General features: G+C 71.4%; 196 protein-coding genes, 5 tRNA genes and 3 pseudogenes (2 of these 204 only partly in view). 97 read left to right on the top strand and 107 right to left on the bottom strand.

Going from position 1 to position 229,633, the window contains the following annotated elements; all coding sequences use genetic code 11:
* A protein-coding gene (locus STRBO_RS0132725; RefSeq protein ID WP_005479295.1) for an NADH-quinone oxidoreductase subunit NuoF family protein crosses the window boundary here: on the top strand, positions 1–1,502 show its 3' portion. 112 nt of this gene lie to the left of the window's left edge; the window shows 1,502 of its 1,614 coding nt (coding positions 113–1,614); its start codon lies beyond the left edge, outside the window; the stop codon is at positions 1,500–1,502.
* Between the two features lie 167 nt (positions 1,503–1,669).
* On the opposite strand, the gene STRBO_RS0132730 is transcribed toward STRBO_RS0132725, so the two are convergent.
* The 10 genes from STRBO_RS0132730 to STRBO_RS43985 form a co-directional block, all read right to left on the bottom strand.
* Positions 1,670–1,742, bottom strand: a tRNA-Ala gene (locus STRBO_RS0132730).
* A 255-nt stretch (positions 1,743–1,997) separates the two neighbouring features.
* Complete coding sequence (locus STRBO_RS0132735) at positions 1,998–2,231, bottom strand: hypothetical protein (protein ID WP_005479297.1); 234 nt, start codon at positions 2,229–2,231, stop codon at positions 1,998–2,000.
* Between the two features lie 3 nt (positions 2,232–2,234).
* On the bottom strand, positions 2,235–2,405 hold the full coding sequence (locus STRBO_RS43975; protein WP_005479299.1) for a hypothetical protein: 171 nt from the start codon (positions 2,403–2,405) through the stop codon (positions 2,235–2,237).
* A gap of 224 nt (positions 2,406–2,629) precedes the next feature.
* A tRNA-Ala gene (locus tag STRBO_RS0132745) sits at positions 2,630–2,702 on the bottom strand.
* Positions 2,703–2,829: 127 nt separating this feature from the next.
* Positions 2,830–3,498, bottom strand: a complete 669-nt coding sequence (locus tag STRBO_RS0132750) for a histidine phosphatase family protein (RefSeq protein ID WP_005479301.1) — start codon at positions 3,496–3,498, stop codon at positions 2,830–2,832.
* Positions 3,495–3,941 carry a ribosome silencing factor gene (rsfS, locus tag STRBO_RS0132755; RefSeq protein ID WP_005479303.1) on the bottom strand — a complete coding sequence of 149 codons (447 nt, stop codon included), beginning with the start codon at positions 3,939–3,941 and terminating at the stop codon, positions 3,495–3,497. Before rsfS ends, STRBO_RS0132750 begins: the two co-directional genes overlap by 4 nt.
* Before the next feature lie 195 nt (positions 3,942–4,136).
* Positions 4,137–5,951 (bottom strand): LCP family protein, encoded by a 1,815-nt coding sequence (locus STRBO_RS0132760; RefSeq protein ID WP_005479304.1) that lies wholly within the window; start codon positions 5,949–5,951, stop codon positions 4,137–4,139.
* A gap of 16 nt (positions 5,952–5,967) precedes the next feature.
* Positions 5,968–6,678, bottom strand: a complete 711-nt coding sequence (nadD, locus tag STRBO_RS0132765) for a nicotinate-nucleotide adenylyltransferase (RefSeq protein ID WP_005479306.1) — start codon at positions 6,676–6,678, stop codon at positions 5,968–5,970.
* 58 nt (positions 6,679–6,736) lie between these two features.
* Positions 6,737–6,904, bottom strand: coding sequence for a hypothetical protein (locus STRBO_RS43980; protein WP_005479309.1), 168 nt, complete (start codon positions 6,902–6,904; stop codon positions 6,737–6,739).
* 176 nt (positions 6,905–7,080) lie between these two features.
* Positions 7,081–7,251: a hypothetical protein gene (locus STRBO_RS43985; protein WP_005479311.1), complete on the bottom strand. Its 171-nt coding sequence runs from the start codon at positions 7,249–7,251 to the stop codon at positions 7,081–7,083.
* A 98-nt stretch (positions 7,252–7,349) separates the two neighbouring features.
* Between STRBO_RS43985 and STRBO_RS0132780 the strand changes: the two genes are divergently transcribed.
* Entirely contained in the window at positions 7,350–8,480 is a 1,131-nt protein-coding gene (locus STRBO_RS0132780; RefSeq protein ID WP_005479313.1) for a M48 family metallopeptidase, read from the top strand.
* Positions 8,481–8,550: 70 nt separating this feature from the next.
* Here STRBO_RS0132780 and STRBO_RS0132785 read toward each other — a convergent pair whose 3' ends face one another.
* From STRBO_RS0132785 to proB, 5 genes are all read right to left on the bottom strand, one after another.
* Positions 8,551–9,621 carry an SCO2583 family membrane protein gene (locus STRBO_RS0132785; RefSeq protein WP_020115437.1) on the bottom strand — a complete coding sequence of 357 codons (1,071 nt, stop codon included), beginning with the start codon at positions 9,619–9,621 and terminating at the stop codon, positions 8,551–8,553.
* A gap of 123 nt (positions 9,622–9,744) precedes the next feature.
* Positions 9,745–10,329: an SCO2584 family spore wall biosynthesis protein gene (locus tag STRBO_RS0132790; protein ID WP_005479316.1), complete on the bottom strand. Its 585-nt coding sequence runs from the start codon at positions 10,327–10,329 to the stop codon at positions 9,745–9,747.
* Between the two features lie 121 nt (positions 10,330–10,450).
* Positions 10,451–11,737, bottom strand: a complete 1,287-nt coding sequence (locus tag STRBO_RS0132795) for a glutamate-5-semialdehyde dehydrogenase (RefSeq protein ID WP_005479318.1) — start codon at positions 11,735–11,737, stop codon at positions 10,451–10,453.
* A gap of 116 nt (positions 11,738–11,853) precedes the next feature.
* Positions 11,854–12,321 carry a hypothetical protein gene (locus STRBO_RS0132800; RefSeq protein ID WP_005479319.1) on the bottom strand — a complete coding sequence of 156 codons (468 nt, stop codon included), beginning with the start codon at positions 12,319–12,321 and terminating at the stop codon, positions 11,854–11,856.
* 160 nt (positions 12,322–12,481) lie between these two features.
* A complete protein-coding gene (gene proB, locus STRBO_RS0132805; protein ID WP_005479321.1) occupies positions 12,482–13,588 on the bottom strand; it encodes a glutamate 5-kinase in 1,107 nt (368 codons plus the stop codon).
* Positions 13,589–13,935: 347 nt separating this feature from the next.
* Here proB and STRBO_RS0132810 point away from each other — a divergent pair, with 347 nt between their 5' ends.
* Positions 13,936–15,996, top strand: coding sequence for a hypothetical protein (locus STRBO_RS0132810; protein WP_005479323.1), 2,061 nt, complete (start codon positions 13,936–13,938; stop codon positions 15,994–15,996).
* Between the two features lie 93 nt (positions 15,997–16,089).
* Here STRBO_RS0132810 and obgE read toward each other — a convergent pair whose 3' ends face one another.
* The 7 genes from obgE to STRBO_RS0132845 all read right to left on the bottom strand — a co-directional run bounded on the left by obgE (position 16,090) and on the right by STRBO_RS0132845 (position 26,533).
* Positions 16,090–17,526 (bottom strand): GTPase ObgE, encoded by a 1,437-nt coding sequence (gene obgE, locus STRBO_RS0132815; protein ID WP_005479325.1) that lies wholly within the window; start codon positions 17,524–17,526, stop codon positions 16,090–16,092.
* A 168-nt stretch (positions 17,527–17,694) separates the two neighbouring features.
* Positions 17,695–17,949: a 50S ribosomal protein L27 gene (gene rpmA, locus STRBO_RS0132820; RefSeq protein WP_020115438.1), complete on the bottom strand. Its 255-nt coding sequence runs from the start codon at positions 17,947–17,949 to the stop codon at positions 17,695–17,697.
* Positions 17,950–17,963: 14 nt separating this feature from the next.
* Complete coding sequence (gene rplU / locus STRBO_RS0132825; RefSeq protein ID WP_005479329.1) at positions 17,964–18,284, bottom strand: 50S ribosomal protein L21; 321 nt, start codon at positions 18,282–18,284, stop codon at positions 17,964–17,966.
* 441 nt (positions 18,285–18,725) lie between these two features.
* Positions 18,726–22,817 (bottom strand): Rne/Rng family ribonuclease, encoded by a 4,092-nt coding sequence (locus STRBO_RS0132830; protein WP_020115439.1) that lies wholly within the window; start codon positions 22,815–22,817, stop codon positions 18,726–18,728.
* A gap of 245 nt (positions 22,818–23,062) precedes the next feature.
* On the bottom strand, positions 23,063–23,932 hold the full coding sequence (locus STRBO_RS0132835) for a TIGR03936 family radical SAM-associated protein (RefSeq protein WP_005479335.1): 870 nt from the start codon (positions 23,930–23,932) through the stop codon (positions 23,063–23,065).
* Positions 23,933–23,980: 48 nt separating this feature from the next.
* On the bottom strand, positions 23,981–25,270 hold the full coding sequence (locus STRBO_RS0132840; RefSeq protein WP_020115440.1) for a hypothetical protein: 1,290 nt from the start codon (positions 25,268–25,270) through the stop codon (positions 23,981–23,983).
* A gap of 108 nt (positions 25,271–25,378) precedes the next feature.
* The gene (locus STRBO_RS0132845) at positions 25,379–26,533 is read right to left on the bottom strand and encodes a glycosyltransferase (protein WP_245170636.1); all 1,155 of its coding nucleotides are present in this window, start codon (positions 26,531–26,533) and stop codon (positions 25,379–25,381) included.
* Between the two features lie 268 nt (positions 26,534–26,801).
* Between STRBO_RS0132845 and STRBO_RS43200 the strand changes: the two genes are divergently transcribed.
* Positions 26,802–28,475: a collagen-like domain-containing protein gene (locus STRBO_RS43200; RefSeq protein ID WP_028796972.1), complete on the top strand. Its 1,674-nt coding sequence runs from the start codon at positions 26,802–26,804 to the stop codon at positions 28,473–28,475.
* Between the two features lie 209 nt (positions 28,476–28,684).
* On the opposite strand, the gene STRBO_RS0132855 is transcribed toward STRBO_RS43200, so the two are convergent.
* The 12 genes from STRBO_RS0132855 to STRBO_RS0132910 form a co-directional block, all read right to left on the bottom strand.
* Positions 28,685–30,613 (bottom strand): TIGR03960 family B12-binding radical SAM protein, encoded by a 1,929-nt coding sequence (locus STRBO_RS0132855; RefSeq protein ID WP_005479344.1) that lies wholly within the window; start codon positions 30,611–30,613, stop codon positions 28,685–28,687.
* 115 nt (positions 30,614–30,728) lie between these two features.
* Complete coding sequence (locus tag STRBO_RS0132860) at positions 30,729–32,258, bottom strand: CYTH and CHAD domain-containing protein (RefSeq protein WP_005479345.1); 1,530 nt, start codon at positions 32,256–32,258, stop codon at positions 30,729–30,731.
* Positions 32,259–32,347: 89 nt separating this feature from the next.
* Entirely contained in the window at positions 32,348–33,544 is a 1,197-nt protein-coding gene (gene rodA / locus STRBO_RS0132865) for a rod shape-determining protein RodA (RefSeq protein WP_005479346.1), read from the bottom strand.
* Entirely contained in the window at positions 33,541–35,916 is a 2,376-nt protein-coding gene (gene mrdA / locus STRBO_RS0132870; protein WP_005479347.1) for a penicillin-binding protein 2, read from the bottom strand. The genes rodA and mrdA overlap by 4 nt, the downstream gene beginning before the upstream one ends.
* 16 nt (positions 35,917–35,932) lie before the next feature.
* On the bottom strand, positions 35,933–36,076 hold the full coding sequence (locus tag STRBO_RS43570; protein ID WP_020115441.1) for a hypothetical protein: 144 nt from the start codon (positions 36,074–36,076) through the stop codon (positions 35,933–35,935).
* Positions 36,077–36,138: 62 nt separating this feature from the next.
* The gene (gene mreD, locus STRBO_RS0132880) at positions 36,139–36,810 is read right to left on the bottom strand and encodes a rod shape-determining protein MreD (protein ID WP_005479348.1); all 672 of its coding nucleotides are present in this window, start codon (positions 36,808–36,810) and stop codon (positions 36,139–36,141) included.
* Positions 36,811–36,838: 28 nt separating this feature from the next.
* Complete coding sequence (gene mreC, locus STRBO_RS0132885; protein WP_020115442.1) at positions 36,839–37,792, bottom strand: rod shape-determining protein MreC; 954 nt, start codon at positions 37,790–37,792, stop codon at positions 36,839–36,841.
* A 174-nt stretch (positions 37,793–37,966) separates the two neighbouring features.
* Complete coding sequence (locus tag STRBO_RS0132890) at positions 37,967–38,986, bottom strand: rod shape-determining protein (RefSeq protein ID WP_005479350.1); 1,020 nt, start codon at positions 38,984–38,986, stop codon at positions 37,967–37,969.
* 370 nt (positions 38,987–39,356) lie between these two features.
* Positions 39,357–39,770 carry a nucleoside-diphosphate kinase gene (gene ndk, locus STRBO_RS0132895; protein ID WP_005479351.1) on the bottom strand — a complete coding sequence of 138 codons (414 nt, stop codon included), beginning with the start codon at positions 39,768–39,770 and terminating at the stop codon, positions 39,357–39,359.
* 130 nt (positions 39,771–39,900) lie between these two features.
* Complete coding sequence (locus tag STRBO_RS0132900; protein ID WP_005479353.1) at positions 39,901–40,260, bottom strand: DUF4233 domain-containing protein; 360 nt, start codon at positions 40,258–40,260, stop codon at positions 39,901–39,903.
* Positions 40,261–40,268: 8 nt separating this feature from the next.
* Complete coding sequence (gene folC / locus STRBO_RS0132905) at positions 40,269–41,777, bottom strand: bifunctional tetrahydrofolate synthase/dihydrofolate synthase (RefSeq protein WP_005479354.1); 1,509 nt, start codon at positions 41,775–41,777, stop codon at positions 40,269–40,271.
* A gap of 217 nt (positions 41,778–41,994) precedes the next feature.
* A complete protein-coding gene (locus STRBO_RS0132910) occupies positions 41,995–44,652 on the bottom strand; it encodes a valine--tRNA ligase (protein WP_005479356.1) in 2,658 nt (885 codons plus the stop codon).
* Between the two features lie 137 nt (positions 44,653–44,789).
* Between STRBO_RS0132910 and STRBO_RS0132915 the strand changes: the two genes are divergently transcribed.
* Positions 44,790–45,752 (top strand): hypothetical protein, encoded by a 963-nt coding sequence (locus tag STRBO_RS0132915; RefSeq protein ID WP_005479358.1) that lies wholly within the window; start codon positions 44,790–44,792, stop codon positions 45,750–45,752.
* Positions 45,753–46,220: 468 nt separating this feature from the next.
* Here the strand turns inward: STRBO_RS0132915 and clpX are convergent, their stop codons facing one another.
* The 5 genes from clpX to STRBO_RS0132940 form a co-directional block, all read right to left on the bottom strand.
* The gene (clpX, locus tag STRBO_RS0132920; protein WP_005479362.1) at positions 46,221–47,507 is read right to left on the bottom strand and encodes an ATP-dependent Clp protease ATP-binding subunit ClpX; all 1,287 of its coding nucleotides are present in this window, start codon (positions 47,505–47,507) and stop codon (positions 46,221–46,223) included.
* A gap of 203 nt (positions 47,508–47,710) precedes the next feature.
* A complete protein-coding gene (locus tag STRBO_RS0132925) occupies positions 47,711–48,391 on the bottom strand; it encodes an ATP-dependent Clp protease proteolytic subunit (protein ID WP_005479363.1) in 681 nt (226 codons plus the stop codon).
* Between the two features lie 79 nt (positions 48,392–48,470).
* On the bottom strand, positions 48,471–49,085 hold the full coding sequence (locus STRBO_RS0132930) for an ATP-dependent Clp protease proteolytic subunit (RefSeq protein ID WP_028796973.1): 615 nt from the start codon (positions 49,083–49,085) through the stop codon (positions 48,471–48,473).
* Positions 49,086–49,489: 404 nt separating this feature from the next.
* Positions 49,490–50,890: a trigger factor gene (gene tig, locus STRBO_RS0132935; RefSeq protein ID WP_005479365.1), complete on the bottom strand. Its 1,401-nt coding sequence runs from the start codon at positions 50,888–50,890 to the stop codon at positions 49,490–49,492.
* A gap of 197 nt (positions 50,891–51,087) precedes the next feature.
* Positions 51,088–51,164 (bottom strand) — tRNA-Pro (locus STRBO_RS0132940).
* Positions 51,165–51,341: 177 nt separating this feature from the next.
* Here STRBO_RS0132940 and STRBO_RS0132945 point away from each other — a divergent pair.
* A tRNA-Gly gene (locus tag STRBO_RS0132945) sits at positions 51,342–51,415 on the top strand.
* Between the two features lie 154 nt (positions 51,416–51,569).
* On the opposite strand, the gene STRBO_RS0132950 is transcribed toward STRBO_RS0132945, so the two are convergent.
* Positions 51,570–51,764, bottom strand: a complete 195-nt coding sequence (locus STRBO_RS0132950) for a hypothetical protein (RefSeq protein ID WP_028796974.1) — start codon at positions 51,762–51,764, stop codon at positions 51,570–51,572.
* Positions 51,765–52,340: 576 nt separating this feature from the next.
* On the opposite strand from STRBO_RS0132950, the gene STRBO_RS0132955 reads away from it, so the two are divergent.
* A complete protein-coding gene (locus STRBO_RS0132955) occupies positions 52,341–53,543 on the top strand; it encodes an acyltransferase family protein (protein ID WP_005479367.1) in 1,203 nt (400 codons plus the stop codon).
* 45 nt (positions 53,544–53,588) lie between these two features.
* Here STRBO_RS0132955 and STRBO_RS0132960 read toward each other — a convergent pair whose 3' ends face one another.
* Both STRBO_RS0132960 and STRBO_RS0132965 read right to left on the bottom strand, forming a co-directional pair.
* Entirely contained in the window at positions 53,589–54,074 is a 486-nt protein-coding gene (locus STRBO_RS0132960; RefSeq protein WP_005479369.1) for an HD domain-containing protein, read from the bottom strand.
* Positions 54,075–54,350: 276 nt separating this feature from the next.
* Positions 54,351–55,523, bottom strand: a complete 1,173-nt coding sequence (locus STRBO_RS0132965; RefSeq protein WP_005479371.1) for a PP2C family protein-serine/threonine phosphatase — start codon at positions 55,521–55,523, stop codon at positions 54,351–54,353.
* Between the two features lie 225 nt (positions 55,524–55,748).
* Here STRBO_RS0132965 and STRBO_RS0132970 point away from each other — a divergent pair, with 225 nt between their 5' ends.
* Complete coding sequence (locus STRBO_RS0132970; protein WP_005479373.1) at positions 55,749–56,993, top strand: GNAT family N-acetyltransferase; 1,245 nt, start codon at positions 55,749–55,751, stop codon at positions 56,991–56,993.
* Positions 56,994–57,030: 37 nt separating this feature from the next.
* Here STRBO_RS0132970 and STRBO_RS0132975 read toward each other — a convergent pair whose 3' ends face one another.
* Positions 57,031–57,855 carry an Fpg/Nei family DNA glycosylase gene (locus STRBO_RS0132975; protein ID WP_005479375.1) on the bottom strand — a complete coding sequence of 275 codons (825 nt, stop codon included), beginning with the start codon at positions 57,853–57,855 and terminating at the stop codon, positions 57,031–57,033.
* A 142-nt stretch (positions 57,856–57,997) separates the two neighbouring features.
* A complete protein-coding gene (locus tag STRBO_RS0132980) occupies positions 57,998–58,483 on the bottom strand; it encodes a ribose-5-phosphate isomerase (protein WP_020115446.1) in 486 nt (161 codons plus the stop codon).
* A 275-nt stretch (positions 58,484–58,758) separates the two neighbouring features.
* Between STRBO_RS0132980 and STRBO_RS0132985 the strand changes: the two genes are divergently transcribed.
* A complete protein-coding gene (locus tag STRBO_RS0132985; protein ID WP_005479380.1) occupies positions 58,759–60,216 on the top strand; it encodes an amino acid permease in 1,458 nt (485 codons plus the stop codon).
* A gap of 89 nt (positions 60,217–60,305) precedes the next feature.
* Here the strand turns inward: STRBO_RS0132985 and STRBO_RS0132990 are convergent, their stop codons facing one another.
* Positions 60,306–62,183 carry a serine/threonine-protein kinase gene (locus tag STRBO_RS0132990; RefSeq protein WP_020115447.1) on the bottom strand — a complete coding sequence of 626 codons (1,878 nt, stop codon included), beginning with the start codon at positions 62,181–62,183 and terminating at the stop codon, positions 60,306–60,308.
* Positions 62,184–62,433: 250 nt separating this feature from the next.
* Here STRBO_RS0132990 and STRBO_RS0132995 point away from each other — a divergent pair, with 250 nt between their 5' ends.
* Complete coding sequence (locus STRBO_RS0132995; protein WP_005479385.1) at positions 62,434–63,216, top strand: hypothetical protein; 783 nt, start codon at positions 62,434–62,436, stop codon at positions 63,214–63,216.
* 216 nt (positions 63,217–63,432) lie between these two features.
* Here the strand turns inward: STRBO_RS0132995 and STRBO_RS0133000 are convergent, their stop codons facing one another.
* Positions 63,433–64,014, bottom strand: a complete 582-nt coding sequence (locus STRBO_RS0133000; RefSeq protein WP_005479387.1) for a biotin transporter BioY — start codon at positions 64,012–64,014, stop codon at positions 63,433–63,435.
* A gap of 453 nt (positions 64,015–64,467) precedes the next feature.
* Here STRBO_RS0133000 and STRBO_RS0133005 point away from each other — a divergent pair, with 453 nt between their 5' ends.
* The 7 genes from STRBO_RS0133005 (at position 64,468) to STRBO_RS43990 (ending at position 71,638) form a co-directional block, all read left to right on the top strand.
* Positions 64,468–65,775 (top strand): ROK family protein, encoded by a 1,308-nt coding sequence (locus STRBO_RS0133005; RefSeq protein WP_381196910.1) that lies wholly within the window; start codon positions 64,468–64,470, stop codon positions 65,773–65,775.
* A gap of 359 nt (positions 65,776–66,134) precedes the next feature.
* Entirely contained in the window at positions 66,135–67,199 is a 1,065-nt protein-coding gene (locus STRBO_RS0133010; RefSeq protein WP_005479393.1) for an ABC transporter substrate-binding protein, read from the top strand.
* Positions 67,196–68,107 carry an ABC transporter permease gene (locus tag STRBO_RS0133015; RefSeq protein ID WP_005479394.1) on the top strand — a complete coding sequence of 304 codons (912 nt, stop codon included), beginning with the start codon at positions 67,196–67,198 and terminating at the stop codon, positions 68,105–68,107. Before STRBO_RS0133010 ends, STRBO_RS0133015 begins: the two co-directional genes overlap by 4 nt.
* On the top strand, positions 68,083–68,913 hold the full coding sequence (locus tag STRBO_RS0133020; RefSeq protein WP_005479395.1) for an ABC transporter ATP-binding protein: 831 nt from the start codon (positions 68,083–68,085) through the stop codon (positions 68,911–68,913). Before STRBO_RS0133015 ends, STRBO_RS0133020 begins: the two co-directional genes overlap by 25 nt.
* Before the next feature lie 17 nt (positions 68,914–68,930).
* The gene (locus tag STRBO_RS0133025) at positions 68,931–70,277 is read left to right on the top strand and encodes an LLM class flavin-dependent oxidoreductase (RefSeq protein ID WP_005479396.1); all 1,347 of its coding nucleotides are present in this window, start codon (positions 68,931–68,933) and stop codon (positions 70,275–70,277) included.
* Positions 70,278–70,310: 33 nt separating this feature from the next.
* The gene (locus STRBO_RS0133030; RefSeq protein ID WP_005479397.1) at positions 70,311–71,228 is read left to right on the top strand and encodes a TauD/TfdA dioxygenase family protein; all 918 of its coding nucleotides are present in this window, start codon (positions 70,311–70,313) and stop codon (positions 71,226–71,228) included.
* A 239-nt stretch (positions 71,229–71,467) separates the two neighbouring features.
* Positions 71,468–71,638 carry a hypothetical protein gene (locus STRBO_RS43990; protein ID WP_005479398.1) on the top strand — a complete coding sequence of 57 codons (171 nt, stop codon included), beginning with the start codon at positions 71,468–71,470 and terminating at the stop codon, positions 71,636–71,638.
* A gap of 57 nt (positions 71,639–71,695) precedes the next feature.
* Here STRBO_RS43990 and STRBO_RS0133040 read toward each other — a convergent pair whose 3' ends face one another.
* Positions 71,696–72,349 (bottom strand): mycothiol-dependent nitroreductase Rv2466c family protein, encoded by a 654-nt coding sequence (locus tag STRBO_RS0133040; protein WP_005479400.1) that lies wholly within the window; start codon positions 72,347–72,349, stop codon positions 71,696–71,698.
* Positions 72,350–72,509: 160 nt separating this feature from the next.
* Between STRBO_RS0133040 and pepN (STRBO_RS0133045) the strand changes: the two genes are divergently transcribed.
* The gene (gene pepN / locus STRBO_RS0133045) at positions 72,510–75,104 is read left to right on the top strand and encodes an aminopeptidase N (RefSeq protein ID WP_005479402.1); all 2,595 of its coding nucleotides are present in this window, start codon (positions 72,510–72,512) and stop codon (positions 75,102–75,104) included.
* Between the two features lie 266 nt (positions 75,105–75,370).
* Positions 75,371–76,423, top strand: coding sequence for a hypothetical protein (locus tag STRBO_RS0133050; RefSeq protein WP_005479404.1), 1,053 nt, complete (start codon positions 75,371–75,373; stop codon positions 76,421–76,423).
* Positions 76,424–76,501: 78 nt separating this feature from the next.
* Here STRBO_RS0133050 and STRBO_RS0133055 read toward each other — a convergent pair whose 3' ends face one another.
* The 3 genes from STRBO_RS0133055 to STRBO_RS0133065 all read right to left on the bottom strand — a co-directional run bounded on the left by STRBO_RS0133055 (position 76,502) and on the right by STRBO_RS0133065 (position 80,268).
* Entirely contained in the window at positions 76,502–77,656 is a 1,155-nt protein-coding gene (locus tag STRBO_RS0133055) for a serine hydrolase domain-containing protein (RefSeq protein ID WP_202498818.1), read from the bottom strand.
* Positions 77,657–77,767: 111 nt separating this feature from the next.
* A complete protein-coding gene (locus tag STRBO_RS0133060) occupies positions 77,768–79,537 on the bottom strand; it encodes a TIGR03767 family metallophosphoesterase (RefSeq protein ID WP_005479408.1) in 1,770 nt (589 codons plus the stop codon).
* Positions 79,538–79,815: 278 nt separating this feature from the next.
* A complete protein-coding gene (locus tag STRBO_RS0133065; protein WP_005479409.1) occupies positions 79,816–80,268 on the bottom strand; it encodes an NUDIX hydrolase in 453 nt (150 codons plus the stop codon).
* Between the two features lie 224 nt (positions 80,269–80,492).
* On the opposite strand from STRBO_RS0133065, the gene STRBO_RS0133070 reads away from it, so the two are divergent.
* On the top strand, positions 80,493–83,813 hold the full coding sequence (locus STRBO_RS0133070; RefSeq protein WP_005479411.1) for a S8 family serine peptidase: 3,321 nt from the start codon (positions 80,493–80,495) through the stop codon (positions 83,811–83,813).
* A 72-nt stretch (positions 83,814–83,885) separates the two neighbouring features.
* Here STRBO_RS0133070 and STRBO_RS0133075 read toward each other — a convergent pair whose 3' ends face one another.
* The gene (locus STRBO_RS0133075; RefSeq protein WP_005479413.1) at positions 83,886–84,956 is read right to left on the bottom strand and encodes a hypothetical protein; all 1,071 of its coding nucleotides are present in this window, start codon (positions 84,954–84,956) and stop codon (positions 83,886–83,888) included.
* A 1-nt stretch (position 84,957) separates the two neighbouring features.
* Positions 84,958–85,506: a sigma-70 family RNA polymerase sigma factor gene (locus tag STRBO_RS0133080; protein ID WP_005479414.1), complete on the bottom strand. Its 549-nt coding sequence runs from the start codon at positions 85,504–85,506 to the stop codon at positions 84,958–84,960.
* A 357-nt stretch (positions 85,507–85,863) separates the two neighbouring features.
* Between STRBO_RS0133080 and STRBO_RS0133085 the strand changes: the two genes are divergently transcribed.
* Both STRBO_RS0133085 and pepN (STRBO_RS0133090) read left to right on the top strand, forming a co-directional pair.
* Positions 85,864–86,880, top strand: coding sequence for an aspartate-semialdehyde dehydrogenase (locus STRBO_RS0133085; protein WP_020115452.1), 1,017 nt, complete (start codon positions 85,864–85,866; stop codon positions 86,878–86,880).
* Positions 86,881–87,041: 161 nt separating this feature from the next.
* Positions 87,042–89,624 (top strand): aminopeptidase N, encoded by a 2,583-nt coding sequence (gene pepN, locus STRBO_RS0133090; protein WP_005479416.1) that lies wholly within the window; start codon positions 87,042–87,044, stop codon positions 89,622–89,624.
* Positions 89,625–89,687: 63 nt separating this feature from the next.
* Here pepN (STRBO_RS0133090) and STRBO_RS0133095 read toward each other — a convergent pair whose 3' ends face one another.
* Positions 89,688–90,671 carry an EamA family transporter gene (locus STRBO_RS0133095; protein ID WP_005479417.1) on the bottom strand — a complete coding sequence of 328 codons (984 nt, stop codon included), beginning with the start codon at positions 90,669–90,671 and terminating at the stop codon, positions 89,688–89,690.
* Between the two features lie 144 nt (positions 90,672–90,815).
* Between STRBO_RS0133095 and STRBO_RS0133100 the strand changes: the two genes are divergently transcribed.
* On the top strand, positions 90,816–91,334 hold the full coding sequence (locus STRBO_RS0133100; RefSeq protein ID WP_005479418.1) for a MarR family winged helix-turn-helix transcriptional regulator: 519 nt from the start codon (positions 90,816–90,818) through the stop codon (positions 91,332–91,334).
* A gap of 94 nt (positions 91,335–91,428) precedes the next feature.
* Here STRBO_RS0133100 and STRBO_RS0133105 read toward each other — a convergent pair whose 3' ends face one another.
* From STRBO_RS0133105 to STRBO_RS0133115, 3 genes are all read right to left on the bottom strand, one after another.
* Positions 91,429–91,686: a hypothetical protein gene (locus tag STRBO_RS0133105; RefSeq protein ID WP_005479419.1), complete on the bottom strand. Its 258-nt coding sequence runs from the start codon at positions 91,684–91,686 to the stop codon at positions 91,429–91,431.
* 330 nt (positions 91,687–92,016) lie between these two features.
* The gene (gene malQ / locus STRBO_RS0133110) at positions 92,017–94,089 is read right to left on the bottom strand and encodes a 4-alpha-glucanotransferase (protein ID WP_005479420.1); all 2,073 of its coding nucleotides are present in this window, start codon (positions 94,087–94,089) and stop codon (positions 92,017–92,019) included.
* A 30-nt stretch (positions 94,090–94,119) separates the two neighbouring features.
* Positions 94,120–94,356, bottom strand: a complete 237-nt coding sequence (locus STRBO_RS0133115) for a hypothetical protein (protein WP_020115453.1) — start codon at positions 94,354–94,356, stop codon at positions 94,120–94,122.
* A gap of 197 nt (positions 94,357–94,553) precedes the next feature.
* Here STRBO_RS0133115 and STRBO_RS0133120 point away from each other — a divergent pair, with 197 nt between their 5' ends.
* The 3 genes from STRBO_RS0133120 to STRBO_RS0133130 are packed head-to-tail and all read left to right on the top strand — an operon-like array spanning position 94,554 to position 97,152.
* The gene (locus STRBO_RS0133120) at positions 94,554–95,087 is read left to right on the top strand and encodes a PadR family transcriptional regulator (RefSeq protein ID WP_028796977.1); all 534 of its coding nucleotides are present in this window, start codon (positions 94,554–94,556) and stop codon (positions 95,085–95,087) included.
* Positions 95,084–95,797, top strand: coding sequence for an ABC transporter ATP-binding protein (locus STRBO_RS0133125; protein ID WP_005479423.1), 714 nt, complete (start codon positions 95,084–95,086; stop codon positions 95,795–95,797). The genes STRBO_RS0133120 and STRBO_RS0133125 overlap by 4 nt, the downstream gene beginning before the upstream one ends.
* On the top strand, positions 95,794–97,152 hold the full coding sequence (locus tag STRBO_RS0133130) for an FtsX-like permease family protein (RefSeq protein WP_005479425.1): 1,359 nt from the start codon (positions 95,794–95,796) through the stop codon (positions 97,150–97,152). The genes STRBO_RS0133125 and STRBO_RS0133130 overlap by 4 nt, the downstream gene beginning before the upstream one ends.
* A gap of 71 nt (positions 97,153–97,223) precedes the next feature.
* Here STRBO_RS0133130 and STRBO_RS0133135 read toward each other — a convergent pair whose 3' ends face one another.
* Complete coding sequence (locus STRBO_RS0133135; RefSeq protein WP_005479432.1) at positions 97,224–98,327, bottom strand: mechanosensitive ion channel family protein; 1,104 nt, start codon at positions 98,325–98,327, stop codon at positions 97,224–97,226.
* A gap of 315 nt (positions 98,328–98,642) precedes the next feature.
* Between STRBO_RS0133135 and STRBO_RS0133140 the strand changes: the two genes are divergently transcribed.
* The 15 genes from STRBO_RS0133140 to STRBO_RS42390 all read left to right on the top strand — a co-directional run bounded on the left by STRBO_RS0133140 (position 98,643) and on the right by STRBO_RS42390 (position 118,875).
* Positions 98,643–99,179 carry an HNH endonuclease gene (locus STRBO_RS0133140; protein ID WP_005479438.1) on the top strand — a complete coding sequence of 179 codons (537 nt, stop codon included), beginning with the start codon at positions 98,643–98,645 and terminating at the stop codon, positions 99,177–99,179.
* A 200-nt stretch (positions 99,180–99,379) separates the two neighbouring features.
* A complete protein-coding gene (locus STRBO_RS0133145; RefSeq protein WP_005479439.1) occupies positions 99,380–100,216 on the top strand; it encodes a hypothetical protein in 837 nt (278 codons plus the stop codon).
* Between the two features lie 208 nt (positions 100,217–100,424).
* Entirely contained in the window at positions 100,425–101,669 is a 1,245-nt protein-coding gene (locus STRBO_RS0133150) for an ROK family transcriptional regulator (RefSeq protein ID WP_005479441.1), read from the top strand.
* A 161-nt stretch (positions 101,670–101,830) separates the two neighbouring features.
* The gene (locus tag STRBO_RS0133155) at positions 101,831–103,168 is read left to right on the top strand and encodes an ABC transporter substrate-binding protein (RefSeq protein ID WP_005479443.1); all 1,338 of its coding nucleotides are present in this window, start codon (positions 101,831–101,833) and stop codon (positions 103,166–103,168) included.
* A gap of 24 nt (positions 103,169–103,192) precedes the next feature.
* Positions 103,193–104,167 carry a carbohydrate ABC transporter permease gene (locus STRBO_RS0133160; RefSeq protein WP_020115457.1) on the top strand — a complete coding sequence of 325 codons (975 nt, stop codon included), beginning with the start codon at positions 103,193–103,195 and terminating at the stop codon, positions 104,165–104,167.
* Positions 104,164–105,063 (top strand): carbohydrate ABC transporter permease, encoded by a 900-nt coding sequence (locus tag STRBO_RS0133165; protein ID WP_005479447.1) that lies wholly within the window; start codon positions 104,164–104,166, stop codon positions 105,061–105,063. Before STRBO_RS0133160 ends, STRBO_RS0133165 begins: the two co-directional genes overlap by 4 nt.
* Positions 105,064–105,070: 7 nt before the next feature.
* A complete protein-coding gene (locus STRBO_RS0133170; protein ID WP_005479448.1) occupies positions 105,071–106,336 on the top strand; it encodes a 6-phospho-beta-glucosidase in 1,266 nt (421 codons plus the stop codon).
* A complete protein-coding gene (locus tag STRBO_RS0133175; protein ID WP_005479450.1) occupies positions 106,333–107,337 on the top strand; it encodes an N-acetylglucosamine kinase in 1,005 nt (334 codons plus the stop codon). The genes STRBO_RS0133170 and STRBO_RS0133175 overlap by 4 nt, the downstream gene beginning before the upstream one ends.
* 276 nt (positions 107,338–107,613) lie before the next feature.
* Positions 107,614–109,086 (top strand): hypothetical protein, encoded by a 1,473-nt coding sequence (locus tag STRBO_RS0133180; protein ID WP_028796979.1) that lies wholly within the window; start codon positions 107,614–107,616, stop codon positions 109,084–109,086.
* Between the two features lie 20 nt (positions 109,087–109,106).
* Positions 109,107–110,153 (top strand): glutamate ABC transporter substrate-binding protein, encoded by a 1,047-nt coding sequence (locus STRBO_RS0133185; RefSeq protein ID WP_005479453.1) that lies wholly within the window; start codon positions 109,107–109,109, stop codon positions 110,151–110,153.
* A 67-nt stretch (positions 110,154–110,220) separates the two neighbouring features.
* The gene (locus tag STRBO_RS0133190; protein ID WP_020115459.1) at positions 110,221–111,546 is read left to right on the top strand and encodes a hypothetical protein; all 1,326 of its coding nucleotides are present in this window, start codon (positions 110,221–110,223) and stop codon (positions 111,544–111,546) included.
* Positions 111,543–114,170, top strand: a complete 2,628-nt coding sequence (locus STRBO_RS0133195; protein WP_005479455.1) for a serine/threonine-protein kinase — start codon at positions 111,543–111,545, stop codon at positions 114,168–114,170. Before STRBO_RS0133190 ends, STRBO_RS0133195 begins: the two co-directional genes overlap by 4 nt.
* Positions 114,171–115,490 (top strand): PP2C family protein-serine/threonine phosphatase, encoded by a 1,320-nt coding sequence (locus STRBO_RS0133200; RefSeq protein ID WP_020115460.1) that lies wholly within the window; start codon positions 114,171–114,173, stop codon positions 115,488–115,490.
* A gap of 154 nt (positions 115,491–115,644) precedes the next feature.
* Positions 115,645–116,994 (top strand): vWA domain-containing protein, encoded by a 1,350-nt coding sequence (locus tag STRBO_RS0133205; protein ID WP_005479460.1) that lies wholly within the window; start codon positions 115,645–115,647, stop codon positions 116,992–116,994.
* A 135-nt stretch (positions 116,995–117,129) separates the two neighbouring features.
* Entirely contained in the window at positions 117,130–118,875 is a 1,746-nt protein-coding gene (locus STRBO_RS42390; protein ID WP_005479461.1) for an FHA domain-containing protein, read from the top strand.
* Positions 118,876–118,968: 93 nt separating this feature from the next.
* Here STRBO_RS42390 and STRBO_RS0133215 read toward each other — a convergent pair whose 3' ends face one another.
* Positions 118,969–119,952, bottom strand: coding sequence for a methyltransferase domain-containing protein (locus STRBO_RS0133215; protein ID WP_028796980.1), 984 nt, complete (start codon positions 119,950–119,952; stop codon positions 118,969–118,971).
* A gap of 133 nt (positions 119,953–120,085) precedes the next feature.
* Between STRBO_RS0133215 and STRBO_RS0133220 the strand changes: the two genes are divergently transcribed.
* Complete coding sequence (locus tag STRBO_RS0133220; protein WP_005479463.1) at positions 120,086–120,499, top strand: globin; 414 nt, start codon at positions 120,086–120,088, stop codon at positions 120,497–120,499.
* Positions 120,500–120,520: 21 nt separating this feature from the next.
* Here STRBO_RS0133220 and STRBO_RS0133225 read toward each other — a convergent pair whose 3' ends face one another.
* From STRBO_RS0133225 to STRBO_RS0133255, 7 genes are all read right to left on the bottom strand, one after another.
* The gene (locus STRBO_RS0133225) at positions 120,521–121,216 is read right to left on the bottom strand and encodes a DUF8010 domain-containing protein (RefSeq protein WP_005479464.1); all 696 of its coding nucleotides are present in this window, start codon (positions 121,214–121,216) and stop codon (positions 120,521–120,523) included.
* Entirely contained in the window at positions 121,213–121,623 is a 411-nt protein-coding gene (locus STRBO_RS0133230) for an acyl-CoA thioesterase (RefSeq protein WP_005479465.1), read from the bottom strand. Before STRBO_RS0133230 ends, STRBO_RS0133225 begins: the two co-directional genes overlap by 4 nt.
* 6 nt (positions 121,624–121,629) lie before the next feature.
* On the bottom strand, positions 121,630–123,294 hold the full coding sequence (gene ettA / locus STRBO_RS0133235) for an energy-dependent translational throttle protein EttA (protein ID WP_005479468.1): 1,665 nt from the start codon (positions 123,292–123,294) through the stop codon (positions 121,630–121,632).
* A 304-nt stretch (positions 123,295–123,598) separates the two neighbouring features.
* Entirely contained in the window at positions 123,599–125,032 is a 1,434-nt protein-coding gene (locus STRBO_RS0133240; RefSeq protein ID WP_028796982.1) for a Cys-Gln thioester bond-forming surface protein, read from the bottom strand.
* Between the two features lie 281 nt (positions 125,033–125,313).
* Entirely contained in the window at positions 125,314–125,790 is a 477-nt protein-coding gene (locus STRBO_RS42395) for a single-stranded DNA-binding protein (RefSeq protein WP_005479471.1), read from the bottom strand.
* Between the two features lie 221 nt (positions 125,791–126,011).
* Entirely contained in the window at positions 126,012–128,252 is a 2,241-nt protein-coding gene (locus tag STRBO_RS0133250) for a YfjP family GTPase (protein ID WP_020115463.1), read from the bottom strand.
* Positions 128,249–129,880, bottom strand: a complete 1,632-nt coding sequence (locus STRBO_RS0133255; RefSeq protein WP_005479478.1) for a dynamin family protein — start codon at positions 129,878–129,880, stop codon at positions 128,249–128,251. The genes STRBO_RS0133250 and STRBO_RS0133255 overlap by 4 nt, the downstream gene beginning before the upstream one ends.
* Before the next feature lie 315 nt (positions 129,881–130,195).
* On the opposite strand from STRBO_RS0133255, the gene STRBO_RS0133260 reads away from it, so the two are divergent.
* Positions 130,196–130,268, top strand: a tRNA-Arg gene (locus STRBO_RS0133260).
* Between the two features lie 76 nt (positions 130,269–130,344).
* On the opposite strand, the pseudogene STRBO_RS0133265 reads toward STRBO_RS0133260, so the two are convergent.
* Both STRBO_RS0133265 and STRBO_RS0133270 read right to left on the bottom strand, forming a co-directional pair.
* A pseudogene (locus STRBO_RS0133265) lies at positions 130,345–131,185 on the bottom strand (aquaporin).
* A 6-nt stretch (positions 131,186–131,191) separates the two neighbouring features.
* On the bottom strand, positions 131,192–131,491 hold the full coding sequence (locus STRBO_RS0133270) for an ArsR/SmtB family transcription factor (RefSeq protein WP_005479483.1): 300 nt from the start codon (positions 131,489–131,491) through the stop codon (positions 131,192–131,194).
* 81 nt (positions 131,492–131,572) lie between these two features.
* Between STRBO_RS0133270 and STRBO_RS40730 the strand changes: the two are divergent.
* Positions 131,573–131,933 (top strand): annotated as a pseudogene (locus STRBO_RS40730) (arsenate reductase ArsC).
* Between the two features lie 167 nt (positions 131,934–132,100).
* A complete protein-coding gene (locus STRBO_RS0133280) occupies positions 132,101–132,388 on the top strand; it encodes a chaplin (RefSeq protein WP_020115467.1) in 288 nt (95 codons plus the stop codon).
* A gap of 155 nt (positions 132,389–132,543) precedes the next feature.
* Here the strand turns inward: STRBO_RS0133280 and STRBO_RS0133285 are convergent, their stop codons facing one another.
* From STRBO_RS0133285 to chpG, 8 genes are all read right to left on the bottom strand, one after another.
* Positions 132,544–133,410, bottom strand: coding sequence for a tyrosinase family protein (locus tag STRBO_RS0133285; protein WP_005479487.1), 867 nt, complete (start codon positions 133,408–133,410; stop codon positions 132,544–132,546).
* The gene (locus tag STRBO_RS0133290) at positions 133,394–133,852 is read right to left on the bottom strand and encodes a tyrosinase family oxidase copper chaperone (RefSeq protein ID WP_381211735.1); all 459 of its coding nucleotides are present in this window, start codon (positions 133,850–133,852) and stop codon (positions 133,394–133,396) included. The genes STRBO_RS0133285 and STRBO_RS0133290 overlap by 17 nt, the downstream gene beginning before the upstream one ends.
* A 91-nt stretch (positions 133,853–133,943) precedes the next feature.
* Complete coding sequence (locus STRBO_RS0133295; protein ID WP_028796985.1) at positions 133,944–134,453, bottom strand: hypothetical protein; 510 nt, start codon at positions 134,451–134,453, stop codon at positions 133,944–133,946.
* A 383-nt stretch (positions 134,454–134,836) separates the two neighbouring features.
* Positions 134,837–135,442, bottom strand: coding sequence for a vitamin K epoxide reductase family protein (locus STRBO_RS0133300; protein ID WP_005479492.1), 606 nt, complete (start codon positions 135,440–135,442; stop codon positions 134,837–134,839).
* The gene (locus STRBO_RS0133305; protein ID WP_005479494.1) at positions 135,442–135,939 is read right to left on the bottom strand and encodes a DUF5949 family protein; all 498 of its coding nucleotides are present in this window, start codon (positions 135,937–135,939) and stop codon (positions 135,442–135,444) included. Before STRBO_RS0133305 ends, STRBO_RS0133300 begins: the two co-directional genes overlap by 1 nt.
* A gap of 199 nt (positions 135,940–136,138) precedes the next feature.
* Positions 136,139–136,429, bottom strand: a complete 291-nt coding sequence (locus STRBO_RS0133310; RefSeq protein WP_020115470.1) for a hypothetical protein — start codon at positions 136,427–136,429, stop codon at positions 136,139–136,141.
* 183 nt (positions 136,430–136,612) lie between these two features.
* Entirely contained in the window at positions 136,613–137,461 is an 849-nt protein-coding gene (locus STRBO_RS0133315) for a hypothetical protein (RefSeq protein ID WP_037627661.1), read from the bottom strand.
* Between the two features lie 191 nt (positions 137,462–137,652).
* Positions 137,653–137,892: a chaplin ChpG gene (gene chpG, locus STRBO_RS0133320; protein WP_005479502.1), complete on the bottom strand. Its 240-nt coding sequence runs from the start codon at positions 137,890–137,892 to the stop codon at positions 137,653–137,655.
* 297 nt (positions 137,893–138,189) lie between these two features.
* Between chpG and STRBO_RS0133325 the strand changes: the two genes are divergently transcribed.
* From STRBO_RS0133325 to STRBO_RS0133365, 9 genes are read left to right on the top strand one after another with little or no spacing between them, the layout of a single operon-like run.
* Positions 138,190–139,332, top strand: a complete 1,143-nt coding sequence (locus STRBO_RS0133325) for a DUF3344 domain-containing protein (protein WP_028796986.1) — start codon at positions 138,190–138,192, stop codon at positions 139,330–139,332.
* 39 nt (positions 139,333–139,371) lie between these two features.
* Complete coding sequence (locus STRBO_RS0133330; protein WP_005479504.1) at positions 139,372–140,544, top strand: glycosyltransferase family 4 protein; 1,173 nt, start codon at positions 139,372–139,374, stop codon at positions 140,542–140,544.
* Positions 140,541–141,995, top strand: coding sequence for an exopolysaccharide biosynthesis polyprenyl glycosylphosphotransferase (locus tag STRBO_RS0133335; RefSeq protein ID WP_020115471.1), 1,455 nt, complete (start codon positions 140,541–140,543; stop codon positions 141,993–141,995). The genes STRBO_RS0133330 and STRBO_RS0133335 overlap by 4 nt, the downstream gene beginning before the upstream one ends.
* Before the next feature lie 11 nt (positions 141,996–142,006).
* Positions 142,007–143,344 (top strand): O-antigen ligase family protein, encoded by a 1,338-nt coding sequence (locus tag STRBO_RS0133340; RefSeq protein ID WP_020115472.1) that lies wholly within the window; start codon positions 142,007–142,009, stop codon positions 143,342–143,344.
* Positions 143,341–145,101, top strand: a complete 1,761-nt coding sequence (gene murJ, locus STRBO_RS0133345; RefSeq protein ID WP_202498819.1) for a murein biosynthesis integral membrane protein MurJ — start codon at positions 143,341–143,343, stop codon at positions 145,099–145,101. Before STRBO_RS0133340 ends, murJ begins: the two co-directional genes overlap by 4 nt.
* On the top strand, positions 145,085–145,834 hold the full coding sequence (locus tag STRBO_RS0133350) for a polysaccharide deacetylase family protein (RefSeq protein ID WP_237547330.1): 750 nt from the start codon (positions 145,085–145,087) through the stop codon (positions 145,832–145,834). Before murJ ends, STRBO_RS0133350 begins: the two co-directional genes overlap by 17 nt.
* Positions 145,835–145,840: 6 nt before the next feature.
* Entirely contained in the window at positions 145,841–146,989 is a 1,149-nt protein-coding gene (locus STRBO_RS0133355) for a glycosyltransferase (protein ID WP_005479513.1), read from the top strand.
* A gap of 20 nt (positions 146,990–147,009) precedes the next feature.
* Positions 147,010–147,654 (top strand): YveK family protein, encoded by a 645-nt coding sequence (locus STRBO_RS0133360; protein WP_020115474.1) that lies wholly within the window; start codon positions 147,010–147,012, stop codon positions 147,652–147,654.
* On the top strand, positions 147,651–148,832 hold the full coding sequence (locus STRBO_RS0133365) for a GNAT family N-acetyltransferase (RefSeq protein ID WP_005479517.1): 1,182 nt from the start codon (positions 147,651–147,653) through the stop codon (positions 148,830–148,832). Before STRBO_RS0133360 ends, STRBO_RS0133365 begins: the two co-directional genes overlap by 4 nt.
* A 22-nt stretch (positions 148,833–148,854) precedes the next feature.
* Here STRBO_RS0133365 and STRBO_RS0133370 read toward each other — a convergent pair whose 3' ends face one another.
* A complete protein-coding gene (locus tag STRBO_RS0133370; protein ID WP_028796987.1) occupies positions 148,855–150,279 on the bottom strand; it encodes a glycoside hydrolase family 26 protein in 1,425 nt (474 codons plus the stop codon).
* Positions 150,280–150,458: 179 nt separating this feature from the next.
* On the opposite strand from STRBO_RS0133370, the gene STRBO_RS0133375 reads away from it, so the two are divergent.
* Both STRBO_RS0133375 and STRBO_RS0133380 read left to right on the top strand, forming a co-directional pair.
* On the top strand, positions 150,459–151,760 hold the full coding sequence (locus STRBO_RS0133375) for a carboxylate--amine ligase (RefSeq protein ID WP_037628016.1): 1,302 nt from the start codon (positions 150,459–150,461) through the stop codon (positions 151,758–151,760).
* On the top strand, positions 151,760–153,019 hold the full coding sequence (locus STRBO_RS0133380) for an NAD(P)-binding domain-containing protein (RefSeq protein ID WP_005479530.1): 1,260 nt from the start codon (positions 151,760–151,762) through the stop codon (positions 153,017–153,019). The genes STRBO_RS0133375 and STRBO_RS0133380 overlap by 1 nt, the downstream gene beginning before the upstream one ends.
* Positions 153,020–153,070: 51 nt before the next feature.
* On the opposite strand, the gene STRBO_RS0133385 is transcribed toward STRBO_RS0133380, so the two are convergent.
* The 4 genes from STRBO_RS0133385 to STRBO_RS0133400 form a co-directional block, all read right to left on the bottom strand.
* A complete protein-coding gene (locus STRBO_RS0133385; RefSeq protein WP_005479538.1) occupies positions 153,071–154,147 on the bottom strand; it encodes a chaplin family protein in 1,077 nt (358 codons plus the stop codon).
* 110 nt (positions 154,148–154,257) lie between these two features.
* On the bottom strand, positions 154,258–154,515 hold the full coding sequence (locus STRBO_RS0133390) for a chaplin (RefSeq protein WP_005479539.1): 258 nt from the start codon (positions 154,513–154,515) through the stop codon (positions 154,258–154,260).
* A gap of 254 nt (positions 154,516–154,769) precedes the next feature.
* Positions 154,770–155,183 carry a rodlin gene (locus tag STRBO_RS0133395; protein ID WP_020115477.1) on the bottom strand — a complete coding sequence of 138 codons (414 nt, stop codon included), beginning with the start codon at positions 155,181–155,183 and terminating at the stop codon, positions 154,770–154,772.
* Between the two features lie 170 nt (positions 155,184–155,353).
* Positions 155,354–155,773: a rodlin gene (locus tag STRBO_RS0133400; RefSeq protein WP_005479541.1), complete on the bottom strand. Its 420-nt coding sequence runs from the start codon at positions 155,771–155,773 to the stop codon at positions 155,354–155,356.
* A 253-nt stretch (positions 155,774–156,026) separates the two neighbouring features.
* On the opposite strand from STRBO_RS0133400, the gene STRBO_RS0133405 reads away from it, so the two are divergent.
* Positions 156,027–156,458 (top strand): rodlin, encoded by a 432-nt coding sequence (locus STRBO_RS0133405; RefSeq protein ID WP_020115478.1) that lies wholly within the window; start codon positions 156,027–156,029, stop codon positions 156,456–156,458.
* Between the two features lie 83 nt (positions 156,459–156,541).
* Here the strand turns inward: STRBO_RS0133405 and STRBO_RS0133410 are convergent, their stop codons facing one another.
* Positions 156,542–158,467, bottom strand: coding sequence for an AMP-dependent synthetase/ligase (locus STRBO_RS0133410; RefSeq protein WP_020115479.1), 1,926 nt, complete (start codon positions 158,465–158,467; stop codon positions 156,542–156,544).
* Positions 158,468–158,590: 123 nt separating this feature from the next.
* Here STRBO_RS0133410 and STRBO_RS0133415 point away from each other — a divergent pair, with 123 nt between their 5' ends.
* A complete protein-coding gene (locus STRBO_RS0133415) occupies positions 158,591–159,241 on the top strand; it encodes a chorismate mutase (RefSeq protein ID WP_020115480.1) in 651 nt (216 codons plus the stop codon).
* Here the strand turns inward: STRBO_RS0133415 and STRBO_RS0133420 are convergent.
* From STRBO_RS0133420 to STRBO_RS0133440, 5 genes are all read right to left on the bottom strand, one after another.
* Positions 159,238–160,854: a vWA domain-containing protein gene (locus STRBO_RS0133420; protein ID WP_005479546.1), complete on the bottom strand. Its 1,617-nt coding sequence runs from the start codon at positions 160,852–160,854 to the stop codon at positions 159,238–159,240. The two genes, STRBO_RS0133415 and STRBO_RS0133420, sit on opposite strands and share 4 nt — an antisense overlap.
* A 168-nt stretch (positions 160,855–161,022) precedes the next feature.
* Positions 161,023–161,919, bottom strand: coding sequence for an ABC transporter permease (locus STRBO_RS0133425; RefSeq protein WP_005479548.1), 897 nt, complete (start codon positions 161,917–161,919; stop codon positions 161,023–161,025).
* A complete protein-coding gene (locus STRBO_RS0133430; protein WP_005479549.1) occupies positions 161,916–164,573 on the bottom strand; it encodes an alpha/beta fold hydrolase in 2,658 nt (885 codons plus the stop codon). Before STRBO_RS0133430 ends, STRBO_RS0133425 begins: the two co-directional genes overlap by 4 nt.
* Before the next feature lie 502 nt (positions 164,574–165,075).
* Positions 165,076–165,240, bottom strand: a complete 165-nt coding sequence (locus tag STRBO_RS43995) for a hypothetical protein (protein WP_005479553.1) — start codon at positions 165,238–165,240, stop codon at positions 165,076–165,078.
* The gene (locus STRBO_RS0133440; RefSeq protein ID WP_005479555.1) at positions 165,237–165,437 is read right to left on the bottom strand and encodes a hypothetical protein; all 201 of its coding nucleotides are present in this window, start codon (positions 165,435–165,437) and stop codon (positions 165,237–165,239) included. The genes STRBO_RS43995 and STRBO_RS0133440 overlap by 4 nt, the downstream gene beginning before the upstream one ends.
* Positions 165,438–165,595: 158 nt before the next feature.
* Between STRBO_RS0133440 and STRBO_RS0133445 the strand changes: the two genes are divergently transcribed.
* The 3 genes from STRBO_RS0133445 (at position 165,596) to STRBO_RS0133455 (ending at position 167,984) form a co-directional block, all read left to right on the top strand.
* On the top strand, positions 165,596–166,861 hold the full coding sequence (locus tag STRBO_RS0133445; RefSeq protein WP_106438201.1) for an NsdA family TPR-like regulatory protein: 1,266 nt from the start codon (positions 165,596–165,598) through the stop codon (positions 166,859–166,861).
* A gap of 1 nt (position 166,862) precedes the next feature.
* Positions 166,863–167,183 carry a 4a-hydroxytetrahydrobiopterin dehydratase gene (locus STRBO_RS0133450; protein ID WP_028796988.1) on the top strand — a complete coding sequence of 107 codons (321 nt, stop codon included), beginning with the start codon at positions 166,863–166,865 and terminating at the stop codon, positions 167,181–167,183.
* A 147-nt stretch (positions 167,184–167,330) separates the two neighbouring features.
* Positions 167,331–167,984: a DUF4352 domain-containing protein gene (locus tag STRBO_RS0133455; RefSeq protein ID WP_005479560.1), complete on the top strand. Its 654-nt coding sequence runs from the start codon at positions 167,331–167,333 to the stop codon at positions 167,982–167,984.
* Positions 167,985–168,425: 441 nt separating this feature from the next.
* Here the strand turns inward: STRBO_RS0133455 and mmsA are convergent, their stop codons facing one another.
* Genes mmsA through iolC form a run of 5 tightly spaced genes read right to left on the bottom strand, consistent with a single transcriptional unit; the run spans position 168,426 to position 174,563 of the window.
* On the bottom strand, positions 168,426–169,928 hold the full coding sequence (gene mmsA, locus STRBO_RS0133465) for a CoA-acylating methylmalonate-semialdehyde dehydrogenase (RefSeq protein WP_005479562.1): 1,503 nt from the start codon (positions 169,926–169,928) through the stop codon (positions 168,426–168,428).
* Between the two features lie 16 nt (positions 169,929–169,944).
* Positions 169,945–171,840 (bottom strand): 3D-(3,5/4)-trihydroxycyclohexane-1,2-dione acylhydrolase (decyclizing), encoded by a 1,896-nt coding sequence (iolD, locus tag STRBO_RS0133470; RefSeq protein ID WP_005479563.1) that lies wholly within the window; start codon positions 171,838–171,840, stop codon positions 169,945–169,947.
* A complete protein-coding gene (iolB, locus tag STRBO_RS0133475) occupies positions 171,837–172,694 on the bottom strand; it encodes a 5-deoxy-glucuronate isomerase (RefSeq protein ID WP_005479568.1) in 858 nt (285 codons plus the stop codon). Before iolB ends, iolD begins: the two co-directional genes overlap by 4 nt.
* Positions 172,695–172,701: 7 nt before the next feature.
* On the bottom strand, positions 172,702–173,598 hold the full coding sequence (locus tag STRBO_RS0133480) for a Cgl0159 family (beta/alpha)8-fold protein (protein WP_005479570.1): 897 nt from the start codon (positions 173,596–173,598) through the stop codon (positions 172,702–172,704).
* A 14-nt stretch (positions 173,599–173,612) separates the two neighbouring features.
* A complete protein-coding gene (iolC, locus tag STRBO_RS0133485; RefSeq protein ID WP_005479571.1) occupies positions 173,613–174,563 on the bottom strand; it encodes a 5-dehydro-2-deoxygluconokinase in 951 nt (316 codons plus the stop codon).
* 137 nt (positions 174,564–174,700) lie between these two features.
* Here iolC and STRBO_RS0133490 point away from each other — a divergent pair, with 137 nt between their 5' ends.
* The 3 genes from STRBO_RS0133490 (at position 174,701) to STRBO_RS0133500 (ending at position 176,891) form a co-directional block, all read left to right on the top strand.
* Complete coding sequence (locus tag STRBO_RS0133490) at positions 174,701–175,618, top strand: sugar phosphate isomerase/epimerase family protein (protein WP_020115484.1); 918 nt, start codon at positions 174,701–174,703, stop codon at positions 175,616–175,618.
* Between the two features lie 362 nt (positions 175,619–175,980).
* The gene (locus STRBO_RS0133495; RefSeq protein WP_005479573.1) at positions 175,981–176,181 is read left to right on the top strand and encodes a helix-turn-helix transcriptional regulator; all 201 of its coding nucleotides are present in this window, start codon (positions 175,981–175,983) and stop codon (positions 176,179–176,181) included.
* 98 nt (positions 176,182–176,279) lie between these two features.
* Complete coding sequence (locus STRBO_RS0133500) at positions 176,280–176,891, top strand: GNAT family N-acetyltransferase (protein WP_020115485.1); 612 nt, start codon at positions 176,280–176,282, stop codon at positions 176,889–176,891.
* Here STRBO_RS0133500 and STRBO_RS0133505 read toward each other — a convergent pair.
* Both STRBO_RS0133505 and STRBO_RS0133510 read right to left on the bottom strand, forming a co-directional pair.
* On the bottom strand, positions 176,872–177,915 hold the full coding sequence (locus STRBO_RS0133505) for a zinc-dependent alcohol dehydrogenase family protein (protein WP_020115486.1): 1,044 nt from the start codon (positions 177,913–177,915) through the stop codon (positions 176,872–176,874). The two genes, STRBO_RS0133500 and STRBO_RS0133505, sit on opposite strands and share 20 nt — an antisense overlap.
* A 273-nt stretch (positions 177,916–178,188) precedes the next feature.
* Positions 178,189–180,426, bottom strand: coding sequence for an MMPL family transporter (locus tag STRBO_RS0133510; RefSeq protein WP_005479579.1), 2,238 nt, complete (start codon positions 180,424–180,426; stop codon positions 178,189–178,191).
* A gap of 172 nt (positions 180,427–180,598) precedes the next feature.
* On the opposite strand from STRBO_RS0133510, the gene STRBO_RS0133515 reads away from it, so the two are divergent.
* The 3 genes from STRBO_RS0133515 (at position 180,599) to STRBO_RS0133525 (ending at position 184,018) form a co-directional block, all read left to right on the top strand.
* Complete coding sequence (locus STRBO_RS0133515) at positions 180,599–181,321, top strand: TetR/AcrR family transcriptional regulator (RefSeq protein ID WP_020115487.1); 723 nt, start codon at positions 180,599–180,601, stop codon at positions 181,319–181,321.
* Between the two features lie 116 nt (positions 181,322–181,437).
* Positions 181,438–181,677 (top strand): heavy-metal-associated domain-containing protein, encoded by a 240-nt coding sequence (locus STRBO_RS0133520; protein WP_005479581.1) that lies wholly within the window; start codon positions 181,438–181,440, stop codon positions 181,675–181,677.
* A 34-nt stretch (positions 181,678–181,711) separates the two neighbouring features.
* Positions 181,712–184,018, top strand: a complete 2,307-nt coding sequence (locus tag STRBO_RS0133525; RefSeq protein WP_005479582.1) for a heavy metal translocating P-type ATPase — start codon at positions 181,712–181,714, stop codon at positions 184,016–184,018.
* A gap of 719 nt (positions 184,019–184,737) precedes the next feature.
* Here STRBO_RS0133525 and STRBO_RS0133530 read toward each other — a convergent pair.
* Positions 184,738–186,027 carry a citrate synthase gene (locus STRBO_RS0133530; protein ID WP_005479583.1) on the bottom strand — a complete coding sequence of 430 codons (1,290 nt, stop codon included), beginning with the start codon at positions 186,025–186,027 and terminating at the stop codon, positions 184,738–184,740.
* A gap of 258 nt (positions 186,028–186,285) precedes the next feature.
* Positions 186,286–188,544, bottom strand: coding sequence for an SF1B family DNA helicase RecD2 (gene recD2, locus STRBO_RS0133535; RefSeq protein WP_020115488.1), 2,259 nt, complete (start codon positions 188,542–188,544; stop codon positions 186,286–186,288).
* Between the two features lie 377 nt (positions 188,545–188,921).
* On the opposite strand from recD2, the gene STRBO_RS0133540 reads away from it, so the two are divergent.
* Positions 188,922–189,392, top strand: coding sequence for a hypothetical protein (locus STRBO_RS0133540; protein WP_005479610.1), 471 nt, complete (start codon positions 188,922–188,924; stop codon positions 189,390–189,392).
* A gap of 85 nt (positions 189,393–189,477) precedes the next feature.
* Entirely contained in the window at positions 189,478–190,827 is a 1,350-nt protein-coding gene (locus STRBO_RS0133545) for a VanZ family protein (protein ID WP_020115489.1), read from the top strand.
* A 17-nt stretch (positions 190,828–190,844) separates the two neighbouring features.
* Here the strand turns inward: STRBO_RS0133545 and STRBO_RS0133550 are convergent.
* The 5 genes and pseudogenes from STRBO_RS0133550 to STRBO_RS0133570 all read right to left on the bottom strand — a co-directional run.
* Positions 190,845–191,072, bottom strand: a pseudogene (locus STRBO_RS0133550) (helix-hairpin-helix domain-containing protein); the annotation flags it as partial.
* A 171-nt stretch (positions 191,073–191,243) separates the two neighbouring features.
* Positions 191,244–191,567 (bottom strand): helix-turn-helix domain-containing protein, encoded by a 324-nt coding sequence (locus STRBO_RS0133555; protein WP_005486385.1) that lies wholly within the window; start codon positions 191,565–191,567, stop codon positions 191,244–191,246.
* Positions 191,564–191,944, bottom strand: coding sequence for a type II toxin-antitoxin system RelE/ParE family toxin (locus STRBO_RS0133560; protein WP_005486386.1), 381 nt, complete (start codon positions 191,942–191,944; stop codon positions 191,564–191,566). The genes STRBO_RS0133555 and STRBO_RS0133560 overlap by 4 nt, the downstream gene beginning before the upstream one ends.
* A gap of 143 nt (positions 191,945–192,087) precedes the next feature.
* Positions 192,088–192,273, bottom strand: coding sequence for a DUF397 domain-containing protein (locus STRBO_RS0133565; RefSeq protein WP_005486387.1), 186 nt, complete (start codon positions 192,271–192,273; stop codon positions 192,088–192,090).
* Positions 192,274–192,281: 8 nt separating this feature from the next.
* The gene (locus STRBO_RS0133570; RefSeq protein ID WP_005486388.1) at positions 192,282–193,112 is read right to left on the bottom strand and encodes a helix-turn-helix domain-containing protein; all 831 of its coding nucleotides are present in this window, start codon (positions 193,110–193,112) and stop codon (positions 192,282–192,284) included.
* A 178-nt stretch (positions 193,113–193,290) separates the two neighbouring features.
* On the opposite strand from STRBO_RS0133570, the gene STRBO_RS0133575 reads away from it, so the two are divergent.
* From STRBO_RS0133575 to STRBO_RS0133650, 16 genes are all read left to right on the top strand, one after another.
* A complete protein-coding gene (locus STRBO_RS0133575) occupies positions 193,291–193,695 on the top strand; it encodes an ATP-binding protein (protein ID WP_005486391.1) in 405 nt (134 codons plus the stop codon).
* Between the two features lie 284 nt (positions 193,696–193,979).
* Complete coding sequence (locus STRBO_RS0133580; RefSeq protein ID WP_005486392.1) at positions 193,980–195,014, top strand: LacI family DNA-binding transcriptional regulator; 1,035 nt, start codon at positions 193,980–193,982, stop codon at positions 195,012–195,014.
* A complete protein-coding gene (locus STRBO_RS0133585) occupies positions 195,011–196,546 on the top strand; it encodes a sugar ABC transporter ATP-binding protein (protein ID WP_005486393.1) in 1,536 nt (511 codons plus the stop codon). The genes STRBO_RS0133580 and STRBO_RS0133585 overlap by 4 nt, the downstream gene beginning before the upstream one ends.
* Positions 196,536–198,497, top strand: a complete 1,962-nt coding sequence (locus STRBO_RS0133590) for an ABC transporter permease/substrate-binding protein (protein ID WP_005486394.1) — start codon at positions 196,536–196,538, stop codon at positions 198,495–198,497. The genes STRBO_RS0133585 and STRBO_RS0133590 overlap by 11 nt, the downstream gene beginning before the upstream one ends.
* A 238-nt stretch (positions 198,498–198,735) precedes the next feature.
* Positions 198,736–199,635 carry a ribokinase gene (locus tag STRBO_RS0133595; RefSeq protein WP_005486395.1) on the top strand — a complete coding sequence of 300 codons (900 nt, stop codon included), beginning with the start codon at positions 198,736–198,738 and terminating at the stop codon, positions 199,633–199,635.
* Positions 199,632–200,021 carry a D-ribose pyranase gene (gene rbsD / locus STRBO_RS0133600; protein WP_005486396.1) on the top strand — a complete coding sequence of 130 codons (390 nt, stop codon included), beginning with the start codon at positions 199,632–199,634 and terminating at the stop codon, positions 200,019–200,021. Before STRBO_RS0133595 ends, rbsD begins: the two co-directional genes overlap by 4 nt.
* A gap of 390 nt (positions 200,022–200,411) precedes the next feature.
* Complete coding sequence (locus tag STRBO_RS0133605) at positions 200,412–200,744, top strand: hypothetical protein (protein ID WP_013003453.1); 333 nt, start codon at positions 200,412–200,414, stop codon at positions 200,742–200,744.
* A 32-nt stretch (positions 200,745–200,776) separates the two neighbouring features.
* Complete coding sequence (locus tag STRBO_RS0133610; protein WP_005486398.1) at positions 200,777–201,088, top strand: pore-forming ESAT-6 family protein; 312 nt, start codon at positions 200,777–200,779, stop codon at positions 201,086–201,088.
* A 44-nt stretch (positions 201,089–201,132) separates the two neighbouring features.
* On the top strand, positions 201,133–201,438 hold the full coding sequence (locus STRBO_RS42400) for a hypothetical protein (protein WP_005486399.1): 306 nt from the start codon (positions 201,133–201,135) through the stop codon (positions 201,436–201,438).
* A 16-nt stretch (positions 201,439–201,454) separates the two neighbouring features.
* Complete coding sequence (gene eccD / locus STRBO_RS0133620) at positions 201,455–202,843, top strand: type VII secretion integral membrane protein EccD (protein WP_051085399.1); 1,389 nt, start codon at positions 201,455–201,457, stop codon at positions 202,841–202,843.
* A gap of 16 nt (positions 202,844–202,859) precedes the next feature.
* Positions 202,860–204,539 carry a CpaE/TadZ family protein gene (locus STRBO_RS45750; RefSeq protein ID WP_005486401.1) on the top strand — a complete coding sequence of 560 codons (1,680 nt, stop codon included), beginning with the start codon at positions 202,860–202,862 and terminating at the stop codon, positions 204,537–204,539.
* Between the two features lie 61 nt (positions 204,540–204,600).
* The gene (locus tag STRBO_RS0133630; protein ID WP_005486402.1) at positions 204,601–208,620 is read left to right on the top strand and encodes a type VII secretion protein EccC; all 4,020 of its coding nucleotides are present in this window, start codon (positions 204,601–204,603) and stop codon (positions 208,618–208,620) included.
* Positions 208,617–210,089: a DUF6177 family protein gene (locus STRBO_RS0133635; RefSeq protein WP_005486403.1), complete on the top strand. Its 1,473-nt coding sequence runs from the start codon at positions 208,617–208,619 to the stop codon at positions 210,087–210,089. The genes STRBO_RS0133630 and STRBO_RS0133635 overlap by 4 nt, the downstream gene beginning before the upstream one ends.
* Before the next feature lie 128 nt (positions 210,090–210,217).
* Positions 210,218–211,408, top strand: coding sequence for an ABC transporter substrate-binding protein (locus STRBO_RS0133640; protein WP_005486409.1), 1,191 nt, complete (start codon positions 210,218–210,220; stop codon positions 211,406–211,408).
* Positions 211,409–211,440: 32 nt separating this feature from the next.
* Positions 211,441–213,213, top strand: a complete 1,773-nt coding sequence (locus STRBO_RS0133645) for an ABC transporter permease (protein ID WP_005486410.1) — start codon at positions 211,441–211,443, stop codon at positions 213,211–213,213.
* Entirely contained in the window at positions 213,206–214,333 is a 1,128-nt protein-coding gene (locus STRBO_RS0133650; RefSeq protein WP_005486412.1) for an ABC transporter ATP-binding protein, read from the top strand. Before STRBO_RS0133645 ends, STRBO_RS0133650 begins: the two co-directional genes overlap by 8 nt.
* A gap of 78 nt (positions 214,334–214,411) precedes the next feature.
* On the opposite strand, the gene STRBO_RS0133655 is transcribed toward STRBO_RS0133650, so the two are convergent.
* Positions 214,412–215,083 carry a response regulator gene (locus STRBO_RS0133655; protein WP_005486414.1) on the bottom strand — a complete coding sequence of 224 codons (672 nt, stop codon included), beginning with the start codon at positions 215,081–215,083 and terminating at the stop codon, positions 214,412–214,414.
* The gene (locus tag STRBO_RS0133660; protein WP_020115496.1) at positions 215,080–217,074 is read right to left on the bottom strand and encodes a sensor histidine kinase; all 1,995 of its coding nucleotides are present in this window, start codon (positions 217,072–217,074) and stop codon (positions 215,080–215,082) included. The genes STRBO_RS0133655 and STRBO_RS0133660 overlap by 4 nt, the downstream gene beginning before the upstream one ends.
* Positions 217,075–217,224: 150 nt before the next feature.
* On the opposite strand from STRBO_RS0133660, the gene STRBO_RS0133665 reads away from it, so the two are divergent.
* Entirely contained in the window at positions 217,225–217,920 is a 696-nt protein-coding gene (locus STRBO_RS0133665; RefSeq protein WP_005486417.1) for a hypothetical protein, read from the top strand.
* Between the two features lie 105 nt (positions 217,921–218,025).
* Complete coding sequence (locus tag STRBO_RS0133670) at positions 218,026–218,577, top strand: hypothetical protein (protein WP_005486420.1); 552 nt, start codon at positions 218,026–218,028, stop codon at positions 218,575–218,577.
* Position 218,578: 1 nt separating this feature from the next.
* Here the strand turns inward: STRBO_RS0133670 and STRBO_RS0133675 are convergent, their stop codons facing one another.
* Positions 218,579–219,070: an ATP-binding protein gene (locus tag STRBO_RS0133675; RefSeq protein WP_005486421.1), complete on the bottom strand. Its 492-nt coding sequence runs from the start codon at positions 219,068–219,070 to the stop codon at positions 218,579–218,581.
* Between the two features lie 157 nt (positions 219,071–219,227).
* On the opposite strand from STRBO_RS0133675, the gene STRBO_RS0133680 reads away from it, so the two are divergent.
* The 6 genes from STRBO_RS0133680 to STRBO_RS0133710 all read left to right on the top strand — a co-directional run bounded on the left by STRBO_RS0133680 (position 219,228) and on the right by STRBO_RS0133710 (position 222,708).
* Positions 219,228–220,082, top strand: a complete 855-nt coding sequence (locus STRBO_RS0133680; RefSeq protein ID WP_005486422.1) for a helix-turn-helix domain-containing protein — start codon at positions 219,228–219,230, stop codon at positions 220,080–220,082.
* Positions 220,079–220,273 (top strand): DUF397 domain-containing protein, encoded by a 195-nt coding sequence (locus STRBO_RS0133685; RefSeq protein ID WP_005486423.1) that lies wholly within the window; start codon positions 220,079–220,081, stop codon positions 220,271–220,273. The genes STRBO_RS0133680 and STRBO_RS0133685 overlap by 4 nt, the downstream gene beginning before the upstream one ends.
* A 7-nt stretch (positions 220,274–220,280) precedes the next feature.
* Positions 220,281–221,276 carry an AraC family transcriptional regulator gene (locus tag STRBO_RS0133690; RefSeq protein ID WP_005486424.1) on the top strand — a complete coding sequence of 332 codons (996 nt, stop codon included), beginning with the start codon at positions 220,281–220,283 and terminating at the stop codon, positions 221,274–221,276.
* Between the two features lie 137 nt (positions 221,277–221,413).
* Positions 221,414–221,923: an RICIN domain-containing protein gene (locus STRBO_RS0133700; RefSeq protein WP_209442960.1), complete on the top strand. Its 510-nt coding sequence runs from the start codon at positions 221,414–221,416 to the stop codon at positions 221,921–221,923.
* 25 nt (positions 221,924–221,948) lie between these two features.
* Positions 221,949–222,329, top strand: a complete 381-nt coding sequence (locus STRBO_RS0133705; protein ID WP_005486427.1) for a hypothetical protein — start codon at positions 221,949–221,951, stop codon at positions 222,327–222,329.
* Between the two features lie 13 nt (positions 222,330–222,342).
* The gene (locus tag STRBO_RS0133710; protein WP_005486428.1) at positions 222,343–222,708 is read left to right on the top strand and encodes a hypothetical protein; all 366 of its coding nucleotides are present in this window, start codon (positions 222,343–222,345) and stop codon (positions 222,706–222,708) included.
* A gap of 153 nt (positions 222,709–222,861) precedes the next feature.
* Here STRBO_RS0133710 and STRBO_RS0133715 read toward each other — a convergent pair whose 3' ends face one another.
* From STRBO_RS0133715 to STRBO_RS0133725, 3 genes are read right to left on the bottom strand one after another with little or no spacing between them, the layout of a single operon-like run.
* Positions 222,862–223,659 (bottom strand): sugar phosphate isomerase/epimerase family protein, encoded by a 798-nt coding sequence (locus STRBO_RS0133715; RefSeq protein WP_202500521.1) that lies wholly within the window; start codon positions 223,657–223,659, stop codon positions 222,862–222,864.
* 38 nt (positions 223,660–223,697) lie between these two features.
* The gene (locus STRBO_RS0133720) at positions 223,698–224,858 is read right to left on the bottom strand and encodes a dihydrodipicolinate synthase family protein (RefSeq protein ID WP_005486431.1); all 1,161 of its coding nucleotides are present in this window, start codon (positions 224,856–224,858) and stop codon (positions 223,698–223,700) included.
* Positions 224,855–226,012 (bottom strand): Gfo/Idh/MocA family protein, encoded by a 1,158-nt coding sequence (locus STRBO_RS0133725; protein WP_005486432.1) that lies wholly within the window; start codon positions 226,010–226,012, stop codon positions 224,855–224,857. Before STRBO_RS0133725 ends, STRBO_RS0133720 begins: the two co-directional genes overlap by 4 nt.
* 235 nt (positions 226,013–226,247) lie before the next feature.
* Between STRBO_RS0133725 and STRBO_RS0133730 the strand changes: the two genes are divergently transcribed.
* A complete protein-coding gene (locus STRBO_RS0133730; RefSeq protein WP_020115500.1) occupies positions 226,248–227,291 on the top strand; it encodes a LacI family DNA-binding transcriptional regulator in 1,044 nt (347 codons plus the stop codon).
* Positions 227,292–227,506: 215 nt separating this feature from the next.
* On the opposite strand, the gene STRBO_RS0133735 is transcribed toward STRBO_RS0133730, so the two are convergent.
* Positions 227,507–227,893 (bottom strand): hypothetical protein, encoded by a 387-nt coding sequence (locus STRBO_RS0133735; protein WP_005486434.1) that lies wholly within the window; start codon positions 227,891–227,893, stop codon positions 227,507–227,509.
* Between the two features lie 168 nt (positions 227,894–228,061).
* Between STRBO_RS0133735 and STRBO_RS0133740 the strand changes: the two genes are divergently transcribed.
* The 3 genes from STRBO_RS0133740 to STRBO_RS0133750 all read left to right on the top strand — a co-directional run.
* The gene (locus STRBO_RS0133740; RefSeq protein ID WP_005486435.1) at positions 228,062–228,259 is read left to right on the top strand and encodes a CsbD family protein; all 198 of its coding nucleotides are present in this window, start codon (positions 228,062–228,064) and stop codon (positions 228,257–228,259) included.
* 250 nt (positions 228,260–228,509) lie between these two features.
* Complete coding sequence (locus STRBO_RS0133745; protein WP_005486437.1) at positions 228,510–229,505, top strand: iron-containing redox enzyme family protein; 996 nt, start codon at positions 228,510–228,512, stop codon at positions 229,503–229,505.
* A 56-nt stretch (positions 229,506–229,561) separates the two neighbouring features.
* Positions 229,562–229,633, top strand: partial view of a methyltransferase gene (locus STRBO_RS0133750; protein WP_020115502.1) — the beginning only. 669 nt of this gene lie beyond the right edge of the window; the window shows 72 of its 741 coding nt (coding positions 1–72); the start codon lies at positions 229,562–229,564; the stop codon falls past the right edge of the window.

Here is a 229,633-nt window from a genome sequence, read left to right on the forward strand (position 1 = left end):
ACGGTCCGCTCGAACCGATGGGCGGCGAACAGCTCGCCCAGCTGTCCGAACGGATCAACCTCAAGGGCAGGGGCGGCGCGGGCTTCCCGTTCCACAAGAAACTGCGGTCGGTCGCCGAGTCGGCGATCAAGCGCGGCATCCGGCCGGTCGTGGTCGTCAACGGCAGCGAGGACGAACCCGCCTGCCGCAAGGACACGGTGCTCATCAACCGTGCCCCGCACCTCATCCTGGACGGCGCCCTGCTCGTCGCCGAGGCCCTGGGCGCCCGTCAGCTCGTCATCGGGGTGACACGTGAATCCACCGAGCGCTCGATGGAGGCGGCCCTCGCCGAGCGCGGGCTGAGCAACCGGCGCGGCGCCGCCATCCGCGCGAGCGTGCAGCGCAACCCGATCCGGATGGTCACCGGCGCCGCCGGCTCGCTGATCCGTTCCATCGACGGCGGGCCGCCCATCCCGCCGGGCCGCAAGACCAGCGCGTCCAAGAGCGGTGTCGGCGGCGCGCCGACACTGCTCTCCAACGCCGAGACCTTCGCCCAGCTCGCCATCGGCGCCCGCATCGGCTCCGAGCGGTACGGCAACACCGGCCTGTACGACGAGCCGGGCACCGTCATGCTCACCGTGTCCGGTGCGGTCGCCCGCCCCATGGTGATCGAGGCACCCACCGGCGTGCCGCTGCGCTACATCCTGCAGCTGGCCGGCGCGCCGCCGGTCCCGCAGGGCGTGCTGACCGGCGGCTACCACGGCAAGTGGATCGACGCGGCGACGGTCAACGAGGCGGTCGTCTCGCGCAACTCGCTGGACGCGGTGGGCGGTGCGCTCGGCGCGGGCGCGATCCTGCCGATCAGCCAGGACACCTGCCCGCTCGGTGAGTCGCTCCAGGTCGCCAAGTGGCTCGCCGAGGAGAGCGCGGGACAGTGCGGCCCCTGCTACCTCGGCCTGCCGGCCGCCGCGCGCGGCATGGAGGACATCCTCAACGGCGGCGGTCCGGCTGCCCTGGAGGCCCTCAAGCAGGTCGCGAAGAACGTCAAGCGGCGCGGCGCGTGCTCGCACCCCGACGGTTCCGCGATGTTCCTGGAATCGACCATCAAGGCGTTCACGGACGACCTCGCCGCGCATGTCCTCGGCAACGGCTGCGGCCGTCCCGTCGAGGGCGTGCTGCCGCTCTTCGAGGGCGGCAGGATGCCCACCGGCATCCCGGGCGGTGCCGGCGAGGAGGAGACCGGCAGCCGGCAGAAGATCTTCGTCGACTGGACGCTCTGCCGGGGCCACGGCCTGTGCGCCGACATCCTCCCCGAGGTCTTCCAGCTCGGTGCCGACGGCTTCCCCACCGTCGCTCAGGCGAAGGTCCCCCAGTACGCCGAGGCCAAGGCCTTGCGCGCGGTGCGCCGCTGCCCCGCGCTCGCCCTGCGCCTGGAGGAGGACAACCGCGCCTCCGCCCCGTCCCGCAACCTCCCGGTCCTCTCCCCGGGCCGTGGCCGCCGGGCGCTGGGCAGCGGTCGCTGACGCACGGACGCCGAAGGGCGGGTCACCCCGGTCGGGGGCGACCCGCCCTTCTCCGTTCCGCAGCAGCGGCCACCGAGGCTCCCCCTGCGGACCGCCGCGGCCACTGCGGGCGCCAACAACGCGAAGACCCCGTCCACTTGGACGGGGTCTTTTCTGTGGAGCTTCTGTGGAGCTAAGGAGAATTGAACTCCTGACCTCCTGCATGCCATGCAGGCGCTCTACCAACTGAGCTATAGCCCCTTGCCGTGCTGTCCGCCCGGTCTCCCTGGCGACGACGCCAACATTACCGGTCCCTCACGCGCACCACCAAATCGATTCCGGCGGACGCGAAAGAGGAGTTGATTTGATACTTAATGTCGGAAATCGAACCCCCGGCCACCCGCCCGCCGTTCACCACCGCCGACGACGGCCGCCGTCGGGCCGCCACAAGGGCGCCGAGACGCCCCTGACGCCCCCGCGGTGGGCGGGGGCCAGGCCGGGCTGCGGAGTTGACGCTCAGGCCGTCACGAACGAATAGAAGCGCTTGAGCGTGCAGTGCTCCTCAAGGAGCCGGCCGTAGATCGGCTCACCCTCCAGCTCGCGGTACGTCTCGATCGGGTCGCCTTTTATGATCAGCGCTCGCGCGCATTCCTCACACCAGTACTGGTAGTCGGCGTTGACAGGCTCCATGTCGCGGACGATGGGCGTGCCGCTGCCGCACCAGTCGCACTTTCTCCTGTGTGCACCCATCGTTCAGCTCCAGCTGTGGCCGCAGGCCGTGCACACGTAGGAGATCCCTCCGTTGTCACCGAGGACTTGGGCCACATGGAGCGAGCCACAGGAAGGGCAGAGGAGGGTGGTCTTGCTCCGCATCACCACCTTCGCGGGAAGGTCGTGGACCCTCCTGCGGATGCTCGCAGGCATCGCTTCTCCCTCCCGTCGGGCCGCGCCCCCTTCCGGCCGTTTGATTCTGCCACGGCCGGACCAATACGGTCAGCGACGCCTTCGTACCAGTCCGGGCGAGGAGCGGGAAAGAAGACGTCCTCAGAGCTATACGCCTCCGGAGCGGCGACTGCTCAAGAAGGGACGCAGGTCACACACGAAAAATCCCGTCCCCTCACGGGAACGGGATCTTCTGTACCGATCTGTGGAGCTAAGGAGAATTGAACTCCTGACCTCCTGCATGCCATGCAGGCGCTCTACCAACTGAGCTATAGCCCCTTGCGTCACGCGGTGGACCGCGTGGTGTCCGGCCCCGCTCGGCGGGGCGAACAAGAAGAACTTTAGCCTGCGACCAGCCGGAAAGTGAAATCCGGGCCGCGGCCCCGGTACGGGGCCGCGCACGGAGTCAGTCGTCGTCGCCGAGCACCGGCTCGGGCAGCGTGCCGGCGTTGTGCTCCAGGAGCCGCCAGCCGCGGGCGCCCTCGCCGAGGACGGACCAGCAGCAGTTGGAGAGGCCGCCGAGGCTCTCCCAGTGGCGGGGCTCCAGACCGAGGAGGCGCCCGATGGTGGTGCGGATGGTGCCGCCGTGGCTGACGACCACGAGCGTGCCGCTCTCCGGGAGCTTGTCGGCGTGCCGGAGCACCACGGGGGCGGCACGGTCGGCGACCTCGGTCTCCAGTTCGCCGCCGCCGCGGCGGACCGGCTCGCCGCGCTTCCACGCGGAGTACTCCTCGCCGTGGCGGGCGATGATCTCGTCGTGCGTGAGGCCCTGCCAGACACCCGCGTAGGTCTCGCGCAGGCCCTCGTCGTGGCTGACCTCCAGGCCGGTGAGCGCGGCCAGCTCGGCGGCCGTGTCGGCGGCACGCCGCAGGTCGGACGCGACGATCGCGTCGGGCCTCAGGGAGGCGAGCAGCCGCGCGGCCCGGCGTGCCTGGCCGAGTCCGGTCTCGGTCAGCTCGACGTCCGTGGTGCCCTGGAAGCGGCGCTCCACGTTCCACGAGGTCTGGCCGTGCCGCCAGAGGATGAGGCGGCGGCCCTTCCCCGTGCGGGTGGCCGCGTCGGTGCCCGCGGTCACCGCAGCTCCCCGTCCAGCTCGGCCTCCTCCTCGGCTGCGCGCAGCTTGGCGTGCTCGGCGCCCTTGCCCCGGGTGGCCTTGGCGTCGGCGGGCAGTTCCAGCTCGGGGCAGTCCTTCCAGAGCCGCTCCAGCGCGTAGAAGACGCGCTCCTCGCTGTGCTGGACGTGGACGACGATGTCGACGTAGTCCAGCAGCACCCAGCGGGCCTCGCGGTCGCCCTCGCGGCGGACCGGCTTGGCGCCGAGCTCCTTGTTCAGCCGCTCCTCGATCTCGTCGACGATCGACTTGACCTGGCGGTCGTTGGGCGCGGAGGCGAGCAGGAAGGCGTCCGTGATGGACAGCACATCGCTGACGTCGTACGCGATGACGTCGTGCGCGAGCTTGTCGGCGGCCGCCTGCGCGGCGGTGGTGATGAGCTCGAGGGAGCGGTCGGTGGCGGTCACTACACGGCTTTCGGTCGTCGGTCAGGAACCCTCACGGGCTACCCCAAGGGTCTCACGGCCCACCGACACCGCCCCACGCGTTAATCGATCGGGCCCCGGAGCGACGCCGATACGGCGGCTCCGGGGCCCGATGCTCGATCACCCCGACGTCGATCACCCCGGTTCGATCGTGCCGGTGCGGTCAGCGCGGCACGGTCACCCCGTGGTCCCGGACGTGCCCGTCATGCCGGTGGTTCCCGTCGTGCCGGTCGTCCCAGTCGTCCCGGTCGTGCCCGTCGTCTCGTAGTTCTGGCCGAGGACGACGGAGACGTCGGCGTTGGACGTGGTCTCGCCCTTCTTCACGGCGCTGGTCGGCAGGCCGAGGGTCTTGGCGACCTCGACGGCGTCCTGTTTGCGGGCCGCGTCGGAGTAGGTGACCCGGGAGGTGGCCTCGGCTGTGGCGGTCGTGCCGGCGTCGAGGAAGGTGTAGCCGCCGTTGAGGACGACCACGCGGGCCTGCTCGGTGGCGTCCTTCTCGCCGGTGGCGTTGCGGATGCCGACGCGCACGGCGTCCCCGGCGTCGGGGCTCTTGGCGGCGCCGCCGAGCAGGTCCTTGACCACGCGGTCGGAGTCCTCGGCGCTGAGCGTGCCGTCCTGCTGGACGGGCAGCAGCTCCGTCCTGTGGTCGCCGCCCTTGGCGTGGTCGGCGAGCTTGGCGAGGAAGGTGCCGAGGTCCTTGTCGCTGAGCGAGGGGTCGAGGATCTGGGCCAGCGTCTGCACGGTGACCGTGGCGGCCTGCGCGTCGGACGACAGCTTGCGCAGCACGCCCTGCATGACCTGCCCGAACCGCTTGAGCTGCGCGTCCTGCGTCTCGCCCGGGGCCCGGTAGGTGGCGTAGGCGACGGCCATCTTGCCGCTGAGGGTCTGCGCCTTGCCCTTGGTGACGAGAGGGGCGTCGGTCTTCTTCTTCGCCTCGGGGTCCGGCACGTTCGCGTTCGTGTCGATGTCGATGTTGCCGACGAGTCCGACGAGGTTGTTCAGGTACGGGGTGTCCAGCCGCCAGGTGCCCTCGATGTCGGTGCCGAGGACGGTGTCGAGCGCGTCGCGGGTCCCGGAGGAGCCGTCGTCGTCGACGGATTTGGCGAGGGTGGTCGTGGTGCCGTCGTCGGCGGTCAGGGCGAGGGCGCCCGGGATCAGGACGGTGGCACCCCGCTGGGTGGTGGCGTTGTCGACGAGCAGCGCCGTGGAGGTGCCGCCGTTCCTGGTGTCGTGCAGGTGGACGACGACCACGTCCCGCTTCTGGGCGGCCGCGGAGGTCGTGGTGCCGCTCCGCTCGTCCGGGGAGGAGCCGGGCAGCATGCCCGCCCACCACAGGTAGCCGACGCCACCCACCACGACGAGCGCGAGGGCCACGACCAGGGCGACCATCCGGGTCCTGGCCCGCCGTTTGGCCTCCTCGCGGCGCTCGGTGCGGTTCTCGGTGAAGTTCAGCCAGTCGATGACGTCCTCGGAGTCGCCGTCGGGCTCCTCGACGAAGGCGAACTGCTCGGTGCGGTAGTCCGGTTCGGCGCTGCCCGCTTCGGCGGAGTCCGCCTCGGCCGGGTTCCGTTCCGCGAAGGGATCGCCGGTCCGCGGGTCGCTGCCCTCGGCGGTCCCCTGGGGTGCCGACTGCTGCGGGATGTAGGCGGTCTGCTCGGCGACGGGCGTCTGCAGGCCGGTGGCCGCGGTCTGCCCGTAGGGGTCGTACGGGTCGTAGGCGGGCGCCGGTGCCTGCTGGCCCGGGTCGTAGCCCGTGCCGTACGTGCCGTAGCCCTGGGCGGGCTGCTGCTGGACCTGGCCGGTCGCGTACGGGTCGTAGCCGTAGCCCTGGGCGTACCCCTGGGGCTGCTGTGTCCCGTAGGGGTCGTACGCCTGTTGCTGAGGTACCTGCTGGGCGGGCACCTGTCGGTACACCGGCTGCCCGAACTCGTCGTAGCCGACGAGTTCGTAGCTCTGGTCGCCGCCGTAGCCGGCGTCGTATCGGTCGTTCACCGGTGCCCCTCTCGGCTCACTCGCCGCGGTACAGCTGCCGCTTGTCGATGTAGCGCACCACGCCGTCCGGCACCAGGTACCAGACGGGATCGCCCTTGGCGACTCTCGCACGGCAGTCCGTGGAGGAGATGGCCAGTGCCGGCACCTCGACCAGGGAGACCCCGCCCGCGGGAAGGCCCGGGTCGGCCAGGGTGTGACCCGGACGGGTGACCCCGATGAAATGCGCGAGGGAGAAGAGTTCCTCGGCGTCGCGCCAGGTGAGGATCTGGCCGAGCGCGTCGGCGCCGGTGATGAAGAAGAGGTCCGAGTCGGCGTTGAGGTCGTGCAGTTCACGCAGGGTGTCGATGGTGTACGTGAGGCCCTTGCGGTCGATGTCGATCCGACTCACGGAGAAATGGGGGTTCTCGGCCGTGGCGATGACCGTCATCAGGTAGCGGTCCTCGGCCGCCGAGACCGAGCGGTGGGACTTCTGCCACGGCTGACCGGTCGGTACGAACACGACCTCGTCGAGACCGAACTGCGCGGCGACCTCCTGGGCCGCCACGAGGTGCCCGTGGTGGATCGGGTCGAACGTGCCGCCCATGACGCCGAGGCGGCGGCGGCCGGGCTGCGACGGGCGGTTTCCCGGTGCGCCGGAGGCACTGTCGGCCCGGCCGTCCGTGGTGTCGTGCGCCTGGTCAGCCGCCTTGTCGTGCTCGGGACCGGTAGGCATTTCCTGCTCTCCCATGCGTGGAGAGCCTACCGGCCCGGCCGACGCAGACCGTTCGAACGTCCTTTTGCGCGGATTAGCGATCGCGGTTGAAACGGGTGGTGATCCACAGCAGCAGCATCAGGGCGAAGAAGGCTCCGCCGCCGGTCAGGTAGGGGCTCAGGCTCTCGTGGTTGCCGCTGTGCTCCCCGCCGCCCTCGGCGGCGAAAGTGACCAAGTCGGCAGCGGTGCTGTGGAAGCTCATCGTCGGCGTGACCTATCCGGTGGTGGGATCGGGATGAAGACCCGCCCATCGTAAGCGGGAGCCTTCGCCGCGATCACGCCGACTCCGCCCAGGAGTGAACGCGGGCGCCGCCGGGCGCGTACTCCGCGTGCGAGCAACCGTTCGCGCGTGCCGGACGTCCTTCCCGTCGGCGGGCGTCAGTCGTCCCGCTTGTATCCCCGCAGAAGGAACCACGCCATCAGGACGGAGCCCAGGACCATCACGATCAGCACCACACGCAGCAGGTTGCCGGCTCCCTGTTCCTTCGCGGCGGCGTCCGCGGCCTCGGTGAGCCATGCGGACGCGGGCAGGTGCGGGAGATGCCCCATGAGATCGCTCCTTACGGTTGATGCCTTGCCACGGTAACTCCGCCTAGGCTGGACCCCGCTTCGGGGGCAACTTGGGCACACAGACGCATGGGGGAAACATGCCGGAAGAAAGCCACGAGCAGAACGGGCGCGAGAACGTGCCGAGCAGGCAGCGCAGGCGCTTCGAGGGGATCTCCTCCCGGGCGTACGAACACCCCGCCGACCGCTCGGCGCTGGTGGCGCTGCGCAAGCTCAGCGGCTTCGACACCGTGTTCAAGGCGCTCAGCGGCCTGCTGCCGGAACGCAGCCTGAGGCTGCTGTTCCTGTCCGACTCCGTACGGGTCTCGGACCAGCAGTTCACCCACCTCAACGACATGCTGCGGGACGCGTGCTACATCCTGGACCTGGAGAAGGTCCCGCCGATGTACGTGAACCAGGATCCGCAGCCGAACGCGATGTGCATCGGCCTGGACGAGCCGATCATCGTCGTCACCACCGGGCTCGTCGAGCTGCTCGGCGAGGAGGAGATGCGGGCCGTCATCGGGCACGAGGTGGGCCACGCGCTCTCCGGCCACTCGGTGTACCGCACGATACTGCTCTTCCTGACGAGCCTCGCCGTGAAGATCGCCTGGATCCCGCTGGGGAACCTCGCGATCATGGCGATCGTGACCGGGCTGCGCGAGTGGTTCCGCAAGTCGGAGCTGTCCGCCGACCGTGCGGGTCTGCTGGTCGGCCAGGACGTCCAGGCGTCGATGCGCGGTCTGATGAAGATCGCGGGCGGCAACCACCTGCACGAGATGAACGTGGACGCGTTCCTCGCGCAGGCCGAGGAGTACGAGGCCGGGGGCGACCTGCGCGACTCCGTCCTCAAGATCCTCAATGTGCTGCCCCGCTCGCACCCCTTCACCGCCGTGCGCGCGGCCGAGCTGAAGAAGTGGGCCGAGTCCCGTGACTACCAGCGGATCATGGACGGGCACTACCCGCGGCGCAGCGAGGACAAGGACACCTCGGTGACCGACTCCTTCCGTGAGTCGGCCTCGCACTACACGAGCAGTGTGAAGAACTCCAAGGACCCGCTGATGAAGCTGGTCACCGACATCGCGGGCGGCGCGGGAGACCTCGGCGGCCGGGTCCGCCGCGGCTTCGGCAACGCCACGCGCGGCGGCGGTGCGACGGCCACCGACTCCGACCCGGGCCAGGGCGGCGGCACGGACACCGCCACGGAGGACAGGCGCCGCGACGAGGAGTGACGTACGGCAGGACTGCCGGTGGGTGGGGCCGGCCGCGCGAACCGCGCGGCCGGCCCCACCCACATGTGGCTCACACCTTCGGCTGTGCGCTCTCCGCGAGGGTGCCGCACAGGGCCGTGGCGGCGCCCGTGCCGTACGGGTCGGTGCCCGCGGCGGGGCCGCCCTCCTTGGCGGTCTGGCCGGCCAGGAGGGGGCGCAGATGGTTCGTGGCGTCGTCGGCGCAGGCCAGCGGCCCGGCCTGGACGTAGGAGACGACGACCTCGACCTGGTGGGTGCGCAGGTCGTCCTGGTCGAAGCGGAAGTGCAGCTCGCGCCGGACGGTGAACAGCGAGGCCTCGGCGTCGGTCCGGTCGCCGGGCGGCCGCAGCGCGTACACCAGGGTGTGTGCGGCGACGACCTCCAGGGTGCCGGAGTCGAACTCGGCGGCCTGGAGGGTGCCCTGGACGCGGATGCGGTGGTCGGCGAGTGCCGCGCGGGACGGGTCGAAGCGGACCAGCCAGCCGGTCGGGGCGTGCCGCCCGTCGGCCGCCGGGTGATCGAAGCTCTGCTCGAACTGGTCGAGCTGCTCCCCGTCCAGCAGCCGCCGCACGGGCTGGACGGTGACGCCGCCGAGCACCTCCGGGTCGAGCGAGGAGGCGACGAGGTACTCCTTGGCGATGGTCAGCGCGGAGACGACCTGGCTGTCGGTGAAGTGGGCGGTGCGCCGGGTGGCCGGCATCGTGATGCCCTCGGCGCCGATCCGGAACTGGGCGGCCGGGCTGTGCGCGTACAGCGTCTCGGCCTTCTCGGCACCGGGCACGGTGGACTGCGGGGACAGCGGGATCACCGTCATCCTCAGCGGCTCGGTGGGCTTGGCGGCCGGGGTGTCGTACGGATGGCGGACGCCCATGTAGACGGCGGTGCCGAAGGCGAGGGCGACCAGCAGGACGAGGACGAGGGCCTGCCGGGAGAGACCTCGGCGGACGACGGGGCGGCGGCGGACGGCGGGGGCGTGGTCGGAGAGGCGCTCGTGGGCGGAGAACTCCTGGATGCGGGCAGCGCGGACGAACGACTCGTCGAAGACGACGGATCGGTATTCGTCCTCGCCACCGCCGGGGGTGCCCTCGGGAGTCCCCTCAGGTGGGTTTCCTGGCCCGCCCATACTTTGAGAGTAGGTCTTCGGGAGCTTCGGTAAACGCACCGCTGCACGACAACTTCTGACAGGTCCTCACCAGGTTCGCGCACGACCGGCGAACCGCTCTCCCGGGCCCGTGCGAGGCCCTACTCAGGGTGTGCGGGGGTCCGCGGAGACGACCGGCTGGGAGAAGTCGGCGGAGGCGGAGGGCCCTGTCGGGGCGCCCTGCTCGACACCGGTGGTGGCGGGGGGCGGGACCCGGTCGCCGCGGCCGGAGGAGGTGCCCCGGTAGACGGCGGTGAAGGCCAGCGCGACCATGCCGATGCCCATCACGAGGGCGAGGATCCAGGCGACGGGCCGGTGCCAGCGCGTCTGCTTGCCGTACGGCCTGCCGTAGGCTCCGTCGGCTCCGTAGCGGCCCTCCAGGATGTCGGAGTCGTCGAGGTCGTCGCGGCCGTGGCCGTAGTCCGGGCCGTAGCCGTCGTCGTAACGGTCGTCGTCGCCGCGTACTCCTCGGGAGTGCGAGCGGCGGGCTTCGGCCTCCTGGGCCGCGGCACGGGCCTCCGCCGCCGCCAGCAGACGTTCGACCGCGGTCGGCTCGTGGACCACGGCCGCCCGGACGAAGTCCTCGTCGAAGACCACGGAGGCGAACTCTTCGTCCATACCCCCGCGGTCGCGGTCGTCGTCGGGCTCCCAGCCGTCAGGGAACGGCGTGCCCCCCACGTCCTCCGGCACGGATCCAGAGTAGACCGGGGTGGTCAATTTGGGCAGACGGTCAGGAAATTCATCGGTTACGCCGAACGGGGCGCCGGTCCGTTCACAGGAACGGGCAGACGCCCCGCGCGCTCCGCGCCGGCTAGCGGCGGACGTGTCCGTCGCCGGTGACGATGTACTTCGTGCTGGTCAGCTCGGGCAGGCCCATCGGGCCCCGGGCGTGCAGCTTCTGCGTGGAGATGCCGATCTCGGCGCCGAAACCGAACTGGCCGCCGTCGGTGAACCGGGTCGAGGCGTTGACGGCGACCGTGGTGGAGTCGACCAGCTGGGTGAAGCGGCGGGCGGCCTGCTGGGAGGTGGTGACGATCGCCTCGGTGTGGCCGGAGCTCCACAGCCGGATGTGTTCCACGGCCCGGTCGAGCGAGTCGACGACGGCGGCGGCGATGTCGTACGACAGGTACTCGGTCTCCCAGTCCTCCGTGGTGGCCTCCACGACCGTGGCCCGGCTCTCCTTGGCGTAGGCGAGCACGCGCTCGTCGGCGTGGACCGTGACGCCCGCGTCGGCGAGCGCGTCGAGGGCGCGGGGCAGGAACTCGGGGGCGATGTCCTGGTGGACGAGGAGGGTCTCGGCGGCGTTGCAGACGCTGACGCGGTGGGCCTTGGAGTTGATCAGGATCTCGATCGCCATGTCGAGGTCGGCGACGGCGTCGACGTAGACGTGGCAGTTGCCCGTGCCGGTCTCGATCACCGGGACGGTGGACTCCTCGACGACCGTGCGGATCAGGGAGGCGCCGCCGCGCGGGATGAGCACGTCGACCAGGCCGCGGGCGCGCATCAGCTCGCGGACGGACTCGCGGCTCTCACCGGGGACGAGCTGGATGGAGTCGGCGGGCAGGCCCGCGCCGCCGACGGCGTCCCGCAGGACGCGCACGAGGGCGGCGTTGGACTCGTGGGCGGAGGACGAGCCGCGCAGCAGGACGGCGTTGCCGGACTTCAGGCAGAGGGCGGCGGCGTCCACGGTCACGTTCGGGCGGGCCTCGTAGATGATACCGACGACGCCGAGGGGGACGCGGACCTGGCGCAGGTCGATGCCGTTCGGGAGGGTGGAGCCGCGCACGACCTCGCCGACCGGGTCGGGCAGCGCGGCCACGTCACGGACGTCGGCGGCGATCGCGCGGATCCGCTCCGGGGTCAGGGTGAGCCGGTCGACGATCGCCTCGCTGGTGCCTGCCTCACGGGCCCGCTCGATGTCCTTGGCGTTTGCCTCCACGATGTCGCTCGTACGGACCACCAGCGCGTCGGCGATGGCGAGCAGCGCGTCGTCCTTGTCGGCGCGCGGCAGCGGCGCGAGGTCGGCGGCGGCGGCCTTGGCCCGGTAGGCGGCCCGGGTGACCGGCGTCATGGAGTCGTACGGCGAGAGCGAGGTCATACAGGAAGGGTAGTGCGCCGGGCGGAGGGGTCCAGCGCGTGTTCCACAGCGCGAGACACGCCGTGCGGGGGACCACCGGGGCACTCCTGGGCAGGGCCGGGCTCCCTCCGGGACGGTCAGTAGGGATGGACCCCTACGGGTGTCGCCGGGGGCGACCCGTACCCCTCGGCGATGCGCTGGTGGTAGGTCTGGCGGTCGATGACCTCCAGGCCGACGATCTCCCAGGGCGGCAGCCCGGCCGTGCGGCGGTGCTCGCCCCACAGGCGCAGGGCGACGGCGGCCGCGTCGTGGAGGTCGCGGGCCTCCTCCCAGTAGCGGATCTCGGCGTGGTCGTTGGCATAGCGGCTGGTCAGCAGGAAGGGGTGGTCGTGGGCGAGCTGTTCCAGGCCGCGCCGCACCTCCGCGAGGGGAGCCTCGGCCCCGGAGACGCTCAGCGTGACGTGCCAGAGCCGGGGCAGGTCCTGCGGCCTCTCGGCGCCCTCGCTCTCGTACGTGTCCGAGGCGGCGACGCTGGTGAGCTTGCGCTCCTCGCCGACCGCACGGGAGGGACCACCACCGCGGGACGCCGCGGCCCCGGGGCGCACTCGTCTCACGACGGCCTCCTTCGCAACGATTCGAGCTTCGCAACAGGTCGTGCGGAATCTCCCTGCGTCAAAGTTGAGCAGGCTCAGGGGCTTCGCGTGGCGGTTTTACGGAACGTGCACCGCCGGGGCCCGCGCTCTGCTCCCTCCACGAGGCCGCTGGTCAGGGGTGCAGGAGGACGAGATCGTCCCTGTGTACGACCTCTCGTTCGTACGCGGGACCCAGCTCGCGCGCCAGTTCCCGGGTCGAGCGGCCGATCAGCCGGGGGATCTCCTTGGCGTCGAAGTTCACGAGCCCGCGGGCGACCGCCCGGCCCGTGCCGTCGCGCAGCTCCACGGGGTCGCCGGCGGTGAAGTCGCCCTCGACGCCGCCGATCCCGGCCGGGAGCAGTGACGTGCGGCGTTCGACGACCGCGCGCACGGCCCCGTCGTCGAGGATGAGCGCGCCCTGCGGGGTGGAGGCGTGCTGGAGCCACAGCAGCCGGTCGGCGGAGCGCCTGCCGGTCGGGTGGAAGTACGTGCCCGTGTCACGGCCGCCGAGCGCGTCCGCCGCGTGGACGGCGCTGGTGAGGACCACGGGGATGCCCGCACCGGTGGCGATCGCGGCGGCCTCGACCTTGGTGACCATGCCCCCGGTGCCCACGCCCGCCTTGCCGGCGCTGCCGATCTCCACGTGTGCGAGGTCCTCGGGCCCCCGGACCTCCGCTATCCGCGACGTGCCGGGCTTGGCGGGGTCGCCGTCGTACACGCCGTCCACGTCCGACAGCAGGACCAGCAGATCCGCGCGTACGAGGTGGGCGACGAGGGCGGCGAGGCGGTCGTTGTCGCCGAAGCGGATCTCGTCCGTGGCGACGGTGTCGTTCTCGTTGACGACCGGCAGGGCGCCCATCGCCAGGAGCTTGTCGAGGGTGCGGGAGGCGTTGCGGTGGTGGGCGCGGCGGCTCATGTCGTCGGAGGTGAGGAGCACCTGGCCGACGCGGATGCCGTAGCGGGCACAGGAGGCCGTGTAGCGGGCCACGAGGAGGCCCTGGCCGACGCTGGCGGCGGCCTGCTGCCGGGCGAGGTCCTTGGGGCGGCGGCGCAGGCCCAGCGGCGCGAGCCCGGCGGCGATGGCGCCGGAGGAGACGAGGACGACCTCGCGCTCCCCCCCGCTGCGGGCCTTGGCGAGGACGTCCACGAGGGCGTCCACCCGGTCCGCGTCGAGGCCACCGGACGCCGTCGTCAGCGACGAGGAGCCCACCTTGACGACGATCCGGTGCGCTTGCGCCACTGCCTGCCTAGCCGCTGACACGCCTATCCCCAATGCTCCGAACAGCCCGGTGTGTGCACTTCGCAATCTACGGGAGCGCGCGGACCTCCCGCGTTCTCATTTCGAGGGGCGGACGGCGCGGGACCCCGGGGCGGACGGCGGTGGGTCCGCGCCGGGCCCTTCAGGGTGAGATGCTTCGGCAGACGTCGAGGTTGCGTGCGTTATGTCCGGCTACCGGTGATTGTTCCCACGGCGGATTGCTCCCCGGCCGCTCTAGGTCATACGGTCAGGGATCGGCCTCCCGCAGGCCACCTTCCGCGTCACCCTCCCCTCCTCCGTCCGTCACACCCTCCGCAGGAGCCCAGCCCGTGCCCTCCGCAGGCCTCCCACGCCGCCGCATCGCGCAGCTCTGCGCACTGCTCGCGATGTTCGCGCTCTTCACGGCCCAGATCGTTTCCGCGCTGCTGCCGAACATTCCCGTGTTCGTCGCCGCGAGCGCGGCGGGCCTCCTTCTGGACACGTTCCTGCAGTACCGGGATCCCGGACTGCTCGCACTGCTGGGCAAGGTCCGCTTCGACGCGCTGGTGCGCCAGCTGATGCGCGACATGCTGATCCTCGTGGGACTGCTGCGCATCGACGGGATCGACCCGTTGCGCGAGCAGGCCCCGCTCCTGGTCGGCCTCGTCCTCTTCTACGCGGTCCACTTCACCTGCCAGGCCGTCTCGGTGCTCGTGCGCCGCACCCGGACCCTGCCGATCGTGACCCGCAACATCGACGCCTCCGCGCTGCGCCTGACGCTCTCCCCGCCGCGCATACTGGCCCGCCGCCAGGCCCACCGGCTGCTGACCTTCTCGCTGCCGATCACGGCCGGCCTGGTGCTCACCGCTGCCACGCAGGACGCCACCTGGGGCGGTGCCGGCCTCGGCGCCGGTCTCACCCTCCTCGTCGCGGGCACCGCGTACCTGGCGACCTGGCTGCTGCCGAAGAAGCGCGCGAAGAGCGAGCAGCAGGTCATGGAGTGGCTGGACGCGTGGCTCGCCGACTACCGGCCGACCACCGCGATGTACTTCTCCGGCGGTACGTCGTCGGCGTACCAGGCGAACATGTGGCTCTCCACGCTCTCCAAGCTGGAGAAGCCGCTGATCGTGCTGCGTGAGCGCTTCATGGTCCAGAAGATCGACGCGACGGACGTGCCGATCATCTGCTTCCCGAAGGTCGCCACGATGTTCTCGCTGGAGACCTCGACGCTGAAGATGATGCTGCACCCGGCCAACGCCGCGAAGACCTCCCAGGTGCTGCGCATCCCCACCGTCAAGCACGCGTTCATCAACCACGGCGAGAGCGACAAGCTGTCCTCCTGCAACCCGTACGCGAAGGCGTACGACGAGGTGTGGGTGGCCGGTCCCGCGGCGCGCGAGCGGTACGCGCTGGCCGAGGTCGGCGTCGAGGACAAGGACATCGTCGAGGTCGGCCGGCCCCAGCTGTCGCCGATCCGCCCGTACGCCGGCCCGCCGACCGGCACGTACACGACCGTGCTCTACGCCCCCACCTGGGAGGGCTGGGACGGCAACCCGGGCAACACCTCCGTGGTGCTGGCCGGCGAGAACATCGTCCGGGGCCTCCTCGCCGACGACAAGGTCCGGCTCCTCTACAAGCCGCACCCGATGACGGGCTCGGTCGACCCGCGCGCGGGTGTGGCCAACGAGCGCATCAAGGCGATGATCCGCGAGGCCAACGCCAAGCGCTCGGGCGCGCGGCCGGGGGCGGAGGCGGCTGCCGAACTCGCCCGTCGTACGGCCGAGCTGGACAAGCTGACCTCCACGTCGTTCCGTGCCAGCGCGGACGAGATGGAGCGGATGCTGTTGCAGGGCACCCCCAGCGGGGACCGCGAGGTGGCGATCTCCGAGGCGGCGCTCGCGTGGGAGAAGGCGTACTGGGCGTCCTTCCCGGAGTGGGAGCACGGCATCGTCACCGAGGCGCGGCCCGCGATCTTCGCCTGCTTCAACGTGTCGGACCTGCTGATCAGCGATGTCTCCTCGGTGGTCTCCGACTGGCTGTCCAGTGAGAAGCCGTACGCGGTCGCCAATACCTCCGGACTGCCGGAGGCGGCCTTCCGCGCGGCCTTCCCGACGGTCTCCGCGGGTGTCGTCCTGACGCCCGGGGCGGAGGGCGTCGCGGCCCTGCTCGACGCGGTCCGCAACCCCGAGAAGGACGGTTTCGCCAAGGCCCGCGCCGACCTCAAGGAGCAGCTGCTGGGTCCCTCCGACCCGCCGTCGCTGGTCCGTTTCGACTCCGCGGTGAAGGCGCTCTGCGCCAAGGCCGACGACCGCCGCGTGCGGATGGAGGCCCGTCTCGTCAACGACCTGCCGTCGCCCCGTGAGGCCGGCGACGAACTCACCGAGGGCGAGCCGAGCGAGGCACTCGCCTAGGGACACGGGCGCGCACCGCGTACGCCGAAGGGCCCCGGAGATATCCGGGGCCCTTCGGCGTACGCGGTGCGCGGGGTCTGCCCGGCGGCAGGCCTAGAACGGCTCGAAGTCGTCGTACTCCTTCTGCAGCTCGTCCCGCTCCGCCTGGCGGTCGCGGCGGCGCTGGACGGCCGGGCGGGGCTCCTCGAAGCGGTGGTCCTCGCCACGGCGGCCGAGCATCTCCGCGCCGGCCATGACGGTCGGCTCCCAGTCGAAGACGACGGCGTTGTCCTCGGGGCCGATGGCGACGCCGTCGCCGGAGCGGGCGCCCGCCTTCATCAGCTCGTCCTCGACACCGAGCCGGTTCAGACGGTCGGCGAGGTAGCCCACCGCCTCGTCGTTGCTGAAGTCGGTCTGACGGACCCAGCGCTCCGGCTTCTCGCCCCGGACGCGGAACAGTCCGTCCTCCTCCCGCACGACCGTGAAGCCGGCGTCGTCGACGGCCTTGGGCCGGATGACGATCCGCGTCGCCTCCTCCTTCGGCTTGGCGGCACGCGCCCGGCCCACGAGGTCGGCGAGCGCGAACGACAGCTCCCGCAGCCCCGTGTGGGCGACGGCGGACACCTCGAAGACCCGGTAGCCACGGGCCTCCAGGTCCGGGCGCACCATCTCGGCGAGGTCCTTGCCGTCGGGCACGTCGATCTTGTTGAGGACGACGATCCGGGGCCGCTTGTCGAGCCCGCCGTACTGCGTCAGCTCCTCCTCGATGATGTCGAGGTCGGAGACGGGGTCGCGGTCCGACTCCAGCGTGGCCGTGTCGAGGACGTGGACGAGGACGCTGCAGCGCTCGACGTGGCGCAGGAACTCCAGGCCCAGACCCTTGCCCTGGCTGGCGCCGGGGATGAGCCCGGGGACGTCGGCGATCGTGTAGACCGTTTCGCCGGCCGTCACCACGCCCAGGTTGGGGACGAGTGTCGTGAAGGGGTAGTCCGCGATCTTCGGCTTGGCGGCGCTCAGCACCGAGATCAGCGAGGACTTGCCCGCGCTCGGGTAGCCGACCAGCGCCACGTCGGCGACGGTCTTCAGCTCCAGGACGATGTCGCCCATGTCGCCGGGCACGCCGAGCAGCGCGAAGCCGGGAGCCTTGCGGCGGGCGGAGGCGAGGGCCGCGTTGCCGAGGCCGCCCCGGCCGCCCTGCGCGGCGACGAAGGAGGTGCCGTGGCCGACGAGGTCGGCGAGGACGTTGCCCTGCCGGTCGAGGACGACCGTGCCGTCCGGCACGGGAAGGACCAGGTCCTGCCCGTCCTTGCCCGACCGGTTGCCGCCCTCGCCGGGCTTGCCGGCGGTGGCCTTGCGGTGCGGGGAGTGGTGGTAGTCGAGGAGAGTCGTCACGGACTGGTCGACGGTCAGGATGACGTCGCCGCCCCGGCCGCCGTTGCCGCCGTCGGGGCCGCCGAGCGGCTTGAACTTCTCCCGGTGGACGGAGGCACAGCCGTGGCCTCCGTTACCCGCGGCGACATGCAGCTCGACGCGGTCCACGAAGGTGGTCATGGTGGGTGCCTCCAGATACGCGCTGTGCGTGGTGTTCGGAAATGTCTTAGCTGTAACACGTCAAAGGCGGACCCGCTTCCCGTACGGAATCCCGTACGAGAAGTGAGGTCCGCCTCGACGAATCGCTCTACGGAAGCCTTGGTCGAAAGACCGGGCGAGTCAGAAGACTCAGGCGGCCGGAACGATGTTGACGACCTTGCGACCACGGCTGGTGCCGAACTCGACCGCACCGGCGTTCAGCGCGAACAGCGTGTCGTCCTTGCCGCGGCCGACGCCCGAACCCGGGTGGAAGTGCGTGCCGCGCTGGCGGACCAGGATCTCACCGGCGTTGACGACCTGACCGCCGAAGCGCTTCACGCCGAGCCGCTGAGCGTTGGAGTCGCGACCGTTCCGGGTGGACGATGCGCCCTTCTTGTGTGCCATGTCTCCTCAGTCCCTTACTTCGCAGCCGCGGGGATCTCAGTGACCTTGATCGCCGTGTACTGCTGGCGGTGGCCCTGACGACGGCGGTAGCCGGTCTTGTTCTTGTAGCGCAGAATGTCGATCTTCTGGCCCTTGTGGTGGTCCACGACCTCGGCCTGGACCTTGATGCCGGCCAGCACCCACGGGTCGCTGGTCACAGCGTCGCCGTCGACGACGAGCAGGGTCGAGAGCTCGACCGTGTCGCCCACACTGGCGGTGGAAATCTTGTCAACCTCAACGATGTCGCCGACAGCAACCTTGTGCTGGCGACCACCGCTGCGCACGATGGCGTACACGCGGATCTCACTCTCTCGCTCGGGAACGGCACCCCCGCAGTCCAGCCGCCCGACATGCGAACGGCCTCTCCCACGGCGCCCGGCGCGCGGAAGGAATGAGGTTTACGGGGATGTGACGCGTCTCTACCTACGGACACGCCGACGGTCAAGGTTACGGGGCCACGCCCGAAGGGGTCAAACCGAGCCCTTCGCCCGCCATGTGACCGACATCTCACCGCCCGTCGACGGCCGTTTCCCGGCCGGGCCGGAGTCCTCGCGCGGCGCGCGGACTCCGTGCCGTACGAGCCCCTCCCCGCCCTGCCCCGACCCCAGATCCGCGCGCCCTGTGTGAGGTTGCTCTCCCCGGTCCCGCCGGTGCCTGCACACGCCGGTGCCCCTGCCGGGTGGTGTTCCCACCCGGCAGGGGCACCGGTCGGAGCGGACGGCTTCTCCGCCCGGGGCTCAGCTCTCGTCGGTCGAAGCGGTGACCGTGGACGAGGACTGCTCGGCGGCCACCGTGGTCTTCTTCGTGGCCGTCTTCTTCGCCGTGGCCGCCTTCTTGGCCGTGGCCTTCTTCGCGACCGTCTTCTTGGCCGCCGCCGTCTTCTTCGTGGCGGCCTTCTTCGCCGTCGCCTTCTTGGCCGTCTTCCGCGCCGCCGTCTTCTTGGCGGGCGGCTCGGCCCCGGTCTCCTCCGCGGCCTCGGCGGCCTCCTCGACGGGCGCCTCGGCCGGGGTCACGACCGCGTCCTCGGCGGACACCGACGGAACCACGACCACGGCCGCCTCCGCCGACGCCGTGGGCGCCGTCGCCTTGCGCACGGCACGCCGACGCGGGCGGGCCGGAGCCGCGCTCTCGGCGGCGGCAGGCTCCTCGGGCCGTGCGGCCTCCTCGGCCACGACCGGCTCGGACACCGTCACCGTCGCCTCGGCAGCGACCGGCTCGGACACCGTCACGACGGTCTCCTCCACAGCCGCTCCGGCCGGGGCGCCCGCCGGGGCGGTGGCCTTCCGGGTGGCCCGGCGACGCGTACGGCCCCTGGGCGCGGCGTCCTCGGTGCTCACGGCGGCCGGCGTCTCCACGACCGGGTCCTCCACGGCCACGGGCTCCGCCTCGGCGGCCTCCCGCGGCTTCGGGGCACGGTCCTCGGAGACGGTGGTGGCCACGGCCTCGCGGGACTTCGGCGCGCCGGTGGGCGCGGACGCCCGCCGGGTCGCGCGGCGCCGCGAACGGCCACGCCCGACCGCCGCCTCGGCCTCGGCGACGCTGCTGTACAGCTCCTCGTCGGGCTCGAACTCGGGAGCGGGGAGCGCCACGGGCTCGGCGACCTCGGCGGCCACCTCGGCCTCGACCAGCTCGGCCTGCTCCACCGGCTCGACGGCCTCGTGAGCGGACACGTGGTCATGGTCGTGGTCGTGCTCGGCACCGCCGCGCCCGCGCTTGCGGCGCTTGCCGCCACCGCCGACGGCCGTCGGCTGGTCCATGTGCACGATCACGCCGCGCCCGTTGCAGTGGACACAGGTCTCGGAGAAGGACTCCAGCAGGCCCTGTCCGACCCGCTTGCGGGTCATCTGGACCAGACCCAGCGAGGTGACCTCGGCCACCTGGTGCTTCGTGCGGTCGCGTCCCAGGCACTCCAGCAGGCGCCGCAGCACCAGGTCCCGGTTGGACTCCAGGACCATGTCGATGAAGTCGATGACGACGATGCCGCCGAGGTCGCGCAGCCGCAGCTGACGCACGATCTCCTCGGCCGCCTCCAGGTTGTTCCTGGTGACCGTCTCCTCCAGGTTGCCGCCCTGGCCGGTGAACTTGCCGGTGTTGACGTCGACCACGATCATGGCCTCGGTCTTGTCGATCACCAGCGACCCACCGCTGGGCAGCCAGACCTTGCGGTCCAGCGCCTTCATCAGCTGTTCGTCGATGCGGTACGTCGCGAAGACGTCGACCTCGGAGGTCCACTTCTGCAGACGCTCCGCCAGGTCGGGCGCGACGTGCGAGACGTAGCCGTGGATGGTCTCCCACGCCTCCTCGCCGCTGACGATGACCTTGGAGAAGTCCTCGTTGAAGATGTCGCGGACGACGCGGACGGTCATGTCCGGCTCGCCGTACAGCAGCGTCGGCGCGTTGCCGTTCTTCGCCTTCTTCTGGATGTCCTCCCACTGCGCCTGCAGCCGCTCGACGTCACGGCGCAGTTCGTCCTCGCTCGCGCCCTCGGCGGCGGTGCGCACGATGACGCCCGCGTCCTCGGGGACGATCTTCTTGAGGATGGTCTTCAGCCGGGCCCGCTCGGTGTCGGGCAGCTTGCGGCTGATACCGGTCATCGACCCCTCGGGGACGTAGACCAGGTAGCGGCCGGGCAGGGAGACCTGGCTGGTCAGGCGCGCGCCCTTGTGGCCGATCGGGTCCTTGGTGACCTGCACGAGCACGGACTGACCGGACTTCAGGGCGGACTCGATGCGGCGCGGCCCGTTGGCCATGCCCAGTGCCTCGAAGTTGACCTCACCGGCGTACAGGACGGCGTTGCGGCCCTTGCCGATGTCGATGAAGGCGGCCTCCATCGACGGCAGCACGTTCTGCACCTTGCCGAGGTAGACGTTGCCGACGTACGAGGTCGACTGCTCCTTGTTGACGTAGTGCTCGACGAGCACGTTGTCTTCCAGGACGCCGATCTGGGTGCGCTCGCCGCTCTGGCGGACGACCATGACGCGCTCGACGGCCTCACGGCGCGCGAGGAACTCGGCCTCGGTGATGATCGGGACGCGTCGACGCCCCTGCTCCCGGCCTTCGCGGCGGCGCTGCTTCTTGGCCTCCAGACGGGTCGAGCCCTTGATGGACTGCACCTCGTCGGAGAACTCGGTCTCCTTGGCGCGCCGTTCGCGCGGCTCACGGACCTTGACGACCGTACGCTCCGGGTCGTCGGGCGTGGCCTCGGCCTCGGTGCCCGAGTCACCGGCGCGACGACGACGGCGACGGCGCCGACGGCTGCTGCTGGAGCCGGAGCCGGACTCCTCGCGCTCGTCGGCCTCGTCCTCTGCGTCCTCGTCCACCTGCTCGGCGGTGTCCTCGGTGTCCTGCGCGGCCTGCTCGGCGGCGAGTTCGTCACCCTCGGCGTCGTCGGCGTCGGCCGCGTCGCCCCGACGGCGACGGCGTCCGCCCCGGCGGCGACGGCGACGCGATCCGGTGGACTCCTCCTCGCCGTACTCGTCACCGTCGGCGGCGTCCTCGGCGCCCTCTTCGGGCTCCTCCTCGGCCTCCTCCGGCTCCTCCTCGGTCACCACGGCGGCGGGCTGCTCCGCCTCGGCGGGCTCGCTCCGACGGCGACGACGGCGGCGCGGGCCGCCGGTGTTCTCCTCCTCGGCGAACCCGCCGAGGTCGGCGGTCTCGACGGTCTCCTCGACCTCCACGGGCTCGACCTCCGCCTCGGCGGCGGCCTGTGCGGCGGCCCGCTCGGGCGTCTGGAACATCGGCGCCTGGAACACCGGCGCCTGGAACACGGCCACGGCGGGCCGGGACGGGCGGGACGGCGCGTCCTCCGCGGCGGGCGGCGGCGGCGCCGAGAATCCACCGGCGGCCTTGCGCGCCGACCGGCGACGGGCCCGACGCGGCCCACCGTCCTCCGCCTCGGCGGCCGGGGCCTCCTGGACGGCCTGGGCCGGCGCGGCCTCGGCGGCGGGCGCCTCCTGCGGCGCGGCGCTCGGGGCAGCGACGGACTCGGCCGCCTCGGCGGACTCTCCCTCGGGCGCCCCGGCGGGCGTGGTCACCCGGCGAGTCGCACGACGACGCGAACGAGCGGCCGGCACGGCCTCCTCGACAGCGGCGGGCGCCTCGACGGCCGGAACCTCGACCGGGGCAGCGGCCTCGGGCGCGGCGGCGCTCTCCTCGGCGACCTGCGGCGCAGCGGTCGGGGCAGTGGCCCGGCGAGTCGCACGACGACGCGTACGAGCGGCCGGCACGGCCTCCTCGACAGCGGCGGGCGCCTCGACGGCCGGAACCTCGACCGGGGCAGCGGCCTCGGGCGCGGCGGCGCTCTCCTCGGCGACCTGCGGCGCAGCGGTCGGGGCAGTGGCCCGACGGGTCGCACGACGACGCGTACGAGCGGCCGGCACGGCCTCCTCGACGGCGGCGGGCGCCTCAGCGGCGACCTCGGTGGTCTCGGCACTCTCGGCCACGGCGGTGGCGGCAGCCGGCGCCACGGTCTCGACGACCTCGACGGTTTCGGCGTCCTTGGGCGCACCGGCGGGCGCGGAGGCGCGGCGGGTCGCACGACGGCGCGTACGAGCGGGGGGCGCCGCCTCCTCGACGGCGGGCGCCTCGGCGGCCGCGGTCTCGGCGGCTTCCTCGTCCGGCTCGGCGATCGCGTCGGCGGTCGCGAGATCCTCGGACTCGGCGGCCGGTATGGCCGGCACCGTGCTCTCCGCGGCCGCCTCGGCACCGGCGGACGGCGGTCCCGCAGGGCGGGACGCGGCGCGGCGGCGCCGACGCGGCGGCAGCGTGTCGCTCGGCGTGTTCTGGTCGGAGCCCTGCGCGGGCTCTGTGGATTCGATCGATTCGGGCATGCGGGCGTTTCTCCCGTCAGGCTCCCGGGCGCCGCACCCGGTCCGGCAGGGCCGGTGACGTCCGCGGCTCGCGTCGTGCGCGACTGCCGCCGTCCGGGGCGCGGGCGCCGCACGGGAGCTCTCTGTGTCCTGTCTCGCCGGTTCCGTACGCCATGTTGCGTACGGCCTGGCGAAAGTCTTGTGGTCGGTGCGCTGCCCGACCCAGGTGGCTCCCGGATCAAAGGGCGACGCTACGACGTCCGTCCCTACGCGGGGCCCACCGGCGCCGACGCCTTCGCGGCGGCAGTGGGTTCGGCCATTGAGAGGGCCGGCGCTGCCTCGCGGTCGGGCGCGAGCGGGTCGGTCACCGTGCCGGTCTCTTCATCGAAAAGCCCCTGCGCCAGCCTGGTCACCGCAGCGGGGACCGGCGGCGCCAGGTCGGCCACGGCGCGGAGACCGGACAGGACGTCGTCGGGTCGTACGGCAGGCGTCACGTGCCGAACAACCAGCCGCAGTATCGCACAGGGCTGGTCCGTCGGCCCAGCAAGGGGCGCGGCGCCAGCCGCTCCAGTGGAGCCGACGCTCGCGGCGGGCTGTGGACCGGGCGTCCCGGAACCGTCGGCTCCGTCGCTTCCGTCCCGTCCGTCACGACCGGTGAGGTCGACGACGGCGGCCCTGGCGTCGAAGGTCCGCAGGCCGTTCTTGGTCCTGCGCTGGACCTCGACGAGGTCCGCCGCCATGAAGGCCTCGGCCGCGCGCGCGGCGTCCGCCGGGTCCACGCCGTCGAGGCGCAGTTCCCACACGGAGGCCGTGAGCCGGTCGGCGAGCCCGGAGGTCCGGGCCTCGACCGCGTCCACGATGTCGAGCCCGGTGGGCAGCGACTCGTCGAGCAGGATCCTGAGCTTTTCCGGGTCGCGCGCGTCGGTGAGCGCGATCTCCAGGTACTCCGCCTCACTGCCCGTGCCGGTGGGTGCGGCATTGGCGTACGACACCTTCGGATGCGGCGTGAACCCCGCCGAGTACGCCATGGGCACCTCGGCACGGCGCAGCGCACGCTCGAAGGCGCGCTGGAAGTCACGGTGGCTGGTGAACCGGAGGCGGCCGCGCTTGGTGTAACGCAGTCGAATGCGCTGCACCGCGGGTGCGGGCGGCGGGCCTTCGGGCTGTCGCTTGCCCAGTGTCGTTCAGTCCTTCGTGAGAGCGGTCGTACTTCTACCAAGAGTACGTGCCCCGGCGGCCGCCGGGGCACGCCCGGGGACGGGCCTCGGCTCGGCCGGCCGTCCGAGGAGTGCCGAGCGCACGGCGGCGCGGGCCTGGCGGGCGGAGTCGCGGGCGGTGGCCCAGGCCTGCCGCGAGGCGCTGCCCACAGCGCGAGCGGCCGCCGTGGCGGGCTTCCACACGGCGTCCCGCACGACATGGCCGGCCGGTGTGAGCACGGTCCGGTACAGCCACCGCGCCGGCTCGACGAGGAGCCACCGGACGAGGCCGGCCAGGAACCGTCCCACGGCGCGCGAGAGGCGCCCGGCCACGCGCCAGGCGTGTCCGAGGGCGTCCCGCAGCTCCCGGCCCACGACGGCGAGCATCCGCCCGACCGGTACCAGCACCCACCGCCACACGGCGAGCGCGGGCAGCACGAGCAGCACGCGTGCCGTCCAGGAGAACCCGAGCCAGATCCCGGCGAAGACCGTCCGCATGAGCCACCCGGCACCCCGGGCCGCCCACGCCGTCGCGTGTCCCACGGGCGTCAGCGCGTACCGGTACACCCACACCGCCGGTACGACGAGGAGGTACCGCGCCAGCCGGGCCAGGGCCGTGAACAGCGCGACCGCGAGGGCGGCGGTCCCGGCCCCGACGCCCCTCGCCAGCCAGGCGATGCCCCGCCCGAACGGCGCCAGCGTCCACCGGTACAGCCACCCGAGCCCCGCCCGGAGCCCACCGGCCAGCAGGACGGCCGCGCCCCACATCCCGGCGAACGCCCAGGCGACCGCGTGCCCCACGGGCGTCAGCGCGTACCGGTACACCCACAGTGCCGGCACGACCAGCAGCCGGTGTCCGAGCCACCCGAGCCCCTGGGCGACCGGCACGACGGCGTAGCGCCACAGCGCCACCCACGGCCGGACGAGGACGGCCCTGGCGACCCACAGCGACGCGCGCCCCAACGGCCGCCCCACGGCGTCTCTCAGGAACCGGCCGACCACCACGAGCACGTCCCACACCATCCGCACCGGCACGACGAGGACGAGCACGACGATCCGCACGGGAATCCGGATCGCGGCCGTCAGGCATCCCTCGGGCGCCTGCTGTCCCTCGGGCGCCTGCTGCCGCTCGGGCGTCTGCTGCCGCTCGGGCGTCTGCTGCCGCTCGGGCGTCTGCTGCCGCTCGGGCGTCTGCTGTCGCTCGGGCGGGCGCGCCGCCGACAGTTCGGCGGGCGGCTCGACCGACGGCCGGGCAGGGGGCCTCTTCTCCAGGTCCATGACGACGTAGACGTCTCAGCGGCCCGTACGGATGCGACCACACGGCTGCGCGTTCCACGCCTTTCGCACGCGCCCCCGCGCCCGCCCCGGGCGGCCGGACGACGGCCGCTACCGCCTGCGCCCGGAAGCCTTCGCGGCCTTATGGGACTTGGCGGACTCGGCGGACCCGGCCGACCTGCCGGCCTCGGGGCGGCGCACCACGGTGGACAGCTGTGCCCGGGAGGCGTGGGGGGCGGAGAAGTCCCGGTTGATCTCCACCTGGCGGCGGACGCTCTCGGGCAGGTCCCGCATGGCCAGCAGACGGTCGCACGCCCGCAGGGCCCCGGCGTGGTCACCCACCCAGTGGGCATCGATGGAGAACTCGAACAGCAGGCCCCAGCGGTAGACCCAGGGCCTGGTGAAGAGGAGGTCGTCCGGGGCGGGCCGGTCGACGACGTCGACGAGGAGGGCGTACGCCGTGTGGTAGCGACGGCGCAGCCGCAGCCGGGAGGCCAACTCGTAACAGGCCTCCAGCCGCTCGGGGCGTGCCTCCCAGGCCCGCGAGAGCGCGTCCATGGCTCCCGGCCAGTCCTCCTCCTTCTCCGCTCGGAGAATGCCCGCTTCGAGCAGCGAGCAGTACACCTCCTCGCCCCAGCCGCCCATCTCCGCGCGCCGCTCGTACAGGGCGATCGCCTCGCGCGCGTGGCCCAGGTCGCGTTCGGTGTTGGCGAGGTAGAAGACGGTGCGGGGGTTGGTGGGGTCGCGGTCGAGTTCGCGCCTGAGCAGACGTGCGTCGCGCTCGAACTTGTCGCCGCGGCAGCCGCCGTCGGCGTGGTCCTCGATGACGATCGCGTCCAGGTTCTCCTGGACGTCGGGCCCGTCGGTGCACGGGTACTCGTGGGTGACGCCCTCGTAGCGCCACAGCCGGTCCCCCCGCATCAGGTGCTTGAAGCGGTGCTGGGTGCCCGGGGTGTCGTAGCGCAGCATGTACGAGGTGGCCGTCAGCCGGGGCAGTGGCGCGTCCTGGCGCAGTACGTGGTCGGCGTCGATGGTGAGCAGGAAGTCGGCCCTGCCCCGGGCGTGTTGGATGTTCCGCGTCCGGTTGTGCCCGAAGTCGACCCACGGGTCCTGGTGGAGCTCGCCCGGGATGCCGTCCAGCGCCTCGCGGATCAGGTCCTGCGTACCGTCCGTCGAGCCGGTGTCGGAGATGACCCAGGTGTCGATCAGGGGGCGCACGGAGGCGAGGCAGCGCTCGATCACCCGGGCCTCGTTCTTGACGATCATGCAGAGGCAGATGGTCTGCGGCTTCACGGCCTCACCGGTCCCGGGGACGTTGGAACGCTGCCCGAGCGGCTGCGTGACATACCTCCTCATATCTCACAAATGCCTGCCGACGGCGTCGAATTAGCCCGCCCGGGGCACCTGGTTACGCCGACTTGATGATCTACGTCCCCGTCCGGTCCAGGGCGCTGGTCGGCTCGGTGGACAGGGGTGAGGCTCACGATCGAGTGAGGGGAAAAGCCCCGAACCGGTTGAAACAAGGAGCACATAGATGAGTCCTGAGCGCAGGACGATCTCGCTGATAGGCCCGCTGGCTCGCGACAGGATCACCAAGGTCAGCACCTTTGCCTCGCTCGCGCTGGTGGTGACAGCCGGTCTGGCCGCCCCCGCCGTCGCGACCACACGCGGCATGTCCGACCACTCCACCCTGACGAGGGCCGACGAGGAGGGGTGCCCTCCCTCCGAGGATCACGGCCAGCACCACGACGAGCAGGGCGGGCAGCAGGCCGGCCATGACGACTCGTCGTCCAACTGGTACGACGAGGGGGACCGCGACCGCACCGCGACCATCGGTGGCAACGGCGGCCACTGCGAGGAAGGTCCCGGCGGTCCCACCGGCCCGACCGGTCCCCCAGGAGCGACCGGCGCGACGGGCGCCACAGGCGAGACCGGCCCCCAGGGCGACATCGGCCCCCAAGGGGAGACCGGCCCCCAGGGCGACACCGGCGAGGCCGGAGCCACGGGTCCGACCGGCCCCACCGGCGCGGACGGCATCGCTGGTCCGACCGGCCCGACGGGCGCGGACGGCATCGCTGGTCCGACCGGCCCGACGGGCGCGGACGGCATCGCCGGACCGACCGGGCCCACCGGGCCCGCGGGAGTGAACGGTGTCACCGGAGCCACGGGCGCGACCGGCTCGACCGGCGCCACGGGACCCGCCGGGTCCTGCTCCGACATCGACGCGGTGCAGGACTCGAAGAAGCTCGAATTCCGGGTCGTACTGACCGAGGGACGGGTCTTCGCGGGCATCCGCGACCTGACGGGCGCGGCCGCCCACCCCTTCCTGTGGACCGACCTCAGCACCCACCCCAACTTCCCCTCGGGCGGCCTGGATTCACAGGGCCGCGCGGTCGGCTACGCCTGCGGCGTCTCCGTCAACACCCGCTCCTACACGGGCCACGGGCAGAACGAGACGGGCAAGGACCACGGCGCGGGTACCGGGCAGGACCACGGTCAGAGCACGGGACACAGCCAGAGCACCGGGCACAGCCAGAGCACGGGCCAGAGCCAGGACCAGGCCCAGGCCCAGAACACGGGCCAGTACCAGGGCCAGGACCAGGGGCAGGGCCAGTACCAGAGCCAGGGCCAGAACCAGGGCCAGAACCAGGGCCAGAGCCAGGGTCAGAGCCAGAACCAGGGTCAGTACCAGGGCCACGCCGAGAACACGAGCCAGGGCCAGGGTCAGAGCCAGGGCCAGGGCCAGGGGCAGGGCCAGTACCAGAGCCAGGGTCAGAGCCAGGGTCAGGGCCAGGGCCAGGGTCAGAGCCAGGGCCAGAACCAGAGCCAGGGCCACGCCCAGAACACGAGCCAGGGCCAGGGTCAGACCCAGAGCACCGGCACGGACTACTCCCAAGGCACCGGCCAGGAACGCGGCACGAACACGGGCAAGGACCACGGCTCCGGGCAGGACCACGGCGAGGACAAGGGTCAGAACAAGGGCGACCACACGAACGCCGACAAGGGTCTCGTCAAGTTCAACCTCGTCACGACCGTGGGCCAGATCTGGGAGACCACCTGCGTGCCGGTCGACACCGCGCCGCACGCCACCCTGAACTGCGACGACGCCCAGGGCAACCCGCGCCCCTGGTACAGGGTCGACCTCCAGCCCGCGGACAGCATCATCAACGGCGGCTCCAGCGTCACCCCCCGCGTGACCGGCCGGTAAGCAGCACACGCACAGGGGTGCCCGGAGATCGGCCGACCCGACCCTCCGGACACCCCTCACGACCCGGCTCGCTCACGCGCCGGCACTACCGACGGCCGTGCCGGGTCAGCCGCACGAAAATCCCCAGAACCAGGGCCCCCGAGGGCAGGCTGGTTCGGTGACGTCGTCGGCCCCGTCCTCGGCGGACGGGGCCGATGGCGATGGCGCTGCTACCTGTCGACGACCGACAGCGGCAGCAGCTTCTTCCCCGTCGGTCCGATCTGGATGTCCAGGCCGAGCTGCGGACACACCCCACAGTCGAAGCACGGGGTCCAGCGGCAGTCCTCGACCTCGGTCTCGTCGAGGGCGTCCTGCCAGTCCTCCCAGAGCCAGTCCTTGTCGAGGCCGGAGTCCAGGTGGTCCCAGGGGAGGACCTCCTCGTAGGTGCGCTCACGGGTGGTGTACCAGTCGACGTCGACGCCGAAGGCCGGGAGGGTCTTGTCGGCGCAGGCCATCCAGCGGTCGTAGGAGAAGTGCTCGCGCCAGCCGTCGAAGCGGCCGCCTTCCTCGTAGACGGCACGGATGACGGCGCCGATGCGGCGGTCGCCGCGGGACAGCAGGCCCTCGACGATGCCGGGCTTGCCGTCGTGGTAGCGGAAGCCGATGGAGCGGCCGTACTTCTTGTCGCCGCGGATCTTGTCGCGGAGCTTTTCGAGACGGGCGTCCGTCCCCTCCGCGGAGAGCTGCGGAGCCCACTGGAACGGCGTGTGGGGCTTGGGGACGAATCCGCCGATCGACACGGTGCAGCGGATGTCGTTCTGGCCGGAGACCTTGCGGCCCTCGGCGATCACCTTCATCGCCATGTCGGCGATCTGGAGGACGTCCTCGTCCGTCTCCGTCGGCAGGCCGCACATGAAGTACAGCTTCACCTGACGCCAGCCGTTGCCGTACGCGGTGGAGACGGTCCGGATCAGGTCCTCCTCCGAGACCATCTTGTTGATGACCTTGCGCATGCGCTCGGAGCCGCCCTCGGGCGCGAAGGTGAGGCCGGAGCGACGGCCGTTGCGGGTCAGTTCGTTCGCCAGGTCGACGTTGAAGGCGTCCACGCGGGTCGAGGGGAGGGACAGACCGATCTTGTCCTCCTCGTACCGGTCCGCGAGGCCCTTGGCGATGTCGCCGATCTCGCTGTGGTCGGCGGAGGAGAGGGAGAGGAGGCCGACCTCCTCGAAGCCCGTCGCCTTGAGGCCCTTCTCGACCATCTCGCCGATGCCCGTGATGGAACGCTCACGGACCGGGCGGGTGATCATGCCCGCCTGGCAGAAGCGGCAGCCACGCGTGCAGCCGCGGAAGATCTCCACCGACATGCGCTCGTGGACCGTCTCGGCGAGCGGGACCAGGGGCTGCTTGGGGTAGGGCCACTCGTCCAGGTCCATGACGGTGTGCTTGGACACCCGCCACGGGACACCGGACTTGTTCGGTACGACGCGGCCGATGCGGCCGTCGGGGAGGTACTCCACGTCGTAGAACGCCGGGATGTACACCGATCCCGTCTTCGCGAGGCGGAAGAGGACCTCCTCGCGGCCACCGGGCCGGCCCTCCGCCTTCCAGGCGCGGATGATCTCGGTCATGTCGAGCACGGCCTGCTCGCCGTCGCCGATGATCGCCGCGTCGATGAAGTCGGCGACCGGCTCGGGGTTGAAGGCCGCGTGGCCGCCGGCCAGCACGATCGGGTCGTCGAGCGTGCGGTTCCTGGACTCCAGGGGGATCCCGGCCAGGTCCAGCGCGGTCAGCATGTTGGTGTAGCCCAGCTCCGTGGAGAAGGACAGACCGAACACGTCGAAGGCCTTCACCGGGCGGTGGCTGTCGACGGTGAACTGCGGGACGCCGTGCTCCCGCATCAGCGCCTCCAGGTCCGGCCAGACGCTGTACGTGCGCTCGGCCAGGACGCCCTCGCGCTCGTTCAGTACCTCGTAGAGGATCATGACGCCCTGGTTGGGCAGACCGACCTCGTACGCGTCCGGGTACATGAGCGCCCAGCGGACGTCGCTGGACTCCCAGGGCTTGACGGTGGAGTTGAGCTCACCGCCCACGTACTGGATCGGCTTCTGCACATGCGGCAGCAGGGCCTCGAGCTGTGGGAAGACCGACTCGACAGACATCGCGGGGGTTACCTTCGTGAGCGGACGGGGGGTGACCATCTAGCGTAACGCCCCCGGAGACACCCCTCGCACGCCCGTTTACCGCTGGACCGGCGGACGGCCGGAGCGCCCGACCTCAGAAGGGCATGTCCGCGCTGACCTTCGCCCACGTCTTCGGCAGCGCCTCCTCCGCCAGCTCCGCCCGCCGTTCCTCCCTGCCGTACAGCAGTCCGTACGTGAAGGCGCTCTCCCCCGGTGCCGCGTGGGCCTGGTGGGCGAGGTCGCGCAGGGCCTGGCGGGCCATCACGCTGTCCTGGTGGTCGCCGAGGAGGCTCTGCAGGGACTTCATGTCCTTGACGAGTGCCTTGGCCGGCTTGCCCAGCAAGGGGTGCGCCGCCTCGGCCGCGTACCGGGTGCGCTTGGTCTTCTTGCGGGCCTCGTGCATGGCGAGGTCGCGGTCCGCGCCGGACGGCTGTGCCAGGGCCTCCTCCACCAGGGCCGCCACCTTGGCGAAGTCCTTCCTGACCGCCTTGATGATCACTTTCTCGGGATCGCCCTCGGCGGCCGCGAGCAGCGGCGGGTCCGCGATCACGGCGTCGACGGACTCCAGCAGCTCCAGATACCGCTCTCCGTCCAGTGCCTCGATCAGTTCGCTCCGGGGGCCGGTACGACCGTCCTTCCCCGACCAGGCGCGCAGCCGTGCGTGGACCGGGCCCGTCACCAGGCTCTCGGGGAGGTCGTCCAGCGCCTCGGTGAGCCGTTCCGTCAGAACCTCGTGGTCTCGGTCGACGCCCAGCTCCCCCGCGAGCCACTTCAGCTCCTCGCCGATCGGGTCCGTGACGGTCCGGTCGAGCACCTTCCCGAACGACTTGAAGGTGCTGCGCAGTCGGCGGGTGGCGACCCGCATGCTGTGGACGGAGTCGAAGACGTCCCGGCGGACGGCGGGATCGAGCTCGACGATCGCGTCACGCTGGGCGCGAACGTAGGCGAGAACATGATCCCCGGGGGTGACGGGCTCGCCCGGAGCCGCCGCCCCAGCCTTCTTCCGGTTCTTCCTTCCGCCCTTCTTCGGTGCCGTCTCCTGCAGGGCCCTAGCCAGTTTCGAGGGCGAGTCCGAGGGCCGTACACCGGCCTTGCGCAGCTTCTTGTCGACCTTGTCGAGGAAGGCGGGGTCGCCGTCGTCGGCGAGTTCCACCTCGATCTCGGACCACTGGGCGGTCCGGCCGTCCTCGGTGAGCCGCTCGGCGACCACGGCGTCGACGCTGACCTCGGCGAGGAGGGCGCCGTTCGCGTCGAGGAGTTCACTGACGTCGCGTGTGGAGAGGAGGCGGACCAGCGGGACCAGTTCGGCTCCCCTGACCCGGGAGCGCACGAGTCCCTTGAGTTCGTGCGGCAGCGTGTCGGACAGCGGGGCCCGGATCTCGTCCCGTACACCCGCCGAGACGGGGAGCTTCAGATGCCAGCCGGCGTCGCTGCCTCCCGTGCGGCGGCGCAGGGTGATGGAGGCGGCGGCCAGGCGTTCGTCGGGGGTGTCGTAGTAGACGGCGTCCAGCTCCGCCACACCCTTGTCTATGACGGTCGCGACCCCGGCCACGCCGGTGAGATCAGGCAGGCCGCTCTCGTCGGACTCGTACTTCCGCTCGATTTCACGCTTGGTGTCCGCCATGAAATGAATCTAGTCCTACTTCAGGCAAAGGGGCAGACCACCATGTTCCGACAGAGCGCGGAAGCCTGCCCCCGGAGGCGGCGCGGAGTCTAGGCGGACATCGGCCGCTCCACCCGGATGGACTGCAGCAGTCCCACCGCCACCCACACCGCGAACATCGACGATCCGCCGTACGACACGAAGGGCAGGGGCAGTCCCGCCACCGGCATGATGCCGAGGGTCATTCCGATGTTCTCGAAGGCCTGGAAGGCGAACCAGGCGATGATGCCGCCGGCGACGATCGTGCCGTACAGCTCGGTGGTCTCGCGGGCGATGCGGCACGCGCGCCACAGGACGACACCGAGCAGCAGGATGATCAGTCCGGCGCCCACGAACCCGAGTTCCTCCCCCGCCACGGTGAAGACGAAGTCGGTCTGCTGCTCGGGCACGAACTGTCCGGTGGTCTGCGAGCCCTTGAACAGGCCGGTGCCGAGCAGTCCGCCGGAGCCGATGGCGATACGGGCTTGGTTGGTGTTGTAGCCGACGCCCGCGGGATCGAGTTCGGGGTTGGCGAAGGCGGCGAAGCGGTTGATCTGGTACTCGTCGAGCACGCCGAGCTGCCAGACGGCGATCGCGCCCATCGCGCCCGTGCCGATGAGGCCGAGGACCCACCGGTTGGACGCGCCGGAGGTGAGCAGGACGCCCAGCACGATGACCACCATGACCATGACCGAGCCCAGGTCGGGCATCAGCAGGACGATCAGTATCGGCACGGCGGCGAGGCCGAGGGCCTGCACGACCGTGCGGTGGTCGGGGTGGGCCTTGTCGCCCGCGTCCACCCGGGCAGCCAGCAGCATCGCCATGCCCAGGATGATCGTGATCTTCACGAACTCGGAGGGCTGGAGCGAGAAGCCGCCGCCGATGACGATCCACGCGTGGGCGCCGTTGATCGTCGCGCCCAGCGGTGTCAGCACCAGCAGGATCAACAGGACCGAGATGCCGTACAGGATCGGTACGGCCGTGCGCAGGGTGCGGTGTCCCAGCCAGACCGTGCCGATCATCAGGGCGAAGCCGATGCCGGTGTTGAGCAGGTGCCGGAGGAGGAAGTAGTACGGGTCGCCCTGGTTGAGTTCGGTGCGGTTGCGGGTGGCCGAGTAGACGAGGGCGGCGCCGATCAGGGAGAGCGCGATGGCCGAGAACAGTATCGGCCAGTCGAGCCGGCGGGCGAGCGAGTCACGGGCGAACAGCCGGGTCCAGCCGGAGCGTTCGGGCCCGTACCCGGAGACGGAGAAACTGTTGCCGGTCATACGGACGTCCTCCGCGTGAGCGCTCCGCCGGGGGTGCCGAGATACGCCGTCGTCGATCGGCTTCGACATCGCCGTGGCCGGTCGCGCGGTTCCCCGCGCCCCTTCGGGGCGGCCCCGCAGCCGGTACGCCGTCGCGCCGCCCGGTTGCCGCTGCCACCGCGCGTGCTGACGATCGCCGGCGGGCCGTCGAAGGACACCGGCTGGGCGAGCGGCCCGGCGGCGACGGTCTGGGCGCCGTCCTCGGCGGCGTCCTTCTCGGTCTTCTTCGGCGGGTAGGTGCCGATCTTCGGGCTGTCGATGGAGCCGTCGGACTCGATCTTCGGCAGGCCCTTCTGCGGGGTGGGCAGCAGCGCCTTCCTCTTGTCGATCTCGCCGTCCTCGGAGACGCCGTACAGCGCGTTGTACAGCTTGCGCACGGCGGGGGCCGAGGCGCCGGAGCCCGTACCACCCTGGGAGATCGTCATGACGATCGAGTAGTCCTTGGTGTAGGTGGCGAACCAGGACGTCGTCTGCTTGCCATAGACCTCGGCCGTACCCGTCTTGGCGTGCATGGGGATCTTGTCCTGCGGCCAGCCCTGGAAGCGCCAGGCGGCCGTACCGCGGGTCGCGACTCCTTCGAGGGCTTCGTCTATCTCGTCGTGGGTCTTCTTCGTCATCGGCAGCTTGCCGTGCGACTTGGGGGCGATCTCCTGCACACGCTTGCCGTCGGCGCTGATGACGGCCTTGCCGACGGTGGGGTCGTAGAGGGTGCCGCCGTTGGCGATGGCCGCGTAGATGGTGGCCATCTGGATGGGGGTGACGAGGGTGTCGCCCTGGCCGATGGAGTAGTTGACGGAGTCACCGGCGCGCATGCGGTTGCCTTCGAGGCAGTTCTCGTACGCGATCTGCTCGGCGTACGAGCCGCCCTTCTTGCCGTACTTGCACCAGGCGTCCTTGTTGGCCTTCCAGTAGTCCAGCTTCCACTTGCGGTCCGGGATGCGGCCGGTGACCTCGTTGGGCAGGTCGATGCCGGTCTCGGCGCCGAGGCCGAACTGGTGGGCGGTCTTGTAGAACCAGTTGTTGGCGCCCTTCTTGGGCTTGATGCCTCCGTCGCGCTTCCACTCCTCGTGGGCGAGGCGGTAGAAGACGGTGTCGCAGGACACCTCAAGCGCCTTGCCGAGGCTGATTCCGCCGTGGCTCTGGGACTCGAAGTTCTTGAAGACCTGGCCGCCGATCGAGTACGAACTGGAGCATTCGTAGGGGCCGTTGAAGGAGTAGCCGGCGTTGACCGCGGCGGCGGTCGGGACCACCTTGAAGATGGAGCCGGGGGCCGACTGGCCCTGGATCGCACGGTTCAGCAGCGGGTAGTTGGACTTCTTGCCGGTGAGTCTGGCGTAGTCCTTGGCGGAGATGCCGCCGACCCAGGCGTTCGGGTCGTAGTCCGGGTTGGAGGCCATGGCGACGACGCGGCCGGTCTTGGCCTCCATCACGACGACGGCACCGGAGTCGGCCTTGTAGTTCGTCCCGGTGTTGCGGTCGTTCTGCTTGCGGGCTTCCTTCATCGCCTCGTTGAGTTCGTACTCGGCGATGCGCTGCACGCGGGCGTCGACGCTGGTGACCAGGTTGGAGCCCGGCTGGGCGGGGTCGGCCTCGGCCTCCCCGATGACGCGGCCGAGGTTGTCGACCTCGTAGCGGGTGACGCCGGCCTTGCCGCGCAGCTCCTTGTCGTACTGCCGCTCCAGGCCGGAGCGGCCGACCTGGTCGGAGCGAAGATACGGCGAGTCGGTGTCCTGGGCCTTGGTGATCTCCTCGTCGGTGACCGGGGAGAGATAGCCGAGGACCTGCGAGGCCTTGGAGCCGCCGGGGCTGGCGTACCGGCGGACGGCCTGGGGCTCGGCGGTGATGCCGGGGAAGTCCTCGGAGCGCTCGCGGATCTGCAGGGCCTGCTTGGCGGTGGCCTCGTCGGTGATGGGGATGGGCTGGTAGGGCGAGCCGTTCCAGCAGGGCTGGGGGGTCTTGGAGTCGCAGAGGCGGACCTTGTCCATGACGTCCTGGGGCTTCATGTCCAGGACACCGGCGAGCTTGGTGAGGACGGCCTTGCCGTCGTCGTCCATCTTCAGCAGGTCGGTGCGGGAGGCGGAGACGACCAGCCGGGTCTCGTTGTCGGCGATGGGCACTCCGCGGGCGTCCAGGATCGAGCCGCGCACGGCGGGCTGGACGACCTGCTGGACGTGGTTGCCGGAGGCCTCCTTGGCGTAGGCGTCGCCTTCACGGATCTGGAGATACCAGAGGCGGCCGCCGAGGGTGCCGAGGAGGGAGAAGACGAGGATCTGGATGATGACGAGCCGGATCTGGACCCGTGGGGTCCGCCCGGTCTCCGGGATGTTGGTCACTGCCTGCCTCCCCCTCTCAGCGCGTGGACAGGTGGTGCGCGAACGGATGCTGCGCGTACGGACGCCGCTCGTACGGATGCTGCTCGTACGGATGCCGCTCGTACGGATGCTGCTCGTACGGATGCTGCTCGTACGGGTGGTGCGCGTGGTGCCGGTACATGGGGTACACCGCTCGGCGGTGATCGGTTCCCTCGTCCGTCCCGGGTGCCGGGTGCCCTGCCCTCACAGCCGCTTGACCCCCTTGATGCGCCCCGCCCTGGCCGCCCTTGAGCGCGCGGCCTTCATCCGCAGTCCTCCGCGCTGGCTGCCGATACGCAGCCCGGTGCCGGAGGAGAGCCAGCCGGAGGCGACGTCGGAGGTCTTGCCGCCGCCGCCCGTCTCGGCGAGCGGGTCGTTGTCGGCGCGGCGGGCGAGCGCCATGACGCCGGGTACGACGAAGGGTGCGAGCAGCAGGTCGTAGAGCGCGGCGGTGAACAGCAGGCTGGACAGCCCGACATGGCGGGCCGCGTCGTCGCCGACGAGGGCGCCGACTCCGGCGTACAGCAGGGTCGCGCCGAGCGCGGCGACGACGACCACGGCCATGGGGCCGGTCGCCGACTTCAGACGGCCCGTCTCGGGCTTCGCCAGGCCGGCGAGGTAGCCGATGACGCAGAGGACGAGGGCGTACCGCCCGGCCGCGTGGTCGGCGGGTGGCGCGAGGTCGGACAGCAGCCCGGCGCCGAAGCCGATGAGGGCGCCGCCGACATGGCCGTAGACCAGGGCGAGGCCGAGGACGGTGAGGAGCACCAGGTCCGGTACGGCGCCCGGGAGATGGAGTCTGGCGAGGACGCTCACCTGGATCACCAGGGCGACGATCACCAGGGTGGTGGAGAGCAGCATCCGGTTGAAGCGCATCAGGGGGTCAGCTCCTACTGTCCTACGTCTACTGCTCTTGCGGCTGTCCGTCGGCGCCTTCGGCGAGGTCGTCCGCGCCCGGGGTGACCGTCACCGTCACGGTCGGGGTGGGCGTGGCCTTCGGCCTGTTCGGCAGGACGGTGTCGCGCGGGTCCTTGCGGGGCGGCTGGACGACGACGCCGACGATGTCGAGCCGGGTGAAGGAGACGAACGGCTTGACGTAGATCGTGCGGGTGAGGTCGCCGCCGGAGGGGTCGACGCGGGAGACGAGGCCGACCGGGACGCCCGGCACGAACGGCTTGTCGGCCTGGGAGCCGAAGGTGACGAGGCGGTCGCCCGCCTTCACCTTGGCCTTGCCGTTGAGGAGTTCGACGCGCAGCGGACGGTCACCCTGGCCGGAGGCGAAACCGAGTTCGTCGGTGGACTCCATACGGGTGCCAACGGTGAAGTCGGGGTCGTTGGCCAGGAGCACGGTGGCGGTGTTCGGTCCGACGGTGGTGACGCGGCCGACGAGCCCGTCGCCGTTGAGGACGGTCATGTCGCGGGTGATGCCGTCGTCGCTGCCGATGTCGATGGTGACGGTCCAGGAGAAGCCCTGGGCCGCTCCTATGGCGATGACCTCGGCGCCCTTGATGCCGTACCGGCCGTTCGCCGCGGTCCTGAGGATCTTGTCGAGCTGCTTGCTCCGGCTGCGGTTGCGGTCGTCGCTGCCGAGGGACGCCTTCAGTTCGGCGTTCTCCTTCTCCAGCGCGGCGAGGCGGTCGTGGCGGGAACCGGAGTCACGGACGGCGCTTATGGCGTTGCCGATGGGGTCGACGGCGGTCGACACACCGTCCTCGATCGGGCCGAAGACGGTGGCGGCTCCACGTCGGGCACCGTCGACCGGTGAGTCCTCCCCGCCGCGGATGTCGACCGTGATCAGCGCGAACGCGACGGCGATCAGCAGCACCAGGAGCAGCCGGCTCTCTCGTGTGTCCCTCACGTGCGGCGGCCGTGCCTTCCTCATAGGAATTCGACAGGAATGGGGGAATTCGGGTAGCCCCTGGGAATCCCGAGACGGGAACGACAGGGGCGCTTTGTCGGAGCTTATGCCTCGATATCAACGATCCGCCGCACAAGAAGAGAACGTCCCGTACGGCGGAATCGAAGTGTTACTTCATCTGCGGGGCTGGGCGTCGAGCACCTGCTGCAACGCCTCGAACTCCTCGACGCACTTGCCGGAGCCGAGCGCCACGCTGTCCAGCGGGTCCTCGGCGATGTGGATCGGCATTCCGGTCTCCCTGCGCAGCCGCTCGTCGAGACCCCTCAGCAGGGCGCCACCACCGGTCAGGACGATGCCGCGGTCCATGATGTCGCCGGAGAGTTCCGGCGGGCACTTGTCGAGGGTCGTCTTGACGGCGTCGACGATGGCGTTGACGGGTTCCTCGATCGCTTTCCGCACTTCACCCGCGGAGATGACGACGGTCTTGGGCAGCCCGGACACCAGGTCCCGGCCTCGGATTTCGGTGTGCTCGTCAGCGTCGAGGTCGTACGCCGAACCGATCGTGATCTTGATCTGTTCGGCCGTCCGCTCACCGAGAAGGAGTGAGTACTCCTTCTTGATGTGCTGGATGATCGCGTTGTCCAACTCGTCGCCCGCGACGCGGATGGACTGGGCGGTGACGATGCCGCCGAGGGAGATGACCGCGACCTCCGTGGTGCCGCCGCCGATGTCCACCACCATGTTGCCCGTGGCCTCGTGGACCGGCAGGCCGGAGCCGATGGCCGCGGCCATGGGCTCCTCGATGATGTGCACCTGACGGGCGCCCGCCTGGGAGGACGCCTCGATGACGGCGCGGCGCTCGACACCGGTGATGCCGGACGGCACGCAGACGACGACCCTGGGACGGGCGAGATACCGCCGCTTGTGGATCTTCAGGATGAAGTAGCGGAGCATCCGCTCGGTGATCTCGAAGTCGGCGATGACACCGTCCTTCAGCGGACGTACGGCAACGATGTTGCCGGGCGTCCGCCCGATCATCTTCTTGGCCTCCGCGCCGACCGCGAGAATTCCACCGGTGTTGGTGTTGATCGCGACGACGGACGGCTCGTTCAGTACGATCCCGCGACCCCTGACGTACACCAGCGTGTTGGCGGTCCCGAGGTCGACAGCCATGTCACGGCCGATGAACGACATTGAGTTCCCCATCAGGATTCGTGTGGCCTTCCCACGTGGAGCGCTGACGGCTTTTGAGAGCTTTTCAGGCTTTTCGGGTCGGCGAAGTGGGTGCTGTGACGTGAAGGCTTACATCGTAGTCTCGCCCGCACGAACACTGCGCGAGGGTCTTCGCCATTGTGGGCATGCGATGCGTCGCCTCGCCTCTGGAGACGATCCATCGGGGGTGCACGTTCCCCCGATCGCCGCGCATATGCCGTTGTACGGCCGTATTTCGCGCGGGACGGCTGGTCAGCCGGTGTAGGCCGGGTGGGTGGTGGCCGAGTGTCGCGAGAAGAGTAAGGGCGGCGGGGACGGGACGGATCACCGGCCCCCGCCAGCGCGCAGGTCGCTACGCGCGCCCGGGGAAGAAGATCTTCACCTCGCGCTCGGCGGACTCCTCCGAGTCCGACGCGTGGATCAGGTTCTCCCGCACGATCACGCCGTAGTCGCCCCGGATGGAACCGGGCTGAGCGGCGATCGGGTCGGTCGGGCCGGCCAGCGCCCGCACCCCTTCGATGACACGCTCGCCCTCGACGATCAGCGCGACGACCGGCCCGGAGGCCATGAACGCGACGAGCGGCTCGTAGAACGGCTTGCCCTTGTGCTCGCCGTAGTGCTGCTCCAGCGTGTCCTGGTCCAGGGTCCGCTGCTCCAGCGCGGTGATCTGCCAGCCGGCCTTCCGCTCGATACGGCTGATGATCTCGCCGGTCAGGCCACGCCGGACGGCGTCGGGCTTGAGCAGGACGAGGGTGCGCTGGCTCACGGTGGTGACTCCTTCAATTCACACGGGTGCGGAGCTCAGAGGCTACAGGGCGCCTCCGCCCCGGCGTTACGCAGCGTCAGGAGGGGCCGGACCCGGGCCTCTGCCCGGCTCCGACCGGCTCGGACCCGGCTCAGGAGGCTCCGGCGCCGGCCTCGGTGGCCGCCTGGGCCGCGAACCGGGCCTTCGCCTCGTCGACCTTCCGCCCGTAGTGGACCGACGCCCACCACAGGGCGGCGAAGACCGCGCCCATGAAGAACATGGTCGGGACGAAGAAACCGGAGAGGATCAGCGCGATCTGCAGGGCCCAGCCGAGCTGGACGCCGCCGGGCCGGGTGACGAGGCCGCACAGCAGGACGCACAGGAACATGGCGACGCCGCTGACCGTCCAGACCGTCGACATGGCCAGCTCGGGATCCTTCATGGCGACCAGACCCGCGAAGCCGATCACGAAGAACTCGCCGATCAGGGTCGAAGCACAGAGGGTACGCATCGTGGAAATCAGCCCTTCCCCAGCAGCAGCCGGGCCTCGCCGACGGTGATGACGGAACCGGTGACGAGGACGCCACCGCCCGCGAACTCGCCCTCCTCCTCGGCGAGCGTGATCGCCGCCTCCAGGGCATCGGGCAGCCTCGGCTCGACCTGCACCCGCTCCTCCCCGAACACCTCGACCGCGATCCCGGCCAGTTCGTCGGCGTCCATCGCCCGGTGGCTGGTGTTCTGCGTGATCACGACCTCGGCGAAGATCGGCTCGAAGGCCTCCAGGAGACCCCGTACGTCCTTCTCGCCGCTGGCGCCGACCACACCGATGAGCCGGCTGAAGTCGAACGCCTCGCCGACCGCCTCGGCCGTGGCCCGCGCGCCCGCCGGGTTGTGGGCGGCGTCGAGCACGACGGTCGGGGACCGGCGTACGACTTCGAGGCGTCCCGGTGAGGAGACCGACGCGAACGCCTTGCGGACCGTGTCCAGGTCGAGGGGTTCCGGGCGCTGCGAGCCGACACCGAAGAACGCCTCGACCGCGGCGAGGGCCACGGCCGCGTTGTGCGCCTGGTACGGGCCGTGCAGCGGGAGATAGACCTCGGGGTACTCGCCGCCGAGGCCGCGCAGGGTCAGCATCTGCCCGCCGACCGCGACCTGCCGCCCGACGACACCGAACTCCAGGCCCTCCCGGGCCACCGTCGCGTCGACCTCCACGGCCTTCTTCAGCATCACCTGCGCCGCGTCCACCGACTGCTGCGCCAGGATCACGGTCGCGTCCTGCTTGACGATCCCGGCCTTCTCCAGGGCGATCTCGGCGGGGGTCGTCCCGAGCCGGTCGGTGTGGTCGAGGTCGATGGGGGTGACGACGGCCACGTCCCCGTCGATGACGTTGGTGGCGTCCCAGGTGCCGCCCATCCCGACCTCGACGACGGCCACGTCCACGGGCGCGTCCGCGAAGGCGGCGTACGCCATGCCGGTCAGCACCTCGAAGAAGGACAGCCGGTACTCCTGCTGGGAGTCGACCATCTCGATGTACGGCTTGACGTCCTCGTACGTCTCGATGAACCGCTCGGCGGAGATCGGGGCGCCGTCGAGGCTGATGCGCTCGGTGATCGACTGCACGTGCGGGGAGGTGTACCGGCCGGTGCGCAGCTCGAAGGCGCCGAGGAGGGCCTCGATCATGCGGGCGGTGGAGGTCTTGCCGTTGGTGCCGGTGATGTGGATGGAGGGGTACGACCGCTGCGGCTCGCCCAGGACGTCCATCAGCGCGGCGATCCGAGTGACCGAGGGCTCCAGCTTGGTCTCGCCCCAGCGGGTCGCGAGGTCGGTCTCGACCTCGCGCAGTGCCTTGTCGAGGGCCGGGTCGGTGGGGCGGGACGGGACGTCGTCCTGCGATGCGCCGCTCCGGGTGCGCAGGGTGCGGCTGCCGGCCTCGATCACCGCGAGGTCGGGATCCCTGTCGGTCTCCGCGGCGATGATCTCCTCGAACGGGTCGATCGGGTCGGGCTGCGTGTCACTGCGTTCGCTCACGGGGTCAGTCTACGGGTGGGGCTACGCCGGTTCCTGGGGTGCCCGCGAGCTCGGGAGTGCCCGTTGCGGGGCAGTCGCGGGTGGTGTGTGGCTGGTCGCGCGGTTCCCGCGCCCCTTGAAGACCGGCGGCTCCCAGTTGCCCCTTCCGCCTGCGGACAGCAGGCGAAGGCCCCCGGTGCCTGAGCAGCACCGGGGGCCTTCGCCTGCCTGCGAACGGCTATGCCTGCGGCAGCCGGTCCAGCTGCGCGGCGATGCGGGCGATGTCCTCGTCCGCCTTCGCCAGGCGCCCGCGGATCTTGTCCACCACGTTGTCCGGGGCCTTGGCGAGGAACGCCTCGTTGCCGAGCTTGGCGGTGGCCTGGGCCTTCTCCTTCTCGGCCGCCGCGAGGTCCTTCGCGAGGCGCTTGCGCTCGGCGGCGACGTCGATGACGCCGGAGAGGTCGAGCGCGACCTCGGCGCCCGCCACCGGCAGGGTCGCGGTCGCCGAGAAGCCCTCGCCCTCGGGCTGGAGGCGCAGGAGCTGACGGATCGCGGCCTCGTGCGGTGCCAGGGCCGTACCGTCGAGCGTGAGGCGGGCCGGGACGCGCTGGCCGGGCTGGAGGCCCTGGTCGGCACGGAAGCGCCGGACCTCGGTGACGACCTGCTGGACCAGCTCGATCTCGCGCTCGGCGGCGTCGTCGCGGAAGCCGCCCGGTGCGTCGGCGCCGGGAACGGACACGGCCTTGGGCCACTCGGCGATGACCAGGGACTCGCCGCCGGTCAGCGTCGTCCACAGGGTGTCCGTGACGAACGGGACGACCGGGTGGAGGAGACGCAGCGTGACGTCCAGGACCTCGCCCAGGACGCGCTGGCTGACCTCGGCCGCCACACCGCCCGCCTGGAACGTCGTCTTGGACAGCTCGACGTACCAGTCGAAGACCTCGTCCCACGCGAAGTGGAACAGGGCGTCGCTGAGCTTGGCGAACTGGAAGTCCTCGTAGTACGCGTCGACCTGCGCGACCGTCTCGCCCAGACGGGCGAGGATCCAGCGGTCGGTCGCCGAGAGCTTCGACGCCTCCGGGAGCGGGCCCTGGACCGTCGCGCCGTTCATCAGCGCGAAGCGGGTGGCGTTCCAGATCTTGTTGGCGAAGTTGCGGGAAGCCTGGACCCAGTCCTCGCCGATCGGGACGTCGGTGCCCGGGTTGGCGCCGCGCGCGAGGGTGAAGCGGAGCGCGTCGGAACCGTACTTGTCCATCCAGTCGAGCGGGTCGACGACGTTGCCGAAGGACTTCGACATCTTCTTGCCGCGCTCGTCGCGGACCAGGCCGGTCAGCGCGATGGTCTTGAACGGGACCTCGCCGTCCATGGCGTAGAGGCCGAACATCATCATCCGGGCGACCCAGAAGAAGATGATGTCGTGGCCGGTGAGCAGGACGTCGGTGGAGTAGAACTTCCGCAGGTCCTCGGTCTGTTCGGGCCAGCCGAGCGTGGAGAACGGCCACAGGCCGGAGGAGAACCAGGTGTCCAGGACGTCGGTGTCCTGGGTCCAGCCCTCGGCCTCCGTGCCGGGCGGCTGCTCGTCGGGGCCGACGCAGACCGTCTCGCCGTCGGGGCCGTACCAGACCGGGATGCGGTGGCCCCACCACAGCTGGCGCGAGATGCACCAGTCGTACATGTTGTCGACCCAGTCGAAGTAGCGCTTCGACATGTCCTCGGGGTGGATCTTGACCCGGCCGTCACGGACGGCGTCACCGGCCGCCTTGGCCAGGGGGCCGACCTTGACCCACCACTGCATGGACAGCCGCGGCTCGACCGTGGTCTTGCAGCGCGAGCAGTGGCCGACGGAGTGGGTGTACGGGCGCTTCTCGGCGACGATGCGGCCCTGCGAGCGCAGCGCGCCGACGACGGCCGAGCGGGCCTCGAAGCGGTCCTGGCCGAGGAAGGGGCCGTGGACGGTGATGACACCGTGCTCGTCCATGATCGTCATGGACGGCAGGTCGTGGCGCTGGCCGATCGCGAAGTCGTTCGGGTCGTGGGCGGGGGTCACCTTGACCGCGCCCGTGCCGAACTCGGGGTCGACGTGGGTGTCCGCGACGACCGGGATGCTGCGGTCGGTCAGCGGCAGCTTGATCAGCTTGCCGATGAGGTGCCGGTACCGCTCGTCGTCAGGGTGGACGGCGACGGCGGTGTCGCCGAGCATCGTCTCGGCGCGGGTGGTGGCGACGACGACGGAGTCCTCTCCCTCGCCGTACCGGATGGAGACCAACTCGCCGGCGTCCTCCTGGTGCTCGACCTCGATGTCGGAGATCGCGGTGAGACAGCGGGGACACCAGTTGATGATGCGCTCGGCGCGGTAGATCAACTCGTCGTCGTAGAGCCGCTTGAAGATGGTCTGGACGGCCTTGGACAGTCCTTCGTCCATGGTGAACCGCTCACGGTCCCAGTCGACGCCGTCGCCCAGTCGTCGCATCTGGCCGAGGATCTTGCCGCCGTACTCCTCCTTCCACTGCCAGACCCGCTCGACGAACTCCTCGCGTCCCAAGTCGTGGCGGGACTTGCCCTCTTCGGCGAGCTGCTGCTCGACCTTGTTCTGCGTGGCGATGCCGGCGTGGTCCATGCCGGGGAGCCACAGCGACTCGTACCCCTGCATGCGCTTACGCCGGGTCAGGGCGTCCATGAGGGTGTGCTGGAAGGCGTGCCCGAGGTGCAGGCTGCCGGTGACGTTCGGCGGCGGGATGACGATGGTGTACGCGGGCTTGTCACTCTTGGCGTCGGCCGCGAAGTAACCACGCTCTACCCAGCGCTCGTACAGCGCCCCCTCTACATCGGCCGGCGCGTACTGGGTCGGCAGATCGGTGGCGGGCGCTGGAGGCTGCTGCTGAGCGTTCTCGGTCACCCGCTCAGTTTAGGGGTGTCACGGGGCGGTCCCGAAACCCGATTCTTCCGTAACGGTGTGGCCCCCGGTGCGTGGGACCCATCGAGTTTGCGCCAGGATGTCAGGAACACATAAGCATCTGGAGGGGAACCCAGAACATGAGCTACAACCAGCCGGGCCCGTACGGCGGGCAGCCCCAGCAGCCCGGACCGTACGGCCAGCCGGGCGGCCAGCCCGGCCCCTACGGCCAGCAGCCGCCGCAGGCCGCCCCCCAGCCCGGCTACGGCTACCCGCAGCAGGCCCCTCCGCAGCAGCAGGGCTACGGGTACCCCCAGCAGGCCCCCCAGGGCGTCCCGCCCCAGACCCCGCCCTACGGCCAGCCGCAGGCCCCGTACGGCCAGCAGCCCTACCCGACCGTCCCCCAGCCGCCGGTCCCCTCGGGCGGCGGCGGCAGGAAGGTCGGCATCATCCTGGGCGCGGTCGCCGTGGTGGCGGCGGTGGCGGTGGGCGCGTACTTCGTCCTCGGCGGGAGCGGGAGCGGGGGCGCGGACATCGCGGACGACGGCCCGCACAAGCTGACCACGCCGGCGACGGTGCTCGGGGACTACAAGAAGTCCGGCGACTCCGGCGACGAGATGACCGACGAGGAGCTGAAGAAGGCCGAGGCCTTCGGCATCAAGAGCCCCAAGGATGTCAGCGCCAACTACCAGTCGGGGGACGAGAGCAATCCCCTGGCCGGAAAGATGATCACCTACGGCGGCGTCTACGGCGAGATCGAGGACCCGGAGAAGGCGGTCGACAGCTTCCTCGCCATGCAGAAGGAAGAGGCCACGAAGAACGACATCACCTTCGTCGGCAATGCGGAGGAGTACACACCGGACTCGCTCGACGGCGCCGTCATGAAGTGCCAGAAGGCGAAGGGGAAGCTGGACGAGGGTGACACGACGAGCGGCGGACCGAGCGAGATGAACCTGGTCTACTGCGTCTGGGGCGACCACAGCACTCTCGGTTTCGTGATGCCCATGGAGTACGCGGATCTCGCGGCGGGCAAGTCGACGGACCCGAACGAGGCCGCCGAGACCGCCGCCAAGCTCCGCAAGGAAGTCCGAGTGAAGATCTGACTGGCCATGCGCAGTTGAAGGGGCGGCCCGAGATCGGGCCGCCCCTCTTCGTCGCACGCTCTCTACGAGATCTGCAGCGAATCAGGTCTCTTCAACAGATCAGGCCAACGTACAAGCCCTGTTCGCATGCCCAGGCCGAACGCCTACGTCCTGGAGCTTGACTATGCAGACTGGATTGAACCCGATGACACTGTGGTAACCGCAAGCACTGGTCACAACAGGCCCGACCCTGTATCCCTTGTCCTTGAGGTACTCCACGCAATCGAACGCGTCAGCGTGTGCCGTACCAGCCGTCGCCACCGGCACAACTACTGCAGCCGCAACCACACTCAAGGCCGCGAAAAGATCACGTGAACGGGGCATGACACCATGCTCGATCAAGGCTTGGCTTGATCAGGACTGCGAACGACCAGAAGGGGGCGCCCAACAAGACTTGTTGGGCGCCCCCTTCTGTGTTCCCGCCGGCTACTACGCCGTCTTCTGCTCCCCCGGTCCCCGCCCCCGCGCGTCCCGCGGGATCAGGGTCGGGTTGACGTTGGAGCGGACCACGTCGGCGTTGATGACGACCCGGGCTACGTCCTTGCGGGACGGGACCTCGTACATGACCGACATCAGGACTTCCTCCATGATGGCGCGCAGGCCGCGGGCGCCGGTCTGGCGGAGGATGGCCTGGTCGGCGATGGCTTCGAGGGCCTCGCGCTCGAAGTCCAGCTCCACGCCGTCGAGTTCGAAGAGGCGCTGGTACTGCTTCACCAGCGCGTTGCGGGGCTCGATGAGGATCTGGAGCAGCGCCTCGCGGTCCAGGTTGTGGACCGAGGTGATGACGGGCAGACGGCCGATGAACTCCGGGATCATGCCGAACTTGACCAGGTCCTCCGGCATGACGGCCTCGAACTGGTCCTTGGACTCCAGCTCGCGCTTGGAGCGGATCGTCGCGCCGAAGCCGATGCCCTTGGCGCCGGCCCGGGACTCGATGATCTTCTCCAGCCCGGAGAAGGCACCGCCCACGATGAACAGGACGTTCGTCGTGTCGATCTGGATGAACTCCTGGTGGGGGTGCTTGCGGCCGCCTTGGGGCGGAACCGACGCCGTGGTGCCCTCCAGGATCTTCAACAGGGCCTGCTGAACGCCCTCGCCCGACACGTCACGCGTGATGGAAGGGTTTTCACTCTTCCTCGCGACCTTGTCGATCTCGTCGATGTAGATGATCCCGGTCTCGGCCTTCTTGACGTCGTAGTCGGCCGCCTGGATGAGCTTCAGCAGGATGTTCTCGACGTCCTCGCCGACGTACCCCGCCTCCGTCAGCGCCGTCGCGTCCGCGATCGCGAACGGGACGTTCAGCATGCGCGCGAGGGTCTGGGCCAGGAGCGTCTTGCCCGAGCCCGTGGGGCCCAGCAGCAGGATGTTGGACTTCGCCAGCTCGATGGCGTCCTCGCGGCTCTGCCCGCCGCCGTTCTCCCCGGCCTGGACGCGCTTGTAGTGGTTGTACACAGCCACGGAGAGCGCCTTCTTGGCCGCCTCCTGACCGACCACGTAGCCCTCGAGGAACTCGTAGATCTCCCGGGGCTTCGGGAGTTCCTCCCAGCGGACCTCGCTGGTCTCCGCGAGTTCTTCCTCGATGATCTCGTTGCAGAGGTCGATGCACTCGTCGCAGATGTACACACCGGGCCCTGCGATGAGCTTCTTGACCTGCTTCTGGCTCTTGCCGCAGAACGAGCACTTGAGCAGATCGCCGCCGTCACCGATGCGTGCCACGGTGTGCTTCCCCTTCGCCTGGGAGTCGACTGGACGATTGAAATCCAGCGGCTCCTGGTGCTGCCTTATGTCGACGGTACCTTGCCGGGCCCCTCGTTCGGGCCCCCCTTGGCAGGGTTCGCTTTGACGTGCACCTTGTCGTGCACTGGGTCAAATGGTGCCAACCATGCCAAGGGGCGGCAGACGATACATCCTTTTCGCGGTCAGCGGACGCTGTCGTTGTTCATCTTGCGCGTGGAGATGATCTGGTCGATCAGGCCGTACGCCAGCGCGTCCTCGGCCGTGAGGATCTTGTCGCGCTCGATGTCCTCGCGGATCTTCTCGATCGGCGTGGTGGAGTGCTTGGCCAGCATGTCCTCCAGCTGGGCCCGCATCCGGAGGATCTCGTTGGCGGCGATCTCCAGGTCGGAGACCTGACCGCGGCCCGTCTCGCTGTACGGCTGGTGGATCAGCACGCGGGCGTTCGGCAGCGCCATGCGCTTGCCCGGCGTACCGGCGGCGAGCAGGATCGCGGCGGCGGAGGCCGCCTGGCCCATGCAGACCGTCTGGATGTCGGGCTTCACGAACTGCATCGTGTCGTAGATCGCGGTGAGCGCCGTGAAGGAGCCGCCGGGGCTGTTGATGTAGACGGAGATGTCCCGGTCGGGGTCCATCGACTCCAGGCACAGCAGCTGCGCCATGACGTCGTTGGCGGAGGCGTCGTCGATCTGCACCCCGAGGAAGATCACCCGCTCCTCGAAGAGCTTCGCGTACGGGTCGTACTCACGGATGCCCTGCGAGGTGCGCTCGACGAAGCGCGGGATCACGTAACGGGACTCGGCCGTCGGGCCCGTGTACTGGGAGCGTGGGCCGTCGAAGAGGCCGCTGCCGGGGAAGTCGTTCACTGTGGTCTCCTGGGAGCCTGAGAGGGGCTGAGGCGGTCGGCTGGGGGCTTTGCGGGGGTGGAGGTGTCGGCGGACGCCGTCACTCCTGCCCGGCCCCGGTGCCGCCGCCGCCCGGCATACCGGCGGCCGTGGGGATCACGTCGTCGATGAGGCCGTACTCCTTGGCCTCGAAGGCGTCGAACCAGCGGTCACGGTCCGAGTCACGGGTCACCTGCTCGACGGTCTGACCCGTGTGCTGGGAGGTGAGCTCCGCCATACGCTTCTTGGTGTGCAGCAGCCGCTCGGCGTGGATCTTGATGTCCGACGCCGAACCGGCCAGGCCGGCCGAGGGCTGGTGGATCAGGATCTCGGCGTTCGGCAGCGCGAAGCGCTTGCCGGGGGTGCCCGCGCTGAGCAGGAACTGGCCCATCGAGGCCGCGAGACCCATGGCGATCGTCACGACGTCGTTCTTGATGAACTGCATGGTGTCGTAAATAGCCATGCCGGCCGTGATGGAGCCGCCGGGGCTGTTGATGTAGAGGTAGATGTCCTTGTCGGGGTCCGCGGCAAGGAGCAGCAGCTGTGCGGTGATCTTGTTGGCAATGTCGTCGTCGACCGGCTGGCCGAGGAAGATGATCCGCTCGCCAAGCAGCCGGTTGTAGACCTGGTCGCCGAGGCCACCGCCGATGGAAGGCTCTCCGGCGGCGTAGGGCATCAGATTCGTCACGTATCCACCTGCTCGTCTTACGACGGCGCCGGGCCGTCTTCACGTTTCCCTTCCGGGGGCCGAGCCGTTCACCGACAGCCCAGCCCTCGTCTTCATGGACCCTAACGCGGTGGCTCCGCCGGTGAATCCCGCAAAGGGAACTGTTCGCTGTCAGCGCATGCGTCCGCGCTCCGCTGGTTGGGCGGGTGCCAGGTGCCCCCGGCCCCGAAAGGGGCGCGGGGAACTGCGCGACCGGCCAGAGACAAGCCGCAGACGCGTCTGCCGCGCGAGGCGCATCGGCGGGTGCGGCTCGCAGAGGGCTGGTCGCGCAGTTCCCCGCGCCCCTGAGAGACACCAGGGCCCCCGGGTCACAAGTGTCCCGGGGGCCCATCACGGTGTCACGAGCGGAGCGGTCAGGCCTCGGGGGCCTTCTCCTCGGCCTCGGCCGCGGCCGGGGTCTCCTCGGCGGACTCGGCGGAGGCCTCCGTGGTCTCCTCGTCCTCGTCGTCGTCCAGGTCGACGACCTCGCCGTTGGTGTCCTTCACGGTGGAGGACTCCACGACCAGGGCCAGGGCCTTGCCACGGGCGACCTCGCCGACGAGGAGCTGGACCTGGTTGTTCTGGACGACCGCCTGGGCGAACTCGTCCGGGGACATGCCGGAGGAGGCGGCGCGGCGCATGAGGTGCTCGGTGAGCTCCTCCTGGTTGACGTTCAGCTTCTCCTTGGCGACCAGCTCGTCGAGGACGAACTGGGTCTTGATGCCCTTGACGGCCGCTTCCTTGGTCTCGGCGTCGAACTCCTCGACCGTCTTGCCCTGGATCTCGAGGTACTTCTCGAGGTCGAGGCCCATCTGGCCGAGCTGGTGGTGCTCCAGGTTGTGCTTGCGGGTGTTGATCTCGTCCTCGAGCAGCTTCTCGGGGACGGGCACCTCGACGATCTCCAGCAGCTTCTCCAGGACACGCTCCTGGGCCTGCGTGGCCTGGTCGTACTGCTTCATGTTCTCCAGGCGCTTGCGGCTGTCCGCCCGCAGCTCCTCGAGGGTGTCGAACTCGGAGGCGAGCTGGGCGAACTCGTCGTCCAGGGCCGGGAGTTCACGGGCGGCGACCTGGGTGACCTTGACGGTGACCTCGGCCTCCTTGCCGGCCGCCGAGCCGCCCTTCAGCTCGGAGGCGAAGGTGGTCTCGCCACCGGCCTCCAGGCCCTTCACGGCGTCGTCGATGCCGTCCAGCAGCTCTCCGGAGCCGATCGTGTAGGAGACGCCCTCGGCGACGCCGTCCTCCAGGATCTCGCCGTCGACCTTGGCCTCCAGGTCGATCGTCACGACGTCGCCGTCCTCGGCGGCACGCTCGACCGGGGAGGTGGAGGCGAAGCGCTCGCGCAGCTGCTCGACCGCCTTCTCGATGTCCTCCTCGGTGACCTCGACGGCGTCGACCTCGACCTCGATGCCGGAGTAGTCCGGGATCTCGATGGCCGGGCGGACGTCCACCTCGGCGGTGAAGTTCAGCGTCTCGCCGTCCTTCAGCTCGGTGATGTCGACCTCGGGCTGGCCCAGGACATTGAGCTCGGCCTCGTTGACCGCGTCCGTGTAGAACTTCGGGAGCGCGTCGTTGACCGCCTCCTCCAGAACCGCACCGCGGCCGAACCGCTGGTCGATGACGCGGGCCGGGATCTTGCCCTTGCGGAAGCCCTTCACCGTGACCTGCTGGTTGATCTTCTTGTACGCCGCGTCGAGGCTGTCCTTGAGCTCCTCGAAGGGCACCTCGATGCTGAGCCGAACCCGGGTCGGGTTCAGGGTCTCCACGGCGCTCTTCACGGTTCGGTCTCCTTGGGGGCTGACTTCTTGGGGTTCTGCTGACCTTCCCACCGGGTCGGCGGGGGGTTCGGCGGATTCGCGGCCGTTGAGAGACGTGAGAGTGCAGACACACGGGCGCGCAGCTTGCATAGTAACCGCAGGCGGTACACGCCCCAAAAGGCGATCTTGCCGGTGGCGGGCGCGCCCTGTCGGCACGGTGGTCGGGGTGGCGGGATTTGAACCCACGGCCTTCCGCTCCCAAAGCGGACGCGCTACCAAGCTGCGCCACACCCCGTCTGGTGCGACACGTAGGGTACATGCCCGCAGGCCATGGGGTTGCCCCATTTACCGAGTACGCGGGCGCGTGCGACGGCGGACGACAGGCACGGCCCGGAAGGGGTGTGCGGCGGTGGCGCCCGACCCGCTACGATGCCTTCAGTGCCGCGGTCGCCCGACCTGCGGCGCGAGCTGTGCGGGCGTAGCTCAATGGTAGAGCCCTAGTCTTCCAAACTAGCTACGCGGGTTCGATTCCCGTCGCCCGCTCCAACGGCCTCCGGCCCGGTTCGAGGGATTCCCTCGAACCGGGCCGGAGGTCTTTTGTCGCCTCGCGGTCCGTCGGCCGACCGCTCCGCGGTCGCACGGTGCGCGTCCGCCGTCGCACGCGCATGCGCGGTGCGCACGGTGTGTGTTCGGACGGTCACTAGAACTGGATCGAGTTGATCGTGTCCGCTATCGAGTTCAGGAAGCGCTGGATGTCGTCGGCCATGCCCGTCGAGGCGAGGAAGAAGCCGAAGAGGATCGCGACGACGGCCGGCCCGGCCTTGATCGTCCCTCCCCGCATCAGCACTACCAGGACGATCCCCAGCAAGAGCACCACTGACAGCGAAATGGCCACACAGATCACACCCTCGGTCGGTCCGCACCCGGCCCGGGGCGCCGACCCCACGCGCACCCCGCCAGAACCATCGTGCCACCAACGGGGCCGTCATATGCAGCAGGTGAGGCAACGTCGGTCACGGCACCGCACGCGCGCCACCTCCGCCCCCGGCCAACGGGAGCGTGCCGGGAGTGAATTCGGGATGATCGTTTCCGTGCACACACAACCCGTGCGCAGGTAATTCGAATTGTTGCCACAGACACATCAAGAGGCTGGACCAGGACGGTAATTAACCGGACATTTCACCGGAGTCGCCTGCGCACGTTATGCACCATTTAGTCGGGATGAATGCGGACAGAACGCCAGATGGCAACCGCCGTTCGGTGTACACACGGTGACGCTCTACCCGGTCATGACTTCACGAATCCGGGGTACGCGTGAGGCGCACGTACCCCTCAATACAGGATTCACGTGGATGGTTTTACGTGATCGCACAGACAACGCTAGGGTGCCTCAGATGTTCACCGCTGCCTCGTCCCCCGCTTGCGCAGCGAGTGCTCGGACCGTCTTCCGGAGTTTCCGGCGGGAGGGTCTGTGACGAACTCGCTGCGACCGCACGGCCGGTCCGGGACGCCGCTCCCGCCGGCACAGTCACCACAGCCGTCCGCCGACGGAGTGCCGAGTCCGCGCTCGCTGAAGTCCTCGTCCCCCCACCCGGCGCCGAGTGGCGCCTCCCCGGAGGCCAGACCGGCCAAACAACGTGACGCGTTCTTCGACAACGCCAAGTACCTCGCCATCGTGCTCGTGGCGATGGGGCACGCGTGGGAGCCGCTCACCGACCACAGCCGCGCCGCCGAGGCGCTTTACATGGTCGTGTACACGTTTCACATGCCGGCGTTCATCGTCATCTCCGGCTACTTCTCGCGCAGTTTCGACATGCGCCCCGACCGGCTCCGCCGACTGGTCACCGGCATAGCCGTGCCGTACGTCCTCTTCGAGATCGCCTACTCCTTCTTCAAGCGGTGGGGCGACGACGACCCCTCCCACCCGATCAGTCTGCTCGACCCCTGGTACCTCACCTGGTTCCTGATCGCGCTGTTCGTGTGGCGGCTGACGACGCCGCTGTGGAAGGTCGTGCGCTGGCCGGTCCCGGTGGCGCTCGCCATCGCGGCGCTCGCCTCCGTCTCCCCCGACATCGGGGACGACCTGGACCTGCAACGCGTCCTGCAGTTCCTTCCGTTCTTCGTCGTCGGTCTCTTCATGAAGCCCGCGCACTTCCAGTTCATGCGGCGCCGTGAGGTGCGGATCCTGTCCCTGCCGGTGGCCGGGAGCGCGCTGGCCATGGCGTACTGGCTGGGCCCGGACATGAACTCGGCCTGGTTCTACCACCGTGACAGCGCGCAGGAGCTGGGTGCGCCGTGGTGGGCCGGGATCGTCATGACCTTCGCGCTGTTCGGCTGCTCCATGGTGCTCACCACGTGCTTCTTCGCCTGGGTGCCCCGGCGCAAGATGTGGTTCACCGTCCTGGGCGCGGGCACGCTGTACGGCTACCTGCTGCACGGGTTCCTCGCGAAGGGCTCGCGCTTCTGGGACTGGTACGACACCAACGCGTGGGTGTACCAGCCGCTCGGCGAGCTGTTCGCCACCTTCTTCGCGGCGGCCGTCATCACCGTGCTGTGCACACCGCCGGTGCAGCGGATGTTCCGGTTCGCCATGGAGCCGAAGATGGAGTGGGCGTTCAAGCGGGACGCCACCGAGCTGGCCCGTGAGCGTGGGAAGGCCGGCGCCAGGTCGTAGATACCCGGGTTCCGTTCCCGGCCCCGGTGCCGGGTTCCTTCGCCCTCAGTTGTTCCCCGTGGCCTCCTCGGCCGCCGGTTCGTCCGGCAGGCCGAGGAGGTTTCGCATGTGGGCGTACTTGTGGGTCAGGCGGGCGCGGGTGGGTTCGTCCAGGACGGCGAGGCGGGCCGGGTTCGCGTTGTGGGCGAGGTCCGACTGCTTGACGAGGAGGGCGCCCGGGGTGTCGAGGATGCGGGCGGCGTAGGCCTCCGGTCGTTCGCCCGCGCGCTTGGTCAGGGCCCGCACGATGGCCTTCGTGCGGGCGGTCAGGGGGGCCTCGGTGAGCCAGGTCTCGGTGAGGGCGTCGTCCTCGATGGCGTCGTGCAGCCAGGCCGCGGCGATCTGGTCCTCGTCGCCGCCTCGTGCCGTGACGCCGTCCGCCACGGCCTGGAGGTGCTCGGTGTAGGGGTGGCCGGCCTTGTCCGTCTGGGTGGCGTGGGCGGTTCTGGCCAGGGTTTCGACTTCGGGGAGGGAGAGAGGGGTCGGGGGCATCGGGTACCTGGCTCCTTCGAGTGGCGGGGAGGCGAGTGGGTGTGGTGGGTGGCGGATGGGTGTGGCGGGAGGCGAGTGGGTGTGGCGGGAGGCGAGTGGGTGCGGCGGGTGGGTGCGGCGGGTGGCGGTCCGGATGTCGCCCCCGCCGCCCCTACCCGTCCCATCCTCAAGGGGCTGCGCCCCTTTTACCCCCGTTTGCGGGACCGGTGGGGGTTGATCGCGCAGTTCCCCGCGCCCCTGAGAAGCAGGGGCTGCGCCCACTGCTTCTCAGGGCGCCTACCTTGTCGCCGTCGGGCCCTCTCGGCAGATCAGGAGGAGGGCCCGGTCGTCGTTGACGTCCTTGGCCACGGCTTCGATGAGGTGCCAGGCGGCGCCGTGGAAGCCGCCCGCCACGTAGCGGTCGGCCTCGCCGGTGAGGCGGTCGATGCCTTCGACTATGTCCCGGTCGGAGGTCTCGACGAGGCCGTCGGTGAACAGCATCAGGACGTCGCCGGGGCGCAACGAGCCCTTGACCGGGTCGAACTGGGCACCGTCGTAGACACCCAGGAGGGGGCCCTCGGCGGCCTTCTCCTCCCAGCGGCCGGTGCCCGCGCTGAGCTGGAGGCCCGGGGGGTGGCCGGCGGAGAAGAGTTCGTAGTCGCCGGAGTCGAGGTCGAGGACGAGGTGGATGGAGGTCGCGAAGCCCTCGTCCCAGTCCTGGCGGAGGAGATAGCCGTTGGCGGCCGGGAGGAAGGCGTGCGGTGGGAGCGATCCCAGCAGACCGCCGAAGGCGCCCGACAGGAGCAGGGCGCGGGACCCCGCGTCCATGCCCTTGCCGGAGACGTCGGTGAGGACGGCTTCGAGGGTGCGGCCGCCGTTCGTACGGGCGGCCACGACGAAGTCACCGGAGAAGGACTGGCCGCCCGCCGGGCGCAGGGCCATCTCGCGGTGCCAGCCGGCGGGCAGCTGCGGCAACTTGCTCTGCACCCGGATGCGTTCGCGCAGGTCGAAGAGCATCGTGCCGCCGCGCCGCCAGGGCACGCCGACCCGGCTGCGGAACTGGGCGATCAGGAGGCCGAAGAAACCGCAGGCGGCGACCACGAGCACGGTGCCGGGCGTCACCCGGGCCGGGCCTTCGGGGTACGGGCCGAGCCGCACCGACTCCACGATCAGCGCGGTCGCGGCGGCCGCGTACAGGCCGAGGAGGCTGGCGGGCCGCAGCAGCAGGCCGCCCGCGACGATGGGCAGGACCAGGACGGCGGGTGAGAACCAGACCTCGTTGATCAGCGTGAGGCAGGCGATCAGCGGGATCATCATCAGCAGGCCGACGAGGGCGATCCAGTCGGAGCCGTCCCCGCGGAAGTAGTCGACGGCGGATTTGCGCACGCCGGTGCGGACCCGGTGAACCAGCTTCTTCATCCGGGCCGTGAGCGTATCGGCCGCCGCGCGCCGCTCTCGTCCTGCTGCCATTGTTCGGGACCTTATCCATCGGACCAGCCCCTGTGCACAGGAGGTCCTACTTGTCCCCCTTCCGAGGGCCGGTTCACGACGAATCTCACACAGATCTCACACCGGAACGCGCCCTTCAGCCCCTGTGCGCCCTCCGTGCGGCACCTGGGAAGGATCCCACGTCGCGCCGCGCCGCGCGGGGCGAATTCGCTCGCTCGCGCCGGAGCACCCTGCTAGGCATGGCGTATGACGACTGAACTGCGGCCACTGCGCAAGGAAGACTGGAACGTCTGGTACGACAACCTCGTCCGCGCCTTCGGCGGCACCCCCGAACCGCCGGAGGAGCGCGAGTTGTGGCAGGCGCTCACTCCGTACGAGCGCTCCGTCGGCGTGTGGGAAGGGGACCAATGCGTGGGTACGGCGGGGGCGTTCGACTTCCGTCTCGCGGTGCCCGGCGGCTCGGTCGTCCCCGCGGCGGGCGTCACGATGGTCGGTGTCGCGGCCACGCACCGTCGGCGCGGGGTGCTGACGTCCATGATGCGGCGGCAGTTGGACGACATCCGTTCCTGGGGCGAGCCGCTGGCCGTGCTGACCGCGTCGGAACCGGCGATCTACGGCCGGTTCGGATACGGCCTCGCCACGCGCCGGCTCACCGCCGACATCGACACCGCCCGGGTACGGGTGTCCGTACCGCCCGGTACCGATGACGTACGGCTGCGCTACGCCGACCCCGCGGAGGTGCTCGACGCGTGCGAGGCGGTGTACGCCCGCCAAGTGCCGGAGCGGCCCGGGATGCTGGCCCGGCGGCCCGGCTGGGCGCAGGCGGATCTGCTCGACACGGAGCGCCATCGGGGCGGGGCCTCGCCCCTGCAGTGCGTGGTGGCCGAGCGGGCCGACGGCGACGGTTCCGCCGTGGTCGGGTACGCGCGGTTCCGGATCAAGTCCGACTGGGGGCCGAGCGGGGCGGAGGGCGTCGTCCAGCTGAGCGCGTTCCAGGCCCTGGACCCCGCCGCGCGCGCCGCCCTGTGGCGGTTCCTCTTCGACATCGACCTGACGTCGCGCGTCGTCGCCCACCGGCTGCCCGTTGACGAGCCCGCGCTGCACCTGGTGTCGGACATCCGCCGCTGCGGACTGCGGATGACGGACGACCTGTATCTCCGGCTGGTGGACGTCGGCGCGGCCCTGCGTCTGCGGACCTATCAGGCTCCGTTGGACGTGGTGTTCGAGGTCGAGGACTCCTTCTGCCCCTGGAACGAGGGTCGTTGGCGGCTCACCGGCGACCCGAAGGGCGCGACCTGCGAGCGGACCGCCGACGCCGCCGATCTCTCCCTGTCCGTACGGGAGTTGGGGTCGGCCTATCTGGGCGGTGTGAGCCTGTCCGCCCTGGCCGCGGCCGGGCTGGTGCGGGAGCTGCGGGAGGGGGCGCTGGCGGAGGCGTCCGTGGGGTTCCTCGCGTCGGGGCCGGCGCCCTGGCTGCCGCACGGGTTCTAGGGCGCGGAGCCCGAACCCGGCCCGGCGGTCCGGGGGATCACCTCTGCTGGCAGGACGGGCACCAGAAGAGGTTGCGGGCGGCGAGGTCGGCGGTGCGGATCTCGCCGCCGCACAGATGGCAGGGCATGCTCGCCCTGCGGTACACGTACACCTCGCCGCCGTGGTCGTCGACGCGGGGCGGGCGGCCCATGGCCTCGGGCGTGTGTTCCGGGCGGACGGTGTCGATGCGGTTGTGCCGCACCCCCTCGCGCATGAGGCCGACGAGGTCGGCCCAGATCGCGTCCCACTCCGCCGGGGTGACGTCCTTGCCCGCCCGGTACGGGTCGATGCCGTGCCGGAAGAGGACCTCCGCGCGGTAGACGTTGCCGACGCCCGCGATCACCTTCTGGTCCAGGAGCAGCGCGGCGATCGTCGTACGGCTGCGGGAGACACGGGCGTACGCGCGGGCCGGGTCCGCGTCGGCGCGGAGCGGGTCGGGGCCGAGGCGCGCGTGCACCGCCTGCTTCTCGGCGTTCGTGATCAGGGCGCAGGTCGTCGGACCGCGCAGGTCCATGTACGACGTGTCGTTGCGCAGCCGCAGGCGGACGGTGTCCGTGGGCGGGGGCGCGGGGGCCGGCCCGAAGGTGACCTTGCCGAAGAGGCCCAGGTGGATGTGCACCCGCTCCTCGGCGTCCGGGTCGCCGAAGTGCAGGAAGAGGTGTTTGCCGTGGGCCTCGGCGGTGTGGAGGGGGGCGCCGGTGAGGAGGGCCGCGGCGTCACTGAACTTGCCCTGGGGGCTGGTGACGTGAGTGGGCCGGCCGCCACCGCCGAAGCGGGCCAGGCAGTCTTCGGCGAGTCGGTGGATGGTGTGCCCCTCCGGCACGGGGTCCTCCGGGGGTTCGGCAGGGGGGTGGGTGGCCGGCGTGCGATTTCGGGTGCGGGTGGGGTGGGGGTCGCTCGCGCAGTTCCCCGAGCCCCTGGCGTGCCGGGGCTGCGCCCTCCGCACGCCGGGGGCTCGGGTCGTCTCAGCCCTGGGGGTGGTGTGCCGGGACGGGCGGGAGGTCGCCGGTCGTTTCGTACGCCGCCAGCATGTCGATGCGGCGGATGTGGCGCTCGTCACCGGAGAACGGGGTGTTGAGGAAGGTCTCGACGAACTTCGTCGCGTCCTCCTGGGAGTGCATGCGGGCGCCGACGGCGACGACGTTGGCGTTGTTGTGCTCGCGGCCCAGCGCGGCGGTCTCGGCGCTCCACGCGAGGGCGGCGCGGACACCGGCCACCTTGTTCGCGGCGATCTGCTCCCCGTTGCCGGAGCCACCGATGACGATGCCGAGGGACCCGGGGTCCGCGGCCGTGCGCTCCGCCGCGCGGAGGCAGAACGGCGGGTAGTCGTCCTGGGCGTCGTAGATGTGGGGACCGCAGTCGACGGCCTCGTGGCCGGCGGCCTTCAGCCACTCCACGAGGTGGTTCTTGAATTCGTATCCGGCGTGATCAGAGCCGAGGTAGACGCGCATGGTCCGAGTGTGACACGCGCGTTTCGGCGCGGCACGACGGGGTGCTGACCGATGAAACCTGACACCAGGCCAAGGAAGCTCAAGTAAACCTCAAGTAACAATCTGGATTCAAAGGCCCGGGAGTACTTTCGCCTCCGATTCACTGGACCGATCTTTATGGCGGCCCACCCGGCTCCCGGCTGCCGGCTCTCGTTTCCCGCTCGTACGAGAGTCGATCGGGGGTCGCTGGGCAGACGCACGGAAGTCCCCACAACGGCGCAAAGGAAACCTCCCCCATGACCTCGCAGCCGACCCTGCCTCCCCAGGCGGACGAGCCGGACTCGTCCTCTCCCCCCTCCCCAGGTCTGCACGCCGGCCTCAAGAACCGTCATCTGTCGATGATCGCGATCGGCGGTGTGATCGGGGCCGGCCTGTTCGTCGGATCGAGTTCCGGCATCAGGACCGCCGGTCCCGGCATCCTCCTGTCCTACGCGCTCGTCGGCACGATGGTGGTGCTGGTGATGCGGATGCTCGGCGAGATGTCCGCCGCGAACCCGACGTCGGGGTCGTTCTCGGCCCACGCCGACCGCGCGCTCGGGCGCTGGGCCGGGTTCTCGATCGGCTGGCTGTACTGGTTCTTCTGGGTCGTCGTGCTCGCGGTCGAGGCGACCGCGGGTGCGGTGATCCTGGAGGGCTGGATCCCGGCGGTGCCGCAGTGGGGCTGGGCGTTGATCGTGATGGTCGTGCTGACCGCCACGAACCTGGTCTCGGTGGGCTCCTACGGTGAGTTCGAGTTCTGGTTCGCCGGGATCAAGGTCGTCGCGATCGCCGCGTTCATCGTGGTGGGCGGTCTCGCGGTGTTCGGCGTACTGCCGGGGGCCGACACCGACAAGGCCGGGCTGTCCAACCTGACCGACCACGGCGGGTTCCTGCCCCACGGCCCGGGCGCGATCCTCATCGGTGTCCTGCTGGTCGTCTTCTCCTTCATGGGCAGCGAGATCGCCACGCTGGCCGCCGGGGAGACGGAGAACCCGCAGAAGGCCGTCACCAAGTCGACCAACAGCATCATCTGGCGGATCGGCGTCTTCTATCTCGGCTCGATCTTCGTCGTGGTCACGCTGCTGCCGTGGAACGACCCGTCGATCAAGGAGAAGGGCTCCTACGTCGCCGCCCTGGACTCCCTCGGGATCGCGCACGCCGGTCAGATCATGAACTTCATCGTGCTGACGTCGGTGCTGTCCTGTCTGAACTCCGGTCTGTACACGGCCTCGCGCATGGCCTTCTCGCTGGGCGAGCGCGGGGACGCGCCGCGCGCGTTCGGCCGGACGAACGCGCGCGGTGTGCCGATGGCGGCCATCCTCTCCTCGGTGGTGTTCGGGTTCGTCGCGGTCATCTTCAACTACTTCTTCCCCGAGGGTGTCTTCCTCTTCCTCGTCAACTCCTCTGGCGCGGTCGCCCTGTTCGTGTGGCTCGTCATCTGCTTCTCGCAGCTGCGCATGCGCAAGATCATCGAGCGGGAGTCGCCGGAGAAGCTCGTCGTGAAGATGTGGCTGTACCCGTACCTGACGTGGGCCACGATCGGGCTGATCCTCTTCGTCCTCGGCTACATGCTCACCGACACCGAGCACGGCAACCGCGAGATCCTGCTGCTGTCGCTGCTGGTCGCCGCGGTCGTCGTCGGCATCGCGGTCGTCAAGGAGAGGCTCGGCGGGCGGAAGTCCGCCGCCGCCGAGGTGACCGACAAGGTGCACTGAGATCCTGGCATGTTCCGGGGCCCGGTGGCGGTTCGTCCGCCGCCGGGCCCCGTTTCGTCGTCCGGGGGCCTACGGAGAGGTCCGGGGCCCTACAGAGGGGTGAAGGTCTTCTCGACCTTCTCGTAGACCGGGACGGCGCGGTCCTCGATGTCGGGGTGGTACCAGGTGGTCAGCTGGTACGACTTGCCGCCGGTGTTGAAGCCGAGGGACCGGACGTGCCAGGGCAGTTCCTGGGCGGTCACGGTGTACTCCCACACGACGGCGGGCTCGCCCCGGAACTCGGTCTCCTCCAGACGGATCCGGGTGTATCCCGGCCCCTCACCGGTGCTCCTCTCCTTCTTCCGCCACTGCTCCATGAGGTCGCCGCGCGCGAGTGAGGCCTTGCCGACGATCTCCTGCCGGGCGTCGGGCGAGGTGTAGTGCACCTCCGCCCCGGCATGCACCTCCCGCGAGAAGCCGTCCGGCGGCACCCAGGCGAACACGCCGGCCTCCGTACGGGCGCCGGGCGGCAGTCGGGGCGGGCGGGAGGTGCCGGCGACGGTGGGGGCGGGGGTGCCGGTGGGGGTCTCGCTGGAGTGGGACGCCGAGGACGACGGCTTGTCGGTCCCTCCGTCGCGCGAGCCGTTCAGCGCCGGTACGAGGACCGCGGCTACGGCAGCGGTCGCGGCGAGGGTCGTGGCCGCGATGAGGGCCGGGCGGCGGTGCTTCGGCCGGGGGGCCGGGGGTGCTGTGGGGGTGGCGGGTTCTGTGCGGTCTGCGGGCTCTGTGGACTCTGTGGGTTCTGTGGACTCTGTGAGTTCCGTGGGATCTGTGGGTTCCGTGTGCCTTGTGCGGCTTGATGGCACGGGCGGGGCCTCGGAGGAGGCGCTGGGGGGCGGGGAGAGGGAGCGGTTGAGGACGGGGGTGGTGGGTCGGTCGGGTTGGGGAGTGGTGGCGAGGGTGGGGGTGGGGGTGGGGTACGGGTCCGATGCGGGCGGGGTCGGTGGTCGCGGGTCGGGGTGTGTGTGCGGGTGCGGTGCGGGCTCGGGGTGCGGTGCGAGCTCGGGGGCGGGACGGTTCCGTACGGTCGGCGTCGGGTGTATCGGGGTGGGGCGGGCGGTGGGTGTGGGCTCCGGGGGCGCCGCAGGCTTCGCCGCGGGGTGCGTGGGGGCGGCTCCCGGCTCCTCCGCGTCGTCCGACGGCCCCGGCCTCGTCGTCGGGGTGGTCGTGGGCGGGTCGGTGGCGATGTGGCGGAGCGTCTCGGTGAGTTCGCGCACGCCGGGACGGGACTCCGGTTCCTTCTTGAGGAGGGCGGCGAGCAGGTCGTGGAGGGGGCCCGCGGCCGTGGGGAGTTCCGGCTCCTCGTAGAGGACCGCGTGCAGGGTGGCGAGGGTGGTGGCGCGGGAGAAGGGGGAGCGGCCACCGAGCGCCGCGCAGAGGGTGGCGCCGAGGGACCACAGGTCGGAGGGCGGCCCCTGCGGACGGCCGGAGACCCGCTCGGGGGCCATGTAGTCGGGGGAGCCGACGAGCATGCCGGCCATGGTGAGGGCCTCGGCGTTGTGGATGGCGGCGATGCCGAAGTCGGTGAGGACGGCGTGAGGGGCGCCTGCGCGTTTGACGAGGACGTTGGCCGGTTTGATGTCGCGGTGCAGGACGCCCTGGGCGTGCACCTGGCCCAGCGCGTCGACGAGTTGGAGGCCGATCCGGGCGGTGGCCCGTACGTCGAGGGGGCCGTCCTGCGCCACGAGTTGCTCCAGGGAGCGGCCGTCGACCAGTTCCATGACGATCCAGAGCCGGTCGCCCGCGTCGACGACGTCGTAGACGCGTACGACATGGGGGTGGTCGATACGGGCCGTGGCCCGGGCCTCCCGCAGGGTTCGCTCGCGCCGGGTGCGGCTGTCCTCCGGGTCGAGACCGTCGATCCGCATTTCCTTGACGGCGACCTGCCGGTCGAGGATGTCGTCGGTGGCCCGCCAGACCCGGCCCATTCCACCTTGCCCGATGCTTTCGACCAGGCGATATCGGTCGGCCACCACAAGACCCGGAACACCGCCCCGTGTTATTTCCGGCACCCCCGTGCCCCCCTTCAACAAGTGACCTCATTTGCCACAGAAAAAACAAAAGGTCGCGCATTGGTCACACTTCGTGCCGCACCAGCATAGTGCCGAGAAATCTTGTGGTACCTCTTCAGAGGCCGTGAATTCAGGCACGGTCAGGGGGACGCAAGGGGGATGGAACATGAGTTCTCATCGTAGGACTGTCATCGCCGGATCGCTGCTCACCGCGTCGTTCACATCGGTGATGATCCTCGGCTTCGCGGCGTCGGCGGACGACGAGGGGGGATTGAGCAAGCATGGCGGAAAGACCGTGGACGCGGTACCGGCCGGAGTGAAGCTCTCGACACTGCTGTCCAAAGAGATCAAAGTCGACAACAAGTCGAAGGAAACGGATATCACCGGCGTCGTGAAGAACGAGGGCAGCAAGGCCAGCGGCGAAATCCGATTGCTCGTGGTCGGTTTCGACGCCCTTACGGTCAAGAACGTCGAGGGGTGTTCGGCCATTCCGGAGGGAGATCTTCCCGACGGCGCGAACAGCGGTTTCGCGTGCGCGATCGACGACCTGGCGGCCGGAAAGTCGAAGACGTATGCGATCGACGCCACGTACGACCTGAGCAAGAAGGGAAAGATCTGTCTTCCGGTCCAGAACGCCGACGGTTCGAAGACCTTCTGGCAGCAGGGTCCGGTGCCGTTCGGCGCGACCAACCAGGCACCCAACGAGCCCGCCACCCCGCTGCTCCTCGGCACCGACAACAGCCCGGTCACCCCGGGCGGCGGTGACGACGGGGGCGGTGGCGGTAGCGGTGGTGGTGACCGTGGCGGGAAGGACGGCAAGCCGGACGAGCTGCCTCAGACCGGTCCGGCCGATCGCGTCCTGCCGCTCGGCATGACCGGCGCCGCGCTCATCTCGGCCGGCGCGGCGGGCCTGCGGTGGAACCGGCGGAGGGCCCGTCAGGAGTCCTGACCCGCCCGGGAGGAGACCGACGCGGCCGCGAGACCCGGCGAGCGGCCGGGCGGGGCGCTCGCGAAGCCCCGCCCCCCACTCGCGCGCTCGCCCGGTCGCGGCCGTGACGCGGAAGGGGCTCGCCGGGGTGTGGTCGGAGCGGCCGACCCGGCGAACCTCTCGGCGCGGGGCGCCGGTTCCAGCGCGGCGCCCGCTCGGCGGGGCCGAGCCGGCGCGTCACTTCCTCAGCAGCTTCCAGGCCGTCGGCAGCAGTCCCATGGCCAGGACGACCTTGACGGCGTCGCCGATCAGGAACGGCGTGAGGCCGAGGGCGACGGCGGAGGAGAGGCTGATGTCGGCGGTGGCGGCGAGGTACGGGACGCCCACGGCGTAGATGATCGCCTCGCCGACGAGCATCGTGCCCGCCATGCGCGCCGTCGAACGGTCGCCACCGCGTCGGGCCAGAGCGCCCACGGCGGCGACGGCCAGGATCATGCCGAGGATGTAGCCGAAGGAGACGCCGACACCGGAGGTGCCGTTCGCGAACCACGGCACACCGGCCAGACCGGCCAGGGCGTACAGGCTCAGCGAGGCGACACCGCGGCTCGCGCCCAGGGTGGTGCCGACGAGCAGGGCGGCGAAGGTCTGGCCGGTGACCGGCACCGGGGAGCCCGGCACGGGCACGGCGATCTGCGCGGCGAGCCCGGTGAGCGCGGCGCCGCCGACCACGAGCGCGAGGTCGCGGACGCGGGCGCCGGAGACGGGCAGGAGGTCGGCGAGGACCTCGCCGGGGCGGGCTGACGTGGCGGCGGTGCTCATGTGCGGGCTCACTCCGGCGGGTGAAGACGGCAGGGACACGGTGACGCTATCCCCGGGCCCGTGCCCCGGGCACCGTCAGCTCTCGACAAAGGGGGGAACGACCCCTTGGTGGGCTTCGGACAAAGGATGCGTGTTACACCCGGTACGGCGTGACGCCGGTCACTGAGGTGAGGTGGGTCGGGGCATCAAGAGGCGCCTCCCTAGGTTCTGTAGGGTTTCACCAATCGGGTCGTCGGCATGGACAGTTGCCGTCTCGCCCGTCGGTCGCCGTCTGGGCAGCGGTGGGCCGTTTTGCTAGCTTCGAGCGCATGGTTGCTCAGGCCCGGTACTTCTCGTCGCGTCGCTACGTCGACCTGCGACGCGTGGGTACGGCCACCTGTCGCCGTCCCGGGTGAGGCGGCTCCGGCACGCCTCGCCCTTCGAGACGGCGCAGTGTCGGACCCGTTCCCGAGGATGATCGTCATGCCCCAAGCCGCGGCAGCACCCACCCTGTACGCTCCCGCTCTCTCTCCCTCTCCTTCCCGCTCTCCTTCCCTCGCTTCTTCTTCTCCCTCTCCCTCGTTCGCCTCCTCTCCCGTGCCGCGCGTCGCCGACAGCGACCGGCGGCGGACGAGTGCCAGCGTGGTGCTGCGGTCCGTGCTGGAGCACGGGCCCGTGGCGCGCAGCAACATCGCCCGGGTGACGGGCCTGTCCCCCGCCTCGGTGACCGACTACTGCGCCCGGTTCGCGGGGCTCGGTCTCATCCGCGAGGCCGAACCGCCCCGGCGGACCAAGGGGACCGGGCGCCCGCACGTGCCTCTCGACCTGGACGACTCGCGGTTCCTGGTGGGCGGCGTGCATGTGGCCGTGCCGTACACGACCGTCGCGCTGCTCGACCTGCGCGGACGGGTCGTCGAGGAGCGGCGGTTGAAGCACGACTCCACCGATCCCGCCCCGGTCCTGGCGCGGGCCGCCGACGAACTCCGCGCCCTGCTGGACGCGGCGCCGGGCTGCAGGCCCCTGGCCGTCGGCTTCGCGGCCGGCGGCTGGGTGGACCGGGAGAGCGGGACGGTCGTCGAGCATCCGCTGCTGGGCTGGCGCGAGGTGCCGGTGCGGGAGATCCTCGGTGCCCGGACGGGGCTGCCGGTCCATGTGGACGGGCACGCGCGGGCGTTGGTGAGCGCCGAGCAGCTGTACGGGCGGGCGCGGGGCAGCCGGAGCGTGCTGCATCTGTTCGTCGGCAACATGGTCGACGCGGCGTTCGCGACCAACGACGAGGTGCACCACGGTCCCCGCTCGCAGGCCGGGGCGATCGCCCATCTGCCCCTGCCCGGCGGCACCGAGGCCTGCGCGTGCGGGCGGACCGGCTGCCTCCAGGCCGAGTTGAGCGAACTGACCCTGTGCCGACGGGCGCGGGCGGCCGGGGTCATCGACGGGTCGAACCCGATGCGGGTGCTGGAGGCGGCGGCGGACGGCGACACGGTGGCCGCAGGGCTGCTGGTGGAGCGGGCGCGGCTGGTGGGGCGGGCGGTGGAGCTGTTGCTCGACGTGCTGAACCCCGAGACCGTGGTCGTCACCGAGGTCGGGATCATCGGCCGGGAGGACTGTCTCGCGGCGTTGCGCGAGACAGTCGGACCGGACCGGGCGGCGGCCGTGGGGCCCACGAGCTTCCCCGACTCCGTGCTGGCCGCGGCGGGCGGGGCGGTGGCCCTCGACGTGCTCTACCGGGACCCGTTGGGGGCCCTCGCCCGTCTCGACCGTGCTTCCGCCCAGGCCGGTTAATTCAGAAACTCCGAATGTTGACAGGCAATACCGAAGACCGGGAACATCGTATTCATGCTGCTCACGAGTTGTCGCACCCTCTGTTGCTGACACGTTGACGTTCCGGAGTGCCCTTCGCACTCCGACCGACGCGGCACTTCCTCCTGCGTGAATTCCTCTTCCGCAGCTCTCCTTCCGTCCGCCTCCGCGGATTCCACACCTGCGCGATGCTCGCGCTGAGCCGTACGCGACTCCTTGTGCGGTTCCGTGTGCGATTCCGTGTGCGGTTCCGTGCGGCGCCGGTGCGCAATTTGGTGTGCCTCCCCACCGCTTCCCACCGCTTCCCGTCCTTTCCCACCGTTTCCCCTGGGGGTCCTCCCATGTCCACTTCCGCCGCGCCCGGTTTCGACCGGCGACTCTTCCTCACCTCCCTCCTCGGCGTCACGGCCGCGGCGGCCGGGCTCAGCGGGTGCGCCGACAGCAGCGCGGCGACCGCCCGGACGGCCGCAGACGCGCCGCTGCCCACCAAGGTTCCCTCGGGTACGAGCCTGAAGATCGCCTCCTTCCAAAATCAGCAGGAATTGCAGCTCAAGCTCGCGAAACTCGACGATCTGCCTTTCAAGGTGAGTAGTTGGGCGAACATCGGCGCGGGACCCGATGTCATCAACGCCTTCCGCGCCGGTTCGCTGGACGTCGCCAACAACGCGGGAATCCCGCCGATCCAGGCGCATTACCAGGGATACGACGCGAAGATCGTCGCGATCAACGTCACCCGGAAGCCGAACTATCTCTTCGCCACCAAGCCCGGCAGCGACATCGCCTCGGTGAAGGACTTCCGGGGCAAGAAGCTCGCCTTCTCCCAGGGACAGGCGCAGGGCGTCGTCCTGCTACGGGCGTTGAAGGAGGCGGGGCTCGCGTACGACGACGCGGAACTCGTGCCGCTCACCAGCAACCAGTTCCTGACGGCCCTGCAGTCGGGCCAGGTGGACGTCGCCCCGCTCGCGAACCAGCAGGCGCCCGCCTATCTGCAGCAGTACGAGGCCAAGGGTGCCCGCACCATCCCCACGGATGTGGTGGACCTGCTCAACCTGCTGTGGGCGCCGGCCTCCGTGCTGGGCGACTCCGCGAAGGTGGCCGCCGTCGCCGCGTACATCCCGTACTGGGCGAAGGGCGCGGTCTGGCAGTACGAGAACCCGGACATCTGGAACAAGGAGTTCTACGTGAAGACCCAGAACCTGACGCTCCCCCAGGCGGAGTCGATCACCGAACTCGCCAACAAGCCGCTGTTCCCGCCGAGTTGGGACGAGTCCATCAAGTGGGAGCAGGAGACCGCGGATCTGCTGGCGGAGGGCGGCTTCGTGAAGAAGTTCGACGTCGCTTCCCTCTTCGACCGGCGGTTCGAGCAGATCGCGGCGAAGGCCGTGCCCGCGGAGTACCGGAAGTGAGCGCCGTGACCACGGGTGCGCCGACGGCGACGGGCACCTCGACGACCGCCGGGCGGGGCCCCACGACCGTCCCCGCCTCCGCCTCCGAGGCCGCCCCCCTCGCCACCGAGCGGACCGCGCAGGTCCGCAGGCGCCGGCGCCTCTCCCCCGGCAAACGGCTGCCCGCCTCCCGGCTCGTCGGGCCGGTTCTGTTCCTCGCGCTGTGGGCCCTGGCCTCCGCCGCCGGGCAGCTCGATACGGCAGCGGTCCCGGCGCCCTGGACGGTGCTGGAGACGGGCGTGCACCTGTGGACCGACGGAACGCTGACGACGGACATCCTGACCTCGTTGCAGCGGGCCGGAACCGGCTTCGTGATCGGGCTGACCGCCGGTGTCGCGCTCGCCCTGGCCGCCGGTCTCAGCCGGGTCGGCGAGGCCCTGATCGACGGGACCGTGCAGCTCAACCGGGCGATCCCGACGCTGGGTCTGATCCCCCTGTTCATCCTGTGGCTCGGCATCGGCGAGACCTTCAAGATCGCGATCATCGCCATCGTCGTCTACATCCCGATCTACCTCAACACCCATGCCGCCCTGGCCGGGATCGACAGCCGCTTCGTCGAACTCGCCGAGGTCCAGGGCCTGTCGCGGTTCCGGTTCGTCCGGCAGATCGTCATCCCCGGCGCGCTGCCCGGCTTCTTCGTGGGCCTGCGGCTCGGGGTGACCGGCTCCTGGCTGGGCCTGGTCGTGCTGGAGCAGATCAACGCCACCAACGGACTCGGCTACATGATGTTCCAGGCCCAGAACTACGGCCAGAGCGACGTGATCCTCGTCGGCCTGGTCGTCTACGGGATCTTCGGCCTGATCTCCGACAGCGCGGTCCGTCTCATCGAACGGAGGGTGCTGTCATGGCGACGCACGCTGAGCAGCTGACGACCACCGGGCGGCCGGCCACCCCTGAGCCGCCGGCCGACCACGAGGCGCCGACGGCCGCGCACACGGCCCCGGCCACGGCCACCACCACGGCCGCCCGGCCCGCCGTACGGCTGAGGGACCTCACCCGGTCCTTCGACGGGCGGAAGGTCCTCGACGGCATCGACCTCGACATCCCCGCCGGGCAGTTCGTGGCCCTGCTCGGTCACAGCGGCTCCGGCAAGAGCACGCTGCTGCGGGCGGTCGCGGGCCTCGACCACGAGGTGGTGGGCAGCGGGCAGCTCACCGCGCCCGCCCGGGTGTCCGTCGTCTTCCAGGACTCCCGGCTGCTGCCCTGGCGCCGGGTGCTCGACAACGTCCTGCTCGGCACGGAGGGCAAGGAGGCCGCCGACCGGGGCCGCGAGGCGCTCGCCGAGGTGGGCCTGAAGGGCCGCGAGCGGGCCTGGCCGAACGAGCTGTCCGGCGGCGAGGCCCAGCGCGCCGCACTGGCCCGCTCCCTGGTCCGTGACCCTGAACTCCTGCTGGCCGACGAACCGTTCGGCGCCCTGGACGCCCTCACCCGGATCCGGATGCACAGTCTGCTCAGGCAGCTGTGGGAGCGCCACAGGCCCTCCGTCCTGCTCGTCACCCACGACGTCGACGAGGCGATCGTGCTCGCCGACCGGGTCCTCGTGCTCGAAGAGGGCCGCATCGGCCTCGACCTGACCATCGACCGCCCGCACCCCCGCTCGTACCGGGACCCCCTGCTGGGCGACTACCGCGAACGGCTGCTGGCCGCGCTCGGCGTGAAAGAGGACCACCAGTGACCCGGGAGAACAGACACGTGCCCGCACGACAGCTCCACCTCAACGCGTTCCTGATGAACACCGGCCACCACGAGGCGTCGTGGCGGCTGCCGGAGTCCGACCCGTACGCGCACGTCGAACTGGACCACTATGTGCGGCTGGCCCGGAGCGCGGAGCGGGGCACGTTCGACTCGCTCTTCCTGGCCGACGGGCCGCAGCTGTGGGGCAGTGTGGGCCAGCGTCCGGCGGGCGCCCTGGAACCGCTCACCCTGCTGACCGCGCTGGCGACGGCCACCGAGCACATCGGTCTGATCGCCACCGCCTCCACCTCCTACAACTCCCCCTACAACCTGGCCCGCAAGTTCGCCTCGCTCGACATCCTCAGCGGGGGCCGGGCGGGCTGGAACATCGTCACCACCGCCGGCGCGGAGGCCGCCCGCAACTTCGGTCTGGACGCCGAGCCCGCACACGCCCAGCGGTACGCGCGGGCCAGCGAGTTCCTCGACGTGGCCCTGAAGCTCTGGGACAGCTGGGAGGACGACGCGATCGTCGCCGACAAGGAGTCCGGGGTCTGGGCCGACGACACGAAGATCCATCCGCCCCGGCACCGGGGGACGTACTTCAGCGTCGAGGGCGCGCTCAACGTGCCGCGCTCGCCGCAGGGTTACCCGCTGCTCGTGCAGGCGGGGTCGAGCGAGGACGGCAAGACGTTCGCGGCCCGGTACGCGGAGGCCGTGTTCACCGCGCAGCAGACGATCGAGGACGCGCAGGCCTTCTACGCCGACCTCAAGTCCCGTACGGCGGCGGCCGGCCGGGACCCCGAGCACATCAAGGTGCTGCCCGGGATCGTCCCGGTCCTCGGGTCGACGGAGGCCGAGGCGAGGGCGGCCGAGCGGGTCCTGGAGGACCACATCGTGTACACGCACGGCGTGGGCAATCTGGAGCGGCTGCTGCAACTGCCCGCCGGGTCACTGGATCTGGATGGCCCGCTGCCTGCCGATCTCCCTCCCGAGAGTTCGATCGAGGGCGCCAAGAGCCGCTACACGCTCGTCGTCGAGCTGGCCCGGCGCGACCGGCTCACCGTACGGGAGCTGATCGGGCGGCTGGGCGGCGGGCGCGGGCACCTCACCTTCGCCGGGACGCCCGAGCAGGTCGCCGACAAGATCGAGGCCTGGTTCACGCGGGGTGCCGCCGACGGCTTCAACATCATGCCCGCGGTCCTGCCGTCCGGCCTCGACGCCTTCGTCGACCAGGTCGTCCCGATCCTGCGCGCCCGAGGCCTGCTGCGCACCCGGTACGGCCCGCGCCGCACCCTGCGGGACCGCTACGGCCTGCCGCGCCCCGCCAACCAGCACGTCCACGCGTCCGCACCCGCCCTCGTCTGATCCCGCAGCCCGGTCCGTGAAAGGAAGCACGTCATGACCATCGAGATCCAGAAGGTCACCGCCCGTATCGGTGCCCGTGTCTCCGGCGTCGACATCTCCAGGCCCCTCGGCGAGGAGACGGTCGCCGCCCTCCGGGACGCCCTCAACGTGCACAAGGCGCTCGTCCTCGACGACGTGCACCTCGACGACGAGTCCCACCAGGCCTTCGTCCGCCACTTCGGCGACATCACCACCGCCCACCCGACGGTGGCCGCCGTCGAGGGCGCCGCGAGCGTCCTGCCCGTGGACAGTGAGCGGGGGCGCGCCAACCACTGGCACACCGATGTCACGTTCGTCCTCAACCCGCCGCAGGCCACCACCCTGCGCAGCATCACCGTCCCGCCGTACGGCGGCGAGACCCTGATCGCCAACTCGGCGGCGGCCTATCGGGACCTGCCCGAGCCGCTGCGGCGGCTGGCCGACGGTCTGTGGGCCGAGCACACCAACGACTACGACTACGCGGTGCCCGACGAGGAGATCGACGCGGAGAGGGCCGAGCAGCGCGCCCGGTTCACCTCGATCAAGTACCGCACGGCCCACCCGGTCGTGCGCGTCCACCCGCTGACCGGTGAACGCGGGCTGTTCATCGGCGGGTTCGCACAGCGGATCGTGGGCCTGTCGCCGGGCGAGTCCCGCAAGCTCCTCGACCTGCTGCAGTCGTACGTGACCCGGCCGGAGAACGTGCTGCGCCACCGCTGGTCGCAGAACCAGCTCGTCGTCTTCGACAACCGCATCACGCAGCACTACGCCATCGACAACTACGACGGTCTTCCGCGCCGGCTGCACCGGGTGACCGTCGCCGGTGACGTGCCGGTGGGCATCGACGGCACGGAGAGCCGCTCGATCGAGGGCGACGCCTCGCACTACACGCCGGTGGCCGCACGGCAGGAGGCGGTGGCCGTGGCCGCGTAGGTAGGGCCCGGATGCTCCACAGGCCGAGAACCCCCGCGAGGACGTGACACGCGGGGGTTCTCGCGTTCCCGGGGCGCCGGAACGCGCCACCGACGGGACGGGTTCCGGTCTGCCGGATTTCCGGACATGCGCCCTATGCTCCCGTATTCCGGCCGGATTCCCGATCCGGCCGACCGGACCCGGGAGGTCGCATGGAGACGAGCTACAAGCACTGTCCTCCTTGTGGGGGAGGCAAGCCCTTGCCGTTCCACAAGGCCGACAAGGAGGTGCGGCAGTACCTCACGTCCCTGGGGAAGAACCCGGCCGGCTGGTGGCGCTGCGCCAACCACGGGGAGAAGGGCCGCTGCCTGTTCGTCCAGCCGTACGGAAGGCAGAGGGAGGGCCTGACCCTCCCCGAGTCCTTCCGCTGACCCGGTCGCCGGTCGCCGGTGTCACCAGTCGCCGGTCACCGGTCGCCGGCCCCCCGGTCAGACCAGGTTGCTGAAGTCCGGGCCCTGGGTGCGGCTGCGCTTGATCTCGTAGAAGCCGGGGACCGAGGCGACGAGGAGGGTGCCGTCCCAGAGCCTGGCGGCCTCCTCGCCCTTGGGGGCGGGAGTGACGACCGGTCCGAAGAAGGCGATCTGCTCGCCGTCGGCACCGGGGACGGCGATGACGGGGGTGCCGACGTCCTGGCCGACCTTGTCGATGCCCTCCTGGTGGGAGGCCCGCAGCTGCGGCTCGTAAGGGGTGGAGTCCCAGTGGTCCATGAGGGAGTCGGGGAGGCCGACGTCCTTCAGGGCGGCGGCGACCGTCTCCTTCTCCGGGCCCTCGCCCTGGTTGTGGATACGGGTGCCGAGCGCGGTGTAGAGGTCACCGAGGACCTCGGCGCCGTGCTCCTCCTGGGCGGCTATGACGATCCGTACCGGACCCCACGCCTTCTTCTCCAGCAGCTCGCGGTACTCCTCGGGCAGCTCGTCGATCTTGGGCTCGTTCAGCACGGCGAGGCTCATCAGGTGCCAGCGGACCTCGATGTCCCGGACCTTCTCCACCTCCAGGACCCACCGCGAGGTCATCCAGGCCCAGGGGCACAGCGGATCGAACCAGAAGTCGACAGGGGTCTTGCCGGAGGTCTGCTCGGACATGGTTCTCCTCGGGAGGACATTCGGAAGGCAGTCGTCTCAGCTGGCAACACCGACAGCCGCGCGTCGCATTCCCACCTGCCCGCCGTCAGGTGCGCATGACAGGATCAGACCTGTCCGCATGCTGAACAGCGCTTGAAATCCACCCCGAGGGAGTGCCCCCGTGCCTGGTGAGAATCTGTCCCGCGACGAGGCCCAGGAGCGGGCCGCACTGCTGTCCGTCGACGGTTACGAGGTCTCTCTCGACCTGCGGTCCGCCGTCGGCGACGCGGGTGGCGCGGCCGGCGAGCCGCGCACCTTCCGCTCGGTGACGACGATCCGCTTCCGCTGCGCCGAGCCGGGCGCCGGCAGCTTCGCCGATCTGATCGCGCCGAGTGTGACGGCCGTCTCCCTCAACGGCAAGGACCTCGACCCGAGCGAGGTCTTCGACGGCTCCCGGATCGCCCTCGACGACCTGGCCGCCGAGAACGAGCTGGTGGTCGACGCCCGGTGCGCCTACTCCCGCACCGGCGAGGGCATGCACCGCTTCGTCGACCCCGAGGACGGCGAGGTCTACCTCTACACGCAGTACGAGCCGGCCGACTCCCGGCGGGTCTTCGCGAACTTCGAGCAGCCGGACCTCAAGGCCCCCTTCCGCTTCGAGGTGCGCGCGCCGCAGGGATGGGTCGTGTGGAGCAACGGAGCCGGTGAGCTGGCGGACGGGGTGTGGCGCTTCGCGGAGACGAAGCCGATCTCGACGTACATCACGGCCTTCGTCGCGGGCCCGTACCACTACGTGACGGACACCTACGAGCGGGTCTTCGAGGACGGTACGCGGCTGGAGATCCCCCTCGGCGCGATGTGCCGCAAGGGGCTCGCCCCCTACTTCGACTCCGACGACGTCTTCCTGATCACCAAGCAGGGCCTGGACTTCTTCCACGACCACTTCGACTACCCGTACCCGTTCGGGAAGTACGACCAGGCGTTCGTGCCCGAGTACAACCTCGGCGCGATGGAGAACCCGGGGCTCGTCACCTTCCGCGAGGAGTTCATCTTCCGCGGCAAGGTCACCCGGGCGTCGTACGAGCGGCGGGCCAACGTGATCCTGCACGAGATGGCGCACATGTGGTTCGGCGACCTGGTGACCATGGTGTGGTGGGACGACCTGTGGCTGAAGGAGTCCTTCGCCGACTTCATGGGGTCCTTCTCGATGGTCGAGGCGACCCGCTTCACCAACGGCTGGGTCACCTTCGCCAACAACCGCAAGTCCTGGGCGTACCGCGCCGACCAGCTGCCCTCCACCCACCCCGTCACGGCCGACATCCGTGACCTGGAGGACGCGAAGCTCAACTTCGACGGCATCACGTACGCCAAGGGCGCCTCCGTGCTCAAGCAGCTGGTGGCGTACGTGGGGCGCGACGCCTTCCTGGAGGGCGCCCGGCGCTACTTCAAGCGGAACGCCTACGGCAACACGAAGCTGGGCGACCTGCTGTCGGTGCTGGAGGAGACCAGCGGGCGGGACATGGTCTCCTGGTCGCGCGCGTGGCTGCAGACGGCCGGGGTCAACTCCCTCACCCCGCAGGTGCTGCTCGCCGCCGACGGCCGCGTCGACGAGCTGGCCGTGGTGCAGGAGGCCGCCGAGTCGCATCCCGAGCTGCGGCCGCACCGGGTCGCGATCGGCCTGTACCGGCGCGCAGGCGACGGGGGAGCGCTGGAGCGGTACGCGCGGGCCGAGGTGGACGTGGACGGGCCGCGTACGGTCGTGGGCGAGCTGGCCGGGGCCGAGGCGCCCGAGCTGGTGCTGGTCAACGACGACGACCTGACGTACTGCAAGATCCGCTTCGACGCGGGGTCGCTGGACACACTGCGGGCCGGGCTCGGGGACGTCTCCGACCCGCTGGCGCGGGCGCTGTGCTGGTCGGCGCTGTGGAACCTGACGCGGGACGCGCTGCTTCCGGCGCGGGACTTCGTCGACCTCGTCCTGCGGTTCGCGGGGCGGGAGTCCGACATCGGGGTGCTGCAGATGCTGCACGCCTGGGCCGGGTCGGCGCTCACGCACTACGCGGCGCCCGGGTGGCGGGCGGCCGGGGGCCGGCTGCTGGCGGAGGGCGCGCTGCGTGAGCTGCGGGCGGCGGAGGCGGGCAGCCAGCATCAGCTGACGTGGGCCCGGTTCTTCGCCTCGGTGGCCTCGGGCGAGGGCGATCTGGCGTTGCTGCGGGGGCTGTTGGCCGGGGCCGAGAAGATCGACGGGCTGGACGTCGACCAGGAGCTGCGGTGGGCGTTCCTGGAGCCGCTGGCGACGCACGGGGCCGCCGACGAGGCGTCGCTGGCCGCGGAGCTGGCGCGGGACGACACGGCGTCCGGGAAGCGGCACCAGGTGCGGTGCCTGGCGGCGCGGCCGTCCGCGGCGGTCAAGGCGCAGGCGTGGGCCTCGGTGGTGGAGTCGGACGCGATGTCCAACGCGCTGGTGGAGGCGACGATCGCGGGGTTCGCGCGGCCGTCCCAGCGGGAGCTGGTGGCGCCGTACGCCGAGAAGTACTTCGCGGTGATCGAGCGGCTGTGGGCCGAGCGGTCCATCCAGATCGGGATGGACGTGGTGCGGGGGCTGTTCCCCTCGCTGCAGGACTCCCAGGGGACGCTGGACGCGACGGACGCCTGGCTCGCCGCGCACGAGAAGGCGGCGCCGGCGCTGCGGAGGCTGGTACTGGAGGCGCGGGACGATCTGGCGCGGGCGCTGCGGGCGCAGGCGTGTGATGCGGCGGCGGGGACCGAGGGGTAACTGCCGTCGGGGCGGGGTGTGTTGCGCACCCGGCGGCTGCCGCAGGGCGGGGGCCGGGTGCGCGTGAGGGGCGTTCACGGGCGCGGATCCGGCCCGGTTGAGGGTTACCGAATTCGGGTAATCGGACCCGTAACCTTTTCCGATCGCGTCCGGACCAGCGGATATCGGCAGTCGAACGCACGTACTTTAGCATGGTCTTGTCCGGATTTGTCGACAAGCGTGTAACAGCGGTTAATCCGCGGCTCCGGAGCGGGAACCTCCGGGTCATGACCCACAACACCCCGCTCTCCCCCCGCCCCCTCCGTCGCCTCCCGGACGTCACGCGCCGGGTGCTGACGGGCGCGCAGCTGCGCGCGCAGGGTGTCACCGCCGCCGAGACGAACGAGCAGTGCCGTCCCGGTGGACCCTGGCAGCAGATCCTGCCGGGTGTGTTCCTGCTGCACCCGGGCCCGCCCACCTCCGAGGAGCGCCTGCACGCGGTGCTGTCCTACGCGGCCCGCTCCCCCTTCCGCGAGACCGCCGCCGGGGTACCCGCGCAGCCGAACGCCGACGAGCCCCGCCCGGCACCCCGCTACCCGGAGGCGGTGATCACGGGCCTGGCCGCCCTGACCCTGCACGGGTTCACCTCCGCACCGCCGCTGCCCTCCCTCGACACGATCGACGTCCTGGTGCCGCGTATGCGCCGGCTGCGGACCGTCGGCTGCGCCCGGATCGTCCGCACCCCGGCCGTGCCGACCCCGTCGTACGTCACCGGCCTGCCCGTCGCGCCCGTACCGCGCGCCCTCGCCGACGCGGTCGCCGAACTCGACGACGCGGGCGTGGTGCGCCGGCTGCTGACGGAGGCGGTGCGCGGCGGGCACACCGAACCGATCGCCGTGGTGCGGGAGTTGACCGAGGCGCGGCTGCTGAACCGTCCGCACGTCGCCGACGCGGTGGACTCGCTGGTCGCCGAGGGCCGGGCGATCGCGGAGGACCACCTGTACCGGATGGTGCGCGAACACGCCCTGCCCGACCCCGTGTGGAACGTCGACCTCCGTCTGCCCGGCGGCCCGCACCTCGGCGGGCTCGACGCGTACTGGCCGGAGCAGGCCGTCGCGGTCGAGCTGGACACCCGCGCCCCGCGTCAGGAGGACGACGCGCTGTGGTCCGAGTACGCCCGCAAGCGCGAGATGTTGGAGCGGCTCGGCATCACCGTCGTCCACCTCACCCCCAGGAAGCTGCGTGACTCCCTGGAGCAGCAGGCGGCCGTCGTCCGCACCGCGCTGATGGCGGCGGGCGACCGTGATCCGGCCGCTTACGTCGTGGTGCTCCCCCGGTAGACCGGGTAACCCGGGGACATCAGGAGGGGAGAGGAAGGGCCGCCGCCCGCTCGGCGGCCCTTCCTCGTGCCGGGGCGACTACTCGGCGCAGAACTCCGCCTCCACGATCGCCTCGGTGTCGCCCGTCCAGTCGCTGTTGAAGTTGAAGGCGAGGGAATGGCGGCCGTCGGAGGTGGTGACGGCTTCGGAGGTGGAGCCGTGGATGCCGCCGCCGTGGCCCCAGACGGTGATGCCGCAGCTGAGCCTGCGTTCCATGAGGCCCAGGCCGTAGCCGGCGCCGGGCATCTCGTCGACCTTGATCGTGGTCTTCATCTCGGCAAGCTGCTTAGGCGGCAGGAGCCTGCCCTTGAGCAGCGCGGTGTAGAAGCGGTTGAGGTCGCCGGAGTCGGAGATCATCTCGCCCGCCGCATAGGCCAGGGAGGGGTTCAGCTCCGTGACGTCGTACGTCGGGCCCGTCCGTGTCTCGGCCAGCTTGCCGTACGCGCGGCTGCTCGGCCCGGGGACCTTCGGATACGTGCCGGGGACAAGGGTGGAGCGCAGGCCGAGGGGCTCGATGACGCGGGCGCGGACCTCGTCGCCGTACGGGTTGCCCGTGACCTTGCCGATCACCATGCCGGCCAGGACGTAGTTGGTGTTCGAGTAGCTCCAGTCGGTGCCGGGGGCGAAGTCCGGCTTGTGCTTCATGGCGACCGCCACCAGTTGTTCCGGGGGAGCCGTGTCGTAGCGGTGCCGGAGGAAGCCGTCCTTCAGGAAGTACGTGCGGCCGAACTCCTCGTCGGACGTGTAGTCGGAGATTCCGCTGGTGTGGTTGAGAAGTTGACGGAGGGTCACCGCGCGGCCGTCGTGGCCGTTGCCGCGCACCAGGCCCGGCAGCCACTTGTCGACCTTGTCGTCCAGCGACAGCCTGCCCTCGGCCTCCAGCTGGAGCATGACCGTCGACACGAAGGTCTTCGTGATACTGCCGACGCGGTAGCGGTCATGGGCGGAGCGCGGCCTGTCCGTCCTGATGTCGCCGACGCCGGAGGTGGCCTTCCAGACGCCGCGCCCGTCCTTGGCCTGGAGGGCCACGCCGGGAACGCCGTCCTTCACCGCCGCGTCCATGGCCTCCCTGGTCGCGGTGTGGTCGGTTCTCGCCGGCGCCGCCACGGCGGACGCGGCCGACGCCACCGCCGCAGCCACCGCGGTCGCCGCCACCAGAACCGTACGTGCCCTACGTGCCGTGCGAGCCCGCATGTGGTCTCCCTTCGCACCGGCATCCTCGGCGGTTCCGAGAAGGTCCGGTCGCGAGGGGGGACACGGGGACGGGCGGGGAGGTTGAGCAGATGTGCGCCGGTTGAGCTGTTTTCAGCCCTTCCGCAGCACCAGCTCCGTGTTGCGGTCGCCGGGGGTGCCGGTGAGGGTGTCGCGGCGGCCGGGGGCGTTGTAGGACAGCTCGCGGTAGAGGGCGGCGAGGCCGGTCTGCGAGAGGTCCGTGAAATCGGTGGCGTGCGGGGCGGCCGACTCGATCAGGGTGGTGAAGAGGGAGATCGTGCCGTCCTTGTTGTCCACCAGCTCGATGACGCGGGCGAGTTGGGGGAAGTCGATGTGGGAGGCCGTGGAGATCTCCCAGAAGGACCCGTTCACGGACTTGTGCGGCGTGATGCGGTTGCGGTGGCTGTGACCGTTCACCCAGGCCAGGACGTTACGGTGACGGCCGAGCAGGGACAACACCTCGTCACCGCCGTGGCGGGCCTCCTTGGGGCGGGCCGGGTCCTTGCGGAGGTTGCGCATCGACGCGCTGGTGTGGTGGCTGAACACGACGGCGTACGAACCGTTCTTGGCGGCCTCCTTCAGCGTGCGGTCCAGCCACGTGAGCTGGGCCGTGCCGAGGGAGCCCTCGTAGTGGCCGCCGGGGTCGGTGGAGTCCAGGCTGATGCCGATGACGTCGTCGCCGATGCGGAAGGCGTAGTACTGGGTGCGGGCGTCGAGGTTGGCCTGCGAGTAGCCGTGGCCGACCGGGCCGGGGCCCGTGTGGGCCGGGTCCAGGTGGGCCTTCAGATAGTCCTGCGGGGTGAAGGGAGCGCGGCCCTCGTCCGGGGTGACCGAACGCATCTTCTTCGCCTGGGCCTTCATGATGGCCTTCCACTCGGCGCCCTTGGGGTCGCCGCCGCTCTTGACGTTGTCCCAGATGGCCTTGCCGACCTTCTCGTCCAGCGTCATCAGCTTCTTGCCGCCGACCGCGAAGTCGGCGAAGAAGGAGTCGCCGGGGGCGTAGCAACCGCCGGGGAGGGAGTCGTGGTTGCCGACCGTGGAGTACCAGGGGACGTTCAGGCCGGGGCTGTTGACCTCGCGGATCGCTGCGGCGAGGAAGCCGTTCAGACGCGGGAAGCCGAGCTGCTTGTCGGCGTCGCGCAGGGCCGCGTCCGGCTGCCAGTAGAGCTTGAGACCGCTGTCCTGGACGCCCTCGTAGCGGCGCGGGTCACCGGAGTTGGGGGTGACACGGCCGCCGCTCATCACCTTCAGGAACCAGTCCAGCTCCGTCTGGGAGTTGTTGTCGGTGTTGTCGCCGGTCGTCATGACGAAGTGCAGGGGGGAGCCGGTGACCGGGGCTCCGCGCAGCGCGTTCACCCGCTCGACGAGCGAGACCGCGCCGGCCACGGACAGCGCCTCCTGCGGGCGCCAGGCGCTGGCGGTCTGGGCGCGCAGGTACTCGTAGCGCAGCGGGTGCTGGACGTCCACCACGTGCAGGTCGGTGAACTGCACGAAGGACGCCAGCGCCGTACGGCGCTTCTCGCGGCCGGACCTGGGGGTGGCCAGGTCGCCGCGGACGACCCGCGCCCAGGCGGGGCCGGAGCCGAGACGACGGTAGCCGGAGGAGTTCCGCGGCGCGGCGACCGAGGCGAGGGTCGTCCCCCGCGTGTACGGCGCGAGGGGTGCGGCCGGAGCCTGTCTGTTGGAGAGGTTCGCCAGGGGGATCTCGGTGGCCTCGGCGGCGGTGGAGGCGGCGTGGGCGGCGGTCTCCGGCCGCAGGGCGAAACCGGCCCCCGCGGCGAGGCCGACCGCGCCGGTGGCGGCGAGGAAGGCCCGGCGGTCAGGGTTGGTGGCGGCGGCAGCGACTGAGCGTATGCGCGACATGGCGCGGTCTCCCCGAGTGCGAACGCGTCGGAAGTGGTCGCGGGGCCGCTCCGCGGTGGGGCCGCAGTGGGGTTCCCGCTCTTCCTCGAATGCTTGGCAGCGGGGGTGGCCTGGACGTTAACGACGTCGCAACGGACAGCGCCGATCACCGTACGTGGATCTACGGCGACGGTGCGCGTCACCGGGGGTTCCCGAATGTGAGCGGGAGTGAGGGAAAGCGGTCACTCCTTGTTCATCTGCGGGGGTAGGGCACCTGTTTCGCCGTGGGCCCGGAGACGTCACCGGCGCGGCAGCCGACCGTGCCCGGGGCGCTCCCTCCACAGGCGCAGGCCCACGTCCACCAGGTCCACCCGGTCCAGGTCCGGAATCTCGGTCAGGGGGTGCCAGGCGGCCATGTCCGTGGAGCCGTTCGTCTCGTGGCGGAGGTCGCCGCCGGTGACGCGGGCCTCGTAGACGATGCCGAGGGCCTGGAAGTCGACGCGGGTGCCCAGGCGGCGGGGGTCCTCGCGCCTGATGGTGTCGATGCCGAGGAGGGCGGTGGGTTCGACCGCGTGGCCGGTCTCCTCGGCCACCTCGCGGACGACCGTGTCGTAGGGGTCCTCACCGTGCTCCATACCGCCGCCCGGCAGGGTCCACCTCCGCACGCCCTCCCGGGAGACCCAGCGGGCCAGCAGCAACTGCCCGTCGCGGACACACACGGCGTAGGCCGCCACCCTCAACTGCTCACGCATGCACGCACGTTACCCACAATGTCCGCTCATGCGCGGCCATTGCACCCATGACGGGTTGAGGGTTAACCCCATGAAATGGATCCGTTGCGGTCAGCTCTCCCCAAACATCTATCACTTTGGTAAGACTGGGCGCTCAGCCGGGACCACATAACGGACCGGACCGATCCGAACCTGCCGCTCGGATCACCCATGCCCGTGCTCACTGAGTTCCTTACCTACAAGGGATGTCGATGACCCTCACCCCCCAGCCCGGCCCCCGGTCGGGTTCAAGACGCGTGGCCCGCACAGCCGTGGCCGCGGGTCTGGTCGCCGCGCTCTCCGCGGCCGGGCCGATACCCATGGCCTTCTCGGCGGACAACCCGTCCACCACCGTCCCGTCCGACGGCGGTGTCAAGTCCGCGCACGACAAGCTCGGCTCGAACGACGCCGATCTCCTCGCCGAGGCCAAGGCCGACGGCGACAAGAACGTCACGATGATGATCGCGACCGCCCCCGGCAAGACCGAGCAGGTCGCCGAGCAGCTGGACGCGGTCAAGGGCGGCTCCGTGGGCCGCACCTACGACAAGCTCGGCTACGTCCGCGCCACGGTCCCGACCAAGCGCGCCGACTCGGCCATCTCGGCCGCCGCGAAGCTCTCCTCCGTGCAGGGCATCGACCTGCGCCACGAGATCGTCCTCGACGACCCCTCGCCGGCCGCGGACACCGCGAAGGGCGCGAAGACGCAGGGCACGGTCGCCGAGACCTACCCCGGCCCGGACAAGAACACCCCCGCCAAGAACCCGTACAACCCGTCCTTCGAGACGGGCGCCGTGGACTTCGTGCGGAAGAACCCGACGGCCGACGGCCGGGACATCACCATCGGCGTCCTGGACTCCGGCGTCGACCTCGGGCACCCGGCGCTGCAGAAGACGACCACCGGCGAGCGCAAGATCGTCGACTGGGTGACGTCCACCGACCCGATCGTCGACAACGACCTCAGCTGGCGTCCGATGACGAACTCGGTCTCCGGACCGACGTTCACCTTCGGCGGCCGCACCTGGACCGCTCCCGCGGGCACCTACTCCGTCAACACCTTCCGCGAGTCCGCCACTGCGGGCGGCGACGCGGCGGGCGACGTGAACCGCGACGGCGACACCACCGACGCGTGGGGCGTGCTCTACGACGCGGCGGCCGGCACGGTCACCGTCGACGTCAACCAGAACTTCGACTTCCGCGACGACAAGCCGATGAAGCCGTACAAGGACGGCTACCAGATCGGCTACTTCGGCACGGACGACCCGGCGACCGACGTCGCCGAGCGTCAGCCGTTCGTCGTGGAGTACCGCAAGGACGTCCCGATGGACCCCTTCGGGGGCGACTGGGTCGGCAAGAAGGCCGACTTCGTCAACATCGGCCTCATCTCCAGCGAGCACGGCACCCACGTCGCCGGCATCACCGCCGCGAACGGGCTGTTCGGCGGCAAGATGAACGGCGCCGCCCCCGGCGCGAAGATCGTCTCGTCCCGCGCCTGCGAGTTCGGCCCCGGCTGCACCAACGTGGCGCTCACCGAGGGCATGATCGACCTCGTCGTCAACCGCGGCGTCGACATCGTCAACATGTCCATCGGCGGCCTCCCGGCGCTGAACGACGGCAACAACGCGCGCGCCGAGCTGTACACGCGCCTCATCGACACCTACGGCGTCCAGCTGGTCATCTCGGCCGGCAACTCGGGCCCCGGCGCCAACACCATCGGCGACCCCGGTCTGGCCGACAAGGTGATCTCGGTCGGCGCGTCCATCTCCAAGGAGACCTGGGCCTCGAACTACGGCTCCGAGGTCGCCAAGGGCTACCAGCTGTTCAACTTCTCCTCGCGCGGCCCGCGTGAGGACGGCGGCTTCACCCCGACCCTGGTGGCCCCCGGCGCCGCGGTCAACACCGCCCAGACCTGGCTGCCCGGCGTCATCGCCCCCGAGGCCGGGTACACCCTGCCGGCCGGCTACCAGATGCTGAACGGCACCTCGATGGCCTCCCCGCAGGCGGCCGGTGCCTCCGCGCTGCTGCTCAGCGCCGCGAAGCAGAAGGGCATCGCCCTGCCGCCCGCGAAGCTGCGCACCGCGCTGACCTCGACCGCGGACCACATCCGCCGCGTGCAGGCGTACGCCGAGGGCGCGGGCCTGATGGACATCGAGGCCGCCTGGAAGTCGATCAAGGCGGGCGCCTCGGCGCACGAGTACACCGTCAAGGCCCCCGTCGACACGGCGATCGACTTCGCGCTGAAGACCCCGGGCTTCGGCACCGGCGTCTACGACCGCGAGGGCGGCCTGAAGGCCGGGCAGACGAAGACGTACGACGTCACCGTCACCCGCACCACCGGCGCCGACAAGGCGATCGCGCACGACCTGCGCCTCAAGAACGACGAGAACGACGCGTTCTCGATCGTCGGCGGCGACACGGTCTCCCTGCCGCTGAACAAGCCGGTCACCGTGAAGATCGCCGCCAAGCCCGAAGAGGCCGGCATCAGCAGCGTGATCCTGGAGGTCGACGACCCGAAGACCGTGGGCGTCGACAAGCAGATCCTCAGCACGGTGGTCGTCTCCAAGCCGCTGAAGTACACCCACGCGGTGTCCGGCACGGTCCAGCGCAACGCCTTCAAGTCGTACTTCGTCACCGTCCCCGAGGGCGCCAAGTCCCTTGAGGTCGCGATCGGCGGTCTGAAGGACAAGAGCCAGACCCGCTTCATCGCCAACCACCCGTACGGTGTCGCGGTCGAGAGCACCAGCTCCCTGACCTGCTACAACAACTACCTCGACGGCAACGGCTGCAAGCCGGACGTGCGCTCGTACGCCAACCCGCAGCCCGGTGTCTGGGAGTTCGAGGTCGAGTCGCGCCGGACGTCTCCGCTGCTCGACAACCCCTTCAAGCTCGACTTCGCGGTGTACGGGGCGAACTTCGACCCCGAGGTCGTCACCGTGCCCGAGGCCAAGGTCGGCACCCCGACCGCCGCCTCCTGGAAGGTGATCAACAAGCTCGCCCCCATCGAGGGCAAGCTGACGGGCGGCCCGCTCGGCTCGGCCAAGTCCGACCGGCCGACCATCGCCACCGGTGCCACCCAGACCTCCACGGTCACGGTGCCCGCGGGCGCCGAGTCCCTGGACGTCTCCATCGGCAACACGGCCGACACGGGCGCCGACCTCGACCTGTACGTCTACGACGCCGCGGGCACCCAGGTCGGCAGCTCCGCGGACGGCGACTCCGAGGAGTCCGTCTCCCTGCCGTCGCCGGCCGCCGGTACCTACACCATCGAGGTCGTCGGCTACGCGGTCCCGTCCGGGTCCACCGCGTACGACTACCGCGACGTGTTCTTCTCCTCCGCCCTCGGCGAGGTGAAGGTCGCGGGTGCCACCGTCAAGCTCGGCACGGGTGAGTCGACCACCGTCTCCGGTGACGTCGTCGCGGCCGCGCAGGCCCCGGCCGGCCGGGAGTTCTTCGGCCAGGTCCAGCTGGTCAACGCGCGCGGCACCGCCGCGGGCACCGGCAGCGTGCGGATCGAGAAGGTCACGCCGTAGTGCGCCGGTAGTGCGTGAGTGACGAAGGGGCGGGTGTCCACCAGGACACCCGCCCCTTCGGCGTTCAGCGGGTCACTCGCACGACAGCTTCTCCGATGCGGGCAGCGCCGCCTCCATCCAGGCCCGCTCGTGGGCGATCTGCGCCTCCTTCGTCGTCCAGACGTCCGGGTGGGCGCTGTCCTCGGGGATGCCCACGAGGACGTGGTCGCCCTGCTTCAGCCGGGGATCGACGTCCTGGTCCATGGGGAAGACGATCCGCTCCCCGCCCTTGTCGGGCTTGATCCAGTGGTCCACCTCGACGGTGATCCGGTCCTGCGCGGCGCCGGGGACCGGCTCGACCTCGGTGACGGTGCCCTCGACGATGAGGCGGGCACAGGCGACGTACCCCTCCCGGCTGAGCGAGGCCGAGTCGCCGCCGCCGTCCCCCTCGCGGGCGTCGCCGTCGTCGCGCCCCGCCGACTCCTGGGACACACCCGAGTCGGCGGACGACTTCGTGTCCGCCGCGTCGCCGCCCTGCATGACACCCCAGCCCACGCCGAGGACCACGGAGGCGACCGCCGCGGCGGCGAGGGTGCCGAAGGTGATCCTCAGGACGCGCCGGGCACGGTCCGGCCGCGGCAGCAGGGGCGTCACCGACGCGGTGGGGGCCGGCGCGATCCCGGACACCCGCCCGGGGTCCGTCCGTGCACCGGCCGCGTCCCCCGGCCGCGCGGCCGCGGGTCGCCCCGGCGGAGCCCCGGCCAGGGCGTCGTCGCCGGTCACCGCCAGCGCCTCGCCGATGATCCCCAGTTGCTCCCGCAGCAGCGCGACATCGGCGGCGGCCGTGTCCCGCGCCGCCATGAACTCCGCGTCCCGCAGCGCCTCTTCGGGCAGCGGATCGTCGAGGAGGGCGGCCATCAGCGCGTCCACACCGGCGTGGACGGGGCCGTCGTGACCGGTGTCGTCGTACCGCCGAGCGCCGTCGTGACCGCTGTCGTCGCACGACCGAGCGCCCTCGTGTTCGTCGTCGGCGCGGCGCGCGCCGTCACCGGGGGCGAGGCCCTCACGGGCACCGTCCCCGCGAGCGAGGCCGTCTCGCTCGACGCCGTCCCGCGCGACGTCCTCGTACTCGGCGTCGCGCCTGCTGTCGTCCCGGGCGGCCACGTCACACCACCTCGTCCTCGTGCAGGCGGGTGCGCAGGGCGCGGACCGCCGAGTGGAGCCTGCTCTTGACCGTGCCCTCGGGGATACCGAGTTCGTCGGCGATCCCGCGCACCGGCAGGTCGGCGTAGAAGCGCAGGACGAGGACCTGACGCAGGGCGTCGGGCAGCTCGTCCAGGCCTCGGGCGACGGCGAGCGAGAGCACGCTGGAGTCCTCCCCCGAAGGCAGCTCGTGCTGGCGCAGCGAGGCCAGACGCTCCCCCAGGCGCTCCTGGCGCCGCTTGGCGCGGTGCCAGTCCATCGCCAGGTTGGAGGCGACCACCGCCGCCCACGCCGACACGTCCCGCGGTGCCTCCTGGCCGTTCGCGGCCCGCTCCAGCAGCCGCAGCCGTACCTGCTGTACCCCGTCCAGCAGGTCCGACTGCGGCACACCGCCGAGCGCGAGCACCGCCCGCACCCGCCGCTCCTGGGCCTCGTCCAGCGGGTCGTGCGCCTCCCGGACGCTCGCGGCCTCCCGGACGCTGTCGACGTGGCGCGCCTTTCTGCGCAGCACAGTCCCCCCTCCCCTCCCGCGTTTCCCCTACGACGCCGACCCGGGCCGAAACGTTCGGCGGGTTCGGCCCGGCTTTCCCGGCGGAGCGCAGAGGCGTACGTCACACCTTCGCGTGCGCCCGGATGCCGTGGGCAGGGTCGAGGCAGCACAGCTTGCGGTACGGGGCCACCGTAGGGCGAATTTCTCCAGCTCAGCCGGGGTGGCGGCCAAAGAAGCGGTCCCGGTGGCAGGGTCTGCCGCGTCCCGTCCGTCGGACCAGCCGGTCAATCGATTGGACAGGCGGGCCCGGCCTGACCGCATGATGGAAAGGCCTCGGCCATGCCGCAGACACACCAGAGCCATGTAGAAGGAGTCGCCGTGAGGGTCGGAATCGTCGGAGCCACCGGTCAGGTCGGCACGGTCATGCGCAGGATCCTCAAGGACCGCGACTTCCCGACGAGCGAGCTGCGCCTGTTCGCGTCCGCCCGCTCGGCCGGTTCGGTCGTCGACGGCGTGACGGTCGAGGACGCGGCGACGGCCGACTACTCCGGCCTCGACATCGTCCTGTTCTCCGCGGGCGGCGCAACCTCGAAGGCGCTGGCCGAGAAGGTGGCCTCGCAGGGCGCGGTCGTGATCGACAACTCCTCCGCGTGGCGCCGCGACCCCGAGGTACCGCTGGTCGTCTCCGAGGTGAACCCGCACGCGATCACCGACCGCCCCAAGGGCATCATCGCCAACCCGAACTGCACGACGATGGCCGCGATGCCGGTCCTGCGTCCGCTGCACGAGGAGGCGGGTCTCGAAGCCCTCGTCGTCGCCACCTACCAGGCGGTGTCCGGCTCCGGCGTGGCGGGCGTCGCCGAGCTGCACGGCCAGGTCCAGAAGGTCGTCGGGGACGCGGACAAGCTGACGCACGACGGCTCCGCGGTCGACTTCCCCGAGCCGGGCGTCTACCAGCGGCCCATCGCCTTCAACGTCGTCCCCCTCGCCGGCTCGATCGTCGACGACGGTCTGCACGAGACGGACGAGGAGCAGAAGCTCCGCCACGAGTCCCGCAAGATCCTGGAGATCCCCGGCCTCAAGGTCTCCGGCACCTGCGTCCGCGTCCCGGTCTTCTCCGGCCACTCCCTCCAGGTGAACGCCCGCTTCGCGCGCCCGATCACGGTGGAGCGCGCGACGGAGCTGCTGGCCGGCGCCCCCGGCGTCGCCCTCTCCGAGATCCCGACCCCCCTGCAGGCCGCCGGCCAGGACCCCTCCTTCGTGGGTCGCATCCGCGCCGACGAGACGGTGGACAACGGCCTGGCCCTCTTCGTCTCCAACGACAACCTCCGCAAGGGCGCCGCGCTGAACGCGGTCCAGATCGCGGAGCTGGTGGCGGCGGAGCTGAGCGAGTAGGCGGACGGTACGCGAGGAAGGGGCGCCCACCGGATGGCGGTGGGCGCCCCTTCGCGTGTGCGGAGGACGGGGTACGGATGTTCGCGCGGGAATCGGCATCCGTGCGAGGACACCGGTCATGGAAGGATGGCGCGACCCACACATACCGAGGAGATGACCGCGTGCCTGGCACAAACCTGACCCGCGACGAGGCTCAGCAGCGGGCGGCGCTGCTCACCGTCGACTCGTACGAGATCGATCTCGACCTCTCCGGCGCGCAGAGCGGGGGAGGCACCTACCGGTCCGTGACCACCGTGCGCTTCGACGTCACGGAGGACGGCGCGACGTCCTTCATCGACCTGGTGGCCCCGACCGTCCACGAGGTGACCCTCAACGGCGACGCGCTGGACCCGGCGGAGGTCTTCGCGGACTCCCGGATCGCGCTTCCCGGGCTGCTCCAGGGCCGCAACATCCTGCGGGTCGTGGCCGACGCCGCGTACACCAACACGGGCGAGGGCCTGCACCGGTTCGTGGACCCGGTCGACGACCAGGCGTACCTGTACACGCAGTTCGAGGTCCCCGACGCCCGCCGTGTCTTCGCGAGCTTCGAGCAGCCGGACCTGAAGGCCACGTTCCAGTTCACCGTGAAGGCCCCGACGGGCTGGACCGTCATCTCGAACTCGCCGACTCCGGAGCCCAAGGACGACGTCTGGGTCTTCGAGCCGACGCCCCGGATCTCCACGTACATCACGGCGCTCATCGTCGGCCCGTACCACTCGGTGCACAGCGTGTACGAGAAGGACGGGCAGAGTGTGCCGCTCGGCATCTACTGCCGGCCGTCCCTCGCCGAGCACCTGGACTCCGACGCGATCTTCGAGGTCACCCGGCAGGGCTTCGAGTGGTTCCAGGAGAAGTTCGACTACGCGTACCCGTTCAAGAAGTACGACCAGCTGTTCGTGCCGGAGTTCAACGCGGGCGCGATGGAGAACGCGGGCGCGGTGACCATCCGCGACCAGTACGTCTTCCGCTCGAAGGTGACGGACGCGGCGTACGAGGTCCGCGCCGAGACCATCCTCCACGAGCTGGCCCACATGTGGTTCGGCGACCTGGTGACGATGGAGTGGTGGAACGACCTGTGGCTGAACGAGTCGTTCGCCACCTACACCTCGATCGCCTGCCAGGCCGACGCCCCCGGCTCGCGCTGGCCGCACTCGTGGACCACGTTCGCCAACTCCATGAAGACCTGGGCGTACCGGCAGGACCAGCTGCCGTCCACGCACCCGATCATGGCGGAGATCCGCGACCTGGACGACGTGCTCGTCAACTTCGACGGCATCACCTACGCGAAGGGCGCCTCCGTCCTGAAGCAGCTCGTCGCGTACGTCGGGCAGGACGAGTTCTTCCGGGGCGTGCAGGCCTACTTCAAGGCGCACGCGTACGGCAACACGCGCCTGTCCGACCTGCTGGGCTCCCTGGAGAAGACCTCCGGCCGCGATCTGAAGGCCTGGTCGAAGGCGTGGCTGGAGACGGCGGGCATCAACGTCCTGCGCCCCGAGATCGAGACGGACGAGCACGGGGTCGTCACCGCGTTCGCGATCCGCCAGGAGGCCCCGGCGCTGCCCGCGGGCGCGAAGGGCGAGCCGACGCTGCGTCCGCACCGCATCGCGGTCGGCCTGTACGAACTCGACGACGACAGCGGCAAGCTGATCCGCGACGAGCGCGTCGAGCTGGACGTCGACGGTGAACTGACCGCCGTGCCCCAGCTGGTGGGCCGCCGCCGCCCGGCCGTGGTCCTCCTCAACGACGACGACCTGTCGTACGCGAAGGTCCGCCTCGACGAGCGGTCGCTCGCGTTCGTCACCGAGCACCTCGGCGACTTCGAGGCCTCCCTCCCCCGCGCGCTGTGCTGGGCCTCGGCCTGGGACATGACACGTGACGCGGAGCTGGCGACCCGGGACTACCTGTCGCTCGTCCTGTCGGGCATCGGCAAGGAGTCCGACATCGGTGTCGTCCAGTCGCTGCACCGCCAGGTGAAGCTGGCGATCGAGCTGTACGCCGACCCCACGGCCCGCGAGGCGCTGCTGACCCGCTGGACGGACGCCACGCTCGCGCATCTGCGTGCCGCGGCCGCCGGTTCCGACCACCAGCTGGCCTGGGCACGCGCGTTCGCCGCGACCGCGCGGACGCCCGAGCAGCTGGACCTGCTGGAGGCGCTGCTGGAGGGCACGCAGACGATCGAGGGCCTGGCCGTCGACACCGAGCTGCGCTGGTCCCTCGTACAGCGGCTCGCGACGGTGGGCCGCTACGACGAGGCGGAGATCGCCGGCGAGTACGAGCGCGACCGGACCGCCGCCGGTGAGCGCCACGCGGCCACCGCCCGCGCCTCCCGTCCGACCGCCGAGGCCAAGGCCGAGGCCTGGGCGCAGGTCATCGAGTCGGACAAGCTCCCCAACGCGCTGCAGGAAGCGGTGATCGGCGGCTTCGTCCAGACCGACCAGCGCGACCTCCTGGCCGCCTACACCGACCCGTACTTCGAGGTGGTGAAGGACATCTGGGAGTCCCGCTCGCACGAGATCGCCCAGCAGATCGCGATCGGCCTCTACCCGTCGGTCCAGGTCTCGGCCGACACCCTGCACAAGACGGACGCCTGGCTGACCGCCGCCGAGCCCAACGCGGCCCTCCGCCGCCTGATCTCGGAGGCCCGCTCGGGCGTGGAGCGAGCGCTGCGGGCCCAGGCCGCGGACGCGGCGGCGGCCGCGGAGTAGCGACCGCCGCTCGTACGACGACGGGGCGCCCGGTGAGAGATCACCGGGCGCCCCTGTCGTTCGTCAGCGGCCGGGGCGGCCGACGAGCGGGGCCTGCGACTCGCCGCCGTGCCGCGGCCGAGGCATGTGTCCTCCCCCGTCGGCCGGCGTCGGCGTGCGGGGCCGGAGCTGGCCGGCGATCGTCGCGCCGAAGGCGACGGCCATGCCGAGCAGCTGGAGGGGGCCGAGGGACTGGCCGAGCGCCGCCCAGCCGACGACGGCGGCGGTGAGGGGGGACAGGGGGCCGAGGAAGGTGACCTGGGTGGCGGAGAGGCGGCCGATGCCACGGAACCAGAGCCAGTAGGAGACGGCGGTGTTGCCCAGCATGAGGTAGAGGTAGCCGCCGATCGCCGGGCCGTCCAGGGCCGGGGGCGCGCCCTCGACCAGCAGGGCGAGCGGGGCGATCAGGAGGCCGCCCGCGGTCAGCTGCCAGCCGGTGAGGGCGAGGGGGCTGACGCCGGCCGGGCGCCCCCACCGCTTGGTGAGGACCGTGCCGGTGGACATGGAGACGGTGGACGCGAGCGCCGCGAGCAGTCCGACCGGGTCCAGCGCACCCGCCGCCTTCAGGACGACCAGACTGACGCCGAGGGCCGCGGCGATGCCGGTGAGCAGCGTGCGTAGGGTCGGCCGGTCGCCCAGCAGCAGGGCCGCCAGTCCCGCGACGAACAGGGGCCCGGTCGAGCCGACCACCGCCGCCATGCCGCCCGGCAGCCGGTACGCGGAGAGGAAGAGCAGCGGGAAGAAGGCGCCGATGTTCAGCGCGCCCAGCACCGCGGCCTTCCACCACCAGACCCCGCGCGGCAGCGTGCGCGAGATCGCCAGGAGCAGCAGGCCCGCAGGGAGCGCCCGCACCAGGCCGGTGAACAGGGGGCGGTCGGCCGGCAGGAACTCCGTCGTCACGGCGTAGGTGGTGCCCCAGGAGAGGGGGGCGAGCGCGGTCAGGGCGATGAGGGGGAGGCGACTGGCGGTGTGCGTGCTGTGCGTGCTGTGCGCGGTGTGCGCGGTCATGGGACGCGTCCTTCGCGGCGGGGAGGGCGGCTCGGTCGGCAGGGCGGGGCGTCGAGTAACTTGCTTGCGATTAGCTTAGCGCTAAGCCACTTTCCCTCAAGCTACTTTCTTGCGGCCGACCCGTCGGCATCCGATACTCACCCCATGAACGCGCGCCCCGAGCCCGACAGGCCCCTTCGCGACCCCGTCGACACGATCGTCGACCAGTGGGCCGTGGCCCGGCCCGACCTGGACACCACCGCGATGGAGGTGTTCGGCCGGGTCTACCGGCTCTCGCGGGCGCTGGGAGACCGGATGGAGAAGGCGTACGCCCGGTTCGGGATCTCACGCGGCGAGTTCGACGTGCTCGCGACCCTGCGGCGGTCCGGGGAGCCGTACACCCTCTCGCCCCGCGAGCTCTCCGCCACCCTCATGCTCACCACCGGCGGGATGACCGGCCGGCTCGACAAGCTCGAACGCGCGCAGCTGCTCCGCCGCTCCCCCGACCCGCACGACCGCCGGGCCCTTCAGGTCACCCTCACCGACGAGGGGCTGCGCCTGATCGACGAGGCGGTCGTGGCGGGCGTGGCCGTCCAGACCGAGGCGCTGTCCGCCCTGGACGACGAACAGGCCGGCCAACTGGCCGGCCTGCTGAGGCTGCTGGTGGTGGGCACGGGGTCATGAGGGAACGCGTCGAGGGCACCCCCCGGCGCGCGGGTGTGCGCGTGCGCCGGGGGTGCCCTCGATGGAACGTCTCAGCGAGGTGGAGCGGAGGTGGTCAGGCCTTCGCCTTGGCCTTGGCCTTCGGCTGACGGTCCGTCGATCCGTCCAGGACCCACACGAGGCCGGCGATCACGGCGAACAGGCCGATCGGCGCCACCACGAAGAGGCCGAGCGTCTCGATCACGCTGAGGCCCGGGCCCGGGTCGTCGCCGTCGTCGGGCGTCACCGCGAGGGCGGGGGACGACATGAGCAGCATCATCAGCGTCGTACCGGCAGCCAGGGCGCCGGCGCGCAGGGCGTTCTTCTTGTCCACGCGCTAAAGGTAACGAACGTGCGGGGGGTTCGCTCGGGCGGGGGGCGCCTAAAGGGGGTGTCGGGGGCGCCCAAGGGGGTGGGGGTGGCGGCTTCGTCTGGCGGGTGCGGCTCCGGTGGGGGCCGTTCGCGCAGTTCCCCGCGCCCCTGAAAAGCAGGGGCTGCGCCCCGTGCTTTTCAGGCCCGCAGGCTGCGTGGGTTTCAGGCCCGCAGGGGCCTGGGCCTTTAGGGGCGCGGGGAACTGCGCGACCAGCCCCCACGCACCCGCACCCGCCGACGCACCCGCACCCCCGAGCCATGAGGCACCCCCGGGCCATGAGGCGCCCCCGAGCTACGACACCCCCCGCAGCACATCCACCAGCGCGTACAGGCGGGGCGACGCCGCCAGATCCTCCAGCGTCGCCGGACGGCCCTCCGCGTCGGCGATCGGCAGACGCCAGTTCGGATACTGATCCCACGTGCCGGGCAGGTTCTGCGGACGGCGGTCGCCGAGCGCGTCGGGCAGCCAGAGCCCGATCATGCGGGCGGGCGTCCGCAGCAGGAACCGGTGAACGGCCTGGATCCGCTCCTCCTCGGACGTCGTGGAGATGCCCCCGCCGGCGCCGTCCAGCAGACCCAGCCTGGCCAGGAGGGCCAGCCATTCGCCCGCGTCGGCGGCGGCCTCCGCCCGCTCCTCCTCCAGGGACCGGGTGAGCAGCCCCAGGCCGTGGCGCAGGTCGACGTGGTCGCAGGTCAGCCGCGAGGCGGTGGGCGGGAGGTCGTGCGTGGTGGCGGTGGCGAGACAGTTCGCGCGCCACCGCTCGGGCGGGAGGGGCCGGCCCGTGCCTTCCCAGTCGCGTTCGAACCACAGGACGGACGTGCCCAGCACCCCACGCGCGTCGAGGGCCTCGCGCACACCCGGCTCGACCGTGCCGAGATCCTCGCCGATCACCAGGGCGCCGGCCCGTGACGCCTCCAGGACCAGGATCGCGAGCATGGCATCGGCGTCGTAACGGACGTACGTGCCCTCGGTCGGGGCCTGGCCCTGCGGTACCCACCACAGGCGGAACAGGCCCATGACGTGGTCGATGCGGAGGGCGCCCGCGTGGCGGAGGAGAGCGCGCAGGAGGTGGCGGTAGGGGGCGTAGCCGGACTCGGCGAGGCGGTCCGGGCGCCAGGGCGGCAGACCCCAGTCCTGGCCCCGGGAGTTGAAGGCGTCGGGGGGCGCGCCCACGGACATGCCGGAGGCGAAGTACTCCTGCTGGGCCCAGGCGTCGGCGCCGCCGGGATGTACGCCGACGGCCAGGTCGTGCACCAGACCGATCGGCATGCCGGCGTCGCGCGCGGAGCGCTGGGCGGTGCCGAGCTGGGCGTCGGTCAGCCAGGCCAGCCGGGTGTGGAAGTCGACGCGGTCCATCAGTTCCCCGCGTGCGCGGGCGGTCTCGGCGGAGCGCGGGTCGCGCAGGCCGGCCGGCCAGCGCTGCCAGTCGGAGCCGTAGACCTCGGCGAGCGCGCACCAGGTGGCGTGGTCCTCCAGCGCCTCGCCCTCCTCGGCGAGGAAGTCCCAGTAGGCGGCCCGCCGCCCGGGGCCGAGCGGCACGGCGCGTACCAGGTCCAGGGCCTCGCGCTTGAGGGCCCACACCGCGTCCCGGTCGATCAGCTCGCCCTTGGCCAGGACGGATTCCCGCAGCCGCACGGCCCGCTCCAGCAGCCCGCCGACACGGTCGCGCTCCTCGGGGGAGGCGAGGGCGTAGGGGTACTCCGGTACGTCCTCCACCCGCAGGTGGACCGGGTCGGGGTAGCGGCGGGAGGAGGGGCGGTACGGGGAGGGGTCGGTGGGGGCGCCGGGGACCGCCGCGTGCAGCGGGTTGACCTGGACGAATCCGGCGCCGAGGGCGCGGCCGGCCCAGGCGGTGAGTTCGGCGAGGTCGCCGAGGTCGCCCATGCCCCAGCTGCGCTGCGAGAGGAGGGAGTAGAGCTGGACGAGGAGGCCGTACGTGCGGCCGGGCGGGGCGGGCAGCCGGGCCGGGGCCACCACGAGGTGGGCGTCGGCGGTGCGCCCGTCGGGAGCGGTGGCGTGCAGGGCGTGCACACCCGGGGGCAGTTCCTCGATGCCGGAGCGGAGTTCGCCCTGCTCGGTCTCGATGCGCAGCCGGGTGCCGTCCGGGAGGGCGGTCAGCGCGGCCGGGGGCTCGCCGTCGGTCCAGTGGACGACGGTCGGCGGCAGCAGCCGTTCACCGAGACTCCGTTCGCGGGCCGCGAGGGCGGCGGCGACGGACTCGGGGGTGCTCGCGTCGACGTCCAGCGCGGCGAGGGCGGCCACGACCGCGCCGTCCGAGGCGGCGACCGTGTGGTCCGGGGAGGGGCTGTAGGAGGTGGCGACGCCACACAGGGCGGCGAGCCGGGCCAGCGGGGTCTCGGCCATCGGGCTCGAACCCCCTGGGTCTTCGTGCATCTAGACCCCCGATGCGGCGCCGTGGGACGTGGGTTCACTGGTGAGGGGGGCCGCGTCGGTGAGAGGCGGCTCGCTGGTGAGGGGTTCCGCGTCCGGGAGCGGGGGCTCACTGGTGAGCGGGACGTCGGCGCCGGGGCCCTCGGCACTGAAGACGCGGACATGGGGTTCGTGGAGCTCGAAGGGCTCCGGCGTGCGTTTGGAGCGGACGGGGGCCGGAAGATGAGCCGGTGCGGCCACGGGGGTCTCCTTGTCGTCGTACGGCGATGGGGTGCGGGTCCGGGGTACTCCAGCCCTACCCAGCGGGCGGCGTCGCAGACGTGGGTGGGGGGACATCGTGGTTCTGATCACTTTCGCGCCGGTGCTCCGCTCCCGGCGCACCCAGCCCCCTCGCCCACTATTCACTCAGTACATGTACTCGATGCATAGTGATCACCATGAGCACCCGTCACATCCTGTTGGGCCTGCTCGCCGGTGGGCCGAGCCATGGCTACGACCTCAAGCGACGGCACGACGAACGCTTCCCGCAGGCCCGCCCGCTGGCCTACGGCCAGGTCTACACGACCCTGCAGCGGCTGGTCCGCGACGGACTCGCCGAGATCGACGGCACCGAGGCGGACAGCGGTCCGGAGCGGACGATGTACCGCTCGACGGACAAGGGGGCCCGCGAACTGACCGAGTGGGCCGGGGAGATCACCGCGCCCGCGCCGTTCGTGACGAACGAGATCTTCGCCAAGCTCGTCGTCTCGATCCTCGCCGGGGGCGACCCGGCCGCCTACCTGAGGGCGCAGCGCACCGCGCACATGGCGCGGATGCGGGAGCTGACCGCCGTGAAGACCGCGCCGGGAGCCGATCTCGCGACGGTGCTCGGGGCCGACTTCGCCCTCAACCATCTCGACGCCGATCTCCGCTGGATGAACACCACCGCGGCCCGGCTGACCACCCTGACCGCGGAGGTCGACACAGCATGAACGAGAAGAACACCGGCCCCGTGCCGCTGCTCGCGGCCCGCGGCCTCGTCAAGGAGCACGGCAGGACGCGGGCGCTGAGGGGCGCCTCGGTGGAGCTGCGGGAGGGCGAGATCCTCGCCGTCACCGGGGCGAGCGGCAGTGGGAAGTCCACGTTGCTGCACTGCCTGTCGGGCATCGTCCGGCCCGACGAGGGCTCGGTGACGTACGCCGGGAAGCGGCTCGACCGGCTCCCGGAGAAGGAACTGAGCGAACTGCGCCGGACGGACTTCGGGATCGTCTTCCAGTTCGGGCAGCTGATACCCGAGCTGACGGCCGTCGACAACGTCGCGCTGCCGCTGCTGCTGGCCGGCACCGCCCGCCAGGAGGCACGGGAGCGGGCCGGTGAGTGGCTGGAGCGGTTCGGCGTGCGCGGGCAGGAGGAACAGCGGCCCGGTGAGATGAGCGGCGGCCAGGCGCAGCGGGTGTCACTGGCGCGGGCCCTGGTGACCGCGCCGAAGGTGGTGTTCGCGGACGAGCCGACCGGGGCGCTGGACTCGCTGGCGAGCGAGCAGGTGATGGCGGCACTGACGCACGCGGCCCGGGAGTCCGGTACGGCGGTGCTGCTGATCACCCACGACGCGCAGACCGCGGCGTACGCGGACCGTGAGGTCACCCTGAAGGACGGGGCCGTGGTCTCCGAGGCCGACGCGTCGCTGGAGGTGTCCCGGTGAACGCGCCGGCGAACGATCTCCGCCTGGCCCTGCTGCTGACCCAGGGCTCCGACCGGCGCGAGTGGTGGCGGGTGTCGCTGACAGGGCTGGGGGCGGCGCTGGCGACGGCGTTCGGCCTGGCGGCAGGGGTACTGGCCTCGCTGGAGGGCGGCTACCGGGTGGACATGGCCAGCGGTCTGCTGGACAACCCCGGTGAACGCTCCGGGGTGATCGTCACCCTGCTGTTCCTGCTGGTCCCGGTACTCGGGTTCCTCGGCCAGTGCACCCGGGTGGGCGCCGTCCACCGGGACCGGCGCCTGGCCGCGCTGCGGCTGGCCGGCGCGTCGGCCGGCCAGGTGCGCCGGATCGCGGCACTGGAGACGGGGCTGGCCTGCCTGGCCGGTTCGCTGGTCACCACGGCCGTGTTCGTGGTGTTCCTGCTGAGCCGGTGGCAGAGCCCCACCGTCGTCGCCTGGATCGTGATCACACTGGTGGCGCTGGGGGTGCCGGTGCTGGGCGCGGTCGCGAGCGTGCTGGCGCTGCGCCGGGTGGTGGCCTCGCCGCTGGGCCGGGTGCGCCGGGTGGGGCCGACCACGGGCCGGGGTCCGGTGTGGGTGTTCCTGGGAGCAGTGGCACTGCTGGTGCTCGTGACGCTCCTCGCCGTCGCCAACACCACCCGGAACATGGCCTACTCGTCCGGCAAGGCTCCGCTGATCGTCTGCGGCGCGCTGCTCGCGGTGGGCGCGGGCGCCGTGCTGCTGTCCGGCATCGTCTCGACGCTCACCGGCCGACTGCTCGCCGCGCGCGCCGAGAACCCGGCGGTCCTGATCGCCGCCGAGCGACTGCGCGACGACCCGTGGGCCTCGGCCCGCACCCACGCGGCGGTGGTGATGGGGACCGTGGTCGGCAGCGGATTCCTCGGCATCCGGCATGCGCTGCTCGCGGCCATCGAGAAGCACGACTACCTGAGAGACAGGGCCGACTTCTACACCACCGGCCTGGACCTCACCGCCGCCGCGATCCTCATCGGCTTCGCCATCACCCTCTTCGGGCTGGCCGTCGGCACCGCCGAGTCCCTCGCGACCCGCCGCCGGGGCCTGGCGGCCCAGGTCGCCACCGGGGTGCCGTACGAGGTGCTGCGTCGTGCGCTGCTGCTGGAGACGGCCCTGCCCCTGGCGCCGTCGGTGCTCGTCGCGGGGCTGTGCGGTACGGCGATCGCCGTCGCGTACGCCACGGCCATGAGCGGCACCCTGTGGTTCGCCTACGGCTCACTGCTGGTCCCTGTCGCGGCCTACGGCGCCTGCCTCCTCGCGGCCGCCACGTCCCTGCCGCTGCTGCGACGCACGATCCGGCCCGCGGAGCTGCGGTACGCGTAGACCCGAAGAAGCGGCGGCCCGGGGGGCACGGGGGTGCCCCTGGGCCGCCGCGAGGCGCGTGCGCGCGTGCGCTACTTCGGCACCCCCGAGGGAGCGATCGGCGTCGCCCGCTCCGACTGGGGCGAGGTCGTGCTGGAGTAGACGGACGGGGCCGCCACGCCGGCCGCCGGATCGGCGTCCGGGTTGTCGGCCGCCAGGGCCGGGGCTCCGCCGACGATGGGGATCTCGGCGGCGTCGAACGCCTTCTTGATGCGCCAGCGCAGTTCACGCTCGACGGTGAGGGCCTTGCCGGGCATGGTCTTGGCGGAGACGCGGACGACCATCGACTCCAGGAGCACGTCGTCGAGGCCGAGCACCTCGATGGGGCCCCACAGAAGCTCGTTCCAGGGGTCCTCCTTGCTCATCGTTTCGCCGACCTCCAGGAGGGTGCGGCGGACCTTGTCGAGGTCCTCGTCGTAACGGACGGTGACGTCGACGCCGGCGGTGGCCCAGCCCTGGGAGAGGTTGCCGATGCGCTTGACCTCGCCGTTGCGGACGTACCAGATCTCGCCGTTGTCGCCGCGCAGCTTGGTGACGCGCAGGCCGACCTCGATGACCTCGCCGGAGGCGACGCCCGCGTCGACGGTGTCCCCGACGCCGTACTGGTCCTCCAGGATCATGAAGACGCCGGAGAGGAAGTCCGTGACCAGGTTGCGGGCGCCGAAACCGATGGCGACGCCCGCGACACCGGCGGAGGCCAGCAGCGGGGCGAGGTTGATCTCGAAGGTGGCGAGGACCATCAGGGCGGCGGTGCCCAGGATGAGGAAGGACGCCACCGAGCGCAGCACCGAGCCGATGGCCTGGGAACGCTGGCGGCGGCGCTCCACGTTGACCAGCAGCCCGCCGAGGGTGCCGCCCTCGACGCCCGGCACGGAGCGGTTCATCCGGTCTATGAGCTTGGTGATCGCCCGCCGGACGAACACTCTCAGCACCGCCGCTATCACCACGATCAGCAGGACGCGAAGACCGATCGCCAGCCATGTGGACCAGTTCTCCTCCACCCAGCTGGCGGCGTTGGTCGCGCTCTCCTGGGCGTCCTCCAGCGATGGCACCGCGGGGGTTGTCGACGTCTCCGAGGGGGACGGCGACGGCGTGGCGGCGGCCAGTAGGAGGGGCAGGGAAGAAACGGGCGACACGGCGGATACCTCCAGGTGCTCTATCTGCCCTCCGGTACGGCGGTCAAGATCCGTCAGGTCACGGATGGGTCACCGGACGGGCAGGCCCACCACACTAACGGGGCATTGCGTGGAGGACGTCGCGATGTTCGAGGGAGACAAGGCGCTCACCAGGGAGTGAAGGGCGCACACGGCGGGGGATGAATCAAGGTGTGGTCGAAAACACTCCCAGCCCGTTACCGGGACATGGTGGCGCTTCCACCAGGCATGAGGGGAGACTGACTACGGATCGTCCACGGCGCGAGCCACGCGCCGCCGGCGTACAAGGAGGCATCCGTGCCGCACGTCCTGGTCCTCAACGCGTCGTACGAGCCGCTCGGTGTCGTACCGCTCCGCCGCGCGCTCGTCCTCGTCCTGGAGAACAAGGCGGTCTCCCTGGAGGAATCCGGCGCCTATCTGCACAGCGCGACCGTCACAGTCCCCGCACCCAGCGTGGTCCGGCTCAAGCGATTCGTCCGGGTTCCCTATCGGGGGCCCGTTCCTTTGACCCGTCGGGCGCTGTTCGCCCGCGACGGGGGCCGGTGCATGTACTGCGGTGGCGTCGCAACCAGCGTCGACCACGTCATCCCGCGCAGTCGCGGGGGCAAGCACGTCTGGGACAACGTCGTCGCGTCGTGCCGCCGCTGCAATCACGTCAAGGCCGACCGTCATCTCGTCGAGATCGGCTGGCGGCTCCGCCACAAACCCGCTCCGCCCTCAGGGCTGGCCTGGCGCATCATCGGCACCGGCCACAGGGACCCGCGCTGGCTGCCCTACCTGCAACCGTTCGGCGCGGACGACGCGATGGCCCGGATCGACGGCATCTCCGCCTGACGGTCCGGGTTTTTGCATGGCCGGGTGCCCCTTCCCGCGGGGCACCCGGAACGCCCACATCCGGTTGACCTGCGGTTTCGTTACCGTCTCCACAGGTACCCCGCATTCCCCTCGCACAAGTGATCGCCTAGTGTCACTCCCACAGGCGGCCCTTGTTCTGGAGCGCAACGCCCAGGGGCCCGCCTCGAATGTGGGGACTCATGCGCAAGCTCGCCATAGGCGCCGCCGTGTCCGGCGCCCTGGCTCTCACCGGCCTGGCCGCGCCCGCCGCGCTGGCCGACTCGCCGGACCTGACCTTCGGCGCCGTCACCGTCAACAACGGCAAGCCGATCGTCATCGGCACCAAGGCCGAGGTGACCGTTCCGGTCACCTACAGCATCACCCGGCCGACCGCTTTCAAGGTCGACTACAAGAACAACTTCCTGGGCGTCGCCCTCTACCGGGGCACGCTCGCGGAGCCCGGCAACGTCATCGAGGACTCCCCCAGCAAGCCCGTCTGCACCCCGACGGCGACGACCGACACCACGGTGACCGAGTCCTGCGCGACGAAGCTCACCATCGCTCCCCGGGTGTACCTCTTCGAGGGCGCGGACGCCACCACCTGGAAGGCGGCCGCCATCTACAGCGAGCAGGCCATCGACGAGGACGACTCCGACGACCACATCAGCTTCCACGTCGGCAGCGACGTCTGGGGCAACCTCGGCACCGCCAAGCTCCAGCGGCTCGCCAAGGCCACCGTCAACGCCACCCCCGAGCCGGCCGTCAAGGGCAAGACCCTGACCGTCAAGGGCACGCTCACCCGCGCCGACTGGAACACCGGCCGCTACGCGGGCTACAAGGGCCAGAAGGTGGCCCTGCAGTTCAAGGCCAAGGGCGCCGCCGCCTACACGGACGTGAAGACGGTGACCTCCGGCACCACCGGCACCCTGTCCACCACGGTGAAGGCGTCGAAGGACGGCACCTACCGCTACGTGTTCGCGGGCACGTCGACCACGGCGGCCGTGAAGTCCGCGGGGGACTTCGTCGACGTGAAGTGACGTGACCGAGGTGAGTTGAGTGACGTGCGTGAGGTGAGGTGAGGTGCGACCGCACCGCCTCGCGCGCCGCCGACCACACCGCCCCCGGGTAACGACTCCGTTGCCCGGGGGCGGTTTTTGCTGGCCGGATGTTGACGCCCACCTGGTCTAGTCCTATCGTCCTGGCATCCGACAGGAAACTTTCCTAACAGTTGGCAGGTGGCGGACCATGGCAGGAACACCCCGCGTACTGCGCGCCATGAACGACCGCGCCGCACTCGATCTGCTGCTGGAGCACGGGCCGCTCTCCCGGACCCGGCTCGGCAAGCTGACGGGGCTGTCCAAGCCGACGGCCTCGCAGCTCCTGGCCCGCCTCGAAGCCGCCGGACTCGTGGTGGCCACGGGCACCGGCACGGAAGGGTCCGGCACCGGCGGACCCGGCGAGAGCGGTTCCGGCGCGGGCCGACCCGGCCCCAACGCCCAGCTCTACGCGGTCGACCCGACCGCCGCGTACGCCGCGGGCCTGGACGTCACCCCCGAACGCGTCCTGGCCGCCGTCGCCGACATCACCGGCCGCACGGTCGGCGAGTTCGCCGTCCCCACCCCCGGACGACGCCCCGCCGAACCCGTCGTACACCAGGTCACCACCGCCCTCGACGGGGCGGTCAAGGCCGCCGGGCTCGTCCGGGCGGACGTGCGCCGGCTCGTCATCGGCACACCGGGCGCCTTCGACCCGGGCACCGGGCGACTGCGGTACGCCTCGCACCTGCCCGGCTGGCACTCCCCCGCCCTCCTCGACGCACTCGCCGCCGCGCTGCCGATGCCGGTGGAGTACGAGAACGACGTGAACCTCGCCGCCCTCGCCGAACAACGGCTGGGCGCGGCCAGGGGCCACGAGGACTTCGTCCTGCTGTGGAACGAGGGCGGTCTCGGCGCCGCGGTGGTCCTGGGCGGACGGCTGCACCGGGGGTTCACCGGGGGCGCCGGCGAGGTCGGTTTCCTGCCGGTCCCCGGTGTGCCGCTGGTGCGCCAGGTGACCAAGGCGAACAGCGGCGGCTTCCAGGAACTCGCCGGTTCGCAGGTCATCCCCCGGCTCGCCCGTGAGCTGGGCATCACCGACATCCCCGACGGGCCGTACGCCGAGGTCGCCGCCGCCCTCGTGGCGCGGGCCGCCGCGGTCGACTCCGGTCCGCACCGGCGGCTGCTGGCCACCTACGCCACCGCCGTCGCCACCGGTCTGGCCGCACTCGTGTCCGTACTCGATCCCGAACTCATCGTCCTCAGCGGCTCGGCGCTGGCCTCCGGCGGGGAGCCGTTGCGGGCTCTCGTGGCGGCCGAACTGGGCGAACTGGCCGCTTCCCGACCGCGACTGGTCCTCGGTGACGTGCATGAACACCCCGTACTGCGGGGGGCGTTGGAGAGTGCTCTCGCGACGACGCGGGACGAAGTCTTCGACACGTTGACACTCCGCTGAGTTCGGCCGCGTTCCAGGTCGTTCGAAAACCGCCGGCCCGTCGCGGCCGACCGCGCCCACGCGGCGGAGCCGCACATCGGCACAGCCTCGCGCCCCTGAGGTTTCCCGGGCGCGCCCCCGTCCTTCCCGATCACCCCTCCCCTCCCTCAGGAGACCCCGCCATGTCCGGAATATCCAAGAACGCGGCGATCGCGCTCGCCGCCACCGCCTCCCTCGCCCTCCTCGCCACCGCCTGCACCGGCCAGGCCGACACCACCTCCTCCGACGACCCGAACGCCAGGACGACCATCACCTTCTGGCACGGGTGGAGCGCACCCGGCGAGGTGAAGGCGATCCAGGCGAACGTGGACCGGTTCGAGAAGAAGCACCCCAACATCACGGTGAAGGTCGTCGGGAACATCAACGACGACAAGCTCAACCAGGCGCTGCGGGCGGGCGGTTCGAAGGGGCCGGACGTCGTGTCCTCGTTCACCACGTCCAACATCGGCAAGTTCTGTTCCTCCGGGGCCTTCGCCGACCTCAAGCCCTTCGTCGAGAAGTCGAAGCTCGACCTCGACAAGATCATCCCGAAGCCGATGCTGGACTACACGCAGTTCGAGGGCACCCGGTGCGCGCTGCCGCTGCTGGGGGACGCGTACGGGCTGTACTACAACAAGGACGCGTATCGGAAGGCGGGCATCAAGGCGCCGCCGAAGACGTGGTCCGAGTTCGCCGTGGCCGCGAAGAAGCTGACGAAGACCAAGGGCGACAGCTACGCGCAGCTCGGGTTCATGCCGAACTACCACGGCTACGAGACGGTCGTGGACCACTACATGTCGCAGTGGGACCACTCCTACTTCAACGCCGAGGGCAAGTCGAACATCTCCGAGGACCCGGCGTTCGCGGAGATGTTCACGTACCAGAAGAAGCTGGTGGACTCGCTCGGCGGCTTCGCGAAGCTGGAGAAGTACCGGAACACCTTCGGCGACGAGTGGGGCGCCAAGCACCCCTTCCAGACCGGCCAGGTGGCCATGCAGCTGGACGGCGAGTGGCGGCTCGGGATGGCGAAGGAGGCCGGGACCGACTTCGAGATCGGCACCGCGCCGATGCCCGTGGCCGACGACGAGGTGGCCGAGTACGGCAAGGGCTTCCTCTCCGGCACGGTCATCGGCATCGCCCCGCAGAGCCGGAAGCAGAACGCGGCCTGGGAGCTGGTGAAGTACCTGACGACCGACACCGAGGCCGTCGTCTCGTTCGCCAACGCCATCCACAACGTGCCGTCCACGTTCGCCGCCCTGAAGTCGCCCGACCTGAAGGTGGACGAGGGCTTCAAGACGTTCCTGGACATCGCCCAGAACCCGCACTCGAACACCCCGCCGGCCTCCGTCAACGGCTCGACGTACCAGACGACGCTCCAGGACTTCGGCTACCAGTACGAGTCCGGCAAGGTGAAGGACCTGCACAAGGGGCTGGAGAAGACCGCGGCGCAGATCGACACCGACATCGCGCAGGCGAAGTAGCGGTACGGGAACGGGATCCCTCCGATGTCCACGCACTCCCCGCGGGTGGCGCTCGCGTCCACGCACACCCTGCGTTCGAAGCGCCGCCGGTCGGCGCTCCGTACCGTGGCCTTCCTGTCACCCTGGCTGATCGGGTTCGGCGTCTTCTTCGCCTATCCGCTCGTGTCGACCGTGTACTTCTCGCTGATGAAGTACGACGGCTTCGGTACTCCGGTCTTCCGCGGCCTCGGCAACTGGTCCTACGTCTTCGAGGACTACCCGCTGTTCTGGCCGGCCCTGCGCAACACGCTCTGGCTGGTCCTCGTGATGGTGACCTGCCGGGTGCTGTTCGGGCTCGGCGTCGGGCTGCTGATCACGAAGATCAAGACCGGCGCGGGCGTCTTCCGCACCCTCTTCTACCTGCCGTACCTCGCGCCGCCGGTCGCCGCGACGCTGGCCTTCGTCTTCCTTCTCAACCCCGGGACCGGGCCGGTCAACTCCGTCCTCGAAGGGCTGGGCCTGCCGGCCCCCGGGTGGTTCACCGACCCCACCTGGTCCAAGCCGGCGCTCACCGCGCTCGCGCTGTGGGGCGTGGGCGACCTGATGGTCATCTTCATGGCCGCGCTGCTCGACGTACCGAAGGAGCAGTACGAGGCCGCCGAGCTGGACGGGGCGTCGGCCTGGCAGCGGTTCCGGTTCGTGACACTGCCGACCATCTCGCCGATCGTGATGTTCGCGGTGGTCACGGGCGTGATCCAGACCATGCAGTACTACACGCAGCCCCTGGTGGCCGGAAAGGTCGCCTCCGGCGTCATCGGCGGCTCCGGGCAGCAGTTCGAGCCCGGCTACCCGGACAAGTCGACGCTGACGCTGCCGCAGCTCGTCTACAACCTCGGCTTCCAGCGCTTCGACTACGGCTCCGCCTGTGTGGTCGCCCTCGTGCTGTTCGCCCTGTCGATGGTGTTCACGGCGCTGCTGATGCGGCGACGGGGCGGACTGATCGGAGCCGGTGACCGATGACCCAGGTACTCGATGTACGCGACAGGCCGGTGACGCGGGCCGCCGCCACGGCGAGCGAACGGACCGCCCGCCGCCGGGCTCTCCTGGAGTGGATCGCCGTCCACTCGCTGGGCGTGGCCGCCGCGCTCTTCTTCACCCTGCCCTTCGTCTTCGTCGTGCTGACCTCGCTCATGGGCGGTCAGCAGACACTCACCCGCGACCTGGTCCCGGACACCTGGGAGTGGGACAACTACCGCCAGGTCCTCGACACCCCCGGCTTTCTGACCTGGTGGAAGAACACGCTCCTCTACGCCGGCCTCGGCACGGTCCTCACCGTCGTGTCGTCCGTCCCCGTGGCCTACGCGCTCGCCAAGTTCCGCTTCCGGGGCCGCAATCTGGCCCTGATGCTGGTCATCTCGATGATGATGCTGCCGCCGCAGGTCGTCGTGATCCCGATGTACCTGTTCTGGGCCAAGCAGATGGACCTGTCCGGCTCGCTGTGGCCGCTGATCATCCCGATGGCGTTCGGGGACGCGTTCTCCATCTTCCTGCTACGCCAGTTCCTGACGACCATCCCCGACGAGTACCTGGACGCGGCCCGGGTCGACGGCTGCGGCGAACTGCGCACCCTGCTGCGGGTCGTCCTGCCGATGGCGAAGCCCGGCATCGCGGCCGTCGCGCTCTTCCAGTTCTTCTACGCCTGGAACGACTACTTCGGCCCGCAGATCTACGCCTCCGAGAACCCGGCCGCCTGGACGCTCAGTTACGGTCTGGAGTCCTTCAAGGGCGCGCACCACACCGACTGGAACCTGACCATGGCCGCGACCGTGCTGGTCATGGCCCCCGTGATCCTCGTGTTCTTCTTCGCGCAGAAGGCGTTCGTCGAAGGCGTCACCCTGACCGGAGTAAAGGGTTGATACAGCTATGAAGCTCACCGTGGTCGGCGGAGGCTCGACCTACACACCCGAACTCGTCGACGGGTTCGCCCGGCTCAGGGACACCCTGCCGATCGAGGAGCTGGTGCTCGTCGATCCGGCCGCCGACCGGCTGGAGCTGGTCGGCGGGCTGGCCCGCCGGATCTTCGCCCGCCAGGGGCACCCCGGGCGGATCGTCACCACCGATGACCTGGACCGGGGCGTCGAGGGCGCCGACGCCGTCCTCCTCCAGCTGCGCATCGGCGGCCAGGCCGCCCGCGAGCAGGACGAGACCTGGCCGCTGGAGTGCGGCTGCGTCGGTCAGGAGACGACCGGCGCGGGCGGCCTGGCGAAGGCGCTGCGGACGGTCCCGGTGGTCCTGGACATCGCCGAGCGGGTCCGCCGGACCAACCCCGACGCCTGGATCATCGACTTCACCAACCCGGTGGGGATCGTGACCCGCGCCCTGCTGCGGGCCGGCCACAAGGCGGTCGGCCTGTGCAACGTGGCGATCGGCCTGCAACGGAGGTTCGCCGCGCATCTCGGCGTGACCCCGGCCGAGGTCCACCTCGACCACGTGGGCCTGAACCACCTCACCTGGGAGACCGGCGTCCGCCTCGGCGGCCCCTCCGGCGAGGACGTCCTGCCGAAGCTGCTGGCCGGCCACGGCGACACCATCGCCGCCGACCTGCGCCTGCCCCGCCCCGTCCTGGACCGCCTGGGCGTGGTCCCGTCCTACTACCTGCGCTACTACTACGCCCACGACGAGGTCGTCCGGGAGCTGGGCACCAAGCCCTCGCGGGCCGCCGAAGTGGCCGCGATGGAGCGGGAGTTGCTGGAGATGTACGCGGACCCCGCGCTCGACGAGAAGCCCGCGCTGCTCGGCAGGCGGGGCGGGGCGTTCTACTCGGAGGCGGCCGTCGACCTGGCCGCGTCCCTGCTGGGCGACGGCGGCAGCCCGTATCAGGTGGTGAACACCCTCAACGGCGACACGCTCCCCTTCCTCCCCGCCGACGCGGTGATCGAGGTGCAGGCCGCCGTGGGCCGTCAGGGGGCGGCACCGCTGCCGGTGCAGACCGTGGACCCGCTGTACGCGGGCCTGATGGCGAACGTCACCGCGTACGAGGATCTGGCCCTGGACGCGGCCCTGCGCGGCGGCCGGGACCGGGTGTTCCGCGCACTGCTCTCGCATCCCCTGATCGGGCAGTACGCGTACGCCGAGGCCCTCACCGACCGGCTGATCGCACACAACCGGGAGCACCTCGCGTGGGCGTGACCGACAGCGTGCGCGACGGCACCGGGCCGGCCGGGCGCGGGAGCGTGCTCGCCGTCGACGCGGGCAACAGCAAGACCGACGTCGCCGTGGTCGCGCCGAACGGGGAGGTGCTGGGCGCGGCACGCGGTGGCGGGTTCCGGCCGCCGGCCGTGGGCGTGGGCTTCGCGGTCGACGGACTCGCGGAGGTGGTGGGGCGGGCCTTCGCCGAGGCCGGGGTCGGCTCGGTCGACCATGTCTCGGCGTGTCTGGCCAACGCGGACTTCCCCGTCGAGGAGGAACGGCTCGCGGCGGCGCTGGGCACGCGCGCGTGGGGCGCGACCGTCGAGGTCCGCAACGACACCTTCGCCATCCTGCGCGCCGGCGTGGCCGAGCCGCGAGGTGTGGCCGTGGTGTGCGGTGCCGGCGTGAACTGCGTCGGCATGCGCCCCGACGGCCGCACCGCCCGCTTCCCGGCGCTCGGCCGTCTCTCCGGCGACTGGGGCGGTGGCTGGGGCCTCGCCGAGGAGGCGATGTGGCACGCGGCCCGCGCGGAGGACGGCCGGGGCGGTCCCACGGCCCTGGCCGCCGCGCTGCCCGCGCACTTCGGCCTGGACACCGTGTACGCCCTGATCGAGGCCCTGCATCTGGAGCACATCCCGGCCGCCCGCCGCCACGAGCTGACCCCGGTCCTCTTCGCCACGGCGGCCGCGGGCGACCCGGTGGCCCGCTCGCTGGTGGACCGCATGGCCGAGGAGGTGGTGGCCATGGCGACGGTGGCCCTGACCCGCCTGGACCTCCTCGGGGAGGAGACCCCCGTCCTCCTCGGCGGCGGTGTCCTCGCCGCCCGGCACCCCCTGCTCGACGGCCGGGTCCGCGAGGCACTGGCGGTCGCCGCGCCCAAGGCCGTCCCCCGGGTGGTCACGGCCGCCCCGGTGCTGGGCGCGGCGCTGCTCGGGCTGGACCGCGTGGGCGCGCCGAGGACCGTGCACGCGCGCGTGCGGGCGCACTACGAAGGAGGGTGACCCGGCGGCCCGCGCCACCCCCGCCCCTCCTCCTCGAACGCGTTCGACCCCCAGGGAACCGAACCCGGCCGAACCGCGTATTCATGGGCGGGGGGCGGTGCGGGAAGCCTTGTGCTGCGCCGGAATTCGACAGGCACGGCACGTACGGACACGATCGGGGAACAAGATCGAGTCAAGGTCTGTGCGTGGTCACTCCCGGCGGCGATACTTGCGGCCGTGCACCTCTGTCCGTGGGAGCGGGCGGGCGTGACGGACGGATGACCAGGGGGAGGTCAGGTGACATTCACTCCGGAGGGCAGCGCGGCTCGTACGGCACCACCCGCGGGGCCGGGCCCGGTCGTGCCGTCCCAGGCCTCGCACCCGCCGAGGCCCCCGGTGCCGTCCCCGGACCCCGACGGCGGCCCGCCCCGCAGGACCGCGTTCGCCGAGGGCGTCGATCTGCTGCGCGCCGCCGCGACGACCGAGCCGGGCCGGCTGCGCATCATCGGCGCCCTGCTCGCCCTCCTGGTCGTCGCGTTCGGCTCCGTCACCGCCTGGCAGATGAACGACCGCTCGGCCGCGGCCGACGACGTGCTCCACGGCAGCCAGCCTCTCAGCTCGGCGGCAGCGGAGATCTACAGTTCCCTGGCCGCCGCCAACACGGCGGCCTCCAGCGGGTTCCTCGCGGGCGGCCAGGAGACCGAGGAGTCGCGCAAGGACTACGAGCGGGAGATGCGGGAGGCGGCGAAGCAACTGGCCCTCGCCGCGACCGCGTCGGAGGCCGGCTCGGACTCCGAGGAACGCATCGCCAAGCTGAACGCCCTGCTGCCCGAGTACAAGGGCCTGGTCGAGCGGGCCCGCGCCAACAACCGCCTGGGCTACCCGCTGGGCGGCGCCTATCTGCGCTACGCGAACGACAAGATGCAGGGCATGCTCGGCGAGGCGCGGAGCATCTACGACAACGAGAACGAGCGGCTCCGCGACGACTACGAGGACGCCACCGCGTACCCGTGGGCCGCGATCGGTCTCGGGGTGCTCGCCATCGGCGGCCTCGTCTGGGCCCAGCGTCGTAACTACCGGCGGACCAACAGGGTGTTGAACCACGGTCTCGTGGCGGCGACGGCCGCGTCGGCCGTCGTCCTGCTGTGGCTGGCCGGCGGTCACACCCTCGCCCGCTCGGGGCTCAACGACTCCTACGACAACGGCGTGCGGTCCCTGACCGTGCTGAACGACGCGCGGATCGCCTCCCTCACCGCGCGTGGCAACGAGAACCTGACCCTGATCAGCCGGGGCGCGGAGACCACCGAGAACGCCAAGGGCAAGAGCGTGGACAAGTTCGACTACGCGTTCGAGACCAGCATGGCGACGCTCAAGAAGCAGCTGGCCGCCGCCGAGCGGATCGCCGACGACGCGGGCGGCGAGAAGCCGCTGAAGGCCGCCGGCGCCGGTATGGAGGAGTGGAAGAAGCGGCACGGGAACGCTCGCGAGGCCGACAACGGGGGCGAGTACCAGTGCGCTCTCGCCCAGGTGATCGGTGGCACGTCGCCCCCCGGCTGCGAGAACGGCGACAAGCCGACCGGCGAGTGCTTCGACGAGGTCGACAAGAATCTGGGCATCGCCAGCGCGTACGAGGCGAAGGAGTTCGAGCGGGCTGCCCAGGACGGCCGCGACGCGATGCTCGGACTCCCCGTGGGTGCCGCGGTGCTGGCCGTGCTGGGCGCGGCGGGCGCGGTGCTCGGCATCGGGCGCCGGCTTTCGGAGTACCGGTGACGGCGGCGGGAGGAGGCGCGGTGGAAGGGGTCGCGATGAACGCGGTACGACGCCTGCGGGCCGGTCTCAGGGGCTGGGGCGGGGTGGGCGCGATGGCGGTCCTCTGCGCACTGGCCGTGGTCTTCGCCCTGGTGCTGCCGGTGAGCGGGACACGCGACGGCGTCACGAGCACCGGGGGCCAGGGGGTCGCCCGGGGGACGCAGGCGCGGGCGGACGACTGCGAGAAGAAGAACGACCCGCAGAACCGGAGTCTTGGGCCCTCCTCGGACGAGTCCGGAAAGACGATTCAGCGGATCAAGAACAACGGCTTCATCACCGTCGGCGTCGACCAGAACAGCTACCGCTGGGGCTACCGCGATCCGAACGGCAAGAACGACGAGGCCCAGCTGGAGGGCTTCGACATCGACATCGTGCACAGGATCGCCGAAGAGATACTCGACGACCCGACGAAGGTGCGCTTCAAGGCGATCCCCACCAGTCGGCGCATCCCCGCGCTCCAGGACGGGGAGGTCGACATGGTGGTCCGCACGATGACGATCAGCTGCGAGCGCATGAAGGATGTGGCCTTCTCGCAGCCGTACTTCAGGACGGGACAGCAGGTCCTGGCGCCCAAGTCCTCGACGATCAAGGGCTACGACAAGACGCTGGCGGACAAGAGGATCTGCACGGCGGCCACTTCCACGGCCCTGTCCGCCCTCACCGCCGGCAAGGAGTCGGGCGAGGTGCCCGCCACCACCGACATCTCCCTGCAGGTCCCCAACCAACTCGACTGCCTGGTGCGGCTCCAGCTCGGTCAGGTCGACGCCGTGGTCACCGACGGCGCCCTCGCCGCGAGCCAGGCGGCGCAGGACCCGACGGTCGATCTGAAGGGTGAGCCGTTCACCACCGAGTACTACGGCGTGGCGATGAACCTGGAGGCGGACGATCTGGTACGCCGGGTCAACCAGGTGCTGGTGGACTATCTCAAGGACGGCTGGCAGGACTCGTACTCCACCTGGCTGTCCGCCACGATGGGCGGGAACGCGGAGCAGTCCCGTCCGCCCTCCCCCCAGCGGTACCGGGACTGACACGGCGGGACCGAGTGACGAGGACCGCATTCAACTGAGGGACACCGACAGCAGCGAGAGGTGATCGATGGGCGTCGCGGGATCCACCGGGCCGGTGATGGACCGGGACGAGGTGGACCGTGCGCTCGCGCGGCTCGGCGCGGAGCACGAGGCCATCGAGACCTCGCTGCTCGCCCTGCAGGACCACGCGGGCCGCAGGCTGCTCGAAGGCGCCGCGCTGACCGGTGTCACCAAGGAGCGCTGGACGGCCGCGGACGCGTCGATCACGCTGCTGTGGGCGTACTTCGACGCGTACTCGGACGCGCTGCGCTCCGCCCGGGAGATCCGCTCGCGGCGCCGCTGGTCGAGCCGTGAGGACCTGGTGGAGCTGACCGAACTGCTGCGCGGCGAGGCGGTGACGGTCGCCGGCAGCGCCACCGCGATGGCCAACGCGCCGACGCTCCAGGGCACGAGCCGGCTCAGCGAGCAGTTCTCGCTGGTCACCCTCGTGGACCGGATGAACGATCTGTACGCGTCCTCGCTCGACATGGTCGTGGCCGCCGACGCGGTGTGGTCCGCGCTGCCCGCCCGGATCGATCTGCTGGCCGCCGAGCTCCAGCGCACCCGCCGGCTCGCGCACTCCGTCGGGGTACGCCCCGGTGAGCATCCGGCGGGCGACGACCTGGAGCGGATCACCCGCAATCTGACCCGGCTCCGGGAGCAGGTCGTCTCCGACCCGCTGGCCTTCTGGGTCCCCTCGCCGGGCAGTTCGGCGCCCGGCGGCGGCCGCCCGGACATCACGACGTACGACCGCGAGGCGCGGGCCCTGGACGACGTCCGGCGGGAGATCGACGCCGTGCTGACGGTCCGGCAGGACGCGGAGTCGCGGCTGGTGAAGCTGCGGGACGTGCTGAGCCGCGCGGACCGTACGCTCGCCGAGGCGCGCAGCGCGCGCGGTGAGGTGCTGGCGAAGATCGCCGCGACCGAGGTGCCCGTGGTGAGCGGCCCGCCGACGGTGCTGCAGGAGCAGTTGGCGATGGCGGCCGAGTACCGCAGACACGCGCAGTGGCACCGGCTGTCGCCGCTGCTGGAGTCCCTGGAGCAGAAGGCGGACGACGAACTGCTGCGGGCCCGCGAGTCGTTGACGGCGGTCACCGCGCCGCTGGCGGTCCGCGCCGAGCTGCGCGGCCGGCTCGACGCGTACAAGGCGAAGGTCGCCCGGCACGGCTTCGCGGAGGACGCGCTGCTGGTCGAGCGGTACGACGCGGCGCGGCGCATGCTGTGGAGCGCCCCCTGCGACCTGCGGGTGGCCGAGACGGCGGTGCTGCGCTACCAGCACGCGGCCGCCGAGGTGCTGAGCCAGTCGGTGCCGGCGCAGCGGGCGCCCCAGGACCGGAGGGAGGAGGAATCGTGAGTCAGACGGAGGAGAGCCCGGCGGGCGAGGTCCCCGCGGGACAGGACCCGGCGGGCGAAGAGGCTCCGCAGCGGTCGTGCCAGCGGCCCGGCTGCTCGGGATCGTACGAGGACATGGGCGGCGGTGAGCTGTACTGCGACACGTGCGGGCTGGCCCCGGTCGTGTCCGCGAGCGGCATGGTCAACTCCCCGCCCACCGGCATCACCGGGGGCGGCAGGGGTTCGCGCGGCTCCGGTTCCAGCAGTGCGCGCTCCTCGCGCACCTCCGCGCGCTCCTCGCAGTCCCGGCGCTCGGTGTCCGGGCGGCTCTCGCGCGCCCTGTCGGGCAGCACCACGGGCCGCTCGGTGTCGGTGCGCAGCTCCGGCAAGACCGCCGGCTCCTCGGGCCGGGCCCGGCTCGGCGTCGGCCTCGTCCAGGTCCCGGACGTACCGCGCCCGGACCCGCGTTCGATGGTCCTGGAGACCGCCGAGGTGCCCGAGCGGAAGCGGTTCTGCTCGCGCTCCGACTGCGGGGCGCCGGTCGGCCGGGCGCGCGGTGAGCGGCCGGGGCGCACGGAGGGCTTCTGCACCAAGTGCGGCCACCCGTACTCGTTCGTGCCGAAACTGCACTCGGGCGACATCGTGCGCGGCCAGTACGAGGTCGTGGGCTGTCTCGCGCACGGCGGTCTGGGCTGGATCTACCTCGCCATCGACCGCGCGGTGTCGGACCGCTGGGTCGTGCTGAAGGGCCTGCTCGACACCGGCGACCAGGACGCGATGGCCGCCGCGATCTCCGAACGCCGCTTCCTCGCCGAGATCGAGCACTCCAACATCGTCCGCATCTACAACTTCGTCGAGCACCTCGACCAGCGCACCGGTTCGCTGGACGGGTACATCGTCATGGAGTACGTCGGCGGCAAGTCCCTCAAGGAGATAGCCAACGACCGTCGCACGGCGGACGGGCGCCGAGACCCACTGCCGGTCGAGCAGGCGTGCGCGTACGGCATCGAGGCCCTGGAGGCGCTCGGTCACCTCCACAGCCGCAACCTGCTGTACTGCGACTTCAAGGTCGACAACGCGATCCAGACCGAGGACCAGCTCAAGCTGATCGACATGGGCGCGGTGCGCAGGATGGACGACGACGAGTCGGCCATCTACGGCACGGTCGGCTACCAGGCGCCCGAGGTCGCCGACGTGGGCCCGTCGGTGGCCTCCGACCTGTACACGGTCGCCCGGACGCTCGCGGTCCTCACCTTCGACTTCCAGGGCTACACGAACGTTTTCGTGGACTCCCTGCCCGATCCCGACAACATCGAGGTCTTCCGCCAGTACGAGTCCTTCTACCGGCTGCTGGTCCGGGCCACCGACCCCGACCCGGCGCGTCGCTTCGCCTCCGCGCAGGAGATGGCGGAGCAGCTGACGGGCGTGCTGCGGGAGGTCGTCTCCCTCCAGACGGGCCGGGCCCGCCCCGCCCTGTCGACGATCTTCGGCCCCGAGGTGCGGGTCACGGACACGGAACTGTTCGCGAAGCTCGACGGGGACGTGTCCCGGCTCGGGAGGCGCCGTGACAAGGCGACCACGAGGAACGCAAGTTCGCCTTCCGTCCCGCCCGCTCCGCTGACCGCCGGTGCCGCCGTCCCCGCCCGGCTCACCCGGGCGCTCGACACCGCCGCCGCGGCCCTGGCGCTGCCGGTCCCCCGGGTCGACGCCGGGGACCCGAACGCCGGGTTCCTGGCGGGGCTCATGACCTCCGCGCCGACCGAACTGATCACGGCGCTGCACGCGGCCCCCAGCGGCTCGCTGGAGCTGCGGCTGCGCGAGCTGCGGGCCCGGCTGGAGATGGGCGAGTTCACCATCGCGCTGGCCACTCTGGACGCCCTGGAGCGGGACCACCCCGACGACTGGCGGGTGGTCTGGTACCGGGGCGTGGCCGCGCTCGCCACCGGCGACCACGAGAACGCCGCGCTGTCCTTCGACGCGATCTACGACGCCTTCCCCGGCGAGCCGGCCCCCAAGCTGGCCCTCGGCCTGTGCGCCGAGGTGCTGGGGCAGCTGGACAACGCCGCCGAGTACTACCGCCTGGTGTGGACGACCGACCCCAGCTTCGTCAGCAGCGCGTTCGGGCTCGCCCGGGTGCGGCTGACCGCCGGGGACCGGCGGAACGCCGTCCACACCCTGGAGTCCGTGCCGGAGGCGTCCATCCACTACACCGCCGCCCGGGTCGCCGCCGTACGGGCGCGGCTCAGACATCGCCCGGAGGCGACGCTCGGAGCCATGTCGGCGCCGCCCCCTGCCGGGGCCGCCGGGAACACCGAGACCGCGCCGGACGTTCCGTTCCTGGACGACCTGATCGCGGCCGCCGGGCAGATCGAGGCGCTCGGCGGGTACGGTCTGGACGCGGTGCGCCGCGAGCAGTTGTCCACAGAGGTCCTTGGCTGCGCCCTGGACTGGGTACTCTCCGGGAGCCAGGGTGCCGCGCCCCCGGCCGGTGAGCGGGTGCTGCTCGGCAGCGCGCTGGACGAGCGCGGCCTCCGCTTCGGACTGGAGCGGTCGTACCGCACTTTGGCCCGGCTCGCCCCAGGCGGCGAGGAGAGGATCGACCTGGTGGAACGTGCCAATCGTTACCGCCCCCGGACGTGGGTGTAGTTGATGTCGCAGATGCCCCAGCCGACCGCGCTGACGAAGTGCCCGATCTGCGAGTGGCCGCTCGCATCGGACGACCGCTTCTGCGGTGCGTGCGGCCATGACCTCTCGGCGGTGCCCGCGCCGCCGGAGGACCATCCCACCCTCACCATGAACGGGACGGCCGGCGACGTGCCCGACGCGGCCTCGTCCGTGGACTGGCCGCTCGCCTCCCCGCCCAGCTCGGACACCCCTGCGCCGGTGGTCCGCCCCACCGACATCCCGGGCACCGACTCCGGCGGCGGCGAACTGCCCGGTGCGGGGCGGGGCGTACGGTTCGACCGGCCCCGCGAACCCGACGAGTACCCGCTGGCCGCGCCCCAGCCGCCGGATCCGCGCACCGGCGACCTCGCCACCCCGCCGGCCGGTACGAAGGTGTGCGTGGCCTGCCGCGCGGGCCATGTCGACCGGGACGGCTACTGCGAGAACTGCGGGCACGCGCAGCCGCGCGAACGCGACCACATGGAACTGGAGCTGGGCGCGGTCGCCGCGGTCAGCGACCGGGGTCTGCGCCACCACCGCAACGAGGACTCGTTCGCGATCTCCTCGACCGCCCTGCCCGACGGCTCCCCCGCGGTCGTCGCGATCGTCTGCGACGGCGTGTCCTCCGCGACCCGCCCCGACGACGCCTCGCTCGCCGCGGCCCGCGCCGCCAACGAGACGGTGCTGGAGTCGCTGCCGCGCGGCACCCACCCGCAGCAGGCGATGCACGACGCGATCGTCGCCGCCGCGAGCGCCGTCAACGCCCTGGCGGAGGAGCCGGAGACGGCCCAGGAGCACGCCCCGCACCAGAACGCCCCGGCGTGCACCATCGTCGGCTCCGTGATCACCCCGACCCTGCTCGTCGTCGGCTGGGTCGGCGACAGCCGCGCCTACTGGGTCCCGGTGGACCGCAGCGCGCCCCCGGCCCGGCTCACCGAGGACGACTCGTGGGCGGCGCAGATGGTGTCCGCGGGACTGATGAACGAGGCCGAGGCGTACGCCGACGAGCGCGCCCACGCGATCACCGGCTGGCTCGGCGCGGACGCGTACGAACTGGAGCCGCACACCGCTTCCTTCAAACCGGACCGGCCGGGTGTAGTGGTGGTGTGCACCGACGGACTGTGGAACTACGCGGAGGCCGCCGAGGAGATGGCCGAGGCCGTGCCCCTGGACGCGGCCGAGCGGCCGTTGCACTGCGCGCAGGTGCTGGTCGGCCGGGCTCTCGACGGCGGTGGCCACGACAACGTAACAGTGGCCGTCCTGCCGTTCCCTGCCCCGCCTCAGGGGGCAGGATCGGCCTGAGGGTGCTCGCGGGCCGGATGTTCGCGGGCGCCTCGGCGGCCGGACGGGAAAGGGCCGACGGACCGGAGGGGACCGGTCCGGGACAGGCACGCACAGTCATCACCCCACGGGGTGTGGGGCCAAAAGTGGTGCTGCTAGGGGGATCAGAGTAGGCATGGCCAAATTCTCGAAGTCGAACGTGCCGCAGTTCTCGGTCGAGGTGTACCAGAACGAGTACCTGCCCGAGGGCGGCCGTGAGGTCAACGCCATCGTGACGGTCAGCGCGACCGGCGGCGGCACCATCGGCAGCGCGGTCGCCGCGCCGCACCTGTACTCGCCCGGCCAGGGCCCGTCCGCCGCCGTGGCGCTCATGGTCGACTGTTCGGGGTCGATGGACTACCCGCCGACCAAGATGCGCAACGCGAGGGACGCCACCGCCGCCGCGATCGACACCCTGCGCGACGGCGTCCACTTCGCGGTGATCGACGGCACCCATGTGGCCCGGGAGGTCTATCCCGGCGGCGGCCGGCTCGCGGTCGCCGACTCCGCCACCCGGGACCAGGCCAAGCAGGCCCTGCGCCGGCTCAGCGCGGGCGGCGGCACCGCCATCGGCACCTGGCTGAAGCTCGCGGACCGGCTGCTCGCCTCCGCGGACGTCGCCATCCGCCACGGCATCCTGCTGACCGACGGCCGCAACGAGCACGAGTCGCCCGAGGATCTCAAGGCCGCGCTGGACGCCTGTTCCGGGCGGTTCACGTGTGACGCGCGTGGAGTGGGCACCGACTGGGAGGTCAGGGAGGTCACCCAGATCGCCTCCGCGCTCCTCGGCACCGCCGACATCGTCGCCGACCCCGCCGCCCTCTCCGCCGACTTCACGCAGATGATGGAGACGGCCATGGGCAAGGAGGTCGCGGACGTCGCCCTGCGGCTGTGGGCCCCGGTGGGCACCCAGATCAAGTTCGTGAAGCAAGTGGCGCCCACCGTCGTGGAGTTGACCGACCGCCGCACCGAGGCCGGGCCGCGCGCCGGCGACTACCCGACCGGTTCGTGGGGGGACGAGTCCCGCGACTACCACGTGTGCGTCGAGGTCCCGGCCGCGTCCCTCGGCCAGGAGATGCTGGCCGCCCGCGTCTCCCTGGTCATCCCCCAGCCCGACGGAGGAACCGCGCAGAACCTCGGCGCCCAGGGTCTGGTGAAGGCCGTGTGGACCGACGACATGGTCGCGTCCACCTCGATCAACCCCCAGGTCGCCCACTACACAGGCCAGGCCGAACTGGCTCAGGTCATCCAACAAGGGCTGGACGCTCGCAAATCCGGCGATTTCGACGGAGCGACGGCCAAGCTGGGACGGGCCGTACAGCTCGCCAGCGCGTCGGGGAACGCTGATACTGCGAAACTGCTTGCGAAGGTGGTGGACGTGGTCGACGCGGCGACAGGTACTGTGCGACTGAAGGCGAAGGTCACGGAGGCCGACGAGATGACTCTCGAAACGCGGTCGACAAAGACTGTTCGTGTAAAGAAGTAGGTAGAAACAACCCGAAGCATCGCCGCGCGTCAGCCTGGCTTCCCCACCGGGAATCCGGACAGAACCGGCCACACCGGCCCGTCGTGGCCACAGGAACCGGCCGCGAGGTCGGAAAGGAGAGGGGGAAGCGCCGACATGCCGACCTGCCCGAACGGACACCAGTCGGGTTCCGACGACTGGTGCGAGGTCTGCGGTCACCGTATGGCCGGTGCCGTACCCCCGCCGCCACCACCGCCGCCCCCGGGCGCCGGTTACGGATACCCGCCGCCCGGCTCCCCTCCGCCGCCTCCGGGCGCGGGCGGTCCCGGCGGTCCGGGCCCCGGGGGCCCTGGGGGTCCCGGTGGACGCCCGCACCTCGCCGCCCAGCCGGAACTCTGCCCGCAGTGCCGCACGCCCCGCGAGGGCGGCGCGCCCTTCTGCGAGGAGTGCCGGTGGAACTTCCTGACCAACACCGCGACGACGTACACCCCGGCCGCGCCCCGGCCGTCGGCACCCGGCGCGGGTCCGGGCGGTCCCGGCCCCGGCCCTGGTCCCGGTCAGGGCCCCGGAGGCGGTCCCGGCGGCCCCGGTCAGGGCCCCGGAGGCGGTCAGGGCCCCGGCGGGAACCCGGCGCTCCGGTTCCAGCAGCAGCAACCGCCTCCGCCGTCCTACGGCGGCGGTGACGGGTACGACTACCAGAGTTCCCGCCCCTCGCAGATGAACCGCCCCGCCGAGCCGATCCCGCCGGGACCCCAGTTCGGCGGCGATCCGTCCGGTCCGGGCGGACCCGGCGGCCAGGGCGGAAACGGTGGGTACGGCGGGCCCGGTGGGCCTGGTGGCCCCGGCGGCCCCGGCCGTCAGGGTGGTCCCGGTGGACCTGGTGGCCCGTCGGGGCCGGGGGGTTCCTCCGGGTTCGGTGGCGGGCCCGGAGGGCAGCCCGGCCAGCCCGGTCCGGGGCAGTCGGGTCGGCCCGGCCAGCCCGGTCCGTCCGCGTTCGGCCAGGATCCCTCACGACCTGGGTCTTCGGGCTTCGGCGGCGATCCCTCACGCCCCGGCCCCTCGGGCTTCGGCGGCGATCCCTCACGACCGGTTCCGCCTCCGCCCGGCCCTACGCCGGGTGGACCTGGCGGGCCCGGCGGCCACGGCTTCCCCGGTGGTCAGGGTCCCGGTGGTCAGGGTCCCGACGGTCGGGGCCCCGGCGGGGGCCAGCAGGCGTTCCAGCAGGCGGGGACGTCGGCCCCGCCCGCCTTCCCGCAGGAGACCCGCCGACCGCAGCCCGGCGGCCCCGGCCAGGGCCCCGGTGGTGGCCCCGGCTTCGGTGCCGACGACGACTGGGTGATCTCCCCGCCGTCGACCGGCCCCGGTGGACACGGTGGGCCCGCCGGTCCCGGTGGACCCGGTGGACCCGGGGGTGCGGGCGGCCGCCCCGGCGGCTACGGCTACCCGCAGCCCGGTGCCACCCAGGCCCCTCCCGGCCCCGCGTACCAGCAGGCGCCGACGTCCTGGAGCGCCACCATCGGCCCGGACCGCGACTACTTCATGGCGATGATGCAGCGCTCGGGCCCCGAGGCGGCGGGCCTGAACCTGCCCGCCTACTCCCCGGAGCAGCGGCGCGCCCTCACCGGCAACCAGATCACCATCGGGCGCCGCCGCCACTCCACCGGTGACGTCCCCGACATCGATCTGTCGGTGCCGCCGGAGGACCCGGGCGTCTCCCACCAGCACGCGGTGCTGGTGCAGCAGCCGGACGGCGGCTGGGCCGTGGTCGACCAGAACTCCACCAACGGAACCACCGTCAACGGTTCCGAGGAGCCCATCCAGCCGTTCGTCCCGATCCCCCTCCAGGACGGGGACCGGGTACACGTGGGCGCGTGGACGACGATCACCATCCGCCGGGGCTGACCCGCCCCACCAGCAAGAGATCAGGGCCGGCCGAGCGACTTCGGCCGGCCCTGGACCTTTCTCGGGCGCCGGATCGAGCCGCGGGCCGCGTCCTCAGTCCGGGAGCGGCCAGGCGTACGGCCCTTCCGGGTCGTCCAGCCAGGCCCACGCGTGGTCGCCGCGGACCGTGATGCCATAGCGCTCGCGCGAGGGCATGCCCTCGCGCTGCCACAGGGCGAGCGCCTCGTGCGGGTCGAGGCTGCCCGCCGTCAGGGCGAGCAGGAACCGGAACAGCTCGTCATCCCTGGCGCGGCTCGGCAGCCCGCCGAGGTGCGGATGCATCGCCTCCGGCTCACTGCCCCCACGCAGCGGTACGAAGTACGCCGACGTGTGCAGGAAGCGCCCCTCGGCCTGCTCCGCGTCCGCGACCCGCAGCCTCACCAGCCCCGTGGCCAGCGGTGTCAGGATGCGCGCGCCGGGGGTGCACTGGGCGAGCCAGGCGCGCGGGATCGAGGGCAGGGTGCAGGTCGCGATGATCCGGTCGTACGGCGCCCGCTCGGGTACCCCGCGCGCCCCGTCCGCGGTGACGACGGTCGGGTGGTAGCCGGCGTCGTCCAGATGTCTGCGCGCCGCCTCGGTGATGTCCGCGTCCAGATCGACGGTCGTGACGAGGTCGTCCCCCAGCCGGTGCGCGAGCAGTGCGGCGTTGTACCCGGTGCCGGCACCGATCTCCAGCACCCGGTCGCCGTCCTCCACCTCCAGCTCGGCGAGCATCTTCGCCATCAGCGAGGGCTGACTGCTGGAGGAGATCAGCCGCCCGTCGCGCAGCCGCGTGGCGAGCGGGGCGTCGGCGTACGCGCCGCGCACCCAGCGCTCACGCCGCCGCGGGTCGCGCTCCTCGCCCCACAGCCGCTCGAAGCCGCCCCTGCCACTCACGTAGTAGTAGGGCACGAACAGGTGCCGGGGGACACTCTCGAAGGCCTTGCGCCACACCGGGTCGGCGTCCCACGCCCCACTGGCCTCGATCTCGCGCACCAGCGCCGACCGGGCCTCGGCGGCGAGACGCTCCAGGTCGTGGTCCACAGCACGCGTGCCCATACCTCTACTGTGGGGCCGGACGCCCCCGCAGGCGAGTACCACGCCGTACCGGTCCGGAATCGACCGGTCCGTGCACCCGGTCCGCCGTGGGACGGTCCTAAGCCTCGAGTCCTCCTCCCAGGCGTCTGAGACCATGGGTGACGTGAACGAGATTCGGCGCGGCACGGTGCAGGAGCAGACCTTCTACGAGCAGGTCGGTGGCGAGGAGACCTTCCGGCGCCTGGTGCGCCGCTTTTACGAGGGCGTCGCCGAGGATCCGATCCTGCGCCCCATGTACCCCGAGGAGGACCTGGGCCCGGCCGAGGACCGCTTCGCCCTCTTCCTGATCCAGTACTGGGGCGGCCCCACCACGTACAGCGAGAACCGCGGGCACCCCCGGCTGCGCATGCGTCACGCCCCCTTCACCGTCGACCGCGCCGCCCACGACGCCTGGCTCAAGCACATGCGCGACGCCGTCGAGGAGCTGTCGCTCTCCGAGGAGCACGAGCGCATCCTGTGGAACTACCTGACGTACGCCGCCGCCTCGATGGTGAACGCCCCGGGCTGAGCCGGCCGCGCTGGCGCGGGGTCAGCGGACGCTGACGTCGAACGCCCCGAGTCCCGCCCTGCGCACGGCGATGGACCCGTAGGGGGTGCGCAGCCGCAGCCACGCGCCCGACGAGAACAGTCCCGGCGTCGCCTGCTCGGGCGCGCCGGGCGTCGTCCGAGCGGTGCGCAGGAAGCCGAGCGACTGGGCCGCGTGCACGGCACGCACCGGCAGGGGGGTGTCCCCGACCGTCCGGGACCAGATCTCCCGCCCGATCCGGTCGAGTTCGGCCCGTGTACGCCGCTCGGGCGCCAGTTCCTCGGTGCGGGAGCGGAATTCGCGTACGGCCGTGGAGACCATCGCCCGCAACGCGTCCGGCGCGGGCAGCCCCGCCTCCGGCCGCCAGCCGCCACGCGGGGGGAGCACCCCGGCCCACGGAGGCCCGGTCACCGCCTCCGGGACGACCGCCGTGCCCGCGGACTCGTCGACGGACTCCAGGAGTTCACCGGCCGACACGGTCACGTCGAGCGTGACAAGAAGCCCGTTCTCGTAGGGCTTGGCCAGGCGCGCGGAGCGGATGGCCAGGACCTCGAAGGACGGAGGCCGGCCGAAGACGGCCAGCGCGGTGCCGGCCGCCTGGAGGCGCACCGCGGCCCCACGGTCGTAGTGGAGCAGCCGGGAGAGGAAGGCCGCGAGATCCGCCGCCTCCCCCTCGTCGGCGAGGTGGAGCGCCGTCATGCGGCGACGGCCCTCTCCTCGTCGTCCCTGTACTCCTCCAGGAACGCGCGTTCCTCGGCGGTGATCCGGCGGGGCCGCTGGGTCGCGAAGTCGAACGGCACTATCACCGTCGAGGCCCGGACGTAGACCTGCTCGGGGTCCTTGACCTCGTAGGTGATCGTGAACGACGCCGCTCGTATCTCCGTGATCCACAGCTCGATGTCCACCGGCCTGTGCCGGTGCACGAGCTGTCGCTTGTAGTCGATCTCGTGGCGCGCCACCACGGACCCCTGCTTGAAGTCCTTCTCCGGGCGGAACAGGAAGTCGATACGGGCTTCCTCCAGGTAGCGGAGGAAGACCACGTTGTTGACGTGGCCGTACGCGTCCATGTCCGCCCAGCGCAGTGGGCAGCGGTAGATGTGCCGCAAGATCGATCAGCCCCGGGTCAGCTTCTTGTAGGTGGCGCGGTGCGGACGGGTGGCATCGGCGCCGAGCCGCTCGATCTTGTTCTTCTCGTACGACTCGAAGTTGCCCTCGAACCAGAACCACTTGGACTCGCCCTCGTAGGCGAGGATGTGCGTCGCCACCCGGTCCAGGAACCAGCGGTCGTGGGAGATGACCACCGCGGCGCCCGGGAACTCCAGGAGCGCGTTCTCCAGCGACGACAGGGTCTCGACGTCGAGGTCGTTGGTCGGCTCGTCGAGGAGGAGCAGGTTGCCGCCGAGCTTGAGGGTGAGCGCCAGGTTGAGGCGGTTGCGCTCACCGCCGGAGAGGACCCCGGCCGGCTTCTGCTGGTCCGGGCCCTTGAAGCCGAACGCGGAGACGTAGGCGCGGGAGGGCATCTCGACCTGGCCGACGTTGATGTAGTCCAGCTCGTCGGAGACGACGGCCCACAGCGTCTTCTTGGGGTCGATGTTCTCGCGGCTCTGGTCGACGTAGGAGATCTTGACGGTCTCGCCGACCTTGATCGAACCGGAGTCGGGCTCCTCCAGACCCTGGATCATCTTGAAGAGGGTCGTCTTGCCGGCGCCGTTCGGGCCGATGACGCCCACGATGCCGTTGCGCGGCAGCGTGAAGGAGAGGTTGTCGATCAGGACCTTGTCGCCGAAGGCCTTGCTGAGGTTGTCGACCTCGACGACGACACTGCCCAGGCGCGGGCCCGGCGGGATCTGGATCTCCTCGAAGTCCAGCTTCCGCATCTTGTCGGCCTCGGCCGCCATCTCCTCGTAACGGGCGAGACGGGCCTTGGACTTGGCCTGGCGGCCCTTGGCGTTGGAGCGGACCCACTCCAGTTCTTCCTTGAGCCGCTTGGCGCGCTTGGCGTCCTTCTGGCCCTCTACCTTCAGACGGGTCTGCTTGGTCTCCAGGTAGGTGGAGTAGTTGCCCTCGTAGCCGATCGCGCGGCCGCGGTCCAGCTCCAGGATCCAGCCCGCGACGTTGTCGAGGAAGTACCGGTCGTGGGTGACGGCGACGACGGTGCCGGGGTACTTCGCGAGGTGCTGCTCCAGCCACTGCACGGACTCGGCGTCCAGGTGGTTGGTGGGCTCGTCGAGGAGCAGCAGGTCGGGGGCTTCGAGGAGCAGCTTGCACAGCGCGACGCGGCGGCGCTCACCACCGGAGAGGTTGGTGACGGGCCAGTCGCCGGGCGGGCAGCCCAGCGCGTCCATGGCCTGCTCCAGCTGGGTGTCCAGGTCCCAGGCGTTGGCGTGGTCCAGGTCCTCCTGGAGCTTGCCCATCTCGTCCAGGAGCGCGTCCGAGTAGTCGGTCGCCATGAGCTCCGCGACCTCGTTGAAGCGGTGGAGCTTGCCCATGATCTCGGCGGCGCCGTCCTGCACGTTCTGCAGGACCGTCTTCGACTCGTCCAGCGGCGGCTCCTGCAGGAGCATGCCGACGGTGTAGCCGGGCGACAGGAACGCGTCACCGTTGGAGGGCTGCTCGAGACCCGCCATGATCTTGAGAACGGTGGACTTACCGGCACCGTTCGGACCGACCACACCGATCTTCGCGCCGGGCAGGAAGCTCAGCGTGACGTCGTCAAGGATCACCTTGTCGCCGTGCGCCTTGCGTGTCTTGCGCATCGTGTAGATGTACTCAGCCAAGAGAAACCGTCCGGCAACTTGAAATCTGGCAGTGGGCAGTACCACCCATCTTGCCGCACGGCCAGCCCTCGACGGAAACCGGATGGTGAAGCCCCCCGGACGAACGACGCGGCCCCGGTGCCTCGGGGGCGTAACGAGGCCACATCGCACGCGTGCGTGATCGCGCGGTCACTCACTGTTGAGTTGCCAAGGAGCGCTTCCTCTCCGGGGTTCGTTCAGGTGTTTGCTCAGGGGTTCCGCTCACTGGCTCCGCCACGGGCGCCGCTCACGGGTTCAGCTCAGGGATTCCGCTCACGGGTTCAGCTCAGGGATTCCGCTTGCGGAGGAGGATCATCGCCGCGCCGCCGATCACGACCAGTCCGATGGCGAGGCCCCCGATCACCGGGGTGGCGCCGGAGCTGCCGGTCTCGGCGAGGTCGGTGGCGGTGTCGGCGGCCTCGCCGCCGCCCACCGTCGCCGGGCTCGGCTCGCTCAGCGTCTGGACCGACTCCCCGTCCGCGCCGGCCGCGGTCTCCGTCCGGCAGTCCAGCACGCCACGGAACTGCTTCGCGACGCCGTTCGGCCCCTCGATCGTGAAGTCGTACGCCTGGTCCTCCTGCAAGGGGATCGTCATCGTGCGGGTCTCGCCCGCCTCGATCGTGTAGGTGATCCCCATCAGCTCGAAGGTGAAGGGCTCGTCGCCCTGGTTGGCGGCGGTGAGGTCCAGACCGCCCGCGGCGCAGTTCTTCTCGGCGGACAGCGCCGGTATCGCGCCCTTCCCGGCCCAGTGCGCGGTCGCCGTCGCGGAGACCGTCGACTCGCTGGAGCCCGCGAGGATCTGGGTCTGGCTACGGGTCTCGGAGGCGAAGGCCCGGCCGACCGGCACGGTGGTCGAGGCCTCCACGGTCAGCTCGGCCGAGCCGGCCGCGGCCTTCTCGGGCACCTCGAAGTACAGCTCGCCGCCGTCCCCAGCCGAGGTGACGGCCTCGCCCTTCGCGTCGACGACCCGCACGCCGTCCGCCGTCGCGTCCGAGGGCGGGGCCACGGTCACGGCGTCCGCGGTGGTGTGCACCGTGACGGGGCCGAGCCGCTCGCCGGGCCGGCCGGAGACCGCCGCGGTGTCGAGGGTCAGGGAGGCGGTCGGTTCCGCCAGGTTCCGCGCGCTCTTCTCCAGGTAGTCCGCGAGCTTCTCCGCCTCCGGGTCCAGGGCCGTCACCTCGGCCCCGTCCGAGTACCGCCAGATCGCGACCTGCGTGCCGGTCGCCGCGTCCTCCTCGGTGAGGCCCTTGGCCCGGGCCTTGCCGGCGAGCGCCGCGAGGTCGTTCACCTGAGGGTAGGAGTTCTGCAGGATCCATCGGATCTTGCCCGCTTGCTCGTTGGCACCGAGGGAGGTGCCGCTCCAGGGGGTCTCCCGGTACTCGGCGTCCTTCTGCGTCGGGTTCTGGACGTCGACGCAGTAGGTCTGCAGGGTGCCACCGCCGTCGACGAACATCTCGAACAGCCCTGCGGGCAGCTGCTGTTCCTGGCCGTCCTCGGTCCGGAGCACGGCGGTGCCGTACGTCTTGAGGCCACCTATCGTCGCGGTCGCCCCGCCCGAACTCGGCGCCGTGTCGTCGGCGGCGGCCGGGCCCGCCGAGACGACCGCGCCCGCGACGACGAGGCCGGACGCGAGTGACACGGCGGCGAGGCGGGCAGCCCCTCGCCTGCGCGCGGCCCACCCGGACCACCCGGGGAGCGACGCCGAGAACGAAGAAAGCACAGAATTTCCCTTCGAGCAGGACCCGTTGACGTGGGGGGTTGTGGTCCCACCAGCAGAATCAGAAGCCCCGTGAGCTATGCCCGGCATCCTAGGGACGAGGCGCACCACTCTTCCCAGTCGTATCGTCGGACAACCGATCCGAATCGGAATCGTTATCGCTTGCACAGCTCGTGAACAGCTCTTGTCGACAAATCCCTCGATTCCGCACACGGAGCCTTCACCACGCGTACGCCGATCTCCCACGACCACGCCGCCACGGCCACGCGCCGCCAGGCCTGAGGTCACGTCACCCCGGCCGGTTCCGGCCTGAGTTCGGCGGCGGGATCGAGCGGGCCGCCGGGTGGCGGTGTCTCCCAGTTCGGCTCCGGCTGGGACGGGGACCGATCCGCCGGTGTCTCGCCCCTGGGCGTCCGCCGGAACGCCGAAGTGCCCCGCGAGAGATCGTGCCCGATGGCGACCGCGTCGACGTCGGCCGAGGCCCGACTCTGCCCGTCCCGCTGCTCGGTGCGCACCTTCAACCGCCCCTGCACCACCACCGGATCCCCCAGTGCCACGGACGAGGCCACGTTCGCCGCGAGCGTGCGCCGCGCCCACACCGTGAAGAAGTTGGTGTGCCCGTCGGTCCACTCGTTCTTCTCCCGGTCCCAGTACCGCGAGGTCACCGCCAGTCGGAACCGGGCCGCCGAACCCGTCGACAGCTCCCGGCAGACCGGCTGGGTCGCCACGTTCCCCACCACGCACACCATCGTCTCGTTCATCTCGCGAACCCTCCTCGACGCCGGCACCGACACCGGCGCCGACGGACACGCGTACGGGCCCGTCCCGTACGGCTGCTGCGTCTGTCGTGCGGCGGTGCTGTGATCGCCGCCCGTTCAGACTGCCGCCGCCGGGCCGAGCCCGCAGAGCCCTGTGCACTACCCACCGGTTGTGGACAACTCCGTCACCCGACGGGGTGAACCGCCCCGACCGGAGCCGCGCCTCACCCCACCGGCGCCGCCCCCAGCACCCGCCCGTACTGCTCCCGCACCTCCCGGTACCGCAGCAGTTCGGAGGCCACCGGATCCAGCACCAGCGCCCGTCCGCACCCGGCGGCAGCCTCCCTCAGTCGCCGTTCCGCCTCCTGGCCGTACCGCCGCGCCGGACCGCGTGCGGCCAGCCGGCAGCCCCACTCGACGGCCGGGCCGCCGACGATGCCGATCACCATCAGCAGCACCGGCACCCCGAGGTTCGGTGCCATGAAGCCGATGATCTGCCCCAGCAGCCACAGCCCGCCGACGACCTGGAGCAGGGTCATGGACGCCTGCGCGAGCACCGCGGCGGGCCACCAGCCCGGCCGCGGCGGCCGCCCCGTGGGCGCCCCGACCCGCACGGCCAGCTCGTCCAGCGCCTCGGGCAGCCCCTGCGCCCCGCGTACGGCCGCCTCGCGCACCGCCTGGGCCCAGGGTGTGGGCAGCCCCGCCGCGGCGCGGTCCGCCACCGTACGTACGGCGTGTTCGACGCGCTGCCGCGCGGTGGCCTCCTCGTCCACGGGCGCCGCCAGGGCGAGCCGCCCCGTAGGGGGTTCGCTCCGGTCCTGGTACCACCGCCACAGCCGTAGCCAGGGCGTACCGCACGCACGGTTGGCGTGGCGCAGCCAGACGCGCTCGGCGGCCTCGCCCGCGGCGGTGGCACCGACGGCGTCCGCGAGCCGCGCGGAGAACTCGTCCCGGGCCCGCTCGCTGAGCCCCGTGCGCCGCTGGTTGGCGTACACGGGCCACAGCCGCGCGGCCGCCGCGTCCAGATCGGCGCGGACCCGGCGGGCGGGCGCGCCCCGCTCGGCCACGAACTGCCCGAGGGACTCGCGCAGTTCTCCCACGCCGTCCCCGGTGAGCGCGGACAGCGCGAGCACGATGGCGCCCGGTTCGCCGTGCTCCCCCAGCGCGATCCCGTCCTCGTCGAGCAGTCGTCGCAGGTCGTCGAGGACCTGGTGGGCCGCCTCGCCGGGCAGCCGGTCCACCTGGTTGAGGACGACGAACATGACCTCCGCGTGACCGGCCAGGGGCCGCAGATAACGCTCGTGGAGGATGGCGTCGGCGTACTTCTCCGGATCGACGACCCAGATGACCGCGTCCACCAGCGCCAGGATCCGGTCGACCTGCTCCCGGTGCTGCACCGCCGCCGAGTCGTGGTCGGGCAGATCCACCAGCACGAGGCCGCGCAACTGGGCCTCCGCCTCCGGGCTCTGCAACGGCCGCCGCCGCAGCCGGCCCGGAATGCCCAGCCGGTCGATGAGGCTCGCCGCGCCGTCGCTCCAACTGCACGCGATGGGCGCGGCCGTGGTGGGCCGGCGTACGCCCGTCTCCGAGATCGTCACCCCCGCGAGGGAGTTGAACAGCATCGACTTGCCGCTGCCGGTGGCGCCCGCGATGGCGACGACCGTGTGCTGCCCCGAGAGCCTGCGCCGCGCGGCGGCCTCGTCCAGCACCCGTCCGGCCTCCGCCAGGGTCGTGCTGTCCAGTCGTGTGCGGGACTGTCCCACCAGCTCCCGCAGCGCGTCGAGCCGCGACCTGAGGCGTCCGTCGTACGCGAGCGGGGTGACCGGCTGGGCGACCGGAGCCCTGGTCTCCACGCCCGGGGCCCGCTCGGCCGCGCCCGCCTCGGTGACACGCCGGGCGATGAGCCCGTCGTCCCAGGGGTCACCGGACTCCGTCCGCACGGACGGATCACCGGACGGAGCACCGGACAGATCACCGGACGAATCCCTGGGCCGATCGCCAGATCGATCGCCAGATCGATCGCCGGCCCGATCGGCGGCCCAATCGGCGGTCCGATCGGCGGTCCGATCGGCGGTCCGATCGGCGGTCCGATCGGCGGTCCGATCGGCGGTCCGATCACCGGGCGCGGCACCACCGGGGCCGGGCCGCTCGGGCACGCGCGCGTGGACGCGGTTCTCATCACCCTCCCCCTCGGAACGCCGCTCGGCCGGCCGGGCAGGCTCACCGGCGGCCCGGTCCGGCGCCGCGCGCCGCTCCTCGAACCGCGCGCCGCCGCCCCTCTCCGACGGCCCGCCGTCGGGGTTCCTCGGCCGCCTGTCCCTGGCATCCGCGTCCCCGGGCCGGCCGGCCCCGCCGTCCACGGGCTTCCTGTCCCCCCTCATGTCGCCCGTCCTGTGGTCACCCTTGTCGGGGACGTCGTCTCCGGTCTGATCCGTGTGGTCAGTGACGGCGGTCACGGCGGTCACCTCTCCTTCTGCAGTACGGACAGGGCGGCGATGAGTTCGGCCTGTGGTTCGGGATGCACGTCGAGTGCGTCGAGGGGGGCGAGACGGCGTTCACGTTCGGTGTCGAGGGCCCGCTCCAGGTACTCGGTGAGCAGCCGTCCGCCCCGGTCGCGCAGCCGCAGCGCGCCGTGCGCCCCGATCCGTTCGGCGAGGCCCTCACCCGCGGACCGGGCCCGCCGTCCGCCCAACAGGGCCGTGGCGCCCAGCGCGGCCACCACCTCCACGTCCGGAGCCACACTCCGGTCGAGGTCGCGCACCTCTTCCTCGGCGTACTCCTCCAGGACGCGCCGCCAGCGTCGTACGGTGATCCCGATCCGGTCCTCGACGCTCTCGCGCAGGGCGTCACGTTCCGTCAGCCCGGCGTCCACGGCGGCCGGTTCGCGGCGCCAGGCCTCGCCGATCCGCTCGTCGGCGGCGGTGACGGCACAGAGCAGCAGGGTGCCGAGGCTTTCGACGAGGGCGTCGAGCAGTTCACCGGCGGTGCAGTCGAGCGGGTAGCTGCGCCACCGCTTGAGGGCGTCCCCCGCGAGCACGGCCCCGGACTGCAGACGCCCCTTCACGCGCGCGTGCTCGCTGTCGTACGCCGTGTCGACGGCGGCGGTGAGCCGCAGGGCGGCGGAGTACTGCTGGGCCGCCGCACTCGCCAGCTCGGGCATCCGGGACCTCAGCGAGTCGAGGACCCCGTGCGCGGTGCGCGCCACGGTCTCGTGCCGGGCCTCCGCGTCGGTCGCCTGCTGGACGAGCCAGGCCCGCAGCGGTGCCACGGCGGTACCCGGCAGCAGTCCCCCGCCGCAGGCCGACTCGGGCAGTTCGGGCACCGTGAACCGCGGCACGTCGCCGAGCCCGGCCTTGGTCAGCAGTGCCCCGTACTGCCGGGAGACCTCGGACACCACCTGGTGGGGCACCCGGTCGAGCACGGTGACCAGGGTCGCCCGGTTTTCCTTCGCGGACCGCAGCAGATGCCACGGCACGGCGTCCGCGTATCGGGAGGCCGTGGTCACCATCACCCAGATGTCGGCGGCGCAGATCAGTTCCGCGGCGAGTACTCGGTTGTCGGCGTCCAGGGAGTCGACGTCGGGTGCGTCGAGGAGGGCGAGACCGGGTGGGAGGCTGTCGGCGGTCTCGATGCGCAGGACGCGCTCACCCTCCTTGCCGCCGTCCCCGCCCGGTGGGAACGACTCGTCGTCCGGATCCTGACCGGGCTCCCGCGAAGGCGCCCACACGCGCGTGAGGTTGGGCAGGACGCGCATCCCGCTGAACCAGTGCTGGTCCTCGGGATGGCAGATCAGGACGGGCGTACGGGTCGTCGGCCGCAGCACACCGGCCTCGCTGACCTTCCGTCCCACCAGGGAGTTGACGAGAGTGGACTTGCCGGCTCCGGTCGACCCCCCGATGACGGCCAGCAACGGCGCTTCGGGTTGCCGCAACCGGGGCACCAGGTAGTCGTCGAGTTGCGCGAGCAGTTCGTCGCGGTTGGCACGCGCGCGCGGGGCCCCTGCCAGGGGCAGCGGAAAGCGCGCGGCGGCGACACGGTCGCGCAGGGCGGAGAGCGCGTCGAGCAGCTGAGGCCGTACGTCCAAGGTCACCACATGCGAAGAATGCCCAATTTTGGGGACATTCTGAAGCATATGAGCACGCCTGCGCGCCGACCGGACACAGGGGGACGGAGGGGACGAGAGGGGCGCAGGCATAACGAGTGCACAACATGCGAGGCCCGAGGCGCCAAAAGAGGTGCACGATTCGTACCTGCCTGCGATTATCAGGACCGCTTCACCGAACCTCCACATTGAGCCACGGAGGCGAAGCAACAGGGTCAAGGACTCGGGAGCCCTATCCTTGTCCCCGGCAACGTCACGGATCAGCCCACACCCGGGCAGGCACCAGGACAGAGGCCACCACACCCGGCCCCCGTAGCTCAGTGGATAGAGCAGGCGCCTTCTAAGCGCTTGGCCGCAGGTTCGAGTCCTGCCGGGGGCGCCCACTCCTCACCCTCCTCCCGGGAGGGCTTTTTTCTGCCACGGCGGCTCGGACCACATGCCCCTCCAGGGCCGGGTCACACCCATCGGTCGGCGGCCGACGGGGCGGTGACACGCCGCGCGCGCGCCGCTGGGCGGCTCGAAGATGGCCAGATGACGGCTACCAGCCCCAACCCGATCGCCCCACCCACGAGTTGCGCCCCCACGAACCCGGCGACCGACCCCGGCGCGATGCCCGCGAAGGTCTCGGTGAAGGCGCGCCCCACCGTCACCGCCAGGTTGGCGAAGGACGTGGGCGAGGTGAACCAGTACGCCGAACCGATGTACGACGCCACCGCCACCGGCGCGAATCGCAGCCGGTCGGAACGGGCGAGGCCGAGGACCAGCAGCACCAGGCCCGCCGTCGCGACCACCTCGGCCAGCAGCAGGTGCCCCGCCGAACGCTCGTGCGTGGAGCACTTCACCAGGGGCTCCGCGAACATCGCGTCCGCGAGTACGGCTCCGGCTATCGCCCCGACGGTCCGCGCGGCGACGTAGGCGACCGCCTCCCGACCCGTGACGCCCGTGGCGCCCGCCGCCCCCGCGGCCTCCCGGCCCCGTACACCGCCGCCGCCGCGCCGCCGCGCCGTCCACCACTCGGCCGAGGTCACGACGGGATCGAAGTGCGCCCCGGAGACCGGTCCGAACAGGGCGATCAGCACTCCCAGCCCGAAAACGGTGGCCAGGGAAATCGCCGGCAGCCGCACCCCGACGTCAGGCGTCAGGCGTCAGGCGTCAGGCGTCAGGCGTCAGGCGTCAGCGCGGTGGCCTGATGCCGGACCCGACGACCACGGTGACCGGTGCCGCCGTACCGACGAACTCGGCGGCGACGCGCGCCCCCAACGGCGTACGCCCGGGCGCGACGGCGACCGCGTCGATGCCGGTTCAGGAACAGGACCGCTTCACGTCGTTCTCGACAGTCACCCGCGCGGCCTCCGCCAGTTCGGCGAAGCCGCCCGCGAGGGAGGCGAGGACCTCCGGCCGGAGTCGGTAGTACGTCCACCGCCCACACGGTTCCGTCTCCACGATCCCGGCCTCGCGCAGCACCTTCAGATGGTTGGAGAGATTGGTCTGTCTGGCGCCCGTCTCCTCCACCAGATGCGTGGTGCAGAGGGTCTCACGGGCGAGCAGGGTGACGATCCTGAGGCGCAGCGGATCGGCCAGAACCCGGATCAGGTCCCGCATCGCATCCCGATCCGGATCCCATGACCTCCCCCCCTCGCCTCCGTACTCTTCGTCTGCGTCCACAACGCGGGCCGTTCCCAGATGGCCGCGGGTTTCCTGACGCACCTCGCGGGCGACCGGATCGAGGTCCGCTCGGCCGGTTCCCTCCCCGCCGACCGGGTCAACCCGGCCGCGGTGGAGGCCATGAAGGAGGTCGGTGTCGACATCACCGGCGCCGCGCCCAAGGTGCTGACCACCGAGGCCGTTCCAGGCCTCCGACTACGTCATCACCATGGGCTGCGGCGACGCCTGCCCGGTCTTCCCCGGCAAGAAGTACCTCGACTGGGCGCTGGAGGACCCGGCCGGACAGGGCGTCGAGGCGGTCCGACCCATCCGCGATGGGATCAGGACCCGCGTCGAGGCCCTGATCGCGGAAATCACCGAGAACGACGCCCGGTCCTGAGCACCTTCGGCCGGATCTCCGCACGACCGGCCGCCCGCCCCGCCCATACTCCCGTTCGGAACGGGTGATCCCCCGGCAGACGCCGTGACCCGCGGCGCACGGGCGCGTTGAAGGGGCGTGCGGCCACGAAGTGGGGGTCGTGCTCACCGATCAAGAAGGAGAACGTGATGTCTCGCATCGCGAAGGCAGCCGTCGTCACCCTCGGCACGTCCGCCGTCGTGCTCAGCGGCGCCGGCCTGGCCGCGGCGGACGCCGGCGCCGAGGCCAAGGCCATCGGCTCGCCGGGTGTCCTGTCGGGCAACATCGTCCAGGCCCCCGTCCACGTGCCGGTCAACCTGTGCGGGAACACGATCAACGTCGTCGGTCTCCTGAACCCGGCCTTCGGCAACGTCTGTGTCAACAAGAGCCACGACAACCACAAGGGCAACCCCGGCCCGTCCGGCTACGGCCACTGACGGGGCCCACAGCCCCGAGCGTCACAGCAGCGACATGGCAGTGACAAGAAGCCCCCGACGGTGTCCCACCGTCGGGGGCTTCGCGCCTTTCCCGGGAATCCGGAAGACCGCAACCGGCCACCCGGGCCGGCGCCGCTCACCCGTACCGCAGCCGCTCACCCGTACCGGTACACGTGCCCGATCGACTCCAGCGCGCCCGGGGTCACGTTCCAGGGCGGCATCCGCTCGTCGCGCGCGACGATCCGCCCCCGCTGGGAGTCACCCTTGCCCGGCGGCTTGGCCGGCAGGTAGCGCGCGCCCCGATGGCGCTGCTGCCAGCGCGTCCACTGCAGGTCGATGAAGGCGTGGTGCAGCCAGAAGACGGGGTCGTTGACGGAGGCGCCGCCGACCATGTGCCCGCCGACCCATCGGTGCACCCGATTGTGGTTGAGCCAGGAGCCGTTGCCGGTGCCCTGGCCCCACCCTTCGAGCCGGTTGCGGAAACCCCCGCGGGTGACCGAGTTCCAGGGAGCCTTGTCGTAGACGGACTCGGCGAGCGCCGCGTCCAGGTCCCGGGCGGTGGGCAGGCCGACGGGGTTGCGCGGGTAGCCGAAGTCCCGGGTGAGGTACTCGATGTCCGTGAGCCCTTCCGTGATGGTCCACCGGCCCGTCCCGTACGCGAACGGACCGGTCGTCACCCGCAGGTCGGAGCGCCGCCCGTTGCCGCCGAGCAGATCGGCCGTCCAGGGCACCGACGTCGTCGTACGGTCCCGCGTCCAGTCCCAGTACGGCACGGTCACCGAGTCGTCGATCCGGCGCAGGGCCTTCTCCAGCTCCAGCACGAAGCGGCGGTGCCAGGGCAGGAAGGAGGGCGTCATGTGGGCCGTCCGCAGACCGCCGTCACCGTCGGAGACGTAGTGGTCGATGTGCATCCGCACGAATTCGTCGTACTCGCCGCGCTGTTTGAGCTTCAGCAGCGCGCCCACGAATCGGCGCCGCTCCGTGCGCGTGAGCGTGCTGACGTCCTTACGCGTGTAGACCATGGCCGACCGCTCCCTCCGCCGTCTCCCCCACGCGCAGGCGCTGCGTGGTCCCCAGTTCCTCGACGGCGGCGCGGGTCGCCTCCAGTGCCGTCGGGTACGAGCGGTAGTGGTCGATCATGCTCAAGTACGTGCCGTCCGCGCGGCGCATGAGATGCAGCGGGCGCCCGTCGACGGTGACGTCCCACTCGCCGGGGCCGGGCGTGCGGGCCCCGAGATAGGCCGTCTGGCCCGTGTCGGCCCTGACCCCCCGGATACGGCGGCCCCGGAACGTCTCGTCGAAGTCGGCCTCCTCGGGCCGCGCCGACCGGCGGGGCCACGCGGCGGCGACGACGGGGGCCACGGCCAGGGCGACGGCCGACGCGCCCAGGGCGCGCAGCACGTTGCGGCGCGTTCTGCTCCGGCCGGCTTCGGGGTCCACCGTCACTCTGCTGACGAACAACACTCTCTCCTCGTCGTGTTCGGTAGCGGTGACCCCCGGACGGCCGGGCCCTGGCTGTCAGGGCCCCGGGCCTCGTCTCCGTGTCGCCGCGGGCTCAGACGAGCCCGAGGTGCGCGGTCGGCGCCGTCCGCAGCAGCGGGGTGAGGACGGCCACCTGGGGGTCCTTCAGGCTGGGCAGGCCCAGCGCGTGGGGGTCGGGCGCGGTCAGTGGGGTGTCCACGTTCAGCCCGGGGGTCAGGGTCCGCAGGTCGGCGGCGGGGGCGTCGACGCCGAGCCGCTCGAAGCCCTCCCCGACGACCCGGGGCAGCGGGGTCTCGGCCTTCAGCCCCGGCAGCGCGGTGCCGAGCGGCACCTGAGGCAGGCTGCTCGCGGGCAGCAGCCGTCCCTCGACGTACTTCGGTCCTCCCTGGGGAGCGCCCGGCATGAGCAGCGGCAGCTCTCCGCTCAGCTTGGGCGCCTTCACGTTCAGGGAGTGCTCCACCCCTTCGAGCGGCAGGGGGACGGGAACCGTCTCGGCCGCGACGGCGGGGGCGGCGGAGGCGCCCATCGCGGCCGCCACACCGGTGACGACGGCGGCAAGGGTTCCTCGTGTGGTCGGCTTCATCTCGGTACGGTCCCTTTCGAGCATGGGCGGATCCGCGATCGGCGAGCGTGGGGATCGGCCGGATCGACGGATACGGAATCGGCGGTGCGCGAGCCGTGCTGCGGGGCTCGGCGCCCGTACCGGGTGAACGATCCGGGGATCTCCCACAGTTCAAGATTCGCCCGACTGCCGCAATAATCCGAGAGGCCTATGAACCCATTTCCGCATCGCCCCATTCCCTCATTCCCTCATTGCCTCATTGCCTCATTGCCTCATTGCCTCATTGCCTCATTGCCTCATTGCCTCATTGTTCTATTGCCTCGAAGTCCTCTGGCCTCATCGGTCTTTGACCGTCGTCCTGCCGCCCACCGGCCCATTGCACCACTCACCTGTCGATCCGTCGGTCAGCTTGTCCAGAAGTCCCACCATCGGGTCAGGACGAGCATCCCGATCACTCCGAGGTGCAGCACCGGGAGCACCCAGGTGAACTCGGCGAGAAAGCCGCTCAGCCAGGCCGGCGCGGGCAGGAAACCGTTGCGGACGTCGAAGGAGAGCAGGTACCAGAAGAGAACGATCGTGGCGATCCACGCCAGGCAGCACCACAGACAGAGCGAGTTGATCCGGTACAGCGACTCGAACTGCAGCCAGGTCACGAAGCCGACCCCGAACAGCGCGCCCGCGCCGAAGGCCAGCCAGTACCAGCGCGGGAACACCGCTCCGGCCAGCAGACTCACGCCGACGCAGACGACGACCCCGTAGGCCACCAGTCCGAGCATCGGGTTCGGGAACCCGAAGGCGGATGCCTGGTCGCTCTTCATGATGTTGCCGCAGGAGACCACCGGGTTGAGGCTGCACCCGGGGGTGAAGTTCGGGTCCTCCAGCAGCTTGAACTTGTCGAGCGTGATGACCCAGGACGCGAGCAGACCCGCCGCGCCGGTGAGCAGCAGCAGGATCGCGAAGGCACGGCCGCCGCCGGCCGTGCGCGCCGGCCGCCCTGCCGGGACGGCCATCAGCCGCGCAGGCTGCGGGCCGGCAGGAGGACGTGGGCGGCGCTGGTCAGTGTCTCGGGGTCACCCGCGAAGGCGGCGAGGGCCGCGGGCTCGACGGGCATACCGGGCCGCGCCTCGGGCCAGGGGCGGGTGGCGAACAGCAGGTAGGCGAAGCCGCGGGTGCCGACGGCGGCGAGCCACTCCGGCGGGGCCGGGCACTGGGCGTTGAGCTGCGGCAGGGTGACGACGGCCTGGCCGGCCTCGACGAGCAGGGTGACCGGCAGGCTGGGGTGGGTGGCGCCGTCGACGACCTTCTCGCCGATGGACAGGCCGAGACCGGTCAGCAGATCCGCCACGGCGGCCGTGGAACCCTCCGGTCCGTTCCGGCCGTCGCCCAGGGTGTAGGCGAGCAGATAGGGCATGTCTCCGTCGGGGGCTTCACCGCTCCACGCCATGACGACGAGCGTGCCGAGGTCGGCGGGACGGAAAGGGCGGGTTTCAGCGGAAGTTGAAGTCACCGCGGAACCCTATCCACGCCCGCCAAACGACTCGGCCGCGTTTTCACCCGACCGGGCGACAGGCGACGACCGACCACACGAACGAGGGACACGTCTCGAACACCGGGGAATTCACTCGACGGAGGAGCGGAAAGCGCGTCGGGCCGGTTCCGCTTTTTCCGGCGGAACCGGCCCTGGGCACACACGGCGAAAGGAAATGTCAGCCCTGGAGGGGCAGACCGCCCAGGAGCTTGCTGGGGCCGCCGGGGGCGTTGAGGGCCTTGGTCGCGCCGCTCACCGTGTGGAGGACGGAGCCCTTGTTCTCCGTGTCGAGCGCGTTCGACTGCTGCTGCAGCGGAGCGGGCGCGATGGGCCCCTTGAAGAGCGTGTTCACCGCGCCGTTGAGGCTGGTGGGCGTGACGTCCGTGGCGTCGTAGGCAAAAGCCGGTGCGGCGGCACCGGCGATGGCCAGGGACCCTGCGACGACAGCGGCGGCCTTCAGCGACTTCATCGTGTTCCTCTCCTCGGATACTGGAAGCACTGCGCCGTGTCCAACGAGCCCCCGCGCCGACGGAAACCCCGTTTCGGACAGGTCATATCTGACGCCGAACAACAGGTCATACGAAACACCCGTCGGACCGACCGGACGGCGGTCGGCCCGACGGCCTGCGGAGAGCCTCTGCCAGGGGAATTCTCAGCGCACGGGCGGCACGGCCGGCGGCTGTACCGGCACCGTGTCCGTGGAGGGCGTCACCGGCAGCTCCGCCGGGGGCTGCACGGCCGGCAGGGCGACCGGGGCGGGCAGGCCGCTGCCCAGGAGGATGGACCCGATGAGCTGGACCAGGCCGGCGACCACGCTGTTGACGGCGGGCAGCACCTGGCCGAGGTCACCGGAGGTGACCGCCTTGAGCAGGGTGTCGACCGCCTTCTGCAGGGCGGTGAGCGCGTCGGTCACCGGGTTCGCCGCGACGCTGCCGGCCGGGCTCACGAGAGCACGGTCGAACGCCGGCAGCGTGACCGCCTGCTGCGGAGCGGCCGGCACCACGGGGGCGGCCGGGGCGGTCGGCACCGACGGCAGGGAAGGAGCCGCCGGGACGGACGGGACCGTGGGCGTCGTCGCAGGCGGGACGGACGGGGCCGTGGGCGTCGTCGCCGCGGGCGGGACGGCGGGCGCGGGCGGGACGACCGGCTGGGCGACCGGCGGAACGGCCGGCGAGGTCACCGGCGCACCCGCCTTGGCCCGGTTGATGGCGTTACGCACCGCCTTGCCCAGCTCGGCCGCCCGGTCGGCGGAGAGCTGGCCGTTGTCCGCCTCGAGTACGGCGTCGAGCAGATCGGTCACCGGCTTCAGCACTCCGCCGAGGTCGCCGAGACCCTTGAGCTGGTCCTGGAGCGCGTCCGCGCCGGGGACGGGGGCCGCCGACCGGGCGCGCTCGCGCGCCGACTCGACGTCGGCGGCCAGGGCCGCCGGGGCGGTGACGCCGAGGAGGAGCGTGGCGCAGAGCGCGGAGACCGCGAGACGCCGTGCGGGCAGAACACGCATGGATGTTCCTTTCATCGGTGCGAGAGATCGTGCTTTCACCGTGAAATCGGTGATCGCCGACTGCAACCGATGGGGCCCCATCCGGAGCAACACGAACCGGCCGCCCTCCCCGTGGGGAGAACGGCCGGTTCGTGTGGAACGTGCGAACGTCAGTCCGGAGACGTCAGTGCGGGGACGTCAGTCCTCGAACGTCAGTCGTTGAAGCACTTGTTGCCGAACGACGGGTTCAGCAGACCGATGACGTTGATGGTGTTACCGCACACGTTGACCGGGATGTGGACCGGAACCTGCACGACGTTGCCCGACAGCACGCCCGGGGAGTGGGCGGCGAAGCCCTTCGCCTCGCTGTCGGCGGTGGCGACGCCGGCGGTGCCCGCCACGGCCGCGGCAGCAACGGAGGTCAGGGCCAGGCCCTTCGCGATACGCGACATGGAGAGGTGCTCCTTGGAGTTGATGCAAAAACACTCGGGCGGGGGTGCCCGGCGGTGAGTCAACGCGTGGCATGCGTCCGGGGTTGTGCCTCCAAAGGGGTGATCTCGCAGAACGCCCGCTTCACCGTTCCGACACAGTTGGCGCGTTCCGTGGATAAGTACGCATAGCGGGATAGAGTGCGCATCTCCCCACAAAACCGCGACCTTTATCAGATCCGCACATTTTCTGCCCGTCGAGGGTCCGCGGCTTTTCCCCGACGAGCACCCGAACGAGCTCCCGAAAGGGCACCGCCGGTCATGCGAATTCACCCGGGTCCTCTGCTACGCCGCGCGATGGTGGGCTGCTGCGCCCTCGCCGCCCTCTGGGGGCCCGGCGCTCCCGCGACGGCCGCGCCACCCGCCCCCTCGCCCGAGGCCGAGCGCCTGGCGTTCGCACAGCGATACCGGGCGCTGCAGCACGGCGGGATCGTCCGCGCGGCCAACTCCTCGATCACCTGCCGTGCGGCGGTACCGGCCGCCTCGCCCGCGGCCGCCCCCTCCACGACACCGCCCGCGCCCGCGGTGTCCTCGTGCGCCGACGCGCGTGCGGGGCGTACGGCCGTCAACGACGACTTCGACATGTTCTACATCGACGTCGACCGGGACCCGAACACCTACAACTCCAGCCGGGGCGAGGTCCGGCTACCGCCGGGCGCGCGGGTGTCGTACGCGCGGCTGTACTGGGGCGGGAACCTGCGGGTGGGTGAGCAGAAGCCGCCGAAGGACAACGGGCGGGTGCTGATCGCGGAGCCCGGCGGCGCGTACAAGGAGGTGCTCGCCGACTCGGTGGTGGGGCACCGGGTGGCGCGGGGCGCGGACGCCTTCCAGGCCTCGGTGGACGTCACGGAACTGGTGCGCTCCAGCGGGTCGGGGCTCTACACGGTGGCGCAGGTCAATGTGGCCATGGGCCGTTCGGCGGCCGGCGCGTGGGGCGGCTGGACGCTGATGGTGGCGTACGAGAACGCGACGGAGCCGCTGCGGCACCTGGCGATGTGGGACGGGTTCGACACGCTCGCGCCGAACGGGGAGCAGCGGGTCGGGTCCACCGCGATGGCGCTGCCCGAACGCGCGCGCGGGGTCGTCGGCCTGGTCGCCTACGACGGGGACCGGGGGAGCCGGGGCGATTCGCTCACCGTTTCGACCGGACGGGGTCCGGCCGTCGCGCTCGGCGACGCGGCCAACCCGCGTGACGACGTCCTGAACTCCACGATCAGCGAACCGGGGACGCTCGCCGCAGGACGTACGCCGACGTACTCGAACACGCTCGGATACGACTCGGACGTGCTCGAACTGGACGACGAAATCCGGCGCGGCGGTGACCAGTTGGCCTTCCGGCTCGTTTCGCAGCGGGACGCGGCTTGGGTCGGGGCGCTCTTCGTCGCCGTCGACGCCAAGCCGTGACGCGCGCCGCCCGGCGCCGCCTCTGAGCAAGGAACCCGCATGCAACTGTCACCATCCGACCCTCCGTCGCGGGTCCTGCACGTCACCCAGCCGGTCGACGGCGGCGTGGCCCGTGTCGTGACGGACCTCGTGCGCGCCCAGCTCGCCGACGGCCTGCGCGTCGCGGTGGCCTGCCCCGACGGCCCGCTCGCCCCGGCCCTGCGCGCGCTCGGCGCGGACGTACGGCTCTGGGCGGCGACCCGGTCGCCCGGCCCCGCGCTCGTGTCCGAGGTGCGGGGGCTGCGGCGGATCCTCGACGGCGTTCGGCCCGAGCTGGTGCACGCGCACAGCGCGAAGGCCGGGCTGACGGGCCGGCTCGCCGTACGGGGGCGGGTGCCGACCGTGTTCCAGCCGCACGCCTGGTCGTTCGAGGCGGTGGACGGCGTGATGGCGGGGCTGGCGCTCGGATGGGAGCGGGCGGGGGCGCGCTGGGCCTCGCGGGTGGTGTGCGTCAGTGAGGCTGAGCGGGTCACCGGGGAGCGGGCCGGGGTACGGGCGCGCTGGACGGTGATCCCGAACGGGGTCGACGCCGGCCGCTTCCACCCCGCGGCCGTGGACACCGTGCGCGCCGGCATCCCGCTGCTCGCCGGCGTCGATCCGGCTGCTCCGCTGGTGGTGTGCGTGGGGCGGCTGTGCCGGCAGAAGGGGCAGGACGTGCTCCTCGCGGCCTGGGACGCGGTGCTGCGGCAGGTGCCGGGGGCGCGTCTGGTGCTGGTCGGCGACGGGCCGGAGGGTGAGCGGCTGCGGGCTCTGGCCCCCGAGGGCGTGCTGTTCGCCGGGGGTGTCACGGACGCGGTGCCCTGGTACCAGGCCGCCGATCTGGTCGTCCTGCCGTCGCGGTGGGAGGGCATGGCGCTGGCGCCGCTGGAGGCCATGGCGTGCGGGCGGCCGGTCGTGCTCAGCGATGTGGACGGGGCCCGCGAGAGTCTGCCGCCCGGCCAGGAGCCGGTGCCGGTCGAGGACCCCGCCGCGCTCGCCGGTGCGGTCGCCCGGCTGCTGCGCGATCCGCTGCTGCGCGAGTCGCTCGGCCACCAGGGCCGCCATCACGTACTGACCACGCACGACGTGCGGCACACGAACGAGGCCGTCGCGGACGTGTACCGCGCACTGCTCGGCGGTACGGACGGCCGACGCGGGAAAGCCACCGAGTGCAGGGAGTCCATCCACACGTGACTGCGGAACGTACGGAAAGCACCGTCCACTCCCCCGGTGGACAGCAACGCGAGTTCGGCGGCTCGTCCGTCTCGGTGGTCCCGCCGCGCGAGACCCTCGGCGGCCCGGCCCTCCCGGCCGGCCGGCGGCCCGTCGCCCGGCCTCCCTCGGGGCTGCCACTGCTGACCGCGGACGGCAGCGCGGCCCTGCTCGCGGTGCTGGCACTCACCGACGACATGACTCCCGGGCGGCCGCTGATGGTCGCCGTCCTGACCCTGGCCGTGGCCGTGCTGAACGCCCGGGCGCGCCTCTACCGGCCCCCCGCCGTGCCCGCCGTGCTCGACGAACTGCCCGCCGTGTGCGGACGGATCGTGCTCGGCTGGTGCGTGCTCGGCGCCGGGGTGGCCGCGCACTCCCCCGACCACGCACTCGCCGCCCATGAGCTGGCCCTCGGCTGCGCCCTGCACTCGGCGGCGGCCTGTGTCGGCCGGGGCACGGTGCACTGGCACCGGCGCCGGGCGCTCGTCAGACGCCCCGGCACGGCCCTGGTGGTGGGTCCCGCGGCGACCGCGCAGCGCGTGGCCGCCGCGTTCCTGCGCCACCCGGGGTGCGGCATCCGGCCCGTCGGTGTGGTCGCCGACCAGGCCTCCGGGACCGAGGGCCTGCCCGTGCTGACCACCCCCGAGGAAGTGCGGCGGGCGGCCGTGCAGAACGGCGTCCGGGCCGTGCTCGTCGTCGGCTCCCGCATCGAACGCGCCCCGCTGCTGCGCACCCTTCAGGACGACGGCTGCGCGCTGTGGGAGGTGGACCCCGAGTCCCCCTCCTACGACCGGGACGGCTCGACCGAACTGCTCGCCGGGTTCGCCTGTCGGCGACTGGAGCTGACGGTCAGCCATGAGGCCTTCGGCAAGCGTCTGTTGGACGTGGCGGTCTCCGGGGCGCTGCTGTTGCTGGTGAGCCCGTTACTGCTGGTGTGCGCGGTGGCGCTGCGACTGGGCGACGGGCCCGGGGTGGTGTTCCGCCAGGAGCGGATCGGCCGGAACGGGCTGCCGTTCACGCTGCTGAAGTTCCGCACCCACCGCCCGGCCGACGCACACGAGGCGGCGACCCGGTGGAGTGTGGCGAACGAGCAGGAGATGGGCTGGTTCTGCCGCTTCCTGCGGCGCAGTTCGCTGGACGAGCTGCTGCAGCTGTGGAACGTGCTGCGCGGCGACATGAGCCTGGTCGGCCCGCGCCCCGAACGGCCCTACTTCGTGGCCAAGTTCGGCCAGACCTATCCCGGTTACGCGGCCCGGCACCGGATGCGGACCGGGATCACGGGCCTGGCCCAGGTCACCGGGTTGCGCGGCGACACCTCCATCGAGGACCGGGCCCGCTTCGACAACGCGTACATCGACAACTGGTCGCTGTGGCAGGACCTCTGCATCCTGGTGCGCACGGCCGCCGCGCTCGTCCGTCCGACGGGGAGCTGACCGTGACGTCTGTGCGCGCTGCGGCGCCCGTCCTGCCCGTGGTCGCCGTGGTCGCCGCGCTCGCGCTGCCGATCACGCAGGGCGCCGAGGGCGGCGCGACCCCGGCCGACGCCGTCTCTGGGCTGCTGGTGCTGTTCTGCGCCGTGCGGCTGCTGCGGGACCGGCGGCGCCCCCTGAGCCGTACGGCCGCGGTCGTCCTCGGACTGCCGGTGGTCGGGCTCGCGATGGCGACGGCCGGGGCGGGTGACCCGGGGGCCGGGGTCGAGGGGTTCGGCCGGTATCTCCAGATCTTCGTGCTGGTGCCGGTGGCGGTGCTGCTGTGTGTGCGCGGCCGGTCCGACTTCCGGGTGGTGGCCTGGTCGTTCGTGGGGCTCGCGCTGTGGCAGGGCGCCGTCGGGGTGCACCAGTTCGCCACCGGGACCGGGGCCAGTTACGCCGGTGAGGACATCCGGGCCGTCGGGACCTTCGGGGCCGGGGACGTCATGGGGATGGCGACCGTCGTGTCGTTCGGGCTGGTGTGCGCGGTCGGGCTGGCGCTGGCGCCCGTGACGGTGCGGCAACGGGCCTGGGCGGTGGTGTGCTCGGTGCTGCTGGTGCTGCCGCTCGCGGTGTCGTTCAGCCGGGGCGCGTGGATCGCCACGGCCGCGGCGTGCGGACTGCAGGTACTGCTGGCCGGGCTGCGACGGGCGGTGGTGGTCTGCGCGGCCGTCGCCGCCGTGGGCGTGGTCCTCGTCGGCGGGCTCGGGATCGGGTCCGCGATGATCCAGGACCGGATCAGCAGCATCACCCACGTCGCCGACGCGCCGGACCAGTCGGTCACCGACCGGTACACCATGTGGGCCGCCGCCGCCGGGATGTGGCGCGAGCAGCCGCTCGCGGGCGTGGGGCTGAAGGGCTTCCCCGAGCACCGCGACGGCCACGCCTCGCTGGCGCTGTCCGCCGGCAGCGACATCGCCGGCGCCGGCACCGCCTACCAGAAGCAGCCGCTCCTCTCCCCCCACAACATGTACCTGCTGGTCCTGAGCGAGCAGGGGCTGATCGGTTTGACGACACTCGGCGGGAGCTGGCTGGCGCTGGCGGGGTGCGGGGTGCGGGGGCTGGCGCGGGCCCGGCGCGAGAGCGGGCCTCGCCGGACCGGCGGGCTCGACTGCGGGCTCGTCGCCTGTGGGCTGATCACCTGGGTGCTGGTCGACTTCGTGTACGCGGACATCGGCGGGCCGACGACCGTGCTGACGGCCGTGTGCTTCGGCCTCGTGGCGTGGTGGGCGCTGGCGGACCGCACCGCCACGGGTGCCGCCCCGTCCGGGGCCGTTGCGTCCCGCGTACCGGAGGGGGCCGGGGCACGATGACCGGAACTCCCCCGCACGCACCGCGGCAGACCCCTCCGGCGGCACCGGATTCCGGTGCCGTGGACCCGGCGCCTCCCCCTTCGCACACCGTCGACCCCGTCCCCCCGGCCCCCGTCCCCTCGGTGCCCGGCGCGCGGGCCGCCGAGCCCTCGGAGGTCGCGCCGCCCACGGGGCGGTTCCTCGCGAAGGCGACGCTCGTCACGGCGGCGCTCACGGCGGCCGCCGCGCTGCTGGGGCTCGGCCGGGACCAGTCGCTGTCGTACCTGTTCGGGGCCGGCAGCGAGACGGACGCGTTCCTGGTGGCGTGGACCGTGCCGGAGTTCGCGGCGACGCTGCTGATCGAGGACGGCATGGCGTTCGTGCTGGTGCCCGCGTTCAGCGTGGCCGTGGCCCGGCGGGCCAGGGGCGGCGCGGGCGCCGACCCGGTCCGCTCCCTGGTCGCCTCGACGCTGCCCCGGCTGGTGCTGGCCTTCGCCGCGTCGGCCGTCCTGCTCATCCTCGGCGCGCCCTACCTCGTCGAGGCCCTCGCACCCGGGCTGCCCGACCCCCGCCTGGCCGTCGACTGCACCCGGCTGACCGGCACCTGTGTCCTCACCTTCGGCCTGGCCGGCTACTGCAGCGCGGCCCTGCGCGCCCACCGCCGGTTCATGGCACCCGCCGCGATCTACGTGGCGTACAACGTCGGGATCATCACGGCGATGTTCGTGCTGGGCGGGCGCTGGGGCGTGCGGGCGGCGGCCCTCGGGGTCGCGGTGGGCGGTGTGCTGATGATCGCCACGCAGCTGCCGGCCCTGCTGCGGCAGCTGCGCCGCCCGAAGCGGGACCGTGGGGCCCCCGCGCCGCCCGTGGGCCCCGAGGCGCTCGCGTCCGGGGACGACCGGGACGCCGCCCGGCCCGTCGAGCTGACCCTCATCACCACCGTGCTGCTGTTCGCGCTGTGCCGCCAGTCCCAGGTCCTCATCGAGCGCTTCCTCGGCTCGACGCTGCCCTCCGGAGCCATCTCGCACCTCAACTACGCGCAGAAGGTGGCCCAGATCCCGATGACGTTCTCGCTGATGCTGTGCACCGTCACCCTCCCGGTGGTGGCGCAGGCGATGGCGGAGGGCGACACCGAGCGGGCCCGCAGCCGGGTGGAGAAGGATCTCGCGCTGGTGTCGTGCATCGTGCTGCTGGGCGCGGCGGCGATCTTCGCCTGCGGTCCGCAGATCATCGAACTGCTCTTCCAGCGTGGCGCGTTCACCGCGCGGGACACCGCGGCCACCGCCGCCGTGATGCGGGTGTACGCCCTCGGGCTGCTCGGCCACGCCCTGGTGAGCGCGCTGGTCCGCTCCTACTTCTCGGCGGGCCGGCCCACCTGGTACCCGCTGGCCGCGATGGCCTCCGGGATCATCGCGACCTCGTGGATCGGCGCGGCCACCGTCGACTCCTGGGGCGTCCTCGGCATCGCCGCCGCCAACGCCATCGGCATCACCCTCACCGCCCTGCTCCTGCTGCGCGGCATGCGCGGCCGGGCGGTGCCGATCCGCACCCGGCAGGTGGTCGGCGAGATGAGCCGGCCGGTGCGGGCGGCCGTGGCCGCGGGCGTGGTGGGGATGTACTGCGCCGACCGGTTCGACTCCCCCGTGCTCGGCCTCGCCGCCGGCGGCGCGGTCGTCGCCCTCGTCTTCGTCCTGCTGGCCTCGGCCCTGGGCGCCTCCGGTGTCACCCCCGCCCTCCGTTCCGTCACACGAAGGCTGCCGTATGTCCGTAACCGCTGACCCCAGACCGACGACCGCCGCCACCCCGCTGTGGGTGGCCATGTACCACTCGGTGGGCGACTGCTCCGAGGACCCCTACCGCATCACCGTCTCGCCCGACCGCCTCGACGCCCAGCTCGGCTGGCTGCGGCGGCGCGGGCTGCGCGGGGTCGGCATGGCCGAGCTGCTGGCCGCCCGCGCCCGGGGCGAGGGCCGGGGCCTGGTGGGGCTGACCTTCGACGACGGGTACACGGACTTCGTCGACACCGCGCTGCCGCTGCTGCGCGCCCACGGCTGCGGAGCCACGCTCTTCGTCCTGCCGGGACGGCTCGGCGGCGAGAACGCCTGGGACCCGCTGGGCCCGCGCAAGCCGCTGCTCGACGAGGAGGGCATCCGGACGGCCGCCGGGACGGAGGGCATCGAGGTCGGCTCGCACGGGCTGACCCACGTCGACCTCACGAAGGCGGACGACGAGACCCTGCGCGCCGAGACCGCCGACAGCAGAGCACGGCTCGCGGAGCTGACCGGCGCTCCCGTCCAGGGCTTCTGCTACCCGTACGGCACCCTCGACCAGCGGGCCGCCGACGCCGTGCGGGACGCCGGGTACGCGTACGCCTGTGCCATCGACCCCGGCCCGCTGAACGGCCCGTACGCGCTGCCCCGGGTGCACATCGGCGAGGAGGACACGGCCCTGCGGCTGCTGCTGAAGCGGAAGCTGCACCGGCTGCGCCGCCGTCCCGTCGAGGGGGTCTGAGCCGACGTGAAGGCGCTGCACATCATCACCGGCCTCGGCGTCGGGGGCGCGGAGCAGCAACTGCGGCTGCTGCTGCGTCATCTGCCGGTCGACTGCGACGTGGTGACACTGACCAACCCGGGCCCGGTCGCCGACGGTCTCACCGCCGACGGGGTCCGTGTCACCCATCTGGGCATGGCGGGCAACCGTGACCTCGCCGCGCTCCCCCGTCTGGTGCGGCTGATCCGCCGGGGCGGCTACGACCTCGTCCACACCCACCTCTACCGGGCCTGCGTGTACGGCCGGTTCGCCGCCCGGCTGGCGGGGGTCCGCGCGGTCGTGGCCACCGAGCACTCCCTCGGCGACTCGCAGATGGAGGGGCGTCGGCTGTCCGCCGGAGTGCGCGCCCTGTATCTCGCCAGCGAGCGCCTCGGCCGGTCCACGGTCGCCGTCTCGCCGACCGTCGCCGACCGGCTGCAGCGCTGGGGCGTGCCGGCCCCACGGATCGAGGTCGTCCCCAACGGCATCGACCTCGCCGGCTTCCGCTTCGATCCGGACCTGCGCGAGCTGACCCGGCGGCGGCTCGGGCTGCCGGAGGGCGCGTACGTCGTCGGCGGTGTCGGACGGCTCGCGGCCGGCAAGCGGTTCGACGTGCTGGTCCGGGCGCTCGGCCGGCTGCCGGACGACTGCTGGCTGTTGATCGCCGGCGGTGGCCCGGAGGAGAGCGTGCTGCGTCGGTCCGCCCAGCGGGCCGGGGTCGCCGACCGGGTGCTCCTCACCGGGGAACGGCCGGCCGCGGGCGCCCCCGGGGCCGATCTGCCCTCGCTGATGAACGCCATGGACGTGCTCGCCTCGCCCAGCGCCGAGGAGGCCTTCGGGCTCGCGGTGGTGGAGGCGATGGCGTCCGGGCTGCCCGTGCTCTACGTCTCCTGCCCGGCGATCGAGGACCTGCCACCGGACGCGACCGTCGGCGCCCGGCGCGTCCAGGGGGGCGCGGAGTCGTTCGTCAGCGCCCTGCTGGACCTCCGCGCGCAGGGCGCGCGCAGCCGGGCCGTCCCCGCCGCCGCCCAGCACTACTGCATCACCCGCAGCGCCGCCCAGCTCATGGACGTGTACGCGGCCGCCGTCTCCCGCACGCCCTCGCCGACCCCGCCCCTGGGAGTGAGTTCCGTATGACCGACCGTACGTCTGAACGTATGTCCGACAGCCCGCACCGCGGGCCGGCCCACGGCGGCCGCGCCCGCTCCCTGCCCTCCTGGTCCCTGCTCGCGGCCGGCGCCCTGCTCGGCGGGGTGGCCGGGGGCGCGTACGGCGTGGTGAAGGCGCCCGTCTACACCGCCACCAGCTATCTCGTCGTCGTGCCCGCCGAGGGGTCGGACACCCAGTCGGCGCTCGGTTTCGCACAGGCGTACGGGCGGGTGGCGACGCAGGTCGCGGTGCTCGGGGACGCGCAGGTATGGGCGGGGGTGCCGGTGGAGACGCTGCGCAAGGACGTGCGGACGGCGACGTCGCCGGACGCGCCGATGGTCGCCGTCTCCGCCACCTCCTCGCGGCCGGACCTCGCCGCGGACATGGCCAACGCCGTCTCCCGGGCCCTGACCCGGCACGCGAACGACAGCCAGAGGTCCACGCGCGTCGAACTGCAGCAGTTCGCCCGCGCGACCAGGCCGACCGAGGCGTCCTCGGCGTCGCCGACGGTGACCGCTCTGGTGGGCACCGCGGCCGGCGGGCTGCTCGGCGGACTGGCCCTGCTGATCAGGCCCCGGCGCGCCCCCGGGGCCCCGCCCTCGGCCTCCGTACCGGGTCCCGCTCTCGCCGCCGACGCCCACGGACAGCTGTGACCAGCGTCCTGGAGACGGGGACGAGCACCACCCTGCGCGCCGAACTGTGCACCGACGAGCGCGAGTTCGGCGAGCTGGCCGGGCCCTGGGACCGTCTGTACCGGCGGTGCGGCGCGGCCACCCCGTTCCAGAACCACGCCTGGCTGCACTCCTGGTGGCTGTCGTACGGCACCCCCGGAAGGCTCCGGCTGGTCCTCGTCCGCGACGGGGCCGAGCTGCGCGCGGTCGCCCCGCTGATGCTCGTACGGCGTCCGCTGCCCGCCCTGGTCCCGCTGGGCTGCCCGATCTCGGACTTCGCGGACGTGATCGTCGACGACGAGTACGCCGAACAGGCGTCGGCGGCGCTCGCCGAGGGGCTGTCGGCCGCCGCCCGGACCGCGCTGATCGACTTCCGCGAGGTACGGCCCGGCGCCGCCGTCGAACAGATCTACGACCGCTGGCGGGGACCCCGCCGCAAGGTGGCCGACTCGGTCTGTCTGGAGCTGCCCGCGCGGCCCATGGACGAGCTGGTCAAGCGGCTGCCCAACTCCCGGGCCCAGCGGGTGCGCGCCAAGCTCCGCAAGCTCGGCGACCTCGGCATCGAGCCGCGGGCGGTGGGCGCCGACGAGGTGGACGCGGCCCTGCGGACCATGCTGGACCTGCACCGCCTGCAGTGGCAGGACCGCAAGGTGACCACCGAGCACATGCGCCCCCGCTTCTCCGAGCATCTGTCCCGCGCGGTCGGGCCGATGGTGCGCTCGGGGGACGCCGTGGTGACCGAGTTCCGGCTGGACGGCGACGTGATGGCCGTCGACGTCACCCTGCTGTCGCAGCGGCTGGCGGGCGGTTACCTCTACGGCGCCCACCCGCGGCTGCGCGAACGCAAGGCGGACGTCGCCACCATGCTGCTCAACGCCTGCGCCGGGCATGTCGGTTCCGGCGTCCACCAGGTGCTGAGCCTGCTGCGGGGTGCCGAGCCGTACAAGCTGCGCTGGCGCCCGGACACCGTCGTCAACCAGCGCCTGCTGCTCGCCCGCCGCCGCACCGCGCCCCTGCTGTCGGCCGTCGCCTGCGACGCGGCGGCCCGGCTGCGGGGCAAGGAACTGCTCCACCGGTGGCGGGCCAGGAAGGACGCCGAGCAGAACCGGGAGCGCGGGGACCGGCCGGAGCGGAAGGAACGTGGTGGCGGCGGGCCCTGAGCGGCCCGCCGCCGGCTCCGGATCACCGGTAGCGCGACCACCAGTCCGTACGGACGCAGAGCTTCCCGCCGAGCCAGTACTCCACCCAGTCGCCCAGCTCCAGCGGCGAACAGTTCGGCGGACGTACGGGTGTGGTGGGAGCCGGTTTCGGTGTGGGGGTGGGCGTCGGAGTCGCGGTCGTGTCACGGCCGAAGAGCATCGACCGGTACACCTGCGCCGCCTTCGGGTTGCTCGCGCACTGCCAGACACCGTGCGGGCAGTAGTCCGTGAGCGTGTTGTAGACCGGCTTGTGCTCGTCCATCCAGGCGAGCATGCGCCGCATGTACTCCGGGTTGTCGCCGTTGCGGAAGAGTCCCCATTCCGCGTAGGAGATGGGCTTCTTGTGCGCCTTCGCGAAATCGACGTGTGCCTGCAGGCCGTAGGGCTCCTTCACCTGTTCGTCGAAGGTGATTCCGCGCGGCTGGTCGTAGGAGTCCATGCCGATGATGTCGACCGTGTCGTCCCCCGGATAACACTGCGTCCAGGGAATGGCGTCCCGGCCCCGGTTCGGGGTCCAGTCGAACGTGAATTTCTGGCCCGGCACCGCGCGCATCGTGGTGACGATCCTGTTCCAGTACTTCTTCCAGCTCTCCGGGTCGGGCCCGCAGCGATGGGTGTACGTGATGCCGTTCATCTCCCAGCCGAGCACGATCACCGTGTCCGGGATCTTCAGCTCGACCAGTCGCTCCGCGAGCCGGCGATAGTGGTGGTCGAACTGACCGGCGGCGGCGCGGCGCAGCAGCGCGCGGACCTCGTGGTCGGAGACGCCCTCCTCGTTGCGCTCCATCATGGGCACGTTGAGGACGAACATCCGGTCGTCCTCGTCGCGCCGCCACTCGGCCCAGGCGTCCAGGAAGCCGGGCAGGCCCTCGATGTTGGACCAGCGGTCGCCCGGCAGGTAGGTGTGCGCCACCCGCAGGTCGGAGCCGCCCAGCCAGTCGCTCAGCTCGGCGATCCGGGCGACCCCGCGGGGCCCGTAGTGCAGGTAGGCGCCGATGGCCGGCAACTGCTCGGGAAGCTTCGGGGTCGCGGAGGACGTGGCCGGCACGGGCGAGCCCGCCGGCGGCGGGGCGGAGGCGCTCGGGGCGGCCGGTGCCGTCGGGACGGCCGGAGCGGGCGTCTTGGCGACCGGAGCCGGGGTGACGGCGGCGGGCGCCGCCGGGACCGTGGGCTTGGCCGGAGCGGCCGGGGCCGTGGGCTTGGCCGGAGCCGCCGGAGCCGTGGGCTTGGCCGGAGCGGCCGGGGCCGGCGGTGCCGGTGGGTCGGTCGCCCGGCTCGCCACCCGCGCGCCCACGGCGTGCACCGGGACCGACGCGAGGGCGAACGACGCGACCACGCCGGCCGCGACGAGCGCCATCCCTCTGGTGCGGGGTCTCCTGTGCCGGGGCCGCCGCTGTTGTGGAGCCATGTCCGCTCCCCTCTCCGCTCTGTTCACTTCACTGCTTTCCGCCGCCGATTTCCACCTACTGACAATCAGTCATACGAATACGAATTCCGCCAACTGGGGCTCCGGCCTTCGGGTGCCCGAATCGCCCGCACGGGTGACCCGACGTCAAAGAAATGTGCGAGGACCCCGACGAAATGAACGTGTCGCCACTCGACACCCGCGTTCCGGCCGTTCTGCTGAGAACGGACCGCAATCCCTTTCACCACGGAACCCTGGGCGCCGTACGCTCCCTGGGGCGCGCCGGTGTGGAGGTGCACCTGGTCGCCGACTGCGAGGGCAGCCCCGTGCGCAGCTCCCGGTACCTCCACACGACGCACACCCCGCCCCGGCTCGGCGCCTCCCTCGACGAATTCACGGCCGTGCTGCGCCGGGTGGCTGATCTGGTCGGCCGTCCCGCGGTGCTCATCGCCCTGGACGACGCGAGCGCCGTGGCCACCGGCCGGCTGCGCGAGGAGCTGACGGAGGGTTATCTGCTTCCGGCCGGGCCCGCCGCTCTCGCCGAACAGGTGGCCGACAAGGCGGAACTGGCCGCGCTGTGCGGGCGCCTGGACCTCCCCCACCCCGCGACGGTGGTCCCCGGCGGCCCGGCGGAGGCCACCGCCGCCGCGCGGGAGCTGGGCCTGCCGGTGGTGGCCAAGTGGAGCCGCCCGTGGCTGCTGCCCGCCGACGCGGGGCTGCGCAGCACGGTGGTGGTGCGCTCGGCCGGGGAGGCCGCGGCCCTGTTCCGGCGTTCGGAGCAGGCCGGCAGCCGACTGCTCCTCCAGGCGTTCCTGCCGCCGGGGCTCGACCGCGACTGGTTCTTCCACGGGTACGCCGACCGCACCGGGGCCGTGCGCGGCGGCGGCACCGGCCAGAAGCTGGCTGCCTGGCCGCGCGGCGCCGGGCTGACCGCCGTCGGCCGCTGGACCCCCAACCCCGAGGTGCGAGCCCTGGCCGAGCGGCTGACCGGCGCGCTCGGCTACCGAGGCGTGTTCGACCTCGACTTCCGCCGCGAGGGCAGCACCGGCGCGTACCACCTGCTCGACTTCAATCCGCGTCCCGGCGCCCAGTTCCGCCTGTTCACGGACGCGGCCGGCATCGACGTCGTCAGCGCCCTGCATCTGGACCTGACCGGCCGCCGGATCCCGGACGGGGCCCCCGTGCCGGGCCGGACCTTCGTCGTGGAGAACTACGCGCCCCTCGCCGCGCTGCGCCGGACGTCCCTGCCGTACCCGCCGTCCGGGCCGGGCGCGCGCGAGCTGGCCTGGTACGCGCGGGACGACCGCGCCCCCGGCCTCGCGCTGTGGTCGCTGTGGCCACGCCGCGCGCTCGGCCGCCTGCTGGCACCCCGCCCGCCGCTTCCCCTCCAGCGCGACCACGCCCCCGGCGAGGTCCACGCCGGGAGCGGTACCGAGAACCACGCCGAGAACCGCGCCGAGAACGAGAAAGCGAGCAGACCCTGATGTACGACCTGCTGGTGGTGGGCGCCGGCCCGTACGGCCTGTCCATCGCGTCCCATGCCGCGGCCGCCGGGCTCAGCCTGCGCGTCCTCGGCCGTCCCATGGCGTCCTGGCGCGACCACATGCCGCCCGGCATGTTCCTCAAGTCCGAGCCCTGGGCCTCCAACCTGAGCGATCCCGAGGGGCGTTGGCGGCTCGACGCGTACTGCGCCGAGCAGGGCTTCGAGGCCCGCCACGGCCGGCCGATCCCGGTCGGCACGTTCGCCTCGTACGGCCTGTGGTTCGCCCGCAACGCCCTCCCGCCCGTCGACGAGCGCATGGTCACGCTGCTTCGGCGCCACCACGGCGGTTTCGAGGCGGTCCTGGACGACGGGGAGACGGTCCGCGCCCGCACGGTGGCCCTCGCCGTGGGTGTCGTGCCGTTTATCGAAATCCCGTCCGCGCTACGGGAGTTGCCGCCGGACCGGGTCTCCCACAGCAGCCACCACAGCGACCTCGACCGCTTCCGGGGCAGGGACGTCACGGTGGTCGGCGGCGGCCAGGCGGCTCTGGAGACGGCCGCGCTCCTGGCCGAACAGGGCACACGCGTCCGTGTGCTGGCCCGCTCCGGCGCCCTGCGCTGGAACGACGTCCCGCCCCCGCTGGAGCGCCGGCCGTGGGACTCCGTCCGCTCCCCGCACAGCGGCCTCGGCTGCGGCTGGCGCAACTGGTTCTACGCGGAGCGTCCGGGCTGGTACCGCCGCCTGCCCGAGGCGGGAAGGGTGCGGATCGCGGCGGAGGCGCTCGGCCCCGCGGGCGCCTGGTGGGTCCGCGACCGTGTCGAGCCGGCCGTCGAGGTACGGCTCGGCCAGGAGGTCGCGACGGCGTACGAGACGGGCGGCGCCGTACGCCTGGAGACGGTCGGCCGCGGCGGTGAGCCGGCCTCGCTGGAGACCGAACACGTCATCGCGGCCACGGGGTTCCGGGCCACCTGCGAGCGGCTGGACCTGCTGGCGCGTGAGGTGCGCGCGGATCTGGTGGCCCTCGCAGACGGCTCGCCCTCAGTCGGGCGGGACTTCGAGTCCTCGGTCCCCGGCCTGTTCCTCGCCGGCCTCACCACCGCGGCCGGTTTCGGTCCCGCGATGCGCTTCGTGCACGGCGCGTCGTTCACCGCCCCGACCCTCCTGCGAGGGGTGCGGCGGCGGCTGCGCGCCGGGGTGCCCGGCGGACGCATCCCGGCGCCGGGAGCGCGGGCGGACCTGGCCTCCACCGCCGGGGCGTGACGCACGCGGGTGCCGGGAGGCGCGCCCGCGCGTCCCGGCACCCGCGTGGACTCAACGACGGGAAGCGGCCCGGCCCCGCCGGTACAGGATGCCCCCACCCGCGATCAGCGCGACGCTGGCCGCCCCGGCCGCGAGCAGGGCCTCACGGTCGCTGCCGGTCTCGGGGAGCGTGGGCGGGTGATCCGTCGGGGGCTGGTCCGTCGGCGGGTGGTCGGTGGGGGGCCTGTCCGTCGGAGGCTTGTCGGTGGGAGAGAGGTGGCCCGTGGGGGGCTTGCCCGTGGGGCTGGGGCCGCCGGTCGGCGGCTTGTGCGTCGGGGGCTTCTCCGTCGGAGGCTTGCCCGTGGGGCTCGGACCGCCGGTCGGCGGCTTGTGCGTCGGCGGCTTCGTCGTGGGCGGCTGCGTCGGCGGCTGGTGCGGAGGCTTGGTCGGCGGGGTGTCGCCGTAGCCGACCTCGGTGTCCTCGTCGGTGTCCGGGGTGTCGCCGTAGTCGCTCGGGGCGTCGCCGTGGCCGCTCGGGGCGTCGCCGTAGTCGCTCGGGGCGTCGCCGTAGTCGCTCGGGGCGTCGCCGTAGTCGCTCGGCGTGTCGTCGTGGTTCCCGTAGCCCTCGTCGCTCCCGTAGCCCTCGTCGCTCCCGTAGCCCTCGTCGCTCCCGTGGCCTTCCTCGTCCCAGCTCTGCGGGTACTCCACGGGTTCGTCGTACTCCTCGTACGTGTCCGGCCGCGTGTACTCCTCGTACGCCTGCTCCCAGGACTCCTCCGCGTCCGCCGGCGGGGCCGGCGTGTACTCGGGCTCCGCCACCGGGGTGGCGTGGCGCTCCGGAGCGCTCTCGGTGCTCTGGGCGCGCTCGGCGTTCTCGGTGCTCCGGGAGTTCTCCGGGGCGTGGTCGCCGGTGTTGCCGCACTCGTTGCCGAGGGTCGGGTTGCCGAGGGCCGCGGCGTCGACGGTGTTGCCGCAGACGTTCACCGGGACGGTGACCGGCACCTCGACCGCGTTGCCCGACGCGACGCCGGGCGAGTTCGAGGCAGCCCCGCGCGCGCCCGTGTCCGCGAGCACCGGCGTGCCGTAGAGGGACAGCAGGCCCGTCGTCGCGGCGGCCACGACCATTCTCTTGCGCAGGTTCTGTCGCATTTCTCTTTCTTCCTGCTCGAAGAAGTGGGAAAAGCCGGCCTTGGAGCCGTTGAGAACACTCCAAGACCGGCTGAGGCACAGCCGAACGGCTGCTGCGATGCGCTACGACGTCAGTCGTTGACGCACACGTTGCCGGCTGTCGGGTTGAGCAGGGCGATGATGTTGATCGAGTTGCCGCACACGTTGATGGGCACGTGGACGGGGACCTGCACCACGTTGCCCGAGAGGACACCCGGGGAGCCGATGGCGGCACCGTGGGCCTCCGCGTCGGCGACGGCCGGGGTGGCCAGACCCACGGCCATGATCACGCCGGCCACGACAGCTGCGCTCTTCTTGAGCTTCACGTCATTTCCCTTCTCTGCGGTCATGCCTCAATTGACGGCCGAAACCGAGCGAGCACAGCATGAACGGCTCGCATCATGACCCGCAGTCTGCGAACGAGGAATAGACACGGAAAGAAACTAAGGAACGCGGGGAGTCGGGTAATTCACCCGATCGCCCCGCGAATTTACCGAACAGCCGATATGACGACCACCCGAACGGCCCCTGCCCGGGAACAGGCGAAGGGCTCGGGCCGCGCGCGCAGCGCGTGGGCGACCCGAGCCGTTCATCGGTTCTACGGTCAGCCGTTGTTGTTGCCGTTGCCGTTGCCGTTGTCCGAGAGGATCGGGATGTCGGACAGGATGTGCGACAGCGGCTCGTCACCCTTGGCCTGGGTGGAGTTCTCCGTGCACTGCTGGTTCTGCGGCGCGGACAGGATCGGGATGTCCTGGGCGGCGAGGCCGGCCAGCAGCCCGATTCCGCCGATGTTCGCCTTGGCAGGCAGGCCGATGCAGGGCTTGTTGAGCGAGCCCTGGACCAGCGAGAGCTGCGGGCTCATGTCGCCCTTGGTCACGGAGTTGCCGAACGCCTGGCTGGCACCGTTGCCGCTGAAGGACGTGGTCCCACCGTCATCGGCGAGCGCCTGGGGCGCGACGCCGGCCGCGAGTCCGGTGATGGAGGCGGCAACAGCCGCGGTAGCCCACAGCTTCTTCATGTTCGATCCCTTTCGGAAAGCGGACTCCGTTGCGGAGTTGCGCCCTGCTCAACAGGACATCCGGCCAACGGTTGCGTTGATTGCCCCTGTTAGCGCAATAGGAGGCTTATCGGGGCACTTGGGTGCCGTGGTGGGCCGCCGGCTGAGGGCAGGCCCCGTGCGAGGGCGTGCTACTTCTTCCCGCCGCCGTTGTTGTTGCCGTTGCCGTTGTCCGAGAGGATCGGGATGTCGGACAGCAGGTGCGACAGCGGCTCGTCACCCTTGGCCTGGGTGGAGTTCTCCGTGCACTGTTGGTTCTGCGGGGCGGACAGGACCGGGATGTCCTGAAGCGCGATACCCGCGGCGCCGATGCCGCCGAGGTTGAGCTTGGCCGGCAGGGCGATGCAGGGCTTGTTGAACGAGCCCTGGATCAGCGCCATCTGCGGGCTCATGTTGCCGTACGTCGCCGAGTTGCCGTAGACCTGCTGGGCGTCGTTGCCACTGAAGGTGGTGGTGCCCGCGTCATCGGCGAGCGCCTGGGGCGCGGTGACCGCCGAGGCTCCGACGACGGAGGCGGCGATCGTCGCTGCGGCCATGATCTTCTTGATCACTTGCGATTCCCTTCTGGAAGAACCCCGTTTCCACCGGAGCGCCATGGACAACTTCCCGCGGGCTCCCCGGTTGCTCTGATTCACTCCGTCGGCCCACGCGACGGAGTGGAAGAGGGGCGCGCGGAGCGTTTCCGATCCCCCTTGAATTCACCGCCGTGAGCGGGCCGAACGGGTGATGTGCCGAAACCGACGGTGGCCCGCCGCCGTTGCTGCAGAGCATGGACCAGCGGGTCCGTCAGGAAAGGAATGCGAAATGCTCAAGAAGGCAATGGCCACGGTCGCGGTCGCCGCTTCCATCACCGGCCTCGCGGCCGGCGTCGCGCCCCAGGCGCTCGCCGATGACGGTGGGACCACGTCCTTCAGCGGCAACGGTGCCAGCCAGGCGTTCGGCAACTCCGTGACCAAGGGCGACATGAGCCCGCAGCTCTCGCTGGTCCAGGGCTCGCTCAACAAGCCCTGCATCGGTCTGCCTGCCAAGCTCAACGCCGGCGGCATCGGAGCCATCGGAGTCGCCCTCCAGGACATCCCGATCCTGTCCGCCCCGCAGAACCAGCAGTGCACGGAGAACTCCACCCAGGCCAAGGGCGACGAGCCGCTGTCGCACATCCTGTCCGACATCCCGATCCTCTCGGACAACGGCAACGGCAACAACAACGGCGGCGGCAACGGCGCCAAGCACCACTGACGCCACCACCGGACACACCGGAGCGGGCCGCCGAGTTCATCGGCGGCCCGCTCCGCCGTGTCCCCCCAGGTGCCGGCCCCGGCTCACTTCTTCGCGTACAGCGACTCGATCGCCGCCGCGTACGCCGCCCCGACCGCGTGGCGTTTGATCTTCATCGACGGGGTGAGCAGGCCGTTCTCCTCGTTGAAGCCGCCTTCCACCACCTTGAACTCGCGGATGGACTCGGCGCGGGAGACGGCCTGGTTGGCGTAGTCGACGGCCTGCTGGACGTCGGCGCGCATCCGGGGATCGGCGACGATCTCGGAGAGCGGGGTGTCCGGGGACATGCCGCGCACGTGCAGCCAGTGGGTGACGTCCTCGGGGTCGAGGGTGATGAGGGCGGCGACGAAGGGGCGGTTGTCGCCGACGACCATGCACTGCCCGACCGGGGGGCGGCTGCGCAGCCGGTCCTCCAGGACGGCCGGCGAAACGTTCTTGCCGCCGGAGGTGACGAGGATGTCCTTCTTGCGGCCGGTGATGGTGAGATAGCCGTCCTCGTCGAGCGCGCCGAGGTCGCCGGTGGCGAACCAGTCGTCGGTGAGGGCCGCGTCGGTGGCGACCGGGTCGTTCCAGTAGGTGCCGAAGACGATGCCGCCCTTGATGAGGACCTCCCCGTCGTCGGCGATGCGGACCGCCGTGCCGGGGACGGGCCGGCCGACGGTGCCGGGGCGGGGCTTGAGAGGCGGGACGATGGTGGCGGCCGCGGTGGTCTCGGTGAGGCCATAGCCCTCGTAGACGATGACCCCGGCGGCGTAGAAGAAGAGGTTGAGGTCGCGGTCGAGCGGGGAGCCGCCGCTGATGGCGTAGCGCATCCGGCCGCCCAGTTCCCTGCGGATGCGGCGGTAGACCAGCAGGTCGTACAGGGCCCAGGCGGCGTACAGGCCGGGGGTGGGGCCGGGGCCCCGGTCGAGGAACCTGTCCAGGTAGGCCTTGGCGAAGCGCACGCCGATGCGGTGGGCGCGGTCGAAGGAGGCGCCGCGGCCGATGCGTTCGGCGGTGGCCCGGCCGGTGGCGTGGATCCGCTCGAAGAGGTAGGGGACGCCGACGAGGAAGGTGGGGCGGAACTTCTTGAGGGCGGGCCGCAGTTCGGCGGGCTTGATGCTCGGGCAGTGGCCGATCTCGATGCGGGCCATCAGGCAGGCGATCTGGATCGCGCGGCCGAGGATGTGGGCCAGGGGGAGGAAGAGGAGGGTCGAGGCGGCCTGGCCGGTGATCTCCTTGAAGATCGGGTGGAGGAGTTCGACCGTGTTGGCGGCCTCCGCGTGGAGGTTGGCGTGGGTGAGGACGCAGCCCTTGGGACGGCCGGTGGTGCCGGAGGTGTAGCAGATGGTGGCGGCCGTGTCCGGGGTGAGGGCGGCGCGACGCTTGGTGACCTCGTCGTCGGGGACGCCCCGGCCCAGGTCGGCGAGGTGCGAGAGCGCCTCCCGGTCGATCTGCCAGACGTGCGGGGGCTGGGAGTGGCGGGCGGTGGCGGTGGCGACGGCCTCCGCGTTCCCGGCGGTCTCCGCGACCACGAAACGGGAGCCGGAATCGCGGACGATCCACTCGATCTGCTCGGGCGAGGACGTGGCGTAGATGGGCACGGACTGGCCGCCGGCCGCCCAGACGGCGAAGTCGAGGACCGTCCACTCGTAGCGGGTGCGGGACATCAGCGCGACGCGGCCGCCCGGTTCGAGGCCGGCGGCGATCAGCCCCTTGGCGGTCTCGGTGACCTCGCGGGCGAAGGCGGCGGCGGTCACCGGGTGGTAGGTGCCGTGGTGGTCGGCGCGGCGCAGGACCACAGCGCCGGGCGCCTCGGTGGCGTTGACGAAGGGGAGGTCGGCGATGCTGCCGCCGGTCGGGCGGGGCGCGAGGGCGGGTGTGCGCGCCTCGCGGACGACACCCCGCGCGTCCCTGACGACCTCGACCTTCGCGCGGTCGGACAGGCCGCCGCGCTGTTTCGCCCGGTTCAAGTCCCTGTGTACGCCCATCACCGCTCCCCGAGGTCTCACACATCCACGTTACTGGCGAGTCAACTTACCGGTACGTAAGGAAATATCAATGCTTGGGCAAGACTGCGAGGCTCGGCAGCGGGCGCGTGATAGGTGTGGATCATGCGCCCCCACCGCCTCGGCTCCACGCTGATCTCCGCCGTCGCCTCCCTCTGCGTCTGTCTGTCCGCCGGTGCCTCGTCGGCCGCGGCCCTGCCCGGTGCTCCGCCGGTCGCCGCCGAGTCGTCCTCCGCCCTTCCTCGTACGGCTCCCGGCGCCCGGTCGCTCACCGTGGTGACGGATCTGTTCGCCGAGCGGCTGCTCGTCGCGGACAAGGTCGCGGCGGCGAAGTACGGGACGACCACGCCGATCGACGACCCCGTGCGGGAGAAGGCGATCCTGGACGACGTGGCCGCGCGGGCGGTCGGGCTCGGCCTCGACCCGGATACGGTCACCGCCGTGTTCCGGGACCAGATCGAGGCCAACAAGCTGGTGCAGCGCGGCCTTTACGCCCGGTGGGACGCGCACCCCGAGGAACGGCCCACCGAGCGGCCCGATCTGGTGAAGGAGGTGCGGCCGGTGCTCGACCGGATCACCACCCAGTTGCTGAGCGCGCTCCAGGAGACGGAGTCTTCGCGGGCCGGGGCGTCGTGCGCGCCCCGGCTGCGGGTGGCGGCGGTGTGGTCCGCGGTCGACCACCGGCTGGACCGGTTGCACGGGCAGGGGCTGGTGCGGGCGTCGCCCTCGGTCTGCGCGCCGGTGGTGAAGCCCTAACCCATCAGCTCCTCCGCCGACTTGATCGCCTCGGCGAGGGCGTAGAGGTCCTTGTCCTCGCGGTCCCTCGCCAGATCGTCCGCCCGCAGGCCCAGTCGGTGCAGGGAGGGGCGGGCCGGGAGGTCGGGCCGGCGGCCGTCCTCCTGGCGGAGGGAGTCGGCGAAGTAGGCGGCCACGGCCGCCACTCGCAGGCCGTACGGGGAGTCGGTCCACAGGTCGTCGTGCAGGGCCGACGCCTCCAGGCCCGCCGCCTCCTCGTGCGGGGTGCGGGTGGCGGGGTCCAGCCAGCGGACGGTGGCGGTGGCGAGGTGGCCTCCCTCGGCGCCGTCCTTGGTGCGGACGACGTAGAGCGCGGTGACGGTGTGGCCGGGGCCGATCTCGCCGCCGTCGACCCGGTCGTCACGGAAGTCCTCGTCGGCGACCCGCCGGTTGTCGTAGCCGATCAGGCGGAACTCCTCGACCGTGGCCGGGTCGAAGGCGACCTGGGCCTTGGCGTCGCGGGCGGTGAGGTCGACGTGGCGCGGGAGTTCCTCGCAGAAGACCTTCTCGGCCTCCTCCTCGGTGGAGACGTAGGTGGTGTGGCCGTCGCCCCGGTCGGCGAGTTGTTCCATGAGCTCGTCGCCGTAGTCGCTGCCGACGCCGACGCCGAAGAGGGTGATGCCGTGGTCGCGGCGTTCGCTCGCGATGCGTTCCAGGATGGTCTCGGCGTCGGTGGAACCGGTGTTGGCGAGGGCGTCGGAGAGCAGGACGACCCGGTTCGTGGCGCCCTTGCGCAGGCCGTCGACGGCGGTCTCGTAGCCGGTCTCGACGCCCGCCGCGAGGTTGGTGGAGTCGGTGGGCTCCAGGCCGTCGACCGCCTCGCGGATCTCGCCCCGGTTGCCGTCGAGGCGGGTCATCGGCAGGACGGTCTCGGCCTCGTCGCTGAAGGTGACGACGGCGACCGAGTCGTCGTCGCGCAGCCGGTTCGTCATCGTGCGCAGGGCGTCCTGGGCGAGGTCGAGGCGGCCCGGTTCGGACATGGACCCGGAGACGTCGATGACGAAGGTGAGGGCGGCGGGCGGGCGTTCGCCATCGCCGCCGGCGGCCCGGGTGGCGAGGCCGACCCGGACCAGGGACCAGTTCTCGGCGTCGGTGCGGGCGCCGTCGACGGTCACCGAGAAGCCGTCGCCGTCCGGGCGTTCGTAGTCCTGGCGGAAGCTGTTGACGAACTCCTCCGGGCGGACCGTCGCCGGGTCGGGCAGGCTGCCCTCGTCCAGGGTGCGGCGGGCGTAGCCGTAGGAGGCCGTGTCGACGTCGAGGGCGAAGGTGGAGAGGTGGTCGGGGGACGGGGCGAAGTCGCCGGAGTCGTCGCCCTGTTCGTCGCGCTGTTCGCCGGAGTCGGGGCCCTCGGGCGCGGGAGCCGGGAAGCCGTCCGCGTCGCCGCTGCTGCCTCCCCGGTCGTACGAGGAGGAGTTGCCCCCGTCACCGCCGTCGCCGCAGCCTGTGAGGAGCAGGGCGCAGGCGGCGCCCAGGGCGAGGAACGCGGTGCCGGCCCGCCGCCCGGCCCGCCGCCTCGGCCTCGTCGTCGGCCCCGTCGTCCTCGTCGTCGGCGTGCTCCTGCGATACGCGTGCATCCGGGCCCCCTAGCCACGTCGTCCGTCGCCCTCCGCGGGTTCTCGCGGTCGGCTGTTGTGACTGTGACGGCGCGCAGGGCCCGGATGTGCGCCACGGGGTGTTGCGGATGCGTCTCGAAGCGGCCACGGCGGGCGCCCACCGAGACCGGTGGGTGATCCTCCGGTGACCTAGGAGACGACGTCCTTGCGGCCGAAACCGCGGAAGGCCAGGGCGAACAGCACCAGCGCGTACGTTACGGAGACGGAGACGCCCTGGATCATGTCGGTGTACTCGGGCTGCGGGCGGACGACGTCCAGCCAGGCGTACTGCCAGTGCGCGGGCAGGAAGTCGCGCCAGTCGCCGAGGGCGGTCACCGAGTCGAGCACGTTGCCGACGATGGTGAGGCCGACGGCACCGCCGACCGCGCCGAGCGGGGCGTCCGTCCGGGTGGAGAGCCAGAACGCCAGTGCTGCGGTGACCAGTTGGGACACGAAGATGTACCCGACCGTGATCAGCAGGGCCTGGGCGGCGGTGCCCGCGGCGAGTTCACCACCGGTGGGCAGCTCCAGCGGGCCCCAGCCGTAGGCCGCGGTGCCGACCGCGAGGGCGACGACCGGCAGCAGCACCAGCGCCGCGAGGCTGAGGGTGAGGCCGACGACGAGCTTGGACCACAGCAGGCGGGCGCGCGGCACGGGCGCGGCGAGAAGGTAGCGCAGGGAGGACCAGCTGGCCTCCGAGGCGACCGTGTCGCCGCAGAACAGCGCGACGGGGATGACGAGCAGGAAGCCCGCGGCGGCGAACAGGTTCACCGCGGCGAAGTTCGCGCCGGACGCGGTGGCCGTGTCCATCAGGTTGACCCGGTTGTTGCCCTCGCCGGGCGAGCCGCCGACCTGGAAGGCGATCAGCAGCACGAGCGGCAGGGCGAACAGGATGCCGCCCATGACCAGCGTGCGGCGGCGCTTCAGCTGGCGGACCAGCTCGACCCCGAGGGGCAGGGTGCGGCCGGCGCGGTAGCCGTCGGCGACCTCGACGGGCCGGGCGGGCCCGGGTTCTGCGTGCTCGGCACGCTCGGCCAGCGTGCTCATGCGGACTCTCCGATCAGGGTGAGGAAGGCGTCTTCGAGGCGGCGGTGCGGGCCGACCGACTCCACGGGTACGTCCAGCCGGACGAGTTCGGCGACCAGACGCCGGGCGCTGCCGCCGGCGTCGAGGCGGACCACCAGACCGCCGTCGGCGGGTACGGCCGATTCGACGCCCGGCAGCGCGGCGATCTTCTCGACGAGCGGCTCGTCCACCGGCTCGGAGGTGCCGACCAGCAGCGTGTCGCCGGAGCCGACGATCTCGCTCACGGGGCCGGCCTGGACGAGCTGCCCGTGGTCCATGACGACCAGATGCGTGCAGGTCTGCTCGACCTCCGCCAACAGGTGGCTGGAGACGATGACCGTGCGGCCGGCGGCCGCGTACCGGATCATGACCTCGCGCATCTCACGGATCTGCGGCGGGTCGAGTCCGTTCGTCGGCTCGTCGAGGATCAGCAGGTCGGGCAGGCCGAGCATGGCCTGGGCGATGGCCAGGCGCTGGCGCATGCCCTGGGAGTAGGTGCGCACCGCGCGGGCCAGGGCGTCGCCGAGGCCGGCGATCTCCAGGGCCTCGTCGAGGTGGGAGTCCTCGGCCGGGCGGCCGGTGGCGGCCCAGTACAGCTCCAGGTTCTCGCGGCCGGAGAGGTGCGGGAGGAAGCCCGCGCCCTCCACGAACGCGCCGACGCGGGAGAGGACCGGGGCGCCCGGCACGATCGCGTGGCCGAAGACGCGGATCTGGCCGCCGTCCGGCTGGATCAGGCCCATCAGCATGCGCAGGGTCGTCGTCTTGCCCGCTCCGTTCGGTCCGAGCAGGCCGAGGACCTGGCCCTTCTCGACGCGCAGGGACAGGTCGCGGACGCTGTAGCGGTCGCCGTTCCTGTACTTCTTGCTCAGGTCGGTGATCTGCAGCGGGACCTCGGCGAGCGACGGGTCGGGGGCCGGGGTGACGATCCGGCGGCGTCCGGTGACGAGCAGGACGGCCGCGATCACGGCGCCGGCGATCGGCAGGTACCAGACCCAGGCGGGCAGGACGTCCGTGCGGTCGGCCCCGGCGAGGGGCGTGGGCACCTCCAGACCGCCCCTGAGGGAGACGGTGTACGTCGCCGGGGTCGTCGGGGAGGCGTAGCCGAGGTCGGTGGAGGCGAGGACCAGACGGAGGCTGTGGCCGTCGTCGAGTTCGTGGTCGACGGCCGGGAGGGTGAGCTTCACGTCCTGGCCGGCCTTCGCGCCCTGCACCCGGACCGGCTCGACGAGCTGGGAGGGGAGGACCTGGGACCTGCCGTCGGGGCCGACGTCGTACACCTTGGCGAAGAGGACGGCGTCCTCGCTGGTCGACTTCACATGGACCGTGGCCGTGGGCGAGCCGGTGATCTGCAGGTCGTCCGTGACGGGCCGGGACTGGAACGCGGCGAACTGGCCGGGGAAGTCGAGGGAGATGCCGACGCCGAGCGAGGACAGCTGGGCCAGGCCGCCGCCGGCGCCGAGGCCGGGGAGGGCGGAGATGGCGGGCGGGTTGGCGCCTGCGGGGTTCTCGAAGCTCTGCTCGCGGCCGGCGAGGGCGATCTTCGTGGGGTCGCTCTCCAGGCCCGGGTAGGCGTCGTCGGTCGTACCGGCGAGGCGGGGCTCGCCGTCGCCGGAGCCGGATCCGAGGGTGCGGGTGACGCGGAACGCGGAGCCGGTGTCCGCGCTCTTGTCGCCCTTCAGATAGCGGTCGAACCAGGCCTGTGTCCGGGCCTGGACCCGGCTCGTCTCCATGTCGCCGCCGTCGTGGCCGCCGGAGATCCAGTCGACCTCCACGGGCGCGCCGTTGGCCTTGATCGCCCGGGCGGCGGCGTCGGCCTGGCCGAGCGGGAAGAGGGAGTCCGTCTGGCCCTGCATCAGCAGGGTGGGCACCTTGATGCGGTCGCCGACGGCCTCGGGGCTGCGCTCCGCCAGGAGCTTCACGGCCTGCGCGTCCGGCTGCCCGGACTCGGCGACCCGCTGGTACATCTCGCAGAGCTGTTTCTCGAACTTCTCGCAGCCGCCGCCGGTGTTGACGAACAGACCGGCCCACAGCTTCTTGAAGACGCCGTTCGGGAACAGGGCGTCCGACAGGTTCCAGTACGTGATCGCGGGCGCGATGGCGTCGACCCGGTCGTCGTACCCGGCGGCCAGCAGTGAGATCGCCCCGCCGTACGAGGCGCCGGCGACGCCGAGGCGCGGGTCGCCCTTCTTGTCGAGCTCGACCTCGGGGCGCGTCGCGAGCCAGTCGATCAGCTTCGAGACGTCGGCGACCTCGCCCTCGGGGTCGTTCAGCCCGATCTTGCCGGTCGAGTCACCGAAGCCGCGGGCGGACCAGGTCAGCACCGCGTAGCCGTCGCGGGCGAGGGCCTCGGCCTGCTTGCGGACGTCGTTCTTGCTGCCGCCGAAGCCGTGTCCGAGCAGGACGGCCGGGCGGCGGCCGTCACCGCCGGAGGTGAAGTACGAGGTGTCGATGCGTACGCCCTCGGCCGTGTCCATGGCCCGGTCGGAGCGCTTCACCGGCGCCGCCTCGTCGGAGGCGGTGGCCGTCCAGGTACCGGCGCCGGCGAGCACGACGACGGCGGCCGCGGCGGCGAGGGTGCGACGCGGCCTCCGCCGAAGCACTCCGCGCAGGCGCGGGCCGGTCAGTCGAAGATCCATGCGTCAACGGTACGGGGGCGTGGTGGTAGGTCACGGCCCCCTCAGGGGGGAGGGGTGGGGTATCCCACGGTCGTACGGGGGGAATTCGGTATACAGCGGGTGCGGTATGCGGGGGCGGGGGCGGGCCTGACAGCAACCTGATAAGTCGGGTCGGTTCCGAGCTGATTCCCGCCCCCGCCGCCCGCGAGCAGCCATTGGCTGAGCCGCTGGCAGCAGCTCGGCCCCCGGACGGCGGGCGTACCGTCGCGGGGCCGTCCTGCCGCCTGCGCTGGGGAGACGGACCGCCGCGGTGGCGGTCCGTCGCTCTCACCGGCGCGGGGCCGGTTTGGCCGTCAAGGCCGGGGTGCGCCGGACCGGGGGCTCTTGCGGTGGCATACGCAGCCGCACCGGAGCGTCAGGATCGGCGCCTCCCATGCCGGCGCGCCCTCGCGACGTACGACTTTCGGGCCGGGGCACAGGGCGTGCATGTCGTGCTCGCACTCCGGGGCCTTCTCCACGGTGCTCACAGCGGCTGGTCGGCGTACGGGACGAGGTCGTACGCGATGCGGCAGCGGTCGCATGCGAACAGCTTCCCCGCCTCACCGGCCTGCACCAGGCGCGCGGTGTCGGACAGCTCCTTGTGCCAACTGCACCAAGCGATCGTGCGAGGCTCCTCGGCCTGGTTCACGCCGGCTCCGGAAAGTGCTTGGGGTGACGGCGCATCTCAACCTCGAACATCGTCGCGCGGCGAGTGTCCTTGTTCTTCTCCGCCTGGGCGCGCTGCTTGTCGAGGGCCGCACACACACCGCAGCCAGGCGCCGGCCGGGGCGGACGCGTCGGGTCCGGCAGGGTGACAGGCTCTTCCGCAGTCGTCTGCTGGATCATCCGCCAACCTCCAAGAGCCGCCCAATCCGGGGCGGACTGTAGCGTTCCGTGTACGTGCCGTCATCACAGTTGGATGATGGGCTGGCACACACAGACGCAAATAGGTCGTGCCGTGGCCATCCGTGGCCACGTGGCGGCCATGGCCGGGAGACGGCGCGATGACACCCCAGACTGGACAGGTGGGCCGCAACGACGCGCTGAGGGCCGCACGGCTACGGACGGGCTGGCGGACCATCGAGCAAGCCGCCGTCCGGCTCACCGAGCACGGGCAACGGCTCCTCGACGACCCCCACTTCACGGTGTCCCCGCGCACGTGGCGACGGTGGGAAGGCGACCGCCCCGGCTGGCCCCCGGAGGAGACCGCCATCGTCATCCACGACTCGCTAGGCCGCTGGCCCGAAGACCTCGGATTCACCACCCCGCCCGGATGGATCCGACCCGAACACCACCAAGAGGAGCAGGTGACGCGCCGCGCATTCGCCTCGGTCACCGCGTCAGCTCTCGTCGCCGGGCCGGTCGCCCCGCAGCACGTCGACCCCGCCCTGATCGACTACTTTCAAACCCAGCTGGAGGGCCACTACCGGGCGGACATGTTCCTCGGCCCGCACGACTTGATCGGCACCGTCTCCGCGCAGTACCAGCTCATCGACAAGCTCGTGCGCTCCGCGAAGGGCGAGACCCGCCGCGGCCTCCTCCGGGTCGGCGCCGCGTACGCCGCGCTGGTCGGCTGGCTGTACCAGGACGCCGGCGACATGGACGGTGCCGCTTTCTGGCGGGGCGTCACCCAGGAGATCGCGATGCGGTCGAGGGACCCGCACCTGATCGGCTACTCCCTCGTCAACCAGGCCCAGGTACGCACTGACCTCGGTGACGGGCACGCGGTCATCGACCTCTGTGAGGCCGCGCTGGAGGACTCGCACTGCCTGGTGCCGAAGGTCCGGATCATGGCCATGCAGCAGCAGGCCCACGGAGCCAGCCTCACCCACGACCGGGACGCCGTGGACCGGCTGATCGACGAGGCGGACGGACTCCTCGGCCAGGTCGACGACGACCTTCCGTGGGGCAACGCGTGCAGGCGTACGCCTGGCTACCTCGAAGTGCAGCGGGCAACCTGTTACGGCAGGCTCGGCCTCGGCGTCCAGGCCGTCTCCCTATGGGGCCAGATCCTCGACGTCGTCCCCGAGACGGCGCGCCGTGACCGCGGCGTGTACCTCGCCCGGCATGCCACCGCAGCGGCCGGCGCGGGCGAGCCGGACCAGGCGCTGGAGATCGCCCGTACGGTGGCGGACATCGCCGTCGAGACCCGGTCGGCCCGGATGGCGCGGGAGCTGGTCACCCTTCAGCGGGCGATGCGGCCGTGGCAGGATGCCCCGGTCGGCCGGGACCTTGCCGAGGTTCTGGCGCCCGTGACCGCAGGGAGCTGACGTGGCAGACCGACCGGTGCCGCTGACCGAGGACGAGATCACGGTCGCGCTGGAAAGCGTGCCGGGCTGGCGGCGCGTGGGGGATGAGATCACCCGCTCGTACGGGATCCGGTATCACGGCGGCGTGGCGATGATCGTGCACGTCGCGGACGTCGAGCGGCTGATCAGCCACCACGCCGACGTCGACCTGCGGTGGGGCAAGGTCCGGTTCGGAATCACCACGCACGACGTCGGGCACAAGCTGACCGAGGCGGACTTCGACCTCGCCCGGCGTATCGACGCGATCGCGCAGGCGCACCTGGCCGAGCCCCTCGACGAGTAAGGGGCCGATATTGGCGCGGACCCCTGGCGGTGGCCGTCTCGCCTGCGCTTACATCCCTCGCAAGGTCACAACACGGACGTATCCGCTCCACAACGGTGCGCGTCCCACGATGATGCGACTCTCCATCACACGCGTCCTGGGGGGACCATGAGCAACACCGAGCCGCCAACCACGTCTGCCCCTGCCACGCCTCCGTCGGCGAAGCGCAGCCACACGAACACGGTCATCATCAGTACAGCGGCCGTGCTGATCGCAGGCATCGTCACCGCCGGCATCGTCGTCTCGAACTCCAGCGACGCCGACGACCCCACACCCACTGTCGTCAAGGCAGCCAACGCACCGTCAGCCAGCAGCACGAAGACGAGCCCGTCACCCTCACCCAGCCAGGAGACGCTGAAGCTCGGCGACAAGGTCGACATCGCCGCAGGCGGCAACAAATTCTCCGCCGCCGTGCTCGCACACAAGGACAAGGGCATCACCAGCCCAACGGGACTGTTTCAGGACGGGCAAAAGCTGGCCCTCGTCGGGGTGAAGGTATGCAACGAAGGTGAGCAGCCGATCACGGTGGCCCCGTTCACGTGGTCGTTGGCCTACGAGGACGGGTCACGGCTGGAGCCCTTCCACATGACCGGGAACGAGTTGCCGCCGCCGGTGTATCCGATGGATGCGAAGGTCAAGGGCGGAGATTGCGTGCGCGGCAACGTCTTCTTCGAGGTGCCGAAGGGATTCGGGCGGGCTGAGCGGGTGTTGTACTCGCCGGCGGATCTGGATGAGCCGGTGGAGTGGCAGGTCGGCAAGTAGCCGAGAGACTCCCGCCCGTCCCAGCACCCCAGGCTTCAAGGGACGGGCGGGTCGACCTCTGCTACGTCCGACGCTGTGCCGAGCTGCTGCGGCTCCTGGCGGGCCTGTACGGGCCCGGCGGGCGCGGGAGGCGGCGACGTGTCCCCGACTGTCATCGCGGCCACCATGGCCCGCACAACCGGGCTCACATCCGCATCGCGGGCGGTCTGCCTGATCGAGGCGTGCGAGAGCGTCAATGTCGTCTCGGAGCGTCTCGGGCATACGAATGCGGCGCAGACGCTGACCCCCTACTCGCACTTGTTCCCCGACTCGGAGGACAAGACGAGGCGGGCGATCGACGGTGCGTTCAGTGTCCCCGCTCAAGATCATGCGGGCCCTGTGCGGACTGACGATGCCCGCTGACCGGAAAGCATCAGGTCAGCGGGCATACGTAGGGGGTGCTCAGTGGTTGCGCGGGAAGCCCAGGTCCACGGCCGACGGGCCGTCGGCCGGGTCGGGCCAGCGGGTGGTGACGACCTTGCCGCGGGTGTAGAAGTGGGTGCCGTCGTTGCCGTAGATGTGGTGGTCGCCGAAGAGGGAGTCCTTCCAGCCGCCGAAGCTGTGGTAGCCGACGGGGACCGGGATCGGGACGTTGACGCCGACCATGCCGGCCTCGACCTCCAGCTGGAAGCGGCGGGCGGCGCCGCCGTCGCGGGTGAAGATCGCGGTGCCGTTGCCGAACGGGGAGGCGTTGATGAGGGCGATGCCCTCGTCGTAGGTGTCGACGCGCAGCACGGTCAGCACCGGGCCGAAGATCTCGTCCTGGTACGCCTTCGCCGAGGTGGGGACCTTGTCGAGGAGCGAGATGCCGATCCAGTGGCCGTCCTCGAAGCCGTCGACCGTGAAGCCGGTGCCGTCGAGGACGACCTCGCAGCCCTCGGCCGCCGCGCCCTCGACGTACGAGGCCACCTTGTCGCGGTGGACCGCCGTGATCAGCGGGCCCATCTCGGACGTCGGGTCGTTGCCGGGGCCGATCTTGATCTTCTCGGCGCGCTCGCGGATCTTGTCCACCAGTTCGTCGCCGATCGCGCCCACGGCCACGACCGCTGAGATCGCCATGCAGCGCTCGCCCGCCGAGCCGTAGGCCGCCGAGACCGCCGCGTCGGCCGCCGCGTCCAGGTCGGCGTCCGGGAGGACCAGCATGTGGTTCTTGGCGCCGCCGAGGGCCTGGACGCGCTTGTGGTTGGCGGAGGCCGTGGTGTGGATGTAGCGGGCGATCGGGGTCGAGCCGACGAAGGAGATCGCCTTGACGTCCGGGTGCTCCAGCAGGCGGTCGACGGCCACCTTGTCACCGTGGACGACGTTGAAGACGCCGTCGGGGAGGCCCGCCTCCGAGAGGAGTTCGGCGATCTTGACGGAGGCCGAGGGGTCCTTCTCGCTCGGCTTCAGCACGAACGTGTTGCCGGTCGCGATCGCCATCGGGAACATCCACATCGGGACCATCGCCGGGAAGTTGAACGGCGTGATGCCCGCGACGACGCCCAGCGGCTGGCGGATGGAGGAGACGTCGACGCGGCTGGCGACCTGCGTGGACAGCTCGCCCTTCAGCTGCACGTTGATGCCGCAGGCCAGCTCGACGATCTCCAGGCCGCGCGCGACCTCGCCGAGCGCGTCCGAGTGCACCTTGCCGTGCTCGGCGGTGATCAGCTCCGCGATCGCGTCACGGTTGGCGTCCAGCAGGGCGCGGAACTTGAACAGGATCGAGGTGCGCTGGGCCAGCGAGGACTGGCCCCAGGTCACGAAGGCCTCCTTGGCGGTGCGTACCGCCGCGTCGACCTCGTCGACGGTCGCGAAGGCGACCTGGGTGGTGACCGCGCCGGTCGCCGGGTCCGTGACCGGCCCGAACGTACCCGACGCGCCTTCGACGGTCTTGCCGCCGATCCAGTGGTTGACGATCTTCGTCATGCCGAGAAACTCCTTCTCACAGGTGGCGGCGTCGGGTTGAGACGTGCCGGTCGTACTCCTCGCGTGCCTTGACCGCCGACGCGCGGGTCGCGGTCTCGGCCACAGGTACATCCCACCAGGCCTGCGCGGGAGGCGGGCCCGACACAGTGTCTGCCGTTTGGGTCTCCACGTAGACACAAGTGGGAGTGTCGGCCGCCCGCGCCTCGGCGAGGGCGGCGCGCAGGTCACGGACCGTCCTGGCGCGCAGGACGCGCATGCCGAGACTGGCCGCGTTGGCGGCGAGATCCACGGGCAGCGGGGCGCCCGTGAACGTGCCGTCGTCAGAGTTGCGGTGCCGGTAGGCGGTACCGAACCGCTCACCGCCGACCGACTCGGAGAGCCCGCCGATGGAGGCGTACCCGTGGTTCTGCACGAGCAGCACCTTGATCGGGACGTTCTCCTGCACGGCCGTGACGATCTCGGTCGGCATCATCAGATACGTGCCGTCGCCGACCAGCGCCCACACCGGGCGCCCGGGAGCGGCCAGCCGGACGCCGATCGCGGCCGGTATCTCGTAGCCCATGCAGGAGTAGCCGTACTCCAGGTGGTACTGGTCCCGGGACCGGGTCCGCCACAGTTTGTGCAGGTCACCGGGGAGGGAGCCGGCCGCGTTGATGAGGATGTCGTCCTCGTCGACGATCTCGTCGAGGAGGCCGAGCACCTGGGCCTGGGTGGGCCGGGTGTCCGGCTCGTCGGCCTCGTAGCAGGCGTCGACGCGGTGCTCCCAGCGCTGCTTGTCCTGTGCGTACTCGGCGACGTAGCCGTCCGCGACCCGGTGCCCGTGCAGCTCCAGGGCCTCGGCGAGCGCCTCCAGGCCGGACCGGGCGTCCGCGATCAGCGGCAGTCCGGAGAGCTTGTGACCGTCGTACGGCGCGATGTTGAGGTTGAGGAAGCGGACGTCGTCGGCGGCGAAGAGGGTGTTCGAGGCCGTGGTGAAGTCCGTGTAGCGGGTGCCGACGCCGATCACCAGGTCGGCGGTGCGGGCGAGTTCGTCGGCCGTCGCGGTGCCGGTGTGGCCGATGCCGCCCACGTCCTGCGGGTGGTCGAAGCGGAGGGAGCCCTTGCCGGCCTGGGTGGACGCCACGGGGATGCCGGTGGCGGCGGCCAGTTCGGCGAGGGTCTCCTCGGCGCGGGCGTGGTGGACGCCGCCGCCGGCGACGATCAGGGGGCGACGGGCCGCGCGGATCGCGTCGATCGCGGCGGCCAGTTCGGCGACGTCGGCGGCCGGGCGGCGCACGTTCCAGGTCCGCTCGGCGAAGAACTCCTCCGGCCAGTCGTACGCCTCGGCCTGCACGTCCTGCGGCAGGGCGAGGGTGACGGCCCCCGTCTCCACCGGATCGGTGAGGACGCGCATCGCCTGCAGCGCGGCCGGGATCAGGGCCTCGGGGCGGGTGATCCGGTCGAAGTACCTCGACACCGGACGCAGGGTGTCGTTGACGCTGATGTCGCCCGCGTAGGGGACTTCCAGCTGCTGGAGGACCGGGTCGGCCGGCCGCGTGGCGAAGGTGTCGCCGGGCAGCAGCAGCACCGGGAGGTGGTTGATGGTGGCGAGGGCGGCGCCGGTGACCAGGTTGGTGGCGCCGGGGCCGATGGACGTCGTCACGGCGTGCGTGGACAGGCGGTTGGACTGCCGGGCGTAGCCGACGGCCGCGTGGACCATCGACTGCTCGTTGCGTCCCTGGAGGTAGGGCATGTCGTCGGCGTATTCGACGAGCGCCTGGCCGAGGCCCGCGACGTTGCCGTGGCCGAAGATGCCCCAGGTGGCGCCGATCAGCCGCCGCCGCTCGCCGTCGCGCTCGGTGTACTGGGCGGACAGGAAGCGGACGAGCGCCTGGGCGACCGTCAGCCGCGTGGTGGTCGTGGTCGGGCTCATCGGTAGCCCCCTGTGCTTTCGACGTGGTCGGGGTGGAAGCAGATCTGCCACTTCCGCTCGGAGCCGGGACCCGCCATCACGTTCAGGTAGTACATGCTGTGGCCGGGCTGCGCGACGGACGGGCCGTGCCAGCCGTCGGGCACGAGCACCGCGTCACCGGAACGGACCTCGGCGAGCACCTCGGAGCCGCCCTCGCGGGAGGGGGACACGCGCTGGTAGCCGAAGCCGTGGGGACCGTCGATCTCGAAGTAGTAGATCTCCTCCAGCTCGGTCTCCTCCCCCGGCCGGTTCTCGTCGTGCTTGTGCGGCGGGTAGGAGGACCAGTTGCCGCCGGGGGTGACGACCTCGACGGCGATCAGCTTGTCGCACTCGAATGCGTCCGCGGAGGCGAAGTTGCGTACCTGGCGGGCGCAGGTGCCGCTGCCCCGGTCCTCCACGGGGACCTCCGACGCGGGGCCGTGACGAGCGGGGAGTCGTCGCTCGCACTTCGCTCCTGCCAAAGCGAAGCGGCCTCCCGCGCCGGAGGCGATCTGTACCCGGGCGTCGCGGGGCGCGTAGACGAAGTCGGAGACTCCGGCGAACACGCTCTCCCTGCCCAGGATTTCGAACTCGGTGCTGCCGCCGTCGTCTGAATTGCCCGGTTCCTCCGACACCCGCACCGTACAACCGCCGCCCAGGGACAGCACGATCCACTCACTGTCCCCGGTCGTGAACGTGTGCGAGCCGCCCGGTTCCAACTCCACGACGCGCAGGCTGCTGTGGGTCCAGCCGGCCCGCTCCGGGTCGATGTCGACGGCGTACCGGGCGTTCGCGGTCGCGCCCTTGGGTACGTACAGCTCGGTCTTGTGTGTCATGCGGCCCTCACAACAGTCCTACGGCGGTGTCCACGGCGGCGCTCACGTCGTCGTCCGCCGGGTAGAGCAGCGAGCGGCCGACCACCAGGCCCTGCACGGTGGGCAGTTGCAGCGCGCCCCGCCACTTCTCGTACGCGCCGTCCTGGTCCTCGCCGACATCGCCGCCGAGGAGGACGGCGGGCAGCGTGGAGGTCTCCATCACGCGGGCCATGTCGTCGGGGTTGTCGGTGACGGGCACCTTCAGCCAGGTGTACGCCGACGTGCCGCCGAGCCCGGCCGCTATCGCGATCGACTTGGTGACGGCGTCGGCGCTCAGGTCGTTCCTGACCTTGCCGGTGACGGGGTCGCGGCGGCTGATGAACGGCTCGACGAACACGGGCAGCCGCCGCTCGGCCATGGCGTCCACGGCACGGGCGGTGGACTCCAGGGTGGTGAGGGAGCCGGGGTCGTCGTAGTCGACGCGCAGCAGGAGCTTGCCGGCGTCGAAGCCGAGGCGCTCCATGTCCTCGGGGCGGTGGCCGGTGAAGCGGTCGTCCAGTTCGAAGCTGGCGCCCGCCAGGCCGCCCCGGTTCATCGAGCCCATGACGACCTTGCCGTCGAGGGCGCCGAGGAGGAGCAGGTCGTCGAGGATGTCGGCGGTCGCGAGGACACCGTCGACGCCGGGGCGGGACAGTGCCAGGCACAGTCGTTCGAGGAGGTCGACGCGGTTGGCCATGGCGAGTTTGCGGTCACCGACGGAGAGCGCGCCTCGGGCCGGGTGGTCGGCGGCGACGATCATCAGCCGGCCGCTGTCCCCGATCAGGGGCCGCCGGACGCGCCGGGCGGCGGCCTCGGCGACGGCCTCGGGGTGGTGGACACGGGTGCGGACGAGGGCGGAGACGTCGACCGGGCCGAGGGGACTCACGGGGCGTGCGGGAGTCACAGGACCGCTCCCGCCGCGACCGCCGCCTCGATCTCGTCCACCGTGGGCATGGCGGACGAGCACTCCAGGCGGGAGGCGACGATGGCCCCGGCCGCGTTGGCGTGCCGCATGATCTTCTCCAGGCCCCAGCCTTCGAGCAGGCCGTGGCAGAGGGAGCCGCCGAAGGCGTCACCGGCGCCGAGGCCGTTGAGGACGTTCACGGGCAGCGGGGGGACCTCGGCCGACTCGCCCTTGCTGTTGACCGCGAGGACGCCCTTGGGGCCCTGCTTGACGACCGCGAGTTCGACCCCGGCGTCGAGCAGCGCGCCGGCGGCGGCGTGCGGTTCGCGGACTCCGGTGGCGACCTCGACCTCGTCGAGGTTGCCGACCGCGACGGTGGTGTGCCGCAGGGCCTCCTCGTAGAACGGGCGGGCCTCGGCCGGGTCGTTCCAGAACATGGGGCGCCAGTCGAGGTCGAAGACCGTCGTGCCGGCCCTGGCCCGGTGGGCGAGTGCCGCGAGCGTCGCCGTACGACTGGGCTCCTCGCTCAGGCCGGTGCCGGTCACCCAGAAGATCCTGGTCCCGGCGATGGCGTCGAGGTCCAGCTCGTGGGCGTCGATCTCCAGGTCGGGTGCCTTCGGTCGGCGGTAGAAGTAGAGGGGGAAGTCGTCCGGCGGGAACACCTCGCAGAAGGTGATCGGGGTCGCGAGGCCGGGAACCGGGGTGACCCAGCGGTCGTCCACGCCGAAGTCGCGCAGTGCCTGGTGGAGGTACTCGCCGAAGGGGTCCTCGCCGGTGCGGGTGATGACGGCGGTGGAGCGGCCGAGGCGGGACGCGGCCACCGCGACGTTCGTCGCCGATCCGCCGAGGAACTTGCCGAAGGACGTCACCTGCGGCAGCGGGACCCCCGTCTGCAAGGGGTAGAGGTCCACACCGATCCGCCCCATGGTGATCAGGTCGTACGCCATCGAGTTCCCTTCACGCGCCGGGTCCGTCCGCCGGGTCCGTCAAGGTCTAGCTCTGTCGGAGCGACCCTGTCAATACTTTGTCCAGACATTCGGACTACCTATTGACACCCTCAGCTTCGAGGCTGAAGCTGACTCCCATGACGTCGTTGTCACCTCAGTCCTCACTTTCGCGCATCCGAGTCGGCTCGGCGCCCGACTCCTGGGGCGTCTGGTTCCCCGACGACCCCCAGCAGGTCCCCTGGCAGCGCTTCCTCGACGAGGTCGCCGCTTCCGGCTACGAGTGGATCGAGCTGGGGCCGTACGGCTATCTGCCGACCGACCCGGCGGTCCTCGCCGAGGAGACCGCCAAGCGCGGCCTGAAAGTGTCGGCCGGCACGGTCTTCACCGGTCTGCACCACGGCCCCGACGTCTGGGAGAAGACCTGGGCGCACGTGGCCGACAACGCGGTCCTCGCGCAGGCCATGGGCGCCGAGCACCTGGTCGTCATCCCGTCGTTCTGGCGGGACGACAAGACGGGCCAGGTACTGGAGCCCAGCGAGCTGACCGTCGAGCAGTGGCGGCACCTCACCCAGCTCACCGAGCGGCTCGGGCGGGAGGTGCGGGAGAAGTACGGCCTGAAGATCGTCGTCCACCCGCACGCCGACACCCACATCGACAGCGAGGAGAACGTCGTCCGCTTCCTGGACGGCACCGACTCCTCGGTGGTCTCGCTCTGCCTGGACACCGGGCACTACGCCTACTGCGGCGGCGACAGCGTCAAGCTGATCGAGACCTACGGCGAGCGCATCGGCTATCTGCACCTCAAGCAGGTCGACCCCGAGATCCTGGCGGACGTGCGGGCGAACGAGGTCCCGTTCGGGCCGGCCGTCGCCCGGGGCGTGATGTGCGAGCCGCCGAAGGGCGTGCCCGAGCTGGGGCCGGTGCTGGCCGCCGCGGCGAAGCTGGACGTGGATCTGTTCGCGATCGTCGAGCAGGACATGTACCCGTGCGAGCCGGACGCTCCGCTGCCGATCGCCCAGCGGACCCGGGCCTTCCTGAGGTCCTGCGGGGCGTGAGCGCTGCGCCGGGTGCCGGACGCTGAGAGGCGCCGGGGAACTGCGGGTTGTCGGCGGGCCGCGGGTGGCTCGTGGCCGGCCGCGCAGTTCCCCGCGCCCCTGAGGGGTGCTGCGGCCGGACGCGTCTGGACGGAGTGCCGTACCTGAGCGGTGCTCAATTTCGTCACCCGTGTCACAAAAGACCCCTTTGCGTCACGAGTGTCACGTGTACGCGGGCCTTCCGTCACGCGTGGCCCACGGGCCCTTGCCGACACTCACCCGCTGTCGTTGGCCGGTCACAGGCTATTGATCGCCAGCGCAGCGCCCGGCTCCCCCGACGGCTTCCCGGCCGCCTCCGTGGCGCGCGCGGGGAGGTGCCTCTGATGACCGACCGACGCCTCTGGTCGTACAAGGACATCGCGGCGCACATCCGTGTGCAGCCCGACACCGTCCGCTCGTACCGCAAACACGGGCTCCTGCCGCCGCCCGACCACATGGAGAACGGCAAGCCCTACTGGTACGCCGACACCGTGCGCGCCTGGGTCGCCTCCAGACCGGGCAACCGGGGGCGCAGGGGCGACTGACTCCCGCCGGCCACCGCTTCCGGCTGCCCGCAGCCCCTCCCGGTCCTCGTGACCGATCTCGCTTGTCCCCGGATCCGTTCGCCGTCCACGATTCGGGGATGAGTTTTTCCCACAAACCCGTACTCACCGGTGAGCGAGCCGTCCTGCGGCCGTTCACCGAGGACGACGCGCCCGTGATGGCGCGGATCCTGGCCGACCCGGAGGTCCTGCGGCTCACCGGCAGCCCCACCGGGGAGTTCGGGACGGACCGGTTGCGTTCCTGGTACGGCAGCCGCAACGACCACGCCGATCGGCTCGACCTCGCCGTCGTGGACCGGGCGAGCGGCGAGCTGGTGGGTGAGGTCGTCCTCAACGACTGGGACGAGGCCAACCGCAGCTGCTGCTTCCGCATCCTGATCGGTCCCGGCGGGCGGGACCGGGGGCTCGGCACGGAGGCCGTCCGGCTGATGGTCGGCCATGCCTTCGAGGAGGTCGGACTGCACCGCGTGTCGCTGTACGTCTTCACCCACAATCCCCGGGCCCGGCGCGCCTACGAGAAGGCCGGCTTCGTCGCCGAGGGGATCGAGCGGCAGACCCTGTGGCAGGACGGGAAGTGGATCGACGCCGTACGGATGTCGGTCCTCGCCCCGGAGTGGGCCGCCCGTCGGGGGCTTCCCGTCGGCCGCCGGGACGCCCCCGACGGCGATGGGGTCAGCTCCACGGCTCGATGACCGTCACACCGCCGCCCGGCGCCGTGCCCATGGCCGCGAGGGCGGCGGGGGCCGCGTCCAGGGAGATCGTGGAGGTCACCAGGAGATCGGGGCGCAGGACGCCCGCCCGGACCAGCTCCAGCATCCCGGGATAGGCGTGGGCCGCCATGCCGTGGCTGCCCAGCAGCTCCAGCTCCAGGGCGATCGCCCGGGCCATGGGGACGGGGGTGGTGCCCTCCGGGGACGGGAGCAGGCCCACCTGGATGTGGCGGCCCCGGCGGCGGAGGCTGTTGACGGAGGCCGCGCAGGTGGCCGGGGAGCCGAGCGCGTCGAGGGAGAGGTGGGCGCCGCCGCCGGTCAGGTCGCGGATGGCCGCGGCGGTGTCGGGGCCGGCCGAGGCGTCCACGCATTCCACCGCGCCGAACTCACGGGCCAGGTCCAGGGCTCGGGCAGAGACGTCGACGGCGATCACACGGGCTCCGGACGCCGCCGCGATCATCACCGCGGAGAGGCCCACGCCGCCGCAGCCGTGGACCGCGACCCACTCCCCCGGCGCGACGCGGCCCTGCACGACCACCGCGCGGAACGCCGTGGCGAAGCGGCAGCCGAGGGCGGCCGCCGTGCCGTAGGACAGCTCGTCCGGCAGTGCCACCAGGTTCACGTCGGCGTGGTCCAGGGCGACGTACTGGGCGAACGAGCCCCAGTGGGTGAACCCCGGCTGGGTCTGGCGCTCGCACACCTGCTGATCCCCACTCGCGCAGGCGGGGCAGGTGCCGCAGGCGCACACGAACGGGACGGTGACGCGGTCGCCGGGGCGCCACGCGGTCACCGCGCCGCCGGTCGCCTCCACGACGCCGGCCAGTTCGTGGCCGGGGACGTGCGGAAGGGTGATGTCGGGGTCGTGGCCCTGCCAGCCGTGCCAGTCGCTGCGGCAGAGGCCGGTGGCCTCGACGCGGACGACGACGCCGTGGGGGGTCGGGGTGGGGGCCGCGATGTCCTGCACCGTGGCCGGCTCTCCGAACCGCTCGAACACGACTGCGCGCATGTGCGCCCGCCTTTCGCTTCGCGGCCGGTGATCTTGCCGGCCCCCGGTCAGCATCGCATTGTCGGTGGGTGGGGTTTCCTCGCCCCCGCCGCCCCTACCCTTCCCATCCCCCAGGGGCTGCGCCCCTTCGACCCCAAGCTGACGGTCCGGTGGGGGCTTCTCGCGCCGTTCCCCGCGCCCCTAAAAGCGGGGGGCCTGCGCATCCCACCGGCCCCCAGCCGCAGGGCCGGTGGGGGCTTGTCACGCCGTTCCCCGCGTCCCTGAGGGGGTCCCTCAGGGGGCGGATTGGGTGGTGACCGGTTGCCGTTGCGGTTCGGGGTGGGGGTCCGGCTTGGGTGGCTGGGCGCCCTCGCTCACTCCGAACCGCTCGTGGAACCTTCGCAGGGGAGCCGGGGCCCACCAGGTCGCGCGGCCGGTCAGGCGCATGACCGCCGGGACCAGGAGGCTGCGGATGACCATGGCGTCCATGAGGACGGCGAGGGCTATGCCGAGGCCGAGCATCTTGGTGTTGGTGACCCGGGAGGTGCCTATGGCGATCATGACGACGGCGAGGATGACCGCGGCGGCGGTGATGAGGCCCCCGGTGCGTTGCAGGCCGAAGCGGACGGAGGCGATGTGGTCGCCGGTGTGGTCGTACTCCTCCTTGATGCGGGAGAGCAGGAAGACGCCGTAGTCCATGGAGAGGCCGAAGGCCACGCAGAACATCAGGACCGGGAGGGTCGTCTCGATGGAGCCGGGGCTGGTGAAGGCGAGGAGCCCGGTGAGGTGGCCGTCCTGGAAGACCCAGACCAGCGCGCCGAACATCGCGGTGAGGCTGAGGGCGTTCAGCAGGACCGCCTGGAGGGGGATCAGCACGCTGCCGGTCAGAAGGAAGACCAGGATCAGGGTGACCGTCGCGATGAAGCCGAGGGCCCAGGGGATGCCGTCGCCTATCGCCGTCTTCGTGTCGACGAGGACCGCCGCCGTGCCCGTCACCGAGGTGTCGAAGGGGGTGTCCATGGCCCGGATGTCGTGCACCAGACGCTGGGCGGCCTCGTCGACCGCGTCGCCCTCGGGCTGCACGGTGAAGTAGGCCCAGTCGCCGTGGACCAGGGGGCCCTCCACGCTGAGCACGTCGGGCAGGTCGGCCAGCCGCTGGCGGTAGGTGGCGTACTCCGTCTTCGTCGCCCTTCCTTCCGTCAGCACCGCGAGACCGCCTCCGGGAGTGCCGGGGAAGCCTTCGCGAAGGTGCTGCTGGACGACATGGGACTCGGCGGTCGAGGGGAGCTGGCGGTCGTCCGCCGTGCCGAACTTCACGCCCAGGAAGGGCAGGCCGAGCAGGAGCAGGCCGGCGGTCGTGGCGACGGCGAAGTAGGGGGCCCGGCGCATGACGAGGGCTGCCGTACGGCCCCAGGCCGCGCCCTCCTCCACGGTCGGGGTGTCGGCCCCACCGGTGTCCGCGTCCTTGCGGCGACGGAACAGTTTGCGCAGGTCCAGGGCGTTGACGCGGTCGCCGAGGAGGACCAGGGCCGCCGGGAGCAGGATCAGGGCGGCCGCCGCGGCCAGGAGGACCACCGCGATGCCCGCGTAGGCGAAGGACTTCAGGAAGTACTGCGGGAAGACCATCATGGCGGCCAGGGAGACGGCGACCGTGAGGGCGGAGAACAGGACGGTGCGGCCGGCGGTGCGCAGGGTGGTGGCGACGGCCGTCAGGGAGTCGGCGCCGCCCGCCAGTTCCTCGCGGAAGCGGCGCACGATGAACAGGGCGTAGTCGATCGCCAGGCCCAGGCCCATGGCCGTGGTGAGGTTCAGGGCGAAGACCGAGACGTCGGTGACCTCGGTGAGGCCGCGCAGGATCGCGTTGGTGCCGAGGATCGCGACGATGCCCACGCCGAGCGGCAGCAGGGCGGCGACCGCGCTGCCGAAGACCATGACCAGCAGGACGAGCGTCACCGGCAGGGCGATCATCTCGGCCCGCACCAGGTCCTCCTGGATGGTGGTCTGCATCTCGTGGCGCACGGCGAGGATGCCGCCGACCTTGACCTCGACGGGGCCGTGCGTGCCGCGGAACTCCGGGGCGATGCGGTCCAGGGTCTTGTTGACCGCGGTGTCGTCGCCGGTGAGGCGGGCCGCTATCAGCGCCTCCCCGCCGTCCTTCGCGCGCAGGGCGGGGGCGCTCGTCTGCCAGTAGGAGGCGACGCCCCTGACGCCCTTCTCGGCGGCGAGCCGCTCGGTCAGCCGCTTCGCCTCGGCGGCGACGGCCGGATCGTCGACCGAGGCCCTTCCCGCGTCGACGAGCAGCAGGAAGTTCGGCTGGGAGTCGGGGAACTCGCGCTCCAGGGCCTTCGTCGCGTACGTGGACTGGGCGGCCGGGTCCTCCCAGCCGCCGCTGCCGAGACGGTCGGCGACACCGCTGCCCGCCACCACCGCGAGAGCGGTGAGCACCAGGGCGACCAGCAGGGAGAGCCGGGGGCGGGCGGTCACGAACCGGGTCCAGCCCCCCACCCGGGGTGGCCGGTTGACTTCGGTCATGGTGCGGTGTCCCCTTCGGTCTGATCCGTCGCTCGACCCGTGCCGCGCGCGGCCGGGTGCCACATGAGCACCGAGCCATACACTGGAAAACACGAGAGATCGCTCGCGTTTCACCAGAATGCGAGCGACCACTCGTGTTTGTCAATCACGTCCGGAAAGCTGGGGATAACTCGTGCCCGTGAACCAGGAGAAGGAACAGCCGCGCCGCCGCCAGGCCCGCGGCGAGCGCCGTATCGCCCAGCTCCTCGAAGCCGCGGCCTCCGTGTTCTGCTCGACCGGGTACGCCGCCACCAGCACCAACGCCATCGCCCGCGAGGCGGGGGTCTCGCCCGGGACGCTCTACCAGTTCTTCCCGAACAAGGAAGCGATCGCGATCGAGCTGAGCGAGCGGCTCATGCACGAGATGCGCGAGACGTACGGCGAGGCGCTCGCCCCGGTGGATCCGGCGACCCCGCTGGAGGAGGCCGTGGCGGCCGCCGTCGACCGCTTCATCGACTTCAACTGCCGGCACCCGGTGATCTTCACACTGATGCACGGGCCGGACGTGCCCGGCCGGATCGCCGAGCAGCACGACGCCGTGCACACGGCCCTGCTCGCGCGGATCGAGGCGCTGCTCACCCCGTTCCTGCCCGAGGCGCCGGCCGCCGACATCTCGCGTACCGCGCACGTCTGCGTGGCCATGTACAAGGCCGGCCTGGAGCTGGTGCTCGGCCGCGAGGGCGCCGAGCGCGACGCCTATGTGCAGGAGCTGAAGAACGTCCTGCTCCGTTACCTGGAGCCCCTGGTGGGCAACTGCCCGCCCGCCGCACCTTCGAGCACCCCCGCCACCCCTTCGAGCGTCCCCGCCGCACCTTCGAGCACCCCCGGCGCCCCGGTCCGAACCCCGCCCTCCTGACCCGCCCGGCCCGCCACCCCGGCCGGACCTCTCTTGGATTCATACCCCTAGGGGGTATAAGCTGGACGCACAGACGGGTTACTCGAACCCCATCCGCCCCCTCAAGGAGTAACGACATGACCGCCGAGACCGACACCCAGGGCTCCGTCACCGCCGTCTACAAGGTGAGCGGCATGAGCTGCGGGCACTGCGAAGGCGCCGTATCCGGCGAGATCACCGAGCTGGCCGGCGTCTCCTCCGTCAAGGCCGTCGCCTCCACCGGCGAGGTCACCGTGGTCTCGGCCGCCCCGCTCGACGAGGAGGCCGTGCGCGCCGCCGTGGACGAGGCGGGCTTCGAGCTGGTCGGCAAGGTCTGAGACCGGCCACGGTACGGACGTCACGGGCACGGACATGACGAGCACCACCGCGGCAGCCCCGACGAGCGAGCCCGTCCACGAGGTCGAGCTGGCCATCGGCGGGATGACCTGCGCCTCCTGCGCGGCCCGCGTCGAGAAGAAGCTCAACCGCCTGGACGGGGTCACCGCCTCGGTGAACTACGCGACCGAGAAGGCCAAGGTCGCGTACGCCGAGGGGATCGAGGTCGCCGATCTGATCGCCACGGTCGTGAAGACGGGCTACACGGCGAAGGAGCCACCGCCCCCGGCTCCCCCGGTGGCCGCCCCGGCTCCGGCGACGGCCTCCGGAAGCGGCGAGGACGCCGGCGACAAGGACGGCGACGACCCCGAACTCGCCGCCCTGCGGCAGCGGCTCACCGTCTCCACGCTGCTCGCGGTACCCGTGATCCTCATGTCCATGGTCCCCGCCCTGCAGTTCGACAACTGGCAGTGGCTCTCGCTGACGCTCGCCGCGCCGGTCGTCGTGTGGGGCGGGCTGCCGTTCCACCGGGCCGCGTTCACCAACCTCCGGCACGGCGCGGCCACGATGGACACCCTCGTCTCCGTCGGCACGCTCGCCGCCTTCGGCTGGTCCCTGTGGGCCCTCTTCCTGGGGCACGCGGGCATGCCGGGCATGCGGCACGGCTTCACCCTGACCGCGCTGCGGAGCGGCGCCGAAGCGCGCGCGTCGGCCTCGTCGGCGATCTACCTCGAAGTGGCCGCCGGAGTGGTGGCGTTCATCCTGCTCGGCCGCTATCTGGAGGCCCGCTCCAAGCGTCGCGCGGGCGCCGCGCTCAGGGCACTGCTGACGCTGGGCGCCAAGGACGTCTCGGTGCTCCGCGAGGGGCGCGAGGTGCGGATCCCGGTGGCGGACCTGGCCGTCGGCGACCGCTTCGTCGTACGCCCCGGGGAGAAGTTCGCCACCGACGGGACCGTCGTCGAGGGCGCCTCCGCCGTGGACGCGTCCATGCTCACCGGCGAGTCGGTGCCGGTGGACGTGACGGCCGGGGACACCGTCACGGGTGCGACCGTGAACGCCGGGGGCCGGCTGGTCGTCGAGGCCACCCGGGTCGGCGCGGACACCCAGCTGGCCCGGATGGCCCGGCTGGTGGAGGACGCGCAGAACGGCAAGGCGGAGGCGCAACGGCTCGCCGACCGGATCTCGGCGGTGTTCGTCCCCGTCGTCCTGCTGATAGCGATCGCCACCTTCGGCGTCTGGCTCGGCGCCACGGACGACGCCACCGCCGCCTTCACCGCCGCCGTCGCGGTGCTGATCATCGCCTGCCCGTGCGCGCTCGGCCTCGCCACCCCGACCGCCCTGCTGGTCGGCACCGGACGGGGCGCCCAGCTCGGCATCCTGATCAAGGGCCCCGAGGTCCTGGAGTCCACCCGCCGCGTCGACACCGTCGTCCTGGACAAGACCGGCACCGTCACCACGGGCCGGATGACGCTCCTGGGCGCGCATGCCGCCGAGGGCGTCACCGAGGAGGACCTGCTCCGTCTCGCGGGCGCCGTCGAACACGCCTCCGAACATCCGGTGGGCCGGGCGATCGCCGCGGGCGCCGAGGCCCGCCTGGGCGCGCTCCCGCCCGTGGACCACTTCGAGAACCTGCCCGGAAAGGGCGTACGCGGCTGCGTGGAGGGCCGCACCGTCCAGGTGGGCCGGATCCTCGACGGACCCCTCCCCGAGCCCCTGAGAGGCGCCAAGGAGGCCGCCGAGGCAGCGGGCCGCACGGCGGTCGTGGTCACCCGCGACGGCGTGGCACTCGGTGTCGTCACGGTCGCCGACGCGATCAAGGAGACCAGCGCCGAGGCCGTACGGCGCCTGCGGGCGCTCGGACTCACCCCGGTCCTGCTCACGGGGGACAACGAACGGGTGGCCCGGTCCGTGGCCGCCGCGGTCGGCATCTCCCCCGAGCACGTGATCGCCGAGGTGCTGCCCGAGGACAAGGTCGACGTCGTACGGCGGCTCCAGAGCGAGGGCCGTACGGTCGCGATGGTCGGGGACGGGGTCAACGACGCGGCCGCGCTGGCCGCCGCCGACCTGGGGCTCGCCCTGGGCACGGGGACCGACGCGGCGATCGAGGCCGGGGACCTGACGCTCGTCCGCGGGGACCTTCGGGCGGCCGCCGACGCGATCCGGCTGTCGCGGCGCACCCTCTCCACGATCAAGGGCAATCTGGCCTGGGCGTTCGGCTACAACGTCGCGGCGCTGCCGCTGGCCGCCGCCGGATTGCTCAACCCGATGATCGCGGGGGCGGCTATGGCCTTTTCGTCCGTTTTCGTGGTAACGAACAGCTTGCGACTCAGGACATTTTCGTGACCGCCGGGCAGAAGTCCCTCTAGAGTCCGGAAGCAGCCTCACATAAGCTCTTCACAAGGCTCGCGCATCATCCTTACGCTGGTGCCTCGATCACCGGTTCGTGCCTCTTGTGTATCTTCAGGCGATACGGCAGGAGACGCAGATCACAGTGGTGTGAACGTAACCACCGAAGGGGTTCGTGAGTCTAAGTTGGCGATGTCAGAAGCGTCTTGGGGGGCGTGACTGGCATCTGGGGATGTCTTGGGGGACGTTCCCGGAATTGCGTTGCCGGGGCTCGTGCACCGGGGAGCTTTGAGCGGCCCTCCCGTACGTACGCGTCCCGGCAGACCGCACACCACCGCACAACAGCTACATAGAGGCAGGCCGAGTTCTGCTCGTTCTGCTCAGCGATTCAGGCGCTGGTCCACCAGACGCCCGGCCGGATCCCGTGGGGGGAATCCGCACCGGGACATGGGAAGGCGCCCTGCTCGCCGGCCCGTGGGGGGACCAGCGTTGCAGGGCGCCTTCTCGCATTCTTTTTTGGCTCGGTTCGCCTCCGGGGCGCCATTTGCGTGCGTCGAGAGCCCGACCGTGCGCGACCCTTCGGCTCACTCGCCGTAGGGCGCCCTCTTGTGCAGTCGGGCCGACATGCGGGGCGCGGCACATGTCGGCCCGACAAAGACAGTGGGCCCGTACGGACGGCTCTCCGCACGGACCCCTCTCTGCTACGCGTACTCGGCTCAGCGACCCTCTACCGGCACGAAGTCACGCTCGACCACGCCCGTGTAGATCTGGCGCGGGCGGCCGATACGGGAGCCGGGCTCCTTGATCATCTCGTGCCACTGGGCGATCCAGCCGGGGAGGCGGCCGAGGGCGAAGAGGACCGTGAACATCTCGGTCGGGAAGCCCATGGCGCGGTAGATCAGACCCGTGTAGAAGTCCACGTTCGGGTAGAGGTTGCGCGAGACGAAGTAGTCGTCGGAGAGCGCGTGCTCCTCCAGCTTCAGCGCGATGTCCAGCAGCTCGTCGGACTTGCCGAGGGCGGAGAGGACGTCGTGCGCGGCGGCCTTGATGATCTTGGCGCGCGGGTCGAAGGACTTGTACACCCGGTGGCCGAAGCCCATCAGGCGGACGCCGTCCTCCTTGTTCTTCACCTTGCGGATGAAGGAGTCGACGTCGCCGCCGTTCTGCTTGATGCCCTCCAGCATCTCCAGGACGGACTGGTTGGCGCCGCCGTGCAGCGGGCCCCAGAGCGCGGAGATGCCGGCGGAGATCGAGGCGAACATGTTCGCCTGCGAGGAGCCGACCAGGCGGACCGTGGACGTCGAGCAGTTCTGCTCGTGGTCCGCGTGCAGGATGAGCAGCTTGTCGAGCGCGGAGACGACGACCGGGTCGAGGTCGTACTCCTGGGCCGGGACCGAGAAGGTCATGCGCAGGAAGTTCTCGACGTAACCGAGGTCGTTGCGCGGGTAGACGAACGGGTGACCGATCGACTTCTTGTACGCGTACGCCGCGATGGTCGGCAGCTTGGCGAGCAGGCGGATCGTGGAGAGGTTGCGCTGCCGCTCGTCGAACGGGTTGTGGCTGTCCTGGTAGAACGTCGACAGGGCGCTGACCACGGAGGACAGCATCGCCATCGGGTGGGCGTCCCGGGGGAAGCCCCGGTAGAAGTTCTTGACGTCCTCGTGCAGCAGGGTGTGCTGCGTGATCTCGCCCTGGAAGGTGGCGAGCTCGTCGACGGTCGGAAGCTCGCCGTTGATCAGCAGGTACGCCACCTCCAGGAAGGTGGAGCGCTCGGCCAGCTGCTCGATCGGGTAGCCGCGGTACCGAAGGATGCCCTGCTCACCGTCGAGATAGGTGACGGCGGATTTATAGGCGGCGGTGTTCCCGTAGCCGCTGTCCAGGGTGACCAGACCAGTCTGGGCCCGGAGCTTCCCGATGTCGAAGCCCTTGTCGCCGACGGTGCTGTCGATCACCGGGTAGGTGTACTCGCCGTCGCCGTACCGCAGTACTACAGAGTTGTCGCTCACGTCATCCCTCACCGACGTAGTGCCTCTTCTTCGAGGTGCCCTGACTGTCTCTACCATCCCCCAATTGGCTCTGGAGAGTGCACTCGGGGTCGACCATCGGGCCCATCGGCGGCACTGAGTGCCGCCAACTTGCCCATCCTGCCCCCTCCGTCCGCCATCCGGAAGGGCTGTGTGACCTTTACGACTCGTTTGATCGATCAAATTTCACTCACGGGTCGCCGGAACGGCGCGAGAGGTTCCCCCGAAGGCCGCCCACGGCTACAAAACCCGTGGTGCGAGCCGGAAGTCGAGAGCCGTGCACCGCCGGCCCGCGGAGACCGTGCGGACCGCCTGGCCTATGGCCTTGCGGGAGCCGACGAGGACCACCAGTTTCTTCGCCCTGGTCACCGCCGTATAGAGCAGATTGCGCTGGAGCATCATCCAGGCCCCCGTGGTGACGGGGATCACCACGGCCGGGTACTCGCTGCCCTGGGACCGGTGGATCGTCACCGCGTAGGCGTGCGCCAGCTCGTCCAGTTCGTCGAACTCGTACCCCACCTCCTCGTCCTCGTCCGTCAGGACCGTCAGCCGCTGGTCGACCGGGTCGAGCGCGGTGACGACGCCGACGGTGCCGTTGAAGACGCCGTTCTCGCCCTTGTCGTAGTTGTTGCGGATCTGGGTGACCTTGTCGCCCACGCGGAAGACCCGGCCGCCGAACCGCTTCTCGGGCAGGTCGGGGCGGGCCGGGGTGATGGCCTGCTGGAGCAGGCCGTTGAGGTTGCCCGCGCCCGCCGGGCCGCGGTGCATCGGTGCCAGGACCTGTACGTCCCGGCGCGGGTCGAGCCCGAACCTGGCCGGAATACGACGGGCCGCCACGTCCACGGTGAGCCGGCCGGCCTCCTCCGTCTCGTCCTCGACGAAGAGGAAGAAGTCCTTCATGCCGTCGGTGACCGGGTGCTGCCCCGAGTTGATCCGGTGCGCGTTGGTCACCACACCGGACTGCTGGGCCTGGCGGAAGACCTTGGTGAGCCGGACCGCCGGGATCGGGCTGCCGTCGGCCAGCAGGTCACGCAGGACCTCGCCGGCGCCGACGCTGGGAAGCTGGTCGACGTCTCCGACGAAGAGGATGTGCGCCCCCGGCGCCACCGCCTTCACCAGCTTGTTGGCCAGCAGGAGGTCCAGCATGGAGGCCTCGTCGACGACCACCAGGTCGGCGTCCAGAGGGCGGTCCCTGTCGTAGGCCGCGTCGCCGCCGGGCTTCAGCTCCAGCAGGCGGTGGACGGTGGAGGCGTCGGCGCCGGTCAGCTCGGCCAGACGCTTGGCGGCGCGGCCGGTGGGGGCCGCCAGCACGACCTTCGCCTTCTTGGCGCGGGCCAGCTCCACGATCGAGCGGACGGTGAAGGACTTGCCGCAGCCGGGGCCGCCGGTGAGCACCGCGACCTTCTCGGTCAGGGCGAGGCGTACGGCCGCCTCCTGCTCGGGGGCCAGCTCCGCGCCCGTACGCCCCCTCAGCCAGCTCAACGCCTTGTCCCAGGCCACGTCGTGGAAGCCGGGCATCCGGTCCTCGTCCGTGCGCAGGAGGCGCAGCAGCTGGGCGGAGAGGGAGAGTTCGGCGCGGTGGAAGGGGACCAGGTAGATCGCGGTGACCGGGTCGCCGCCGTCCTGGCCGGGGACCTTCTCCCGTACGACGCCGGGGTCGCCCGATTCCTCGTCGGGCAGGGCGAGTTCGGCCAGGCACTCGATGACCAGGCCCGTGTCGACCTGGAGGAGTTTGACCGCGTCGGCGATCAGCCGCTCCTCGGGGAGGTAGCAGTTGCCCTGGTCGGTGGCCTGGGAAAGGGCGTACTGCAGGCCCGCTTTGACGCGCTCGGGGCTGTCGTGGGGGATGCCGACGGACTGGGCGATCCGGTCGGCGGTGAGGAAGCCGATGCCCCAGACGTCGGACGCCAGACGGTAGGGCTGGTTCTTCACCACGCCGATCGAGGCGTCGCCGTACTTCTTGTAGATGCGGACCGCGATCGACGTGGACACCTCGACCGTCTGGAGGAAGAGCATGACCTCCTTGATCGCCTTCTGCTCCTCCCAGGCGTCGGCGATCTTCTTGGTGCGCTTGGGGCCGAGGCCGGGGACCTCGATGAGACGCTTCGGCTCCTCCTCGATGATCTGGAGCGTGTCCAGGCCGAAGTGCCGGGTGATCCGGTCGGCGAAGACCGGGCCGATGCCCTTGACCAGGCCCGATCCGAGGTAGCGGCGGATGCCCTGGACGGTGGCCGGCAGGACGGTGGTGTAGTTCTCCACCGTGAACTGCTTGCCGTACTGCGGATGTGAGCCCCAGCGGCCCTCCATGCGCAGGGACTCCCCGACCTGGGCGCCGAGCAGCGCGCCGACGACGGTGAGGAGATCGCCACCGCCGCGGCCCGTGTCCACGCGCGCGACCGTGTAGCCGTTGTCCTCGTTGGCGTACGTGACGCGTTCCAGGACGCCTTCGAGTACGGCCAGCTGCCGTTCGCCCGGGGGGATCCCCGCCTGTTGAGCCATGATCCGACGGTACCGGTGGGGTACGACAGCCGGAGGCGGAGCGGGTCTCCTCTTCCCGGGTTCCGGCTCCGCTGTACGTCCCGACTCCGAACTCCCCATGCGGCGCAGCGCATTCCGTTTTCGTTACTCAGTGGCAAAGTCGTGCACATGTTTGTATGGTGATCGCGGCGTCCGAGACCCTGACCAGGTCATCGGAACACGCGCTGACGCAGAAAGCGGTGGCGCTTCAATGGGGGTTACCCATATGCCGGATTCCGGCATATCTGGCGCGCCGATACGATTTTGGCGCGCCAGGATATTTCCTCCTGTTCCGAACGGCTCCGATCACTCGGGTCGGTGGGCGTCCTGTGTTCCATGGAAAACGGGAGGGATCTCTTATGCGTACCCTTGTCCACACTCGCCGGGTCGCCACCATCGGCGCGGCGCTGCTTTTCACCCTGACCCCGGCCGTCGGATACGCCGCTGACGACGACACGTCCATCGACGAGCCGTCGGGTGTTGTTGCCGCCGTCGCCACCGACTGCAATTCCGACGGAACGACCGGCCAGCCCTGGGCGCGGTGCACCAAGCTCGACAACGGGGTGCTGGTCCACTGGAAGAAGACGTACGACACTGGCACAAAGGCGCATACCACCTACGAAAAGACCGGCGGTGGCAGTGTCACGCTGCGGCTCGGTTACAGCCGGAACGGCACCGAGCACTGGAGCTCCTACTTCACGCAGACGAGGGGCCAGACGAAGCAGAAGTCATGGAACTTCGGCGCTCGGAATCAGGAGTGCAAGGCGTCCATCGGTCTCCTGCAGGAGCGGGGGAGCGACAAGCGTCAGACCCCCATTCAGAAGTGCTGACCTGAACCTGTAGGCATTTCGTGGCGCCCCCGAGCATTCTCTTGGGGGCGCTTTTCCAGGCAACAAGCCGAGAAAGAGCAAGGATGTGTTTGCTGCCGCCTTCCACAACCACACCTGGCTCTTGGTCGGACTCACTCTCATCGCCATCGCCGTAGGAGTGGTCGCGTGGGCCGTCGCGCGTCGGCGCCGAACTGCCCATGCTCTCTGGTGGTTGCCGCTCGGGTTTTGCCTGACCGAAATTCTCGGTGTCACCCTTACGCTGCAGAGTGGTGAACGCAGGCCGGCCGAGTGTGTGATCAACCATGAGATCACCGAGCCGCTGTACACCACGCAGGGTCTGTGGAACCTGGCGGTTTTCGTCCCGCTCGGGCTGTTCGGTGTTCTGGCTCTGCGGCGTCCCCTTCCCGTACTGGCCGGTGCCCTGACTCTGCCTTGCCTGATCGAACTCACCCAAGCCCTGGCCCCGTTCGGGGGCGGAATATGTCGCAGCACGGATGTGGAGATGAGCGTCGGCGGCAGCGTGCTCGGCCTGGTCGGTGGGCTCGCGCTGACGCGAGGTCATGTCGCGTGGCGTTCATGGGCCAGGCGCACGCTGGTGGTTGCCGGGGCACTGGGCGTGGCCGGGTCGGCCGTCTTCCAGGCCGCGATAACTCCCTACAGCGTTGACGGTTCCAGTGCCCGGAATGTGCACGATGACGAGCGCGAAGCCGCCGAGCGCGCCATACGCCAGGCGTTCGGCGACCGGTACCAGGTCGGCGCCGTGCAGGTGAGCCCTGGTATCGACGGCCACGACGGCTCGCTGTCCATCCAGTTGACGGGCGGACACACCGGCCAGTTGATGTGGCCTGGTGGCCGTCAACTGAGCGTGAGCCTTGAGAATTCCAGCCGCCCGACACAGGCGAGCTTCCCCGTCCAAGGTTCCGTGACGCCTCACGACGCCCGAAGTGCCTACCGCGTGGCCCGTACGTACATGAAGGCGCACTACCCATGGGCCGAGGCGGCCTCCTGGCGCGACACGGTATCCGTGGGTGCCGGGGCCGAGTTCGGGTGGCTCACGTCCTGGCGGTTCAAGGAACGCGGGGTGGTGATGCCGCGCAGCCTCGACGTGCAGATCAATCGGGCCGGACGCGTCTCTCAGTTGTTGGTCGACTTCGGACCCAAGCACGTGAAGCTCCCTGCCGAACTGATCCCGGCCAAGCGAGTCGAGGAGATCGTCAGGACGGAAGACGCCAAGCACGGGGGAAAACCCGGCGCGCTCCGGATCCAGGCAGACGTTCTGAAAGCCGACCGCCTCAAGGGCGGGCATGGCCCTTGGCGCGTCCTGTGGTCCGTGAGCGTCACCGACACCCAGTGCACACCCGACCGGGACGGTGCCGGCTGTGAACCGTCGCAGGTGATCGTCGACGCCGGTACCGGCGAGATCTACGCCGAGTAAGCCGCCGCGCGCCCGCCGATGCCGACGGACTGGGCGATCCGGTCGGCGGTGAGGAAGCCGATGCCCCAGACGTCGGACGCCAGACGGTAGGGCTGGTTCTTCACCACGCCGATCGAGGCGTCGCCGTACTTCTTGTAGATGCGGACCGCGATCGACGTGGACACCTCGACCGTCTGGAGGAAGAGCATGACCTCCTTGATCGCCTTCTGCTCCTCCCAGGCGTCGGCGATCTTCTTGGTGCGCTTGCGTGACGCGTTCCAGGACGCCTTCGAGTACGGCGAGACCTCGTCCGCCCGGGGCATTTCCCGCCTGCTGAGCCATGATCCGACGGTACCGGTGGGGTACGACAGAGGTGGCGGATCGGCCGTGGGAACGGGACTGGCGCCTCGGCGGTACCTGGCCGGAGCCGTCGGCTCCTACCCGACCTTGCGCAGTTCCCCGTCTCCGAAGACCGCGACCATGACGAGGTTTCCGCCCAGCGCCTCGACGTACCTCGCCACGACGTCCGTTCCAGAGACCTGGCCGCTCTCGATCTGCGAGACCCTTCCCTTGGTCACGCCCATCCGCTCGGCCACCTGGGCCTGGGTGATCCCGCGTTCCTGGCGCATGTCGGCCAACCGCCAGGCACGAGCCTCGGCGAGCATGCTCCGGGCGCCTTCGAGGAACGCGTCCCGGCCGCCGGCCAGTTCCTCCGCCCGTTCACGATGCCCGCTCGCCGACCATGTGACGTGTCCGCTCACTTCCCCGACTCCTTCTTCCGATCAGCGACGTACTCGGCATACCGGCGCTCGGCCAGCGGAATGGCCTCGTCGTACCACGCCTTCCAGTTTCCGGCCTTGTCTCCGGCCACCAGCAGGATCGCGGAGCGCCACGGGTCGAACACGAACAGGACACGCACCTCGCTCCGGCCGGAGGACCCAGGACGCAGCTCCTTGAGGTTGTGCAGCGCTGATCCCTTGACCCGGTCCACCAGGGGACGCCCCTCAGCAGGTCCATGGCAGGCGAGAATCCAGATCGCCTGGTTCACGAGCACGTACGAGTCGGCGTCGGACTTCTCCAGATCGTGCAGCCACTGATCCACCTCGTGCGTCAGGTAGACGTCCCACTGCTCTTCCACCTCCTTCGACCCTTTCGCGAGTTTAGCATTCACTAAACACAGTCGAATGGTCGAGAGGCGGCGAACGCGGAGGCGTTCACTCGTACGAGCCAGCGTCTGCGGCGACATGACCCCGACCAGGAAACTCCCCCGGGATGGGGCATTCACCGCTCGGTGGGCCTCTTGAGGGCTTCGAGGAAGGAGGTGAAGGCGGGGGTGGAGAAGGTGAGGGTGGCGCGGGACGGGGTTTTGGAGTCGCGGACGGCTATGTGGGTGGGGGTGGGGGCTATCTCGACGCACTCGTTGCCGTCTCCGGGGCCCGAGTAGGACGACTTCCGCCAGGTGCCCATGGGGTTCCTCACAGTTGTTTCGCCAGTGCGTGGATGAAATCGCGCGACTGTCCGGGGTCGAGTGCCACGTCCTCCACTTTACGAAAGCTCGTTCGGTAGATGGTGAGCTGGGCGTCGGAGTCGATGAAGGCCGAGCCGTGAAGCGCGTCGCGGACCACCGTGTCCAGCCTGGGCAAGGGGCCGCCAACGTACGTCATCGTGCCCGCCGCACTGGCGAAGCCGTCCAGGTCGAAGGGGATGACGCGCACGGTGATGTGATCCGCTTCGGACAACTCGACGAGGCGGGCCAGCTGGGCTCTTGAGGTGCCACGATCACCGACCCGGATCCGGAGTGCCGCTTCATGGATCACCGCCTCGTACGGGATGGTGAAGCGCTGGCGCGCCCTTCGATGCTGGATGCGCAACTCGACCTCCTCGGCGGTGAGTTCCGGGAGCCTGGACGAGAACACGGCATGCGAGTAGGCCTCGGTCTGCAAGAGACCCGGCACGTAGAGGATCGCCACGTGACGGAGGAACCGCGCGTGGTGTTCCAGTTCGCTGAGATCCAGGAACGGCGTGGGCAGCGATCCCCGGTACTCCTCCCACCAGCCGCGTGTGCGATCGGTGGCCATCGCCACCAGGGCATCGACGAACACCCCGTCCGTGCAGGCGTAGTGCGATGCCAGGCGCCGCAGTCGCTGCTCGCTCACCCCCGCCAGCGCGGACTCGATGTGGGTGATCTGCGCGGGACTCACCCCGAGCAGTGACGCTGCTTGACGTGACGTCAGCCCCGCCGCCTCACGCAATCGACGCAGTTCAGTGGCCAGACGCGACTGACGCGCAGTCGGTTCACGCCGCAAGGCATCTCCTCTCGTTCGGGGTCAGGTTACGCGATCAGGTTGCTGAATCTATAGATTTAGACCTACTGTCAGTGACGCAACGAACACGCTACGGAAGCGCACCGTCCCGCCACGAACGGCCGGGTCGGCAATGCCACCGTGCCCGAAATCCCCCCTCACCCCTCGGAGTTGACGACCCATGCCCGAAACCTGGGACTACACCCTCCAGATCCCCAACGACCTCAGAGCCGTGACCGTCTGCCGCCGCACCCTGCGGCTGATCCTCACCATGCACGGGCTCCTCGGGCTGGTGGACACGGCGGAGCTGCTCGCCACGGAGTTGATCTCCAACGCCGTACGGCACACGAAGGGACCCGCCGCGCTGCGGGTGCGGCGGTCCCCGGAGGGGGTGGTGTGGATCGGGGCGTGGGACGCCGACCCCGAACCCCCGCGACCGCCGGAGCCGTTGGACGCGGTGGGCGAGCGGGAGGACGGGCGGGGGTTGGGGCTCGTCGTGGCGTGCACGCCGCACTGGGGATGGATGCCGTCGGCCCGGTTCGGCGAGCGGGGCAAGTACGTGTGGTGCGAGCTGGCCTCGGCGTAGGCAGCCGTGTTCGATCACGAGGTGCCGCCCGGCCGGGCGAGCGGAGTCCCGCCGACGGGAACCCGCCGTTCCACCTTCATTTCCGCGACACACCAGCTGCGTCCGGAAGGCCAACGGCTCGTCGGCTCCTACGCGCCATGCCCTTCGGCCGCCGTGAGGAGTGCAGCTCCCGTTCACCGCTCAGTCACGATTGGATTTCAGCCATCGCCACCCCCTTGCTCCAAGCCGTGTAATCGATTCCAATCCTCCTCGTGTAATCGATTCCACGAGGAGGTGGAGCGGCGATGGCGAGCATCAAGGACGTCGCGGCCGAGGCGGGGGTGTCCGTCGCCACGGTGTCGCGGGTGCTGAACGACCATCCGTCGGTCAGTGAGGACGCGCGTACGCGGGTGATGGCCGCCGTGGCCGTGCTGGGGTACCGGCCGAACGCCGTCGCCCGGTCGTTGCGGACGGACCAGACCCACACCCTCGGGCTGGTCATCAGTGACGTGATGAACCCCTACTTCACGGAGCTGGCGCGGTCCGTCGAGGAAGAGGCGCGGGCGCTCGGGTACAGCGTGATCATCGGGAACGCCGACGAACGGCCCGAGCTGCAGGACCACCACGTACGGACCCTGCTGGACCGGCGGATCGACGGGCTGCTCGTGTCGCCGACCGACGGGGGCTCGCCGCTGATGCTGGACGCCGTGCGGGCCGGGACGCCGATGGTGTTCGTGGACCGGTGGATCCCCGGGGTGGACGTACCGGTGGTGCGCTCCGACGGGCGGGCGGCCGTGCGGGACCTCGTCGCGCATCTGCACGGGCTCGGGCACCGGCGGCTCGCGATCATCGCCGGTCCGGCCGCGACCACCACCGGGCGGGAGCGCGTGGAGGCGTTCCGGGAGGCCCTCGCCGCGCACGGGCTGCCGCTGCCGGACGCCTACATCGGTCAGGGCGACTTCCAGGCCGAGAGCGGGCGGCGGGTCACCGAGGGGTTCCTCGACCTGCCCGAGCCGCCCCAGGTCGTGTTCGCGACGGACAACCTGATGGCGCTGGGCGCGCTGGACGCCGTCCGCGCGCGTGGGCTGCGGGTTCCGCAGGACATCGGGCTCGCCGCCTTCGACGACATCCCGTGGTTCGTACACACCGATCCGCCGATCACGGCGGTCGCCCAGCCGACGGGCGAGCTGGGGCGGGCCGCCGTCCGCGCGCTCGTCGACCGCATCGAGGGGCGGCCCCCGCAGTCCGTCACCCTCCCCGCACGTCTCGTCGTACGTCTGTCGTGCGGCGAGTCCACTCCCCCAGAGCCGTCCCCCCTGACGAACAGGAGCACGTCGTGAGCGACCCGGACGAGTTGCTGCGCATCGAAGGCATCCGGAAGACCTTCCCCGGGGTGGTCGCGCTGGACGGCGTCGACTTCGATCTGCGCCGGGGCGAGGTGCACGTCCTGCTCGGCGAGAACGGCGCGGGCAAGAGCACGCTCATCAAGATGCTCTCCGGCGCCTACACACCCGACGCGGGGCGGATCCTGGCCCAGGGCGAGGAGGTGCGCATCCATGGTGCGCAGGACTCCGAGCGGCTCGGGATCGCCACCATCTACCAGGAGTTCAACCTGGTGCCCGATCTGACCGTCGCCGAGAACATCTTCCTCGGGCGGCAGCCGCGCCGCTTCGGGATGATCGACCGCAAGCGGATGGAGGCCGACGCCGCCGAGCTGCTGGAGCGGGTCGGGGTGCGGGTGTCGCCCCGCGCGCGGGTGCGTGAACTCGGCATCGCCCGGCTGCAGATGGTCGAGATCGCGAAGGCGCTGAGTCTCGACGCGCGCGTGCTGATCATGGACGAGCCGACCGCCGTGCTGACGACCGAGGAGGTCGAGAAGCTCTTCGCGATCGTGCGCCGGCTGCGCGAGGACGGGGTGGGCGTCGTCTTCATCACCCACCATCTGGAGGAGATCGCCGCCCTGGGTGACCGGGTGACCGTCATCCGGGACGGCAGGAGCGTCGGGCAGGTGCCCGCCTCCACGCCCGAGGACGAGCTGGTCCGGCTCATGGTCGGGCGCTCCATCGAGCAGCAGTACCCGCGGCAGCGGGGCGGCTCCGGCGCCGGGGAGGCGTTGCTCGTCGTCGAGGGGCTGACGCGGGACGGCGTGTTCCACGACGTGAGCTTCGAGGTGCGGGCCGGTGAGGTCGTCGGCATCGCGGGGCTCGTGGGCGCCGGCCGTACGGAGGTCGTGCGGGCCCTGTTCGGCGCCGACGCGTACGACGAGGGGGCCGTGCGAGTCGGCGGTTCCGCTGTTCCCAAGGACGACGTCACCGCCGCCATGGCCGCCGGGATCGGGCTCGTGCCCGAGGACCGCAAGGGCCAGGGGCTGCTGCTGGACGCGTCCGTCGAGGAGAACCTCGGTCTGGTGACCCTGCGGGGCGCGACCAGGGGCGGGTTCGTCGACCTGAAGGGGCAGCGGGAGAACGCGGCCCGGGTCGCCGAGCGGCTCGGGGTCCGGATGGCCGGGCTGCACCAGCAGGTGCGCACCCTCTCCGGCGGCAACCAGCAGAAGGTCGTCATCGGCAAGTGGCTGCTCGCGGACACCCGCGTGCTGATCCTCGACGAGCCGACGCGCGGCATCGACGTCGGCGCGAAGGTCGAGATCTACGAGCTGGTCAACGAACTGACGGCCGCCGGTGCCGCCGTACTGATGATCTCCAGTGACCTGCCCGAGGTGCTCGGCATGAGCGACCGGGTGCTGGTCATGGCCCAGGGGCGGATCGCGGGCGAACTCGCTGCCGCCGAGGCCACCCAGGACGCCGTGATGGCGCTCGCCGTCTCCCACCCCACCACCCTTGCGACGGAAACGGAGGCCCCCGGTGGCCGCTGACACGCTCAAGAACACGCCGGGCGCGCGTGGCGCCTCGGGACCATCGGGGCTTCGCCGGCTCCTGCTCGACAACGGCGCGCTGACCGCGCTCATCGTCCTCGTCGTCGCCATGTCGGTGCTCTCCGGGGACTTCCTGACGGCCGACAACCTGCTGAACATCGGCGTCCAGGCCGCCGTCACGGCGATCCTGGCGTTCGGTGTGACCTTCGTGATCGTCTCGGCGGGCATCGACCTGTCGGTGGGATCGGTGGCGGCGCTGTCGGCCACCGTGCTGGCCTGGAGCGCCACTTCGCAGGGCGTCCCGGTCTGGATAGCCGTGATCCTCGCGATCGTCACCGGTGTCGCGTGCGGTCTCGTCAACGGCTTCCTGATCTCGTACGGGAAGCTGCCGCCGTTCATCGCGACGCTCGCCATGCTGTCGGTGGGGCGCGGTCTGTCGCTGGTGATCTCGCAGGGCAGCCCGATCGCGTTCCCGGAGTCGGTCTCGCACCTCGGGGACAACCTGGGCGGCTGGCTGCCGGTGCCGGTCCTGGTGATGCTCGTGCTGGGCGGTGTGACGGCCGTGATCCTGGGCCGTACGTACATCGGGCGGGCCATGTACGCGATCGGCGGCAACGAGGAGGCGGCCCGGCTGTCCGGGCTGCGGGTGAAGCGGCAGAAGCTGGCGATCTACGCGCTGTCCGGGCTGTTCGCCGCCGCCGCGGGCATCGTGCTGGCCTCCCGGCTGTCCTCTGCGCAGCCGCAGGCCGCGCAGGGCTACGAGCTGGACGCGATCGCGGCGGTCGTCATCGGCGGCGCCTCGCTGGCCGGCGGTACGGGCAAGGCGTCGGGGACGCTGATCGGCGCGCTGATCCTGGCGGTGCTGCGCAACGGGCTGAACCTGCTGTCGGTGTCGGCGTTCTGGCAGCAGGTCGTCATCGGTGTCGTCATCGCGCTGGCGGTGCTGCTCGACACGGTGCGCCGCAAGGCCGGGGCGACCCCGGTCGCGGCCGGTACCGGCGGGGCCGGCGAGCGGCGCAGGCAGGCGCTGACGTACGTGCTCGCGGCGGTGGTCGCGGCGGCCGTCGTGGGCGCGACCTCCTTCCTGCACGGCGGGTCCTCGGCGGCCAGGAGCGAGAAGATCGGGCTGTCGCTGTCGACGCTCAACAACCCGTTCTTCGTGCAGATCCGGGCCGGGGCACAGGACGAGGCGAAGAAGCTGGGCGTGGACCTGTCGGTCACCGACGCGCAGAACGACGCCTCGCAGCAGGCCAACCAGTTGCAGAACTTCACCAGCGAGGGCCTCGGCACGATCATCGTCAACCCGGTGGACTCCGACGCGGTGACCCCGGCGGCCAAGGCCGTGAACAAGGCGGACATCCCGCTGGTGGCCGTCGACCGCGCGGTCAACGGCGCGAACACGGCCGCGCTCGTCGCCTCCGACAACGTCAGCGGCGGCAGGCTGGCCGCCAGGTCGCTCGCCGAGAAGCTGGGCGGCAAGGGCGAGATCGTCATCCTCCAGGGCCAGGCGGGCACCTCCGCCAGCCGGGAGCGTGGCGCCGGCTTCGCCGAGGGGCTGAAGGCCTACCCGGGCATCAAGGTCCTCGCCGAGCAGCCGGCCGACTGGGACCGCACCAAGGGCCTCGACGTGATGACGAACCTCCTCCAGGCCAACCCCGGCGTCGACGGCGTCTTCGCGGAGAACGACGAGATGGCGCTCGGCGCGATCAAGGCGCTCGGTGCCAAGGCCGGAAAGTCCGTCCAGGTCATCGGGTTCGACGGCACCGCCGACGGGCTCAAGGCCGTCGAGGCGGGCACGCTGTACGCCTCGGTCGCCCAGCAACCCGCCGAACTCGGCAGGATCGCGGTGCGCAACGCGGTGAAGGCCGCCGAGGGCGAGAAGGTCGCGAAGTCGGTGATGGTGCCGGTGAAGGTGGTCACGTCGCGGAACGTGGCCGAGTTCGGCGGCTGACACGATGCGGTGGCCGGACGGGGAGCGCGTGACCCCGTCCGGCCGTCTCGGCCGTTCCGGGCGCGTCGGTTCTGGCGGGCCGCTCGGGGCGCTCCGGTTCCGCCGGGCCGTTGGGGGGCCCGCCAGTTCCGCCGGGTCGTTCGGGGCGCTTCGGTTCCGCCGCGTGTTTCGATCGTTCCGCCCGTCGGCGCGACCGGCCGCCGGGCGGCTCCAGTCCACCTGCACAGGGAGATGGATCATGTACGACTACGACCTCCTGGTCGTGGGATCGGCCAACGCCGACCTGGTGATCGGTGTCGAGCGGCGGCCGGGGGCCGGGGAGACGGTGCTCGGCTCCGACCTGGCCGTGCATCCGGGCGGCAAGGGCGGCAACCAGGCCGTCGCTGCGGCTCGGCTGGGGGCGCGTACGGCGCTGCTGGCGCGGGTCGGTGACGACGGCCACGGGCGGCTGCTGCTGGACTCGCAGCGCGCGGCCGGGGTCGACACGGCGGGGGTGCTGGTCGGCGGGGCGCCCACCGGGGTCGCGCTGATCACGGTGGACCCCTCGGGCGACAACAGCATCGTGGTGTCGCCGGGCGCCAACGGAAGGCTGACCCCCGCGGACGTGCGGGCGGCGGACGCGCTGCTGCGGGCCTCTCGGGTGGTCTCGGCACAGTTGGAGATCCCGCTGGAGACGGTGGTGGAGGTCGTGCGGCGGCTGCCGGAGGGGACGCGTTTCGTGCTGAACCCGTCGCCACCCCGGGAGTTGCCCGCCGAGGTGCTGGCCGCCTGTGATCCGCTGATCGTCAACGAACACGAGGCGCAGGTCATCGTCGGGGGTGAGCTGGCGGGTTCGCCGGAGGACTGGGCGCGGGCGCTGCTGGCGCTGGGGCCGCGGTCGGTGGTCGTCACGCTGGGCGCGCAGGGCGCGTTGGTCGCGACCGCCGAGGGCAGTGTGCGGGTGCCCGCCGTGCGGGTGGAGGCCGTGGACACCACGGGGGCCGGGGACGCGTTCACCGCGGCGCTGGCGTGGAAGCTGGGGGCGGGCGCGGAGCCGGCCGAGGCCGCCGCGTACGCGGCCCGGGTGGGGGCGGTGGCCGTCACCAGGGCCGGGGCGCAGGTGTCGTTCCCGACCGCCGAGGAGGTCGCGGCGCTGTGAAGCGGGCCGGGATACTAAACCGTCATCTGGCGGGCGCTCTCGCGGAGTTGGGGCACGGGCACGGGGTGCTGGTGTGCGACGCGGGGATGCCGGTGCCGGAGGGGCCACGGGTGGTCGACCTGGCGTTCCGGGCCGGGGTGCCGTCGTTCGCGGAGGTGCTGGACGGGCTGCTCGACGAACTCGTGGTCGAGGGCGCGACCGCCGCGCGCGAGGTCCGGGGCGCGAACCCGGGGGCGACGGCGCTGCTGGAGGGCCGCTTCCCCGATCTGGAACTGGTCGCCCACGAGAAGCTGAAGGAGCTGTCGGCGGGTGCGCGGCTGATCGTACGGACCGGGGAGGCGCGGCCGTACGCGAACGTGCTGTTGCGGTGCGGGGTGTTCTTCTGAGCCGGTGAACCGGACATCGGCCCTCGGCATCGGACATATCAGCGTGGGTGCCGGCGGTGAGGCCGACGGTGAGGGCCGGCGGTGAGGACGTTTCGAGGGGCCCGGTCCAGTGGACCGGGCCCCTCGGCTTCCCTCCCCGTCAGAAGTCCCGCGATCCCCCCGGATCCCCCGTCCGAGACGTTCTGATGCCACATACGACCCGCGAAGTGCGGGGAGGGTTGCACGGTGTTCTGAGATTTCTTTGGTATGCCAACGAGGTCGGCGACACAAGGGTGTTCGAATTATGTCCCGATGATGTCACTTCACCGGCAACCGCGTTGCGGGTGCAACGGGTTGTGGGAGAGCATGTTCGGGACGCAGGTGAACCGGACACACGGGGGTGGACACGACGTGAAGTTCGACATGGGGTCGACGACCCTGGCGGACCTCGGCAAGAGCACGCTCGGATCGAGCGACGACCTCGGGACGCTGATCCAGCTGCTGATCAGCGCGGCGGAGCCGCTGGAGGGCAAGTTCAACGGCGCCGGCAAGCTGGCGTTCGACTCGTTCAAGAACCGCGCGGACGAGATCACGGCCGATCTGAACGGCTCGCTCGCCGCGATCCTGGGCGGTCAGTCGGGCATGGACAACGCGTTCGGCACCGGTGACGTGGAGTCCCAGGACAACGCCAACCAGAACATGGGCCTGGCCAACTTCGACGCGGCCCGCTTCGGCGCCCGATAAGCCATCGAGAGCATCAGCAGGGGGACATCCACATGGCGCAGAACCAGGACCGCCGTTCGTACGACACCGGAGCCTCGGGCGAGGTGCAGACCGCGCTCGGCACGATCGTGGGGCAGTTGGAGCGGGTCCTCGGCGACCGTGACGCCGCCGTCAAGGCCGCGATGACCGAGTTCCAGGCCGACGGCGTCTCCGACGACTACCACGGCAAGGAAGAGCGCTGGAAGAAGGCGGCGGGCGAGGTCCGCGAGATCATCCGCCTCGTGCGCACCACACTCGAACAGAACGACGGCACCGCCCAGTCCACGCTGGCCAAGGCCCGCGCGGCGGTCGACCAGATCGGCTGACCGGCCGGTCGGCCGACAGAGAGACGAGCGGGGTTTTCGTAGCCGTGGCAGCGCAGGATTACGACAGCCAGTTGCTGGAGTCGGTGTCGGTGCGGCGTCGACGGCTGCGGGACGCCCTGCTGTTCGGGGCGCAGCGGCAGCGGCGTTCCGTGGACGAACGGATCGGGAAGATCTTCGCCGGGATCGTCATCGCGGCGGTGTTGTGCGCGGGGTGTGTGGGGTGGTCCTTCGTGTCGAACCGCATCATCGGCAAGAGCCCGTACGGGGGTTCGGTGCAGCCGTCCGTCACCCCCTCCCCCGCTGTCTCCACAGCGGTTTCCACAGCCCCGACCAGCGCTTCTACCCGGTGATAGGTTCGATCGCGTGATGTCTACGGGGACGTTGGGACAGGCCACGGGCGGGGCGCGGACGGCGCTCAGCCGGGTCACGCTGGTCGGTGAGCGACGGCGGGTGGATCTCGTGCTGCCGTCACGCGAACCGGTCGGACTGCTGCTGCCGGAGATCATGCGGCTGCTCGACGACCGGGTGGGCGGGCGGCCCGAGTTGCGGCATCTCGTCACCACGGACGGTTCCGCGCTGGCGCACGACAGCACACTGGAGTCGGCCGGCATTCCGGACGGCGCCGTGCTGCGGCTCGTCCGGGCCGAGGACGCGCCGTCGGCGCCCGTCGTGCACGACGTCACGGACGAGGCGGCCGACGATCTCGACGCTCGCGCCGGCCGCTGGCGGCCAGCCGCACGCCGGGTGACCGCCGGGTTCGCCACGGTCGGCTGGGCCCTCGCCGCAGGCGTCCTCGCACGGGCCGCGTACGAGCCCGGGGTGGTCGCCGCCACGCTGCTCGGTGTCGCGCTGGTGGCCGCGCTCGCGGGTGCGCTGCTCGGGCGGGCCGGGAAGCGGGGCCTGGCGACGACCCTGATCGCGACGGCGGGTGCGCTGGGACTGCTCGGCGCGTGGACGTCGGCGCAGGCACAGCACTGGTCCGGGACGGCACAGGTGGCGGCCCTCGCCACGGCCGGGGTCGGCACGCTCGCCCTGCTCGGGCTGTTCACCCCGCTCGGGCGGGGCGGGCTGGTCGGGGCGGGAGCGCTCGGCGGGATCTCGCTCTGCTGGCTCGGGATCGCCGCGGCCGTGTCGGGCGCGGTGTCGCCGTCGGTGCCGGAGCAGGCCGAGGTGGGCGCCGTTCTCGCGGTCGTCTCCGTGGTCCTGCTCGGGCTGCTGCCCAGGCTGGCGCTGATGGCGTCGGGGCTCTCCGGGCTGGACGACCGGCGTTCCGGCGGCACCTCCGTGAGCCGCTTCCAGGTCACGGCGGCGCTCACCGCCACGCACCGGGGGCTCGCGCTGGCGACGGTCACCCTGGCCGTCTCCGCGACCGCGGCCGGGGTGTTCGCGCTGCGCGCGCCCACCAAGTGGACGGTGCTGCTGGCCGTGGTGACCATGGTCGTCCTCGCGCTGCGCGCGCGGGCGTTCCCGCTGGTCGCCGAGGTCGTGGTGCTGCTCGGCGCGGCGGCCGTGCTCGCCGTGCGGCTGGTCTCGGTGTGGCTGGACCACTCCGGCGGGGCGGCCGGTCCGCTCGCCGTCCTCGTCCTGCTCGCCGCCCTTCCGCTGCTGGTGCTCGCCGTGCAGCCCGCCGAGCACGTACGCGTACGGCTCCGGCGCTTCGGCGACACCCTCGAATCCATCGGCGTCATCACTCTGTTCCCGCTGCTCATCGGGGTGTTCGGCGTGTACGGACGACTGCTCGACACGTTCGCCTAGGGGCTGGGGGCCGCACATGACGCAGGCAGGGGACTGGCAGCGGGATGTGCTGCGCGAGCTGGGCGGGCAGGAGCCGGCGCCCGGGGGCGAGAACACCGCCCCCGCCGCGCCGGTGACCCCCGCCCGGCGGGGCGAGCCGACGCTGAGGTTGGTGCGGTCGGTGCCGACCGAGCCGACCGAGCCGACCGGGACGGCGGAGTCGGTGGGCGGGCCTGAACCGACGCAGGCGGTGCGGCAGGCAGCCTTCGTGCAGCCGCAGCCGCCGGTGGAGCCGCAGCCGTCGGTGGAGCCGGGGCACGACGTACCACCGCCGGTACGGCCGGGGCAGGTTGCGCAGCCGCCGGGGCAGGCCGTGCCCGCCGTGCAGCAGGCATCCGTCGTACAGCCGCCGGTTCAAACCGGGCACGTCGCCTGGCCGCCCTCGCAGGAGACCCACCTCGGGCAGCAGCCGGGCCGGCCGGCGCCCGCCGCACAGGCGCACGTACAGCCGGGCCACGCCGTACAGCCGCCCCTACGGACGACACCCGTCGAGCAACCGCCCACGCAGCCGAACCCCGACCTACCACCGCCGCCACGGCCAGGGCACTACGCACAGCCGCCGGTACAGCCCACCGGCACACCCCCCGTGCCGCACTCCCCCGTCGTGAGCCCCCCTGCCGGAGCGCACGGTGGTGGGGAGGTGCCGGAGGTGCCCGGTGGGGACGGGGTGCCGGGGGCCGGGGCGTCGGGCGGCGCGCCGGCGGCTCGTGGTGCGCGGGTGCCGCAGACGCCCCTGCGCGCCCCCGACTCCGTGCCCACGATCGACCCCCGGCTCGCGCACGCGCTCGGGCGGCCGCAGCACGGGGACTCCGTGGTGCGGCGTACGGGGCGCTCGATCCGGAAGCTCGCCTCCTCCGCCGCGCAGGACGTGGCCGAGGAGACCCGGATCGCGCGGGAGTTGCAGCAGCCGGTGACGACGGGGCGGGTGATCGCCGTGACGTCGATCCGGGGCGGGGTGGGCAAGTCGACGACGGCCGCGCTGCTGGGGCGGACGTTCAACCACTACCGGCACGACCCCGTGCTCACGATGGAGGCGGACGCCGCCCTCGGCACGCTCCCGGTGCGGATGGGCGCCGACTCGGTGCGCTGGGCGGCGGCCGATCTGGCACGCATCCTGAACCCGGCGATGCAGCTCACCGATGTCACCGGGTACCTGGTGCCGGTGTCCGACGGCGGCTGGCTGCTGCCCGGCAGCCAGGGCCGGGTCGGGGCCCCGCTGGACATCCGGACGTACCGCACCGTGACCCTCGCGCTGCGACGCTACTTCGCGGTGACCGTGGTGGACTGCGAGACCCTGCCCGGCGAGGTGGCCCGTACGGCGATGGACACGGCCCACGCGCGCGTGGTCGTCGCGCCGATGACCGCCGAGGGCGTCAACGGCACCCGCCAGGTCCTGGACTGGCTCGGACAGCTGCCGCACTCGGCGCTCGGCTCGACCGTGGTAGCGCTGACCGCCAACTCCCCCGACGTGACGCTGGACCGCGACACGGCCGTCGCCCACCTCAAGGAGTCCGGCGTCCACGTCGTCCCCGTCCCCTACGACCGCCACCTCGCCCAGGGCGGCCCCATCCGCACCGCGCTGCTCGGCCGGGAGACCCGCGCGGCGGCGATCACGCTGGCGGCGGAGGCGATGACCCGGGCGGTGCGGATGCGATGAACGACCACCGGCAGGAAGAACAGCAGGAAGAACAGAAGGAACAGGCAGAAGGGGTCCGTCCGTGACCCAGCAGTTGATCCACCGGCCCGCGCGCAGCACCCGGCCGCTCGGGACCGCGGGGGCCCGCACGATCGAGCCGCCGCCGAACCTCCCGGAGGGCAGGGCGGGGACGGCGGCGACGGCGTTGCTGCCGATGGCGGGTGTCATGGGCTCGGTCGTGATGATGACCGTGATCCGCAACAGCCAGTTCGCGGCACTCGGCGCGATGGTGCTGGTGTTCGCGCTGCTCGGCGCGGTCGCCCTCTTCCTCTCGCAGCGCGGCAAGGCCCAGCGCACCCGGCGCGCGCAGCGCGAGCGGTACCTGGAGTATCTGGAGGAACTGCGCGAGGAGTTCGGGGACGAGGAGCGGGAACGGCGGGCGCTCGCGCGGGTGCTCGATCCGCCCCCGGAGGCGCTGTACGACCTGGTGCGCGACCCCGCCCGGCTGTGGGAGCGGCGGCGGCAGGACCCGGACTTCCTGCGGGTGCGGGTCGGCACCGGTGACGTCCCCGTGGCGGACCTGGTCATCGGGCAGAACCAGGGCGGGGTGATGACCCCGCCGGACCCCTTCATGCTGAACGAGGCCCGCGCGCTGCTGGCCCGCTACTCGGTGGCGGGCGACTGCCCGGTCACCGTGCCGTTGGACCGCGCGGGCAACGTCAGCGTGGTCGGCGACCGGGAGGGCGTCCTGCGGGTGGCCCGCGCGCTCCTCGTCCAGGTCGCCGTCGCGCACGCGCCGGACGACGTGGCGGTGGCGCTCGGCGTCCCGGGCGAGCGGCTGGCGGACTGGGAGTGGGTCAAGTGGCTGCCGCACGTGCTGGACGCGCAGGAGCACGACGGTCCGGTGGCGGCCCGCCGGATCGCGCCGAGCCTGCCGCAGCTGGCCCGGCACTTCCGGCACGAGCTGGGCCGGCGCGCGTCGTATGCGGCGGAGGTGCGCCGCGGGCTCGCCGACCGCAAGGCGCTGCGGCTGGCGTCCCGCATGCTCGTCGTGAGCGACGAGTACGGGGAGACGGCCACCGAACTGCCCCGCCCGGACACGGCGGTGGGGCTCGCGGACATGGGCGTCACCGTGCTGCATCTGCTGGCGGAGCAGGTGCACGAGCCCGACCACGTGTCGGTGCGGATCACCGTGCGGGGCGATGAGGTCGTGGTGGAGGACCTGCGCGATCCGGACCCCTCGGCGATCACGGCCCCCACCGCCGTCCCGCCCGCGCACGGCACCTGCGACCAGGTCACCGCCGCCGGCGCCGAGGGCCTCGCCCGGCTGCTCGCGCCGCTCCGGCTGTCCGCCGAGTCGGCCGCCGAGGGCACCCCGGTCACCGGCTCCGTCGACTTCCCGGGCCTCCTCGGCATCGACGACCCGGCCGTACTGAATCTCCACGAACTGTGGGCACCCCGAGGCGAGCGTGAGTTCCTGCGCGTGCCCATCGGCCTGACGGACCGTCACGAGCCTGTCCTGCTCGACCTCAAGGAGTCCTCGGAGCTGGGCATGGGCCCGCACGGGCTGTGCGTCGGCGCGACCGGGTCCGGCAAGAGCGAGCTGCTGCGCACCCTCGTGCTGGCGCTCGCCGCCACCCACTCCCCCGAGGACCTGGCGCTCGTCCTGGTCGACTACAAGGGCGGCGCGACCTTCGCCCCGTTCACCGGACTTCCGCACGTGGCGGGCGTGATCACCAACCTGGAGAACCAGGCCGGGCTGGTCGAGCGCGTCCACTCCAGCCTCGCGGGCGAGGTGAAGCGGCGGCAGCAGGTGCTCAAGGACGCGGGGAACGTGGCCGACATCGGGCACTACGCCGCCCTGCGCGCCACCCGCCGGCCCGACCTCGAACCGCTCCCGCACCTCTTCGTCGTGATCGACGAGTTCGGTGAACTCCTCACCGCCAAGCCGGACTTCATCGACCTGTTCCTCTCCATCGGCCGCATCGGACGGTCCATCGGCGTCCACCTGCTGCTCTCCAGCCAGCGCATCGAGGGCGGCAAGCTCAAGGGCCTGGACACCTACCTCTCGTACCGGCTGGGGCTGCGCACCTTCTCCGCCGACGAGTCGCGGACCGTGCTGGACACGACCGACGCGTTCCATCTGCCGCCGCTGCCGGGCTTCGGCTATCTGAAGGTGGACACCTCCACGTACGAGCGGTTCAAGGCGGGGTACGTCTCGGGCGCGTACCGGGGCCCGGCCTTGGTGGCGCAGGAGGACGACACGCCGCCGGCCTGGACGTATCCGACGTACAACACGCTCGACAGCGCGCGGACCGACACCGAGGCCGTCGAGGGGCCGAAGGCGACCAAGCGGGAGACCGGGCCGACGGTGATGTCGGTGATGGTGGACCAGCTGGCCTCCGCGGCCCGGCCGGTGCGGCGGATCTGGCTGCCGCCGCTGCCGGACGCGATCACGCTGGACGCGGCGGCCGGGCCCGTGCGGGTGGACGAGCGGGGGCTGCGGCTGCCGTCCGCCGAGGGGCCGTTGCGGGTGCCGCTCGGGGTGCTGGACGATCCGGCGAAGCAGTGGCAGGGGCACTGGGTGCTCGATCTGACGGTCGCGGGCGGGCACGCGGCGGTGATCGGCGGCCCGCAGTCCGGCAAGACGACCCTGCTGCGGACCCTCGCGCTCTCCCTCGCCACGACCCACACGCCCGCCGACGTGGCCGTCTACGGGCTCGACCTGGTCGGCGGCGGACTGTCCGCGCTCGCCGGGCTGCCGCACGTCGGCGGGATCGCGGGGCGGGCCGACCGCGAGCGGGCGGCGCGGACGGTCGCCGAGGTGCGGACGATGCTGAACGAACGGGAGGAGCTGTTCCGGGAGCACGGCATCGACTCCGTCGACCAGCTGCGGCACTTGCGGGCGCAGGGGAAGCTGCGCGAGCTGGGGTCCACCGACATCGTGCTGCTCGTCGACGGGTTCGGGGCGCTGCGCGACGAGTTCGCCGAGCTGGACGACACGGTCGTGGACCTGCTCAAGCGCGGCGGCGGGTACGGCATCCACGTCGTCGGCGGCATGCTCCGCTGGAACGACGTACGGATCGCGACGCAGTCGATGTTCGGGACGCGGGTGGAGCTGCGGCTGAACGACCCGAGCGATTCGAGCGTCGACCGCAAGCTCTCCGAGACGCTGTCGCCGGACACGCCGGGGCGAATCCTGACCGACGGCAAGCTGTTCGCACAGGCCGCCCTGCCGCGCCTCGACGGACGGCCGTCCACGGGCGACCTCGGTCCCGCGCTGGAGGACGCGGCCCGGACGATCCGCTCCACCTGGCACGGTGAACTGGCCGCGCCCGTAAGGGTGTTGCCGACCCGGCTGCCGTCCGGCCGGCTGCCGTCGGTTCTCGCCGAGCCGCACCGGGTGCCGATCGGCGTGGACCAGGACGCCCTCGCGCCCGCCCTGCTGGACCTCTTCGGCGCCGACCAGCATCTGCTGATACTGGGCGACAACGAGTGCGGCAAGACGAACCTGCTGAAGCTGGTCGCCGCGCGGCTCGTGGAGCGGTACTCGGACGAGGAGCTGGTCTTCGGCGTCTTCGACCCCCGGCGCGGGCTGCGGGGTGTGATCCCGGAGCCGTACCGGGGTGGCTACGCGCACAACGCCAAGCTCGCGGCGGGCCTGGCGACGGGGATCGCGAGCGAGCTGGAGAAGCGGATGCCGCAGAGCGCCGACCCGGACGCGCTGACCGACGAGCCCGCGTTCAAGGGGCCGCGCATCGTGATCCTGGTCGACGACTACGACATCCTCACCACCGCCGGGCAGCAGCCGCTGTCGCCGTTCCTGCCGTACGTCTCCTCGGCCCAGGACATCGGGCTGCACTTCGTGATCACGCGGCGGGTGGCGGGCTCCTCCCGGGCGATGTACGAGCCGCTGCTGCAGACCCTGCGCGAGACCGGTACGGCCGCGCTGCTCATGACCGGTGAGCGGAGCGAGGGCCAGCTCTTCCCCGGCCTGTACGCCTCGGCGCAGCCGCCGGGGCGGGGCACGCTGGTCCGCCGGGGGCGGGCCCATCAGCTGATCCAGACGGCACTCGACAGCGAGGAGGGCGACCGCCCGTGACCAGGGACGTCATCGCGCTCACCCCGAAGATGCCCGATGTGTGGGCCCTCATGACGAGTCTGTACGCCGGCGGCTCCGACCTGGACATGTCGGCGGCGGCCGACGGGGCGGTCGTCCAGCTGCACGGGCCGGGCGGGCGTCCGCTGGTGTCCGTGGAGTCGCCGGTGCTGGTGCAGGTACCCGGTGAGGCGGAGCGGCTGCTCGGGCAGAGTGTGCGGGCCCCGTTCTGGTGGACCGAGGCACGGGCGTCCACGGCGGTGCCGGAGGCGGAGCGGCTGGCGGGTGTGGTGTGCGGGCGGCTCAACGCGTTGCTGGGCGGCTCCACCTGGCCGTCCGGGGCGGCGAGCACCCAGGCCGTGGACGTGTCGGCCGTGCCGTCGGCCGGGTCGGGACAGCCCGCCGTGGACGTGGTGACCGAGCACGCGGCCGTCGTCCTCGTCGACCGGCCGGTGGTGGCCCTGACCAGCTGGCTCGCGGAGATCATGCGCACGGCCGTGGCGTCCCGGCGGTCCCTCCAGATCGTCACGCCGCCGGGCGTACGCCTGACCACCGCCGCCCGTACGACGCTCGCGCGCGTCCCCAACCGCTGGGTCGTCCAGGACCCCGAGTGCGGCTACTACGACGGGCTGTCGGGGGCGGTGCTGCGCTGGCGGGACGGGGCGTTCTCGCCCGCGTTCGCCGAGGACGGGACGGCGGCGGTGGCCGCCGCGTTCACGCGCCCGGCGCACGTGTCGGAGAAGGGCGCGGCGGAGAAGGGCGCGGCGGGCGGTCCGGGGGACGAGCCGCCCGGACGGCAGCTGATCGTCGCCCTGCGTACGGTGCACCGGCCCGACGAGCGGCTGCTGCTGGGCGGCGCCCTGGAGGCGGCCTGGCAGGAGCTGACGGGGGCGGCGCCGGCGGGCTGGGGCACCGCCGAACCGGTCAATCTGCCCTGGTCGCGGCGGCAGGTGACCGACCTGGCCCGGGAGCGGGCGCCCGAGCCCTCGCAGCTGATCGTGGTCGGCACCCCCGAGCGGCCGGCCATGGCGACGGTCCGGGTGACGCGGACGACGAAGGGCGTGGAGGAGGACGTCGTCCTGACGGTCGGGTACGCGGCCGGCGAGGAGCCGCCGCTGGACCGGATCGAGCCGCTGGCCGACACGCTGGTCCGGGAGCACGGGCTGCGGACCATGCTGACCTCGGTGCGCGTGGCGCGCGCCGACCTGACGACCGCGCCCCTTCTGGAGGGCCCGCCGCTGCCCGTGGCCTTCACGCTCGGCCCGGACGACGTGCACGCCATCGGGCTGGACCACGCGCGCCGGCCACCGGTCGAGGTCCGGGCGAAGCACCTCGGCCCGGCGTCCCGTCCGGCGCTGCACTACCCCCTCGGGGACGGCGCGGACGCGGAGGCGTGGGGGCGGCTCCAGCAGCTCACGGCGCACCTCAAGGGCGGTCATTCCCAGCCATCCATGCCTGCTCAACAAGGGTGACTCGCGTCACTAACTCAACGACCAATACGAGCAGTACGAGCTCTGACCGACAAAGGATTTACCGGCCTGACCTGGGTCCCTAACCTCCCGGCAACAGCTGCCAGAAGGCACGCGCCAGGAGGAGAACCATGGCCAGATCCAGCCACACCGCTACCGGGCACCTCGTCGTCACCGGCAGGGGAACGGCATACCGGCGTCCCCTCGCGGCGGCGTTCGCCGCGACCCTCGCGCTCGGCACCCTGGGCGCCTGCGGCGGTGGCGACGACACCGCGCCGAAGGTGGCGGAGAACAAGATCTCGGCGGGCAAGGTGCCGGACTACTACCCGGCCGACTACGCCGACCTGATCGCGGCCGCGGAGAAGGAGGGCGGCAAGCTCACCGTCTACTCGAACCTCGGCGACGAGAACATGGCCCCGATCGTCCGGGACTTCAAGAAGAAGTACGGCTTCGTCAAGACGGTCTCCGTCAACGAGCTGGACAGCGACGAGCTGTTCCAGAAGACCCTGTCCGAGAACGCGGCCGGCTCCTCCCCGGCGGACGTCCTGATCTCCAGCGCGGCGACCGCGTGGGCCGACTTCTCGGCCCGTAAGGGCACGGTCCTGGAGTACAAGTCACCGGAGCTGGAGGAGCTGGGCGCGAGCGCGGAGCTGCTGCCGAGCGTGTACTCGGTGTCGCAGGACCCGATGACGATCGCCTACAACACGTCGCTGATGGAGACCCCGCCGACCACCCTGACGGACTTCGCGAAGATCCTCACGTCGGACGAGGACACGTACAAGAACAAGGTGACGGTCCGCGACCCGGAGGGTTCGTTCGGCTTCACGGTCACGCGGGCGCTCACCGAGGGCAACCCGGAGTCCTGGAACGACCTGGAGAAGATTCTCCCGCTGACCCGCCCGGAGACCTCCTCCGGCACCCAGCTGGAGAAGATCGTCGCCGGTGAGTACATGGCCGGCTTCCTGATCAGCGCCTCCCCCGCGTACCCGGTCGTCGAGGACAGCGCGGGCCTGGTGAAGATCGTGTTCCCGAAGGACGGGACGGTCGTCCTGCCGCGCGGCCTCGGTATCGCCGCCGAGGCGCCGCACCCGGCGACCTCGAAGCTCTTCCTGGACTTCGCCCTCTCCGAGGAGGGCCAGCGCGCGGTCGCCGAGGGCGGACTGGCCTCGTACCGCGAGGGCGTGAAGGGCGAGGGCCTGCACACCTACCAGGAGGTCGTCGACGCGGTCGGCGAGGAGAACATCATCCACGTCAAGTACGAGCAGGTCGCGAAGGACGACGCCGCCGCCTGGCAGGAGCGCTTCGACGGACTCCGCAAGTAGGCAGCCTCCCGGGACGATCGGAGTCAGAACAGATGTCAACCCTCACCCAGCCGCCGCGCACCCCCGCCGGCGAGTCACCCACGGAGACGTTCAGCCCACCGCGCTACCGCCGCCCCCTCGGCATCGGACGGGACACGGCCGTCCAGTACGCGGTCCTGGCGTTCCTCGCCGTCCTGGTGCTGGCCCCGATCGTCCCGACGCTCTACCAGAGCATCCGCAACCGCCCGCTCTACGAGGCGGGCGGGGCCTTCACCCTCAGCGGCTACACCGACCTCTTCACCAAGGCCGGCTTCGGCGAAGTCGCCCTGAACACGCTGCTGTTCGCCTCCCTGACCACCGTGCTGAGCCTGGCCATCGCCATCCCGATGGCGATCGTGGTGGTCCGGACGAAGCTGCCGGGCGGCCGGCTGGTGGCCCTGGCGATGCAGTGGCCGTTCTTCATCTCCTCGCTGATCCTGGGCTTCGGCTGGATCATCATGTACGGCCCGGCCGGATTCGTCAGCGTCAAGGTGCAGCAGATCTTCGGCGGGGTGCCGTGGAACCTGTACTCCATCCCCGGCATGGCGCTCACGGAGGCCGTGGCACTCGCCCCGATCGCGTACGTGTTCTGCGCCAACGCCCTGCGGCAGTCCGACGCCTCGCTCGAATCGGCCGCCCAGGTCTGCGGGGCCGGTCCCTTCCGGATCCTGGCACAGGTGATCGTGCCGCTGCTGCGGCCCCCGATCGTCTACTCGGCGATCCTCGTCTTCTCCGTCTCCATCGAGACACTGAGCGTGCCGCTGCTGTACGGCCAGCCGGTCAGCATCGACGTCTTCTCGACCTTCCTTTACCACAACGGACTTCAGTCGGTGGACCCCGACTACACGATGCTGGGCGCCGCCTCCACGGTGATTCTCGTGGTCACGCTGAGCCTGGTGGCCGTACAGGCGAAGCTGCTGAAGGACGCGGCCCGGTTCGTGTCCGTACGCGGCAAGGTGACCCGGCCGCGCAAGCTCGACCTGGGCTGGCTGAAGTGGGTCAGCATCGCCTGCATCTGGTTCTACGTGATCGTCGGCGCCCTGATCCCGATCGCGGGCCTGGTGATGCGGTCCTTCACGCTCGTCTTCACGCCGCTCCAGTCGCCGTTCAGGACGGTCACGACGAAGAACTACGAGCTCGTCTTCGACTCCGACAACTACGTGCAGTCGCTGTGGAACAGCCTCATCGTGGCCGGTGTCGGCTCGGTGGTCGTCAGTGTCCTCGCCGTGTTCGCGGTGATGGTGGCCCGCCGGTCCACGTTCCGCTGGGGCCGGGCGGTGGAGTACCTGGCCCTGATCCCGCAGTCCCTCCCCGGCATCATCATCGGTATCGGCTTCTTCTGGGCCTTCGCGCTCGCCCCGTTCGGGATGGGCTCGGTCCTCCAGGGCACGATCTACGCCGTCATCATCGCCTTCGGCATGCGGGCCCTGCCCAGCGCGTTCGGCTCGGTCGCCCCGGCGATCATGCAGATCGGCGGTGAGCTGGACAACGCGGCCCGGGTCTCCGGCGCCGACTGGCTGATGACCTTCTTCCGCGTCCTGCGGGCGCTGATCACGCCGGCGTTCGCCGGAGCCCTGGTGCTCACCTTCGTGATCATGCTCAAGGAGTACTCCCCGGCCGTCTTCCTCAGCTCGGCCGACAACAACATCCTCGGCACCACCATGCTCAGTCTCTGGACGCAGGGCAGGGCCGGATCCGTCGCCGCGCTGGCCACCCTCCAGATCGGCATCACCGCGGTCTTCGTCGCACTCGCGGGACTGCTCATGAAGGGAAAGCACCATGCCTGAGGTGACCGTCAAGAACCTCGCCAAGACCTTCGGCGACAACTCCGTCCTGCGGGACGTCACCTTCACCATCAAGGACGGGGAGTTCTTCACGCTGCTGGGCGCGAGCGGCTGCGGCAAGTCGACGACGCTGAACTGCATCGCGGGCCTGGAGCAGCCGACGGAGGGCTCGATCGCGGTGGGCGGGAGACCGTTCGTGGACGCCGGGGCGGGTATCTTCCTGCCGCCCGAGGAGCGCAACCTCGGGATGGTCTTCCAGTCGTACGCGCTGTGGCCGCACATGACCATCGCGAAGAACCTCGCGCTACCGCTCAACATCCGCAAGGTCCCGAAGGACAAGCAGAAGACCCTGATCCACGAGGCCCTGGACAAGGTCGGTCTCGCCGCCCTGAGCGGCCGCTACCCGCACCAGCTGTCCGGCGGCCAGCAGCAACGCGTGGCTCTGGCACGGGCGTTGGTCTACTCCCCGACCGTCCTGCTGCTCGACGAGCCGCTCTCCAACCTGGACGCCAAGCTGCGCGAACAGGCTCGGGCCTGGCTCAAGCGGCTCCAGGAGGAGCTGGGCATCACGACCGTCTACGTCACCCACGACCAGGACGAGGCGCTGGCGCTCAGCGACCGGATCGCCGTCATGGAGGGCGGCAACATGATCCAGATCGGCACGCCGCACGAGATCTACGAGCGGCCCGCCGCGCCCGCCGTCGCCGCGTTCGTCGGCCGCTGCAACTTCCTCACCGGCAAGGTGGTGAGCCTGGACGGCACCCGGCACACCGTCCTCCTCGACGCCAGCGGGGACGTCGTACGGGTCGACAGCGACGAGCGCGTCCCGACCGGCGACTCCGTGACGGTGGCGGTCCGCCCCGAACGGCTGGAGGTCGTGGCCTCGGCGGAGACACCGGCCGGCGTGAACCGGCTCGACACCCAGGTCATCACCAGCTCCTACGTCGGCTCCCGCTACGAGTACGACGTCCGCCTCGGCGACCAGGTGGTGCAGGTGCTGAGCGGCAACGGCGGGCTCGCGGGCGAGGTGGCGCTGGTCTTCGACCCGGGGCACGCGCTGCTGTACGCCGACAAGGTGGAACTGCCGCAGGACCAGCGGGACCTGCTGACGGTGACGTCGTAGCCTCGGCGGCCCCCTTCTGACCATCCTCCCCTCCCCCAGTCCCCTGGAGGGCCTTGAACCGGCCCTCCAGGGGACGTCCTACGTGGAGTGACGGGGATGACCGAGGCCCGCGTCCCGCGCGAGGGCCGCCGCCTCGGTGCGCGACCGGGCGTGCAGTTTCACCAGAACGTCGCTGACCCGGTTGCGGATGGTCTTCTCGGACAGGGACAGGCGGCGGGCGATGGACGCGTTGTCCAGACCGCGGGAAATCAGGTCGAGGGTCTCGCGTTCGCGGTCGGTGAGGTGGGGAAAGGGCAGGGGGGATCTGGCCGCGGGCGGCGTGGCGAAGTGGGACAGGACGCGCTGGGCGATCCGAGGGCCGAAGACCGCTTCGCCGCGGGCGACCCCGAGCAGGGCGCGGTGGACGTCGGCGCCGTCCGATTCCTTGAGCAGGTAGCCACGGGCGCCGACGCGCAGGGCGGCGAACACCGAGTCGTCGTCCTCGTCCATGGTCAGGATGAGCACGGCGATCTCCGGATGTGCCGTGGTGATCCGGGCCGTGGCTTCCAAGCCGTTGACGTTCGGCATGCGCAGGTCCATGAGCACGATCGCCGGCCGCAGCCGGTCGGCGGCGGCGATGGCCTCGGCGCCGTCGGACGCCTCTCCGACGACCATCACATCGGGGAGATCGGCGAGGACGGTGGCCATTCCGGCCCGGAAGACGGGATGGTCGTCGACGACCAGGACAGCGACGGGGACGGGGACGCTCATCGCTGGTCACCTACCGGGAGACCGGCTCGCACGAGGGTGCCCTCGCCGGGTGCGGTCGTCACCTCCAGCCGGCCTCCGACCTCGGCCGCGCGCTCCCTCATGCTGCGCAGTCCGACACCGGCCCTGTGCCTGGGCGGAATACCGCGTCCGTTGTCGCGGACGGTCAGGATCAAGACGGTGTCCTCCATACGGGCGGTCAGTTCGAGGCGGCCGGCGGCGCTGTGCCTGACGGCGTTGGTGACCGCCTCGGCGGCGATGGCGTAGGCGGCGACCTCGACGGCGGCCGGCAGGCTGTGGCAGGCGCTGTCGATGCTGCTGTGGCATGCCGGTGTCTCGTATCCGGCCAACAGTTCCCGCAGGGCGCCGGGAAGCCCAAGCTGGTCGAGGACCGCGGGCCGGAGCCCCTGGACCACGGTGCGCAGATCGGTGACGGTGGAACGGAGCCTGTCCCGAAGTGTTCTGAGGCATCCCGCGAGATGGGGGTCGTCGATGCGCCGGGCGAGGGCGTCGAGCTGGTGGGCGGTGCCGGCCAGGGAGGGGCCGATTCCGTCGTGGAGGTCGGCGCGCAGCCGCCGTCGCTCCTCCTCACGCACGGACAGGATGCGTGACCGGCTGCGGGCGATGTCCTCGACGAGACCGGCGGCGTAGGCGAGTGTCCCGGCGCGGTCCGCGACCTCTTGGACCGCGGCCTGCTCCTTCGCCGTCCAGGGGTCGTTGACGCTTCGTCGTCCTACGCGGAGTACACCGAGTTCGCGGCCCAGGGCCCGGCAGGGGAAGGCCCGCCAGCCCGCGCCCGCCGCCGGCCTGCCGGAGGCCGCCGCCACGGCGGGGCTTTCGAAGGCCGCGTAGGGCAGCCGTAGCGCGGACCGCAGGGCGTCGACGAGATGCTGCATGGCTTCCGACGGCTCGCCGGCCGGAGCGACACGGCGACCGACGTGGGCGACGACGGCGTACGGATCGTGGCGATGCCCGAACAGGGTTCGGTCCACGGCTGCCTGGACGGCTCCGCGCCCGTTGGCCGCGAGCAGTGCGGTGAAAGCGATCAGGCAGGTCCCCGTCAGTGACCCGGGTGCGATCAGTCCGGCGCCGGCGACGACCGCGGCGTACACCCCCAGCACGAGCGCGCTGAGGACGGCGAAGACGATGGCGCGCCCGAGGACCAGCTCCACATCGAACAGTCCGTGCCGCAGCATGGCGACCGCGACGCTCGCGGGCGGTCCGAGCAGCCCCACCAGCATGACGAGATCGCCGACCAGAGCCGGCTGCTCAGCGTCGTCCAGCAGGAAGGAGAAGAAGGAGAACGTCATCAGCAGGCCGCCCAGCATCAGCCACTGCAGTTGAGCCCGCTCGACACCGGTCGCCGCGCGGGTGCGCAGGACGAGGAGGACGGCGGCCACCAGGGAGCCGCCGAGCATGGTGGTCGCGGCACAGACGAACATCACCGTGTGCAGCCACTCCCAGCCCGCGATCCCGAGAGGATTCGGGACGCCGGGGACGGGGTCGGTGCCGCTGGGCCGCACCATCGTGGCCAGCGTTCCTGTCCCGGCGACCGTGACGACAACCCAGGCGCAGGCCCGGCGCGGCGCCGTCCCCAGGCGACCGTGCGGAAAGAGCAGGGGCACCAAGGGCGTGGCGAACCAGTAGCCGACGAAGCCCCAGCATCCGACCCAGGCCCCTGCTTCCCACCCGGGAAGCGGCTCCGCCGCGACGAGATGGCTGTAACCGGCGTAGTAGGCCAGGAGATGGTAGGGCCCGATCATCGCGGGCAGCAGCATCAGCCAGCAGACGGGATTGCGCGGGCGGCCCCTGGCGACGACAGCGCCCACCAGCGGCCAGACCGAGCCGAGCACGAGGTCGGACCAGTACAAGGGCGTGACGGCGATGCGCTCGGCCAGCCAGTCGTGCACGGGCACCGCCGCCACACAGCCCGCTGTGCCCAGGCCCGCGATGACGTACGCGGTGCGACGCAGTGCCCGATCCCCCCGACTCACATCCACATGTTCCCGTAATCCGGGCCCTTACCGGGCGCGATCCGGCAAAACCGTCCCGGCCGTCCGGGACCGGTGTCCCTGGGCGGCGGGACACGTACGCCGCGACAGTCGGGGCGGTAAAGGACCGGAACGCACGAGGAGTTGACGCGGATGACCACCATCGATCCGGATGCCCGCCCAGGGCGCATGGCGCGACAGGACGGCGAAGGAAGGGCGAAGTGGCCCCTGTACGGGGGCGCGGCGGGCGTGTGCGGAGGAGTCGCCACGCTCCTGGCGGATGTCCGGGCCGGCACGGTCGAACGGACACCCGTCGAGGCGTCGATCCTCGACGACGTGGTGCGCTCCACGGCGCATCTCGGTCTCGTCGCCGGGTTTCTGACGGTCGCTCTGCTGCTCGTGCTGGCCGCGGCATGGCGGCGTCAGGTCGAGCCGCGGGTACCTTCCAGCACCGCCGCCTACGTGGTCAGCGGCGCCCTGACGGCCTCGGCCGCGGGACTGACCTACGGCTACGGATGGAAGGGCGCCCTGGCGATCTATCTGCCAGGCGGAATGGATGAGCGGTCCTTCGGTGAGGACGGGTTGTTCGTCTACTTCATGCTCAACGACTTCGGCGGGTACATCGGCTGGCTCGGCGTCGTGGTCGCGGCGGGGGCGGTGGCCTGGATGGCGTTGCGTGAGCGCACGATCTCACGGTGGATCGGCTGGTTCAGCGTCCTGCCCGTACTGGCGGTCGTCCTGTTCGCGGGCATCACCGGCCTTCCCGGCTTCCAGGGCGTCGTCGGACCGGTATGGATGCTGGTCACCTTCCTCGGACTGGCGTGGGGGCGCAGCACGATCGTCCGCTGACCCGGCCCGGCGGGCGGCTCACCGGCCGGTGAGCCGCCCGCCGCGGGCGCTACGCGCCATCGGAACCCCCAGCACTCTCCCCCCTCGCACATCAGGAGCTTCCGCATGCTGTCCATCACTAATGCCGTCCGCCGCGGCGCCGCGTGTTCGGCGATTCTCATAGCCGCGCTGCTGACCACGAGCGCCTGTGGGCCGGGCCCGTCGCCGAACGACACCGGTGGCACGACCTACGACCACACGGAGGTACTGACCGAGGAACCCACGGAGGAACCGACCGAGGAGGTCACGGAGGAAGCCACAAAGGAGCCGACGGAAGAACCCACCGAGGAGGTCACCGAAGAAGCCACCGACGAGCCGACTGAAAGCAGCGCGCTCGTCGAGGCGTCGGTCCCCGGCAGCGTCGTCGGTGTCTGGTGCGGCGGCAGCAACGCCGAAGGACACTGGACGTACGAGTTCGCCAGCACCGGGGAGTTCAGGGCGAGCAGGGGCGACGCGGGTTTCTCGGGTGTCGTCGTCAGCGACGCCCGGTCCATGACCTTCCACATGCCGGGTGAGTCGCCCTTCGTATCCTCCTGGGAAGTGGTCCAGGACCCCGTGCTGGGACCTCTCCTCTTCCTCGACGGCTACAGCTATCTGCCCGGCAGTTGCGCCTCTTAGGTCAGCCCTGGGTCCCCCGCGCCGACAGGCGCTTGGCCAGGGAGAGCCACTGCGGCAGGTCGATCTCGGCCAGGACCGTCTTGCCGGGCGGGTCGCGGTCCACGACCTCCCAGCGGTCGGCCAGGGCGTCCACGAGGGACAGGCCGCGCCCCGAGTCGGCGAGGGGGTGGGCCGGGGGTACGGCGCCGGGGCCGGGCGGCAGGCGTTCGGCGCGGGTGTCGGTGACCTCGATGCGGAGGGAGCCGGTGGGCAGGGAGAGGCGCAGTTCGAAGTCCCGGCCCGGGACGCGGCCGTGGGTCACCGCGTTGGCCGTCAGCTCGGCCACGACCGCCGCCGCCCGGTCGGAGGCGTCCGAGCCGTACCGGATGCCCCACGCGTGCAGCTCGTTCAGTGCCAGGTGTCTCGCCAGGCGGGCGCCCAGCGGTGTCGAGCTGAAGCGCTGCGTGAACGTCGGTGCCGTCAGCGTGTGTCGCGCGGCGGGCGGTGCGGTCATGACGCCAATGTGGCCTGCGGGAAGCCCGGTTCGCCAGCTTCGCGCCGCGTACGCCGGGGCAGCGTACGCGGTTACTCACTGGACGGTACTGGTGACGTGACGTGACCATGGGTGTTGAACGGTGTGGTTCGGCGGGCGGGTGCGCGGGAGGTGGCCCATGGTGGCCGACAGTGGCGGCATGGCGGCGACGGGGATGGGCGGCGGGGAACCGGAGGCGTCCGACAGTCTGCGGACGTTCGGGGCGATGGTCCAGGCGTTGCGGGAGCACGCGGGGCTGAGCCGGGAGGAGCTGGCCGACGGCATCGGCTACTCCAAGCACATGGTGGCGTCGGTGGAGCTGGGGAGGCGGATGCCGGATGCGGCGTTCGTGGAGGGGGTGGACCGGGCACTGGGGAACACCGGGGCGCTGGTCCGCGCGGCTCAGCATCTGGGGAGGCAGCCGGGGTTGGCGGCTTGGTTCAGGAAATGGGCGGGGTTGGAGGCGGCGGCGATCACTCTCTATACGTACGAGTGCCGCATGATTCCGGGCTTGTTGCAGACGGAGGCTTACGCAAGGGCACTGTTCAACGACCGGCTGCCCCTGCTGGACGACGCCCAGATCGAGGAGCACTGGGCGGCTCGGGCGGAGCGACAACGTCTGCTTCGGGAACGGCCCAACACAGCGTTCAGCTTTATTCTGGAGGAGCAGCTGTTCCTACGGCATACAGGCGGCGTCGGAGTCACGCGTGAACTCGTCGACCACCTGCTGGAGATCGTCAAGTTGCGCAACGTCGAAATCCAGGTCATGCCCCTGGTGCAAGAGTCACACGCCGGGCTGGCGGGACCCATCCAGCTACTCGAAACCCCCGAAAACCGCTGGTTCGCCTACTGTGAGGGACAGCGCGGTGGCCTACTCGTTTCCGACGCGAAAGAGATCAGCGTCCTCCAGAGCCGATATGCCAGGATGCGTTCACAGGCTCTCACCATCCCGGACTCTGTGAGCCTGTTGCAGCGGATGCGAGGGGACCTATGAGCGCCAACGACCTGGCTTGGTTCAAGTCGAGCTACAGCAGCAGCGGCGACGGCGACTGCGTCGAAGTAGCCGTAGCCGCGCCCCTCCCCCACACCATCCACATCCGCGACTCCAAGAACCCCACCGGCCCCCTCCTCACCCTCTCCCCCGCCGCCTGGGCCGAGTTCGTCCCGTACGCCGCTCAGGAGTGACCCCAGCATGATCGGAACGGTGTTCCGGAGCGACGACGTGCCCAAGGAGCACCGGTTCGACTACTGGGGCGAGTTGATGCACCAGGCGATCGCGCCCAGCCACATGAGCTGCGAGTTCGCCGACGACTTCTGGGCCCGGCAACGGCTGATGGAGCTGGGACCGGTGATGGTGTGGCCGACGGCGCATCTGGTGACCGGGTTTCGGCGTACCGAGAAACTGGTGCGGCAGTCCGACCCGGAGATGTACCACCTGTCGCTGGTGCTCGGCGGCGGGCTGGGGTTCGAGCATGTGGGGCGGACCGAGGCGTACGGTCCGAGCGACCTGTGGCTGAGTGACACGTCGAGGCCGTACGAAGTGCACGTGTCGGCCGGCCTGGGCCGTCAGGTGATCTGGGGTGTGGGCCTGGACTTCCCCAAGGCGCTGCTGCCTCTGCCGCCTGCCCGTGTCCAGCCGTTGCTGGGGCGGCGGCTGGCGGCGAGGGAGGGGGTGGGCGCGCTGCTGACCGGGTTCCTCACCGGTCTGGAGCAGCAGTCCGAGACTCTCCAGCCGGCCGACGCGCCCCGCCTGGGCACCGTCCTGGTCGACCTGCTGGCCGCCTGGTTCGCCCAGGTGCTGGAGGCGGAGGAGGCGCTGCCGCCGGAGACGCGCCAACGGGCCCTGACGGCCCGGATACGGGCGTTCATCCGGCAGAACCTGCACGATCCGGAGCTGACGCCGCCGGTGATAGCCGCAGCGCACCACATCTCGCTGAGCTATCTGCACCGGCTGTTCCAGCAGGACGCCCCCGGCGAGACGGTCGCGGCCTGGATCCGCGCCCAGCGCCTCGAAGGCGCCCGCCGCGACCTGGCGGACCCCAACCTCAGCTCCACGCCCGTCCACACCATCGCCGCCCGCTGGGGGATGGTCCGCGCCTCCGACTTCACGCGGGCGTTCCGGGGGGCGTACGGGGTGTCGCCGACCGAGTTCCGTGTGCGGGCGGGGGCCGTGGGGGAGGCGAGGTAGACGCGTCGGCAACGCATTCGTGGACTCCAGAACAACGACAGCACCTGGCACGACGCGCATCCTGATCAAGCGGGTTTCCGCGCAACTCCCTGACCAGGAAAGCGAGTCACTGCTCAATCATGTCCAGGACGCGCAAGATGACGATCGGCGCCGCGGGGTTCGCCCTCGCTGCCACGTCCGTACTGTTCTCGTCGTCGACGGCCAGTGCCATCAACGAGAACATGAAGATCACGAACGGCAACTCCGGAAAGTGTCTGGCGGTTCCCGGCAGCAGCGAGGTCAGCGGCAGGGCCGTGGTCCAGTGGGAGTGCACCGCCAACCACGACCAGATCTGGTACGCCCTGAGGGTGTCGGGCGGGAACGGGGACCGCGTTCGCCTCAGCAACTACAACAGTAAGCAGTGTCTCTCCATCGCGGCCGAGACGCAGGGGGCCGCCGCCATCCAGCGGCCGTGCAGCGGCAGCGAACAGCAGACCTGGGTCTGGGACTCCGCCGATCGGCTGCGCAACGTCAGCAGCGGCTACTGCCTCGCCGTCCCCCACGCCAGCACGGCGAACAACACGGAGCTGATCGTGTGGCGCTGCACGCTCGACAGCGAGCAGCGGTGGATCGGGCACGGGGTCGTCGTGATCGACCCGTCGGCCTGACGCGGGTACTCCACGAGGCAAGCCCGTGATCACCTCTCACTTCTCCCGTACCGAGTGGTGGATCGCCGCCGCGGTGGCCGGGGTCGCCCTGGCCACGGCGTCGGCGTCGCTGATGCCCGCGAGGAAGGACTGGTGGAAGGCCGTCCTGCCCGTCCTGGCGGCGGCCGTCTACGTGGGGCTGGACGCTCCGTCCGAGGAGGCCGACGGGGATCCCGTATCCCTGACGCTGTTCACCGCCGTCGCGCTCGGCCTGGCGCTCATGCGCGTCGTCTTCGCCGGTCACATCAGGCGGCAGCAGGAGCGGGCGCGTTCGGGCCAACCGTGGGAGAGACTGACCACCTGGCAGACTGCGGTCTTCTTCCTCACCTTCACCGCGACCGTGGCGCTCATGGCCCGCTTTCTGTAGGGAGATACGAAACTTGGGGACTCTGTGGATCACCGCCGCCGTGGCCGCCGTCGCCCTGGCGGTGGTGTTCGCGTCCCTGTTCCCCAGTACGCGCAGGGGCAAGTGGGAGGCGGTCCTGCTCGTCCTGGCCGTGGCGGCCTACGCGGCCCTGCGGGGGCTGCCCGAGGACGAGGACGGGGAGCCCCGCATGGCCCTGCTGGTGTTCATCGCCGTCGCGATCAACTTCACCCTCATGCACTTCGCCTTCGCCGGCTGGTCCAAGCGCCAGGACGAGCTGGTCCGTCTGGGCCGCCCCGTGGAGAAGCTGAAGGCCAGGCACTACGCGGTCTTCCTCCTCGGCTTCGCGGTGAGCATGGCCGTCGTGATCCCCCTGCGGTGAGCCGCCGAGCCGTCCCGTGTCCGCGACAGAACGTTCTCAAGCAGGTCGAGGTCCGCCAGGTCTGACCCGGGCGGCGGGCCCCTCCCCCCGCCCGCACGACGCCGTCCGGTTCCCGGGACACCACCGCGCCCTAAGAACCGGACGGCACCCGTGTCAAGCCGCGTGCTCCACGAAACGCCGGGCCGTCTGCGCGAGCAGCTCACGGCCGTCGCCGGCCCACAGGTCGTCGTTGAACAGCTCCACCTCGATCGGGCCGGTGTAGCCGGCCGCCTCGACGGAGGACTTCCACTCGCGCATGTCGATCGAGCCGTCGCCGATCTGGCCCCGGCCGGTCAGGACGCCGTGAGGCAACGGCGTGATCCAGTCGGCGAGCTGGAAGGTGTGGATGCGGCCGGAGGCGCCCGCGCGGGCGATCGCCGCCGGGGCCGTGTCGTCCCACCAGATGTGGTAGGTGTCCACGGTCACGCCCACCTGGTCCGCCGGGAAGCGTTCCGCGATGTCCAGGGCCTGGGAGAGCGTCGACACCACACAGCGGTCCGAGGCGAACATGGGGTGCAGGGGCTCGATGGCCAACCTCACCCCGTGCTCCGCCGCGTACGGGCCCAGTTCGGCCAGCGCGTCCGCGATGCGCTCCCGCGCGCCGTGCAGGTCCTTCGAGCCCGCCGGGAGGCCGCCCGAGACCAGGACGAGAGTGTCCGTGCCCAGGGTCGCCGCCTCGTCGATCGCCCGGCGGTTGTCGGCCAGGGCCGCCGCCCGCTCCGTCGGGTCGATCGCCGTGAAGAAGCCGCCCCGGCACAGGGTCGTGACCGCGAGGCCCGCGTCGCGGACCAGCTTGGCCGTGGCGTCCAAGCCGTGCTCCGCCACCGGCTCCCGCCACAGACCCACGCCCGTGATGCCCAACTCCACGCAACCGGCGACCAGTTCAGGCATCGACAGCTGCTTGACCGTCATCTGGTTGATGCTGAAGCGCTCAAGTCCGCTTCCGGTGCTCACTGGTCCACTCCGTACAGGGAGAGCAGGTTCTTCATCCGGGCCTCCGCGAGCGCCGGGTCCGGGAACAGGCCCAGGCCGTCGGCCAGTTCGTAGGCGCGGGCGAAGTGCGGCAGGGAACGGGCCGACTGCAGGCCGCCGACCATCGTGAAGTGCGACTGGTGACCGGCCAGCCACGCCAGGAACACCACGCCCGTCTTGTAGAAGCGGGTGGGAGTCTGGAAGAGGTGCCTCGACAACTCGACGGTCGGGTCCAGGAGGTCCCGGAAGCCCTTCACGTCGCCCGTGTCCAGGACGCGGACCGCCTGCGCCGCCAGCGGGCCCAGCGGGTCGAAGATGCCGAGCAGCGCGTGGCTGAAGCCCTTCTCGTCGCCCGCGATCAGCTCGGGGTAGTTGAAGTCGTCGCCCGTGTAGCAGCGGACGCCCTGCGGGAGCCTGCGGCGGATGTCGATCTCGCGCTGGGCGTCCAGCAGGGAGACCTTGATGCCGTCGACCTTGTCGGGGTGGGCGGCGATGACGGCGAGGAAGGTCTCCGTGGCCGCGTCGAGGTCCGACGAGCCCCAGTAGCCGTCCAGCGCCGGGTCGAACATGGGGCCGAGCCAGTGCAGGACGACCGGCTCGCCGGCCTGGCGGAGCAGGTGGCCGTAGATCTCCAGGTAGTCCTCGGGGCCCGAGGCCGCCGCCGCCAGCGCGCGCGAGGCCATCAGGATCGCCTGGGCGCCCGACTCCTCGACGAGCGCCAGCTGCTCCTCGTACGCCTTGCGGATCTCCGGCAGGGAGGCCGCCGCCGGGTCGGTGAGCTGGTCGGTGCCCACACCGCAGGCGATCCGGCCGCCGACGGCCTTGGCCTCGGCGGCGCTGCGGCGGATCAGCTCCGCCGCGCCCGCCCAGTCGAGGCCCATGCCGCGCTGCGCGGTGTCCATCGCCTCGGCGACGCCCAGGCCGTGCGACCACAGGTGGCGGCGGAAGGCGAGGGTGGCGTCCCAGTCGACGGCGGCGGGCGAGTCCGGGGACACGTCCGCGTACGGGTCGGCGACGACGTGCGCGGCCGAGAAGACCGTACGGGAGGTGAGGGGGGTGCCGGGGGACACCACCAGGGGTTCGGTACGGGGGGTGTAGGCCTTGAACGCGCGGTTCCCGTCCGGGAGTCGGATCGTCACAGCTGGATCTCCGGCACGTCGAGACGGACGCCCTCGGCCGAGGACTTCAGACCCAGTTCGGCGAGCTGGACGCCACGGGCGCCGGCCAGCAGGTCCCAGTGGTAGGGCGCGTCGGCGTAGACGTGCCGGAAGAACAGCTCCCACTGCGCCTTGAAGCCGTTGTCGAACTCGGCGTTGTCCGGCACCTCCTGCCACTGGTCGCGGAAGGAGTAGGTGGCGGGGATGTCGGGGTTCCACACCGGCTTGGGGGTGGCGGAGCGGTGCTGGACGCGGCAGTTGCGCAGGCCGGCGACCGCCGAGCCCTCGGTGCCGTCGACCTGGAACTCCACCAGCTCGTCGCGGTTGACGCGGACGGCCCAGGAGGAGTTGATCTGGGCGATCGCGCCGCCGTCCAGCTCGAAGATGCCGTAGGCGGCGTCGTCGGCGGTGGCGTCGTAGGGCTTGTCCTGCTCGTCCCAGCGCTGCGGGATGTGCGTGGCGGTGAGGGCCTGGACGGACTTCACCCGGCCGAACAGCTCGTGCAGCACGTACTCCCAGTGCGGGAACATGTCGACGACGATGCCGCCGCCGTCCTCCGCGCGGTAGTTCCAGGAGGGGCGCTGGGCCTCCTGCCAGTCGCCCTCGAAGACCCAGTAGCCGAACTCGCCCCGGATGGAGAGGATGCGGCCGAAGAAGCCGCCGTCGATGAGGCGCTTGAGCTTCAGCAGGCCCGGCAGGAACAGCTTGTCCTGGACGACACCGTGCTTGATGCCGGCGGCGTTCGCGAGGCGGGCCAGCTCCAGGGCGCCGTCGAGGCCGGTGGCGGTCGGCTTCTCGGTGTAGATGTGCTTGCCGGCGGCGATGGCCTTCTTGATCGCCTCCTCGCGGGCCGAGGTGACCTGGGCGTCGAAGTAGATCTCGACGGTCGGGTCGGCGAGGACCTCGTCGACGTCCGTGGAGACGTTCTCCGGGTCCAGGCCGTGCTGCTCGGCGAGTGCCTTCAGGGCGTGCTCGCGGCGGCCGACGAGGATGGGCTCCGGCCACAGGACGGTGCCGTCACCGAGGTCCAGGCCGCCCTGCTCGCGGAGGGCGAGGATGGAGCGGACGAGGTGCTGGCGATAGCCCATGCGTCCGGTCACGCCGTTCATGGCGATCCGTACGGTTCTGCGTGTCACGGCCGGTCCTTTCGTTGGTGTGCGTTCGTGTCTGCGTACGCGTCCGGCGCCGCGTACGCCCGACGAAAGGGTGAGCGTCACAGCAAGCGCTTTCTATTCAACTAGAAGCTAGCCTCTGGGCAGTGGTCTGTACAAGACCGCGAGGGGGTCGAGTTGTTCGAGGGGGCGAACGGCGATCGCGGCCGTAAGGTTCCCCGACAGCCCGAACATCACGCGCACCGGAGGACGAGCAACGATGACTGTGACCCTGGCGGACGTGGCGGCCCGTGCGCAGGTGTCGCCCGCGACCGTCTCCCGGGTGCTGAACGGCAATTACCCGGTGGCCGCGACCACGCGCGAGCGGGTGCTGAAGGCCGTGGACGAGCTGGACTACGTCCTCAACGGCCCCGCCAGCGCGCTCGCCGCAGCCACCTCCGACCTGGTCGGCATCCTGGTGAACGACATCGCCGACCCCTTCTTCGGGATCATGGCCGCGGCCATCCAGTCCGAGATCGGCGGACCCGGCGGGCGTGCGGGTGGGGAGCGGCTCGGTGTGGTGTGCAATACGGGCGGCTCCCCGGAGCGCGAGCTGACGTATCTCACGCTGTTGCAGCGCCAGCGCGCCGCCGCCGTCGTACTGACCGGTGGGGCCATCGAGGATCCCGCGCACCTGTCCGCCGTCGGCCACAAGCTGCGGAAGCTGTCGGAGGCCGGGACGCGGGTGGTGCTGTGCGGGCGGCCGCCGACGCCGGAGGCCATCGCGATCACCTTCGACAACCGGGGCGGCGGGCAGCGGCTCACCGAGCACCTGATCGGGCTGGGGCACCGGCGGCTCGGCTACATCGCCGGGCCGCAGGAGCGGACGACCACCCGGCACCGCCTGGAGGGCCATCGCGCGGCGCTGGCCGCCGCGGGCATCGAGGACGACCCCCGGTGGACGGTGTACGGGCGCTACGACCGCCTCTCCGGCTACGAGGCGACGCTGGAGCTGCTGCGGCGCGACCCGTCGCTGACGGCCGTGGTCGCGGCCAACGACACGGTCGCGCTGGGGGCGTGCGCCGCCCTGCGCGACTCCGGTCTGCGGATCCCGGACGACGTCTCTGTGGCCGGCTTCGACGACCTCCCCTTCAGCATCGACGCGGTGCCCGCGCTGACGACGGTGCGGTTGCCGTTGACGGAGGCGGGGGCGCGGGCCGGCCGCATCGCCATGGGCCGCGAGGAGCCGCCGCCCGGGGGGATCGCCACGGTGCGGGGGGAGTTGATGGTGCGGGGGTCCAGTGGGGGGCCTCGGAAGGGCTGAGGGGCGGGCCGGGCGGGGGCGGCCGGGTCCTGAGCGGGGCGGGACGTGACCGGGGCGGGTCCGGGTTGGCCGGCCGGGGCGGGACCGAGATGGCTGGCCGGGGCGAGCCGGGTTGGCCGGTCGGGGCGGGACCTGACCGGGGCGGGACGTGACCGGGGCGGGGGTCGGCCGGGCGGGTCCGGGGTCCGCTGTAGGCGGGACGGTGGCGCGCCGGATCAGTGCGGGGTTCTGCGACGGCCCCGGAAGACGGCCGCTCCCAGGGCGAGCGTGCCGAAGGTGATGCCGCCGTAGACGGTCGGGTTCACCCGGTCGGGGACCAGTTCGGTGCCGATGCCCTGCTCCGTGACGCACCGCGCGCCGACCGGCGGGGCCGTGCGCGTGACCGCGTGGTCACCGGGAGCGCCTGCGGCCGCGCACATCTGCTCGGGGCCGAGGATGTAGAAGCCCGACATCACGCCGACCCCGTACGCGCCGAGGGCGATCGCAGCGGCCGGCACCGCGAGCAGGGCGCACGAACCGGCGTCCGGCAGGCGCCGTCCGCCGCCTTTCTCCCGGCCGTGCGCGCGCACCGCGAGTGCCGAGGTCGTGGCCGCGACGACCAACGGTGCCAGATCCCGCGGCGACGGGACGGGTCCGACGCGTGGGCCGAGGTCCGACCCCCGGGCCGCCCCTCACGCACCGTGACGCTTCGGCGCGCGACAGTCACCGGTCCGTCCTACGTTGGGCGGGAGAGGCATTCGCCTCACCCCCACCACCGAGGAGGAGGAACCATGGCCGCCAAGGACAAGGGCAGCATGGACAAGATCAAGGGCAAGGCCAAGGAGATGTCCGGGAAGGTCACCGGCAACCGCGAGCAGCAGGCCGAGGGCAAGATGCAGCAGGTGCGCGGTGAGGCCAAGAAGATGAAGGGCAAGGTGCAGGATCGTGCGCAGGAGACGCGGCGCCCGGCGCAGCGCGACGGCGTCTGAGGTCGCGTAGCGTGACGGCCCCCGCGGCCGCGCGGCGCGCGTAGGCGTACGGCCGGCGGCCGGTGGCCCCGAAACGGCGTGCGGTCCCCACGGACCCGCCGACTCCGGGCCCCGGCGGCGGCCGAGCACGGGGGCTCCCCTGACGGGAGCCCCCGTCGCCATGGACGCCGCCTCCCGCCCTCGGCGCCCGGCACCGCCGTGAGCAGGGACGTACAGGTGAGAACTCGTACATCACGGGTACCCGGCGCCCATGGAGACGCGGGTGGCAGGACCGGCGCTGCCGGAGAGCAGGGGGCCGATCTCGGCTGCGGTCGTGGGGTTCCTGCGTGGCGAGGGGACCCCTCCCGACACTCGGACGATCGCCGGGGCCGACCCCTTCGGCGAGGATCTCCAGCTCGCCCTGTACCTCTGTTACGAGCTGCACTACCGGGGCTTCGCCGGCGTCGACGCCGACCTCGAATGGGACCCGGAACTGCTGCGCTGCCGGGCGGCCCTGGAGTGGCCGTTCCTGGAGTCGCTGCGCGATCGGGCGTCCCGGCACGTGAGCGCCGAGGAGGCGCTGGAGGACCTGCTCGTGGAACCGGCGGCCGACGACGGCGGCGGGGTCGGTGACTTCCTCCAGGACAAGGGCGAGCTGTGGCAGGTGCGTGAGTACGCGGCGCAGCGCTCGCTGTACCACCTGAAGGAGGCCGACCCGCACGCCTGGGTGCTGCCCCGGCTGTGGGGGCGGGCGAAGGCGGGGATGGCCGCGGTGGAGTTCGACGAGTTCGGCGGGGGGCGGGCCGAACGGGTGCACGCGCGACTGTTCGCCGACCTCATGACCGACCTCGACCTCGACCCGGCGTACGGCCGCTATGTGGACGCGGCCGGTGCCGAGGCGCTCGCGCTGGTGAACCTGATGTCCCTCTTCGGACTGCACCGCGCGCTGCGCGGCGCCCTGGTCGGGCACTTCGCGACGGTCGAGATCACCTCCTCCCCCGGCTCCCGGCGGCTCGCCCGTGCCATGCGGCGCACCGGGGCCGGCCCCGCCGCCGAGCACTTCTACGACGAACACGTGGAGGCCGACGCCGTACACGAGCAGATCGTCCGGCGGGACGTCGTCGCCGGGCTGCTGGAGGAGGAGCCGCAGCTGGACGCCGACGTGGCCTTCGGCGTCGATGCCACCAACCATCTGGAGGACGCCCTCGCCGACCGTCTCCTCGGAGCGTGGCGGGAGGGCCGGTCGTCCCTGCGCACACCGGTCTGACGGCACCGATCCCCGTCCGCACTCCCCTCGACGCACCTGCCTGGAGGCCCATTCCCGTGATTCCCCTCCCTCTCTCCCTCCCCGTCTCCCTGCCCGGCGTCTACGCCCCGCAGGACGACACCGAACTC

The organism is Streptomyces bottropensis ATCC 25435 (assembly GCF_000383595.1).
GTDB classification, from domain to species: domain Bacteria; phylum Actinomycetota; class Actinomycetes; order Streptomycetales; family Streptomycetaceae; genus Streptomyces; species Streptomyces bottropensis.

Bases quoted from the DNA above. Each gene is read 5' to 3' on its own strand.
- STRBO_RS0132735 (WP_005479297.1), bottom strand. From the start codon at position 2,231: ATGGGTGCACACAGGAGAAAGTGCGACTGGTGCGGCAGCGGCACGCCC.
- STRBO_RS43975 (WP_005479299.1), bottom strand. From the start codon at position 2,405: ATGCCTGCGAGCATCCGCAGGAGGGTCCACGACCTTCCCGCGAAGGTG.
- nadD (WP_005479306.1), bottom strand. From the start codon at position 6,678: ATGGGAGAGCAGGAAATGCCTACCGGTCCCGAGCACGACAAGGCGGCT.
- STRBO_RS43980 (WP_005479309.1), bottom strand. From the start codon at position 6,904: ATGAGCTTCCACAGCACCGCTGCCGACTTGGTCACTTTCGCCGCCGAG.
- STRBO_RS43985 (WP_005479311.1), bottom strand. From the start codon at position 7,251: ATGGGGCATCTCCCGCACCTGCCCGCGTCCGCATGGCTCACCGAGGCC.
- STRBO_RS0132780 (WP_005479313.1), top strand. From the start codon at position 7,350: ATGCCGGAAGAAAGCCACGAGCAGAACGGGCGCGAGAACGTGCCGAGC.
- STRBO_RS0132785 (WP_020115437.1), bottom strand. From the start codon at position 9,621: ATGGGCGGGCCAGGAAACCCACCTGAGGGGACTCCCGAGGGCACCCCC.
- STRBO_RS0132795 (WP_005479318.1), bottom strand. From the start codon at position 11,737: ATGACCTCGCTCTCGCCGTACGACTCCATGACGCCGGTCACCCGGGCC.
- obgE (WP_005479325.1), bottom strand. From the start codon at position 17,526: ATGACCACCTTCGTGGACCGCGTCGAGCTGCATGTCGCCGCGGGTAAC.
- rpmA (WP_020115438.1), bottom strand. From the start codon at position 17,949: ATGGCACACAAGAAGGGCGCATCGTCCACCCGGAACGGTCGCGACTCC.
- STRBO_RS0132830 (WP_020115439.1), bottom strand. From the start codon at position 22,817: ATGCCCGAATCGATCGAATCCACAGAGCCCGCGCAGGGCTCCGACCAG.
- STRBO_RS0132840 (WP_020115440.1), bottom strand. From the start codon at position 25,270: ATGGACCTGGAGAAGAGGCCCCCTGCCCGGCCGTCGGTCGAGCCGCCC.
- STRBO_RS0132845 (WP_245170636.1), bottom strand. From the start codon at position 26,533: ATGATCGTCAAGAACGAGGCCCGGGTGATCGAGCGCTGCCTCGCCTCC.
- STRBO_RS43200 (WP_028796972.1), top strand. From the start codon at position 26,802: ATGAGTCCTGAGCGCAGGACGATCTCGCTGATAGGCCCGCTGGCTCGC.
- STRBO_RS0132855 (WP_005479344.1), bottom strand. From the start codon at position 30,613: ATGTCTGTCGAGTCGGTCTTCCCACAGCTCGAGGCCCTGCTGCCGCAT.
- STRBO_RS0132860 (WP_005479345.1), bottom strand. From the start codon at position 32,258: ATGGCGGACACCAAGCGTGAAATCGAGCGGAAGTACGAGTCCGACGAG.
- rodA (WP_005479346.1), bottom strand. From the start codon at position 33,544: ATGACCGGCAACAGTTTCTCCGTCTCCGGGTACGGGCCCGAACGCTCC.
- STRBO_RS43570 (WP_020115441.1), bottom strand. From the start codon at position 36,076: ATGTACCGGCACCACGCGCACCACCCGTACGAGCAGCATCCGTACGAG.
- mreD (WP_005479348.1), bottom strand. From the start codon at position 36,810: ATGCGCTTCAACCGGATGCTGCTCTCCACCACCCTGGTGATCGTCGCC.
- STRBO_RS0132890 (WP_005479350.1), bottom strand. From the start codon at position 38,986: ATGTCGTTCATCGGCCGTGACATGGCTGTCGACCTCGGGACCGCCAAC.
- STRBO_RS0132900 (WP_005479353.1), bottom strand. From the start codon at position 40,260: ATGCGTACCCTCTGTGCTTCGACCCTGATCGGCGAGTTCTTCGTGATC.
- STRBO_RS0132915 (WP_005479358.1), top strand. From the start codon at position 44,790: ATGAGCTACAACCAGCCGGGCCCGTACGGCGGGCAGCCCCAGCAGCCC.
- STRBO_RS0132930 (WP_028796973.1), bottom strand. From the start codon at position 49,085: ATGCCCTACGCCGCCGGAGAGCCTTCCATCGGCGGTGGCCTCGGCGAC.
- STRBO_RS0132960 (WP_005479369.1), bottom strand. From the start codon at position 54,074: ATGCCCCCGACCCCTCTCTCCCTCCCCGAAGTCGAAACCCTGGCCAGA.
- STRBO_RS0132965 (WP_005479371.1), bottom strand. From the start codon at position 55,523: ATGGCAGCAGGACGAGAGCGGCGCGCGGCGGCCGATACGCTCACGGCC.
- STRBO_RS0132970 (WP_005479373.1), top strand. From the start codon at position 55,749: ATGACGACTGAACTGCGGCCACTGCGCAAGGAAGACTGGAACGTCTGG.
- STRBO_RS0132980 (WP_020115446.1), bottom strand. From the start codon at position 58,483: ATGCGCGTCTACCTCGGCTCTGATCACGCCGGATACGAATTCAAGAAC.
- STRBO_RS0132985 (WP_005479380.1), top strand. From the start codon at position 58,759: ATGACCTCGCAGCCGACCCTGCCTCCCCAGGCGGACGAGCCGGACTCG.
- STRBO_RS0132990 (WP_020115447.1), bottom strand. From the start codon at position 62,183: ATGGGCCGGGTCTGGCGGGCCACCGACGACATCCTCGACCGGCAGGTC.
- STRBO_RS0132995 (WP_005479385.1), top strand. From the start codon at position 62,434: ATGAGTTCTCATCGTAGGACTGTCATCGCCGGATCGCTGCTCACCGCG.
- STRBO_RS0133000 (WP_005479387.1), bottom strand. From the start codon at position 64,014: ATGAGCACCGCCGCCACGTCAGCCCGCCCCGGCGAGGTCCTCGCCGAC.
- STRBO_RS0133005 (WP_381196910.1), top strand. From the start codon at position 64,468: ATGATCGTCATGCCCCAAGCCGCGGCAGCACCCACCCTGTACGCTCCC.
- STRBO_RS0133010 (WP_005479393.1), top strand. From the start codon at position 66,135: ATGTCCACTTCCGCCGCGCCCGGTTTCGACCGGCGACTCTTCCTCACC.
- STRBO_RS0133020 (WP_005479395.1), top strand. From the start codon at position 68,083: ATGGCGACGCACGCTGAGCAGCTGACGACCACCGGGCGGCCGGCCACC.
- STRBO_RS0133030 (WP_005479397.1), top strand. From the start codon at position 70,311: ATGACCATCGAGATCCAGAAGGTCACCGCCCGTATCGGTGCCCGTGTC.
- STRBO_RS0133040 (WP_005479400.1), bottom strand. From the start codon at position 72,349: ATGTCCGAGCAGACCTCCGGCAAGACCCCTGTCGACTTCTGGTTCGAT.
- STRBO_RS0133050 (WP_005479404.1), top strand. From the start codon at position 75,371: ATGACCCACAACACCCCGCTCTCCCCCCGCCCCCTCCGTCGCCTCCCG.
- STRBO_RS0133055 (WP_202498818.1), bottom strand. From the start codon at position 77,656: ATGCGGGCTCGCACGGCACGTAGGGCACGTACGGTTCTGGTGGCGGCG.
- STRBO_RS0133060 (WP_005479408.1), bottom strand. From the start codon at position 79,537: ATGTCGCGCATACGCTCAGTCGCTGCCGCCGCCACCAACCCTGACCGC.
- STRBO_RS0133065 (WP_005479409.1), bottom strand. From the start codon at position 80,268: ATGCGTGAGCAGTTGAGGGTGGCGGCCTACGCCGTGTGTGTCCGCGAC.
- STRBO_RS0133070 (WP_005479411.1), top strand. From the start codon at position 80,493: ATGTCGATGACCCTCACCCCCCAGCCCGGCCCCCGGTCGGGTTCAAGA.
- STRBO_RS0133095 (WP_005479417.1), bottom strand. From the start codon at position 90,671: ATGACCGCGCACACCGCGCACAGCACGCACAGCACGCACACCGCCAGT.
- STRBO_RS0133100 (WP_005479418.1), top strand. From the start codon at position 90,816: ATGAACGCGCGCCCCGAGCCCGACAGGCCCCTTCGCGACCCCGTCGAC.
- malQ (WP_005479420.1), bottom strand. From the start codon at position 94,089: ATGGCCGAGACCCCGCTGGCCCGGCTCGCCGCCCTGTGTGGCGTCGCC.
- STRBO_RS0133120 (WP_028796977.1), top strand. From the start codon at position 94,554: ATGAGCACCCGTCACATCCTGTTGGGCCTGCTCGCCGGTGGGCCGAGC.
- STRBO_RS0133125 (WP_005479423.1), top strand. From the start codon at position 95,084: ATGAACGAGAAGAACACCGGCCCCGTGCCGCTGCTCGCGGCCCGCGGC.
- STRBO_RS0133145 (WP_005479439.1), top strand. From the start codon at position 99,380: ATGCGCAAGCTCGCCATAGGCGCCGCCGTGTCCGGCGCCCTGGCTCTC.
- STRBO_RS0133150 (WP_005479441.1), top strand. From the start codon at position 100,425: ATGGCAGGAACACCCCGCGTACTGCGCGCCATGAACGACCGCGCCGCA.
- STRBO_RS0133155 (WP_005479443.1), top strand. From the start codon at position 101,831: ATGTCCGGAATATCCAAGAACGCGGCGATCGCGCTCGCCGCCACCGCC.
- STRBO_RS0133160 (WP_020115457.1), top strand. From the start codon at position 103,193: ATGTCCACGCACTCCCCGCGGGTGGCGCTCGCGTCCACGCACACCCTG.
- STRBO_RS0133165 (WP_005479447.1), top strand. From the start codon at position 104,164: ATGACCCAGGTACTCGATGTACGCGACAGGCCGGTGACGCGGGCCGCC.
- STRBO_RS0133170 (WP_005479448.1), top strand. From the start codon at position 105,071: ATGAAGCTCACCGTGGTCGGCGGAGGCTCGACCTACACACCCGAACTC.
- STRBO_RS0133190 (WP_020115459.1), top strand. From the start codon at position 110,221: ATGGGCGTCGCGGGATCCACCGGGCCGGTGATGGACCGGGACGAGGTG.
- STRBO_RS0133205 (WP_005479460.1), top strand. From the start codon at position 115,645: ATGGCCAAATTCTCGAAGTCGAACGTGCCGCAGTTCTCGGTCGAGGTG.
- STRBO_RS42390 (WP_005479461.1), top strand. From the start codon at position 117,130: ATGCCGACCTGCCCGAACGGACACCAGTCGGGTTCCGACGACTGGTGC.
- STRBO_RS0133215 (WP_028796980.1), bottom strand. From the start codon at position 119,952: ATGGGCACGCGTGCTGTGGACCACGACCTGGAGCGTCTCGCCGCCGAG.
- STRBO_RS0133220 (WP_005479463.1), top strand. From the start codon at position 120,086: ATGGGTGACGTGAACGAGATTCGGCGCGGCACGGTGCAGGAGCAGACC.
- STRBO_RS0133225 (WP_005479464.1), bottom strand. From the start codon at position 121,216: ATGACGGCGCTCCACCTCGCCGACGAGGGGGAGGCGGCGGATCTCGCG.
- STRBO_RS42395 (WP_005479471.1), bottom strand. From the start codon at position 125,790: ATGAACGAGACGATGGTGTGCGTGGTGGGGAACGTGGCGACCCAGCCG.
- STRBO_RS0133270 (WP_005479483.1), bottom strand. From the start codon at position 131,491: ATGCGGGACCTGATCCGGGTTCTGGCCGATCCGCTGCGCCTCAGGATC.
- STRBO_RS0133280 (WP_020115467.1), top strand. From the start codon at position 132,101: ATGTCTCGCATCGCGAAGGCAGCCGTCGTCACCCTCGGCACGTCCGCC.
- STRBO_RS0133285 (WP_005479487.1), bottom strand. From the start codon at position 133,410: ATGGTCTACACGCGTAAGGACGTCAGCACGCTCACGCGCACGGAGCGG.
- STRBO_RS0133295 (WP_028796985.1), bottom strand. From the start codon at position 134,453: ATGAAGCCGACCACACGAGGAACCCTTGCCGCCGTCGTCACCGGTGTG.
- STRBO_RS0133300 (WP_005479492.1), bottom strand. From the start codon at position 135,442: ATGGCCGTCCCGGCAGGGCGGCCGGCGCGCACGGCCGGCGGCGGCCGT.
- STRBO_RS0133310 (WP_020115470.1), bottom strand. From the start codon at position 136,429: ATGAAGTCGCTGAAGGCCGCCGCTGTCGTCGCAGGGTCCCTGGCCATC.
- STRBO_RS0133315 (WP_037627661.1), bottom strand. From the start codon at position 137,461: ATGCGTGTTCTGCCCGCACGGCGTCTCGCGGTCTCCGCGCTCTGCGCC.
- chpG (WP_005479502.1), bottom strand. From the start codon at position 137,892: ATGTCGCGTATCGCGAAGGGCCTGGCCCTGACCTCCGTTGCTGCCGCG.
- STRBO_RS0133325 (WP_028796986.1), top strand. From the start codon at position 138,190: ATGCGAATTCACCCGGGTCCTCTGCTACGCCGCGCGATGGTGGGCTGC.
- STRBO_RS0133330 (WP_005479504.1), top strand. From the start codon at position 139,372: ATGCAACTGTCACCATCCGACCCTCCGTCGCGGGTCCTGCACGTCACC.
- murJ (WP_202498819.1), top strand. From the start codon at position 143,341: ATGACCGGAACTCCCCCGCACGCACCGCGGCAGACCCCTCCGGCGGCA.
- STRBO_RS0133350 (WP_237547330.1), top strand. From the start codon at position 145,085: ATGTCCGTAACCGCTGACCCCAGACCGACGACCGCCGCCACCCCGCTG.
- STRBO_RS0133360 (WP_020115474.1), top strand. From the start codon at position 147,010: ATGTCCGACAGCCCGCACCGCGGGCCGGCCCACGGCGGCCGCGCCCGC.
- STRBO_RS0133370 (WP_028796987.1), bottom strand. From the start codon at position 150,279: ATGGCTCCACAACAGCGGCGGCCCCGGCACAGGAGACCCCGCACCAGA.
- STRBO_RS0133380 (WP_005479530.1), top strand. From the start codon at position 151,760: ATGTACGACCTGCTGGTGGTGGGCGCCGGCCCGTACGGCCTGTCCATC.
- STRBO_RS0133385 (WP_005479538.1), bottom strand. From the start codon at position 154,147: ATGCGACAGAACCTGCGCAAGAGAATGGTCGTGGCCGCCGCGACGACG.
- STRBO_RS0133390 (WP_005479539.1), bottom strand. From the start codon at position 154,515: ATGACCGCAGAGAAGGGAAATGACGTGAAGCTCAAGAAGAGCGCAGCT.
- STRBO_RS0133395 (WP_020115477.1), bottom strand. From the start codon at position 155,183: ATGAAGAAGCTGTGGGCTACCGCGGCTGTTGCCGCCTCCATCACCGGA.
- STRBO_RS0133405 (WP_020115478.1), top strand. From the start codon at position 156,027: ATGCTCAAGAAGGCAATGGCCACGGTCGCGGTCGCCGCTTCCATCACC.
- STRBO_RS0133410 (WP_020115479.1), bottom strand. From the start codon at position 158,467: ATGGGCGTACACAGGGACTTGAACCGGGCGAAACAGCGCGGCGGCCTG.
- STRBO_RS0133415 (WP_020115480.1), top strand. From the start codon at position 158,591: ATGCGCCCCCACCGCCTCGGCTCCACGCTGATCTCCGCCGTCGCCTCC.
- STRBO_RS0133420 (WP_005479546.1), bottom strand. From the start codon at position 160,854: ATGCACGCGTATCGCAGGAGCACGCCGACGACGAGGACGACGGGGCCG.
- STRBO_RS0133425 (WP_005479548.1), bottom strand. From the start codon at position 161,919: ATGAGCACGCTGGCCGAGCGTGCCGAGCACGCAGAACCCGGGCCCGCC.
- STRBO_RS0133430 (WP_005479549.1), bottom strand. From the start codon at position 164,573: ATGGATCTTCGACTGACCGGCCCGCGCCTGCGCGGAGTGCTTCGGCGG.
- STRBO_RS0133440 (WP_005479555.1), bottom strand. From the start codon at position 165,437: ATGATCCAGCAGACGACTGCGGAAGAGCCTGTCACCCTGCCGGACCCG.
- STRBO_RS0133445 (WP_106438201.1), top strand. From the start codon at position 165,596: ATGACACCCCAGACTGGACAGGTGGGCCGCAACGACGCGCTGAGGGCC.
- STRBO_RS0133455 (WP_005479560.1), top strand. From the start codon at position 167,331: ATGAGCAACACCGAGCCGCCAACCACGTCTGCCCCTGCCACGCCTCCG.
- mmsA (WP_005479562.1), bottom strand. From the start codon at position 169,928: ATGACGAAGATCGTCAACCACTGGATCGGCGGCAAGACCGTCGAAGGC.
- iolD (WP_005479563.1), bottom strand. From the start codon at position 171,840: ATGAGCCCGACCACGACCACCACGCGGCTGACGGTCGCCCAGGCGCTC.
- iolB (WP_005479568.1), bottom strand. From the start codon at position 172,694: ATGACACACAAGACCGAGCTGTACGTACCCAAGGGCGCGACCGCGAAC.
- iolC (WP_005479571.1), bottom strand. From the start codon at position 174,563: ATGGCGTACGACCTGATCACCATGGGGCGGATCGGTGTGGACCTCTAC.
- STRBO_RS0133490 (WP_020115484.1), top strand. From the start codon at position 174,701: ATGACGTCGTTGTCACCTCAGTCCTCACTTTCGCGCATCCGAGTCGGC.
- STRBO_RS0133495 (WP_005479573.1), top strand. From the start codon at position 175,981: ATGACCGACCGACGCCTCTGGTCGTACAAGGACATCGCGGCGCACATC.
- STRBO_RS0133500 (WP_020115485.1), top strand. From the start codon at position 176,280: ATGAGTTTTTCCCACAAACCCGTACTCACCGGTGAGCGAGCCGTCCTG.
- STRBO_RS0133505 (WP_020115486.1), bottom strand. From the start codon at position 177,915: ATGCGCGCAGTCGTGTTCGAGCGGTTCGGAGAGCCGGCCACGGTGCAG.
- STRBO_RS0133510 (WP_005479579.1), bottom strand. From the start codon at position 180,426: ATGACCGAAGTCAACCGGCCACCCCGGGTGGGGGGCTGGACCCGGTTC.
- STRBO_RS0133520 (WP_005479581.1), top strand. From the start codon at position 181,438: ATGACCGCCGAGACCGACACCCAGGGCTCCGTCACCGCCGTCTACAAG.
- STRBO_RS0133525 (WP_005479582.1), top strand. From the start codon at position 181,712: ATGACGAGCACCACCGCGGCAGCCCCGACGAGCGAGCCCGTCCACGAG.
- recD2 (WP_020115488.1), bottom strand. From the start codon at position 188,544: ATGGCTCAACAGGCGGGGATCCCCCCGGGCGAACGGCAGCTGGCCGTA.
- STRBO_RS0133540 (WP_005479610.1), top strand. From the start codon at position 188,922: ATGCGTACCCTTGTCCACACTCGCCGGGTCGCCACCATCGGCGCGGCG.
- STRBO_RS0133565 (WP_005486387.1), bottom strand. From the start codon at position 192,273: ATGGGCACCTGGCGGAAGTCGTCCTACTCGGGCCCCGGAGACGGCAAC.
- STRBO_RS0133575 (WP_005486391.1), top strand. From the start codon at position 193,291: ATGCCCGAAACCTGGGACTACACCCTCCAGATCCCCAACGACCTCAGA.
- STRBO_RS0133580 (WP_005486392.1), top strand. From the start codon at position 193,980: ATGGCGAGCATCAAGGACGTCGCGGCCGAGGCGGGGGTGTCCGTCGCC.
- STRBO_RS0133595 (WP_005486395.1), top strand. From the start codon at position 198,736: ATGTACGACTACGACCTCCTGGTCGTGGGATCGGCCAACGCCGACCTG.
- STRBO_RS0133610 (WP_005486398.1), top strand. From the start codon at position 200,777: ATGGCGCAGAACCAGGACCGCCGTTCGTACGACACCGGAGCCTCGGGC.
- eccD (WP_051085399.1), top strand. From the start codon at position 201,455: ATGTCTACGGGGACGTTGGGACAGGCCACGGGCGGGGCGCGGACGGCG.
- STRBO_RS45750 (WP_005486401.1), top strand. From the start codon at position 202,860: ATGACGCAGGCAGGGGACTGGCAGCGGGATGTGCTGCGCGAGCTGGGC.
- STRBO_RS0133640 (WP_005486409.1), top strand. From the start codon at position 210,218: ATGGCCAGATCCAGCCACACCGCTACCGGGCACCTCGTCGTCACCGGC.
- STRBO_RS0133645 (WP_005486410.1), top strand. From the start codon at position 211,441: ATGTCAACCCTCACCCAGCCGCCGCGCACCCCCGCCGGCGAGTCACCC.
- STRBO_RS0133650 (WP_005486412.1), top strand. From the start codon at position 213,206: ATGCCTGAGGTGACCGTCAAGAACCTCGCCAAGACCTTCGGCGACAAC.
- STRBO_RS0133655 (WP_005486414.1), bottom strand. From the start codon at position 215,083: ATGAGCGTCCCCGTCCCCGTCGCTGTCCTGGTCGTCGACGACCATCCC.
- STRBO_RS0133665 (WP_005486417.1), top strand. From the start codon at position 217,225: ATGACCACCATCGATCCGGATGCCCGCCCAGGGCGCATGGCGCGACAG.
- STRBO_RS0133670 (WP_005486420.1), top strand. From the start codon at position 218,026: ATGCTGTCCATCACTAATGCCGTCCGCCGCGGCGCCGCGTGTTCGGCG.
- STRBO_RS0133675 (WP_005486421.1), bottom strand. From the start codon at position 219,070: ATGACCGCACCGCCCGCCGCGCGACACACGCTGACGGCACCGACGTTC.
- STRBO_RS0133680 (WP_005486422.1), top strand. From the start codon at position 219,228: ATGGTGGCCGACAGTGGCGGCATGGCGGCGACGGGGATGGGCGGCGGG.
- STRBO_RS0133685 (WP_005486423.1), top strand. From the start codon at position 220,079: ATGAGCGCCAACGACCTGGCTTGGTTCAAGTCGAGCTACAGCAGCAGC.
- STRBO_RS0133690 (WP_005486424.1), top strand. From the start codon at position 220,281: ATGATCGGAACGGTGTTCCGGAGCGACGACGTGCCCAAGGAGCACCGG.
- STRBO_RS0133700 (WP_209442960.1), top strand. From the start codon at position 221,414: ATGACGATCGGCGCCGCGGGGTTCGCCCTCGCTGCCACGTCCGTACTG.
- STRBO_RS0133715 (WP_202500521.1), bottom strand. From the start codon at position 223,659: ATGACGGTCAAGCAGCTGTCGATGCCTGAACTGGTCGCCGGTTGCGTG.
- STRBO_RS0133730 (WP_020115500.1), top strand. From the start codon at position 226,248: ATGACTGTGACCCTGGCGGACGTGGCGGCCCGTGCGCAGGTGTCGCCC.
- STRBO_RS0133740 (WP_005486435.1), top strand. From the start codon at position 228,062: ATGGCCGCCAAGGACAAGGGCAGCATGGACAAGATCAAGGGCAAGGCC.
- STRBO_RS0133745 (WP_005486437.1), top strand. From the start codon at position 228,510: ATGGAGACGCGGGTGGCAGGACCGGCGCTGCCGGAGAGCAGGGGGCCG.